204 protein-coding genes, 2 tRNA genes, 3 pseudogenes and 2 riboswitches (1 of these 211 only partly in view) are annotated in these 214,546 nt (G+C 36.8%); of the genes and pseudogenes, 35 read left to right on the plus strand and 174 right to left on the minus strand.

Going from position 1 to position 214,546, the window contains the following annotated elements; genetic code table 11:
* The 4 genes from RTW14_RS04880 to RTW14_RS04895 form a co-directional block, all read right to left on the minus strand.
* A protein-coding gene (locus tag RTW14_RS04880; RefSeq protein ID WP_312648573.1) for a heavy metal translocating P-type ATPase crosses the window boundary here: on the minus strand, positions 1–574 show its beginning. It extends 2,003 nt beyond the left edge of the window; 574 of the gene's 2,577 nt are visible here — the first part of the coding sequence; its start codon is at positions 572–574; its stop codon lies off the left edge, out of view.
* A 17-nt stretch (positions 575–591) separates the two neighbouring features.
* Entirely contained in the window at positions 592–855 is a 264-nt protein-coding gene (locus tag RTW14_RS04885) for a metal-sensing transcriptional repressor (protein ID WP_312648574.1), read from the minus strand.
* A gap of 248 nt (positions 856–1,103) precedes the next feature.
* On the minus strand, positions 1,104–1,937 hold the full coding sequence (locus RTW14_RS04890) for a pentapeptide repeat-containing protein (RefSeq protein ID WP_312648575.1): 834 nt from the start codon (positions 1,935–1,937) through the stop codon (positions 1,104–1,106).
* A gap of 1 nt (position 1,938) precedes the next feature.
* Entirely contained in the window at positions 1,939–2,289 is a 351-nt protein-coding gene (locus tag RTW14_RS04895; RefSeq protein WP_312648576.1) for a winged helix-turn-helix transcriptional regulator, read from the minus strand.
* 134 nt (positions 2,290–2,423) lie between these two features.
* Between RTW14_RS04895 and RTW14_RS04900 the strand changes: the two genes are divergently transcribed.
* Complete coding sequence (locus RTW14_RS04900; protein ID WP_312648577.1) at positions 2,424–2,816, plus strand: pyridoxamine 5'-phosphate oxidase family protein; 393 nt, start codon at positions 2,424–2,426, stop codon at positions 2,814–2,816.
* A 142-nt stretch (positions 2,817–2,958) separates the two neighbouring features.
* Here RTW14_RS04900 and RTW14_RS04905 read toward each other — a convergent pair whose 3' ends face one another.
* The 5 genes from RTW14_RS04905 to RTW14_RS04925 form a co-directional block, all read right to left on the minus strand.
* On the minus strand, positions 2,959–4,554 hold the full coding sequence (locus tag RTW14_RS04905; RefSeq protein ID WP_312648772.1) for a GNAT family N-acetyltransferase: 1,596 nt from the start codon (positions 4,552–4,554) through the stop codon (positions 2,959–2,961).
* A gap of 91 nt (positions 4,555–4,645) precedes the next feature.
* Positions 4,646–4,837, minus strand: coding sequence for a DUF1858 domain-containing protein (locus tag RTW14_RS04910; protein ID WP_312648578.1), 192 nt, complete (start codon positions 4,835–4,837; stop codon positions 4,646–4,648).
* A gap of 243 nt (positions 4,838–5,080) precedes the next feature.
* Positions 5,081–5,962 (minus strand): stalk domain-containing protein, encoded by an 882-nt coding sequence (locus RTW14_RS04915; protein WP_312648579.1) that lies wholly within the window; start codon positions 5,960–5,962, stop codon positions 5,081–5,083.
* Positions 5,963–6,064: 102 nt separating this feature from the next.
* The gene (locus tag RTW14_RS04920) at positions 6,065–6,298 is read right to left on the minus strand and encodes an AbrB/MazE/SpoVT family DNA-binding domain-containing protein (protein WP_312648580.1); all 234 of its coding nucleotides are present in this window, start codon (positions 6,296–6,298) and stop codon (positions 6,065–6,067) included.
* A gap of 585 nt (positions 6,299–6,883) precedes the next feature.
* The gene (locus tag RTW14_RS04925) at positions 6,884–7,306 is read right to left on the minus strand and encodes a DUF3788 domain-containing protein (protein ID WP_312648581.1); all 423 of its coding nucleotides are present in this window, start codon (positions 7,304–7,306) and stop codon (positions 6,884–6,886) included.
* 225 nt (positions 7,307–7,531) lie between these two features.
* On the opposite strand from RTW14_RS04925, the gene RTW14_RS04930 reads away from it, so the two are divergent.
* From RTW14_RS04930 to RTW14_RS04940, 3 genes are read left to right on the plus strand one after another with little or no spacing between them, the layout of a single operon-like run.
* Positions 7,532–7,870: a GIY-YIG nuclease family protein gene (locus tag RTW14_RS04930; RefSeq protein WP_312648582.1), complete on the plus strand. Its 339-nt coding sequence runs from the start codon at positions 7,532–7,534 to the stop codon at positions 7,868–7,870.
* Between the two features lie 16 nt (positions 7,871–7,886).
* A complete protein-coding gene (locus tag RTW14_RS04935; RefSeq protein ID WP_312648583.1) occupies positions 7,887–8,186 on the plus strand; it encodes a DUF2087 domain-containing protein in 300 nt (99 codons plus the stop codon).
* The gene (locus tag RTW14_RS04940; protein WP_312648584.1) at positions 8,176–8,832 is read left to right on the plus strand and encodes a chloramphenicol acetyltransferase; all 657 of its coding nucleotides are present in this window, start codon (positions 8,176–8,178) and stop codon (positions 8,830–8,832) included. Before RTW14_RS04935 ends, RTW14_RS04940 begins: the two co-directional genes overlap by 11 nt.
* A 19-nt stretch (positions 8,833–8,851) precedes the next feature.
* Here RTW14_RS04940 and RTW14_RS04945 read toward each other — a convergent pair whose 3' ends face one another.
* From RTW14_RS04945 to RTW14_RS04995, 11 genes are all read right to left on the minus strand, one after another.
* On the minus strand, positions 8,852–9,754 hold the full coding sequence (locus RTW14_RS04945; protein ID WP_312648585.1) for a hypothetical protein: 903 nt from the start codon (positions 9,752–9,754) through the stop codon (positions 8,852–8,854).
* Between the two features lie 110 nt (positions 9,755–9,864).
* Positions 9,865–10,869: a C45 family peptidase gene (locus RTW14_RS04950; RefSeq protein ID WP_312648586.1), complete on the minus strand. Its 1,005-nt coding sequence runs from the start codon at positions 10,867–10,869 to the stop codon at positions 9,865–9,867.
* 155 nt (positions 10,870–11,024) lie between these two features.
* Positions 11,025–11,189, minus strand: a complete 165-nt coding sequence (locus tag RTW14_RS04955; RefSeq protein ID WP_312648587.1) for a zinc-ribbon domain-containing protein — start codon at positions 11,187–11,189, stop codon at positions 11,025–11,027.
* Between the two features lie 471 nt (positions 11,190–11,660).
* Positions 11,661–11,813, minus strand: coding sequence for a CPC_1213 family protein (locus RTW14_RS04960; RefSeq protein ID WP_312648588.1), 153 nt, complete (start codon positions 11,811–11,813; stop codon positions 11,661–11,663).
* 84 nt (positions 11,814–11,897) lie between these two features.
* A complete protein-coding gene (locus RTW14_RS04965) occupies positions 11,898–12,101 on the minus strand; it encodes a hypothetical protein (RefSeq protein ID WP_312648589.1) in 204 nt (67 codons plus the stop codon).
* A gap of 44 nt (positions 12,102–12,145) precedes the next feature.
* On the minus strand, positions 12,146–12,343 hold the full coding sequence (locus RTW14_RS04970; RefSeq protein ID WP_312648590.1) for a hypothetical protein: 198 nt from the start codon (positions 12,341–12,343) through the stop codon (positions 12,146–12,148).
* Between the two features lie 138 nt (positions 12,344–12,481).
* Positions 12,482–12,649 carry a zinc-ribbon domain-containing protein gene (locus RTW14_RS04975; RefSeq protein WP_312648591.1) on the minus strand — a complete coding sequence of 56 codons (168 nt, stop codon included), beginning with the start codon at positions 12,647–12,649 and terminating at the stop codon, positions 12,482–12,484.
* Positions 12,650–12,784: 135 nt separating this feature from the next.
* On the minus strand, positions 12,785–16,222 hold the full coding sequence (locus tag RTW14_RS04980) for a TrmO family methyltransferase domain-containing protein (protein ID WP_312648592.1): 3,438 nt from the start codon (positions 16,220–16,222) through the stop codon (positions 12,785–12,787).
* Positions 16,223–16,378: 156 nt separating this feature from the next.
* Positions 16,379–16,972, minus strand: a complete 594-nt coding sequence (locus tag RTW14_RS04985; protein WP_312648593.1) for a hypothetical protein — start codon at positions 16,970–16,972, stop codon at positions 16,379–16,381.
* A 104-nt stretch (positions 16,973–17,076) separates the two neighbouring features.
* Positions 17,077–17,928, minus strand: a complete 852-nt coding sequence (locus RTW14_RS04990; RefSeq protein ID WP_312648594.1) for a MerR family transcriptional regulator — start codon at positions 17,926–17,928, stop codon at positions 17,077–17,079.
* Positions 17,929–18,003: 75 nt separating this feature from the next.
* A complete protein-coding gene (locus RTW14_RS04995; RefSeq protein ID WP_312648773.1) occupies positions 18,004–18,216 on the minus strand; it encodes a sporulation initiation factor Spo0A C-terminal domain-containing protein in 213 nt (70 codons plus the stop codon).
* 145 nt (positions 18,217–18,361) lie between these two features.
* On the opposite strand from RTW14_RS04995, the gene RTW14_RS05000 reads away from it, so the two are divergent.
* Both RTW14_RS05000 and RTW14_RS05005 read left to right on the plus strand, forming a co-directional pair.
* Positions 18,362–18,670: a helix-turn-helix transcriptional regulator gene (locus RTW14_RS05000; protein ID WP_312648595.1), complete on the plus strand. Its 309-nt coding sequence runs from the start codon at positions 18,362–18,364 to the stop codon at positions 18,668–18,670.
* A gap of 99 nt (positions 18,671–18,769) precedes the next feature.
* Positions 18,770–18,934, plus strand: a complete 165-nt coding sequence (locus RTW14_RS05005) for a hypothetical protein (RefSeq protein ID WP_312648596.1) — start codon at positions 18,770–18,772, stop codon at positions 18,932–18,934.
* A gap of 90 nt (positions 18,935–19,024) precedes the next feature.
* Here RTW14_RS05005 and RTW14_RS05010 read toward each other — a convergent pair whose 3' ends face one another.
* The 7 genes from RTW14_RS05010 to RTW14_RS05040 form a co-directional block, all read right to left on the minus strand.
* Positions 19,025–20,704 (minus strand): DNA/RNA helicase domain-containing protein, encoded by a 1,680-nt coding sequence (locus RTW14_RS05010; protein ID WP_312648597.1) that lies wholly within the window; start codon positions 20,702–20,704, stop codon positions 19,025–19,027.
* Between the two features lie 26 nt (positions 20,705–20,730).
* Positions 20,731–21,045 carry a nucleotide pyrophosphohydrolase gene (locus RTW14_RS05015; protein WP_312648598.1) on the minus strand — a complete coding sequence of 105 codons (315 nt, stop codon included), beginning with the start codon at positions 21,043–21,045 and terminating at the stop codon, positions 20,731–20,733.
* A gap of 328 nt (positions 21,046–21,373) precedes the next feature.
* Complete coding sequence (locus tag RTW14_RS05020) at positions 21,374–22,057, minus strand: hypothetical protein (RefSeq protein WP_312648599.1); 684 nt, start codon at positions 22,055–22,057, stop codon at positions 21,374–21,376.
* Between the two features lie 223 nt (positions 22,058–22,280).
* Positions 22,281–22,694 (minus strand): hypothetical protein, encoded by a 414-nt coding sequence (locus RTW14_RS05025; RefSeq protein ID WP_312648600.1) that lies wholly within the window; start codon positions 22,692–22,694, stop codon positions 22,281–22,283.
* Between the two features lie 69 nt (positions 22,695–22,763).
* Complete coding sequence (gene nhaC, locus RTW14_RS05030) at positions 22,764–24,284, minus strand: Na+/H+ antiporter NhaC (RefSeq protein WP_312648601.1); 1,521 nt, start codon at positions 24,282–24,284, stop codon at positions 22,764–22,766.
* A gap of 124 nt (positions 24,285–24,408) precedes the next feature.
* Positions 24,409–25,206 (minus strand): response regulator, encoded by a 798-nt coding sequence (locus RTW14_RS05035; RefSeq protein WP_312648602.1) that lies wholly within the window; start codon positions 25,204–25,206, stop codon positions 24,409–24,411.
* Positions 25,181–26,488, minus strand: coding sequence for a sensor histidine kinase (locus RTW14_RS05040; protein WP_312648603.1), 1,308 nt, complete (start codon positions 26,486–26,488; stop codon positions 25,181–25,183). The genes RTW14_RS05035 and RTW14_RS05040 overlap by 26 nt, the downstream gene beginning before the upstream one ends.
* A gap of 282 nt (positions 26,489–26,770) precedes the next feature.
* On the opposite strand from RTW14_RS05040, the gene RTW14_RS05045 reads away from it, so the two are divergent.
* Positions 26,771–28,504: an S-layer homology domain-containing protein gene (locus RTW14_RS05045; RefSeq protein ID WP_312648604.1), complete on the plus strand. Its 1,734-nt coding sequence runs from the start codon at positions 26,771–26,773 to the stop codon at positions 28,502–28,504.
* 310 nt (positions 28,505–28,814) lie between these two features.
* On the plus strand, positions 28,815–29,579 hold the full coding sequence (locus RTW14_RS05050) for a hypothetical protein (protein WP_312648605.1): 765 nt from the start codon (positions 28,815–28,817) through the stop codon (positions 29,577–29,579).
* A gap of 238 nt (positions 29,580–29,817) precedes the next feature.
* Here RTW14_RS05050 and RTW14_RS18795 read toward each other — a convergent pair whose 3' ends face one another.
* The 14 genes from RTW14_RS18795 to RTW14_RS05115 all read right to left on the minus strand — a co-directional run bounded on the left by RTW14_RS18795 (position 29,818) and on the right by RTW14_RS05115 (position 39,030).
* The gene (locus RTW14_RS18795; RefSeq protein WP_442871559.1) at positions 29,818–30,171 is read right to left on the minus strand and encodes a tyrosine-type recombinase/integrase; all 354 of its coding nucleotides are present in this window, start codon (positions 30,169–30,171) and stop codon (positions 29,818–29,820) included.
* A gap of 137 nt (positions 30,172–30,308) precedes the next feature.
* On the minus strand, positions 30,309–30,503 hold the full coding sequence (locus RTW14_RS05055) for a hypothetical protein (protein ID WP_312648606.1): 195 nt from the start codon (positions 30,501–30,503) through the stop codon (positions 30,309–30,311).
* A gap of 535 nt (positions 30,504–31,038) precedes the next feature.
* Entirely contained in the window at positions 31,039–32,319 is a 1,281-nt protein-coding gene (locus RTW14_RS05060) for a hypothetical protein (RefSeq protein ID WP_312648607.1), read from the minus strand.
* Positions 32,320–32,679: 360 nt separating this feature from the next.
* On the minus strand, positions 32,680–32,979 hold the full coding sequence (locus RTW14_RS05065) for a hypothetical protein (protein WP_312648608.1): 300 nt from the start codon (positions 32,977–32,979) through the stop codon (positions 32,680–32,682).
* A gap of 21 nt (positions 32,980–33,000) precedes the next feature.
* Complete coding sequence (locus RTW14_RS05070; protein ID WP_312648609.1) at positions 33,001–33,663, minus strand: hypothetical protein; 663 nt, start codon at positions 33,661–33,663, stop codon at positions 33,001–33,003.
* 54 nt (positions 33,664–33,717) lie between these two features.
* Positions 33,718–34,905, minus strand: a complete 1,188-nt coding sequence (locus RTW14_RS05075) for a tyrosine-type recombinase/integrase (protein WP_312648610.1) — start codon at positions 34,903–34,905, stop codon at positions 33,718–33,720.
* On the minus strand, positions 34,883–35,083 hold the full coding sequence (locus RTW14_RS05080) for a DUF3173 domain-containing protein (RefSeq protein ID WP_442871560.1): 201 nt from the start codon (positions 35,081–35,083) through the stop codon (positions 34,883–34,885). Before RTW14_RS05080 ends, RTW14_RS05075 begins: the two co-directional genes overlap by 23 nt.
* The gene (locus RTW14_RS05085) at positions 35,028–35,939 is read right to left on the minus strand and encodes a rolling circle replication-associated protein (RefSeq protein WP_312648612.1); all 912 of its coding nucleotides are present in this window, start codon (positions 35,937–35,939) and stop codon (positions 35,028–35,030) included. The genes RTW14_RS05080 and RTW14_RS05085 overlap by 56 nt, the downstream gene beginning before the upstream one ends.
* A gap of 70 nt (positions 35,940–36,009) precedes the next feature.
* A complete protein-coding gene (locus tag RTW14_RS05090) occupies positions 36,010–36,303 on the minus strand; it encodes a hypothetical protein (RefSeq protein ID WP_312648613.1) in 294 nt (97 codons plus the stop codon).
* A 282-nt stretch (positions 36,304–36,585) separates the two neighbouring features.
* A complete protein-coding gene (locus tag RTW14_RS05095; RefSeq protein ID WP_312648614.1) occupies positions 36,586–37,128 on the minus strand; it encodes a hypothetical protein in 543 nt (180 codons plus the stop codon).
* Positions 37,129–37,171: 43 nt separating this feature from the next.
* Positions 37,172–37,963 (minus strand): hypothetical protein, encoded by a 792-nt coding sequence (locus RTW14_RS05100; protein ID WP_312648615.1) that lies wholly within the window; start codon positions 37,961–37,963, stop codon positions 37,172–37,174.
* Positions 37,964–37,965: 2 nt separating this feature from the next.
* A complete protein-coding gene (locus tag RTW14_RS05105) occupies positions 37,966–38,325 on the minus strand; it encodes a hypothetical protein (RefSeq protein ID WP_312648616.1) in 360 nt (119 codons plus the stop codon).
* A gap of 39 nt (positions 38,326–38,364) precedes the next feature.
* Positions 38,365–38,640: a hypothetical protein gene (locus RTW14_RS05110; protein WP_312648617.1), complete on the minus strand. Its 276-nt coding sequence runs from the start codon at positions 38,638–38,640 to the stop codon at positions 38,365–38,367.
* Between the two features lie 195 nt (positions 38,641–38,835).
* Positions 38,836–39,030 carry a hypothetical protein gene (locus tag RTW14_RS05115; protein ID WP_312648618.1) on the minus strand — a complete coding sequence of 65 codons (195 nt, stop codon included), beginning with the start codon at positions 39,028–39,030 and terminating at the stop codon, positions 38,836–38,838.
* Between the two features lie 229 nt (positions 39,031–39,259).
* Between RTW14_RS05115 and RTW14_RS05120 the strand changes: the two genes are divergently transcribed.
* The gene (locus RTW14_RS05120) at positions 39,260–40,687 is read left to right on the plus strand and encodes a hypothetical protein (RefSeq protein ID WP_312648619.1); all 1,428 of its coding nucleotides are present in this window, start codon (positions 39,260–39,262) and stop codon (positions 40,685–40,687) included.
* A gap of 90 nt (positions 40,688–40,777) precedes the next feature.
* On the opposite strand, the gene guaA is transcribed toward RTW14_RS05120, so the two are convergent.
* The 4 genes from guaA to RTW14_RS05140 all read right to left on the minus strand — a co-directional run bounded on the left by guaA (position 40,778) and on the right by RTW14_RS05140 (position 45,526).
* Positions 40,778–42,319 carry a glutamine-hydrolyzing GMP synthase gene (guaA, locus tag RTW14_RS05125; RefSeq protein ID WP_312648620.1) on the minus strand — a complete coding sequence of 514 codons (1,542 nt, stop codon included), beginning with the start codon at positions 42,317–42,319 and terminating at the stop codon, positions 40,778–40,780.
* Positions 42,320–42,425: 106 nt separating this feature from the next.
* The gene (locus RTW14_RS05130; protein ID WP_312648621.1) at positions 42,426–43,067 is read right to left on the minus strand and encodes a CPBP family intramembrane glutamic endopeptidase; all 642 of its coding nucleotides are present in this window, start codon (positions 43,065–43,067) and stop codon (positions 42,426–42,428) included.
* Positions 43,068–43,230: 163 nt separating this feature from the next.
* Positions 43,231–44,739 carry an IMP dehydrogenase gene (locus RTW14_RS05135; protein ID WP_312648622.1) on the minus strand — a complete coding sequence of 503 codons (1,509 nt, stop codon included), beginning with the start codon at positions 44,737–44,739 and terminating at the stop codon, positions 43,231–43,233.
* Position 44,740: 1 nt separating this feature from the next.
* Positions 44,741–45,526: a M15 family metallopeptidase gene (locus tag RTW14_RS05140; protein WP_312648623.1), complete on the minus strand. Its 786-nt coding sequence runs from the start codon at positions 45,524–45,526 to the stop codon at positions 44,741–44,743.
* Between the two features lie 192 nt (positions 45,527–45,718).
* Positions 45,719–45,841: riboswitch (glycine riboswitch) on the plus strand.
* Between the two features lie 235 nt (positions 45,842–46,076).
* On the opposite strand from RTW14_RS05140, the gene RTW14_RS05145 reads away from it, so the two are divergent.
* Complete coding sequence (locus RTW14_RS05145; protein WP_331654400.1) at positions 46,077–47,432, plus strand: alanine/glycine:cation symporter family protein; 1,356 nt, start codon at positions 46,077–46,079, stop codon at positions 47,430–47,432.
* 118 nt (positions 47,433–47,550) lie between these two features.
* On the opposite strand, the gene RTW14_RS05150 is transcribed toward RTW14_RS05145, so the two are convergent.
* The 5 genes from RTW14_RS05150 to RTW14_RS05170 all read right to left on the minus strand — a co-directional run bounded on the left by RTW14_RS05150 (position 47,551) and on the right by RTW14_RS05170 (position 53,518).
* On the minus strand, positions 47,551–49,338 hold the full coding sequence (locus tag RTW14_RS05150; RefSeq protein WP_312648625.1) for a C25 family cysteine peptidase: 1,788 nt from the start codon (positions 49,336–49,338) through the stop codon (positions 47,551–47,553).
* Between the two features lie 522 nt (positions 49,339–49,860).
* A complete protein-coding gene (locus RTW14_RS05155; protein ID WP_312648626.1) occupies positions 49,861–51,162 on the minus strand; it encodes an MFS transporter in 1,302 nt (433 codons plus the stop codon).
* 171 nt (positions 51,163–51,333) lie between these two features.
* Positions 51,334–52,269, minus strand: coding sequence for a cyclase family protein (locus tag RTW14_RS05160; protein WP_312648627.1), 936 nt, complete (start codon positions 52,267–52,269; stop codon positions 51,334–51,336).
* A 72-nt stretch (positions 52,270–52,341) separates the two neighbouring features.
* Entirely contained in the window at positions 52,342–53,130 is a 789-nt protein-coding gene (locus tag RTW14_RS05165) for an SDR family NAD(P)-dependent oxidoreductase (protein WP_312648628.1), read from the minus strand.
* A 34-nt stretch (positions 53,131–53,164) separates the two neighbouring features.
* Positions 53,165–53,518 carry a cupin domain-containing protein gene (locus RTW14_RS05170; protein WP_312648629.1) on the minus strand — a complete coding sequence of 118 codons (354 nt, stop codon included), beginning with the start codon at positions 53,516–53,518 and terminating at the stop codon, positions 53,165–53,167.
* A 508-nt stretch (positions 53,519–54,026) separates the two neighbouring features.
* Between RTW14_RS05170 and RTW14_RS05175 the strand changes: the two genes are divergently transcribed.
* On the plus strand, positions 54,027–54,578 hold the full coding sequence (locus RTW14_RS05175; RefSeq protein WP_312648630.1) for a winged helix-turn-helix transcriptional regulator: 552 nt from the start codon (positions 54,027–54,029) through the stop codon (positions 54,576–54,578).
* Between the two features lie 53 nt (positions 54,579–54,631).
* Here RTW14_RS05175 and RTW14_RS18800 read toward each other — a convergent pair.
* The 8 genes and pseudogenes from RTW14_RS18800 to RTW14_RS05220 form a co-directional block, all read right to left on the minus strand.
* Positions 54,632–54,915, minus strand: a pseudogene (locus RTW14_RS18800) (solute carrier family 23 protein).
* A gap of 43 nt (positions 54,916–54,958) precedes the next feature.
* The gene (locus RTW14_RS05190) at positions 54,959–56,287 is read right to left on the minus strand and encodes an MATE family efflux transporter (protein WP_312648633.1); all 1,329 of its coding nucleotides are present in this window, start codon (positions 56,285–56,287) and stop codon (positions 54,959–54,961) included.
* A gap of 167 nt (positions 56,288–56,454) precedes the next feature.
* Positions 56,455–56,622, minus strand: coding sequence for a hypothetical protein (locus tag RTW14_RS05195; protein ID WP_312648634.1), 168 nt, complete (start codon positions 56,620–56,622; stop codon positions 56,455–56,457).
* A gap of 175 nt (positions 56,623–56,797) precedes the next feature.
* Positions 56,798–57,259, minus strand: coding sequence for a hypothetical protein (locus RTW14_RS05200; RefSeq protein ID WP_312648635.1), 462 nt, complete (start codon positions 57,257–57,259; stop codon positions 56,798–56,800).
* Positions 57,260–57,410: 151 nt separating this feature from the next.
* Positions 57,411–59,138, minus strand: coding sequence for an NADH-dependent [FeFe] hydrogenase, group A6 (locus RTW14_RS05205; RefSeq protein ID WP_312648636.1), 1,728 nt, complete (start codon positions 59,136–59,138; stop codon positions 57,411–57,413).
* The gene (locus RTW14_RS05210) at positions 59,132–60,982 is read right to left on the minus strand and encodes an NAD(P)-binding protein (RefSeq protein WP_312648637.1); all 1,851 of its coding nucleotides are present in this window, start codon (positions 60,980–60,982) and stop codon (positions 59,132–59,134) included. The genes RTW14_RS05205 and RTW14_RS05210 overlap by 7 nt, the downstream gene beginning before the upstream one ends.
* A gap of 115 nt (positions 60,983–61,097) precedes the next feature.
* Positions 61,098–62,048, minus strand: coding sequence for a 3-hydroxyacyl-CoA dehydrogenase family protein (locus RTW14_RS05215; protein WP_312648638.1), 951 nt, complete (start codon positions 62,046–62,048; stop codon positions 61,098–61,100).
* A 19-nt stretch (positions 62,049–62,067) separates the two neighbouring features.
* Complete coding sequence (locus RTW14_RS05220; RefSeq protein WP_312648639.1) at positions 62,068–62,883, minus strand: 3-keto-5-aminohexanoate cleavage protein; 816 nt, start codon at positions 62,881–62,883, stop codon at positions 62,068–62,070.
* Between the two features lie 479 nt (positions 62,884–63,362).
* Here RTW14_RS05220 and RTW14_RS05225 point away from each other — a divergent pair, with 479 nt between their 5' ends.
* Together RTW14_RS05225 and RTW14_RS05230 are read left to right on the plus strand one after the other, a co-directional pair.
* Positions 63,363–64,907, plus strand: coding sequence for a sigma-54 interaction domain-containing protein (locus RTW14_RS05225; RefSeq protein WP_312648640.1), 1,545 nt, complete (start codon positions 63,363–63,365; stop codon positions 64,905–64,907).
* Positions 64,908–65,027: 120 nt separating this feature from the next.
* The gene (locus RTW14_RS05230) at positions 65,028–66,410 is read left to right on the plus strand and encodes an alanine/glycine:cation symporter family protein (protein ID WP_312648641.1); all 1,383 of its coding nucleotides are present in this window, start codon (positions 65,028–65,030) and stop codon (positions 66,408–66,410) included.
* 103 nt (positions 66,411–66,513) lie between these two features.
* Here RTW14_RS05230 and RTW14_RS05235 read toward each other — a convergent pair whose 3' ends face one another.
* The 5 genes from RTW14_RS05235 to RTW14_RS05255 form a co-directional block, all read right to left on the minus strand.
* Entirely contained in the window at positions 66,514–67,410 is an 897-nt protein-coding gene (locus RTW14_RS05235; RefSeq protein ID WP_312648642.1) for a GGDEF domain-containing response regulator, read from the minus strand.
* Between the two features lie 180 nt (positions 67,411–67,590).
* Positions 67,591–69,216, minus strand: coding sequence for a chaperonin GroEL (gene groL, locus RTW14_RS05240; protein WP_312648643.1), 1,626 nt, complete (start codon positions 69,214–69,216; stop codon positions 67,591–67,593).
* A 21-nt stretch (positions 69,217–69,237) separates the two neighbouring features.
* On the minus strand, positions 69,238–69,516 hold the full coding sequence (locus tag RTW14_RS05245) for a co-chaperone GroES (protein WP_312648644.1): 279 nt from the start codon (positions 69,514–69,516) through the stop codon (positions 69,238–69,240).
* 184 nt (positions 69,517–69,700) lie between these two features.
* A complete protein-coding gene (locus tag RTW14_RS05250; protein ID WP_312648645.1) occupies positions 69,701–70,606 on the minus strand; it encodes a DNA glycosylase in 906 nt (301 codons plus the stop codon).
* Positions 70,607–70,643: 37 nt separating this feature from the next.
* On the minus strand, positions 70,644–71,453 hold the full coding sequence (locus RTW14_RS05255; RefSeq protein ID WP_312648646.1) for an Asp23/Gls24 family envelope stress response protein: 810 nt from the start codon (positions 71,451–71,453) through the stop codon (positions 70,644–70,646).
* Between the two features lie 72 nt (positions 71,454–71,525).
* Here RTW14_RS05255 and RTW14_RS05260 point away from each other — a divergent pair, with 72 nt between their 5' ends.
* Positions 71,526–71,693 (plus strand): 4Fe-4S binding protein, encoded by a 168-nt coding sequence (locus tag RTW14_RS05260; RefSeq protein ID WP_312648647.1) that lies wholly within the window; start codon positions 71,526–71,528, stop codon positions 71,691–71,693.
* A 68-nt stretch (positions 71,694–71,761) separates the two neighbouring features.
* Here the strand turns inward: RTW14_RS05260 and RTW14_RS05265 are convergent, their stop codons facing one another.
* The 14 genes from RTW14_RS05265 to RTW14_RS05330 form a co-directional block, all read right to left on the minus strand.
* Entirely contained in the window at positions 71,762–72,394 is a 633-nt protein-coding gene (locus tag RTW14_RS05265) for a redox-sensing transcriptional repressor Rex (protein WP_312648648.1), read from the minus strand.
* Between the two features lie 85 nt (positions 72,395–72,479).
* Positions 72,480–72,710: an acyl carrier protein gene (gene acpP, locus RTW14_RS05270; RefSeq protein ID WP_312648649.1), complete on the minus strand. Its 231-nt coding sequence runs from the start codon at positions 72,708–72,710 to the stop codon at positions 72,480–72,482.
* 176 nt (positions 72,711–72,886) lie between these two features.
* Entirely contained in the window at positions 72,887–74,857 is a 1,971-nt protein-coding gene (abc-f, locus tag RTW14_RS05275; protein WP_312648650.1) for a ribosomal protection-like ABC-F family protein, read from the minus strand.
* Between the two features lie 28 nt (positions 74,858–74,885).
* Positions 74,886–75,911 (minus strand): tRNA (adenosine(37)-N6)-threonylcarbamoyltransferase complex transferase subunit TsaD, encoded by a 1,026-nt coding sequence (tsaD, locus tag RTW14_RS05280; protein WP_312648651.1) that lies wholly within the window; start codon positions 75,909–75,911, stop codon positions 74,886–74,888.
* The gene (locus RTW14_RS05285) at positions 75,908–76,141 is read right to left on the minus strand and encodes a hypothetical protein (protein ID WP_312648652.1); all 234 of its coding nucleotides are present in this window, start codon (positions 76,139–76,141) and stop codon (positions 75,908–75,910) included. Before RTW14_RS05285 ends, tsaD begins: the two co-directional genes overlap by 4 nt.
* Before the next feature lie 53 nt (positions 76,142–76,194).
* Positions 76,195–76,644, minus strand: coding sequence for a ribosomal protein S18-alanine N-acetyltransferase (rimI, locus tag RTW14_RS05290; RefSeq protein WP_312648653.1), 450 nt, complete (start codon positions 76,642–76,644; stop codon positions 76,195–76,197).
* Between the two features lie 5 nt (positions 76,645–76,649).
* Complete coding sequence (tsaB, locus tag RTW14_RS05295) at positions 76,650–77,399, minus strand: tRNA (adenosine(37)-N6)-threonylcarbamoyltransferase complex dimerization subunit type 1 TsaB (RefSeq protein ID WP_312648654.1); 750 nt, start codon at positions 77,397–77,399, stop codon at positions 76,650–76,652.
* Positions 77,396–77,830 carry a tRNA (adenosine(37)-N6)-threonylcarbamoyltransferase complex ATPase subunit type 1 TsaE gene (tsaE, locus tag RTW14_RS05300; RefSeq protein WP_312648655.1) on the minus strand — a complete coding sequence of 145 codons (435 nt, stop codon included), beginning with the start codon at positions 77,828–77,830 and terminating at the stop codon, positions 77,396–77,398. Before tsaE ends, tsaB begins: the two co-directional genes overlap by 4 nt.
* 190 nt (positions 77,831–78,020) lie before the next feature.
* Complete coding sequence (locus tag RTW14_RS05305; RefSeq protein ID WP_312648656.1) at positions 78,021–78,560, minus strand: ECF transporter S component; 540 nt, start codon at positions 78,558–78,560, stop codon at positions 78,021–78,023.
* A gap of 91 nt (positions 78,561–78,651) precedes the next feature.
* A riboswitch (FMN riboswitch) is annotated at positions 78,652–78,781 on the minus strand.
* Positions 78,782–78,798: 17 nt separating this feature from the next.
* Positions 78,799–80,265: a dipeptidase PepV gene (pepV, locus tag RTW14_RS05310; RefSeq protein ID WP_312648657.1), complete on the minus strand. Its 1,467-nt coding sequence runs from the start codon at positions 80,263–80,265 to the stop codon at positions 78,799–78,801.
* A complete protein-coding gene (locus RTW14_RS05315) occupies positions 80,243–81,478 on the minus strand; it encodes a CapA family protein (RefSeq protein WP_312648658.1) in 1,236 nt (411 codons plus the stop codon). Before RTW14_RS05315 ends, pepV begins: the two co-directional genes overlap by 23 nt.
* A 19-nt stretch (positions 81,479–81,497) precedes the next feature.
* A complete protein-coding gene (locus tag RTW14_RS05320; RefSeq protein ID WP_312648659.1) occupies positions 81,498–81,722 on the minus strand; it encodes a NifU family protein in 225 nt (74 codons plus the stop codon).
* Between the two features lie 74 nt (positions 81,723–81,796).
* Complete coding sequence (locus tag RTW14_RS05325; protein ID WP_312648660.1) at positions 81,797–83,080, minus strand: ABC transporter substrate-binding protein; 1,284 nt, start codon at positions 83,078–83,080, stop codon at positions 81,797–81,799.
* Between the two features lie 145 nt (positions 83,081–83,225).
* A complete protein-coding gene (locus RTW14_RS05330; RefSeq protein WP_312648661.1) occupies positions 83,226–86,570 on the minus strand; it encodes an S-layer homology domain-containing protein in 3,345 nt (1,114 codons plus the stop codon).
* A 386-nt stretch (positions 86,571–86,956) separates the two neighbouring features.
* On the opposite strand from RTW14_RS05330, the gene RTW14_RS05335 reads away from it, so the two are divergent.
* On the plus strand, positions 86,957–87,502 hold the full coding sequence (locus tag RTW14_RS05335; RefSeq protein WP_312648775.1) for a rubredoxin-like domain-containing protein: 546 nt from the start codon (positions 86,957–86,959) through the stop codon (positions 87,500–87,502).
* A 496-nt stretch (positions 87,503–87,998) separates the two neighbouring features.
* Here the strand turns inward: RTW14_RS05335 and RTW14_RS05340 are convergent, their stop codons facing one another.
* Genes RTW14_RS05340 through RTW14_RS05350 form a run of 3 tightly spaced genes read right to left on the minus strand, consistent with a single transcriptional unit; the run spans position 87,999 to position 89,981 of the window.
* Positions 87,999–88,715: an SAM-dependent methyltransferase gene (locus RTW14_RS05340; RefSeq protein WP_312648662.1), complete on the minus strand. Its 717-nt coding sequence runs from the start codon at positions 88,713–88,715 to the stop codon at positions 87,999–88,001.
* Positions 88,716–88,743: 28 nt separating this feature from the next.
* On the minus strand, positions 88,744–89,370 hold the full coding sequence (locus RTW14_RS05345; RefSeq protein WP_312648663.1) for a GNAT family N-acetyltransferase: 627 nt from the start codon (positions 89,368–89,370) through the stop codon (positions 88,744–88,746).
* A complete protein-coding gene (locus tag RTW14_RS05350) occupies positions 89,367–89,981 on the minus strand; it encodes a TetR/AcrR family transcriptional regulator (protein ID WP_312648664.1) in 615 nt (204 codons plus the stop codon). Before RTW14_RS05350 ends, RTW14_RS05345 begins: the two co-directional genes overlap by 4 nt.
* A gap of 246 nt (positions 89,982–90,227) precedes the next feature.
* Between RTW14_RS05350 and RTW14_RS05355 the strand changes: the two genes are divergently transcribed.
* Both RTW14_RS05355 and RTW14_RS05360 read left to right on the plus strand, forming a co-directional pair.
* Entirely contained in the window at positions 90,228–91,475 is a 1,248-nt protein-coding gene (locus RTW14_RS05355; RefSeq protein WP_312648665.1) for an S-layer homology domain-containing protein, read from the plus strand.
* A gap of 152 nt (positions 91,476–91,627) precedes the next feature.
* Entirely contained in the window at positions 91,628–92,029 is a 402-nt protein-coding gene (locus RTW14_RS05360; protein WP_312648666.1) for a bacteriohemerythrin, read from the plus strand.
* A 95-nt stretch (positions 92,030–92,124) separates the two neighbouring features.
* Here the strand turns inward: RTW14_RS05360 and RTW14_RS05365 are convergent, their stop codons facing one another.
* The 4 genes from RTW14_RS05365 to RTW14_RS05380 all read right to left on the minus strand — a co-directional run bounded on the left by RTW14_RS05365 (position 92,125) and on the right by RTW14_RS05380 (position 94,560).
* Positions 92,125–92,694: an acetylglutamate kinase gene (locus RTW14_RS05365; protein ID WP_312648667.1), complete on the minus strand. Its 570-nt coding sequence runs from the start codon at positions 92,692–92,694 to the stop codon at positions 92,125–92,127.
* Positions 92,695–92,761: 67 nt separating this feature from the next.
* Positions 92,762–93,637, minus strand: coding sequence for a DUF4097 family beta strand repeat-containing protein (locus RTW14_RS05370; protein ID WP_312648668.1), 876 nt, complete (start codon positions 93,635–93,637; stop codon positions 92,762–92,764).
* On the minus strand, positions 93,630–94,247 hold the full coding sequence (locus RTW14_RS05375) for a DUF1700 domain-containing protein (protein ID WP_312648669.1): 618 nt from the start codon (positions 94,245–94,247) through the stop codon (positions 93,630–93,632). Before RTW14_RS05375 ends, RTW14_RS05370 begins: the two co-directional genes overlap by 8 nt.
* Positions 94,240–94,560 (minus strand): PadR family transcriptional regulator, encoded by a 321-nt coding sequence (locus RTW14_RS05380; protein ID WP_312648670.1) that lies wholly within the window; start codon positions 94,558–94,560, stop codon positions 94,240–94,242. Before RTW14_RS05380 ends, RTW14_RS05375 begins: the two co-directional genes overlap by 8 nt.
* A gap of 200 nt (positions 94,561–94,760) precedes the next feature.
* Here RTW14_RS05380 and RTW14_RS05385 point away from each other — a divergent pair, with 200 nt between their 5' ends.
* Positions 94,761–95,366: a DUF6143 family protein gene (locus RTW14_RS05385; RefSeq protein ID WP_312648671.1), complete on the plus strand. Its 606-nt coding sequence runs from the start codon at positions 94,761–94,763 to the stop codon at positions 95,364–95,366.
* Positions 95,367–95,424: 58 nt separating this feature from the next.
* On the opposite strand, the gene RTW14_RS05390 is transcribed toward RTW14_RS05385, so the two are convergent.
* From RTW14_RS05390 to RTW14_RS05440, 11 genes are all read right to left on the minus strand, one after another.
* Positions 95,425–96,456, minus strand: a complete 1,032-nt coding sequence (locus tag RTW14_RS05390; RefSeq protein ID WP_312648672.1) for a hypothetical protein — start codon at positions 96,454–96,456, stop codon at positions 95,425–95,427.
* 62 nt (positions 96,457–96,518) lie between these two features.
* Entirely contained in the window at positions 96,519–97,271 is a 753-nt protein-coding gene (locus RTW14_RS05395; protein WP_312648673.1) for a hypothetical protein, read from the minus strand.
* Positions 97,272–97,378: 107 nt separating this feature from the next.
* Positions 97,379–97,561 carry a helix-turn-helix domain-containing protein gene (locus RTW14_RS05400; protein ID WP_312648674.1) on the minus strand — a complete coding sequence of 61 codons (183 nt, stop codon included), beginning with the start codon at positions 97,559–97,561 and terminating at the stop codon, positions 97,379–97,381.
* Positions 97,562–97,638: 77 nt separating this feature from the next.
* The gene (locus RTW14_RS05405) at positions 97,639–100,203 is read right to left on the minus strand and encodes a PAS domain S-box protein (protein ID WP_312648675.1); all 2,565 of its coding nucleotides are present in this window, start codon (positions 100,201–100,203) and stop codon (positions 97,639–97,641) included.
* Between the two features lie 166 nt (positions 100,204–100,369).
* Complete coding sequence (locus RTW14_RS05410) at positions 100,370–100,864, minus strand: hypothetical protein (protein WP_312648676.1); 495 nt, start codon at positions 100,862–100,864, stop codon at positions 100,370–100,372.
* 57 nt (positions 100,865–100,921) lie between these two features.
* Entirely contained in the window at positions 100,922–102,274 is a 1,353-nt protein-coding gene (locus tag RTW14_RS05415; protein WP_312648677.1) for a sensor histidine kinase, read from the minus strand.
* Between the two features lies 1 nt (position 102,275).
* Positions 102,276–103,004, minus strand: a complete 729-nt coding sequence (locus RTW14_RS05420; protein WP_312648678.1) for a LytR/AlgR family response regulator transcription factor — start codon at positions 103,002–103,004, stop codon at positions 102,276–102,278.
* A 280-nt stretch (positions 103,005–103,284) separates the two neighbouring features.
* The gene (locus RTW14_RS05425; RefSeq protein ID WP_312648679.1) at positions 103,285–105,258 is read right to left on the minus strand and encodes an ABC transporter permease; all 1,974 of its coding nucleotides are present in this window, start codon (positions 105,256–105,258) and stop codon (positions 103,285–103,287) included.
* A complete protein-coding gene (locus RTW14_RS05430; RefSeq protein WP_312648680.1) occupies positions 105,251–106,018 on the minus strand; it encodes an ABC transporter ATP-binding protein in 768 nt (255 codons plus the stop codon). The genes RTW14_RS05425 and RTW14_RS05430 overlap by 8 nt, the downstream gene beginning before the upstream one ends.
* Positions 106,019–106,223: 205 nt before the next feature.
* On the minus strand, positions 106,224–107,240 hold the full coding sequence (locus RTW14_RS05435) for an ATP-binding protein (RefSeq protein ID WP_312648681.1): 1,017 nt from the start codon (positions 107,238–107,240) through the stop codon (positions 106,224–106,226).
* Complete coding sequence (locus RTW14_RS05440) at positions 107,237–107,908, minus strand: response regulator transcription factor (RefSeq protein WP_312648682.1); 672 nt, start codon at positions 107,906–107,908, stop codon at positions 107,237–107,239. Before RTW14_RS05440 ends, RTW14_RS05435 begins: the two co-directional genes overlap by 4 nt.
* A 249-nt stretch (positions 107,909–108,157) precedes the next feature.
* Here RTW14_RS05440 and RTW14_RS05445 point away from each other — a divergent pair, with 249 nt between their 5' ends.
* Positions 108,158–109,255 carry an alanine/ornithine racemase family PLP-dependent enzyme gene (locus RTW14_RS05445; RefSeq protein ID WP_312648683.1) on the plus strand — a complete coding sequence of 366 codons (1,098 nt, stop codon included), beginning with the start codon at positions 108,158–108,160 and terminating at the stop codon, positions 109,253–109,255.
* A 101-nt stretch (positions 109,256–109,356) separates the two neighbouring features.
* On the opposite strand, the gene RTW14_RS05450 is transcribed toward RTW14_RS05445, so the two are convergent.
* The 6 genes from RTW14_RS05450 to RTW14_RS05475 all read right to left on the minus strand — a co-directional run bounded on the left by RTW14_RS05450 (position 109,357) and on the right by RTW14_RS05475 (position 117,365).
* Entirely contained in the window at positions 109,357–111,606 is a 2,250-nt protein-coding gene (locus RTW14_RS05450; protein ID WP_312648684.1) for an MAC/perforin domain-containing protein, read from the minus strand.
* A 378-nt stretch (positions 111,607–111,984) separates the two neighbouring features.
* On the minus strand, positions 111,985–112,608 hold the full coding sequence (locus RTW14_RS05455) for a TetR/AcrR family transcriptional regulator (RefSeq protein WP_312648685.1): 624 nt from the start codon (positions 112,606–112,608) through the stop codon (positions 111,985–111,987).
* A 33-nt stretch (positions 112,609–112,641) separates the two neighbouring features.
* The gene (locus RTW14_RS05460) at positions 112,642–114,405 is read right to left on the minus strand and encodes an AMP-dependent synthetase/ligase (protein ID WP_312648686.1); all 1,764 of its coding nucleotides are present in this window, start codon (positions 114,403–114,405) and stop codon (positions 112,642–112,644) included.
* A gap of 8 nt (positions 114,406–114,413) precedes the next feature.
* On the minus strand, positions 114,414–116,144 hold the full coding sequence (locus RTW14_RS05465; protein ID WP_312648687.1) for an AMP-dependent synthetase/ligase: 1,731 nt from the start codon (positions 116,142–116,144) through the stop codon (positions 114,414–114,416).
* Positions 116,145–116,153: 9 nt separating this feature from the next.
* Positions 116,154–116,561, minus strand: a complete 408-nt coding sequence (locus RTW14_RS05470; protein WP_312648688.1) for a C-GCAxxG-C-C family protein — start codon at positions 116,559–116,561, stop codon at positions 116,154–116,156.
* A gap of 45 nt (positions 116,562–116,606) precedes the next feature.
* Positions 116,607–117,365, minus strand: a complete 759-nt coding sequence (locus RTW14_RS05475) for a sulfite exporter TauE/SafE family protein (protein WP_312648689.1) — start codon at positions 117,363–117,365, stop codon at positions 116,607–116,609.
* 200 nt (positions 117,366–117,565) lie between these two features.
* Here RTW14_RS05475 and RTW14_RS05480 point away from each other — a divergent pair, with 200 nt between their 5' ends.
* From RTW14_RS05480 to RTW14_RS05505, 6 genes are all read left to right on the plus strand, one after another.
* Positions 117,566–117,745 carry a helix-turn-helix domain-containing protein gene (locus RTW14_RS05480; protein ID WP_312648690.1) on the plus strand — a complete coding sequence of 60 codons (180 nt, stop codon included), beginning with the start codon at positions 117,566–117,568 and terminating at the stop codon, positions 117,743–117,745.
* Positions 117,738–118,424 (plus strand): response regulator transcription factor, encoded by a 687-nt coding sequence (locus RTW14_RS05485; RefSeq protein WP_312648691.1) that lies wholly within the window; start codon positions 117,738–117,740, stop codon positions 118,422–118,424. Before RTW14_RS05480 ends, RTW14_RS05485 begins: the two co-directional genes overlap by 8 nt.
* A gap of 9 nt (positions 118,425–118,433) precedes the next feature.
* Positions 118,434–119,471 carry a sensor histidine kinase gene (locus RTW14_RS05490; RefSeq protein WP_312648692.1) on the plus strand — a complete coding sequence of 346 codons (1,038 nt, stop codon included), beginning with the start codon at positions 118,434–118,436 and terminating at the stop codon, positions 119,469–119,471.
* Positions 119,472–119,536: 65 nt separating this feature from the next.
* The gene (locus RTW14_RS05495; RefSeq protein WP_312648693.1) at positions 119,537–120,082 is read left to right on the plus strand and encodes a DUF308 domain-containing protein; all 546 of its coding nucleotides are present in this window, start codon (positions 119,537–119,539) and stop codon (positions 120,080–120,082) included.
* Between the two features lie 121 nt (positions 120,083–120,203).
* Positions 120,204–120,887, plus strand: a complete 684-nt coding sequence (locus RTW14_RS05500; RefSeq protein WP_312648694.1) for an ABC transporter ATP-binding protein — start codon at positions 120,204–120,206, stop codon at positions 120,885–120,887.
* Positions 120,884–123,211 carry an ABC transporter permease gene (locus RTW14_RS05505; protein ID WP_312648695.1) on the plus strand — a complete coding sequence of 776 codons (2,328 nt, stop codon included), beginning with the start codon at positions 120,884–120,886 and terminating at the stop codon, positions 123,209–123,211. Before RTW14_RS05500 ends, RTW14_RS05505 begins: the two co-directional genes overlap by 4 nt.
* A gap of 176 nt (positions 123,212–123,387) precedes the next feature.
* On the opposite strand, the gene RTW14_RS05510 is transcribed toward RTW14_RS05505, so the two are convergent.
* From RTW14_RS05510 to RTW14_RS05555, 10 genes are all read right to left on the minus strand, one after another.
* On the minus strand, positions 123,388–128,061 hold the full coding sequence (locus RTW14_RS05510) for a M28 family peptidase (protein ID WP_312648696.1): 4,674 nt from the start codon (positions 128,059–128,061) through the stop codon (positions 123,388–123,390).
* A 168-nt stretch (positions 128,062–128,229) separates the two neighbouring features.
* A complete protein-coding gene (locus tag RTW14_RS05515; RefSeq protein ID WP_312648697.1) occupies positions 128,230–128,565 on the minus strand; it encodes a hypothetical protein in 336 nt (111 codons plus the stop codon).
* Between the two features lie 443 nt (positions 128,566–129,008).
* The gene (locus RTW14_RS05520; protein WP_312648698.1) at positions 129,009–133,154 is read right to left on the minus strand and encodes an S-layer homology domain-containing protein; all 4,146 of its coding nucleotides are present in this window, start codon (positions 133,152–133,154) and stop codon (positions 129,009–129,011) included.
* 232 nt (positions 133,155–133,386) lie between these two features.
* A complete protein-coding gene (locus RTW14_RS05525) occupies positions 133,387–134,286 on the minus strand; it encodes a DMT family transporter (protein WP_312648699.1) in 900 nt (299 codons plus the stop codon).
* A 241-nt stretch (positions 134,287–134,527) separates the two neighbouring features.
* Positions 134,528–135,739, minus strand: coding sequence for an ABC transporter permease (locus tag RTW14_RS05530; RefSeq protein WP_331654402.1), 1,212 nt, complete (start codon positions 135,737–135,739; stop codon positions 134,528–134,530).
* Positions 135,740–135,772: 33 nt separating this feature from the next.
* Positions 135,773–136,660, minus strand: coding sequence for an ABC transporter ATP-binding protein (locus tag RTW14_RS05535; RefSeq protein ID WP_312648701.1), 888 nt, complete (start codon positions 136,658–136,660; stop codon positions 135,773–135,775).
* A 136-nt stretch (positions 136,661–136,796) separates the two neighbouring features.
* Positions 136,797–137,855: a sensor histidine kinase gene (locus RTW14_RS05540; protein ID WP_312648702.1), complete on the minus strand. Its 1,059-nt coding sequence runs from the start codon at positions 137,853–137,855 to the stop codon at positions 136,797–136,799.
* Positions 137,856–137,900: 45 nt separating this feature from the next.
* Positions 137,901–138,596 carry a VanR-ABDEGLN family response regulator transcription factor gene (vanR, locus tag RTW14_RS05545; protein WP_312648776.1) on the minus strand — a complete coding sequence of 232 codons (696 nt, stop codon included), beginning with the start codon at positions 138,594–138,596 and terminating at the stop codon, positions 137,901–137,903.
* Between the two features lie 307 nt (positions 138,597–138,903).
* Entirely contained in the window at positions 138,904–139,131 is a 228-nt protein-coding gene (locus RTW14_RS05550) for a hypothetical protein (protein ID WP_312648703.1), read from the minus strand.
* 361 nt (positions 139,132–139,492) lie between these two features.
* A complete protein-coding gene (locus tag RTW14_RS05555; RefSeq protein ID WP_312648704.1) occupies positions 139,493–141,760 on the minus strand; it encodes a vitamin B12-dependent ribonucleotide reductase in 2,268 nt (755 codons plus the stop codon).
* 250 nt (positions 141,761–142,010) lie between these two features.
* Here RTW14_RS05555 and RTW14_RS05560 point away from each other — a divergent pair, with 250 nt between their 5' ends.
* Positions 142,011–142,322 carry a DUF898 family protein gene (locus RTW14_RS05560; protein ID WP_312648705.1) on the plus strand — a complete coding sequence of 104 codons (312 nt, stop codon included), beginning with the start codon at positions 142,011–142,013 and terminating at the stop codon, positions 142,320–142,322.
* A gap of 315 nt (positions 142,323–142,637) precedes the next feature.
* On the opposite strand, the gene RTW14_RS05565 is transcribed toward RTW14_RS05560, so the two are convergent.
* The 32 genes and pseudogenes from RTW14_RS05565 to RTW14_RS05720 form a co-directional block, all read right to left on the minus strand.
* Positions 142,638–143,855 (minus strand): ABC transporter permease, encoded by a 1,218-nt coding sequence (locus RTW14_RS05565; protein WP_312648706.1) that lies wholly within the window; start codon positions 143,853–143,855, stop codon positions 142,638–142,640.
* Positions 143,852–144,721, minus strand: coding sequence for an ABC transporter ATP-binding protein (locus RTW14_RS05570; RefSeq protein WP_312648707.1), 870 nt, complete (start codon positions 144,719–144,721; stop codon positions 143,852–143,854). The genes RTW14_RS05565 and RTW14_RS05570 overlap by 4 nt, the downstream gene beginning before the upstream one ends.
* A complete protein-coding gene (locus tag RTW14_RS05575; protein WP_312648708.1) occupies positions 144,697–145,446 on the minus strand; it encodes a hypothetical protein in 750 nt (249 codons plus the stop codon). The genes RTW14_RS05570 and RTW14_RS05575 overlap by 25 nt, the downstream gene beginning before the upstream one ends.
* On the minus strand, positions 145,443–145,901 hold the full coding sequence (locus RTW14_RS05580) for an RNA polymerase sigma factor (RefSeq protein WP_312648709.1): 459 nt from the start codon (positions 145,899–145,901) through the stop codon (positions 145,443–145,445). Before RTW14_RS05580 ends, RTW14_RS05575 begins: the two co-directional genes overlap by 4 nt.
* A 280-nt stretch (positions 145,902–146,181) precedes the next feature.
* Positions 146,182–146,255 (minus strand) — tRNA-Gly (locus RTW14_RS05585).
* A gap of 169 nt (positions 146,256–146,424) precedes the next feature.
* On the minus strand, positions 146,425–147,249 hold the full coding sequence (gene eutJ, locus RTW14_RS05590; RefSeq protein ID WP_312648710.1) for an ethanolamine utilization protein EutJ: 825 nt from the start codon (positions 147,247–147,249) through the stop codon (positions 146,425–146,427).
* A 206-nt stretch (positions 147,250–147,455) separates the two neighbouring features.
* Positions 147,456–147,905 (minus strand): cupin domain-containing protein, encoded by a 450-nt coding sequence (locus RTW14_RS05595; protein WP_312648711.1) that lies wholly within the window; start codon positions 147,903–147,905, stop codon positions 147,456–147,458.
* 15 nt (positions 147,906–147,920) lie between these two features.
* Complete coding sequence (locus RTW14_RS05600) at positions 147,921–149,159, minus strand: ethanolamine utilization protein EutH (RefSeq protein WP_312648712.1); 1,239 nt, start codon at positions 149,157–149,159, stop codon at positions 147,921–147,923.
* 48 nt (positions 149,160–149,207) lie between these two features.
* Positions 149,208–149,747: a BMC domain-containing protein gene (locus tag RTW14_RS05605; protein WP_312648713.1), complete on the minus strand. Its 540-nt coding sequence runs from the start codon at positions 149,745–149,747 to the stop codon at positions 149,208–149,210.
* A 5-nt stretch (positions 149,748–149,752) separates the two neighbouring features.
* Entirely contained in the window at positions 149,753–151,105 is a 1,353-nt protein-coding gene (locus tag RTW14_RS05610) for a 4Fe-4S dicluster domain-containing protein (RefSeq protein ID WP_312648714.1), read from the minus strand.
* 27 nt (positions 151,106–151,132) lie between these two features.
* Complete coding sequence (locus RTW14_RS05615; RefSeq protein ID WP_312648715.1) at positions 151,133–151,414, minus strand: EutN/CcmL family microcompartment protein; 282 nt, start codon at positions 151,412–151,414, stop codon at positions 151,133–151,135.
* Between the two features lie 57 nt (positions 151,415–151,471).
* Positions 151,472–152,224, minus strand: coding sequence for a hypothetical protein (locus RTW14_RS05620; RefSeq protein WP_312648716.1), 753 nt, complete (start codon positions 152,222–152,224; stop codon positions 151,472–151,474).
* A 32-nt stretch (positions 152,225–152,256) separates the two neighbouring features.
* Positions 152,257–152,877, minus strand: coding sequence for a phosphate propanoyltransferase (gene pduL / locus RTW14_RS05625; RefSeq protein WP_312648717.1), 621 nt, complete (start codon positions 152,875–152,877; stop codon positions 152,257–152,259).
* A 14-nt stretch (positions 152,878–152,891) separates the two neighbouring features.
* The gene (locus RTW14_RS05630) at positions 152,892–153,680 is read right to left on the minus strand and encodes a hypothetical protein (RefSeq protein ID WP_331654403.1); all 789 of its coding nucleotides are present in this window, start codon (positions 153,678–153,680) and stop codon (positions 152,892–152,894) included.
* Positions 153,681–153,715: 35 nt separating this feature from the next.
* Entirely contained in the window at positions 153,716–154,000 is a 285-nt protein-coding gene (locus RTW14_RS05635; RefSeq protein WP_312648719.1) for a BMC domain-containing protein, read from the minus strand.
* Between the two features lie 13 nt (positions 154,001–154,013).
* A complete protein-coding gene (gene eutM, locus RTW14_RS05640; protein WP_312648720.1) occupies positions 154,014–154,295 on the minus strand; it encodes an ethanolamine utilization microcompartment protein EutM in 282 nt (93 codons plus the stop codon).
* Positions 154,296–154,315: 20 nt separating this feature from the next.
* Positions 154,316–155,788, minus strand: coding sequence for an acetaldehyde dehydrogenase (acetylating) (locus tag RTW14_RS05645; protein ID WP_312648721.1), 1,473 nt, complete (start codon positions 155,786–155,788; stop codon positions 154,316–154,318).
* Positions 155,789–156,145: 357 nt separating this feature from the next.
* Positions 156,146–156,391 (minus strand): annotated as a pseudogene (locus RTW14_RS18740) (BMC domain-containing protein); the annotation flags it as partial.
* Between the two features lie 19 nt (positions 156,392–156,410).
* Complete coding sequence (gene eutL / locus RTW14_RS05655; RefSeq protein WP_312648723.1) at positions 156,411–157,061, minus strand: ethanolamine utilization microcompartment protein EutL; 651 nt, start codon at positions 157,059–157,061, stop codon at positions 156,411–156,413.
* Between the two features lie 18 nt (positions 157,062–157,079).
* Entirely contained in the window at positions 157,080–157,964 is an 885-nt protein-coding gene (gene eutC / locus RTW14_RS05660) for an ethanolamine ammonia-lyase subunit EutC (protein WP_312648724.1), read from the minus strand.
* Between the two features lie 15 nt (positions 157,965–157,979).
* Entirely contained in the window at positions 157,980–159,350 is a 1,371-nt protein-coding gene (locus RTW14_RS05665) for an ethanolamine ammonia-lyase subunit EutB (RefSeq protein WP_312648725.1), read from the minus strand.
* A 59-nt stretch (positions 159,351–159,409) separates the two neighbouring features.
* Complete coding sequence (gene eutA / locus RTW14_RS05670) at positions 159,410–160,840, minus strand: ethanolamine ammonia-lyase reactivating factor EutA (RefSeq protein ID WP_312648726.1); 1,431 nt, start codon at positions 160,838–160,840, stop codon at positions 159,410–159,412.
* Between the two features lie 95 nt (positions 160,841–160,935).
* Positions 160,936–162,372 carry a sensor histidine kinase gene (locus tag RTW14_RS05675; RefSeq protein WP_312648727.1) on the minus strand — a complete coding sequence of 479 codons (1,437 nt, stop codon included), beginning with the start codon at positions 162,370–162,372 and terminating at the stop codon, positions 160,936–160,938.
* A gap of 16 nt (positions 162,373–162,388) precedes the next feature.
* On the minus strand, positions 162,389–162,970 hold the full coding sequence (locus tag RTW14_RS05680; protein WP_312648728.1) for an ANTAR domain-containing response regulator: 582 nt from the start codon (positions 162,968–162,970) through the stop codon (positions 162,389–162,391).
* A gap of 57 nt (positions 162,971–163,027) precedes the next feature.
* Positions 163,028–163,393: a BMC domain-containing protein gene (locus tag RTW14_RS05685; protein ID WP_312648777.1), complete on the minus strand. Its 366-nt coding sequence runs from the start codon at positions 163,391–163,393 to the stop codon at positions 163,028–163,030.
* Positions 163,394–163,640: 247 nt separating this feature from the next.
* On the minus strand, positions 163,641–164,090 hold the full coding sequence (locus RTW14_RS05690; protein ID WP_312648729.1) for a EutP/PduV family microcompartment system protein: 450 nt from the start codon (positions 164,088–164,090) through the stop codon (positions 163,641–163,643).
* A gap of 49 nt (positions 164,091–164,139) precedes the next feature.
* Positions 164,140–164,409 carry a GNAT family N-acetyltransferase gene (locus tag RTW14_RS05695; RefSeq protein WP_312648730.1) on the minus strand — a complete coding sequence of 90 codons (270 nt, stop codon included), beginning with the start codon at positions 164,407–164,409 and terminating at the stop codon, positions 164,140–164,142.
* A 280-nt stretch (positions 164,410–164,689) separates the two neighbouring features.
* Positions 164,690–169,972, minus strand: a complete 5,283-nt coding sequence (locus tag RTW14_RS05700) for an S-layer homology domain-containing protein (protein WP_312648731.1) — start codon at positions 169,970–169,972, stop codon at positions 164,690–164,692.
* Between the two features lie 188 nt (positions 169,973–170,160).
* Positions 170,161–170,727, minus strand: a complete 567-nt coding sequence (locus RTW14_RS05705; protein ID WP_312648778.1) for a class I SAM-dependent methyltransferase — start codon at positions 170,725–170,727, stop codon at positions 170,161–170,163.
* A gap of 111 nt (positions 170,728–170,838) precedes the next feature.
* Complete coding sequence (locus RTW14_RS05710; RefSeq protein WP_312648732.1) at positions 170,839–172,683, minus strand: sensor histidine kinase; 1,845 nt, start codon at positions 172,681–172,683, stop codon at positions 170,839–170,841.
* A 10-nt stretch (positions 172,684–172,693) separates the two neighbouring features.
* Positions 172,694–173,368 (minus strand): response regulator transcription factor, encoded by a 675-nt coding sequence (locus tag RTW14_RS05715; protein WP_312648733.1) that lies wholly within the window; start codon positions 173,366–173,368, stop codon positions 172,694–172,696.
* Positions 173,369–173,591: 223 nt separating this feature from the next.
* Positions 173,592–174,392 (minus strand): EFR1 family ferrodoxin, encoded by an 801-nt coding sequence (locus RTW14_RS05720; protein WP_312648734.1) that lies wholly within the window; start codon positions 174,390–174,392, stop codon positions 173,592–173,594.
* A gap of 147 nt (positions 174,393–174,539) precedes the next feature.
* Here RTW14_RS05720 and RTW14_RS05725 point away from each other — a divergent pair, with 147 nt between their 5' ends.
* Together RTW14_RS05725 and RTW14_RS18805 are read left to right on the plus strand one after the other, a co-directional pair.
* On the plus strand, positions 174,540–175,088 hold the full coding sequence (locus RTW14_RS05725; RefSeq protein ID WP_312648735.1) for a TetR/AcrR family transcriptional regulator: 549 nt from the start codon (positions 174,540–174,542) through the stop codon (positions 175,086–175,088).
* Between the two features lie 72 nt (positions 175,089–175,160).
* Positions 175,161–175,247 (plus strand): hypothetical protein, encoded by an 87-nt coding sequence (locus RTW14_RS18805; RefSeq protein ID WP_442871562.1) that lies wholly within the window; start codon positions 175,161–175,163, stop codon positions 175,245–175,247.
* A gap of 145 nt (positions 175,248–175,392) precedes the next feature.
* Here RTW14_RS18805 and RTW14_RS05730 read toward each other — a convergent pair whose 3' ends face one another.
* The 13 genes from RTW14_RS05730 to RTW14_RS05790 all read right to left on the minus strand — a co-directional run bounded on the left by RTW14_RS05730 (position 175,393) and on the right by RTW14_RS05790 (position 188,225).
* A complete protein-coding gene (locus tag RTW14_RS05730) occupies positions 175,393–175,776 on the minus strand; it encodes a hypothetical protein (protein WP_312648736.1) in 384 nt (127 codons plus the stop codon).
* Positions 175,777–175,998: 222 nt separating this feature from the next.
* The gene (locus RTW14_RS05735; protein ID WP_312648737.1) at positions 175,999–176,574 is read right to left on the minus strand and encodes a helix-turn-helix domain-containing protein; all 576 of its coding nucleotides are present in this window, start codon (positions 176,572–176,574) and stop codon (positions 175,999–176,001) included.
* A 272-nt stretch (positions 176,575–176,846) separates the two neighbouring features.
* Positions 176,847–177,605, minus strand: a complete 759-nt coding sequence (locus RTW14_RS05740; RefSeq protein ID WP_312648738.1) for a CPBP family intramembrane glutamic endopeptidase — start codon at positions 177,603–177,605, stop codon at positions 176,847–176,849.
* The gene (locus RTW14_RS05745) at positions 177,602–178,747 is read right to left on the minus strand and encodes a helix-turn-helix domain-containing protein (RefSeq protein WP_312648739.1); all 1,146 of its coding nucleotides are present in this window, start codon (positions 178,745–178,747) and stop codon (positions 177,602–177,604) included. Before RTW14_RS05745 ends, RTW14_RS05740 begins: the two co-directional genes overlap by 4 nt.
* 574 nt (positions 178,748–179,321) lie before the next feature.
* Positions 179,322–179,750 (minus strand): hypothetical protein, encoded by a 429-nt coding sequence (locus tag RTW14_RS05750; protein ID WP_312648740.1) that lies wholly within the window; start codon positions 179,748–179,750, stop codon positions 179,322–179,324.
* The gene (locus tag RTW14_RS05755; RefSeq protein ID WP_312648741.1) at positions 179,719–179,979 is read right to left on the minus strand and encodes a hypothetical protein; all 261 of its coding nucleotides are present in this window, start codon (positions 179,977–179,979) and stop codon (positions 179,719–179,721) included. The genes RTW14_RS05750 and RTW14_RS05755 overlap by 32 nt, the downstream gene beginning before the upstream one ends.
* A gap of 54 nt (positions 179,980–180,033) precedes the next feature.
* On the minus strand, positions 180,034–183,111 hold the full coding sequence (locus RTW14_RS05760) for an efflux RND transporter permease subunit (protein ID WP_312648742.1): 3,078 nt from the start codon (positions 183,109–183,111) through the stop codon (positions 180,034–180,036).
* Positions 183,108–183,770 (minus strand): efflux RND transporter periplasmic adaptor subunit, encoded by a 663-nt coding sequence (locus tag RTW14_RS05765; protein ID WP_312648743.1) that lies wholly within the window; start codon positions 183,768–183,770, stop codon positions 183,108–183,110. The genes RTW14_RS05760 and RTW14_RS05765 overlap by 4 nt, the downstream gene beginning before the upstream one ends.
* Positions 183,749–184,201, minus strand: a complete 453-nt coding sequence (locus RTW14_RS05770; protein ID WP_312648744.1) for a biotin/lipoyl-binding protein — start codon at positions 184,199–184,201, stop codon at positions 183,749–183,751. The genes RTW14_RS05765 and RTW14_RS05770 overlap by 22 nt, the downstream gene beginning before the upstream one ends.
* A gap of 32 nt (positions 184,202–184,233) precedes the next feature.
* Positions 184,234–184,821 (minus strand): TetR/AcrR family transcriptional regulator, encoded by a 588-nt coding sequence (locus RTW14_RS05775; RefSeq protein ID WP_312648745.1) that lies wholly within the window; start codon positions 184,819–184,821, stop codon positions 184,234–184,236.
* A 173-nt stretch (positions 184,822–184,994) separates the two neighbouring features.
* Entirely contained in the window at positions 184,995–186,026 is a 1,032-nt protein-coding gene (locus RTW14_RS05780) for a potassium channel family protein (protein ID WP_312648746.1), read from the minus strand.
* A 490-nt stretch (positions 186,027–186,516) separates the two neighbouring features.
* Positions 186,517–186,993 carry a hypothetical protein gene (locus RTW14_RS05785; protein ID WP_312648747.1) on the minus strand — a complete coding sequence of 159 codons (477 nt, stop codon included), beginning with the start codon at positions 186,991–186,993 and terminating at the stop codon, positions 186,517–186,519.
* A 488-nt stretch (positions 186,994–187,481) separates the two neighbouring features.
* Positions 187,482–188,225 (minus strand): TraX family protein, encoded by a 744-nt coding sequence (locus RTW14_RS05790; protein WP_312648748.1) that lies wholly within the window; start codon positions 188,223–188,225, stop codon positions 187,482–187,484.
* Between the two features lie 470 nt (positions 188,226–188,695).
* Here RTW14_RS05790 and RTW14_RS05795 point away from each other — a divergent pair, with 470 nt between their 5' ends.
* The gene (locus RTW14_RS05795; protein ID WP_312648749.1) at positions 188,696–189,094 is read left to right on the plus strand and encodes a BlaI/MecI/CopY family transcriptional regulator; all 399 of its coding nucleotides are present in this window, start codon (positions 188,696–188,698) and stop codon (positions 189,092–189,094) included.
* On the plus strand, positions 189,087–190,601 hold the full coding sequence (locus tag RTW14_RS05800) for a M56 family metallopeptidase (protein ID WP_312648750.1): 1,515 nt from the start codon (positions 189,087–189,089) through the stop codon (positions 190,599–190,601). Before RTW14_RS05795 ends, RTW14_RS05800 begins: the two co-directional genes overlap by 8 nt.
* Before the next feature lie 126 nt (positions 190,602–190,727).
* Here RTW14_RS05800 and RTW14_RS05805 read toward each other — a convergent pair whose 3' ends face one another.
* A complete protein-coding gene (locus RTW14_RS05805; protein WP_312648751.1) occupies positions 190,728–190,874 on the minus strand; it encodes a hypothetical protein in 147 nt (48 codons plus the stop codon).
* Positions 190,875–191,223: 349 nt separating this feature from the next.
* Positions 191,224–191,298, minus strand: a tRNA-Thr gene (locus RTW14_RS05810).
* A gap of 207 nt (positions 191,299–191,505) precedes the next feature.
* Here RTW14_RS05810 and RTW14_RS05815 point away from each other — a divergent pair.
* Complete coding sequence (locus RTW14_RS05815) at positions 191,506–191,850, plus strand: PadR family transcriptional regulator (RefSeq protein ID WP_312648752.1); 345 nt, start codon at positions 191,506–191,508, stop codon at positions 191,848–191,850.
* Positions 191,837–192,511, plus strand: coding sequence for a permease prefix domain 1-containing protein (locus RTW14_RS05820; RefSeq protein WP_312648753.1), 675 nt, complete (start codon positions 191,837–191,839; stop codon positions 192,509–192,511). The genes RTW14_RS05815 and RTW14_RS05820 overlap by 14 nt, the downstream gene beginning before the upstream one ends.
* A gap of 66 nt (positions 192,512–192,577) precedes the next feature.
* Here RTW14_RS05820 and nudC read toward each other — a convergent pair whose 3' ends face one another.
* Positions 192,578–193,513, minus strand: coding sequence for an NAD(+) diphosphatase (nudC, locus tag RTW14_RS05825; RefSeq protein WP_312648754.1), 936 nt, complete (start codon positions 193,511–193,513; stop codon positions 192,578–192,580).
* A gap of 27 nt (positions 193,514–193,540) precedes the next feature.
* Positions 193,541–194,203, minus strand: a complete 663-nt coding sequence (locus RTW14_RS05830; protein WP_312648755.1) for a cyclic nucleotide-binding domain-containing protein — start codon at positions 194,201–194,203, stop codon at positions 193,541–193,543.
* Between the two features lie 131 nt (positions 194,204–194,334).
* Here RTW14_RS05830 and RTW14_RS05835 point away from each other — a divergent pair, with 131 nt between their 5' ends.
* Positions 194,335–194,763 carry a DMT family transporter gene (locus RTW14_RS05835; protein ID WP_312648756.1) on the plus strand — a complete coding sequence of 143 codons (429 nt, stop codon included), beginning with the start codon at positions 194,335–194,337 and terminating at the stop codon, positions 194,761–194,763.
* Positions 194,764–194,782: 19 nt separating this feature from the next.
* Entirely contained in the window at positions 194,783–195,259 is a 477-nt protein-coding gene (locus RTW14_RS05840) for a DMT family transporter (RefSeq protein WP_312648757.1), read from the plus strand.
* A 5-nt stretch (positions 195,260–195,264) separates the two neighbouring features.
* Here the strand turns inward: RTW14_RS05840 and RTW14_RS05845 are convergent, their stop codons facing one another.
* From RTW14_RS05845 to RTW14_RS05900, 11 genes are all read right to left on the minus strand, one after another.
* Positions 195,265–198,621: a PD-(D/E)XK nuclease family protein gene (locus RTW14_RS05845; protein WP_312648758.1), complete on the minus strand. Its 3,357-nt coding sequence runs from the start codon at positions 198,619–198,621 to the stop codon at positions 195,265–195,267.
* Positions 198,622–198,869: 248 nt separating this feature from the next.
* Positions 198,870–202,595 carry an immunoglobulin-like domain-containing protein gene (locus RTW14_RS05850; RefSeq protein ID WP_312648759.1) on the minus strand — a complete coding sequence of 1,242 codons (3,726 nt, stop codon included), beginning with the start codon at positions 202,593–202,595 and terminating at the stop codon, positions 198,870–198,872.
* Between the two features lie 18 nt (positions 202,596–202,613).
* Positions 202,614–202,964 carry a phage tail protein gene (locus tag RTW14_RS05855; RefSeq protein ID WP_312648760.1) on the minus strand — a complete coding sequence of 117 codons (351 nt, stop codon included), beginning with the start codon at positions 202,962–202,964 and terminating at the stop codon, positions 202,614–202,616.
* A gap of 15 nt (positions 202,965–202,979) precedes the next feature.
* Positions 202,980–203,561 carry a phage tail protein gene (locus RTW14_RS05860; RefSeq protein ID WP_312648761.1) on the minus strand — a complete coding sequence of 194 codons (582 nt, stop codon included), beginning with the start codon at positions 203,559–203,561 and terminating at the stop codon, positions 202,980–202,982.
* A gap of 331 nt (positions 203,562–203,892) precedes the next feature.
* Positions 203,893–205,413 carry a nitronate monooxygenase gene (locus tag RTW14_RS05865; RefSeq protein ID WP_331654405.1) on the minus strand — a complete coding sequence of 507 codons (1,521 nt, stop codon included), beginning with the start codon at positions 205,411–205,413 and terminating at the stop codon, positions 203,893–203,895.
* A 17-nt stretch (positions 205,414–205,430) separates the two neighbouring features.
* The gene (fabZ, locus tag RTW14_RS05875; protein ID WP_331654406.1) at positions 205,431–205,856 is read right to left on the minus strand and encodes a 3-hydroxyacyl-ACP dehydratase FabZ; all 426 of its coding nucleotides are present in this window, start codon (positions 205,854–205,856) and stop codon (positions 205,431–205,433) included.
* Positions 205,857–205,960: 104 nt separating this feature from the next.
* On the minus strand, positions 205,961–207,202 hold the full coding sequence (fabF, locus tag RTW14_RS05880) for a beta-ketoacyl-ACP synthase II (RefSeq protein ID WP_312648781.1): 1,242 nt from the start codon (positions 207,200–207,202) through the stop codon (positions 205,961–205,963).
* 12 nt (positions 207,203–207,214) lie between these two features.
* Positions 207,215–207,955 carry a 3-oxoacyl-[acyl-carrier-protein] reductase gene (fabG, locus tag RTW14_RS05885; protein WP_312648762.1) on the minus strand — a complete coding sequence of 247 codons (741 nt, stop codon included), beginning with the start codon at positions 207,953–207,955 and terminating at the stop codon, positions 207,215–207,217.
* Between the two features lie 72 nt (positions 207,956–208,027).
* Positions 208,028–209,023, minus strand: a complete 996-nt coding sequence (locus RTW14_RS05890) for an ACP S-malonyltransferase (protein ID WP_312648763.1) — start codon at positions 209,021–209,023, stop codon at positions 208,028–208,030.
* Positions 209,024–209,038: 15 nt separating this feature from the next.
* Positions 209,039–209,986 (minus strand): enoyl-[acyl-carrier-protein] reductase FabK, encoded by a 948-nt coding sequence (gene fabK / locus RTW14_RS05895; protein ID WP_331654408.1) that lies wholly within the window; start codon positions 209,984–209,986, stop codon positions 209,039–209,041.
* A 20-nt stretch (positions 209,987–210,006) separates the two neighbouring features.
* Positions 210,007–211,011, minus strand: a complete 1,005-nt coding sequence (locus RTW14_RS05900; RefSeq protein ID WP_312648764.1) for a 3-oxoacyl-ACP synthase III family protein — start codon at positions 211,009–211,011, stop codon at positions 210,007–210,009.
* A gap of 287 nt (positions 211,012–211,298) precedes the next feature.
* Between RTW14_RS05900 and RTW14_RS05905 the strand changes: the two genes are divergently transcribed.
* The gene (locus RTW14_RS05905; RefSeq protein ID WP_312648765.1) at positions 211,299–212,516 is read left to right on the plus strand and encodes a glycosyltransferase; all 1,218 of its coding nucleotides are present in this window, start codon (positions 211,299–211,301) and stop codon (positions 212,514–212,516) included.
* A 76-nt stretch (positions 212,517–212,592) separates the two neighbouring features.
* Here RTW14_RS05905 and RTW14_RS05910 read toward each other — a convergent pair whose 3' ends face one another.
* From RTW14_RS05910 to RTW14_RS05920, 3 genes and pseudogenes are all read right to left on the minus strand, one after another.
* Positions 212,593–213,243 carry an HAD-IA family hydrolase gene (locus RTW14_RS05910; RefSeq protein ID WP_312648766.1) on the minus strand — a complete coding sequence of 217 codons (651 nt, stop codon included), beginning with the start codon at positions 213,241–213,243 and terminating at the stop codon, positions 212,593–212,595.
* 134 nt (positions 213,244–213,377) lie between these two features.
* Positions 213,378–214,310: a 3-hydroxyacyl-CoA dehydrogenase family protein gene (locus RTW14_RS05915; protein ID WP_312648767.1), complete on the minus strand. Its 933-nt coding sequence runs from the start codon at positions 214,308–214,310 to the stop codon at positions 213,378–213,380.
* Positions 214,311–214,335: 25 nt separating this feature from the next.
* Positions 214,336–214,546: pseudogene (locus RTW14_RS05920) on the minus strand (succinyl-CoA--3-ketoacid-CoA transferase); the annotation flags it as partial.

Genomic DNA, 214,546 nt, shown 5'->3' on the forward strand with positions numbered 1-214,546 from the left:
TAGCAAATATGCCATATATCAGAGCTGCAGAAGAACCAATGGCAATCAGACTGTCCATATTCGGAGCACCATGAGCCAGCGTGCTAAAACCTTTAATAAAATAATTGCGATTTACGTATATGATTGGCAAACAGAGCAAAAATTGTGTGAATGCAAAGGATACTGCGTTCTCGTGCCCACTTAAAGCCTCTGGTAATTCTAGTCCCAGCATATGTCCCATAGAAATATACATCAGCGGAATTAAAAATCCAAAGGAAATAAGAAGACGTTTCTTCATATCAAGCGTTTGTTCTTCTGCTGGATTTTTATTAAAACTGCCATGCTGTCCTTGACTTTGTCCTTTAACTGTTCCTTGGTTTGTTGCTTCTGCCAATTCTGCACCATATCCAGCATGTTCAACTGAGGCAATAATCTTTTCCTCCGATAATGTATTTTCTTCATAATCTACCGACATGCTGTTTGTTAATAAATTTACACTTACACCTAAAACTCCATCCAGTTTAGCCACACTTTTTTCAACTCGTGACGAACAAGCTGAGCATGTCATTCCTGTGATGTTAAACTTTTGTTTCAATGTCAAACACCTCCTGTCTATTTTACGATTTTGCTCAACATTACTATTAGTTCATCAATTTTTTCTTCTCTTTCTTCTGCTGTGGCAGCATTATTTACACAGTTCTTTAAATGTGCAGATAAAACTTCCCTGTTTGTAGTATTTAAAATAGCTGCAGTTGCCATAAGCTGTTGTGATATATCTATACAGTATCTGTCATCTTCTACCATTTTTATAATGCCATCTATTTGCCCTCTAGCAGTCTTAAGTAGTTTTAAAACTTTTTTTTCATTTGCTTTCATAAAAGTCTCCCTAATTTATAATTAATACTCTAACCGATTTTAATCATTTCATCCACACCCCCCAGGGGTGTAGTAACAATTTACTGCAAAAAAATATAAAAGTCAAGCTTTTTTATTTTATTTACTAGAAAATCAATGAATATTTCTTATATATAAAAGGCTGTCTCAATATGAGACAGCCTTCTACTACAAATTGTCTACACTCTATATAAGAGTGAGGGAATCTTTCTTCCATCTATTGAAATACCTTATCTCCATCTTTCAGGCATAGTCAGATATTCTGGCAGCTTTGTATTGTCATTACCCATTGCCGTATTAATCTGCATTTGGGTTAGAAAAAGACTTTTACTTAAGTCAGTATTTCTAAAATTAGTATCTCTCATGTCAGCTCCTAAAAAGTTGGTTTTGTTTAAACTGCAGCCCTCAAAATCTGCTGCGATGAGCAAAGTCATGCTAAAATCTTTACCGTCTAAATTCTGTTTCTTAAAACTTTTCCCCATGCAATCGATACTATGATTATTATCTGCAATTTCACTATGTACCGCTTTACACGTTTCCTTAAGAATATGATTAACTCGATCTCTGTATTGTTCCAAATCTAATTTAATGATTTCTTCTGGTCCCATCTGTGTCATCTTACCATTTTCTTCAATTAAATTATGTATATCAATCTTTATAGTATTATCTATAAGAATCGTTTTCGCCTGAATTAAATACCATAGCATTTGATGAAGCTGATATACAATTAAAAACACCTGAAACATCTGATCTGCAGCCTCAGGATTCTTTTTCCAATCAAGTCCTCTGTAAATTTCCTGTGTCACCTTCTGACCAGCGCCAAAACAATCATACGCCATACAGCCCTTTAATTTATAGTCCACAAGATCATTATGAATGCTGCATTTAAAATCATCTTTTAGATTTCCACAAGGCTTTCCTGCCGCCTTATCTTCTGGAAAGCCATCCATTTTTGTATAGTATAAAGCAGTACAGCATATTCCACAGCATTCTTCACAATTTATTGATAATGTTATTAATAATTCATTATATAGGTCGTTTTTCTCTGAATCTGAATTCTTCATTCTAGTTCTCCTCATCTGTTCTTTTTTTAATATACTCTATATATTCATTACCCCAAACCTCTAGGCTTTCTAAAACCATCTTAAATTTGTGTCCTACTTCACTCACTGAGTACTCCACTTTTGGCGGGATCTGAGGATATTCCTTCCGAATAACCAAGCCATCTGCTTCTAATGCTTTCAATTGTTTTGAAAGAGTTGCCTGTGTCAGATTCGGTAACCTCCGTTGCAATTCATTAAATCTTACAGGACCTTCACTTAGATGATACATAATAAGCAAAGACCATTTTCCCGTTAAAACCTTCTGTGATGTTACAAAAGGACATATGCCAAACAATTCTTTTTTATCTTCCATAACCTTATCCTCTCATAAGTATAGTATCCCTTTTGATACCTAGTATATAAATTAATCGTACTTGTTAGTTTTATTATAATATATATAATTAAATCATAAATATTGTATTACGTAAATATGAAAGGAACAATAATATGGAAAAAGTATTAAAGTATTTGAAAGAAAACCCATTTTATATTGCAACATGTGACGGTGACCAGCCTCGCGTACGTCCCTTTGGGGCAGTAGCAAAATTCGAAGATAAACTTTATATTGTCACTAGCAATCAGAAAAATTGCTATAAACAAATGATTACAAATCCTAAGATTGAAATAAGTACTATGAGTAAGGATGGTACATGGATTCGTATAGAAGGTAAGGCTATTCATGATGACCGCAGAGAGGCACGTGTTCAGATGCTGAATGAAAATGAAGTCATACGCGATATGTACTCAGTAGATGATAACCTTATGGAAGTTTTATATCTTCAGGACGCAACTGCAACTATTTATTCTTTTACTAGTGCTCCTGAAGTAATTAAATTCTAATTAAGATTAACCCAAAATATAGACCCAATATAAAAAGCAGGTAGCTAAAAACATCAGGTAATAAATCTAATCAATAGCTATCTGCTTTTATTTATTTCTATCATGTCCAACTTTGAAGTTCTAAAATGTTGCCTTCAATATTCTAATTACCTCCACTAGCATTTCTATAAATTCTTGCTAAATCACTTAACTGTTCTTTTTTTATATCTCCCATCAGGCATATCTGAATCCAATTCTTTTGTAATAAATAGTTGCTCTCATAACTGACTAAGTACCCTTTTCTTCTCAGATAATCTCCGATTTTTTGTGAGTCATAGTTCTGTTCAATGGGTATGGTTAAAACTGCAGGATTAATGTCTTCCTGTGCATTAAACATGGGAACACCTAAAATCACTAAACTTTGCTTCAAGAAAAAAAACAACTTTTTTATACGATTAGACTTTTCATCTATATTTAAATTTTTCAGAGCAGTATGTAATGCATAAACTAAATTTGAAGATATAGTATATGGAATGCCTTTACTATGACTATATTGATACAAATTTAAATACCTGGGCAATTTAATGTCACCCTCTGCAATAGTATGATTGTAAAACACCATAGACAGTCCGCAAAAGGATGCTAACCCCTTTCCACTTACACAAGATGCTAAATATATCTTACTTAAATCTACCGGGATATTGCCAACGGCACTGATAGCATCTAAACATATTTTTATATCATTTTCATTGGCAATAGGAAGAAGCTTTTTAAAATCATTAATCATTCCTGTAGAAGTTTCAGAGTAAACCATATAAATCCAACCTATTCCTTCTTTTTTTAGAATACTTTTTATATGTTCCCAGTTAAAGGCTTCCCCCCAAGGAACTCCATAAGAAATAAAATCTAAAGCATTACAATTCCCATGATCCATTAATCGATTGCCAAATTCCCCATTACTTAATACTAACCCTTTTCTATTTAGTTTTGCTATTTCTAAGCATATCACATCATTTGCCAGTGTCCCTGAGCCAGTGAAAATCTCAACATTTTTTGCATTCACTAAGGAACAAAGCATTCTTTTGGTATCTTCAAAGACACTTTTAAAAGTTTCACTCCTATGGGACAATGGTATACTGGAAAAAGCTTCTTTCACCTCTGCGCTTATTTCTACAGGCCCTGGTAACAAACTAACCTGAGTTTTTCCTTCTAGAAGGGCCTGTAATTTAAAACTGTCCCTTGTAATGTACATTGGCTGAAATCTTGCAGTATCATTTCCAACCTCGTCTCCAAAAGGCATAAAGCCAATATGCTTGTATAATTTTTGCTGATTCAGAATTCCTGAAATTACTAATACGTCGTATTCCTTTAAAGTAATATATTGAAATGCATTTTTTATAAGTCCATACATCACCCTGGTTTTTCTAAATTCTTTTCTTACAGAAAGTAATCTAACCTCACAGATTCCTCTATGAATAGGAATATATCCATCTAAGTTTTCCATTTTCTCATCCAATGAAAAGGGTCTCTTATCTCTTAAAGCCAGCATCCCAATAATTTCTTTGTTTTTTAAGGCTATAATATATGTATTTTCCTTATCAAATCTATCTACTAATGTTTTACTCTGATTTCTATGGTGCTGTGGAATCTCTTCCACAAATGTTTCATAATTAAGCTTATATATTAATTCAAATTCCCAACTCTCCCTAGCTTGTCTAATCTCTATTCCCTCTTTTAGTAAAATATGAATCCCCCCTATTTACTTCAATTATCAACTTATTATGCAAGCTGAATATTCTATATTATACCATATAAAATAAAAGAAGGCATTATCTGCCTTCTGATTGGATTTATAATATCTCGTTCAATTTCTCTATCATTTTTTCAACGTCGACTTCGTGAACCGCTGCTGCTTCTTCCAATGTTTCAGACTGTGCAGAAGGACACCCAACACAACCCATGCCAAATTGCATTAAAATTTCAGCTGCTTCCTGATGATTCCTTACCACTTCTCCAATGGTCATTTCTTTTGTAATTGCCATAACTGTAACCTCCATTATTTTGTTTACGTTTTATAATAAGACACTGATTAGTAATTTTTTAGTAAACCATTTTTATCTGTCTACTAATTCTATATTCTCTGTATTTTTAACCAAATCATGCGCTCAAAAATATAACCATTACTTTATACCATAATAAAACGCCGTTCTGTTTGCATGCAGTACGGCGCTTCATCCTTTTTTATTTCATTTAAAAAATTTTTATAAATTCTAATATATTACTTTTTAAGGTCTTGAAAAAATCACAATATCATAACCATCATTTGAACTGTCTGTCTCATATAGCTGTATAATATCACCTATTTTAAAATCTCCACTATATACTCTATATTCATCATTATCATCTACTCGATATGATAATGCTTTGCTGGATAAATTATAAGTTTTTCCAGCAATTGTAACCTCGTTTCTCTTGTCCGCGTTATCAACTTTTCCCTGTTCTATACTTGAATCCACTTTTTCAGCAGACACGATAATGCCTTTTGAATCTAGGCTAACTTTAAACAATGCTGAATTGCTAAATCCCTCTTTACTATATTTAGGTTCATTCCAATCTTTAATTATATTTTGCTCACTAGTTAATGTATCAATTGTCCTTCCATCCTTATAACCAACTATGTGTTGTACCTTATTACCATCGTCGTTAGCAGCCTTATTGCATTGATTTATTACTGAATATCCTGTAGAAGCCGTCTTTGCCTTTTCCTTTGTGCTGCTATCATTAGTATTAGTATTGCTGGTTTCCTTACTTACTGCAGCACTCGTAGTCTTGTTTTCTACAGGTTTGTCTTGTGCCTTTGCAGCATTTGAATTTGACGCAACTTGTACTGTTTTACTTGCATTATCATAAGTAATACCGATTCCCAATAGTTCACTTATTTTTCTAATCGGAATATAAGTTGTCCCCTTATAACTGATACTAAACGGAACTGTACTCCCATCTGTTAATTGATAGTTTTCCCCTTGCTTAACAGCACTGTTACCATCTACAGTTATATTAACTGCATTAAACTGTGCCTGTATGTTATCAGCTAGCGCTGTGGTTGGAACAACCAACAAACAAGCAAAAATAAACCCTAAAATAAATCCCTTGAACTGTTTCCCCATTTTAAAATTTCCTTTCTTTCTCAAATAAAAATATTAAATATTGTTATATATTTCTAATTGTATTCCTATTTGGGAGCATATTCAATTTATTTTAGATAAAAGTTATAATTCTTTCACACATTTTTTGCAGATTTTCTTACCTTGAAAATCTTCCAGTTCTTCCATGCTCCCGCAAATCACACAGGATGGATTGTACTTTTTAAGAATAATATATTGTGAATCTACATAAATCTCAAGGGGTGCTTTAACTTCTATATCTAAGGTACGTCTTAGTTCCATTGGTAATACAATTCTTCCTAACTCATCTATGTTTCTTACTATTCCAGTTGCTTTCATATTAATTTGCCTTCTTTCTATTTATTTTTCATAATTTTACCATCTCTATTTTAGAATATATACATGTAAATATTGGTAAAAAAATATATAGGGTTTTGTTTTTTTAACAAAATAAACAGTCCATTATAATTTTATTTTGCATTTTCTCACTAACACTGTACATATCTACTTATATCTTTGAATATATATTATTAAAGATAATTATACCCATTTTCTAAATCCATAAAATTGTAAGATCAGAAAATACTTTTATTTTTAAGTATTCCTTAAAGAATTTCTTTACAGTTTGCATGTCATTTAACTGCATTTCTTTTAGCAATAAGGTCTGCTGTCCGACTTGGGATTACCACTTGGTGGCTGGTCACTTTCCTTCTGGGAGGTGATGTTATGGTTACATATGAAGGCCTTTTCACCTATTCTCTTGTAATTATTGGAATTGTTTCAACTTGCATTACAATAATGCACAAAAAATAACACAACCACCTAAACTGTCAATTTAGATGGTTGGCTAATTAAACAACTACTTTGGACTAACCACCGTTACGAAAAGTGATAATCCCTTTTTGATGTTACTCTATAATTTTATTACACAATCTTATTTTTATTCGGCTTTCTTTTTATTCGCAGTAATTTTTCCATATCTTCAAATAAAACAATGTCTATCAATTCAAACATAATCCATTTTCCATCATGATATGTAGTAGCATCATCATATATCATTTGAACGGTTTCAGAATACCTCTCTCTTTCTGCCTCAAACTTTTCTCTTTCTGCCTTGCCAAATATAACCATAAACCCAAAGCAATTATCTTTAGCATACAATGCACATAGTGTTTTCCCTCCTCTGCGGTATTTGTATTCATATTTCCATGCTTTACCGCCATTATTCCAGATACGTTCCATCTCATAGCTGTTTTCTATCATTTTACACATTTCTTCCCAAACATGAAATTTCTGCTTTCCAACTAACTCGCTCATCTCTTCTCTTGTAGGTATTTTATCTAACATGTCCTTCCACCTTCTCCTATAGATATAATTTAGATAGTTCGCACTAAACTTTGAATATATCATAGCATATTTTGTACCTGTAATGTTTTTAACTTCTGTAACAACTCTACGGAGCGTTTATTGTATTCTTAATCCTCATCCATTATTATTTTTTATATGGAGATAAAGGTGGCATCGCTACTGTTTCGACAGCATTAAAAATCATGTCTGAAGGAGGTGTATTTTATGGATAAGCTCTCAAAGAAACAATTAAAAGAACAATACAAAAACAGGACAGTTGTTGGTGGAGTATATTGCATTAAATGCAATAGTAATGGCCGTCAGTGGATTAAATCAACAATGGACATGACAGGGCAGAAAAACAGGTTTGATTTTTCTGTATCCATAAATTCTTGTCTTGAACCCAGTATGCGTTTGGAATGGGAACAATATGGGTCAGAATCGTTTTCCTTTGCAATACTTGAAGAGATCAAAAAAGGGGAAACACAAACGGAACGTGAATTTGCAGAGGATGTTGATGCCTTACTTGAAATGTGGGCTGAAAAACAACTGCAGGAAGATTAGAAATGAGGTAACCAAAATGGAGCAAGAACTTAATATAAATAGATTTCTTGATGACACAGGAAAAATAGCATTATTACCCCAAAAACACAAAATGCGCTATTTAGTACTCGCATATTTAGCAGATAAATTTGAGCCAGATTGTAATTATACAGAACAAGAGGTTAATGAAATCTGCGACAAGTGGCATAACTTTGGGGATTACTTTATATTGCGGCGTGAGCTTATAGATAATGGCTTGCTCTGCCGCGAGCCAAATGGTTGCCGATATTGGAAAGCAAACCTACTAGAAGCAAAGGAGATTTATGATGAATACTGAATTTCATCCCATTGATTTTGATAACTGGAATAGGAAACAATACTTTTACTATTTCACCAAAATGTTACCAACAGGCTATAGCCTTAGTGTAGAAGTTGATATTACTAACACTTATAACTTAGTTAAAAAATTAAATATGAAATTTTTCCCTGTATACCTGTATTTAGCCTCCAGGCTGATATCAGAGCAACAGGAATTTCGGATTGGAAAAATTGAAGAACAATTGGGATATTATGAGGTATTACATCCCTCATATGCCTGCTTTCATGAAGATGATAAAACCATGTCCAGCATGTGGTCGGTATATGCCCCTGACTTTGAAGATTTTTATAATAATTATCTTGATGATCAGAAACAGTATGCCGAAAATCATGGTATTTTGGCAAAATCTGGGATTCCAGCAAATAGTTTTATGATTGGAATGTTACCTTGGACACAGTTTACAAGCTATTCTCCAATTCCCTTTGTCAGTTCAGACAATTATTTCCCTGTTTTAGAAGCAGGAAAGTTTTTTGAACGGGATGATAAAAAAATGATGCCCTTATCAATTAGTGTTCATCATGCAGTGGCAGATGGCTATCATGTTGGTCTATTCCTGGAAAAATTTCAGAAATATATGCATCATCCTGAAGAGTGGATTAAATAAAAATCCACTCTTCTTTTTTTTATACTTTTCTGAAACATATACTGTGTACATAATACTTTTTATTGTCCCGAAAATTCCATATCCAGGATTTGTTGTAAGTCATATATTTTTCTGCTAATTCGCATAAATGTTTGTACCCATGCCTTGCCCCTGCTACACCGCCAGTTTGTACAAAGAATTCATCTATTTTTTCATATTCATTTTGAGCCATTAACCCATTGATAAAACCCTCGTAAGACAACGTATTATTTCTTTCCGATAGTTCCATAACATCAAAATAGGAAAACAACCAACCATCTTTCTTCACTAAAGAAGCTACTACTTTGTTATAATTTTCAGCTAATATATTGGCAATATTGCCTGCTTCACTCATCATCACATCCCGATATTCATTGTCGATTGCTGCTATTTCTGTATAAGGAACAATTAATTGAGAATGAACTGCACCAGAAATTACTAATGAGTATTCCTGATTATCTAATAACTCTTTAACGTTACTAGCAGCTGAATTTAGTCGTTCCATAACAAATTGCATCACTGTAGCTGGATTTTCTTTCATTTTGATTTTAGCAATCACGTTATCAATAAAGTCCTTATTATAGAATCCGGTAAATTCTATATTTCCTTTCAGTATAATTTTCTCCTTTTCTTCAACGCTTAACTCCTGCCTCTCCAAGGCCTTTTCCATGCTGTTATAATCATAGTCAACTAACGTTAAAGATTGCACATGATCTAACAAAAACTTTAAATCGATATCCTCACAACGACCCGCCCCCAAAACCACTGCATCTTTTATTTTTACAGCAGAAAAGATTCTCTCACTCAAAATACAGTTCATTATATGCCTATGCAGCTCCCATCTTTGCCATCTTTCACGGCAGCCATCGTCGGCGTTGCACCTTTCGTAAATGTCTAATACCATTTAATTTTTTCCTTTCTCATTCCGTTATTTTGCTGCTGCAGACAACCACATAGAATTCATACGATCTTCACACTCCCATTCATGGCATTTTGTGCGGTCCGGTGTAAACCTTATAGTTTCATTCTCATATCTTCTTTAAACTTTTTTCGAGAAGGATTGCCTTCTACTCTCCAGATTTGTTTATTCTTCAAATCATATATAACAGACCAGACAGTATCTGCATTTTTCTTACGGTCATATTGACATATAAATCCATGCTCTCCTGCCAATACAGATTGAGCAAACGGAATTGAATATTCATCTTTATATTTTTTTAGGGCATTGTATACGGTATAATACCGCTCGTCTGAACGCCAATCATCTATATCTGGATTTCGATATTGCTTCATTTGGGCAGAATTGAAGTTGTTGGCTGTTGCAACAAAATTTTCTCCCACCCCTGGGGTGATAACAATAACATTTTCAGGATTACACTCTATAACTGCAATGTCTCCCTCTTTATCTGCAATAGTAATAGTTTGAGCAGATGCTATAGGTAAACACTGCAACTCGGAAATTGCTTCTTGAGTGGTTTTACATTTTTCAAGTAGATATCTTACCAGCATACCAGAATTAAACCCTGGTTTTCTTATTCTAGGATATATAAAAGTAAGACCCACCGCTAGTCCATGTTGGTTTACTCCATCTTCCATCTGAACATAAGCGGTTGTATTGGCATTGAACGAATAACTTCCATCTAAATGATAGATACAGTTCATATACGTTTTTTCAAGGCTTACTAAAAAATCACTGTTTCTGCCAAAAATAATTTCATTATCTGTACTAATGGCGAAACATGTGCATTTGTTATCAAATTCAAAGCAGTACATACAAAATAAAATAGCTTGTAACGTTTCAACAGGTATTTCGTTTCCATCCGCAATTCCCTTAATTTCCTCAAGGATTTCAGGGAAATATTTTTTATACTCTTCTACACATTGACTGGCAAATTCATACTTTTCTTCTGTTAATTTAAACGTTGGACAAAAATCAAGCTTCTTTCCAAACTTTGATAACATCTGCCCCCATTTAAAACCAACTTCGTAATGTGTTCCTTTAAATCTTCCGTGATACATAATTTTACTCTCCTTTAAAATATTGAGAGTTGGCGCCATCTCACATGACAAGCGTAATTGAATAAAAATTTTATGTCAAGGGTTATATTAATTTGTTGTATAGGCAATAAAAAAACCTATAGGAATTTAATCCTATAGGTTTAATTTTTTAAATATTATCTGTAGTTTCTGTTGTTGTTCTGCTGTTTCTTAGCTCTTCTACAGTCTGGACATCTCTGTGGTTCGTTCTCGAATCCCTTTTCTTTATAAAAAGCCTGTTCGCCTTCAGTGAAAATAAATTCTTTACCACAATCTTTACAAATTAAAGTTTTATCTGACATTTTCATTCCTCCATTTTAAATAATTAGACAAAATACTGATTTTTAATCATTTATAAGGAATGTTATAATCAGATTTAATCTTAGTTTATATTGTAAACATTTACAACTATTAAAATATAACATAGTATTCAAATGAATGCAAGCCTTTATTTGAAATTAATTCACTTTTTATCAGAAGCTTAACCTATGTTGTTTACCTAGAATAGGGAGTTAAATAAAAAGAGCACAAAATAGTGCTCTTTTTATTAGTCGAGAAATCAAACTATCAAACTTTAGATACAAATTTTAACCTTTAATTTAAAACTACAATTGTTTTTGGCTGCATAAATATTACACATAAAAAACTGTTATAAATAAAAATCGCCCTCCATATCGCACCTTCCTTTCTGATTTCCGACCTAGTTATATTATGCTCAAGTTTTGATTTTTAATTAATAAATAAATAAGGTAATATTTTCTATAAATTTGCTGCTATTGATTTTTGGAATTATTATCTGTTTGATTAAGTCCAAAAACAGCTCTAGCACTTTCTGCTTGAGGGTCATGTTTTATATGCTTTGAATGAAACTTGCCATCACTGTTCTTTTTATTTTTTGTACTTTTTTGCTTATTTCCAACTCCCATAATAAAGCCTCCTTATTTCTTAATATTGAAATGCTTTTTCTTTTACCGTAATATGAATCACCGCCTAAAGAAAAGTATTACTAATTATTGTACACTCTCTATCTCCTCCAATTTTGCTCCGCACATTGGACAATAATTGGTTTGCAATTTAATCCGCCTTAAGGTGGCTTTTTCCTTTGGTCTGTATACACACAGTATTTCCGTTGTAGGTTGATCCTCAAAACCAACATAAACTTTATCTGAGTTTTTAAATTGCTCTTCTATACAATGACAAGTAAATCTCTTCATTTCCTACCTCCCATAAGTATATAAAATGCTTATGCTAAAAAATATCAATATTGGTTAATCTGGTTGTCGACAACTTGTTTCCCAAGAGTCGCCAACGCTCTAGATGGTAAGTCTCCATAGTCAGCTTCTTGATTATTGTTTACAGTATTAACAAGTTCTTTCCCCCGCTCTACTAGTGGCTTTGTCATCAAATTTCCGATTTCCTTTGATGTCATATTGCCTAAATCTATATTATCATTCATGATCTCACCTCCTTGTTATTATCCTAACCAAATCCGGTGATGGTATTCTTTGATAAACAATATTTTATAATAGGTGGTGTTTAATAAAAAACAAAAAACCTACAGAAATTTAATCCTATAGGTTCATTTTAAAAAATGCTATTTGTAGTTTCTATTGCTGGTGTTCTGATGTTTTTTCGCTTTTCTACAGTCTGGACATCTTTGTGGTTCGTTTTCGAATCCTTTTTCTTTATAAAAAGCCTGTTCACCTTCTGTAAATATAAATTCTTTACCACACTCTTTACAAATTAAAGCTTTATCTGACATTTTATTCCTCCATTTTAAGTTATTATACAAAATACTGATTTCGAATTATATTTTAAATATTCTTAATAATCAGAATATAGCATATGGAGAAAAATTATGCAAGCTTTATTTAGAAAAAAATAAGAAGCATACTGTTCACAACGCACCTTGCCTTACAATCTCTCCTCCCTCTTTGCCTGCGCCGGGTCCCAGTTCAATACTCCAATCGCAACTACCAATAAATTGCTTGTTATGTTCAATGGCTATAACAGTATTTCCATTAGAAATTAATTCTGATACTAATTCTAACAAATGATCTATATCAGAAAAATGTAATCCTGTTGTCGGTTCATCCAGCAAATATAAAACATTATTTTTCTTCCTCGTAATTAGTTCTTTTGCCAATTTTAATCTGGATGATTCTCCCCCTGAAAGAGTCGATGTACTTTGTCCAAGTTTCAAATATCCTAGCCCCACTCTTCGTAGAGACTTCAATTTTAGAATCATATCCTCTGGCTCACACCAAAATGATAGTGAATCCTCGATTGACATGTTTAAAACTTCATCTATGCTTTTGTCATGATAACCAACTTCCAGTATTCTCTTCTGATATCTCTTCCCTTTACAATCCGGACATTGCATATAAGAATCTTCCATATACTTTAATTTGATTTTTCCTTCGCCCTTACAAGTGGTGCACTGTCCAAATTCTCCATTAAAACTAAAATATTTATCGCTCAATTTATTTTCAACAGCCTGTGCTGTAGATGAAAAGGCTATTCTTATCAAATCCATCATGCCAATATAGGTTGCAACAATAGATTTAGAGGTTTTTCCTATGGGCAGCTGATCAACCAAAATAACATCAGAAAAATCCTTTCTACATTTTGTTCCATTATAAATTTCACCTTTCAGCAAAGAAGATTTTCCACTTCCACTTACTCCACAAATACAGGTAAGTGCATTTTTAGGAAATGTAATAGAAATATTCTTTAAATTCCTGTAATTTAGATTTTGCATTTTTATAAAAGGCATTTTCTCTATATCATGCTTTCTATAGAATGGCATTTTTCTATTGATTTCAGGATTCATATATTTATTTATTTGTGTGCCTTTATGATGAATCATTGCTTCAAGTGAGCCTTCTCCTACTAAGAATCCGCCTTGTTTCCCTGCACCAGGTCCAATTTCTATTATATTATCTGCAACTCGAATCATATCCTCATTATGTTCCACTATAATAATTGTATTTCCTTCACTTTTTAGATTTTGAATCACACCCATTACCTTATTATAATCATGAGGATGCAGCCCTTTTGAAGGTTCATCAAAAACATATAAAATGCCCGTCATATGGTTAATGGATGCTCCTAATAGTTTTACTCTTTGCCCTTCTCCTCCAGACAAAGTGTTTGTTTCCTGATTCAGCTGCAAGTAGCCAATTCCTAATCGTACAGCCGATTCAGCAATTTCTTTTAAAGCTCGGATTGCATTTTCAATCTTTTTAATCTCATTCTCGCATAGTATTGTTTGTAGTTCATGACAGAAATCAATTGCTTCACAAAATTTCATCTCTGCTGCCTGTGGATACCTAATCTGGTTAATTGTTGCCATTCTTCCTTCCTTATTTAGTCGTTCTCCCTCACAACTCTTACAGGTAACCTGTGTCATATATTTATCCAGTGATTTTGTCTCAGTATTTTCCTCATATATTCTATTGATGATTTGACAGATTCCTTCTACCGGACGGGTAATCTGACCTTTTCTTCCGTTCTTCTTATTATCATAAGAAAATGTTACTACTTTTTCATCGGATCCATGAAGTACTAGATTTCTATATTCCAAGGATAATTGGTTCCACGGCTTTTCCAAATCTTCCTTCATTTCCTCCGCCAGCCCGACCATTTGACCCTTCATCCAATTTGCATTTGGATTTTCTATAAAAGTTCTTAATTTGCCATAAAAGGAAGAAGCCCCATCTAATAATGATAATTCCGGATGATCTATAATTTTATTTTCATCAATCTCAGTTGTTCGTCCTCTTCCATTGCAAACCGGACATCTACTATCCGGATCTACATAACTGAATATTTGTGGTGTCATTTCAAACATCAATTTACCACATTGATAGCACTTTTGCTTTGTCTGCAATAACAGGAAATCTTTCTGCGGAAGTTTGATGTAAAACCCTCCATTACCCCTATCTAGTGCAATATCTACCTTTTCTTCAAGGGTTCCCTCTCCTATTATCTGCTTTGTAAGGTCATATATCTCAATATTTTTTTGAGTATTTAAAAGGGAGAGAATTGTATCTCTTGTTAATGGTATGATTTCATTTCCACAGTTTGGACAATGACGAGTTGATACACTGGCATAAATCACTCTTAGATAGTCATAAGCGTTGGTATAGGTACCTACTGTAGAAAGTGAATTACCACGAATGGCTTCCTGTGAAATAATAACCGCTGGAATACATCCTACCATACTCTCCACCCTTGGTTTCTGTAACATATTGCGATTATGATTTAAGTATTCCATCCGTCTCCTACATTCAGCGTATATTGTATCATTGACAAGACTTGACTTTCCGCTTCCACTCACCCCAACAACTGCCGTTATCTTTCCATATGGTATTCTTACATTTATTCCCTTTAAATTATTTTCTCTGGCTCCTAGAACAATAATCCCATCCTCTTTTTCATATTCTTTTGCCCTATTATCGGTTATATTAAAATCCTTAATCTTGATTTTACTATTCTTTCTCAATAACTCCTCTAATCCGCTATCTTTGCATTCTATTTTCCCCAGATTCTTATTCTCATCTATATCATCTAACCATTTCGGCCAATGACGGAGCCACTCTGGTACTTCACATTGTGTAATACAGTCTTCTTCGGATGAATATGCACTAATGCCAAGACAAGGAGTTTTGTCAAAGCTCTCTATTCCACTTATGTAGATTCTTTTTTTCGCCCGATCCACCTTCTGTACTCGTGCTACAGTCATAGCGATCGGGTTAGGTCTCACCGGAGATCTTGTTGCAAATATTCCTGTCCTTGGTGCATTTTCATATGGGGGATTGCACTCCGTTGCTTGGCGATATCTATCAAAGTCAAACTTATGAAACCACCAATATATTTTTATGTACTTACTTGTAATACTTACCGCATTATTAGATTGTATATAAATATCGCCATTAATATTGCGAATCATTCCAATGGAATCCACTTCAAAATTAGCGTCCAATTGGTTTTTAGTTAATTCTATGTTATCCTCTAAAACCCTTGGCGATGGCATAACTTCTTTTACAGAATCTTCACATGGGAAATAAGGCTTTAAATCAATCAAATCTAATTCCTCCGCCACATTTACACTATCCTCTGTTAAAATGAGTCCCTTTTGAAGATAAACCTTTTGGATTCTAACGATTTTCTTATACATACACCATTTTTCATTCTGATAATAAGTATAAAAAACATGTACATGGCTAAATTGATCTAAATACTTTAATGCTTTTTGAAATTTCTTATCTACATAAATTACAGTACTTTGTTTCTCAGATTTTATCTTGCCAATTACCTTCAATTGATACATTTTTACCCACTCCTTATTCTGCTTCATTTATACCATCATAAACCATTACATCGTGTGAGAGTCAATAAAAAATGAGCTGATTATGAACAAAAAAAAAACGGTTATTGCTTATTTGCAAAAACCGCTTAAAGTATTTTATGTATTCAATTGGGAATTTTACACAGATAAATCAATAGCCCCAGTCGTATCCCCGATACTTGCTATACTGTTCCCTTGACTTTCTCTGGCAGCGTTATTCCAAGCATCATTGTATATGCACCAAAGTTCAGACTCTCGGGCATTCTCTGCCTTTGTTCCATAAAATGTCCAGCTTCCGTTTGAATAAGTAGCCACCATCTCACCGTTGCTATCGTTAAATTCAGCATAAGACACATTTTTTACTTCCTTCTTATACTTAACACTACCAAGCAGATAATCTATCAAGTTAAGGGTTTTAGGCTGCTGATTATTGTTTTTGAATACTGTTGCTAACCCCTGGCTTATCATTCTTTTTCTGTCAGGAGAAACAGCGGAGACATAACTTTTCACCAGATTTCTAAAACCCGCAGATTCCGATTGAAATTTTCCGGCGGCCTGATCTTTTTTTGCCTGCTCAATAATAGCCGTTCTATACCCCTCATCGCTCATAACTGGCTCCGTCTTCGTGTTAAAATGAAAATCCGTATAATCAGGCAATTGTACATTCCCGATTTTCCCTGTACTTAAAACAGCACTACTTTGTGTAAAAGTGTTATTATTTTCTATCCGCATTTCCGTATTTCCTCCCCACTGCATCCCCTTATAACTTAATCCTTTATTTATAGCATACTACATTTTTGGATTATATTGGAATGTTTTTTTGAATTCTATACATTTCACTTAATAGCAGGCATATCCCTATCATTATATTTCATTGCTTTTCCAACAAAAACACTAGAACCACCACCATAGATTTCATCCATTATTTTTATGATTTCTTGACGATTCATATAGCTATGGTATATTCGTCGAAATGTCTCTGATATGTCGTCTTGCTCCAGAATCATTTTAAATGTTTCCTTCCACTCATTTACAAGCTTTTGAATTTCAGGCTTACTCACATCTTCTCCTTTATAAGCTGCAATCTTTTTAACAATTCCATCAAGCTTCAATTGTAATTTACCCATTCCCTCTTTGGGTAACGGTGCCTGCTTTAACGATTCTATATACTTATCAACACTTCCATAATACTTTATTGCTGATTCCGTTATTTTCGCTTTGTTTTTTGTCATGCGCGCAATCAATGCGTCAATGCTTCCATATTGGTTAATCAAAGCCTGCTGATACCCTTCATCCAATTGCATAATCCTACTTCTGAATACTTCTTCTAATTCATTATGTTCAAATACTTTAAAATCCATCTCGTTATTCCCTTCCAGAATCTGCTCCATTTGTTCAATCAACTTGGTTAAGCGATTTCTTTTTGCGATCAGAAAGTCCTTCTGATTTTTTATTGCTGCTTTTTGATTAAACAAGGGCTGATTCATAATCTCTTTTATTTTCTTAAGCGGTAAATCCATTTCTTTATAAAACATAATCTGCTGCAAACGCCTTAGCGACTCCTCGTTGTACTTCCGATATCCGTTTGGTTCGATGCAGCAGGGTTTCAACAGATCTATCCTATCATAATAATGCAGCATTCTTATGCTGATTCCACTGTAATTGGCCAATTCGTGAATTGTCATCATATCCTCCCCTTCCTTGTATAACTAGCATATTACACTATGACACAATGTCATAGTCAATAGGGTTTATCCTTTCTTCTATTTTCTTTTAAGTTTATAACTTAAATATTGTACAAGTTCATCTGTTGTGGGGACTGCACCTTTATGCGGCATGCTTTTTTGTAGACACTTTTCTTTTTCTGATTTATCAGGCTTTTGGTACGCATAATCAATAGCAGCTTGCATATCTTTTTTGACCTCCAGAACGCTTACTCCATGTTTTTTTGCAATTTTGCGATATATTGCTCTCATACTCAAAATTAATTCACCCCTTATCTAATCTATTCGTATATCATACTTATTGTAGACGATATAATTATATATTTCAAGATTAATAACTAATTTATTCGTCCAAAAGAAGCAATACTATCTATTACAATCAGATAGAGGTGAGTATATGGATGATAAATTTATTCGTAATAGAATTAGTGAATTACGTATTCAAAAAAATATATCCGAAAGAAGCATGAGCATTGAGCTAGGTCATAGTCCTAGTTATATCCATAGTATCGTTTCCGGCAAAGCATTACCGTCAATGACTGAGTTTCTCTATATCTGCGAATACTTTAATATTACTCCAAAAGAGTTTTTTGACGTAGGAATCAACAACCCCGCATTAATCAAATCTGTCATTGAAGATTTGAACACGTTGGATGAAGTGCAGATAATTAATATTTACGAGATAATCAAAGGTCTAAAAAAGTAAAAGAGGTATATCACTATTTTTAAAGATAAGTAGGGATAATTACTATTGTAATGTACAAAATAACTCCTATAAAATACTATGCAAAGGAGATATATTTTAATGGCAAAAGATAGTCAACCAGATAATAAAGAGGCAAGAATGGAGAAATGTAATTATCAAACTCCAATAACTGAAGAAGGGCATAACCATAATCCAAATTCAAAACACAAATCTACAAAGAATGAGGGATTTAAAAGTCCACATTATAACAGGTTCGGTAATTAAATATGGAATTAAATAATATAACCGAGTCAATCCACTTGGTATAGTAAAAACACTGTCTCATGATTTATTTTTTCATGAGACAGTGTTTTATTATTTCATAATTAATTTACATATATATCTAGATAAATAATCGTTTAATTTTTCATCACACGCATATACATAGGTTCCCTTTATTCCACGGGTCATCAATGTTGTATATATGTTCATTATATAATTAAAAAGCGATTCTTTGTTTTTTAATGCACTTTTCCCTTGCGTATCATGATATTGAGTTTTGTCCACATATATTATCTGCTTCTTGTCATCATATTTGATTTCATTGCCAAGAATTACTCCAGCATAATTTAAATCATATCCTTGAATTGTATGAATACAGCCGATTTCATTAATTGCATTAGGAGAGTTAACCCAGTCTTTACTTTCTGAATTCCATTTATATTGATGGCCTTTTATACTAATATCAAAAGTATCCTGACTATTGTCCTTTTTTGTATGCCATTTCCAAGAATACCCTGCAACTGTTCTACAAAGTCCAAATTTCTTTTCTCTTTCTTTAATTTCAAAAATCATTTGTTCTACATCATCAAAGATTTTAAAATCATAGTCACTAAAATCAATAAATCTACTAGGTGGACTATAGCTGAATATTGATTTAACGTAATCAATATAATCATTACCACCTTGACATCTAAATTGAGAAGTTAATTTATAGCAAGTAATATTCTCATTTTCCATTAACTTGTCAAATTGTTCTTTATCAACATCTGAAGGCTTGACTGACTGCATGCTATCATAAAAAAACACTTGATTTTTACTGCATTTTAAAATCCAGTGTAATTCAGTTCCATTATTATCAAATCCTAATTTAGTGTTATTTTTATCAAAAGTTGGATAATTAGATAATGCCTTACGTTGTCTTAGCCTATGCGCTTCATCCACTATGAGTAAATCATATTCCATCTTTGGTACATCAATAGGACTTAAAACCATGTTAATATTTAAACCCTTTATGTTTTTAAATACTTTTTTTATTGTACATCGTAAAGATTGCATTGGCACAACTAACCCAATTTTCATAGTGTTAAGTAGCTTTAAGGATTCGTAAATATCTTCATAATTTGAATCTACTCCAAAACTATATTTTAACAAGCTTTCCCTATTCTCACTTAAAAGTTTCATAATAAAAACAGCCAACACAGTCTTACCTGACCCAGCACCACCTTGTACTATAGTAGTAAAACTTTCCCCATCTATTTGGTATTTTTTAATGCTGTCAATAATCTTATATATAATCCTGTACTGATCAAGATTTAATTCTTTATACGGAGAATATTTAAAGATATCGGAATTTTCTATTGCTTTAATTTCATTTTTTGCTAGTCCTACCTCTTTCAAATGTTGCCATATTTCATTGAATTTTGATTCGTACTCTTCTCGATTATAATAATTATGGTATTGCATGCCCATATTCGTATTCTGTAATTTAAATTTGCCATCAGAGGACATATACTTTATTAAATATGCTTCTAAGTCTAAAATTACAGATTTATTGAAATTATCATCGCTAATTAATGTAATATAACTCAAAAGCCTTCGTTCTGTATTTTTCAGGTGCTGGCTTGTCCTAATATTAGCATTAACCGTTTCACCAACGTATGCTTCATTCTTATTATTAATTATATAAACTACAGGCCACTCTTTCCCGTATTTAAGTTTGCTAACTTTATCAGGTGCTTCATCCTCAAAATCTGTACTTTGAATAAGAGCCATAACAATATACCTCGCAATATTAATATCTAAAATTCGTTGTACTTTTTGCTGCTTCCTTTGCATTTTGATACTGGATACTTCTTGCTATTTTCATCCAATTTTCTCAAAATTTCGCTTTTTAAGTCGATGTTGACCTTATCTGCAAACATGACACAATACATAACTATATCAGCAACCTCATCACTAACGGCATGAATATCGTATTCATTATTCCATTGAAAGCATTCTAATAATTCTGCTGCCTCTATTGAAATTGATTTTGCTAGGTTCTCCGGAGTATGAAACTGCTCCCAGTCTCTTTCTTTATTAAATAATATTAATTTATTTTTGATATCATCCATGGTTTACCTCATCATAAAAAGTAATTATTTACCATTAAATATACCATTTTTTAAATAAATAAACAAGCAATAGTAATAATTACTGGCGTAATTATATTATTACAAAATGGGTAATGTAAGAATTATGAGACAGCGCTTTTTTATTTGCACTGGTGGCTAGTCCGAGAATCGTTTTTAGCCATCTAAATTGCTTTCGGTAGCTTTGCTATTTTTTGAGTTTATATTCGCACACATACCAATCAGGCAGACTCTATAAACTAACATTGCTTAGTGCGTGCACCCCATATTCCCCTAATTACGATATATATTAAAAATTGCTCAATATGTACTATTTTCCACGTTGAACGATTGCTAACTGTTCATCTTCTTTAGACAAAATAATCTTGTAATCATCGAAAAAATAGTCTGATTCATTTAAATCTTCTTCTGAGAATCCTTTCCTGTAATTAAACTGGATAGTTTCTTCGATGTGAAGATCGCCTTGTTCCTTATGTATTGTATATTTTTGTGGTAGAACAATCGGTTCTTTATCAATAATTTTCTTCAAACTTTCGGGAAGATCAATAGAAATATTCAAATCTTGTACTTTTTTTCCGTAATCTTTTAAAGTTAAGTCAACTGTTATCGTATTCTCTTTTGGTCCATTACCAAAGGAATAGTGGCTCTCTATTACATCAATTGATTTAAGCCCACCACTTAACACATAGTATGGTATCTTAATTACATTCATTGCATTGAACGTGAATGGAACTACAATGCAAAACATAATAATAAATATTCCTAATTTACCACATTTAAAATATCTGCTTTTTACAATTTCTCTATAACTCCACAATAGCAGAGCCAGTGGCAAAATTCCATTTAAATATAGTCTTGACCCTGGACTTAATTTTATAGTTGGCATAATTAAGTGAAATATTGCTTTATCCTGATGCGGTAGTATCATAGCGCAAAACGCAGTAATTATAACAACCACAACTGCTCTTATGTATCTTCCAACGTCTTTCTCCATTTTGTCTTCCTACCTTCTTTGTGTTTTTGTTATGTTAAATTATACCATATATTAAAAAAATGTTATATGCGGAATATTAAAAAATAGGTAGTCCTTCTTGCTTATTCCAAATGAATAAACAACCCAAGCTACCTATCTTAACTCCATTAATTATTACAAACACACAGATCTCAATATCCTATATACAGAACGCATTCCTAAAATGCTGACTAGTGATTATTTACTATTTGTGATTCATTTCTGCGATATAAATCTTTGAATTCATTCTGCCTGCAATATCTATTGCTTCGCCGGCATCATCCACTGATAAAATAAACCTTCTAGATACCACATCCTTACCAATATGCAGTTCCACATTTGGTCTGGATTTGATTGAATCTGTATGAATTGTGTTTATTTCGTTCCAGTCCCACATATTATGAAACTGCACTCCACAGATAGTGTACAGAATATCCACTCCTTCTTGTGAAATCACATGTTTTCTGTCAGAAAAAGTGGCAAGAATCATGATAATTCCAAATGGCAGATAAAACCAGTCACGGTTTACAGCTGCGTTATAAACAGCGTAAGCTCCAAAGATGACAACTGCTGCCTTTACCCACAGCTTTCGTTCAGGCATGATTCCGTAATATTCCATAGTTTCTCCTCTCTAAAAACCAAATGTAAATATATATTTTAAATATGAATATTTGATCTGAATTTGTTTCTATATGCTCTTATATATTCCAGCAGATCTTCTTTCTGCAAGAGCCTTCATAGCCATTTCATGTGCTTCTTCAGGTGCATCAGCAGGTCCATGACCCTTTTTTAGCTTACCAAACAGATTAGTTCTTGATCCATCAGCATATAAAATATTCCCACCCCAGCTTACAGTAATAATAGCATAAATAGGGTTGATGATATTCATGAAGCAATATGGCAAGTATGACAGTGTTGGAACTCCAAGTACTGCTGAGTGGTATGCACCGCAAGATGACCAAGGGATAAGTGGTGACCATAAAGTACCACCGTCTTCAAGTGATCTTGACAGCATGTTCCTACCAAGACCCATTTCATCAAAATTTTTCTTATACATTGATGAAGGAATGATTAATCCTAAATACTGGTCACACATAGTTGTGATACAGAACATTGAAGTCAGAATAGTAACAACAACTAACTGGAATGGAGTCTTAACCTTCTTAATCAGTCCGCCAAGAAGTGATTCTACTGAACCAATCTTCTGAAGTATACCACCAAAAGCAACCGCAACTATTACAAGGTTGTTAGTCCAAAGCATACTGTTCATACCACCCCTGTTTACAAGCTTCATAAACAGTGCATTTTCTGATTCAGCAGTATATCCATAGTGTAACATTGTGATGCAGTCAGAGATTCCAGCCCCCTGGAAAATTGCAGCAAATGCACATCCAACCAAAGCAAGAAGTACAACTGAAGGAATAGCCGGCATCTTTATTACTGCTACTACTACAATCAGTAAAATAGGAATAAGAAGAATTGGACTCATATATGTATAGTGGTCAATGATTGCAGCCGATAACTCATTTGCAAGAGTAGGATCATAGTTCTGAACCTTTGAAAGTGAGAAAAATGCAAATATACATATTGAAATAACTAAACTTGGGAAAGTTGTAGTCACCATAGCTCCTACATGGTCAAAAAGTCCAGTCTGTGCAGAGCCGGCAGCCAGATTTGTTGAATCTGAAAGTGGTGAGAATTTATCGCCACAACATGCGCCTGACAGAATAGCACCTGCAATAAGTGCTGGATTTAGTCCCATTGTTGTACCTATAGCCATAAATGCAATACCAAGAGTTGCTGTTACTGTCCATGCTGATCCAAGTGCAATACCTACCGCTGCACAAAGAATTGTTACAAATGGAAGGAATATAGCTGGTGTAAACAGCTTCAGTCCATAATAAACTACCGCCGGGATAGTTCCACATGCAGTAAATGAACCAATCAGGCATCCCACAAGAAGAATGATAATTATTGCTTCAAGAGACTGATTAACAGCTTCAAGACCTGCAGCAAGCATTTCCTTGTAGTTGTAGCCACATAGTTTTCCAACAATCATGGCAACTCCACATGCAAGAGTTACCGGAATGTGAGGATCCTGTCCCCAGCCAAGCGCATAGTTTGTAATCATTAGTGTCAGAAGAAAAACAATTGGAATAAGAGCTTCCACTTTGTTAGGCAATCTGACCGTTTTGCTTTTTTCACTCATAAAAACACCTCCGAAAATATGATTATTTATAAATTACAATTTCATCATAATATTTGCTCCGTCAAGGAAGTGTCAATAAATATGAATATTCGTCAATTTTTTTACATTTTCTTAAAATTAATTTTTAATATTTTTCTCTTTCAATGAGAGCATTAACCTCTTCAGCCCAAGAATACTGAGCCATATACTCGCCATGATAAAGCTTCCTGCCCTCTACACTGTTTTCTACCCATTTAAAGTAATCACACTGAATGCATTCCAAGCTAGACAATCCAATCTGGCCTCTTGCACTATATAGTATTTGTCCACATCCAAGCTGATTCAGCACATCCAGTAAGTCCTTCTTTAGCATCCTGTAGTACGAATCATGACCTTCTTCCTCCCATAGATTTGCAATTACTTCCTTTGAAGTACATCTTGCACCCTTTCTGTGAACAAGATATGCCAGAAGTTCCTTCGTCTTGTCAAATTTAAATTTTACAGGTTTCCCATCTATAAGTATCTCAAAATTTCCAAAGCAAGTTATTTGTATTCTCTGTTCCTCTTTCCCTACTTGACTCCCCTGAGATGAATATCTAAGGTTCTCGAGTGCATGACGTATCTGCTTCACATTTGCAGGCTTCATGATATAGTCACTGGCATCCAGTCTGAATGCCTCCCCCATATGATCCAAATAACCAGTCACAAATATGAAGTTGGTCTTAGGGTACAATTTCTTAAGCTTGTTGGCAAACTCTATGCCATTTAATCCTGGCATTTGTATGTCTATAAAGCACACATGAAACTGCTGTTCTTTGGCAAGTTCCAGTGACTGAACAGAATTATTTGCCGTTACAACTTCTGCTTTTTCATCAGCTTCACATATTAATGCTGCAAGATACTCTGCTGCAATTATCTCATCGTCCAATACTAAGTATTTCACGTCGTTCACCACTCTCCAGTCTTACCTTTTTTCTCTCTCCCGGAATAATAATTTTTACAGTTGTTCCAATTCCTATGAGACTTGTAATTTCCATTTCTGCCTTAACCGTACTTTTTAGCCGTTCATTTACATTCTGTATGCCAATATGAGGCCTTCCATCATTTAATGCCTTGTCTATTTCAAATCCTATACCGTTATCTGCAATTGTTATGATGTGATCCCTCCCCTTCTTTTCTGTAGAAATCTTTATTGTTCCTCCCTCAAGCTTTTTGCATATTCCATGCTTAACTGCATTTTCCACAATTGGCTGCAGCGTTAGGATTGGCATATTAAAATCATCTGATTTTATATCGTATTCTACCTTTACTCGATCCCCAAATCTTAATTTTTCTATATCAAGATAAATATTTGTATGCTCCAGCTCCTGAGGAAAAGGATGTGTGTCATTTTCGCCCATACTATACATATTTTCCCTAAGATATTTGGAAAATTTTATAGTAGTTTCCTCTGCAAGCTTGGGATTTGCCCGGCAAAGAGCTGTGATAGTATTCAAGGTATTGTATAAGAAGTGAGGCTGTATCTGTGAAAGCATCAATGATACTCTTTGCTCCCTCAGCTTTATTTCTTTTTCCTCATTTACCTGCTGTGATATATATACATGTATGACAAGGTAATAAAACAAAAATGCTACAGCATAAGTTTCGTTCAAGATCCCTGCTCGTATCCCTATTGATTCCATAATATTTGCAGTCATAAGCCAAGCTATACAGAAGAAGACTCCAAGATGATTTACTTCTGTTTTTCTGTAAAATCTCATATTCAAGATAAGAAGGAATATAACCCAATATACCCAGTCCGTAACAATAAAGAGATGTCCCACAAGTCCAAGCTTAAGACTCCCATCGGATCCAAAATAAAATACATTATTTTTAAAAAATGCACCGCAGTAAATAAGAAAATTCACTATGGCGGGAACATAGATTAATTTATTTTTTGGTTCCACCATATTTATGACTGTAGCCATAACCAAAGGTTTTAGAGAGTAATAGGTTATACCTGTTATGGTGAGCAGCAATCCCACTACCTGAGCTTGATCCTTAAGATAATTCATATAGAACTCCGCCATAGACAGAATCAAAAGCAATGTCATATTTATAACCATTCGTTTTTTTATTAATATATCTACTGCTGATTTCATGGAAACAACAAAATATGTACCCACTACCATTGCAATAAGTACATAGTTTTCAACAAGATAATTTTGCAAATATGCCTCTTTCACGTACTTCACCTCATACTATTCAAAAACACTTTAAACTGCTTAGCCCCATTTCAAATCAAGTGAATTTTAACTACCACTAGTAATTTTGTTTGTACTTGTAATATTACTATATCATGTATACTTAATCAATATGCACATGTGAAGTCTGTGAGTAACTTTTAGACGTTAAATAAAAATTAATTGTACATGTAATCATTTTGTTAATATTCATTTATATGGTATAATTTGAATTAATTTAAAATTTTTTACTTAATGTAAATTCAATTTAAGGAGTAATATAAAATGCAAAAAAAATTACAGATTCTTATTCCTATCATCTTAATTCTAATAGCTATTATTCTTCCACAAGAAGGAACGTCCAAAGTTTATGCTTCTGATTTTAACAGTAATACCTTTAAAGATGTTAAGGCAGACAACTGGTTCTATAGTGGTGTCAAATCCGCTTATAATAATGGTCTGATGGATGGTGTTAGCATCAGTTATTTTTCTCCTAACGGTAATTTTACTCTTGCGCAAGCGATTACTGTCGCAGCTCGAATGCATGCTTCGAATATGAACGAAACCATCAACACAAAAGATGCAGTGTCATGGTATCAACCGTATTTTGATTATGCTGTGAGTAAACATTTACTAAGCAATTCTATAATAAATAGAACTGACATCACCACAGCAAAGGCGACAAGATCAGAAACGGCTTTTATTCTGTATAATGTTTTAAAGAACTGCGAGCCAAATCCTCAAGCAATCAATGATTCCACCATACCCGATTTAAATAGTATTCCTCAAGAATATCAGGGTGCTGTTAGGAGTATGTACAAATCAGGGATAATCACCGGGATGCCTGACGGAAACTTTAATGGAGATACATATGTCACAAGGGCTCAAATTTCTGCGATAATATATAGAATGATTGACAAACAAGAACGGGTCCCCTATGATCCAAAGTACAATTATGATATGGTCGGTCAAGAGGGAAATACTTTTATGTATAAGGGAAACATTGCTTATGATGACGATTACACCTATTTTTCTGTTGATGCAGGTTATGGAACAGGTAAATCCAACATTATAAGAAGAAATAACAAAACGGGTTTAAAAGAAGGGCTATACATTGGAAACGGACCAATATACAATCTTAGGTTAAAGGATGGTAAATTATATTTTGTTGAAAATAAAGAAGGCAAATATAACGATGATTTGGGCGAAACTACGACCTTAACTGAATTCTCATGTCTAGTTTGCTACGATATCACTTCAAAATCTGCTAAATGTTTGTTAAAATCTGATAACTTTATTGAAATTCACAATTTTGAGCTTTACGGTGATGAAATATATTTGGATGTGATAGGTTTTTCCGGTGAATTGAATTCCGCAATAGTTAAATTTTACAATGGTGAATTGAAAATTTTGACGACATTTAACAATTCCTTTTTAAGCGATAGAGCCATCTATATTTATGATAACCAATTATATTATATAGCACAAAGTGGACTAGTTAATGATAGTCCTGAAATGTCAATATATGCCCTTAATCTAAATTCTGGAGAATCCAAACAATTTGCACGGACTGATTTTGGGGACTATTTTATTTCCAACGGCATTCTCTATATCCAGCCATATATGGAAAATGAAGCGACGGTTATTTATAAGTACAATCTGGTTACCGGCAGTGATTACCTCAAAGAGAGAAAGACAATATTTTATTCAAACGATCCCAAATTCGATCAGATCTCTGTTTCGTTGATTGAAGGAAAGGTATATATCGGTTGTAAGGGAGCAAACTCAATTTATAAGCTCCTCGGTGACGGAACACTTTCCACTGCATGCGACGTAAAAGTAAATCCTCTAAACTTTGTCATAACAGGTTCGGGAGAATTTCTATATCTAGACTTCTGGGAACCAACCAGAGCGCAGTATTATACAAACCAATATCCTTATTTTGACGGCTTGAGAGATTACCTTTCCCTAACAGATAAAGAATATCAATCAGCTGTAAAATCAGTCATGAATGAGTAATCTTTTTTCGAGTTAATGCTTATAATACAAAAATGGCAGCTAATCAAAATGAATTGAACCCCTTTTGTTAGACAAAAACTGATATGTACCCAAAAAGTTAGACCTAACTGATGGGAGGTCGGTTTTTGTATGGCAAAATATAGTTATGATGTAAAACTAGAAGTTGTGCAAGCATACTTATAAGGGGAAGAAAACTATAGGTATATTACTACTAAACTCCATATTGTCAATTTTTATTTGTAAATTCATGTACTTTTATGTAATAATATGTTAATATTATTCAATTATTGATATTTAGGAGAGTTAGGGAATGTCAGAATTTTTACGAGATAATTTTGGACAAATTATTTCTACATTTACAGCGATATTAGGATTTATACCAGTCTTTAGTAGTTTTAGAACTACTAGAATATCATTGGAAAATTGTAGTTTTGAATTTCATTCTACAAAATTCACACAAACATTATTAGGTATTTTAGTAATAGTAACTTACTTAATAAGCTTTATTTTTTGTTTAATTTCTATAGTAAAATATAGCCAAGATTCTCTTCAAAATTTTTATAGAATTGTTTTTACAATGATTTATATAATGTCTTTATATTTTATTTTTAGACTTCAGCTAATTAGAATAAGGAATCACTTAAATAAGTGGCATAAAAAAATAAACATTATCGCAACTTTTTTATTAGCAATAGTATTTATTATCGGATTTATTAAGGCATTATTAAATGCTTTAATAGAATCTTCGCCTTTTTATCCAATTGCAATATCATTTATTATTTTTTCTTTAATCTTTTCTCTACTTTTTATAACATACGACCTTAATAGAAAAATACCAAGTCGTATTACTTTAATTTATCAAAATAAGAAACTTTTTTTAGAAGAAATATATGTAGCTAAAGAAGCTCTTATTTGTACTGATTTTAATAGAAATAAAATAATAATCAATAAAAATAATGTAAAACAGATAAAAATAAAATACAAAGAAATTACAGCCGATTTTAAAAAAAACATTAAAATAATGCTACTTATAATGATAACTGTTATTTATATATTCTTCCTGTCTATTAAATAGCTATATTTTCTCGTATATTAATTTGTCCGCCAATTAAATAAACACCCTTAAAATAGCTTAAAGGTGCTTATTTAGTCAGTGAATTTATTTTTTATTTTAGGGCTTACCTATCTTAATTACTTGTTTCTTTTTAAATGTTTCAAGTGGATTATAATCATCAATTATATCATTAAATCTGAAGGGTCATATTGATAATATTTATTAAGCATTCTAAAATCAGCATGTCCAGTTATCCTTTTTAATTGAAGTGGTGACATTCAATTACGGACTGATAGTGTAACAAATGTAAGCTATATTTATGGACATCACGTTTTAAGCAATACTTTTTAATTTCAAGTTGTAATGTCGTTCTGGGTAATCTCTCACCAAATTGATTACAAAACAATGGCTCAGCTAATTCACCACCACGAATATTAATATATTCTACCACTATCATAACTAATGATGATGGCATAGGTATAATCCTTGCTTTTCTATTCTTAGTGTGTGGCAGATTAATAAATCCCATATCTAAATCAACATTACTGACATTTGGTTCTCTGAGTTCCTTTGACCTTATTCCTGTGGCAAATAAGAAATTAATATAACCCAATTATGGTACTGTAAAAAACTTTTATTCTTAGGTCTTACCAATAGCTTTTTTAGTTCCTCCTCAGTATAAATATCTTTAAATGTTTCTTGCCCTATGACCATATTTTATAGTCGGTGATATTTTAAACATATAACTGTTTAAGTAGTTGATTTTAACCTCTTCAATAATTTCATTTTATAATCATCAACTAATTTCTGTGTAATTTCACTACACATAATTTCTTTTCCTGTAAATTTCAGAAAATATCCATTTGCATAATTATATCCGTTAATAGTTACTTCTGCTATGTCATTTAATTTACACTCCCTTATATACATCTGACATAGTTCCATATAGGTAATATCTTTCTTAATTCTTTTCCAACCTTTTGTTTAGTAATATTCCTTTTTGCACTACTTGACATTGTAAACACCTTTTTTCAACATAAAAAATAGTAGCTTAATCTGCATGTCACAGGAAGCTGCTATTTAATATTTACAATTTTTTTCCACGTCTGAAAGCGTTGTGATTACTGGTTTACAGCTATTCCATCTCGATACAATCATTCATATATCAGACTATATGTCGCTAATTTACACCTTCTCATTATATAATTTCTCTTTAAATTCTATAATATTTAGGTTTTTAAATGTTTTTACAAGCATTTTGCAAGCACTATACTATAATGATTTGCATGATTTAATGCATTATTTGCGCCCTCTTTGATCAATCTATCCATCTATCTTGAGAATAAAAATTTAATCCATTGCCAGTTTAAGGGCATATTGATCAATAAGTAGCATATGCCCAGTTGGCTGAACCGTTATAATTTTATACTTAATACAATTTCACGCATATCCACCTCTAAGAATGTTGTTTGTAGTAATCTCATTGTTTGTTAAAATACTTAATTAGCATTACAATAGATGCTGATGTCGAGGGCATCGTTGAATAGGCGTTTTCTCCAATTACAATTACGTCTGGGGCTAAATATATTTTCTGTAGTTCTGCCTTATCTACAAACACCAATTGCTCGCCATCACGTTTCATTTTGTCGGTTATTATGGATTTATTAATTACTTCAGTATAAGCGAACGCTTCTGCTACTTCATTTGAAGTTAAATCTATATTTATGTAAAATAACAATTGTGGTTTGCCACCTTCAACCATATCCCGATATATGCTAATGATATTCTCTTCTAAGCTAAACGTATATTCAGCATTTATCCCCAATTCATCTAAAAGTTCTCGCTCTATCCCCTTAATTAAGCCTTCCTTAGTGAAATTTTTATTATCATCTAAAGCATACATACATTTTAGAGAAGCAGCAATACTTGTTCCTAATGTACCTTTTCCAATTGAAACGCTATCATTCCTTTTTACAAAAACAATCTTCTTATCTCTAGTTTCAATAAATCCATTGAAGCCTAAATGATTTGATAAAACTGATTCTTCTAATTTTGGAATAAATGGACCATACGCAAACAAATCCCTATTGCAAACACCACTTTTCCATTTATAGTCCATTGCTCTATTGGTTACCAATGAATCAAAATATGTAGTTCTAGAAGTACTCAACTCAATTACATTTATACTTTCATTTAATTTCAAATTATCTAGCCTAATATTCAATTGATTATATACATTAGAATGTGTATGCGCTGACATAATATCAGCATAATTTTGTCTGACTTCTTCTGGAAGATTATATTGATTTTGCGAGTCTATTATAGAAAACTTCTCTTTATTACACATTTTATCTAAAACTATAGGGAAAGTATATTTATCTTGATTTATTATATTTGGATTTTTTTTATCTTCCTTAAATTTAACATTTGACTTTTTTCGTCCCAGAATAAAATTAGCCTCCGAAGAATTTTCATACTCTAAAAAATCATTACATCGAGGATACATCTTTATCAACTTGTCATAGTTTAGTTCTAGTTTCAAGACTTCTTCTAATTTTGCATCAATCAGTTTAGCCAACCACTCTGTTACATTTTTTGCAGCAAATGCAAGTGCTAAACCAAAAAATACAGAAAAATCTATTAACTTTCCTACATTAGTGCCTAAAATCAACACTGTAGCTACAACAATGATGCTAAGCATCCCTTGTATCGTATCCTGATTAAGATTCTTGCGCAACAACTTTAATATATTGTTCTTCATAAAGCCTACCACCTGTAAAATATTCTTTGTTAACCTATTACCTATTATATTATACTAAATCCTAAAAGCCTTCAAGTTATGTATAGTGAATAGACTACACTTAAGTTGTAATGTAGTGCTTGCAAAAATATATTCCCTTCATAGTAAATACATATAATACAAAAATGACAGCTAATCTCATAGACTAGCTGTCACTACATATACCAAATTATTTAATTTTACTATTCCATCTCCATAAACTTTATGCTTTGGTACAATTCATTTAACTCGTTTCTAAGGTTTATATCCCCCTATTTTAATTTGAATTGATTTGATTTTAATAGTGTTGGTTGCATAAAGGTTGCATTATACGCTTAACAATCAGTGTATTTTATTATCCTGTTCACTTTGAATAATCTTAATTACTTTTGTAGTAAACCGCAAAGTATTATCACCTATACCAAGAGGCTCCAACTCAAACACTGCAGTTTCTCCTATTACAATAGGTTCAAAGCTAAAAACCTCTATTTCTTCATTATCTCTTCGTAATAATACTTTTTCATCTTTAGGGCATCTTTTTAAAGTTATTTTTTTGCCAGTAATTCTTAATGCGTACCAACTTCCAGATTCGGTATGGAAAAAATATATGCCATTTTTTGTTCTAGAATCTATCCTATTCATTTTAAGTAATTCCTCCTAGCTTTAAGAAATAGTAACGGTATTATTTTCATATTCAACCGTAAATCCAAGCTGTTCAAAAATATATCTTAAAGGCAAATAATACTGATATTGTCCGTTAATTAGTAATGTATGTGGCATCCCATCTGTACTATCATCAAACATATATGGATATCCATTTGTTCTACCACCGCCATTTTCAAATTCTAGAAGATTACTAATTTTGAACTTATCCGACGTAAAGAGATAGTCTAATCCATAATCACCATCTTTCCCCTCATATTCAACAATAATAACCCTATATCTAGGAGTTTCATCAATGCTTCCAGCATAAGAAGGATTTCTTAAAATAAGGTCATATTTCTTCCCTGAAAGGTTGGTTGCAAGATTTAAGATTTTTAATAAATCTTGGTCTTGTCCATTTCCAATAAGAATATGATTGTTATATCTCATATACTTTATATCAAAAGTTTCTCCGCCATAAGAAAATTTTGCAGTACCCTCATTATTTAAATATATTTTCATGTTCAGATTCCTTGTAGCTGTCATGCCATAAGAAAATTTCCCATATCCATATTTATCAAGAACCGTTTTATAACTTGGACTTGTAGCTGCCATGCTATAATCCGTTGTAGAAATAGAAAGTAATAAGATGACAACTGCCATTAACACAATATTTTTTTTCATTATCTGCTACCGCCTTTCTGCCTTTCTTCATAGGCATTTATTTCATCAAAAAAATTAACGTTTTACATATTGATTAGAAATCAGATTGCGATTACTAACTTTATCATCAGCTTTTACCGTAATGAGATTACTCAATTTATCAGCCACCGCTCTATTGGTATTAGGATAGAGGTGTCCATACGTTCCAAGCGTTGTTTCGATATCCTCATGCCCTAATCTATCACGTATAATAAGAGCACTTTCACCTAATGAGATAAGCAATGAAGCATGACTATGCCTTAAAGCATGAGTCTTTATTCTATGCACATTTGCCAGTTTGGCATGCTGTTCAATAAAGTGCTTCGGAGCATGCTTGTTAGTCGGAAACCCATTATAAGATAAAACATATTTTGAGGGTATATTGTTGCTCTGAACAGTATGCCATTCTTTTAATAACGTAATAGTATTATCATCTAAAGCAATAGTTCTATTTCCTGCTCTTGTTTTCGGCTCTGTAACATAAAATTCTTGCGTACTTTTGTAGTACATAGACTTGCAAACTGTTAGAGTTTTTTCATCAAAATTTATGTCACTATTCCATTGTAAAGCCTGGGCTTCCCCAAAACGTAAACCTGTAAAAAACAACAGCCAAAGAGTTATGAAGGCATAGTGCTCGTAATAATCAGATATATCAAAAGTGGAAATGACTTTTTGGAACTCTTCCTGTGTCCAAAAGTCTACTGTCTGCTTATTCCTTTTAACATTACCAACTTGCTTTGCAATATTTGTTTGAACCAAACCCAGTTTAACCGCTAAATCTAAGCTCATTTGAAACAAGCCATAAATATTACGGATATAGGCATTTGAATAATTCAAAGACAACTGATTCTGCCACTTTTTCAGCATGGGAGCATTGATGTCTTTTAACTTCCTTTTGAAGAAAAAAGAAAAGTGAAGCCTCATTGATGATATTCGATTATCGAATGTTCTCTTATTTACGGACATTTTATAATCCGGTTCAAAATAGGTCTCATAGAACTCTTGGTAACTCATAGTGCTGTTCATTTTAACGGCGGTTTTTGAATAGTTACTCATATATTCGTCATACGCTTGTTTTGCTTCCTTTTGGGTGGAGTAACCACGCCCCCAATGTCTCGAACGGGCGCCTTTTTCATCATAGCCCAAGTTAGCTACAAAGTACCATTTACCGCTCTTTTTGTCTTGGTATACATTTGAAATCTTAGGCATTTGCGAACACCCCATATGTACTTAATCCGATACCTAATATTTCTTCAACTGCTTCAATTGGCGCACATCCTAAGCGTCTATTGTTGTAGTAGCCATATCCTTTGTTTACCATTAGCCTTTTAGCTTTTCGAATAATATCAGAGGATTGACTTGGACCGAATCCCAATTCTTTCAACTGAACTTTTGTTATCATAGTCATTATGTATCTCCTTCCTAATTTTCGTATATCTGACTGTACCTTCTTTAAATGAAATACTCTCGTTTTCAACATTCCCTAAAGTATCGTGGAACTGGGGGATTTTGCGAGAGTATAGTTTTGTAAACACCACATTTTCATTTGAGAAATCAAATAATTCTTTTTTTGTAATTCGTTTAATTTTCGGCAAAATCAAATTTTGTGATTTAAAAAATGCTTTTTGTTTATAATCTTTGTCATCTATATCTTTTGAAAAGTATTTACTAATATAGCGACCTCTATTATCTTTACTATCAACATCAACTTTATTTATCTTTACAAATCCATGTGTCCATATTTCTTGTAATTCTTTTACTTTTATATATGGGAAGCTAAAAAAGACTACATGATAATGTATCGCTCCACGTTTCTGCTTCTCCCAAACTGCTAAATATTTTAAACTCTGTTTTTTCACATGGTATAAGTGGAAATTCAATCTTTTAATAAATTTATTAAATTCGTAATTTGTGTAAGTAATATCTTGTATATTTTCCTTAAAAGTAAGTGTCATAAATTTTGTATTATTATCAAAATTACAATCTATAAAATTACAATCTATAATTCGGGCAATTACCCAACGCATTTCCTCGTAATGTTTTTGTTTTCGTTTTAAAGCGTCATAAAACTCTACTGCTGATTTGTTCTCTAATTCCTTTTGTTTTTCTATGCTATCAAAATCGAATTCGATTTTTTTTCGCATATCATCATCAGCATTAACTGAATAATAAATTGGTTCATCTAGGTATTCCCAAACTTCTATTGTTGTAGGTGTTTCAATCGTTTTTGTATTGTAACTCCTAAACTCTTTTTTCAAAGCAAATCGTTTGTTCTACTTATATCAAAGTATTCTCATATAGATGATAAAACAAACTATCATCACCTCCTTACGTAATTTGGTATTCTTTGATTAAGTGATTTACACTGTCAATAGCCTCCGAATCTAAGTAGTCTTTAACTTTCTCATTTCCTACTCTAAGATATTCAATCCATTGACCTAGGTCATTATATCCCAACACTAGTATTCCTCGTTGTTTGTCTTTATCTCTTTCAAAGATTATAGTCAATCCACCCTCAATACCAATATTATGGAGAGCAAATATATCTACAATTTTTGAACCAACAAGATACGAATTGCATTCCTCTGTTACTCTATAATCTTTAACTAATTTCATTTCCATAAACATCAATTACCCTTTCATATTTTCCAATTTTTAACATTTTGCTACTTGAAAACAGATATTAAATTCTCTAGATGTTGTCCTATATATCAAGTTAAATAGGTCGAGCTAAAGCTCTCCCGTCCACCATATTTTGAAAAGATTAGCACCATTCCATTCAAAGGGCTGGAGCCCTTTGTGCTAACTTTGAAAAATATGGTGGCTATTCTCTTTGGTTTATACACTTTTTTAGCTCCTCTATACAATTATGGTTTATAAGGAGCTTCAAAATCAGAATAAAATCTAATCATCATTCAAAGTTTTTTCCTTGCAACATATTTTTTCTAATTCTGCAAGAAAATTAAACTCTTTTCCCAAATAAGGAGCTTCAAAATATTTCTCTTCTCCTTGTCCATCAATTTGAATATACCCTCCGCCTTTAACAGTAACTGTCTTATATTCAACCTCAGAAGACCCGAAGCACATTTGATAGGCTTCTCTACTTGCATTTCCAAGAAGAACTCGACAACCTAGTTGGTCTCTAATTGCCCCATCTAGGATACTGGTGTCGGGACGTTGCATTATCAGTTCCATGAAACAACCGGCTTGACGGCCTTTTAAAATTATTGAATATATATATGCTGAAACTTCACTAAAAAGCTTCTTGTCGGCTGTTTTTTTGAACGCAGCATATTCATCGAAAAAAACCACAACGGGAGGAATATTGAATGATTTCCATGTTTTACCAAAAGCTGAAACATCGGAAAAATAAGTTCTATATCGTTCTTCCATCATTTCGGAAACTTCTCTAAGCATTTTCGCAATTTGATTAGGCTCTGTTGCCACTTTAACCCCTTTTACAAATCTCAACAGGCTTAAATCTGCTGATTTAGGGGTCTACTACATGTAAGAGCCCTCCCATCTGTGCGTATCCTAAAATTTTCCAATTTATGAAATAACTTTTCCCAGAGCCTGTTCCTCCAATCGTCAATCCATGACTGACACTACTTACATCGTATGAAATCTTCTGTGTTATTGGGATTACAGTACCTTTTATTAAAGGGATTCCTTGTGAGAGATTTAAACGAGTATCTGGATTTTTTTCAAACACATACTTGCAATAAAAAATTTCATCTTCCTTACTAGACAGGGGGAGCCTAAACAATGCAGATAACTTGACTTCAAGTTTGTTCATGGAATCCGAAAAATTATCTCCATCTTTAAAAGCTGTGATAATAAGAGAATCCTCTGAATCAAGATAGCCGATTCGTGCAGAATTAGTAACATATTTTTCCCTATTTCCGTTAGCATTAACACAATAGTCTTCTGTAAATAGCCTGTTTGTTTGAATCAAAAATTTCAGCTGTTTTTCAATACTTTGATTTTTATTTCGTATAGATTGGATTGTTAATTTCCAAATCATCACATTGCCAAATACATAAATAGGGAAGAAGATCAAAGAAAAATAATGAGCCCATCTAGCATTGTCCGACAATTTGTAGAGATAACCACTAATACACGATAAAAACAGAGCCGACATAAATAAAAAGCACACTGCTAGAATTATTTTCATATATGTAGCAGAAAATATTTCTATAACAGAGTTTATAGAAGGGAAGCTAGTCCCCTTTATCAGAGAAACTAGCTTCATTTTTTCTTGCTTGTGATTTTTATAAAACATAATTAAGCTCCTTTTACTGGCGAAGTAACCAAAGAAATTGATTTCGCTAAGGCTGTAATATTTATTCCTGACTTTGAGTTATAAGCACGAATTTCTAATCCCTCTAAACGAACAGGCATACCCACTGGGATTTCTTCTTTGTTTATAATATCTACAAGAGGTTTAGATTGATTCTCTAAAGGTATTTTAACGGAGAGCCTTTCGTATTTCATTTCGGGTAAAACTAAATCGTATGTATAACCTCCTAAAACATTTGAGCGTTCACCATTAACATAATTGTTGTACCCCTTAACATCTGCGAGCATGAAGGTTTTTACTTCTAGGGGTAGGGAATGTTTTAAATCAGTAATTTTTAATGCCATATTATATATCCTATATCCTTTCTTTTACTACAATAATTCTTAAAGTTCTTCTTCTAAGTTTTTTTGAGCTAGGTTAAGGAAACGCACAGCGAAATTCGATACAAAAGTAGCTGTAATGTTCCCTTCATAAATGGTAGACAAATGCTTCCCTAATTTTTCTTCATCTAAACCGGTAAAATCATATTGCCAATATGATGTTGGTCTACAACTTCCCCACCGAGCCACTCTACGTGCTCCAGTTAATGTAGTGGGCAACTGAAGATGTTGCTCGGTTATTAGGTCGTAAAACGATGGGGCGTTTCTTACAATTATCATTCTCAATCCTCCAATCATATTTAAGATTCTTTAATACCCTAGAATATTCTTTGATACGATTATATGACAGATGATTTTAAAAGTCAACACTAATATTCTTTAATAATACTAAATACTCTTAAATAATCTTAAATAATCTTAATTGCAATTAAAAAAAGACTATCCAAACTCACATTTGGATAGTCTTTACTGTTATTATTCAATATCTTCTTTTATACTAATTGTCTCATTTGGAAATTCCTTTTCATATAAAAGTGCCATTGCTTTATTTAATACATAAGCGGTAGTAACTCTTCCACCTTCGCTTTCCCATTTTTTTCGGACTTTCGCTTCCTTTTCTTCATTTGCTAATGTTAGATTATAGGATACTTTTCTACCCATTTTAGCCATAAGTATTCTCCCTTCTCATATATTCTTGTATCTGATACAATACGATTATATCATCTAATTTTCAAAAAGTAAATTATTATACTGCAACCATTATGCAACAAATACTATAAAAATTAAATTTAATAAGTTAAATCAATATATTTTTTCAATTTTTCCCATAACCATTGCTTATGCGTACAAATGGTGTAATATTATAGTATAATTTGTAAAAAAAGAAAGGTGGAAAACTATGGCAAAAATTCTATCAGCAGAGCTAGGCCTTGAAAATAAGCTTAGCGACTTAGGGGCATTTGATCCAATTTTAGATTTGGATAGTAATTATTATGTTAACATTAAGAGACTTCAAAACACTAAAACTCCAGAATTTAAAGAATCATATCGCAAAATTGACCAATATTTTTCTGATTTAGGATTACTTTTGTCAAGCTCTATTAAACAATGGGATAAGCCATTTAGTGCTGCATACAAAAAATTCAATTTCCCTGAAGTTAATGAAATAGGTCTTGGATTTGCTAAAGGAAGCCATGGAAATGCATTTGGAGAAAAATTGAGAGCAAAGGTGATTAGTGATGCAAAAGAAATAATTGATTTTGGATTCAATAAACCCGAATTGTTTCACTTAATTGGATTATTTGAAGATAATGTCGGTGCTGATAGATTAAGTGATATGATTGCACGCATTATTCTTGAAGACATAGAAGCTTATACTTTGAGAATATATGCAGAGTGTAAAATAAATCAACAAGAATTTCCTGACTATGAATTTGACAATCAAGGCTTTTTTATCAATCCATATAAAATAACTAAAACAAAGAAAACAAGAGTACTTCTGGTTCCTATGGATATTATTCATGAATTGCCAATAGCATACGAATGGGAAGATATTAATACAGTTTATATGATGAATGAAGAGATTAAAGATGAATTTAACCGTGCAGTTGGAAGCAGTTGGCGAGATTTAGAATTAAAAGAAAAAAAAGATTTTTTAAAGAAAAAAGTATTTACAAACATAGAAATTATAGAAGGGTTAGTTGAAAAATATAAAAGAATGAGCATACCTGCCTATGATTTTACAAATGATAGTGTTGGTGATTATTATATCCCAAGAATGTTAAATAATATGTTAAAAGATGAACCAAGTGAGCATATAGACAAGCCTCTGGATTCATTTTCAATTGCATTGTTTATTTGTGAAAAGTATAAAAATTTTATTGAAAATAAAAAAGGATACGAACTATTTTATGATGAAAATGGTAAAACTAGAAAAGAGCATATTATGCAAAGAGCATTTTATCTGGCAGCCGATGCTTATAGTGAAGCCTATAATTTAGATATATCGCCAGAAGCAAATGGAGGTCGAGGGCCTGTTGATTTTAAAATGAGTCGTGGTACTGATAAAACAATAGTTGAAGTAAAGCTTACTACAAATTCACAAGTTGTTCATGGTTACGAAGTCCAAATTGAGGAATATGCAAAAGCAGAAAATACCGATAATAAAATATATATGATTATTGATAATGGTGGACCTAAAACCAGATTAAAAGCTGTTCAAGATATTCATAGTGAAAAAGTAAAAACCGGAGAAAAAGTTCCAACTCTATTTATTATTTCTGCAATACCTAAAGAATCAGCAAGCAAGTATGAGCCTGATTGTTGAGTATAATTTTTATTGGTTGCAAAATGGTTGCAAATAAATAAAAAATGAGCGTAAAGTCCTTGTAATCTAAGGATTTTACGCTCTTATTCTTTATTCCATCTCTATCGTAGCTGGGGGTTTGCCAGTACAGTCATAAAACACTCTGTTCACTCCAGCAACTTCGTTTACAATTCTTGTTGTTACTATTCCAAGCACTTCCCAAGGGATTTCTGCTGACTCTGCTGTCATAAAGTCGGAAGTTGTTACAGCACGAAGCACTACTGCGTAGTCGTATGTTCTGAAGTCACCCATTACGCCTACTGAACGCATATTTGTAAGTGCGGCAAAGTACTGATTGATATCCTTATCAACTCCAGCCTTAGCGATTTCTTCTCTCCAAATAGCATCAGCCTCCTGAACAATCTTAACCTTCTCTGCCGTTACGTCTCCGATAATTCTGATTCCAAGACCAGGACCTGGGAATGGCTGACGGAAAACCAAGTAATCAGGAATGCCAAGTTCAAGACCAGCTTTTCTCACTTCATCCTTAAACAACATACGAAGAGGCTCGATGATTTCCTTAAAATCAACATAGTCAGGAAGTCCACCTACGTTGTGGTGAGACTTAATAACCGCTGACTTTCCAAGTCCACTTTCAATTACATCTGGATAAATCGTTCCCTGTACAAGGAAATCTACTTTACCAATTTTCTTAGCTTCCTCTTCAAATACTCGGATGAATTCTTCACCAATAATCTTTCTCTTTTGTTCAGGCTCTTCAACACCTGCGAGTTTATTATAAAATCTTTCCTGAGCATTTACTCGGATAAAGTTCAAGTCGTAGTGACCTTCTGGTCCAAATACAGCTTCAACCTCATCTCCCTCGTCCTTTCTTAAAAGACCATGATCTACAAACACACAAGTCAACTGCTTGCCAACAGCCCTTGAAAGAAGAACTGCAGCTACAGAGGAATCAACTCCGCCGGACAAAGCGCAAAGAACTTTACCATCTCCAACTTTTTCTTTGATGGACTTAATGGTATCTTCAACAAAAGAATCCATCTTCCAATCGCCCTTACATCCGCATACACCTTTTACAAAGGCTTCCAGCATTTTTGTGCCTTCCTGAGTGTGATTAACTTCGGGGTGGTGCTGCATAGCATAAAACTTTTTCTCTGGACATTCCATAGCAGCTATTGGGCATACAGGTGTGGAAGCCACAACCTTAAAACCTTCTGGCGCCTTTGAAATATAGTCTGTATGGCTCATCCAAACTATAGTATTTTCTGAAACATTTTTAAATAATACTGAATCACTGTCTACCTTCAGTTCCGTTCTTCCGTATTCAGAAACAGGAGCAGTCTCCACCTTGCCGCCAAGCTGATGAGCAAGAAGCTGTGCACCATAGCAAAGCCCCAAAATAGGAATACCCATCTTATATACTTCTTCTGGGCACTGTGGCGACTCTTCACCATAAACACTGTTAGGTCCTCCCGTAAAAATAATGCCCTTGGGATTAATTTCTTTTATTTTTTCAATGTCAAGAGTATAAGGATGTACTTCGCAGTAAACATTACATTCTCTTACTCTTCTTGCAATTAATTGGTTATACTGACCTCCAAAGTCAAGTACAATAATCTTTTCCTGTTGCATTTTACCTCCACTATAATCAGTACATGAAAGGGTAAACATTCACGTGCTGCATTCACTTATCAATAAATCATTTATAATTAAACCAAAATTCTCAAATTTAAACTTATCATATCATAAAAGAAATGAAATCCCAGAATGAATGAAAAATTGCTCCAGTCCATATTGATCTACTCTTTATGAACACCCATCCAAAAATTAAGCTTAGTAGAAAAATCATAACACTTCTACTTATCATAAGCATTGCTCCATATTCATGGAGAATCCATGAAGGATAGTGAATGAATACAAAAAGAGCAGAAGATATGAAATTAGCTTTTAATCCTCCTGTAAAATGAGCAATTGAATTTAGAAACCACCCACGAAATACACTCTCCTCAAAGATACCTACTGTTAAAACTGTTACTATCAAATCATACATTTTCATTTCTGTTCCAAAACCAGTACTATCAAAGAAATATACTCCCAAATTGTAAGCACCTGCTAGCGCTAAAAGCGGAATCAATATTTTAAGTTTTGGTTTTGTAGACACCATTTCCCTAGAGGATATCATTAATTTCCCATCATATTTTGTTATTAAAGTTAGTGCAAATAACGGCCACCATACGATATGAACTGCAAGCCCAATCCCCCAGCTAATGTACTCATTTAAGTCCTTTGGATTAAAGCAAAAGTTCCACATGGTCCAACCTAACAGGAAAATAATATATGACGCTGCAATTGTTTTTATATTTAAATATTTCGTTTCCATGGCACTGCCTCTATAGCTTCTTATCTTATTTTATTTTAAATACATAGGCGCAGAATTTTTTTCGTTATGCACAGGTTTGTAAGTGAGACGGAGCGGAGCGTACTAATAGTACGTGAGCACCGCTCGAGTGCACAAACCGAAGCAGAACGGAAAAAAGGCAAGCCTATCTTACTGAATTGTTATCTGTATTCTTCAATATAACATCATGCGCTCCGCCTTCAACAATACTTGTTGCTGAAACAAGCGTAATCTTTGCGTTCTTCTGAAGATCAGGGATGGATAATGCTCCGCAGTTACACATAGTAGACTTAACCTTGTTTAATGAAAGTGTAACGTTATCCTTCAAGCTTCCTGCATAAGGGACATAAGAATCAACACCTTCTTCAAATTTAAGTTTGCCATCACCGCCAAGATCATATCTCTGCCAGTTTCTAGCTCTGTTTGAGCCCTCACCCCAGTATTCCTTCACATAAGTTCCATTAACGATAAGCTTGTTTGTAGGAGATTCGTCAAATCTCGAGAAATATCTACCTAGCATGATAAAGTCTGAACCCATAGCAAGTGCCAATGTCATGTGATAATCATAAACAATACCACCATCTGAACAAATTGGAATATAAGTACCAGTTTTCTCAAAATATTCATCTCTAGCCTTTGCTACATCAATGGTAGCTGTAGCCTGTCCACGGCCGATACCCTTTTGTTCTCTTGTAATACAAATGGATCCACCGCCAATACCAATTTTAATAAAGTCAGCACCAGCTTCTGCAAGATATCGGAAGCCCTCACCATCAACAACATTACCAGCTCCGATTTTAACGGTATCCCCATATTTTTCTCTTACATATGCAATGGTGTCCCTCTGCCATTCTGAGAATCCTTCAGAAGAGTCAATGCATAAAACATCCGCACCAGCTTCCACTAGTGCTGGAATTCTTTCTTCAAAATCTCTTGTATTTACGCCTGCGCCAACAACATATCTTTTGTGAGCATCAAGGAGTTCATTTGGATTATCCTTGTGAGAATCATAGTCTTTACGGAATACAAAATGGGTTAATCTCTGATTCTTATCTATAATAGGAAGAGCATTTAGTTTGTGATCCCAAAGCATGTCGTTTGCCTCTGATAAAGTACAGCCTTCTTCAGCATAAACAAGTGCTGAAAACGGTGTCATAAATTCTGAGATCTTTGTACTAGGGTCTATACGGCTCACTCTGTAATCTCTGCTTGTAACGATACCCTGTATCTTACCTGCAGCAGTTCCATCATCTGTAATAGCAATAGTAGAATGTCCACATCTTTGCTTTAATGCAAGTACATCTGCTAAAGTCTGATCCGGTCTCAGGTTTGAATCACTTGTTACAAAACCTGCCTTATGGCTCTTTACTTTTTTAACCATTGCAGCCTGGCTTTCGATGGACTGTGACCCAAATATAAAAGAAATTCCTCCTTCTTTAGCTAAAGCAACTGCCATTTTGTCGTCTGAAACAGACTGCATGATAGCTGAAACAAGTGGAATATTCATTGTAATTGAAGGTTTTTCACCCTTCTTAAACTTTACTACCGGGGTCTTAAGGCTTACATTGTCTGGTGAACAATTCTTGCCTGAAAATCCTGGTACTAACAGATATTCGTTAAATGTTCTTGATGGTTCATTAAAATAGTGCGCCATTTTATATCTCCTTTTCTAAATACTCTTCAAGGGTAAATCCCTCATTAAAAATCTCTTTTGCCGCCGTTTTTCCCACATATCGAATATGCCACGGCTCGTACATGTATCCTGTAATGCTGTCTTTTCCTTTAGGGAACCTTATGATAAAGCCAAACTTATATGCATTATCATTGAGCCACTTTCCTTCTGGCGTATGGATGTAGTCCTCTGTCAGCTGATAACCTACAGATGGAGAACTTACATCTGCCGCAAGCCCTGTCTGATGTTCGCTTTTCCCAGGCTGAGCACTAAATGTATCTGCCTTCTGCTGTCCATTTCTTTTTACATAATTGTTGTATAAGGTCGTTTGGAATTCATAAGAACGATAAGCGGTAGTTACAATTATTTCATAACCTTCTTTTGCTGCTACCTCTGATAACCGATTAAAAGCCTCTGCTGCCTCTGCCCTCATCACTCTGCCTTCTGGAGGGCGATCCGGAGCAAAATACTTAATGGCTGTCAAATCATCAGGTTTATAACTACTATCTACAGGATTTTGTTTGTTGACAAGAATGAACAAGCCTTTGTCCAAGTCACGTTTTAGAGTTTCTCTCCTAGCTACACTTTCATCAGACTCAACCACAACTGGCGGCTTACCACCCTCATTCTCACCAACAATTATAATGTCAGGTTTACAATCTACAGAAAATCGACTGCCACTCATTAAAGGTATACCTAAATAACCGATAAAAAGCTGGGTTGTTAATAGTGCCACAATAATATAGTTTGTCCATGTTTGTTGTTTCAATTACTTTCCCCACCTTGATAACATTATAATTAGAAGTTTAATTATTTATTGTATAACAAATTTCGTGTATTTACAACAGGTAACTTCTTTTGAAATTCTTTTGGAAATCTTTTAATTATTTCGAATATTTATTTTTATATTGCATTTAAATTCTCTATATGTTAATGTGTTGCCATTGATGTTGACAACAATGTTAATAACTCTGGAGAGTCTCAAATCAGTTCCAGTTAAATAACTGATAAAAACGAGCGCCGAAGGTGTAAGTTAGGCAATAAAGTCTAGCGATCTCTCAGGCAAAAGGACAGGGCATACAAATCAGAACAATAGGTTTTCAGTATGTGGTGTCCGAACCCGTTTCACTAGAAACAGGTATCGGATTTTTTTATGGTCTATATTGGAAAATACAACGACCTAAGCCCATAGCAACTTCCTATTGTATGCAAATGTTCTACTCCCAGAGAGCTGATAACCAATCAGCTCTTATTTTATTACTTTAAATAATTCAATTTGTTTCACAAACTGGGTTAAGTCATGAATGGAGAGAATAATTATGTTAGAACTAGTAGTAAAAGCCAATGGATTTTTGTGGGGTATTCTCCTTATCATTCTTCTATGCGGTACAGGAATAATGTTTACCTTTCGGTTAAAATTTATTCAAATTAGAAAATTTACCGAAGGCTGGAAGCTTCTATTTAAGGATTTCAGTTTTAATGGGGCTAAAAGTGAAAACGGAGAAATGACACCTTTTCAAGCAATCGCTACAGCCATTGGCGGTCAAGTAGGTACTGGTAACCTGGCTGGTGCTGCTACTGCACTTATTTCCGGTGGTCCTGGTGCAATCTTTTGGATGTGGGTTAGTGCCTTTTTCGGTATGTCCACCATTTATGCAGAAGCATCTCTTGCACAGAAATACAAAACAGTAGACTCTGACGGCCACATTACCGGGGGACCTGTTTATTACATCAGACAAGCTTTTAAAGGGACTTTTGGCAAGATACTTGCTACTGCCTTTGCTATTTTTATCGTACTGGCTCTTGGATTTATGGGTAACATGGTACAGTCCAATTCTATTGGCAGTGCTTTTACGGAAGCCTTTGCATCAAGAGGAATAAACCTAAATCCTTTGGTAATAGGTCTCCTTCTTGCAGTTGTTGCGGCCTTTATCTTCATCGGTGGTACAAAGCGCCTTTCCATGGTTGTAGAGAAGATTGTTCCACTCATGGCATTTATATATATAATAGGAAGTATTATTTTATTAGCAATGAATATTTCAAATTTACCAGCTGCATTAAAGATGATTTTTGTTTGTGCATTTAAGCCGGAGGCAGTCCTTGGAGGCGCTGCCGGCATCACTATAAAGGAAGCCATTCGTTATGGTGTAGCACGAGGTTTATTTTCAAATGAAGCCGGTATGGGTTCAACACCTCATGCACACGCACGTGCTACCGCCAAAACTCCTCATGAGCAGGGTCTAAGAGCCATGATTAGTGTGTTTATCGATACATTTATTATTCTAAACCTTACTGCTTTTTCAATCTTATGTACAGGGGCTATGTCTACTGGAAAAACTGGCACAGCTTTAGCACAGGCCGCATTTGTTAACTGCTTCGGAAATTGGGGAGACTTATATGTTGCAATTTGCTTATTATTCTTTGCATTTTCAACAATTCTCAGCTGGCACTTTTTCGGTGCAATTAATGTGAAGTACCTATTTGGTGAAAAGGCAGTTAAAATTTATTCCTGCTTGGTAGTCTTATTTATCATCCTAGGTTCAACATTAAAAGTCGATTTGGTATGGGAGCTTGCAGACTTTTTTAATGCACTCATGGTCATTCCAAACATTTTAGCATTAGCCGCACTCAGTGGTTTAGTTGTAAAACTTAGCAAAAACGGATCTGCTAAATAATAAATGTTATAATACATCAGCTTAGCCAGACATAATAAAACACTAAAAAATCAGGAAATGGAATATACTATTTCCTGATTTTTTTAGTGTTATAAACCGTTCTGATTTTACTATCCTTTTAATTTGGGATTAATTGTATGGATGGATCCCCGAAAACTGTCCAGGTGTTGAATGTCTCGATATCACTAGATGTACCGTTATCCAGCATCTTGCTGGCACCGGTATAGCAAAGTCCTCCAAACGAGGTCTTAGTTTTATTGCAGACCTGATCAATGATGGCGTCCTGACCTACCATTGGAGGTATCCAAGGCTGGTTTATCGTCGACATATAGGTGCCTACTGCTCCTATAGGTTCTTCGTTGCTGTTTTGGGAACGAAGCCATGCTTCTGCAAAACATGTTCCGGACTGGAATTTGCCACTGACACAGGATACACTCACTATAAATGGAAGATGTTCTTGATTCTGAAGTGCCGCAACATCACTGTTGCCAAAGCGTGTAGTAACCCAATAAGTTTGTGCCCCATGTCCACAGTAATTTATGATACCGCGGCCCTGGTTGAGACTGTCTGTAACTTTTGAAGCAGATGCACCAGGATCATATATTCTGTCAATTTGAGTATACCCGGAGTTCAAAAGCCTGTTACGTATATTATCCATGTGCTCTGCATCCGATTCATTGCTTCCTTCAGCAGATGCAATTCCTACACCATTTTTATACCAATCTGCTGTATTACTTCCATTTTTCTCGAAATCAATAGTTCGTTGTACCTGGGTTTGCACATCCGCAATAGTTTCAGCGGAAAAACGACCTACAAATATATCAGGATAATTATCATTTCCTGCCACCTTTGTATATTCAGGGTCTGAAACACCACTGGAATATTTTGGTGAAGATATCTGTTGATAGTCACCCACCAGAAGCACATACGCTAGGCTTGGGTGCTGATTGTAATAGTTCTTTATATACTTCTTGATTTCACTAGGATTATTTCTTGGTGATACTTGTGATATTTTTACCATTGTAGTGTTGATTCCTTTTGAATTCTTCCATTGAATAAAAGGATCCATAGCACTACTAAATTTATCATATACTATTATGAGCATATCACCATCTTCTGATGCTGTCGCCCTAGACCTTACATTTTGTCCACTGTTATAGTTGATAAAGAGATTTTGGTATGCTGCTTCAAACGCCTCAGTATGAGTAGGCGCAGGCATAGACATATAAGAATCTAAGCTGTTAACATTGTACTGGCTCTCATTTTTAACTTCTACCGTAACGGAATCATAGACTCTCAATGTTTTGGTGGAAGGCTGATACTGGAAAGCATTAACTCTGACTGTAGCACCACTCAGTTCTCTCATAATAAAAGGATCACTGATTGAAACCATATCGCCAGAAGGATACCATCCTTCCCCTTTATAGACTTCTCCAAAGGTGTATGGAATATCATCCGGATTAACATCTCTTGAGATACTACCTTTAGACGGTGCTATAGGGCAGTTTTCATAATCGGTATATTCCGATGACAGCACACTTACTTTCATATCTGTGGAATCCGGTATTGTTATGCTGCGACATATACGTGGCAGCTCAGGTAAACCTAACTCCTCTTCAAAGCTTGTCCCGCTGCAAATTATTTTGTAATATTCCGATTCTTCTATATCCACTGCATTCTTGGCAAATTCTCCCACATCAAATCTTATGACTGTATGATCTGAATCCGATTCCAGAACAGTAGCATTCGCTCCATCCAGGCCTTTATCTTCATTGACCTTGATTGAATCTCCGGCTGCAGCTTCAAAGTTATTTTTATCTTCTCCAAATGCAAAGCTACACTGCGTACTTATGATAATAAGCACAAGCATAAACATAAAAGTTTTAAATTTAAATATGTTTTTCACAACACTTCCTCCTCTTAGTATATTTTTGACCGATAAATTACTGGCAGCTTACTTGCCTCAAACCAAAATCACCTCTCTTTGATATAAGCTCCAGTTTAAACAGCTTTGCAGGTTAAAGCTAAACATGCAATTCTGCTCATACAAATTTTTACAGTAATTTCTTATAAATAGAGCGCGCTTTCTATTTCTTACTGATGAGGATTATTACAATTTACTGACGGCAATTACTAATTTTATGGGGGGAAATCATTAATTTTTACTGACGAAGATTACTAATTGTTACTGATGAGATTACTATTTTTTATGATGGGAGCACTAATTTTTACTGACAAAATCATTATTTTTTATGATGGGAGCACTAATTTGTATATTTGATTATATAGTAAAACCATTTGTCCATAAAGTCAACCCAAAATACAGATGCTTTTATCGGCAAGAAAAGACACCTGCCGGTGTGTACTTTCACCAAAAGGTGTCCTAATGCTAAACGCATTATATAGAATTTTTAATGACTGATTATAATTATTTATGTGCTAGCTCTGCTGCAAAGTCCTTGTTATATTTGTGTTCGTCAACAAATTTAACAAGAAGGATATTAACTAATGCTACACATGCAAAGATTATATAAGCAATCTTTAGGTCACCGATAACGTTCGTTACAACACCGTTGATTACAAAGCACCAAGCTGTTACGAATCCCTGGATTGGGAAAATTACTGAGTTTACCTTGTCAAAACCCTGACGTCCGAAAATAGATGTAGGAAGTGATGTTGTGAAGTTTGCAGAACCGCCAATCCCCATACCAATCATAAAAATTGAGATGTAAAATGTAAGACCTACGCTAGTTGACATAAAGTTAAATGTTAAAGCAATCGCATACCAAAGGCCAAACATCATCATTGTTTTCTTTGTTCCGATACGGTCATCGATAACACCGATGATAAATGAACCTATTACACCAATTAAAGCGATAACAGTCATGATTGCAAGAGCTTTTCCCTGTTCCATTCCAAAGTCACGGATATTACGAGTAACAAGTTGTGTCATGACTCCTACTGAGCAAATCTGGAAAAATCCAGTTGTTATTGCAGCAAGCCATAACTCTTTAGTGCTTAACAGTTTACTGGTTGTCCAACCTCCATCTTTTATGTGTCCATCATCGTCAGCTGTATCATAATTTTTCTTGTAATATTCATCAGATACGTTATCTGGGTTCAATCCTCTTTCCTGTGGAGTGTTACGGACAAAGATTGCGCCAATAATTCCTAGTACAATTGCAGCAACACCAATTGGAATACATCCACTACTAATGTTACCATATACTGCTACTAAGCCAGTTAAAATGGCTACATAAAATGCAGATGCAAAGTTATGTCCCATAGTTGTATATCCCATGATAATCCCTTTTTTCTTAGGCCACCACGCAGCTACTAATGTACCTCCTGCAATATATCCTGCTGACATCATACTTGTTGCAACAACCAGCATTGAAACGGCATACATCGGGATGCTTGTAGAGTTACCACAGATAATATAGGCTACACCTGCTAAAATTGTAAAAAACGCAGCCGTCTTTCGAGCTCCAAATCTGCGGTTAATCTGCCCTACAAAAATAAATCCAATTACAGCAACCATACCCATGTATCCGTTGATCTGAATCAATGTTCCAGGTTCACATCCAAGATTTGCAGCTACTGTAGGCGCAAGTACGTTTGTCCCATCATTTACCATACCAACATAAAAGAAGAACATGAACAGACAATAAAGAATTGTTCCCCATCCCGCAGCGCCGAAATTTACTACTGAATTTTTGTTATCACTCATTTCGTTTTTCCTCTCAAATAAAAATACTACTATAATTCCGAATAAACTTAAAAAAAGAAGAACTGAGAAGCTTTACAATAAAGGCCCTCAGTCCTCCTTTATTTATGTGTTAACGTATAAGGCTTCTATTATACAACACTTTACTATACAATACCGTACTTGAAAACTTTTTTAAATGCTAGCATATGTATAAACTCTGTCAGGTACATCATTTACATTGTCTTCTTCAATTTCTGCGACGCAGCGAACCATAGAGCCGTCTCCCATATACCATCTGATTGGGAAGCAGAAGAATCTGAAACGTTTTCCAGACACTTTATCTAAGTCTCCACCAAGATTTTCAACGCCAACTATGCCATGTCCTAACATTTCTTTATGGCAAGGTTCCCATGTTCCCCAGCAACCAATTGCTTCTAAATCGCCGAATTTTGTATCGTATGCTTCCTGTCCGTGAATTCTGATGTATTCATCTTTGTCAAATTCAGCATATGCTTCTTCGCCGAACTGTTCTTTGTATTCTTCTGTGATTGGCTTTCCAGAAGCACCGATTAAATTCATGCGTGTACCGCCATTATTTCCCATAGCTGTATGTAGTGGGTGATCAAGAGCCTGCATATCCATAGCTACGCACTTAACCTTGTGTTCTACAAACCATTTTCCTGCATCAACACCAGTTCCACATGAATAATGATAGTATTCTTTTGAATCATCAAATTTACGGTGCATTCCTGTATTTAGACATACAATCATGCCTTCCAATTCCTCAGGCTTGATGTTTGCACGTTTGCAAGCATCTTCAAGATGTTCGCTAGTAATTAGTCCCCAACGCTCAACATTGATTTCAAGACAAACTGCTTCACCTGTGTATGCATCAACCGGCATTTCATGAGTATAACGAGCTCTTTTACCATCGAATTCAGTTTCCATAACGTGACGAGGTGCGTCACAGTGTGTGCCTGTATGCTGTACGCAATCAATTCTTTGTGTAAGAACACCGCCCTTGGCCAACGTGTGCATTGAATCGATAACTGGCTTTACAAAATATGGCCAACGTGGAATATCTGCACTGAACGGATGTGTTAAATCAATAAATACTTTCTTTCCCATTTTTTTATTCTCCTCTAGTTTTACTCATAAGATTTTTTATTTTTTAACAAATAGTTATATATATTGATATAATTAGTTAGCCCAGTATCCACCTTCAACAGCTACATTTGCACCTGTCATAAAGTCACTAGCCGATGATGCTAAGAAGATGCATGGGCCTACGAAATCTTCTGGTTCGCCAAGCCTTCCAATTGGAAGTCTCTTTAAAAAGTTCTTGTATACTTCGCTTGATGGATCAAACATCCACTCAGTTAAATCTGAACGGAATACTGTAGGGTTAATTGTATTTACATTAATCTTATACTTAGCTGTCCATTCACAAGCAAGAGACTGAGCCATTAGATCTATACCGCCTTTAGCTGTACAGTATCCTGTGTAGCCTGCCATACCCATCTTTGAACGAGCTGAAGAAACTAGTATCACTTTGCCGCCTTTACCCTGTGCAATCATTCTTTCTCCAACGTACTTACAGAACAACCAAGTTCCCTGTACATCTGAATTCATGATTTTCTGCCATTCAGTTAGCTCTTGTTCAACAATTGGCTGTGGGTGATTGTATCCAGCGGCTGTAACCAATACATTAATCTCTCCAAACTTAGCCACTGTGTCACTTACAACCTTAATCACTTCTTCTTCTATCGCAGGATCGCCTGTTGAAAACCCACATTCGATTCCTTCTTTAGCAAGTTCATCACATATAGCCTTACACTTTTCTTCGCCACGTCCGGTAATCATAACCTTCATACCGGCTAAACCATATCCCATGGCAACGGCTTTTCCTAAAGCACCTGTAGCTCCAGTAATTAAAGCCACCTTGCCTTTCACATCAAATAAGTTGTTTACAAACTGCTTCTCTACCATTTCTCTTTCTCCTTATATTGTCATTCTCCAGCGCCTATTTTGCGTCAGGGTAGTTAATGATAACTAACATTTCTGCTGATTCATTTGTTTCGTTCTTTAAACCTCTGCCTTCATTTGGTGGGAATGAAATAGATTCACCAGCCTTTACTACGTACTTCTTTCCTTCCTTATCTGTGATAGTCATTTCACCTTTAAGTACATAATAAACTTTTTCTAACGGATTATCTTCGTATGCCCAATCAGCTCCACCACCAGGAAGAAAAACTGATTTTCCAATCCAAAACTTTTCTGCTCCAGTTTCATCCTTTCCATGATATCTCATAGCCGTACATCCAAAATGTCCAGGTGCCTCATAAGGTTTTAATTCACTTACAGTTCTTTTAATCATTTGTGCTACCTCCGTTTTTATTGGCTGGGTACTTATTACTCAGTCGCATGCTTTTTATTTTATTAATCAAGTGGCATAGCTTCTGTCTATGGCCTGATTAGATTTTATGATTGGAGTATAGCACTACAAAAATTGTTCTACAATTCTAACTTTTCTGTAAGAGAGTTACTTTGCTGTTACATGGTTACTTATCAGTAACTAATTTTTTGTTATAATTTTGTCAATATATATTTGCATTTTTTTGACGTCAATCTATTTATTTCTCTATTTTTTGACAATTTTGCTCTATATTTTTTGTTTTTTATATTTTGATATTATATATTCTAAACCCTTCCCTAATTATTAAAGTTCTATTGATATTTTATTAACAAATTTTATGACAAAAAAATATCAAAAAAAACATCAAAAATACAATCCCAAATTGACTCTATGAGTAAAATTTGCTATAATACTAATCGTGATAGTGTAACAGTTTAGGGATTAATATTTGGGAAAAAGGAGGTTCTCTATGATAGGAACTAACCCATATCAGTATGCCTTATCTTGTTTAGGCGGCAAATGGAAAATGACTATTTTACATCACATTCATCATCATGGTGTTATTCGTTTTTCAAAAACTAAAAAAACATTACCTGTAAGCGAAAAAGTACTAAGTCAGCAACTAAAAGAACTTATGGAAGATGGCCTAATTGAAAGAATCCAATACAATACTATTCCATTAAAAGTAGAATATATTTTGACTCCTGCAGGTGAAAGGATAATTCCTGCCCTTGATATGATTTATATGTGGAGTATTGAACGTATGCGTCAGTTAAATATAGAAATCGATCCAGATGCTTTTTTAGTGCACACACAAAAAAAATATCATAAGTGTGTATCAGAAATAATTGATAATTATGAACAATTTTGTGATTTTGTTGATTATGTGGTAGAGAAAAATTTATCAATAGAAGATACGACCGCAGACTTTATGAATAACAAAGAAGAAATCGTCGAAAGGCTTTTGAGTTCTAATTCACAAAGCAGCGGTGAAAATAAAAGTAAACAAAAAAAAGATTAAACAATAAAAAAAGCCCTGAGCTCTCTATTTAGAAGCTTCAAGGCTTTTTTATTCTATTTAATCAGTTTTTCACGTAAAACCAACTGCTCCAGTATAATGCTCATAAGCATTCCTACGATAAGATTCTCTCTTTGTGTGAACTCCACTCTTTGGAATTCCCGTAATCCCTGCCCAAAAATTAATGCAAATACAATCATCATGGCTGCATAACCTACTGAGGGAGGTATAGAGGCAAAAAAGACCCTACTGGCGCTATTAGTCCAAGAACAATCATAAAGGCACTACCAAGATAAAATGGTCTTCTGGAGGCCATTCCAGTCATGGCAATTACACCCATTGATGAGGCGAAAGGTACAAACCCCACTGTTGGTGCTCCTTCCCTACACTATTTTTCTACGCCATATATTTGATTTGGTATAAATCCATCCAATGGGAATAGAGCTGCTTGGTGCTATCATACAACCAAGATACACCCCCATTATACCAAAGTATTGGTTTAAAATGATGACAAGTACTACTCTGAATAGAATACAATTGACAAAGGAACTTCCCATCACAATCCAGGTATGTCCTGCTCCAGTCATCAATGAATGGTAAATAAGAAATGATGCATAAAAAGCCTGTCCTATTATTTCAATTCGAAGGTTTAGTACTGCTGCATCTGCAACGGATACATCACTTGTAAATGCAGAAGTTATCAACGGTGCTGCCAGTTCTACAATGACAATTATGATAAGTGCCAATCCTACTGTTATTTTCATAGCTTCATACATAACTTCTTTTGCCCTGTCGTACATTTGTGCTCCCAAGGTCTGAGCAATCATTGTGGATGCACCACTTGACATGGCCGATATAAATAACTGGCAAAAATCTTTAATTTTTATAGAGATTCCATTTCCTGCAGATACATCCACTCCATACTGATTTATAAAATATGTAACTACAAGCCATGATAAACTTGCGATAGTCCATTGCAGCATGCAGGGTACACCCAGCTGACATATTTTCTTACATTTATCCGCTCTAATCCGAAGAGTAGCCAGATGAAAACCAAAGTACTCCTTTGCCTTTATTAAGTACAATAGTGCCATAATATAAGATACTATTTGTGCTGCTACAGTGGCTAAAGCCATTCCTTCCACTCCTTTATGCAGCACTAGCACAAAGAAAAGATCCAATATGATATTTAGTACTGTTGCCACTGTAATACACCTAAGCGGCACTTTTGAGTTACCTACGCCTCTTAAAATTGCGCTAAGCCCGTTATACCCTAAAATAAACGCGTACCCTGCTGAGCAGATTTCTAAATAAATCACAGCATCTTTTAGCGAAGGTGCTCCCAACAAAGTTAGTAGGCTTTCTGAGCTAAAATAAAGCCATACAGAAATTACTGCACCTAGTACCATACTCAATAAAAACAATGTACCTGTTGCCTGCTTTCTGCCCTCTTCATCTCTACTGCCAAAGTACTGTCCTATTAGAATATTCCCCCCTAAAGTAAACCCTATGGCTATTTGTGTAAGTAGTCCCATAATCTGACTTGAATTATTTATGGCAGAAACCGCTTCTTTTCCAACAAACTGTCCCGCTATAATTATATCAATAATGCTATAAAGGCCCTGCATCACACTGGTAGTTACCAATGGCAGTGCATACCGTATCAGCTGTTTTCGCACACTGCCCTGTGTTAAATCTAAATCATGTGCCACGTACCCATTCCTCCTGCTTTTATCTGTAATTGTCATTCAAAATTATACAAGCATTATATGCCCAGAGGCTCGGGTTTACAATTAGTTACAATTTAGTAAGTACATTACCATAATGTAACATACAAGAAATGCGGCCAACAATGTGGCCGCATCATTATAATCAATTTTTAATTTTCTTGCCTAATTTTTTTCTTTTCTAAATAGTGAAAAAATGCTACAAATGCAGCTATTATAATAAAAATCATTTTTTCTTTTATACTACCTGTAACAAAAAAATATATGCACAATCCATATACTAGAATAAAAAATAAACTTAATATTACTTTATTAACCATAATATCTCCTTTTTTTAACTTACTTTTAATATCTTATGCTTAAGATAAACTGTTGTCAATAAACAATACATAAAAACTATGTTCCTCCTTAATGGTTTACAGTTATTTTTTTACTGCAAACCATTAAGAGGGAACATATTAAAAGTACTTTTATGGTTTTGGCCTTTATATTTTATTATGCTTTTGATACTTTCATATTATCTAAGAAATAAGCACCATCATTAGATCCACTTCTTATATACTTAAATGTATATGTTACTTTAATATTTTCGCCAGATAAATTGGCAATATCCTTTATTACGGAGCTTTCTACAGTTAAATTTTTTTCTATTAATTTATAAAGAGAAAATCCTAAAAGTGTTTCAAAAGCACCTTCCAATGCTTTTGCTCTAGCTAGTGTTACCGCCTCTTTCACGCATGCGCCGATTACTTTTTTATAGATTGCTCCTCCAAAATATGCAGCAACAAGTGATGCAACTACACTATATGTGTCAAGCTGACCATCATGCTTACTTTGCCACAATTCCACTAAATTAACTAGTTTGCCTCTTTCAATTGTATCTGTGCCAGTTATTTTTGTAGGTGTAGCTAAGGATGGCGGACAATAGATACAAGTTGATGTTAATGTTATAGACATTTTAAACTCTCCTTTTCTAATTTTATTTAAAACACTTTAACCGGTTAAGTTGTTTTACACATATAAAAACGAGTTTTAAAACAAAAAGTAAACTAATTATTGATAATTTTTTTATGTAAAAAACAGGATGCTGATCAGCATCCTGTATATTTTAAGCTTTCAAATCCCAGTCTTTTAAATTTGTATGGAGCAATTCATGTGCCCTTTTTGAGTTTGGCTTTTCCAGAAACTCTTCATAGGTCTTTAGTACTGCGCTGTTTTCATGAGAAAATCTTAAGTTTGAAGTACTGTCCAGTCCGTAAAGAATCTTGCCTCTGTCTTCTGCCAGTTCAAAGCCATCATGAATAGGCTGTCCGCCGCCTCCTGCGCATCCTCCTGGACAGGCCATGATTTCTACAAAATCATATTGGACCTCTCCACTTCTTATAGCTTCTATAAGCTTTCTCGTATTACCCAGTCCGCTGGCTACTGCCACACTTACAGCAACCCCTTCAATCTCAAATATAGCTTCCTTCCAGCCATCCATACCCCGCACTTTTCTGAAGCTCTCTGTATTTGGATTCTTCTTTGTCAGCAAATAATATGCACTTCGAAGTGCAGCTTCCATAACTCCGCCAGTTGCGCCAAATATGACACCTGCTCCTGATCCTTCTCCAAAGATTTCATCAAAAGATTCTTCTTTTAAATCATTTGGCTGAATGTGGTCTGCTCTAATCATTCGGTCAAGTTCTCTTGTAGTAAGTACCAAATCAACATCACTGCCATGACCTGCATCATTGACTGCTTCTACTCCACTTTCATATTTTTTTGAAACGCAAGGCATAATAGATACAGAAAAAATCTTTTCTGCAGGTATTCCCAGTTTCTGCGCTATAAATGTCTTTGACATGGCTCCGAACATCTGCTGGGGAGACTTGGCCGTTGAAAGGTTGTCAACCATATCCGGATACTGTGACTTTACAAACCGTACCCAGCCAGGGCAGCAGGAAGTAAACATAGGCCACTTATATTTATCCTTCTTCTTAAACCTTTCAAGGAATTCTGTCCCTTCTTCCATTATGGTGAGATCTGCCGTATACGTTGTATCAAATATGTAGTTAAAGCCTATTCTTCTTAAGGCGCTTACCAATCTTCCTAAGGTGCTCTCCTCTTTATATAGTCCGATTCCTTCGCCCCATGCCGTTCTGACTGCTGGTGCTATCTGTACCATTGTTATTTTCTCAGGATCAGCTAATGCGGCAAACATTTTATCGGTATCATCCCGTTCCCTTAATGCTCCCACAGGGCAGTGGGTTATACATTGTCCACATAGCGAACACCCTGTTTCCTGAATTTTTTTATTTTCAGAAACGCCAACAGTAGTTCTATAACCTGAGCCCGTTAAATTCCATACCTGTAAATCCTGTATTTTGTCACATACCTGTATACATCTCATGCATTTAATACATTTTGATGCATCTCTTATTAAAGGCAGACTGTTATCCCATCTTGCTTTTTCTGGCACGGATGTATATGGAATACTAAGGATACCAAGGTCATTGGCAATTTTTTGCAGGCTGCAGTTTCCACTTCTCACACACACTGCACAAGTGCAGTTATGATCGGATAGAATCAGTTCTACATTTGTCTTTCTTGTTGCTCTTACTTTAGGACTGTTTGTATGAATCACCATACCCTGTTCTACCTTTGTATTGCAGGCAGTAACAAGCCTGTCTATTCCTTCCACTTCTATTATACACACCCTGCACGCACCTATGTCATTCAGGTCCTTCAGGTAACAGAGATGGGGAATATGAATTCCTACTTCCAAAGCAGCTTCTAAGATTGTTGATCCCTCAGGAATAGATATAATATGTCCGTCTATTGTTAACTTTACCATTGTGATTCTCTGCCTCCTTTAAATGAACCTATACCAAAGTGGTCGCATCTTAAGCATCTCATTGCCTCCTGCTTTGCCTCTTCTTCAGTCATCCCCTGCTCTATTTCTTCAAAGTCACAGCCTCTTTCCCCTGCATAACGCATCTTCAGTTCTACTCTTCCGCAAGGTTTCTTATCCAGGCTCTTTGCTTCTGGTATTTCCACATCACATTCAATTGCATGATGGTATCCCAGATAAGTGTCTATGTTTGCAGCGGCTACCTTTCCTGCCGCTATGGCATTGATTACTGTTGACGGACCAGTTACACAGTCCCCCCCTGCAAATACTCCCGGTATGTTCTCTATTCCACTAGAGGTTTCTGTTTTTATGCTTCCCTTGTTTACAGGTATTCCATACTTTTCAAAGCTCTTTGCATCAATTCCCTGACCGATGGCAGAAATGATAATCTGGCAAGGGATACCTTCTTCTTCTGCCTGAGCATCAACGGGTTTTGGTCGTCCTGAACGATCTGCTCCTCCTGCTATCTGTGGTTTTACCCATAGGGCTTCTACATCTCCTGCTTTCCCTGCCTGAATTCTGGCTGGAGCTTTAAGCTGTAAAAGCTGACATCCTTCAGCTATTGCTCCTTCTATTTCATCAGGAAGAGCTGTCATATCGTCTCTTCTTCTTCTATATACGATATTTACCTCCGCAGCACCTAGTCTCTTTGCTGTTCTTGCTACATCCATAGCAACGTTTCCTCCGCCGATTACCACTACTGCCTTATCCTTAAAGTCCGGCATGGTATTGTCGCCTATGCTTCTGAGCATTTCCACAGCAGAAATCACGCCCCTGGAGTACTCTCCTTCAATTCCGATTTCTTTATGGGTGTGAGCACCTATGGAGATGTATACAGCATGGTGTTTTTCTCTTAGCTCAGTTATATTCTTTACATCATTTATGTCATAGCCTGTTACCACTTCTACGCCTTCTGATAGTATGGCATCTATATCAAACTGCAGTCTTTCCCTTGGCAGTCTGTAACTTGGAATTCCATATCTCAGCATTCCGCCAAGCTGATTCCTCTTTTCGTATACGGTTACTTTATGTCCCATGATAGCCAGATAAAATGCCGCTGACAGTCCACTTGGACCTCCTCCTATGATTCCTATGCTCTTTCCTGTATCCTCCATTTTTTCTGGTACAGGAACTTCTCCACAGTGGTCTACTGCATATCGTTTTAACCCTCTGATATTTACAGGAGCATCTATCAGATTCCTTTTGCATCTTGCTTCACATGGATGTTCACAGATTAAGGCGCAAACTGTAGGAAATGGATTGTCTTTTCTGATTAGCTTTACTGCATCCGCATATCTACCTTCGTATACAAGCGCACTGTATCCTGGTACATCTACTCCTGCAGGGCATAATGCTACACAAGGTACTGGCTGTTTTAGTTTCTGGATGCTTTCTGTACATCGATGGTTCGTGATATGCTCTATGTAGTCTTCTTTAAAGCCCTTAAGACCTCTCAACACCATGTTTGCTGCTTCTGTTCCTATGGCACAGTCTGCTGAAACCCTTATGGCTTCCGCTGTCCTTTCCATCAGAGGTATAATATCCAGTGATGGATCCTGTCCAAGGTCAAGAACCTGGTCCATCAAGTTTAAAAGCTGTCCAAGCCCTACACGGCATGGTACACACTTACCACAGGACTGGGCATGGCACAGTCTCAGAAACGAAGCTGCCATATCTACAGGACACTGTCCTGGAGGACTTGCTATAATCCTTCTTTCCAAGTCCTTATACAGTCCTTCAACTGCCATCTGGGCTCTGTCTCTGGTTTTGATATCTAATCTGCTCATTTTCTTTCCACCTTTTCATTTGAAAATTTAAATTAATTAATAAAATAACCCAGTATAGTAAAAGCACTATACTGGGTTATTTATTAGGGTATTTATCACAAAGTAAAGACAAGTACTATTTCTCTATATAATTCTGGGAAGTTTTAAGTTGTATAATAAGTTTCTTATTAAATTCGTTTTTAATTTCATTAATCTTATCCGCTGGATAATTGAAAAATCCTTCTCCAGATTTCATACCAAGTCTGCCTTCCTTTACCTTTTCTCTAAGGATTGGATTAGCTTCTTTCCTATTATCCATAACTGACAAAAGATTATCACCTACTGTACACCATATATCAAGGCCCCCCATATCAGCAACCTCCAGCTGACCTGTTGTTGCATATCTGAAAGCGGGTCCAAATTTAAGTGCTTTATCTATATCCTTTGGAGAGGCTACACCCTCTTCTATTAATGAGAATACCTCTCTAGCTACACCCTGCTGGATACGGTTGGCCACAAGTCCGGGTACATCTTTCAATACTTTTACTGTCTGTTTTCCGGCTTTTTGGTAGAGTTCTTCAACTTCTTTAAAAATATCTTCATCCATATTGCCAAAGAATGATAACTCTGCTATCGGCATAAGATGTGCAGGATTATACCAATGACAAACCATTGTTCTCTTTTTTCTTTCTTCAGAAATGTTTGACACCATTTCCATAAGAGCTAAACTGGAAGTATTACTTGCAAGTATTGCTGATGGCTTACAAAGTTCATCAAGCTGCGCAAATAGCTCCTGTTTCAGCTCTATTTTTTCTGGAGTTGCTTCAATAACGTAGTCCACATCACAAACAGCTTCTTTCAAGTCTGAAAACATGGTTATTCTGTCAAGGCTTTCCTGTATATTTTTCTCTGGTATAAAATCGTTTTCAACTAAAAACTTCAGTTCTTCTTCTATAACACCTTTTACAGAGTTTCTCATGGGCTCATAAGTTTCATAAAGGTTTACAGGATATCCATTCATTGCAAAAGTTTCAGCTATGGCATGCCCCATAGTCCCTGCACCTAATACAGCAATTGTTTTAATCATATCTGCCGCCTCCTAAATCTTACACGCCAAGAATTTCTCTTGCATCCGCAGGAGTTGCAACTTCGTTACCAGCAAGTTTAATAAATTCTGCTGCTCTTATTACCAATTGTGCATTAGATTCAGCTAGAACACCTGGAGTATAGAACACATTATCTTCCATCCCCACGCGAACATGACCACCCATAGCAATAGCTGCCATCAAAATAGGCACATGCCCTTTACCAACACCAAGTGCAGACCATGTTGAACCCTCTGGAATTAAATTCTTTAAATAACAAAGGTTTTCAACAGTAGCTGTTGATCCACCTGCTGCACCAAGAACAAACTGATAGTGAAGTGGAGCCTTTAGGATACCCTTCTTTAAATAGTAGGTTGAATTGTAAATCATACCTGCATCGAATATTTCAATTTCAGGCTTTACCCCATATTCCTGCATAGTCAATCCTAATTCTTCTAAGAACTTAGGGTGATTAATAAATAAACTATTGTGCTGCCAATTCATAGAACCGCAGTCATAAGATGCAAGCTCAGGCCTGATGCTCTTTAAATGAGCCTGTCTTGTTTCATCTGTAGCATTTAAATCTCCACTTGTTGTGCAGTTTATAATTATATCACACTTTTCTTTGATTAACTTAACAGTTTCCTCAAATTTTTTTGTATCCATAGTTCCTTTTTCTTCGTCATCTCTCATATGAAGATGGCAAACAGCTGCACCTGCTTTAAAACATTTATAAACATCTTCTGCTATTTCCTTAGGAGTAATAGGAATGTTTGGGTTATCCTTTCTGCTTGGCCAAGCACCAGTTGTAGCCACTGTAATAATAGTCTTTGCCATAATATGTCCCTCTCTTTTTTTATATTTATATAATTTTTAATTGTTAGTACTTCTTGCATTTCATATGAGTGCGTTAATTTAGCAGACTCTTATAAATTAGAAATTTTATGTTGCCATTAATTTATTTTCTAGAAGTTTAATTTTCTTGGATTTTGTGATGTGTAATGTAAGAATTTTTATTAACTAAAAACGCACTCACCTAAAATGCAGATCAAATAATTGTTACTTGCCATTATATATAGCAATTAAAATGCCAACTAATCGTTTGAATAAAATATTTTTTTAGTCAAAGTCCTCTAAAGCTGTATTTTTCAATCTTTTTTAATATCAAATAGTACTCACCCCTGCAATTTTTAACTACACAAAGTCTTAAATCTGTGTTACAATCGTTATAAATTGAGGAAAATTATCACCATTCGTTTTCCACGTAAAGAATTTTTTCACCACGTGGCTAAATATCATTTCTTAGGAGGCCTTTTATGAGCCAGGAAATTAACATTTTAAATCTATGCGAAAGTTGTATTACCACATTACGTAACACTATAAATTCCAACGTTTCCAAAGAGTTAAACCTATCCCTTAACCAAAAGCTTTTTTTATTAGAAACCGCCGTAGAAGACTTTAGGGAAAACCATACTGATTTTGAGGAAATTTGTAACCACTTAATTGATGCCATATATGTTGCTGATAAAAACGGTAAGACTATTTATGTTAACCAAGCCTATTTAGACTTTAGCGGACTAAAAAAAGAGGACTTTGTCGGCAAAAGCGTTTATGAAATAAATAGCGAGAAAAAACTGTATACAAACGGAGTAATTCCTACCGTTATAAATACAAAAAAGCAGACTGAGGCAGTAGGTACTGTTATATCAACTAATAAGAAAATATTTATTACAGGTATCCCTATTCTTGATGATCACGGGGAACTTAAATACGCTGTAGCACATGACAAGGATATTGACCATTTGGAGAAGTTGAAGGACGCTCTGGCTATACTGAAATCACAGCAGGTAACCAAGAATGCAGAATTAGAATATTTACGAAGGCGTCAGCTTGATCATATGAATCTGATTGCCAACAGTAAAAACATGAAAGATGCACTCCAAACAGCTCAGACTGTGGCTGCAACAGATGTAACGGTTCTTATCACTGGTGAAAGCGGTACTGGTAAAGAAATTATCGCTGATTTCATCTACAAATCCAGTAACCGTACTTCAAAACCATTTATAAAAATTAATTGTTCTGCAATCCCAGGAAACCTGCTTGAGTCTGAGTTATTTGGATACGAGGAAGGCTCGTTTACGGGAGCATTAAAGGGTGGAAAAGCCGGGTTATTTGAAATTGCCAATGGTGGTACTATACTTCTGGATGAAATTGGAGATATGCCGTTAGACTTGCAGACAAAACTACTAAGAGTTCTACAAGAAAAAGAGGTGTGCCGTATTGGTAGCAGTAAAGTAATTTCTTTGGATGTACGTATTATTGCTTCGACAAATAAGGAACTTCTCAAAGCCATAAAAGAAGGCAGTTTTAGGGAGGACTTATATTACAGGTTAAATGTTGTTCCCATTGATTTAGCTCCATTAAGAGAACGAAAGGAAGACATTCATGCTTTATTAGAGAAATTTCTTGGTAAATACAATAAAAAGTATGTTAAACTGGTATCTCTTACTCCTGGTGCTGCCTCTGTTTTGGGAGATTACAGTTGGCCAGGTAATATTCGTGAACTAAAAAATGTCATGGAGCGGATGATTGTTATTAACTCAACGGGAGAAATAGATGCAGCAACAGTTAAACAGGTTTTAGGAATTCTACCTGTAGCAGCCTTCCGGGCCGGACCAGAACCTATAAGCTCTACTTATCTAGAAAAAACAGAGCGTAATTTAAAAAAATCAGTTGAAGCTTTTGAGAAAGACATTATACGTGATGCCATCGCACAGCATGGTTCAAAACGAAAAGCTGCCACAGCCCTTGGAGTGGATCATTCCACCTTAATAAAAAAGTGCCAACGGTATGGAATTTAGTTTTCAGTTTCATAGATAAAGGCTCCAAAATTACGGATATAACAGTTCTTTTTATGTAAACAGTCAGCATACAATACATAAGTGAGTTATATACGTATTTTAGAAAATGGAGTAGTTTAAATGTTTAATCTAATTGACTTTGTGGGCTCCATATCCAACTGGATGTGGGGTCCTCCCATGTTAATGCTGGTTGTGGGCGGGGGAATTTTTCTAACCATCAGACTTGGCTTCTTTCAGATTCTTTATTATCCGTACATTCTAAAACAAACCTTTGGTACTATATTTAAGAAGCACACCGGACAGGGGACCGTATCCCCTTTTCAGGCTGCAACTACTGCATTGGCCTCAACTATTGGTGCCTCCAATATTGTAGGGGTGCCGATAGCTATAGCCTTTGGTGGGCCTGGTGCCGTTTTTTGGATGTGGATTGTGTCACTAATAGGCTGCGCCACAAAGTTTTCTGAAATAGTTCTAGGAATAAAATATAGAGAACTAAATGAAGATGGACAATATGTAGGCGGACCTATGTATTATCTCTCTGCAGGGATTTCAAGTAAAGCAATTGGGGAAACTCTTGCTATCATATATGCTTTTTTTACTATGATAATTTTGGCCGCCTCAGTTGCAGCCCAATCCGTATCCGCTACTCAAACCGTGGCTGTGATGGGAGTAAGCAAGATTACGACTGGGATTATTTTAACCATTCTTGTATCCGTTATCGTCTATGGTGGAATAACTCGTATTGCCAGCGTTTCTTCCAAGCTTGTTCCTTTTATGGCTAGTATATATGTTTTGGGAGCATTAATAGTTGTACTTTGTAATATTACCACTGTTCCATCTGTTTTTGCTTTAATTTTTACATCTGCCTTTACGCCATCCGCTGCTGTTAGCGGCGTGGCAGGTTCAGGTTTGACTGCTGCCATGAGATGGGGTATCGCCCGTGGTACATATTCTTGTGAAGCTGGCATGGGAACAGCACCAGTGGCCCATTCCGCTGCCACCACGGACCATCCTGTACGACAGGGCTTCTGGGGTATTTTCGAGATTACTGTATCCAGCCTGATTATTTGTACCATGTCCGCTTTAGTGGTTCTGACTACAGGTATATGGAGCCAGGTGGATCCTTCCGTAGCAGCCTCGATGCCTACCCTTGCTTTTCAATCCGTAATGGGTGATACCCTTGGAGGGCTGCTTGTCTCTCTCTCCATGTTGCTGTTTGTAATCTCAACGATTATTGTTCAAGTATTTTATGGCGAGAAACAATGTGAATTCTTCTTCGGTACTAAAATCGCAAAGATTTTGAAAATCTTTTATATTCTGGCTATTTTTGCAGGAGCATTAGGGGGATTAGAAACTGTCTTTGGTTTTTTGGATGTTATTCTCGGTGTAACCATACTGCCAAATATGATTGGACTTATTCTTATGAGCGGTCAGGTGGTTGCATTAAAAAAAGAATTCTTCTCTAGCTCAAAATACTACTTAAAAGATATAAGGCATCATTAAACAAATTAGGCCATCTCCGAACAAATTAGTGACATTTAAACTAATTTGTTTGGAGATGGCCCTGGTTTTATTACTGACCCTTATAGCTGATTTTTCACAGCTATCAAATCCATACCACTTGATTTCTGCCTCTGTCCTTAGCTTCATATAGCATTTTATCTGCTATGGCTGCAAAAGTATCAACCGAATCTTTTTCAGAAGGTATAATCGTTCTACCTCCTATACTTATGGTCACATTGATTTCTTCATCAGAATTACCGCCAACTTTGCAAACACTCTGACGTCCAACCGCATTACATACATTTTCCATAATCTCTAAAGCTCGGGCTTTACTTTCTCCCACCATGATCAGATAGAATTCTTCTCCTCCCATACGGGCAATATAGTTGTTATCATCTGGCATGGCATTTTTCATTAAATCAGCAACAGCACTTAGTACTCTGTCACCTTCTTGATGTCCATAAGTGTCATTTACTCTTTTAAAGAAATCAATATCTGCGATTCCTAAAGAGAAAGGGATCCCTTCCTTAATGGAATTTTTCCATTGTTTATTGACATAATCAATGCAATGTTTTCTTGTATAAAGCCCCGTTAAGACATCTATATACATTTGTGTTTCCAGCATTTTTCTATATCGAAACATGTTAATATGTGTGCGGACTCTTGCACACACTACGTTACCACAAAAAGGCTTTCTTATATAATCAACAGCCCCGCAGAAAAATGCTTTTTCTTCGGTGGCAGTATCATCAACACCAGTTAAAAAGACTACTGGAATCTGCTGGGTTTCTTTTGTGACCTGTAGTTTTTCTAATACCTGAAAACCATTCATTCCTGGCATCTCTATATCTAAAAGTATAAGTGAAGGCTGTTTTACTTTTGCCATTTCAAACCCCTCTTCACCTTCATTTGCATATACTATGTTATAGTCTTTTTGTAATATACCCTCTAGAAGTTTAATATTAAAAAAGCTGTCATCTATTATTAAAATGGTTTCCACCTTTTTACCCCGCTTTCGCCATTGCTTTTACATTCTTTTACTCTATCATAATCAAAACCATATTTCAATGAAATATTGAACTACTCTGACTTACTCAACATCCACAAATATAAAAAAAGGATGTCTCAAAATAATTAAGACATCCCACTATTTTACTATTTTATTTAATATTTATACGGACTACATCATTCCTGGCATTCCGCCACCCATAGGAGGCATAGCTGGTTCATCCTTCTTAATTTCTACGATGCCTGCTTCAGTTGTCAAAAGCATAGCTGAAGCAGAAGAAGCATTCTGAAGGGCTGATCTAGTAACCTTAGCAGGGTCTACAATACCCGCACTAATCATATCAACATATTCTTCTGTTGCAGCATTGAAACCAACACCAACTTTACTGTTCTTCACTTCAGAAACAACTACTGATCCTTCAAATCCAGCATTTTCAGCAATTTGTCTAACTGGTTCTTCTAATGCTCTCATGATGATTGCAGCGCCAGTCTTTTCATCTCCTGTAAGCGATTCAACATATTTCTTAACTGCTGGGATAGCATTTGCAAGAGCAACACCACCACCTGCTACGATACCTTCTTCAACAGCAGCCTTAGTTGCGTTTAGAGCATCTTCAATTCTCAGTTTTCTTTCCTTAAGTTCAGTTTCTGTTGCAGCTCCTACCTGAATAACTGCTACGCCGCCTGCAAGTTTTGCAAGTCTCTCCTGAAGCTTTTCTTTATCAAAATCTGAAGTTGATTCTTCATACTGATTCTTAATTTGCTTAATTCTACCCTGAATTTCAGCTGGTGCGCCAGCGCCATCTACAATTACTGTATTTTCTTTAGTTACCTTAACTGATGCGGCAGTACCTAACATATCTAATGTAGCTTCCTTAAGGTCGTATCCAACTTCCTCTGAGATAACTGTACCACCAGTTAAGATAGCGATATCTTCCATCATAGCTTTTCTTCTTTCGCCAAAGCCAGGAGCCTTGATTGCTACGCAGTCAAAAGTACCTCTCAGCTTATTGACTACCAATGTTGCAAGAGCTTCTCCATCAACATCTTCAGCAATGATTAATAGCTTTCTTCCCTGCTGAACAATCTGTTCTAGAATAGGAAGTATTTCCTGAATGTTTGAAATCTTTTTATCTGTTAATAAGATATATGGATTCTGCATGTTAGCTTCCATCTTTTCTGTATCGTTTACCATGTAAGCAGATAAGTAACCTCTGTCGAACTGCATACCTTCAACAACTTCAAGAGTTGTACCCATGGATTTTGATTCTTCAACAGTGATAACACCATCTTTTCCAACCTTTTCCATAGCTTCTGCAATAAGTTCACCAATATTTGCATCTGCAGCTGAAACTGAAGCTACCTGAGCAATACTTTCCTTGCTTTCAACAGTTTTTGAAATGTTCTTGATTTCAGCAACAGCTACGTCTACAGCTCCCTGAATACCTCTTTTTAGTACCATTGGGTTTGCACCTGCAGCTACATTTTTAAATCCTTCTTTGATAATAATCTGAGCAAGAAGTGTAGCAGTAGTAGTACCGTCACCTGCAACGTCATTTGTTTTTGTTGCAACTTCCTTTACAAGCTGTGCCCCCATGTTTTCTACTGCATCTTCAAGTTCAATTTCTCTAGCAATAGTAACACCGTCATTTGTAATAACCGGTGAGCCAAACTTCTTTTCAATAAGAACATTTCTTCCCTTAGGTCCTAATGTAATTTTCACTGTATCTGCAAGTTTATCAACACCTGCCTGTAATTTTCTTCTAGCGTCTTCCCCATAATGTAATTCTTTAGCCATTTCAATTACCCTCTTTCTTTATTATTCTACAATTGCCAAAATGTCTTTCTGGTTCATAATTGTGTATTCAGCACCATCATACTTGATTTCGCTGCCTGCGTACTTTGCGAATACAACCTTATCTCCAGCCTTTAACTCCATTTTTTCTTCTTCTGTTCCAGGACCTACAGCAACAACTTCTGCCATCTGTGGCTGTTCTTTAGCCTGGCCTGGAAGAACGATACCACTCTTGGTCTTTTCTTCAGCCTCAACCATCTTAATAACTACTCTAGCGCCAAGTGGCTTAATTCCAAAATTCATTTTCTATACCTCCTGTTTGATATATATAATTTTATTATTTATCTTTTTGTTAGCACTCATTAACCATGAGTGCTAACTATATTTTAAACTAATCTACCCTAATGTCAATAGTTTTTTTCAATTTTTATGGATAAAAATAGCACAGCCATACGATTGTATGTTGTGCTTGAAATCTCCTCATTTGTTATTTTTCTAACTGTCTTATATGATAAAATAAATATTGCTGCGCGATACCCCCATACTCCCCAAAATTCTCACTAGCATAATTAGTCATACTTTTCATATCACTTTCATCCATATGATAAAGTCTGTGCATTACACGGCGAACCCAGACATCAATGGGGAAGCTATTATATTTTTCCATACCAAAAAGTAAAATACAATTTGCTACTTTAGGTCCCACTCCACACAAGCTCGTTAAATATTCATACCCTGTAACGATATCTGCTCTTCGTAAATCTGCCAGTGTGGTTAATCTTACATCAACACATTCTTTGTTCCCTGAATCAAAATTATCCGTCACAATTTTTTTTGCAGTTTCAATTATATATTTTGCTCTGTACCCTAACTTGATTGGAGCTAGATCGTTTTCTGTCAGTTGAGCCAGAACGGATGCTTCAGGAAAAGCAAAATAATCTCTTTCCTGAAAACTACCCGCTGGTAATCCAAACATTTGGCATAAACCTTCAATGCATTTTTTTATCCTTGGTATGTTGTTATTTTGAGAAATGATAAATGAAATCAAAGTCTCCCATGGTTCCTGTTTTAATATTCTAATGCCTTGTCCTGATTGTATTGCCTCTGCAAGAACCAAATCTTTTTTAGCTAGAGCAGATTTTATATGTCCATAATCCTTATCTAAATCTAAATAGGTTTTCCAGTGCTCATTAAACTCTGCTTCATTAATGTTGTCTATACTCAGCCTACCCTCAAATCCACCTTCTATATATGGTTTAAAGTTTATATTTACTGGCTTTCCAAAAGCGATTCCGGTATAACTGCCATTCTGCTGCTTATTCCATCTAAAACACTGTCCACAATCAAATATATGATCCAAATTGAAATCTTTAATGTTTTCTCTAATTACCATCACTTTCTCCAAGTTTTTATTTGTCGTATTATAATCATCACACTAAGCCCCTGACCTCAACATCCACAGAATGAACGTTAAAAGCAGTCATGTTGGCTACATGTTCCGTAATCTGCCCTTGCAGCTCTCTGGCACATTCCATTACATTATTTCCATATTTCATATTAACCATAACGGTCAATCCAATACCGGTCTTGGTATTTTGCGTCAGCACTCGTATAATAGAATGTACGCCTTTGTTCTGCTTACCTAAATAATAAACAATATCATTTACCACCTTATCCGAAATAAAGAATTCACCTAAATAACTATAGGTCGGCCTCACTACAGACCTTTCCTGCATATTGTCTTTATTCCCAAATCCAAACCCTCTAATCATCCGTATAGGGTGTAAGAAATATCCTGAGAAGTCAGTTTTTAACTGTCCAGCCGGCGCAGGTATAACATGTTTACCCAATTCCACCCTTTGTTTCCGTGCCGCAGTTCTTTGAGCCTCAGTCGTAATATCTTCAATAAATATTCGTTCTTCAATTTCTGGCAGTTCTAATCTTTCAACAATTCGATCCACCATACCTGTAGAAGTTCCCAATATTAAAATCTTGTCTGGGTTAATTTCTTTTACTTTTTTAGCTACAGAATACCGATGTTCTTCATCCGTAAACAATGCTGTTTTTATTGCCCCAATTTTAGTTGCCTGTCTTTTAGCAGACTGCCCCTGTAAAATCCGGCTTTCATATATAAATAACCCATCATCTATAATTGCAGGGATGTCTCTTTTTCCACACAATGACATAGCCTGATAGCTTTTTCCTGTTCCGCTTTTTCCAACGAGAGAATAAACTTTCATCTTTACTTCTCCATTTCCCTTTGTTATAATTTAATTGGCTTTTGAGCACTTTAAAAAAGGAGGATTATCACAATGGCTTACAAAATTACTGATGCTTGTATAAACTGCGGAGCTTGTGAACCAGAATGCCCTGTAGAAGCAATTTCTGAAGGCAACGGCGCTAGAGTTATCGATGCTGATAAGTGTATTGATTGTGGTTCATGTGCAAATGCATGTCCTGTTGATGCTATCGTAGAATAATCTATTTAATTCTACTATAACAAATAACCGTTTCAAAAGAAACGGTTATTTTCATTTTTATATTATTTCTATTCATTTCTATTTATGTGGTACGCAAGTGAATGCAGACCATCACTTAAATGTACGTTCTCTACTGCAACAGTATCTGGTACCTCAAGGTCTACTGGTGCAAAGTTCCAGATTCCTTTTACTCCTGCAAAGGACATTTTGTCTGCAACTTCCTGTGCTGCATCCTTAGTCGTACAGATAATACCTATATCTATTGTGTTTTCCTCAATATACTGGACTAATTCTTCATAATCACGTACATTAATGTCATTTATCTTTATTCCGACAAGCTTTGGGTTAACTTCAAATAATGAAGATACTACAAAACCAGCTTTATAATAATAGGTATGGTTTGCAATTGCCTGTCCTAAGTTTCCCGCTCCTACAATAACCATCTTATATTCTTTATCAAGCCCCAAAATACTGCTAATTTCATTGTATAATGCTTCAACATTGTAGCCGTAACCCTGCTGACCGAAGCCGCCAAAATTGTTAAGGTCCTGCCTAATTTGAGAAGCGGTATAACCTATTAAGTCACTTAATTCCCTTGAAGAAATCTTATCCACACCCTTTTTACGGAGTTCGTTAAGATATCTTCTATATCTAGGTAAACGTTTAATTACCGCATTTGATATTTTTGAACCTTTTTTCATTCTTCACTTTTTCCTTCTTAATGTCTAGTCCCTTTCAAATAACTGAAAAACGAAAACCCGCTATCTGCGGGCTTTCATCTGATGACTAGTTTAATTTTTCTTCAACGTACTTTACGATGTCACCAACACACTGGAACTTTTCAGCATCTTCATCTGGAACTTCGATATCAAATTCATCTTCAATCGCCATGATAATTTCTACTGCATCCAGTGAATCAGCTTCTAAATCTTTCATAAGATGAGTTTCAAGATTAACCTGTGATTCATCTACGCTTAACTGTTCAATAATAATTTCCTTTATTTTGTCAAATGTCATATAACTAACCTCCATACTTTAGAAACTATATATTTTCTATACATTTCATTTAATTTCATTTTTTCTCTATGTCCTATTGACTAAAACTCATTATAATTTACTGTTTTAAGATATGCAAGAGCATTTTAAAAATTTTTTGTATAAATTTTAACACAAATTAACACAAAATTTTCAGTCTATTCTTCTTGCATTACCAGCCAGCTGTCATAAGTTTCTATAAGTCTAGCCTTATAGGCTTCGCTTTTATCGTGATATTCTGCTAACAGAAGATGATTACTAAAAATTTCTTCTTTACACATTTCTGCATCTAACTCAGCAATTTCTTTTTCCAAACTTGCTATTTCATCCTCCAACCGTTTTTGCTCTCGTTCCTTCCTTCTAGCTTTTGCTTCAAGGTCTTTATTTATTCTTCTTTGTTCATTAGAACTCAATTCTTTAAAATCGGTTTTCTCTGGTTGTTTTTCCTCATTTATGTTTTGAATACTGCTTAGCTCATTTAAATATTTTTTCCCTGATGCAATTTCCTGCTTCTTTTCCATATAATAATCATAGGAACCCAGATATGCCGCCATTCCATCCGTGTCCAGCTCCATAATTCTAGTTGGAATCTTATTCAGAAAATACCGGTCATGGGATACAACTATTAAAGTACCTGGGAACTCTAGAAGAGCATCTTCAAATACTTCTTTTGATGTAATATCCAAATGATTAGTAGGTTCATCAAGAAGCAGAACGTTAGACCCCGAAAGCATAAGTTTTAACAAAGATAGTCTTGCTTTTTCTCCACCGCTTAAACTTCCTACGTTAAGAAATACACTTTCATTTTTAAATAGAAATCTTCCTAATAAACTTCTCATTTCTGTATCAGTATATAACCGATAGGAATCTTTCATTTCATCAAAAACTGTGTTAGAAGGGGTCAAATTCTGCTGTTCCTGATCATAATATCCAAATTGGACATTGTGCCCGATCTTTAATCTGCCGCCATCTGGGTCAAGTTCATTCATTAACACTTTTAGTAATGTGGTTTTACCGACTCCATTTGCTCCTACGATGCAGATTCTTTCTCCTCTTTTGATATCAAAGTCTACATTTCTAAACAGTTCTTTTCTCTTTGCCCCATATCCAAAACCCTTTTCTAAGCCCTCTGCAAAAATGACATCATTTCCACTTTTAAACTGTTCCTTAAAATGAATTTTCATTTTGCCTACAAGGGCCTCTGGTTTCTCTATAAGGTCTATCTGTGCTAAACGTTTTTCCCTTGACTGAGCTCTTTTGGCCAACTTCTCTGTGCCATGCTGCTTAAACCGTCTTATAATCTCTTCTTGCCTTGATATTTCCTTCTGTTGTCCTTCATACTTCCTAAGTTCTTCTTCACGTCTCAGACGTTTTTTCTCTGCGTATTCAGAGTATCCACCCTGATATGTATACAACTTATGGTTTTCTACTTCAAAAATGCGGTTTACAGTTTGATCCAAGAAATATCTATCATGGGAAATTAAAATAATGGTTCCACTATATGACTTTAAATATTGTTCCAGCCATTTTAAAGTTCCTATATCAAGATGATTTGTTGGTTCGTCTAAAAACAAAATCTCCGGTTTCTTTAAGAGTAAACAGGCCAATGCCAATCGGGTCTTTTCACCACCACTCAACATAGAAATTTTTTTATCATAAAAATTTTCTGAAAAAGCCATGCTATTTAATATGCCGTTTATCTCACTTTTATAACCATATCCGTTACTTCTATTATAAGCTTCCATTAATTCATCATATCTGTGCAAAAGCTTATCTACATTTTCCCCTTTTGAAGACCTTTCAGAAATTTCATGAGACAATTTTGCCATTTCATTTTCCATATCAGCTACATGACTAAAAATACCTGAAACCTCTTCAATTAAAGTTTTATCCGAATCAAAATTTTGACTCTGTTTTAGATATCCAATACTAGTATTCCCGGAAATAAAAACATTTCCTTCTTCATATGACATTTCCCCACAAAGTATATTCAGCAATGTGGTCTTTCCTGCACCATTGTTGCCAACTATACCAATCCTGTCACCCTGATTTACGTGAAAGGAAACATCTTTTAGGATTATGTCAACTCCGTATGCCTTTGTTATATTCGTTGCCGAAAGTATTATCATTTTATTACTCCGTAATTTTTATTTTTATTTACTCTACTACAAGAGGCAGGTTTGGATATGCATCCAGTGTTAAATCACTTGTAAAACCTGCTTTATATTTGTAATATGCTGCGCATCCAATCATGGCTGCATTATCTGTACACAAAATTGGTGCAGGACAGTAAAGCTTCAGGTTATTTTTCTGGCATTGCTCTGTAAGCATTTCTCTAAGCTTACTATTGGCAGCCACCCCGCCCGCTAACACAATTTTATCTTTTTTCATTTGCTTTGCAGCATTAACTGCTTTTGTAACGATTACATCCATAACTGCCTGTTGAAAACTGGCTGCTACATCGGCAGTATTCACTTCTCTGCCCGCCTGTTTTTCCGAATTAATGTAATTTAATACGCCCGTTTTTATACCGCTAAAACTAAAGTCATAGCTGCCTTTTTCAAGAAAAACTCTTTTAAATGGAATAGCTTCTGGATTTCCTTCCTTAGCAATTTTATCAATTAATGGTCCTCCAGGGTAACCTAACCCAAGAACCCTTGCCACTTTATCAAAAGCTTCCCCTGCTGCGTCATCCCTGGTCCCGCCAAGCACCTCAAAAGAATTATAATCTTTGACCTCAACAATATTGGTATGTCCTCCAGAAACCACTAAAGCCATAAAAGGCGGCTCCAGATCAGGAGATTGTATGTAGTTGGCACTAATGTGCCCTTGTATATGATGTACTCCTATTAAAGGGATATTTTTGGCGAAAGCATATGCTTTCGCAGATGCTAATCCAATAAGTAATGCCCCCACTAGACCTGGTCCATAAGTTACACCAATTAAATCAACATCATCTAAAGTAACTCCTGCTTCACTTAATGCCTGGTTCGTTACGTTATTTATATTTTCCAGATGATGCCTGGATGCAATTTCAGGCACAACACCACCAAATACTTGATGTACCTTTATCTGCGAAGAAATAACATTGGATAACACTTCTCTGCCCTCTAAAAGTAATGCTACTGAAGTTTCATCACAGCTTGACTCAATTGCCATTGTTAAAAATTTTCCGTTTTTCATTCCATTCTCCCAATTTGCGTATCGGCTTTTACGATACATCTGTTATCCGAAGATAAATGTCTGCAATTTTCACATGACGTGTAATCCGACATATTAAATGTACTAAAATCGTGCCTTCTTTCGAACCGGCTGCAATTTGACACTGGATTACTCATGTCATCATTAAAATCTTCATAACCGTTATAATAATAATTATCTCTATCCTTGTCATTACCATAATAGTTTCTCATCTAACAATACCTCCAAAATACTTTTTATCTTAGTATCTCAAAGGGAATATGTTTTATTCATGAATACGCCACATAATTATAGCGTTTTCACCGTTATCTAAGTAATAACCTTTACGAATTCCTGCAGGTTTAAATTTAAATTCCTTATATAAAGCTTGCGCCGCCAGATTTGATTCCCTCACTTCTAATGTAAAGCTATTTAACCCGTTTTGTTCTGCCACCTCTATTAATGTAGCCACTATAGCCCTGCCGATTCCTCTTCTTCGATTCTCAGGGGATACAGCAACATTTGTAATATGGCCTTCATCAACAATAGCCCATAAACCTGCATACCCGGCAAGCTGTCCACCTATTTCTGCAACTATATAAAAGGCTTTGTCATTTTCCATGATTTCACCTTTAAAAGCTGCTTCACTCCATGGTTCTGCAAAACAGATTACATCCAGATCAGCCATAGGCTTTATATCACGTTCCTCAGCAGCTCTTATTACCAGTTGATTCATTCTACTCACCGTTTATCCCGTGCTGCTCTGGCCTCATCTAATTTTCTTTCAGCTTCAGCTTTCCTCATATAATTCGGTTTAAGTTCATTATATCCACAGATTTTCCCTTCATTAAACAGTTCAAGTGCAAGTTTTGCAACAGAAGACGATTTTTGATATCTACTTTCAGCATCTGCAAATTTAACTTGTATATTGCTATTTAACGATGAGTTCTGCCATTCCTCGATTTGAGCCTTATATGGTTCGACACCATCTCCCAAAAATGTAACTTCATCCTGTCCTTCTTCTAGAACTACTTTAAGTAATTTGAGAAGTTCAGCAAGCATATAAGCTTTGCCCTCTACAAGCTGTAAAATCGAATGATCTGTACCCCATTTATAAGCGCCTCCATATACTTGACTTCTTCTGGCATCAAATATTGGGCAGAAAACGCCTTTGTAATTTTCAATATTATAAAGGAAAGTTTTTAATGTAGGAACACTAATACAATCAATTTCAAGAGCCTGTGCTAATGCACGGGCAGAAGAAACACCAATTCTTATACCTGTAAAGGAACCTGGTCCCTCTGAAGCTGCGATTGCTGTCAAATCGTTTATCTGCAATTTACTTTTTTCGAGTACCTTCTCCACCATTGGCATTAAAAACTGCAAATGATTCAGCGTCTCCGTAGAATACTCCTCAAAAATCTGACCCTTTTCATTAATAACCGCCACAGAAGCTGATACTCCTGTAGTTTCAATGGCTAATATATTCATAGACCCGCCTCCAGTCCTTTTATCTCATAAATTCTTTCACCTTCATTTTGTCCATAGGCAATATTAATAACGATGGCATCCTCTGGTATAATTTCAGTAATTAAATCGGCCCACTCTACGATACATACTCCTCTACCAAAGAAATATTCCTCATATCCAATTTCGTACATTTCCTCCACATCATTAATTCTATACACGTCAAAGTGATAGAGAGGTATTCTCCCATCGTGGTACTCCTGAACAATAGTAAAAGTAGGGCTTGTAATTACTTCCTTTATTCCAAGTCCCTCTGCAATATATTTGGTAAGCGCCGTTTTGCCTGTGCCTAAGTCTCCGATAAGTGCGACAACACTTCCCGAAGCCAGCTTGTCCGCAAGTAGTAGCCCAAACTTTTTTGTTTGTTTTTCATCTTTTATAATCAATTTATCCATACCTTTTATTTTACCACACAATTTATGTTAATTAAACATTAAAATAGCCATTAAAATCGGCTTAACCTATGACAATTAGCATAGTTTCTGATAAAACAAAGAGGCTCCTAAAAACAAACCGATAAGCACGTATGCCGATAATCTATTCTAAGATAGCCTCATTTCATGTTCTTATTTAATTTTCTACTAGCTATTTATGTAAAAATCTTGATATTCTTTTATACAAAAAGAAAGTTATAACTGAGTTTACTCCAGCCTTTATCAGATTAAATCCTACAATAAACGGCATTAGCTTCATAACTGCGCTTAAAGGCCAACCTGTAAATGCAGGTGTAACTACCATATTGGCAAGAGCCATCACTACCGTCATAGTTATAACTCCTGCAGTCAATGCAATTATTGCTTCTTTTTTATTTTTTCTTCCCTTATACAAATTACCTGCTATTAACACAAATGCTCCTGTTGCTAATATGTGCATAATGATTCCGTACAAGCCACTTGCTGCACTTACTGTCGTCCCTTGAATTATTGAAGTTACAACTACTAACAGAAGTCCTGCCATTGGTCCAAAGGCAAAAGTACCAATAAGAATAGGAATATCTGCAGGATCATATTCTAAGAATGGTACTGAGGGAAAAATTGGAAAGCGTACAATATACACTAAGACCACTGAGATTGCTACAAGCATTCCCATTTTCGCTAACTTTACTGTTTTATTTTGTGATGTCATTTCTAGTTCCTCTCAATCTTATCCATAAAAAAAGCCCTGAGATTACTCTCAGGGCATCACATACTTGAAATAAACGCATTTAAATAAAATACGCCTGTTTCTTTCATCCGGACTATACCGTCGGTATGGGAATCTAACCCATTCTGCCTTTCAGCTCGCGGACTCGTAGTTAAGAACTCATTACCGCCGGTGAGGACTTACACCTCCCCCTGAAACAATTCTACTGCACATTATATACTTAATGTGTCAGCCTGTAAATAGCATCTGCAAAAATTTTCGCGTTTAACAGAAGTTGGTCGATTTCAATATATTCATTTTTTTGATGCGCTAAATCTGGTTCACCAGGAAACACACTTCCAAAAGCTACAATATTTTTTGCAGCTCTGGCATAAGTACCTCCCCCAATAACGATAGGTTCACTCTCTCTATCCCCTGTATGTTCTCCATAAATATCCATTAATGTTTTAATCATTGGGTCATCCTTAGGCATATAAATAGGGTCTTGAGCTTTTATCTTTATTACCCCCATATTATATTTGTTAATTATTGGCATCATAGCTTCATAAACAATATCTTCACTATAAGTAACAGGAAATCTTATATTAATAGTAAGCATCACAGCTTCGCCTTCAAGCTCCACTTTGCCCACATTAAATATAAGTTTGCCAGAGGGCTCATCAGAAAGTCCACATCCAATAGCTGTTCCATCTAGTTCAAATCCAATATATTTATTGTAAAACTCAATAAATTCATTAACATCATCATTTATTATGTCAATTTCACTTAAAAAATCCATGAGCACAGTGATGGCATTCACTCCAAATTCAGGAGTTGCCCCATGTGCCGAAACACCCTGTGCCACTATTTCTAAGCTTTTGCCTATGCCTTTACAATTCAACTTTGCGCCAAAAGCAATCTGGCCTTCCTCTGCACATTTTACATTTCTGTAATTTGCAGCCAGCTCTTTCACCTTATCATAGGCCTCCATTTTGTCGGCCCTTATCACTGCTCTAGCATAATCGGCTACCATATTTGCAGCATTACCGCCTTTTAAGCTCCTCAGCTCTATTCCTTTACCTGTAGTTTTTCCAATCTTTTTAGCTAACTGAAAAACCATAATCCCTTTTTCCCCATGAATTGCCGGATATTCTGCATCTGGAGTAAATCCGAAATCAGGGGCCTTGACTTTAGATAAGTAGTGCTTCATCCCCTTCCAATTAGTCTCCTCATCCAGCCCTAAAATCAGCCTTACCTTCTTTTCTGGTATATAGCCGCTATCTTTCAATGCTTTCATAGCAAAAAACGCCGCCACTACAGGCCCTTTATTGTCAATTGAGCCTCTGCCATAAATTTTTCCATCTGCAACGACTCCACTATATGGTTCATGTTCCCAGTCCGTTCCTTCTGGTACAACATCCAGATGACCTATGATACCCATTACTTCTTCGCTGGTTCCTGTAATTTTTCCCTCATCATCAAGTAAATACCCACCAAATTCAATGTGTCCACCATAATTGTCCACATTTTCTGTATCAAACCCCTCTGATTCAGCTTTTTTAAGCATGTAGTGAAAAGCATCCGCAACTCCTTTTCCAAAAGGAGCATCAACCGCAGGCTTATCTTCTATACTTTTTATAGATACCAGTTCCTGAACAGTCTTTATCATGTCATCTTTATAGTCCTCAATCAGCTTTAAGTATTCCATTCGCGTCCTCCAATGCTGTTTCTGCTCTGGATAAGTTTCCAGAAGAACTAAGGGTTTCATTTGTTTGTAAGTTCTCATCTAAAGGAATAATCTCATAAATTGGCCTGCCCCCTGAATTATATTTTTCAACCCAGGTAGGTATTGCACTCATGGTAATGTCCGTAATCTTCCCTTCTGACTTCATATATTTCAAATTAACCTTCGCAATCATTCCTTCTTCGGTATATCTGTTGTTTAAGGTTTCTGTCCTTTGATTTGAAATAAAATTACCCATACTATAAAAGACTGGAACAGTTTTTCCTGTTGCCTGGTTTTTTAAATACTCCATTCCCTGTAACACATGAGGATGGGATGCAAAAATAATATCAACATCCATATTATTAACACTCTGCTGTGCAATATACTTCTGCCATTTATTTGGAGAAGTCTGATATTCCTCTCCCCAATGATAATATAGTACAACAATTTCGGCGCCTGCCGTTCTTGCTTCTTCACAAGTCTTTTGCACTTCTGCTAAATCAGTATCAATGGTATCATAATTGAAGGAATTAATAAGTTCTGCATTCTCTGATGATATGACATTTCCATTTAATGCAGTACTGTCCCCACCTGTAGAAGTTTCGTATGTATATGGCACTACAGCAATCTTTACACCCTTAACTTCAGTCATGGAATATCTTTTTTCTTGGTTATTCAGCCTGCTTCCTGCGGTGTCAAAGCCTTTTGCTCTCAACACCTCAAGAGTCCTCTTCATACCTGCACCACCTCTGTCCATCATGTGATTGTTTGAGGTTATGGCCACATCAAATCCTGTATCCTTTAGTGCGTCTGCTAATTCATCAGGAGCGCAAAAAGCTGGATACCCTGAATAAGGTTTCCCTGCAAAAGTAGTTTCTACATTGCACAACGCAAGATCTGCCTGACTTATGTAATCCTTAACATACTTGTAATTGTTTGTATAATCGTACGTTCCCGTACTTGCATCGTATTGGCATGCTATCTGAGGATTGTGAACCATAACGTCCCCTACCGCAAAAATACTTAAATCAACTGTCGCCTCGGGTTTCTGGTTATCTAGCCCAGGGCTGACAGACTGATTCACTTCATTGCTGCATCCACTAAAAAGCAGTGGTAATGCCACCAGGCACCCCACTGCAATTAAAGTCATTATCAGAAGCGCTGCAAAACGATTTTTTCTTTTGGCGTTTTCCATAGCTATTCCTTACTGTACGTTACTGTACGTTTTCAACCCCTGCAATTTCAGGGTATGATTCTTTTAAAAGTTTTTCAACTACAGCCTTTAATGTCATAGTTGCGCCGGGGCATCCTGCACAGTGACCCTGTAATCTAACTTTAACAATATTTTCTGGAGTTAGTTCAACAAACTCAATATCTCCTCCATCTCTTTGCAAGAAAGGTCTAATATTTTCTAAAGCTTCTTTGATTTTTTCTTCCATGGTAATTCTCCTTTTTATCTACTTTTTATTATTCTATCACAAAATTCATTTTTTCAATAGTAAATATTTTTATACTATTGTACTTGTACGTTTTCCTGCTGCAAAGGTGCTCCAGACAAGTTGACAATTGCAGGTTCCATTGTATAAGCCGAAACAGCCTGCCCTCCTACAATTTTCATTACCACTACGGATTTTATTGGGTCTCCATTGGTATCAAACGTAATTGTTCCAGATGAACCAGGAAATTCTCTGACATTAGCTATGGTTTTTCTAAGTGCCTCGCCATCAAGAGCTGTCCCAGTTTTATTTAATGAATCAAGGGCAATCATATAGGCATCAAACCCTAGAGCAGCAGCACTTTCCGGAATGGCATCCTGCCCATATTTTGACTTATAAGCATTAACGAAATTGTCCGACATAACCGTAGTATCTGTATTTGGATCAAATACAGTTGAGAAAGAAACATTCTCTGCTGCAGCCTTGCCTGCTTTCTGTACTAATTCGGTTGAATCCCATTGATTCGTTCCTAAAAACAACGCATTCACCCCAAGTTTTTTTGCTTCTTTAAGAACTTTTACAGCCTCCTCCAGTTTAGCAGGAAGAAATACGACTTGGGCTCCTGCCGCCTGGATTTTTTTTAAATCCTCAGTAAAATCAGTCTTCTTTTCTGGCTGGTAGTCGCAAGATACCACTACTGCATTGGGGTTTCCTGTCATTTGTATAAACTTATCTGAAAAAGTCTCTGCAACAGCTATGGCATAATCATCATTTTCTGGTCTCATAATTGCCGCTGTAGTTGCACCTAATGACTCCACCGCATATTTAGCAAGTGCGACTCCCTGAAAAGAGTCTAATAAGCAGACTCTGAAATAAAAAGGATTATAACTTGTTACTAATGGATTTGTATTTGTAATAGCTATAGCAGGCAGTTTGGCTTTTTCAAATGTTTTAACTGCCATAAGCGAGTTTGCGCTTCCGTAACTTCCAAGAACTACAGATACCCTTTTATCCACTAACTCATGGGCTACACTTTCTGCCACGTACATATCTGATTTATTGTCGCCATATACAAGTTCTACTTCTTTTCCCAAAGCTTTAGGAAACATATCATGGGCTAATTCAATTCCCTTTACTTCCATTTCACCCATTTCTTTATCTTTACCAGTTAATGGCTCAAAAACACCAATTCTAACGGTAGCCTCAGGTTCTTCGTCCTTATCTATAAAAGTACCTTTAAAATTATCAAAAGTAGCGCACGCAGCCAAATTTAAAACCAGTACCATTACTGTTGCAAGAAATGCAAGTCTCTTTATGCCTTTGCATGTATATTGTTTATGTTTATTCGAAATTTTAGTCATATCTTCTCTCCCTTGTTTAACCCTTGCCCCATTACTTTCAGTAATATAACATTCCTATAATACCAAATTATACACAGTTTTTCAAGATAAAGAAAGAGAGCTATCCCTAAAGACTGCTCTCTTAAAATGTACCACTTATTTTATGTTAAACATAAGTTTTATCAACACGATCTAATGCTTTTACTAGAAGATTATTTATTTTTTGCACATACTCTGCTTCTAAAGTCTGGTATTCTGTACTTTCTGTACCTAATAAACTACTCCCACATGATTCAATAGCTTCTTTATACCAATCCCCCCAAGCTGTTAGGATTTCTTTTTCTAAAGATTTAGCTTGTTGTACATCTTTTCCCTTTTCTATGGACCATGTATAGTGCCCAGCTGTGTTTAAAGCTTCTTTATTAAATCTGTCTTCTGCTGCCTTATAGAGTATACCCATTGTCTCTTTCGCTTCAGCCTCTTTAGCATTAGCCGCCATATAACCAGTTGCCAGCGAAGTAATACCTACATTTTCAAGTTCAGCCGCAGATACTTTACTTAAAGTATCCACTGAAGTATGATAAACATAATCTGTGAAGTGCCAAGTAAGAAGTGCTGGTACACCTGCTTCTAAAAATACAGTATGGTCACTTCCCCCTTCATATGGGCAAACGTCTACCTTAAATTTTGAATCATGTCCTTTAATAACACCTGTAGCAGAAGCCATGTATAAGTCATTTAGATAAAAGCCTGACTTGAAAGCCTCTGGCAAGTCTCCTGCCCCCCACAAAGTATGTGAATCAGGAAGTCTGACATATGCTTCATCATCACTATATGCAGGTTCTCCTGGCAATACATCTAAAGAATAATTGTACACTGCTGATGGATCTGGAGTTTTTTCAATTCTCATAACTCCACCAGTAAGCTCTGAATTTTCACCTACCATGTCTAAGTCAATAGCACAAACAACCTTTGATTTTTCTGTTGGATGGGCATTTAGCCAAAGCTCAGCGCAAGTCATTTCATCTCCCCATATAAAAGTCATCGTTCTTTCTGGTCTAGGCAAAGTACCCTTATCAATCATTGCTTTTAATTTTAATACCAGTTCCAAGTTCAAACCAACGCCAGTAGAATTGTCATTTGCACCAGGTTCTTGTACATGTGCCATAAACAAAATTCTTTCATCAGCTTTACTTGTACCTTTTATTTCTGCAATAGCTGTAAGCTGTCCCTTTGCTCCATTTGAAGCATCGTCCATATCGTACATTCTTCCAATACTTACCGATTTGACTTTTACAGGATTTCCTGTAGTCTCAGCTTCCTTTAAAAGCCCTAGCATTGCTTCTTTTTGATTTAAAGATAAATTCCATTCAACTATTGGCGAACCCGCTTCAGTTTGCGGCCTAGTCTGATTTGTACCTACACCACTTCTATATCTTGCTGAATCTTTGTACCACTGTTCTCCATTAATAGTCGGTGTATTATATTTGTCTAAAGAAGCCGTACTCATTACCGCTACAGCCTTTACTTTTTTTGCATAGGCAAAATTCGTTTTGTTTGATGAATCACAAAGAAGAACTTTACCCTCTAAATTCGCTTCATCTCCACTATATTTACTAGGAACACCTGCTTTTATAGTTCCAACATAAACTACTTCACCTTCAACGCCTTTAGCTTCTTGAGGTGTTGTTCCTGTTTCATCTGTAAAACAAGTCTGCCATGTAAGATGTGCTCTCTTATTTAATTCTGCTTCAAGTTTATTCTCAACATTAACCCTCTTAGAACCGTTCTTCTCTAAAATCCAGTTATACATATTGTCTATGTTTTCTATACCATATAATTCTTTATAATGATTAATATAGGTTGGACTTGTTGGATCAAAAGCATAAGATTCCACATTAAAAGCGTCTATTAGCTCTTTGTTTCCAGTTGAAGTGACTTCAAGCCTTGCGTAGTCAGGTGCCCAAACAGTTTCACTTGAATTATCCTGTTGAATCCATACAGAATCACCAGATAATTCAGAACTCTTATCTGTATCTGAATATGTAAATCCAGCGTTTTTAAGTTTATTGATTAGAAAATCTTCAATTACCTGATTCTGCCACGGACCGCCTGTAGTTCTCCATCCTAAGTATACATAAGAAACATAATCAAAAGCTTCTTCACCTTCAATATTATTTCCTAATGTTGAAATAATGTTTGTCAAAATTGGATTTTCTACTATATTGGATGTATTTGAAGAGTGATGCTTGTTCTTAGATCCTGTTTCATTAGGTTTAGGTTGTGCTGGTGTTGTCTGAAGGTTGTCTACAATTTTATTAACCTTCCCCTTATTTTCCAGCACAGCTTTATTATTTTCTTTTGCATAGGTCTCTATATTTCCATAGTTAGTCAAATTGGCTTTTCCTTTCGCTGCTACATATATGATATTAGATTTTTCATCAATTTTAACATTGGCACTTGAATCAATTATAAGTTTAGAAACTGAAGCATTTTGGAATATTGTAGAAACTTCCATTGTAATGTTTGCATTTCCAACTTTTCCTTCTATTTTAACATTCTCTTTTCCATCCACAACAAATAAATTATTAATTATTGCATCTTCAATCGCTGCAATTCTTATGTTCCCATTTATCTTCGCAATAATCATATCTACGATTTTGCTTTTCCCTTTGATCAGCACAGAATTACTGCCGCCGCCTCTCACTATTGTCTTTCCGGTGACAATGACATTTTCTAACGTGACATCACCACTTCCAACACCATCGCCAATAATTAAATCTCCATTTATAGTAACATCTTTTAATGTAACATTTGCAACATTAACCATAACATTGCCAGCTGCCGCAACTTGTGTTATTGTTCCTGCTTGATTTATGTATTGTTTAACTAAATTGTCCATAATTTTAGTAAATTCGGCTCTAGTGATATTTTCTTTTGGCTTTAAATACCCACCATTACCTGTTAAATAATTTTTGTCAATAAGCGCACATAAGCTGCCCTCAGCCCATGCTGCAATTTCCCCTTTATCTACAAAATTATTTAAAGAAGAATGCTTTTCATCACTACACTCCATCTTATAAGCTCTAGCCAAAACTGTAAAGGCTTCCTGCCTTGTAATCTTGTCATTTGGACGCATATTTAGGGAAGTTTTCATTGTTCCCATTTGAACAGCCTTCGCCATTTCTTCTGCATACCAAGCTCCATCTTTCACATCTACAACCCCTGATAAAGAAGCTTTGTCTGCCGCTCCAAATGCCCTGTTTACCATAGTTACCATTTCTGCGCGGGATAAGTTTCCCATAGGTTTAATTGCCAACCCATTGTCTGCCTCATACCCTTTTATAAGACCATTAGACACTGCGCTCTTTAACCCCTCCGTAGACCAATTGTTCGGCATATCAACAAAACTTAAATTTGTTGACTCAGATGCAAAAGCTATAGCAGGTATATAACATAATACCATAGCCATAGTCAGAACAATAGATACTAACTTTTTTGTTCTTTTCATCTCTTCCTCCTCATTATAAAACAATTTTCGTCATTTTATGCCAAAGTATGAGCATAACTCTAGCATTTTCAACACATACACAGTCATAGCCACATTGCTATACAACACCTAAATATTAGCATAACTCTTATATCGCGTCTATGTATTTAATTGATTTTATAACTTTTTTGTTGTTAAATAATTATTTGTTTTTAGTTCTGTAATCCTCACAATATTTACTCTATAAATAAATTTTTTTACAAATTGATGTTTAATCTATTATTTTCAAGGTATAAATGAAGTATAATTAATTAAGCAACGTATCACTCTTATTTAACAGTTAATAAATACTTGTTTACAGGGTGAACGCAAATATTTAAAAAATTTTAAGAAAAACGGAGGATGGAATTATGAAATGGACTTGTTCAGTTTGTGGTTATACTTATGAAGGTGCTGAGGCTCCAGAAAAATGTCCACAGTGTGGAGTTGGTGCAGATAAATTTGTTGCTTCTCAAGAAGGTGCAAGAGAATGGGCTGACCAACACGTAGTAGGAGTTGCTAAGGGTGTTGACCCTGAAATAATCGAAGGTTTAAGAGCGAACTTTACAGGAGAATGTACAGAAGTTGGCATGTACTTAGCAATGGCTAGAGTCGCTCACAGAGAGGGTTACCCTGAAATCGGACTATATTGGGAAAAGGCTGCTTTCGAGGAAGCAGAACATGCAGCTAAATTTGCAGAATTACTAGGAGAAGTAGTTACTGATTCCACTAAAAAGAATCTTGAAATGAGAATTGAAGCTGAAAACGGTGCTTGCGCTGGCAAGAAAGCTCTTGCAACATTAGCAAAACAGCAGAATCTTGACGCTATCCATGATACCGTTCATGAAATGGCTAAGGACGAAGCTAGACACGGTTGTGCATTTGAAGGACTTTACAACAGATACTTCAAATAGGGTGTCGGTATTGCCTATTTAAAACATACTCAAGATTATAAAGAATCACATCTACATGGTGTGGTTCTTTTTTGTGTAGTCTATTTTACATTCATTGATTTCGATACTAAAAAAGAACTGAGAGTTAACCTCCAAGCTCTTAAATTCTTTATCGATTTTATTATATTAGAAAAATTAGTTTTCCTATAATAAAGGCAAGAGGCAACCGGCCTATAAGCCGATTGTCCCCATAAGCATTTGCCCTATTTCACTTCTTTAAAGATTGCCATCTGTCTTTATTGAAGAAGATACTGGAGCAGAAGCGTGTTTTTCAGCACTTTTCTTCTTCTTCATTTTTTCCTTGTTTTTCGGACTTTTATCTCCCATAGTAGCTACCTCCAATCATGTTTATTTATTCTTAGTATACTCTCTTTCTATACTTTCTGCAAACATTCAAGGAACAAAATTAAATGATTATATGTAATCATAGTTTCAAATGAAATCCTCATCTTATTCTCTATTTTTTTCTCAAAATGATGGCAATGAAATTCAAATATTTGCCGCCACCAGCCTCTATTGCCTTTCGATCCTGCACCGCATATTCGTTCTCACAGGCAAGCCAATCCGCCCACACTTCTTCGTTACTCTCCATTTCATATACGGAGATTACTTCGGCATTCTGACAATGACTGACCATGTTCGTCCAGTATTCTACATCGTGCATATAATCCAGTTGCTCCGGGGTCCAAGAAAGTAGCAGCGAAGTCGGAAGTGCCTCGTGGCAATCCTTTTTCATTCCGGGAATAGCAATATAGATGTACCCACCCGGCTTTACAAACGGCAACAGGCATTTGTCCAGATATTCTGAATTACGGCCAAAATAATTGTACGAATCCGTGCTGATTACAGCGTCAAAGAACTCTCTGCTAAAGGGCAGATTAGTGGCGTCTGCCTTTATTGGGGTAATTTGGTCCTTTGAAAGCCCCACACTGTCAAAAAATTCTCTGTTTTCTACCGGATTGCTCCATAAATCAGCTGCGTAGACAGAAAATCCATATTCCTTGACCAGAAAAACGGAAGTCAAGCCCTTCCCACTGCCCAAATCCATAACGATAGCACCCCTGGATATTTTATGATCTTGCAGCAATTCCTCTTCCAATTTGATAGGATTCGGCCCCATGATTTTCTCGTGCCATGCGGGCGTATCATATTTTTTGCTCCTGATATATTCCATACTTAATTCCTCCATTGATATTTTCCACTTACTGCAATTGTCCTTCTCTGACTTCTTTCACTTTAGGCGGAAATGTTTTGTCAAACGCCTCAAGTTCTTCCTCATCCACAAAATAGCATCTCGGATCGGAATAAGTTCCTTTTAAAGCTTCCATCCCCTGGTTGTTTAAAACTTTAACCATAAAAAAGGACGCTTCCTCAAACCTTTCCAGCCCATCATAATAAATCCCATACTTTGAGGCGCTTTCAAAGCCAAATCTGTTGTAATACTCGGGGTTACCTGTGATCACAACTGCGGGATATCCCATCTGTTTTGCTTTCTCCAGTGTAAAGCTAATCATTTCTGCACCGTATCCTTTGCCCTGGTATTCAGGGAGCACGCCAACCGGTCCGAACAACAAAATATCAGTTTTTCCACCGCTGTCTAATGTTAAAGTACCTTTTGCATAAACAATATTGGCGATGATTTTGCAGTCCTCCTCCAGAACATAATCTAACTCCGGCACGAAGCAGGCATCCTTTCTAAGGTTATGGATAACCAGATGCTCAGAACACCCCGGACGATATACGTTCCAAAATGCCTCTCTGGTTAAGTTATCAACTTCAAAATAATCCTTTTTCTGTTCTAATCTTATGGTCATTTTATTCTTCCTCATTGTTTTTCCTCCATAGCTTGCATGAAGTAATCAATGTGATTTCTCACCTGTGAAATTGCTTCTTCTTTATTTTCGTTTCCATCATAAAGATTCATCAGCATATAGATAGGTGCATAGAATTCCAGGGCAAGCTGCTTTGGGTTATCCCACTTCCGATCCCTCTGCTGAGAAATCTCACGAAACAAATCTTCCACGTATCCTACAACCCCAGACGCAAGATATTGCTGATAAAGTGCATTCATTTCTGGATTGTGATACTGTTCAATAGTCAGCATTTTCCGAAAACTTGAAGCGAACTCATCTTCTGTCCAATAGCGAAACTGTGCTTCGGTGAAATGTATAATTTGTTCCATTTGGGTATTTCCATAGGCCTCTGCCATTTCTAAAAAACTTCCTTCAGGCAGTTCATACATTTGGGCACGTTCCAAATCATTATCACGCATCCTGTTAACAATGCTGTCAAAGATGTCTTGCTTGCTGGAATAATGTTTATATAGAGCTCCTTGAGTAATTCCTAATTGCTTGGCAATATCCCGGACAGACACCGCTTCATAACCACGGCGTGAGAACAGGCGCAGTGACTCCAATAGGATTGCTTCTTTCGTATTCATAGTTGTACCTCCTTAAAGAACGATGCACAAAATGCATAGATATTCCCTCACAAACCAGTGAGCGATTGTTTACCATCATTATAGTAAACGGTCGTTCACTTGTCAACAGAATTACAAAACTTTTTTAATTTCATATATTTAAAAATATATATTTTATTACCATGATTCTTTTGATATAATTAGAAAAATTTATACAAATATTCTTTCAATCGTCGTACCAATAGTCGTATCAATAAAGGAGAAAACATGAGTAGATTATTAATAGCAATTCTGCCCGTAATACTTGTATTTACTTTACTCTTATCAACTGTGGTTGCCTTCGCTGTTCCTCGGGATATCCAATTTCATTGGGCTGGAACAGCAATCAACACATTAATAGAAAATAAAGTTATGTCTGGTTATGACGATGGGCGCTTTAAACCCAGTAAATCCATAACTAGAGAAGAAGCCTGTGTCCTGCTTACCCGTTTTGCCTTAGAGCAAGGGCTCATTCAAGCTTCAGATTTATATATAGATGAGAACATAATACTTGCAGATGTGCATAATACTTGGTCATTAGAATCCATTCAGTACATGTATAGAAATAATATTATGGGAACTTGCCCTGATGGTACTTTTCAGCCAAATAATGCCTTGACTAGAGAATCTATGGGTGATTTATTTTATAAATTTTATAAGCATTTCGGACTACTAACTGATTATGCACAAACCTCAAACTGTCCATTTACAGACATTGAAAATAGTTATGCTCGAACAGCTATATGTTACCTTTATAGCCAAGGGATTATTCATGGTTATGAAGACAATACTTATCGACCAGAAAAATCTGTATCTAGAGCGGAGATTGCCACAATCATATTTCAAATATCACACTTAGACGCCATTGCCCCTGCCATAACATTACCGGACTATAAAGTGATTAATGTACCTTATATCAGTCAGATTTATCCTGTTAGTGCCATTGTTGGATGTGAAGGCACGTCCCTATTAATGGGGCTTAAAGCAAAAGGATATGCACAAGGTGTTGGGCTTTTGGAATTTTTAAATAACCTTCCCAGAGATTCTTCAAATCCCGCCAAGGGTTTTGTCGGTTCACCATTTGCCGCTGATTTAACCAAGAAAACAAGAACTACAATATATCCCCCTGTTTTAGCAGCTTATGGGGAGAAGTATGGTAATGTTGATGATTTTTCTGGTAGTACCATTGATGAATTACAAGCAGAACTATTGGATGGGAATCCTGTGGTTGTATATGCTACTATGCATTGGGAAAAACCATTTTACAGGTATTACTACATTGAAGGTACAAGACAGAGACTTTTATCAAATAATCACGTTATTCTAGCCTGTGGATATGATAAAAAAACCAATATGTATTATATTTCAGACCCATATAATATAGCGGATACCAGTAAAGAATATAAATACTGGCAAGACGGAAATACTTTTGAGCGTATTTATAACGAGCGAAAACAGGCACTGGTAATCCAGTAAAATCATTTTTTATAAATTGTTTAAATATACTGTTTGTATGAAGTCTGCAAGGGTATATAAATAACATAAGAGAAATGTAATATTATACCTTGATATCCCGATTTTACATAGGTATAATTAATAGAAAATATAGGAAGAGGAGAATAGTAATTATGAAATACGATTGGACAAGTGATTTAGAAACAGGAAACGGTACCATAGATGAACAGCATAAGCAGCTAATCGCTGCAATCAACAACTTGCTGGATGCATGTTCACAAGGTAAAGGAAGAGATTCCCTAAAAGAAACTACTACTTTTTTATATGATTATACCTCAAAGCACTTTGCAGATGAGGAAAAGCTTCAGCTAGCAAGCCAATATCCTGACTATCCAAACCATAAACAGTATCACGAGGGATTTAAAAAGGTTGTACGTGATATAGCAGATCAACTGGATAAAGAAGGCCCAAGTCTTGTTCTGGTAGGCAAAGTAAACAGTAGTATCGGCGGCTGGCTTATCAATCACATCAAAAAAGAAGATGTTAAAGTAGCAGCTCATATTCGCGCAAAATAAAATGTACTTTATAGACTACATATCCATATTATAAAATTTTAGCCGCCTGGTATTCCAGACGGCTTTTTTTCATTGCGGACACAGGGTTATTATGATTAGACATTGAACTGTTTAATCATGCCACATGCCATCTCATCGGCCATTTTCAAGGCCTCTTCCTGTATGGCATCAAAATCCTCTATACTTTCAGCATATTGACCTGTAAGTATTTGCACCGCTTCGGCTTCAGTCATTTTCAAGTGGTCATACAACATGGACCGCCATGCCTCTTGATTCCAGTTTGGATTAATCTCTCCTAAGAAGTTTGCAATTTCATCTGCATTTTCGTACCATTTTTGGCGCTGTTCATCAACTGTTTTTGTATCTCCTGCCTTAGCTGCATTTACTAATTGTGCCGCGATTGCAAGATGTTCTGTAAAAAGCTTCTCAAATTCCATAGCCTGCTGATTACTATAGAACAAACTCAATGCATACGCAAAGTCCGTTGGATTTTCCAGCAGTCTTTTGGTTACAAAATCTAAATCTGCAAGATTAGCTGCTGTACTGATAAGAAAAAAGCGAGTCCACATTACATGTTCAACCCAAAGGCGCCTAAGTAAGTTGTATAATTTGATTTGTTTTGGTGATAAGTTACCATTCATACAATCAGAATTTTGTTCTTCCATCCATACTTCCTCCTAAATAATTCTATTCTATTGTATGCTGCGTAACTATTTTTGTTCAAAACATCACCTATTGAAATTTAAGTCTAATATCCCCTGCTGAAGTTTGTGCTTCAATATTATTTTCCGAATTATTATTAACCTGGCACTTCCTCCCCTGCTCATCTCCGTTCACGGTTATATCTCCCAGGTTGGCATCTAGTTTTAAAGAATATTTATCTTTTTCAAGTGTTGTTTCAACTTTTATATCTCCCATGTCTGTATCAAAGCTATTTACACCTTTAAGGCTTCCTTCTACATTTATATCTCCTGCACCAAGATCTAATTTTAGTATTCCAGTTTGGATATTCTCAGTTTTTATATCACCTACGCTTGAATCTATATCTGCATTGTTTGCAATCACATCAGTAAGTTTAATATCTCCTACATCAAGGTCTAATTTTAATGTTTCTGTTTCAACGCCGAAAATATCAATTTCCCCTATATTGTTATTCATTTCAATCAACTTGACCTTCATACCCTTTGGATAATAAATTTTATACTCAAGTCCTTTATTATCTTTGAAGGAAGACCATTTTTTTGCTTGAATATTTACATCCTCCCTGCCGAATTTGTCAGCAATAGTTAAAGTTCCGTCTGCAATGTTAATATCAGGCTTTCCAATACCTTTATCATAAGTATATACAACCTTAAACTGATTACCTTCAATCATTTTTATATCACCTAAACCAAGCTTTGTTTTTATCACATTGACAGGCTGATTTATTTCTACGGAATCTGTTAGTTTCTCCCCACTCAGCGTGGCCGGATGCCCTAGATTCAAAAAAATATGGTTAAGCTCTATATTTCCAGTGGCACCTAGCATTAAACCTATTCCGGCAAGGCAAGCCCCCACTACAATGAAGCACATACACACAATAATGTACATTTTTAATTTTTTATTCATCGTCCTTCGCCTCCATTCCCTTAGCTTTCATCATTCTTTTCTTATCCATCCTTCTAGCAGACCAACTAATCAATGCTTTCGTTCCTAAAACAACCCCTAATGCCAGTAAGGCTGTAGCTCCAATTAGTGCCATTCCTACGCCTACTGCAAATAAGCCATTAACAAAATTAGCAAAAATTAAATATATTCCAGCCACGAATGCAATAATCCCGCTGATAAAGAATGCCGCTACACAGAATAGTGCTGCAATTACAATGATGGCTAATGTTAATAAGATACATATGGCAAGCAGGCCACCAGTAATAGCTATTGGTAAAGCTACTGGTGCAGTAAATATTCCTAAAATTACCCACCATATTATTGCAATACCTTTTTTCCCATCAGCCTTGTCTCCTGCCTTTTTAATGCTTAACTGCTTTACAGCAAAGTCTGCCTTAATCTGTGTTGCAATTCTTGAAGGATTTCCAAGCTCTTTTAAGGCTGTTTCCTCATTTTCTAACCCTGCATCATCTAAATACTCATTATAATAATCTATGGCATCCTTGATTTCATTCTTTGGAAGCTTTGACAGTTCTGACTCAAGCTTCTTTATAAATTCCTGCCTATTCATCCTTATCCTCCCCACACAATAATTCATCAACTTGATTTTTGTAAATAATCCAATCTCTCTTATACAGTTCATACTTGGCTTTACCTTCACTTGTTATGGCATAATATCTTCTATTACGTCCTTGAAAAGGTTGGTCATACGTACGTAAGTAGTTTTCTTTTTGTAACCTTCGTAAAACCGGATAGAGTGTAGACTCTGAAATATCCATAACCTGCTTCATGGTTTGTGTTAATACATACCCATAGGTATCGCTCTTTGAAAGAACGGATAATACACAAGCATCAAGCAAGGCCGATCCAATTTGAAACCCCATTTTCTCCCTCTTTTCTATTGGTTATATTATTTTTATAACAATACTATACGACGTATAATATTGTTCGTCAATAAATATATTCTTACAAAGTTCTTAAGATTATAATCCTTACCGAAATATTCACCGTCAATATCAATTCAGCATACTATAACTTTATAATATTGCTATTATAAAAAGCACGCCATAGAAAGGGTGACATTATGTATGATATGACAAATCGCAATTTGCAGTGTAATTGCCAACATAACCTAAATAAAAGTGTAAATATTCCTATAGAACTATACGAATCTATGAAAGGCGATTATTTTATTGGTTATGCAGATAATCTAAGCTTTGGAAATGGTACCAGCGCATGGGCAAGATTATATAACCCAAGTTATTCGGGTGTGAATCTTCACGTTAATGTGTGGACAGTAACGGATATATCAGAATCACCCTTTCGCGCTCAATTCTGGTTTAATGCAACACCACCTTCAGAACTGGGGTACCAGTCAGCTGTAGTAACCCCTTCAAATACAGCGATACAGCCTCTGCCAAAACCTCAGGTAAAATTGCAGCTAGAATCAAATGTATACGGTGATCCTATTGGAGGGATTAAAGCCTTTGTACGCAGAGGGGAGCCTGAAATCACCTTGGTTGAAACGGAAAATGGTAAATTGATTTTCCCTCCTGGCGGTTCCTTTTTAGTGTTTTTATCGATTACAGAAGGTACTCAGAAGGCTGCCTCAGGAAGAATTGCTTTTGGCTGGTGGGAAGAAAAAATTGTAGATAATAATTGCGTTCCTTGCGGATATCCCGCACGGTGATTTAGAACCCTTTTTTACAGAAATAGCCGGACTTCATCTCTGAAGTCCGGCTGTTGTTTTACCTTAAATTTGGATTTAAGGAAGAAAGTTTTAGCCCTTGATCCTGCTTCGACAGGATATTAATTTCCTCCCAGCGACCATTATTCCATAGATTCTCATGCATAAGAATATCATACCCATTTGTAAGCCGTACGAAATCAAATTTATATTGTTTGTCTGGGCCTGAGGCATATACGCTTACAATGTCTCCATCCTGCTCTATGCGGTCTATGTTATCAATCAAATGATACCAGTCCTGGTAAACAATTGGGACAAGATATTCTGCAGAATACGACCATCCGTGGTCCGGAGCGCAGAGAAAATCCTCTGGCAGATAGTTGATTTCTTTTATTTTCCAGCCATAATTCGGATCATACTCTGTTGTAATCAACCCATAATAGTAGGCAAAATAGCTTCCACCACGGTTATATGATTTTTCATCTTTTTCAGAAGGTCCAGTTATAGTTTCTATTTCAAACATATAATATCCAATGTTGTCTGGTGTGCCAGATGGTACATACGCTGGATATAACTTTAATAAGTTGATCTGCCCAATTCCTGAAAATGAATCAACAAATTGGGATAAAGGCATATCCTTTTGAGTACTATTACTATAAAGTTCGTATGCATAAGGATATGGCTGTAAAGAATTACCTATAGTCCCACAGCCACCCAAATAGTCCTTCATGTTCGCTGCGCTTTTCAATATGCCGAAATATGCCTTTACTAGATTCTCGGAAGTTTCAAAAGCCGTTGTGATGAGTGGTGGCTTGTCATTATCTTTTTGGAAATACCTAAATGAGAATTCATTATTTAATGTAATCTGCTTTGACGGTCTACGAAACCGTTCATTGTCGTCCTGATCTTCACTCTGCTTTACCGCTTCTTTTTTAGATGAAGAATCGACAACAACTAAAGAATGTATCGTTCCACCCATCACTGGCGTAAGTTTACCCCATTTATCTTTTGCTATGGGAACAATTCTAATTGTTACACCAACAATTAGTACAATTAAAATGATGCCTATGAATTTTTTAAATTGAATTGGCATATATACTCACTCCTATCCAGTTTCATATATATGCTGATTTTCGTTTTGTTATATCCTTTCAGTTAGCAGAGTTTAGATTTCATTTCTGCTATGATGCTCTTAAATCTTGAATTCTCTAAAAAAGCGTTAAAAATAGGGTTTTGAATTATTGCCTGCAACATGCTTATTTTGATTACTTTATCATCACGTGGGGCTTGATTTCCTAAATCAAAATCTGCAAACCACTGTTCAATACTGTCAAAGAAATCATCTCCATGTAACGTAAATGAAAATACTTCCGATGTGCACACATTTGCATATTTCGCTATCATATCCAGTGCCCTGTCTTGGTTGTTTTGCATAGCATATCCTTGTGCAGCCGCTAAATATACTTGTAACATAACTGCTGCATGGAGCCTATCTAAGTCGAATATTTCAGATAGACAGATTGTTCGTTGTAGAATTTTTTCAAAGCGGTCCGGAGCATCCTGAAAAATCAAAAGATAGCTAGGAAGAATTCCCATTAGCTCAATTAAATGTTGATATAATCCAACTTGCAATACTTCCTTTGCCTTCTGCATATCTCCTGTCATCTGGTAAGCACTTGCCAATATTGTTTCATTGGAAGAGGTCGGTTTCATTATACCATCCAGTAAATGTATTACTTGATTTGGATTGTTTAACATCAAACAGCAGATAGCTTCGAGAGAATTAGCTTGATCTAACATCTTCACATCCCCTGCTTCTTCTTTGATTCTTCCACATAAACCAATTACTTCTTTAAGAATGTTCTCTTGCTCATCTCTTTCCTTGGCCAGCATATAATGATTGGTCAAAAGTCCTGCCATTTGCAGCAAAAGGGGAAAACAAGAATAATATTTTTTGATGATTTTATGACACTCGTTTATAACATCGTCAAAAGGCTGAGCACTGAACTGAGCAGTTAAATGATATTAAAATATGCGGCAAGCTGGGGTAAAAATGTAATATCTGGGTAGCTTTGTTCTGTTTCCCATTTGGAAACAGAAGCCTTTGATACACCAACGTATGCAGCAAGTTCTTCCTGGGTAATTGCTTTTTCCTTACGCTTCTCAATTAATTTTCTTGCAATGTTTATCTCTTTCATAATTATCACCTCAAGTTTAATTATACGATTGTTATAAGAGATAACAATGGATTTATAGTTGATTTCAGTTAATAAAATCAACTATCAGTTGACACAATAAACGCCTCCACAACAGTTGGATCAAACTGCACACCTGCATTCTTCTTCAATTCACCAATGGCTTTTTCTTTATTCATAGCTTTCCGATAAGGCCGATCATTTATCATGGCATCATAGGCATCTGCAACTGCCAATATCCTACTAAGTAGCGGGATATTTTCTTCTTTTATACCCCGTGGATATCCTTTGCCATTCCAAAATTCATGGTGTGTTAGAATAGCCTCTGCTATTACCATAAAGTCTGGTGTAGATTGAGCAATACGATAACCAATCTCAGGATGTCTCTTTATTTCTTCCCATTCCTCCGTAGTAAGTGGTTCTATCTTTTCCAAAAGTCCAGATTTAATTCCTACTAGGCCAATATTATGCATTTCAGCTAAAAGGATAAGTTCACCAATGGCTTTATCTGATAGCTCTAACCTATCTCCTACTGCTTTGCAGTAGGCCTTCATTCTTTTATTGCGGTCCTTGGATTCTAGATTCTTTTCATAAAGCGATTGAAGTACAATTTCTATCATAGACTTTTTAAAGAGCTTTCCATTTAAAAGTTTTTCATGATACATATGTTCTTCAGCTTCCTGTATCACACTCTCTAGATTTTCTTTGCCACTTTTTACAGAAAGCCCTAGTCCAATACTTAATTGCAGCGTTCCATGGCTATTTTCAATGCAGCTTTCTTTTATCTTTTCAATAATGCGTTCTGCTGTTTCCCGATTTGTTTTTGGTAGTATCATTAAGAATTCATCACCGCCCCATCTGGCTACTATATCTGTTTCCCGACAGTTTGCTTTCAAAATCTCTGCTATTTTTTTCAAAAGCTTATCCCCTTGTTCGTGTCCAAAAACATCATTCGCCAGTTTTAGTCCATTTACATCACCCATAATCACTGCTAATGGCAACTGAGACGCCTCATCCATTCGTTTGAGTTCTTCTTCCATAAATCTCCGGTTGTAAAGACCTGTAAGCGCATCATTGTAACTCAAATACAGAATTTGTTCTTGTTGTTCCTTGTCTTTACTCACATCACGAAAAACCATAACTACCCCCAGAACGTGCCCATTTTTATCTTTTATAGGTGCAGCACTGTCCGCTATAGGTACAGAATCCCCTGATTTATTTATTAATATAGTATGATTATCAAGTTCAACTATTTTTCCTGTTTTCAATACCTTTTCAACAGGATCATCTACCTTTTCTTCCGTTTTCTCACTTATAAGTTTAAATATACTGTTAAATCTTTTCTCTAGTACATCTGTTTCATTCCATCCTGTAATTTCTTTTGCTGACTCATTGATAGAGGTTATCTTCTCATCAGTGTCAGTCGTCACAACTCCATCTCCAATAGAGTTCAAGGTGATGCGTAACCTTTCTTTTTCATGACTTAAATCTTCTCGAAACATTTCTCTGTCGGTCACATCAAATATAATGGAATAGAGTACTGTCTTTTGCCCATAAGGAATAGGGCAGGAATAAACATCTACCATTTTTATTACACTGCTCTTTAATTTATGCGGAAATACAAAGTACTTCTGATTTTTTTTAAATGCTTTAACGCGCATCTTAGTAACTTCATCTTCTGGTAACTGATTAATATCATGGATATTCATAGAAAGTAATTCTTCTCTAGTATACTCATAAAAATCACAGGCAGCAGGATTTGCATCCAGTATTTTCCCAGTATGCGGGTCTATTATTAACATAACAGCCATATGGCTGCTAAACATTGACTGCAGCCTCTGCAATGTTTCCTCATGTTCTTGCTGCAGATTCTTTAGTTCTGTAATATCTTTACTGGAAGTAACAAGATATTTTACAATACCCTTTTGAATAACCGGTGTTATACTGGTAAGCCAAACCTTGTCGCCAATGGCGAAATGAAATACATGCTCATATGTTACTGGTTTCCCAAGTTCCCTGCATTTTTGATAATTTTCCAGCACATATTTTCCCTCTTGTCCAAATACATCGCTTGGTGTTTTTCCTTTTATATCTTGTGCCTTAAATCCAGATCTGCTCTGATGAATAGCGTTGTTACGTATATATTGGAAGTCTTCACCTCTACATTCAACCAAAGACATTGCATCCTGTGTGCTATTAAAAATAATTTCTAAATCCTTGTAAAGATTTTCAATCTTTTCCTTTTGTTTTGTCAATAGCTCATGATCTCTTATCTGAGAAGTTATATCTTGAAAAACGGTAGCAAAATACTGTTTCTCAGGAGAAAAAACAGTTACCTTATACCAGCGGTCTAGTATATCAGAGTACTGGGTAATTTCTTTAGTTTCTCCGGTAATCGCGACTTTTCCGTAAAACTCAATCCAATTAAACTCATCTTTTTTAATTCCAGGAAGTACCTCTGTTACTTTTTTTCCTATTATATTGCCTATATATAAGCCTGTCATTTTTTCAAAAGAGGCATTTACATCAAGAAAAATATAGTCTTCCGATTTTCCCTCCTCATTTAGTATCAATTTATGGTAAGCGTATGCCATTGGCAGTGATTCAAGAATGTTTCGTATAAAACTTTCATTTATTTCTCTCAACTTACTCATCTCCTTTCTACCCGCGACAATGTATGCTTATATAAGACTGCTATTGCTTTTATAAATAATAATTTAAAACATTATACCATTCATTTCCATTAATTACATTTACAAATATTTAAAAAGCCAGAGAAAATAATCTCTGACTTTTTAAATATGACTTTTATTAAATTAAATCATCCTCCGATTGCTCTTCTTCAGTGGAACCTTTTTGGGCTGACTGCTGATCCAAAGATATGACAAGATCCCCATTTTCATCAGAGGAAATACAATAAATTCCCGCGGAAGGCTGCTCTGGCTGATCCTCACTTCGTATAAATTCGTCAAATCTGCCTATAGAATTAACCGTATTATTTGATTTTTTATTCATATTATTTTCCATATCTGATGCTGCTTCTGATGCAGAATTACTTCCTTTAGATGCTTTTAATTGCTCAATTTGCTTATCCAGTTCCTCAATTTCTTTCTTTGTTGCTTCATATTCTTTGCTCTTTCCTAATGCAAAAGGACTATCTTCTTTTTCCAGTTGTTGCTGAAGGGCTACTTTTTTCTTTTCTAATGCATCAATTTTCTGCTCTGCATCTTTTGTACTTCCCTCCGTCTTTGTACTTCCTTCAACCGATTTTTGAGGGAAAGAGAATGCTACACCATTTATATCCATTATAAAACCTCCTTGAAATTTAAGATATCCACATTATATGAAGATAACTTGTCCATTTCAATGCCTTTGTAACGAGTGGTCATTTGAATGTAGTGGAATGATAAAAAGTACATTCAGCTTAAAAAAATCAGAATTGCTTTCTATACTCATTGTGCCATTATACTTTTCAGCTACTGCTTTAATATTATTTAGTCCAATTCCAGAACCTTTTTGAAAATTCTCATTTTCATCTTGACTGTTTTTGACTTCTACCATAAAAAAAGTCCCTTTCTGAGCAGCTGACAGTAGGATGTGTTTTTCCTTTCCCTGTATGGAATTGCATGCTTTTATAGCATTGTCGATGGCATTTGAAAAGACTATACATAAATCCATTTCATCAATTTGACAGTGTGCAGGGATTTTGACCGTACACTCTACTTGAATCCCCAATTGTAAAGCTATGCCCAATTTGTTGCTGAGTAACATATCAACAACAGTATTTCCTGTCTGACAAGGGAAGTTCAGCATATCCGTTGTAAATTCCAATTTACTTAAGTATTCTGATGCCTTTTGAGCCGCACCATTTTGTATAAGTCCCTTGAGTACTGTCCAATGATTCTTTAAATCATGGCGAAATGCCCTCGTTTGCTCATAACGGGTTTGTACCTCCTGCATATAATCCTTTTGCATCTGCATCTGCTGCTCTAATAAAACATTTTGCATTTGCAGATTAAACCCCTCGGATAATTTACCGTACGCAAAAAGTACTGCTATCAAACAAAAATATGCAACAATTTGTATAAACAACATTTCCAAATCACTAACTTTAGGTAAAATCCTTTCCCCAGTTGAATTTAGCACAATTGTACTCCCATAGGTCATAAAAATATGCTGTACCACCAATAATACAAATAATATTGGAATCAAAAGAATCATTACATACTGGTTCATAGCTGTCTTTTTAACACAAAATGACTTTACAAAATACCTATAAGATAAAAAAGTTGCAACAATTGAAAGTATACTGCTTATTAGTAAAATATATGTTACAAAGCTTGCATGAATAAAAACAAAGGAACAAAGGATACTTGCTAATGATTGGAATATTCCATTTACCACTTGCATAATGGTAATGGTCAGTATGGTTGTAATTGCAGATGATACAGGGGAACACTTTAAAACAAAGCACCCAAATCCCCATAGTACAGCCAGCTCTAAAACCGTTGCAAGAGTAAACGGCATTCGCATCTGTATTTCTACAGCATAAATAAAGTACATCATGACTACATACATAAAATAATGGTACCATTTTATAGTCTGATTAACGAACCTGCTAAAAAAGGTCATCTCTAATAATGCCAGACTTCCATTTAGAATGCAGAAATAGAAAATAAACTCAAACCAGGTATTTGATATATTAAAATTTTCCATATTATTTCCGCCCTTCTTTCATGTAGCCTAAAACTGCCTTTACAAAAGACTGTTGGCGAGACCTTGAAACAGGAATTTTCTCTCCGTTTTCTAATTGTGCCATTCCATTTTCATAGCCACAAACATATTGCAGATTCACCAAATAGCTGCGGTGACATCTGATAAAGTGCGTTTTTAATTGCCGTTCCAGCTCTTCTATTTTAAAATAATAGTCAATCATACCTTGTTTAGTACAAATGTAAATCTTTCGATTGATTACCTCACAGTAAAAAATATCTGCAAACCGAATGGATTTATACCCTGTTGATTTCTGTATCATAAGACTGGCTTGCCCTCTATCCTCTATGTAATGTAAAATACGAGCCATTGTACGATTAAATCGTTCGTCCTCTACTGGTTTTAGTAAATAATCCGATGCTGCCACTTCAAAAGCATCGTACACACATTCTTTCAATACTGTTACAAAAATAATATAGCTTTCTGTATCTGATTCCCTTATTTTTTTCGCTGCTTCCATCCCAGTCATTCCCTGCATTTGTATATCAAGAAAAACAACATCAAATTCCTCATTGTGCTTTAATAACTCTTCAGCATTTGAAAAAGAAATAACCTGATAGGAATTGGTTGTATTTTTCATATAAGTCGTAATTTTATTGGTTAACTCACAAAGCATTATGTCTTCATCATCACAAACTGCAATTTTAATCAAAGTCTTTACCTCACTATACATAATATTCCACTTTAAGGATACATACTGCAGCGTATCAATGCAAGGTAAATGATGTGAATTGCAGTTATATTGACGCCAATAAAAAACAACCCCTAGGCTGATGTGCTTCCACACCAGCCTAGAGGCAGTTAAGTTTTTATTTTGGAATTGCATATTTTCTCTATACTGTCATTTCTTGATTGTGCACCTATTTTTTGAATATCACTTTCATGATTTAAATAATAAATCACAAGCTCATCCAAAATGCGTTTAACAAACATTTTGTACAAGCTTAAAAAATTTATCTTACAATTTTATAATATGCTTTGGCAGTTAACCAATATACGATTCCATATATAATACCAAATATTAAAATGGTAACAAATGTGCACATAAGGAATAAATTTATATCTGTCAATTTGAACAATGCCAGCATTTTAGTAATCATATTAAAGGCCCCGGCTACATGAATTACCGCAACAATTAAAGGTAAGAAAAACACCGTCAGCATTTGACTTCTAATGGATTTCTTTACTTCTTTTGGACTTAATCCAACTTTCTGCATGATTTGGAATCTGACTCTATCCTCATAGCCTTCTGAAATTTGTTTATAGTAAATAATCAAAGCAGTAGCCATGATAAACAATACCCCTAAAAAGCTTCCTATAAATAGAAGTCCACCAAATACTACCATAGAGTCTTGCTTCATACCCTCTTTTGTTAATATATAGGCATTCATGTCTTGACTTTTTATATTTTCTCTTAATTTTTCCGTGAAGATTTTTCCCTCTTCTGCACTTTGCTGATAATCAAAACCACCATAGCAGGATAATTTTCCCTCTGCATTATAGCGATTATTAATGCTTTGCCTTAATTCCTGGAAAGTATCCTCATTTGGAAGAATAATATAAATTGCTCCACTATATATCCCCGAATTACCTATATTAACAAAAGAAAAATTATCTAGGTGAGATTTTACATTAAACTTTGAATCCAACACGGAAATCTGTTCTTCCTCATAATTGGAGTCTGAATATACTAAAACCTCATCCTCCTTCAATTTGCAATCCTTGTTTTCTGCATTATTGAAATCTTCAAGAGTTATAAAGAACAATTCAAAATCTGCATTATTATTGCTGTTACTGCTTGGTCCTGAGAAATCACTTCCATTTCTAGCAGAAGCGTACGTATAATAGTCAAACACAGCCACATTTTTTGCCTGCTTTATACCATCTGTCTGGCTCTTTTCAATGACTTGGAAGATCTCATTCTTTGTATTTTCATCGGCATTATTTGCCGTTATCTCAACTTCTCTCGGATAAGAATTTTCTACTACACGATTCTGACCTGAATATAAACATACTGTTGTAGATAAGGTAACCAGAACCATCGTGGATAAAATACAAATGTTTGCAAGTCCAACCGCATTTTTTTTCATTCTGTAAATCATTCCTGATGTTCCAATGAAGTGCTTTGTTTTATAATAGTAATTTTTATTTTTTCTCAAGGTTTTTAGTACTGCAATGCTTCCAGCAGTAAACAAGGCATAAGTTCCTATGATAACCAGAATTACAGCTAAGAAAAACATCAATATAGCTGCCAATGGAGACTTAATCGTTAATGCAATTCCATATCCTAAAGCAGTTGTAATAATTCCAATAGTAGCTAAGAACCATTTGGTTTTAGGTTCTTTTTCTCCAACATTAGAACTTTGCAAAAGATCTACCGGCTTAGCCAATTGAATCTGACGCATATTTGAAAGTAACATGGCAAAAAAGATAACACCAAACAAAATGATTGTTACAACCATTGACTTAATTTTAACGGCAAAAGCTATTGGTACTGTACATGCCATCATTTTCAGTAAAATCAAAAACATAAACTTGCTTATGACAAGCCCGCTTATTAACCCGAATACAATGGTGATTAAATAGAGAATAACCGTCTCGAAAAAAAGAATAATGCCAATATGCATTTTTCCCATGCCAAGTACATTATAAATACCCAGCTCTTTTTTCCGCTGTTTCATAAGAAAATTATTTGTATAAAACAAGAATATACAAGCAAACATCCCTATAATAAAACATCCTAAACCTAGAATAACCCTTAGAATGTCGCCTCCTTTAACCAAGGACATTCCATCACTTTCTACAATGGAATGCAAAATATAGAACATAACCACAGTGCCTATGGACGCCAAACAAAAAGGCAAGTACATCCTGCCATTTTTTTTCATGTTTGACCATGCCATATTTAAGTAAAATAACCTATTCATTTGTGCTACCTCCTGCTGCAATTACAACAAGTGTGTTGGATATCTTTTCATACAATTCTTCATTGCTCATGGCTGCTTTATAGATTTGATGGAATACTTTTCCATCTTTAATAAAGATTACTCGGTTAGCATGGCTGGCAGCCTTTGTACTATGTGTTACCATTAAAATAGTCTGACCGCTTGCATTTATTCCTGAAAACAGTTCTAGCAAATGGTCTGATGCTTTTGAATCCAAGGCCCCTGTAGGTTCATCGGCCAATATAATCTGTGGGTTTGTAATTAAGGCTCTTGCAACTGCGGCCCGTTGTTTCTGACCTCCAGAAACTTCATAGGGGTACTTTTTCAAAAGCTCCGTAATACCTAGTTTTCCGGCAATGGGTATAAGGCGCTGCTGCATTTCCTTGTAAGGTGTTCTTGCTAAAACCAACGGTAAAAATATATTATCCTCCAGCGAAAAGGTATCTAATAAATTAAAATCCTGAAATACAAAGCCTAAATTTGACCTTCTAAATTCTGCTATATTTCCTTCCTTAATAGCCGCGAGGTTTTTCCCGCTTAAAAGCACTTCTCCACTGGTTGGTTTATCAAGTGCAGCTAAAATGTTCAGTAATGTTGTTTTACCAGAACCGGATTCTCCCATAATTGCTACATACTCGCCTTCTTCAACTGAGAAATTTACATCTGATAATGCTTGAACCTGATTTCCCCCAAACCGTGTAGAATATATTTTCTTTAAATTTTTCACTTCTAATAGTGCCATTTTTCTTCCTCCATTTCCTATTAACCCTTTTGTACTTTTATCATAATAAAAAAGCGAAACTACTGCCATAGATTTCGCTTACATTTTGCATTTTAACCTTTCATTTTTGTAAGATTAGCCTTTTTATATAATAGAAAATCTTAATATATTTTCCTATTATATAAAAAAGGAAGTGCAGAGGGGCGGAGCGGCGAAGCCACTTTTTTTATTCTACACGTATTTTTTCTGCGTATAAGTTTAACAAAACTTTAGTTCCCACCCCTTCTTCAGACTCCATTTTAATCTTATGGGATAGGTTATCCATTACCTTTTTACAGAGATACAGACCTAATCCGCTTGCTTTTTTATCCATTCGCCCGTTATATCCTGTAAACCCCTGTTCAAAAACTCTTGGCAAATCCTCCTGGCTTATTCCTATGCCAGTATCTTCTATAACTAAAATATTAGCAGCATCTTTTTTCATATAAATCTTAATAGTCCCTTCTTTTGTATATTTCAAAGCATTGGATAATAACTGCTCGATAACAAAGCTTAACCATTTTTCATCTGTAACAACCTTTACCTCTATAGGCTCCAATTGTAAGGTTATTTTATTATAAATAAACATCATTGCATACTTTTTAACAACCTGCTTTACTATTCTTTCAAGGCTATATTCTGCAAGCTTTAAGTCTGAGTTCATACTCCCCATACGCAAGTACTGCATGACCATTTCAACGTATTGCTCAATTTTAAAAAGCTCTTGTTTCATCTGGGCTGTAGCAGTACCTTCCTCTGACTGAAGGATTAAACTCATAGCCGTTATAGGAGTTTTTATCTGGTGTGCCCAAAGAGTATAATAATCTACCATACCTTTGCTTTCTGTTAAAAAATCCGACTCCATTTTTTTCATATGAGCATATAAATCCTTTAGTGTACTTTGATAATCTCCTTCAATTAAAGTACCACATTCAGGCAGATTGTCGATGTTAAAGGAAATCTGATTTTTTAAAGAAACCATTTCAAAGTGTTTTTTGCAGGCTTTATAAAACTCAAAAACCAAGCATAGAATTCCCAAGAATCCACAAACCTCTGAAGCATAAAGTACAACATCTATTGGAACAGACTGCAGTTTAAAAAGTATTCCAAAAATGAGGCAAAAGACTAGATATACTGCTGCTATTTTTATATTCTCCTTTATAAAAGCTTTTGCGACTATATTAATTTCAAGCTTTATATTCATTCAATAATGTACCCAATCCCTTTCTTGGTTTTAATATAGTCCTCTAATCCTATCTCTTCTAACTTTTTTCTTAACCTGGTAATGTTTACAGTTAAAGTATTATCGTCAACAAAATTCTCATCTTCCCAAAGTCTTGTCATTATATTTTCTCTGGAAACCACTTTTCCTACACCTTCAAAAAGGATTTGAAGAAGACGAAAATCATTTTTGGTCAGTTCAATTTTTTGTTCTTCAAAGGTCAAGGTAGCATTCCCCAAATTTAGTACCACTCCATTATGTTCTATTATGTTGGTATGGCCCTGAAAAGAATAGGTTCGTCTTATAATAGCTTGAATCTTGGCTGTTAGCACATTTAAGTCAAAGGGCTTGATAATAAAATCATCTCCCCCCATATTCATAGCCATAACAATATTTAAATTGTCTCCTGCTGAAGAAATAAACACAATAGGGACAGATGAGATTTTCCTTATTTCCCTGCACCAATGATACCCATTAAAATAGGGTAATGTAACATCCATTAAAACAATCTGGGGATCATATGCGATAAATTCCGATATTACATCCTTAAAATTCTCCCCACATTTCACCTCATATCCCCAATTACTTAAATGAGTTTTTAGCAACGTTGAAATAGTGAAATCGTCCTCTATAATTAATACCCTATACATATATCCTCCTGATACTATTTTCCTTATCTTTACTACTTTATATCTAAGAAAAACCGGTGTCAAGCATTCGACCTTTCTGTTAAGAAAAATCTAATAAATTCAATCAACTGATACAAAAAATTTCATACAAAATTGCTTTCAATGGTAAATGTAATATGTTATTATTATTTTAATATAGCCTGCTCCATTTTTGAAGTATGGTGCCGGTATTGCTGCTGATTATTTATTTAAGAATGAGAGGAATTTCAAATGAGCACAAACATAACAAGATATCCTCAGTTAGAGGTGGATTTGAAAAAATTCAGACATAATATTGATTCCGTTGTTAAGCTATGTGAAGAAAAAGGCATAGATGTAGCAGGCGTTATAAAGGGTTTCCATGCAATACCTGAAATGGTAAAGGAATTTGATAATTCTGACTGCAAATACATAGCCACTTCACGTATGGAACAAATAATAGATTCTAAGAATTCAGGCTGTAACAAACCATTCTTCTTAATCCGAATTCCAATGCTTAGTGAAGTCGAAGAATTAGTGCAATATGTCGATTACAGTTTAAACAGTGAAATGGCAGTACTCGACAAAATAAATGCCGAATGTGAAAAGCAAGGCAAAAGACATGGCGTAGTTCTTATGTCAGACTTAGGAGATTTAAGAGAAGGCTTCTGGGATGTTGATGAAATGGTTAAAGCCGCAAGTTATGTAGAAAATCAGCTTGAAAACATTGATCTAATGGGTATCGGCACAAATCTTGGCTGCTACGGTTCTGTAAAAGCTACACCTGAAAAGATGCATGAACTCATTGACATTGCAGAAAAAATCGAAGCAGCTATAGGAAGACAATTAGAAATAATTTCTGGTGGAGGCACAACTTCTGCTATTATGGTTTTTGACGACACTATGCCAAAACGAATTAATCATCTTAGAATAGGTGAAGGTATCATTCTCGCTTATGACTATGTTTCACTTTTTGGCGTAAATGCAGAGTTTTTGAATCAGGATGTATTTACATTGAAAGCAGAAGTTATTGAAGTTAAAGATAAGCCAAGTCATCCTGTCGGTGAACTAAGCTTTGATGCTTTTGGCCATGTTCAGACTTATGTTGACAGAGGGATCAGAAGAAGAGCCTTAGTTGCTTTAGGAAAAGTTGACTTTGGTGATGCTGATATGTTACTTCCTAGAAATAAGGATATTGAGATACTTGGAGCAAGCAGTGACCACCTTATTCTTGATATAGAAAACTGCAAAGATGCCATTCATGTAGGAGATATTGTTGAATTTGATTTATGCTATGCCACAATGGTATACGCAACAAGTTCAAAGAATATACATATTGTAACGAAATAAAATTAAGTAATGCCTCATTATATTCATGATTAAAATGTAAATTAAAAAGTGCGTATCCACATCTTTGGAACGCACTTTTTCCATATATCAAAGGGAGACGATTATCTGTGAACAATTAGAATTGCATCGCCGGAACCACTTACGCCTCTATTCAAATCAATACTTGGATCTGGCAATGCCCATCCCTCAGGAATTGGAGGCTGATTGCCATAGTAGCCACTGATTGCTGTAAGAGGTTTATCTCCACCTGTTTTATAATACAAAAAGAGGTCTTTCCCACCAGCTTTATAGTTCAAATCTCCATCAATTCTTGTAAAATCCTTTCTTTTATCGCCTTCCTGTTTAATCATGACAGCAAGAGATGTTATGGCCTTTGATTTATCATTGCTTAACAAGTATCCAATATATACATAAGGCTTCCCTGTGTCATAATTAGCATCAAGGTAGTAGTCACTATTGTTATTAGTATCTACAGTCGCAGTTTTTGTATTGATGCATACAATATTGTAACCCTCCGGTATTTTAGACTTAGCTTCATTTTTGTTTTTTCCGTTGACTACAATAATATTGGTAATATACTTCATCGAATCTTCTTTATTAAAATCGTAACCATTAATCATACTGTCTCTTTTAAGTGATATGTTTTCAAATGCCATCTCTAAAGCGGCAGCTTTGCTTTTATCACTTATTAAATCCCATATTGGAATCATTGAATTATTAAAATCATTGACATAACATATATCAGGGTCATCCTTTAATGACTTGACCCATTCCGCATATTGGCTGCTAATTTGTTCAGCTGAATTACCCGTAATACCAATCCCACCAACTCCACGGAATGTAAGAGTTGAATTACTTACAAAATTCTCAACCATTTTTTCATCTGCTACTTTGGCACTGCCGCTGGTATTTCCATAAGATGCCTTTGCAGCCATTGCAATTTGCTGATCAGTAAGAGAGGATGTATTTTGCAGATTATAATTTAATTCCAGTCTTCCTCCTAAGGTATAACGGGCAATTAAATGTGTACCATACTTATCAAAGATCTCATTGCATTTTTCTTCATCAGATGCATTCAGGGAAGTTGGAGTAAAGGTACCCTCAGATTTCTTTTCATAGGTTCTACCTTCAAAATCCAGATTATCTATGGCTGTTTTAAACCCCTTTGAAAGATAAGGCTGTAATTCATCTACGTCATTATAAACCAAATACTTTTCTGCTACAGGATGAAGTTCAATATGCTTGATTAGTTCTTGGTTTGATGACATTTTATTTGTCATGGAAAAGTCTGTCTCAAGTGATCCGCTAAACAAAGCTCCTTTATGTTTAACCTTTGCACTAGCATTTAATTTGTTGCATAAATCAGAAGCTTTACTTGAGATGGTATCAAGTATACTGGTACTGCTACTCTTTGAAGTAGCAACCATAGATTTTAGAACAGTTGAATCAAGTATTGGAGCATGCAGGTTGATCTCAGCTGAACAGATTTGTCCACTATTAATCACATGATATCCATATATGAGATAGTTGGTGAGTTGGTCCTCAGAAGCTTTTACATCTTCAGTGTCATTTTTCTCATTGTCTGAATGCTTTGCTGCCTTGTCTACTATCTCACTGGCATCCTCTACCGTTATGGTATCATTTGGGTCAATGTAACCATATTCATCTGGAGTTATAATGTTATGATTGGTAAGATATGACAATGCTTCAGCCGCCCAGCTATTAATCTTGGTTTCACTTTTAATGTTTAGTTTTCCAACTTCTTTTATGATTTCTGGGTTTACCAGCTTTAAGGTCTTATATAGCATAACGGCTTTTTCCTCAAGCTTCAGCTTGTCGTTTGGCTTGAAATATCCATTGCCCTTTCCAACAATCAACCCTAATTTATATGCTTTAAGAATGTATTTGTCAGAGGTATCTTTAAACGGGGTCTTTTCTGGTAATTTAATTTCCGGATTCTTACCTGTACGTTCATTAACCAGGTATTCATATAATTCTATAATTATTTCACAATAATCCTTTCTGGATACGGGCTCTGAAAGCTTGATTAAATCTTCATCCGGAAGAAAATCAAACTCTATCTCATCCAATAAATTCTGATAAGTATCTGAGTCATACTCATCTTCACTTACTTCATCATAATTTGTATCAATATCATAAGCAGAATCGTCCAAGGTGGGTTCATCTACATCATCTGTATTTTTATCCTTACTTATAGCTGCATCATCTGCAGTACTAGTGTTTTCATCCTCATTAAAAGTTGAATCAGCAAAAATCATTTGTGTCGGTGTGATAAATACTGAAGTAAAGATAAATACAAATATTATCATAATTGTTAGCATTCTTTTCATGTAATATTTCCTCCTTTTGTTAATAGAAATTTATAGTTTTGAATATAGAAAGAAACTTATGAAGAATTTAACTTTGTCATACTACATGCTTTCATAACAAACATCCCCTTCTTCTTAATATTATTGGTCTAATAGAAAAGTATATAGTCTATAACTATATTACTTATAATTGCAAATAATCAAATAGTGACTGTAGTCATTATATATCTATATTAATAAAATAACAAGAATGATTTGGTTAAAACAGCCTATAAAATTCAGATGTGATATGATTAAGTCCAATATGCAGTCATGAAAAACAGCCACCACAATGTCAATAATAGACAATGTGGTGGCTGTTGTATTTATTCTATCTTTAATTTTGTTTTCATTGATTATTTACACTTTTTTGAGACCTGACAGAAGAAGAGTAAAATGTTCCATCATCTGCTCTTTCAGATTGAAATCAGGGTATCTGATGCACCATTCATAACAAAGTCCGCGCATAGCCATGACAAGATGGACTGCAACTGTTTTAGCTGAAAAGTCTGACCTAAATTCTCCTTGCCTTATGCCTTGATCAATCAAATCTTGGAATGTGCCATAGATATCTCTGTTTGCTCCTAGAAGCATGCTCGTATCAACTGTTCTGTCAATTTGAATTCGATACACATTTTTCATTTCGATGTAACCAATACTGCTCCCAATAAAATCAGCAATTTTTTCAACCAATGAAAAAAGGACGACAGAAGAAGATGTATCCTCTGGGAATGACTTTAGAAAAGCTCTGTAGTCCAAATCCAATTTGCTCACATATTCCGTAATCAGTGCAACGATCAAGGAATCTTTGGAATCAAAATGCACATAAAATGTGCCCTTTGATATTCCTGCCTTTTCTACAATGGAATCCACGCTGACATTGTCAAACCCATATTCTTTGAACAATTGATCAGCACATTGATATATCTTATTTTTTGTTTTTGTAGCTCTCACTTTATTGCCGTTGATTTTCTTTACTTCCATTCAATGAATTCCCCTATAACAGTTTCTAATTATTTATTGCTTATTGGCTTCCACAAACCTTTTAATTTTCTTCGAAGTATTCTTCTCAAACTCTGCTTTACGCAATACAATACGCTTTATTTTTTTAAAGTATGGAGATGTCTGATTTATTTTATCAACTTCATTCCAAAGAAGTTCTTCTACCATATCATCCGTATATCCTTCACCTAAAAATTCAGTCACTTCTTCTTCATCTATACGAATGGATGCTACAATGACCGTATCCAGTCCATCCTCAGATTCCCTATCATAAACAAAGGACTCCAGTATATAAGGAATACTGCTTAAATAGTATTCTAATTCTTCTGGATATACATTTTTGCCGTTTTTAGTAATAATTACATTTTTCTTTCTACCAGTAATAAATGCATAACCTTCTGAATCAATATAACCTAAATCCCCTGTATAGAACCATCCATCTTTGAGCACTTCCGCTGTAGCTTCCGGCATATTATAATATCCAAGCATTACGTTACCGCCCTTAAGACAGATTTCGCCTATCCCCTCTTCATTTATTTCTACTACCTTCATATCAAAATTAGGTAAAGCTCTTCCAATCGATGCAGATTTTGCTGCTTTGTCTGGATTAAGCGCACCAATCGGTGAACACTCCGTGAGTCCATAGCCCTGTAACGCCATAATTCCAAAATCACGTAACCCGTCAAGTGTTTCTGGATTAATTGCAGCTCCGCCACAAATCATTAAACGCATTCTTCCACCAAATATAGCTCTAATATCCTTTAAGAAAACATTTCCTAGATCTAAGCCTATTTTTTTAGTTGCTCTATTGACTTTAATAACTTTCCTTAATAAACTTTCTTTACCCTGCTTTCTTACATTCTGCCAAATTTTTCTGTACAGATTTTCGAATAGTATAGGAACTCCTAAAAATACGGTAGGGCTTATCTCTTCTAAATTCTTTGTAATATACTTAAGTCCCTCACAATATGCGATTGCAGCTCCTTTATAAAGCGGAAGCAAAAACCCGCAAGTACATTCATATGTATGATGCACAGGCAGTATGGAAAAGAATATGTCATCTGATCGGATTTCCAAAACTGTAGGTGCAGACATTAAATCTTCAACTATATTTTTATGACAAAGCATTACACCTTTAGAAACTCCTGTAGTCCCAGAAGTAAATAACAAAATATTCAACGTTTCTCTGTCAATCTCTGCATCAATAAAATTTCTATTTCCTTCATTAATAGACTGTTGTCCTTCTATTAAAAGTTCTTTAAGCGATACAACTTCATTTGAACTATTTTCACTTTCCATATTAACAAGCAGCTTAATAACTGTTTCGCCACTTGCCTGCATTTCTTTAAATTTCTTTTCATATTTAGCATCAAATAGTACACAACTTACCTCTGCATTAACAACTAACTGCATTAATTCATTAGCATTAAGCTCCTTATCTAAAGGAACTATAATCCCTGTACCACACACAGCTGCAAGGTATGATATGGACCATTCATAACTATTTTCACCTATGACGGCAATTCTCTTGCCTTTTAAGCCTCTCCCAATAAATGCAGTGCCCAGCGCATTTACATCCACAAGTGTCTTTTCATAGGTAATGTTTTCGTATTCAGCGCCCCTGCCTTTTTTAACCCAGAATGCAGTATTATCTGGGTACAATTCCGCACTAGATTCCAGCATTTGTTTTATATCATCAATAGGTCTGCTTAGCTTATATCTGATATGGGGGTCCATGTTCTCATTTATTTTTTTAACAAATTCTTCAGCTTGTAGCATTTTAGCTCCTATTCTTCTATGTTGGATTGATTAAATCGCTTAATCTTTCTTGTAGTAGTTTTTTCAAATTCTGTTTCCCTTATCCCAAAGCGCTTAACTCTCTTATATAAAGGCATTTGCTCATTTATCTTGTCAATTTCTTCTTTTATAAACGCCCTTAAATCAGATGTCGAAAGTTCACCTGCCGAATCCTTTATCGCTTCTCGATCAAGGTAGACTTCTGCTTTAACAATAGTATCTCCAGATTTTTCATCAGTAATACCGTGAACTAAAGCTTCCTCAATAAACCTGTTCTGAGTCAGGTAGAATTCCACTTCTTCCGGGAAGATATTCTTACCATTTTTAGTCACGATAACACTTTTCTTTCTTCCACAGACATATAAAAATCCGTCTTTATCAAAATATCCATAGTCACCTGTATGAAGCCATCCATCTTTTAGAACCTCTGCCGTTTCTTCAGGATTATTGTAATATCCAAGCATCACAGAATCACCCTTGCAAATAATTTCTCCAACTCCGCTTTTATCCGCATCAATAATCTTGATTTCAGTTCCTGGCATAGGAAGACCAGCTGCTGCCGGTTTACTGTAACGATCTTTGTTTACTGCTATAATCGGAGAATTCTCAGTCATTCCATAGCCCTGTATCATAGGGATACCTAAAGCCTGAATACTTTCTATAACAGTAGGGTCAATTGCAGCACCTCCAGCTATAAACAAATTCATATGGTTCCCCATAGCATTATGTACATCCTTAAAAATTTTCTTTACGATTTCAGGATGATTATAAAGCTTAAGTGCATTGGAAATAGCCATCATTTTTTTCATCTTCCCCAATTTTCCAGAGGATTCAGCCTGTTTTAAAATTTTCTTATACATGGATTCAAAAACAAGCGGTACTCCAAGCATTACACCTGCCGGAGCTTCTGCCATATTCTTTGTAATATACTTCAGACCTTCACATATGGCTACCGTCATTCCCTGATATATTCCCGTAAATATATGACAGGTCAATTCATATGAATGGTGCATTGGCAGTACGGAAAGACCTATATCCTCATAAGGAATGGATACATACTTAGACATATTATATACATTTGCTGTAATGTTTTTGTGAGAGAGCATGACGCCTTTTGCAAGTCCTGTAGTGCCCGATGTAAATAGAAGGGAGCACATGGCTTCTCTATCAATTTCAGCATCAATGAATTTATGATTTCCCTGATCTATTAATTTTTTTCCCTCTTCTAGCAGCTTATCCATGTCATATGTATAAGGCAATTCAGCCTCATCCATGCAAATTCTATATTGAACCGGCTGTTCCAGCTGTGCCATAGTATCAACAATTGTCTTTTCCATTTTTTTTGAATAGACAATAGCGCTTACTTCAGCTCTAGTAAGTAAATTAGCCATTTCCTTAGCAGGAAGTTCTCTGTCCAAAGGTACGATTACTCCAGTGCCATTCGTTACAGACAAATACGTAACAATCCATTTATAACTATTTTCTCCAACTACTGCTATCTTTTTACCCTTCAGTCCCATCTCAATGAATTGGGTTCCTAAGGCATCAATATCTTCTTTAAATTTTCTATATTTTATAGGGGTATATTCCCCACCCGGTACTTGCTTGACAAGATATGCATCCTTCTCAGAAAATAATTCTGCGCTTGTATCAACCATGTCTTTTAAATCACTAATTTCCCTAAACTCGTACAAGGTATCTTTATATTTTTTATCGTTCATTGGGTCCCCCTACTTTGCAAGCAGCATCTTCTCTAATATGCTTGCAGCATCTTCTATGCATCCATCACAGCTTCTCAGAACTGATCCGCCTGTTATGCCCTTTATGTCACTACAATTAATGGACTGATTCTTTTCAAGAAATGCATTTGTCATTTCTTTCATTGTGCCATAGCAGCTTTTCTTAGTTGCGGGTGCATCTAAATTCCCATCACTTAGCTTCATACCTGCAACCATAGCCATAGCGGTTACCGCACCACAAGTTCCCATAGTTCCCATACCAAATCCATATGCTTCTGCCATTTTAAAAGCAGTCTTTTCATCTATTCCAAATAAGTCACAGTACGCACAAACTACAGACTGTGCACAATTATAACCTTTTTTATGGTTAGCTAATGCTTGCTTAACTCTTTCTGACATTTTCTTCCTCCAAAAATAATCTATCTTTTAATTGTACCACATTTTTTATTCTGTTACTATTTTTATAAATAATAAAAATAATACCAGAAGCATTATGGGTTTAACTACTTTAGTTCCGCCTTTTAATACAAGTCCACTGCCTATGTAATTCCCCGCTATTCCGAAGACTCCTGCTGTTATAGAAAGAAGAAACAGTACTTTTCCATTTATCATAAAGGTAACTAATGCCGCCAGATTGGAAGCTAGATTTACCAGCTTTGTATTTCCAGAAGCATTGCGTATATCCATTTTAGCAAGTCCTGTTAATATTAGGATCAGAAAAGTTCCTGTACCTGGACCATAAAAGCCATCATATCCTCCGATTATAAATGAGGCTGCCAATGCAATTATTACTTGCTGCTTTCTATTAACTGTAGTATCTTCTTCACTCTCAGTAAAACTGTCTTTTCTTAGTACACAAAATGCTACTATAGGAAGGACAAAGATTAAAAGTCCTTTAAGATAGGCTTCATCTACAAAAAGGGCTATATTAGCGCCAATTGCAGAACCTGCAAGCGCTAAAACAATAGATGCCGGGGCTATTTTTAAGTCTGCTGCACCATTTTTAACATATCTAAAGGTTGAAATAATAGTTCCCATGAAAGAAGAAAGTTTATTACACCCTAAAGCATAATGTGGAGGAACTCCTGCAGCCATGTATGCTGGCAGAGAGATGATGCCTCCGCCACCTGCTATAGAATCAATCAGTGCCGCTAAAAATACCAGCGGACAGACTATTAAAAATGTTGTTGTATTGATATCCATTAGTATGTCCAATTCTCCTAAATCTGTTTGTTTTTTTATTAATTTTAGTATCTTACTAAAAACTCTCTGTCATGTCAACATTTTATTAAGGAAGAGAAAGTGGAAAGACTGAGCGCCTAATCAAGTTAACATTTATCAACTTGATTTAATTCGGTTAAACGAATACAATAGATACATATACCCTGAAAGGATACGATGACATGGACTATATGACTGTGCGAGAAGCTGCTAAAAAATGGAGTATTACAGAGCGCTGGGTTCAGAAGCTCTGTGAAGAAAATAGAGTCAAGGGTGCTGTTCGGTTCAGCAGAGTATGGATGATTCCAAAAGACGCAAAGAAACCCGTTGATGGACGGAGAAAGGAGAAAACCAATGAATAGAATATTACTTCTTGAAGATGATTTAAGCTTGATTGATGGGCTTTCCTGTTTATTAAAAAGGCAGGGCTTTGAATTAGACACTGCCAGAACGGTAAAAGAAGCCAATACCATTTGGATGGATGGCAAATACGGTTTGCTTATTCTGGACGTATCCTTGCCAGACGGTTCCGGTTTTGATGTGTGTGAAAAAGTACGTCAGGTATCTAAAGTGCCGATAATCTTTTTAACTGCATCAGATGAAGAAATAAGTATCGTTACAGGACTTGATATTGGGGGTGACGATTATATCACCAAGCCCTTTAAATTAGGCGTTCTCATATCGAGAATTAACGCTTTACTTCGGAGAGCCAAGAACTTTGGAACGACGGATACAGAAATCGTATCGAACGGATTAAAAGTATTATTGCTGCAAGGACAAGTCTATAAAGACAGCCAGCTTTTGGATTTAACAACAGCGGAATACCGATTGCTTTGTCTGCTTATGCAAAATCCCAACATCATATTAACCAAAGAAAAAATTCTGGATAAGCTATGGGACGGTGAGGGCAGCTATGTGGACGATAATACATTGGCAGTATATATTCGCAGGTTAAGAATGAAGATTGAAAACAATCCGGGTGACCCACAAATGCTGCTGACCGTCAGAGGCATGGGGTACAAATGGAATGTATTGAATTGAGGTGGGCAGATGAAGATTTTTACCAATAAGGATATTAGAAATCTCTTTGTTGCAATATCGTGCGTATTGGGCGGTTTTGTCCTTTTATTACAGTTATTTATATGGTCGTTTTACGGCACGGTGAACCTTGCTATGCTAAGCCTGTCTTTGCTTGCTGTATTGTGCATTTTAGGATTTTGCTTTCTATATTTTCGTAAGCAAAATCAGATTATGGAAGAAGCTATATTTCAAATAAATTTATACCTTTCAGGAAATATGGATATCCGAATTGATTGCGACAAGGAAGGCAGCCTATATAAGCTTTTTCATGCAGTAAACACACTGGCTACGGCGCTCAATGCTCATGCAGTAAAAGAACAGAAATTAAAAGAGTTTTTGAAAGGTACTATTTCCGATATTTCTCATCAGCTAAAAACACCTCTTGCAGCCCTCACAATCTACAACGGACTTTTACAGGACGAAACAGAAGATATTGCCGCTGTAAAAGAATTTGCAGTAAAGTCAGAGAAAGAGATTGAACGGATTGAAATGCTCGTTCAAAACCTCTTGAAAATTACAAAGTTAGACGCAGGGGCTATCATTATAAAAAAGGCACCTGAAAACATAGCAAATATGATAAATGATATCTATCAGCATTTTGAATTTCGTGCCAATGAAGAACAGAAAATTATTACCTTGTCAGGGCCAGATGACACCCAGCTTTTTTGCGACAGAGATTGGATCATAGAAGCTATTAGTAATACTGTAAAAAATGCACTTGACCATACGGACACAGGTGGCCAAATCACAGTTGAGTGGAAAAAGCTCCCGGCTGTTACACAGATAACCATAAAGGACAATGGCCGCGGCATACACCCGGAAGATATACACCATATTTTTAAACGGTTTTACCGAAGCCGCTTTTCAAAAGATACGCAAGGTATCGGTCTTGGGCTGCCGCTTGCAAAAACAATCATAGAAGCACATGACGGTACTATCACAGTGGACAGTGCATTAGGTAAAGGAAGCATCTTTGTTTTAAATTTTTTAAACCTTACTAAAATGTAAGCGGAAATTCATGTGAGAGTAAGGCGTGAATGATATCCTGCCTTTATAGAAAGGTGGGATTTATTTTGAAATCATTATTAGTTGAAAAATTTGCAAAGTACGCAGTGTTCCGTGCCGCGCTCCTTGCAATAATGGGAATAGTAACATTTTTGCTCCCGGAATTTTTACTAAGTGGCATGGTTTATGTAATTGCAGGGTATATGATTCTTAACGGAGCTTTAGGCATTACTGATTATTTTCTCCGTAAGAATGAAAATGAAAAAAACGCAAGCTTTGTAAATATTGCTGTTGCCTGTTTGCTGATTGTTTTTGGGGTTCTTTCAGTCGTTTATTACCGTTATGTTGTCGGTATACTACCTGTTTTTCTTGGCGGATTAATGATGCTTGAAAGTATGTTCTACTTTGTAATCGCTTTGTTTACGTCCGCAAAGATAAAACCGCTTTTGATTTCTCTTGCGGTTTTCATCATTATAGGTGGTATTACTTCTAATATTTTTACATTTGGTTTTGGTGGTATACGGACGCTTTCCCATATATTTGGCACGCTTTTACTCCTTTCATGCGCATATGAATTGTTCGTCTATATAGTACATCGAAAGACTGTTCGATAATTACTATCCTTACAAAGATGTAAGCGAAAATTCATGTGAGAGTAAGGAGCAGATGTTAGCGTATCATTAGGCGTTTATAAAAAATCATGAAAAATAACTGCCTAGAAAGGTGTGATAAGATATGGATTTATTAGAAGTAAAAACAATTAGCAAGACCTATGGAAAAGGTGAAACGGCAGTCGATGCATTAAAAAACGTGAGCTTTTCGGTTCCAAAAGGAGAATTTATCGCAGTTGTCGGGGAATCCGGTTCAGGAAAAAGTACACTGCTTAATATGATCGGGGCGCTTGATACGCCTACATCTGGCAAGGTGCTCATTGACGGTAACGATATATTCAGTATGAAAGATGAAAAGCTCACCATTTTTCGCCGCAGGAACATTGGGTTTATTTTTCAGGCGTTTAATCTGATACCGGAACTTAATGTGGAGCAGAACATTACATTTCCAGTTTTGCTCGACTACAAGAAGCCCGATCAGGATTATGTGGAAGAAATACTTACTGTGCTGTCCTTAAAAGACAGGAGAAATCACCTGCCCCGTCAGTTATCAGGCGGTCAGCAGCAGCGCGTAGCGATAGGCCGTGCTTTGATTACACGCCCCATGCTGATTCTTGCGGACGAACCGACTGGAAATCTGGACAGTCAAAACAGCAGCGAAGTCATTTCACTTCTGAAAACAGCCTCCAAACGCTATCAACAGACCATTATCATGATTACACATAACCGAAGCCTCGCTTCCACTGCTGACCGCGTATTACAGGTGTCGGACGGCATCCTCACAGATTTAGGGGGATATGCCGAATGAATAGTTATCTTGGTTTAATTAAGGAATATGGAAAAGTACATAAGAAAAAGACACGAATAACAATCATCTGTATTGCAATAGCTGTTTGCCTTGTTACAGCTATTTTCGGCTTGGCCCAAGCAATGATACAGGCTCAAACCATTGGTCAAATCAAGGCAAATGGTTATTGGCATGTTGCTTTCAAAAATATAGATGATGAAACCGCATCGCTAATTCAAAATCGCCCTGAAATAGAGGTTGCCGGTTGGCTTTCAAGTACACAAGAAGGAACTCTTGGAACAAAAGCTATTGCTATAATGGGCGGCGATGAAGCAACATCCGGCAATATGGGTCTTACCGTTAATAATGGTCGTTTCCCTCAGTCGACAAATGAAGCCTTGCTGGACAAACAATTTGTAAATGAGCTTGGTATTTCATTATATGACAACGTAAAAGTAGTGTTATCGGACGGTAGCACACATGATTTTGTTATTACCGGAACTTACAACAATACCCCGTCACAACTAAAGGATGATACTCATGGTCTGTTTTTGTCCTATGATGGCATACGGGAAATAAGCAACGGCACAAGCGGATACACTTACTATGTTCAGTTTAAGAGCGGCTCTAATATGAGAAATGCTATTGATACAATAAAAGCGGACTTCAATTTGTCAGACGAACAGATTTCAGAAAATCCGGCACTTCTGGGATTGACTGGACAAAGCCGCGATAGTTTTATGATAAGTACCTATATCATAGCGGTCATCTTGTTTATACTTGTACTTGCGGCCGGAACATTGATGATTGCAAGCAGCATTAACATGTCTGTCCGGGAGCGAGTTCAATTTTTCGGACTAATGCGCTGTCTTGGAGCGTCAACTTCACAGGTCAAAAAATATGTACTGCTTGAAAGTATCCGGCTTTGCCTGTTTGGAATACCTATCGGCCTTTTTGTGGGGACGGTCATAACAATGGCTTCATCGGCATTTTTAAGATACGTCAACTCAGCATATTTCAGTGACATGCCAATATTTGACCTAAGCCTGATAAGTCTTGTAAGTGGAACACTGGTTGGATTTTTAACTGTGACGTTGGCCGCACTTTCTCCTGCTAAAAAAGCGGCAAAGGTATCCCCACAATGCGCCGTATCCGGCAATGCGGCACAAAGCACTATGTTTACAACGAAAGCAGCATTGAACATAAAACTAATTAAGCCGGAAACATCACTTGGGATTTCCCATGCGCTCTCTGATAAAAAGAATATTCTATTAATGACAGGTTCATTCGCCATCAGCATAATACTCTTTCTTTCCTTTAGCGTATTGGTTGATTTTATGGGGCAAGGAATACGAGCGTTAAAGCCATACACGCCGGATATTTCGATTGCAAGCAGTGACAATTCTAATTCATTGGATAAAGAGGTCTTGGAGCAGGCGCAAAATATAAGCGGTGTAAAACGCGCCTTTGGCCGTATGTTTGAAGGTGATTTATCTATAACAAACGTCTATGGTGACGCTAAAATCAACTTAATTTCTTATGAAGGAAATCAGTTTAAGTGGGCAAAACAGGAGGTGGTTTCCGGCAACATTGATTCCGTGATAAATGAAAAGAATACTGTTTTAGTCGTTTATTCGGATAACTCTAACTTGCAAGTTGGCGATACTTTTACAGTAAAAACGGCACATGGCGAAAATACCGTCTATGTTGGCGGGGTACTTTCAAACAGTCCATTTGTCAGCGAAGCAGATACACAGACCGTTATTTGTTCCGAGCAGACATTTCAAGATTTAACCGAAGAGCAAGGATATTCAGTAATAGATACACAGCTTTCAAGAAATGCAAGTGAGGATACAGTTACACAACTACGCAGGCTTACTTCATCGGAACAGATTTTTTCAGACCGGCGAGAGGTCAATACAGGAGCCAAAGCAGCATACTACTCTTTTGCATTGTTTATTTATGGCTTTCTTGTAATAATCGCGTCTATTACTGTATTCAATATAATTAACAGCATGAACAACAGCGTTTCTAACAGGAAAAACAGATATGGTGTAATGAGAGCAATCGGAATGACCGGAAAGCAGCTTCATCATATGGTGATTGTTGAAGCGTCAACCTATGCGATATGCGGTTGTCTGACCGGACTTATTATAAGTCTGCCTATTCACAGGCTGATATTTCAAATGATGATAACGTCAAAATGGGGGCTTAATTGGCAAGTACCCTTTGGGATGCTTGCAATTATAATCGGCATTACTATATTATCAACGGTTTTGTCCGTCATACGTCCAGTAAAAACACTTAATAAAATGAGCATTACAGATATTGTCAATGCACAATAAAATACAAAATTATAGAATAGGGCCGTGTATCAAAACTATGACGGTCTAATACTTTCTGATAATATACATTTAGTACCGCCCCAACGGAAATAAGTGACATCAAAGAATAAAGAGGCACCCATGAAGAGTATGTGAAATTTCTTCATGAGTGCCAGAATACTGCTTCTTCTATTTAATTAAATAAGGCTCTCAAGTCTCTGGAACATTGCTGCAACCTCTGCTCTGGTTGCAGAGCCTTTAGGATCAAGCAGATTGCCGCTCTTTCCTGTCATCAGTCCAGTCCCTACTGCCCAGGAAACTGCTTCTTGTGCATATGATGCAACCTGTGCATGGTCTGAGAAATTATTCAGATTACCTTTTACGGTCATATCTGCTTTTTTGTACTTTGCATATCGATATAAAATACAGGCTAGCTGCTCTCGGGTTATATCTCCATTTGGCATAAACTTATTGCCTTCATAGCCAGTTACCACACCATTAGTATTTGCCCATGTTACTGGAGCACCATACCATAAGCTGGCATCAACATCTGTAAATGTTGAGTTTCCTACTGTTGGCTGCCCTTCTAATCGGTATAACATCGTTACTATCATAGCTCTGTTTGTTCTTACGTTTGGTCCGAAGGTACTATTGTCCAGTCCTTTCATAATGCCCTTCTGCATTACATAGTTTACTGCCCCATTAAACCAATTTGAAGAACTAACGTCTTTAAAATTAACTTTCACTGCAGCATCTGTGGTGGCTGTTGTTCCATCTGTCAGCTTAAACGTAGCTTTAATGGTATGGGTTGCAGAAACATTGCTGAATTTATATGAAGTTACTGCTCCTACACTCTTTCCATCTATCTTTACATCTTCAATGGCATATCCCTTATCTGGCTTAATGTTGAAGTTCTGACTGGAACCTTTTGCTACACTTGCCGTAGAAGGTGATATTGTTCCACCTTTTTCTGCTGAAACAGTTATAGTATATTTATCGGATACTGTGCTGCTTCCACCACTGTGTTTACTGCTTCCGCCACTGCTTTGGATTCCTGTCACCTCAGTTAATGTACCTGACATGCCATCATAAATTGCATTTGCTATCAATCTAAATTGGTGAGAAGGATGTGCTTTATTTGTAATATGACTTGCAAATACTGTTATTTTAGCATCGCCTACCTGATCCTGTATAATATACGGTTTTCCCTTCACTTCATTATGATTTGGCCACCATCCAGCAACATAGAAATCGTCTTTATCACTAATTGTTGCTAATACCTTAGCTGTAGCAGGTACCTTTTCAATCCATGATTCAGTATTGTTATATAGTATGTCGTTTTTACTATATCTTCCTGTAATCACGCTATCAGTATCAAGATTAGCTCTAAGAACTCCCTCGTAAGAATTATTAAAACCACCTAGCTCAAAATCTGGTAATAGACCACTTGTTTGAACTGCATACATTCCATATCCACCCACAGCTATGTAAGAAGTCCCCTCCTCAATAGCCTTTTTTATATCCTCTGGCATTCCATAACTACTATCATCTGCAATAACATCTGCATTATCATAGGAGTCTATCAAATCGAACCCTAATCCCTTTAAAACATAACTAAGTTCACTGCCAACACCTGCAACCTTAGGCTGTTTCATTGTTTTCACTGTAGCTTTTCCATTAAGTGTTATAATCTCTAAGAAATATTTATCTTTAATGTTTTCTAAATCTTTCTTTGCTACAATAAAGTCCCCTTTATTAAACCCGTCTCCTGCTGAATAAGTCATAGAAACTGTTTTACTATTTTTAAGAAGTGCATTAACCGCTTTGATCGCATCATTATTGGTATTCTTAATAACAAGCAGATCTGCCCCTGATGGAATTTCTGTAGCAGGTATTGCAACCTTTTCTACAGCGTTAGTTTTCCCTGCGAAGGCTCCAGCTTCTCTGATTTCATACTTATCAAATCCCCTTAACATTGGGAAACACATGGTTACTTCTGCATACATTTGGGCGAAATCAGAAAAATCTGACCCATCATATAGTACACAATTTGCTAAGCCACGTTTTGCCTGGTGCATAGGAACGATAAAACTTCCGCTTGGATAAGTTACATTTCCTACCTTTACATCTGAATTGGTTTTCTCAACTTTAATACCATTTTTTATTAAAAAATCCGCCATTTCATATGCAGCCAGAGAATTTTTCTGCAATTGACTATTTACAGGTAGAACATAATACTCTGGGAAGAAATTTTCATTTGAGCCTCTTGGTCTTCCAATGGATTCCCCCTTTGCATTAACTAACCATTTATCCACTTCTTTGGCGTCAATACCTTCTACGCCTCTTTTATATATTTCTAGTTGGTTCTTAAATAATGTTTCCTTATTTTCTAAAGCATACTTCAAAGATCCTAAACCTGCATACATAAAGGCGTTGTTAGAATCCTGATTCAATTCAGGGATTTCAACGGTATGCCCCAAAGCCCCATGCATTAAAGCTAAAACCGCTGCATACATTGGTGCACCATCATCCCAACCTTGTTTATAATCATACATTGGAATAATATAATTAGTATATTTTGTATTTGCTATACCAGCTTTTCCTAAAGCATGAGCATGTTCAATTTCTCCCTTCATCAATAAGTCATATTCGAAATTTGGTTCATGTGGCGGTGTACATGGCTCAATTAGGAATTCTGGAACAAATCCATGGAAATCATTAAAAATCATTGGAGACCATTTTGCCAGTCCTTGAAAAACATTTGCCATCTCTATTTGTGTCTGATAGGTAACATCTCTGTTTGGATCAAATCCTGAGGCCGTTGCTCTAGTATTATAAAATCTGCCATCTGGATTGTTATTCAAGCTGAATAAAATAATGTAATTATCCAACAATTCTTCAACGTCCAAAGTAACCGTTTCTAACTTACTTTTGCTCTGATTTTCTGTTGCTCGTTGGAAAGTGATTTTATCCTGGGTTGCCAGTTTTTCTAATAGATCAATCTGCGCATCCACACCATTTGCCTCATCTGAGTGAATGTTATTAAACCATATGGCCGGTTTGTATTCCCCTACGGATTTATTCTCAATCTTCTTAATAAATTCAGCAGGATGTTCCAACATCATTGGTAAAGTCTCGTTTAAATATTTATCTATGTCTGCTTTATTCTTTGCAAACATTACAAACGGAATATCCCGCCCCTCTGCAGACTTACCCAATGGTGCATATTTAATATAGCGGTCTTCATTTGCATTGCTAATAATCTTTTCAACAGAAGGAAGAATTTCTGTCTGCTTATGATAAGAATCATATACATTCAGTTTTACCCTAGTTAAAGCTTGTGTATTCTTTTTTGTATCCTTTACAATAAGGTCATATTCTCCAATTAATTTCGGATATTGTACTCTAATTACTCTTGGATCCAGATTTGCTGTTCCAAAAGGCAATCCACACTTAATGGTAGCCTTTACAGTGGTTCCTTCTACAGTTGGTTCCTGTGCAAACTTTATAAATGGCTTCTCTGTAAAAGCTCCAGTTGTTGTGTTAAATGACTTCCATTCTTCAAAGGTCTTACCTCCTAATGTCCAGTCTAAATCAGATAATTGAGGTTCATAACCTAAGTCAAACTCAACATTAACACTTCTTTCTTCGGTCATAGATAACAAATGAGTACTTGCAGAAATTACTGCAGGTGGATTGATTTGTTTTAGCAAATTATATAATAGTGTTGTATATGAGTATAATCTATCCTCAATCCTACCAGGGATTTTCTCATTCATGAAATCAATGTTATCTCTTTCAGTATGCATGATTTCACCAAACTGCTCAGTTTCGCTATCTCCTGTAGAATAGCTGCCATCTTCATATTTTAAGTCCCAATTTGTGCTTTCAAAATATAGCCATGGCAGTCCTATTTCTTTGAAAGGAACATGGTCACTCCAGTCACCAGTAGTCCCTTTAGGATATTCTTCATTTAATCCCTGCTGGGTTATTATATTTAAATTTAATGATTCCGCAAGATCTAACGCCTGCTGGCAAAGCCAACCTTGTGCTCCCAGATTACCATAAGCATACATTTTATCCCCAAATAGAACAGTATCTAAATTAATCATTGCTACTGTTTTGGAAATATCTTCTTTGCTCATTTTTGAAGCATAGTATTTAGAACCTTTTAGCCCTTGTTCTTCAGCTCCAAATGCAATAAAGATAATGGTATACTCTGTTGGTACATCCTTCAATTGTTCTGCTGCTCCCAACATTACAGAAACTCCAGAAGCATTATCACTTGCCCCAGTAGATGCTGCTACTGAATCATAATGTGCCCCCACAATAATCTGTTTGTTGGATGTCCCTGGTTTTACAGCGATAATATTATTTGAACGTTTTTCAACGCCCTTTGAAGTATAATCAAATGGCTGTACAGTAGTTTTATAACCTAAACTTTCAAATACTCCTTTTATGTAATACTTAGCAGCTTTTTCTGCTTCTGTGGAAACAACCCTTGCTCCAATTTCCTTTGAAAGCTTCTCCAAATGATGATACATCACAGAATTTTTTGTGTTATCAAATATCGCTGTACTAGTGATAGCACTTTGGGTAGTAATAGCTGGTTCTGTGGTTATAGCTGGTTCTGTGGTTATGGCCGGCTCTGTGGCTATAGCTGATTCTGTGGTTATGGCCGGCTCTGTAATTATACCGTCTCCCGTGGTAACAGCGCTTGCACTGTCGATGGCTCCTTCGCTGGTCGCAGTTACTTCACTTGTAATTGCTGGCGGGGTATCAGCTACTGTGTCTACAGCATACGCTGCAGGAACAGATGTGGTTAATACCATAGCAGTTACAAGGAATAATGCTAATTTTTTTCTTAACATTAATGGTTCCTCCTGTTATTTTTCTATTCTATTCAGTTTTAGAAAACTGAGTAAAACCCCTGTTGTGATAAGTATGTTGCAAGCCTCATCTCTCTTATTTCCCTTGGTGAACCGTTATTTATTCTACTACTGCAATTTTAAAGAACTATTAAATCCCCTATTATGACTTTATAACTTTCTTTTAAAAATACTCTTTCCGTCTATTTTCCAACCTCCAAAATCTGATTTTAGTACAATTACCATTTCTCTTTTTCCCTTTTGAAATTCTACCAAACACTCAGCAAAAGCAAGCCTTTTTTCCTTTTCAATCCTAATCGTGTGAATATCCAAAAGTGTTCCTATATCCACATCATAATCTGAGTGAATTAAGAAATAATTTAATGGAACACTTTTTTGAAAAGAAGTATCTAAATAGCTAAACAGTTTTATTGGATCTGATTGGTAAAAGGCTTCATAGAAACCTGCCACCACTTTTTTAATTTGATTTTCTTCATTGCTTTCCATTTGAATCCCATTGTCCATTTAAACATATTCCTTTGCTTATTTTTTTAATACCTAAAACCTAGGCATTTTTACCTAATTTTACTATTCACATAATTCTTATAATTTAAAAAATTTCCTTTGTCAAGTTACACAAATTATCAACTTGTCCTAATAATTTACTTTTATTCATAATTATCCATTTTGGACTTTCTTTTTTCTTTATTAGTGTTTAACCTGTGCAGATAATCCGAGGTGTTATTATTTTTATTCATTACACCCAATACAAATACATTATCGTATTTTTCTCTTTGAATTCCTTATTTTTCAACACTTTAAAGGCATTTTCCCAAGCGTTTTGTATAGTTCAATAAAAAATACCACATATTGTCATCAAAAACAAACACCCATGAAGAATATACGAAATTCCTCATGGGTGTCTGTAAACTAACTAACTGCTTATTCTATTAAATTAAACTATCAAGCCTCTGGAACATTGCTGCGACCTCTGCTCTAGTAGCAGAGCCCTTAGGATCAAGCAGATTTCCGCTCTTTCCTGTCATTATTCCTGTTCCTACTGCCCAAGTAACAGCTTCTTGTGCATAAGAAGCAACCTGTGCATGATCAGAGAAATTATTCAGATTACCTTTTACCGTCATATCTGCTTTTTTATACTTTGCATAACGGTATAAAATACTTGCTAACTGTTCTCTCGTTATATCTCCATTTGGCATAAACTTATTGCCTTCATAACCAGTTACCACGCCATTGCTATTTGCCCATGTTACCGGACCACCATACCATAAGCTGGCGTCAACATCTGTAAATGTTGAGTTTCCTACTGTTGGCTGCCCTTCTAATCTGTATAACATCGTTACTATCATAGCTCTGTTTGTTCTTACATTTGGCCCGAAGGTACTATTGTCCAACCCTTTCATAATGCCCTTCTGCATTACATAGTTTACTGCCCCATTAAACCAGTTTGAAGAACTAACGTCTTTAAAATTAACTTTCACTGCATCATCTGTGGTGGTCGGTGTTCCATCTGTCAGTTTAAACGTAGCTTTAATGGTATGGGTTGCAGTAACATTGCTGAATTTATATGAAGTTACTGCTCCTACACTCTTTCCATCTACCTTTACATCTTCAATGGCATATCCCTTATCTGGCTTAATGTTGAAGTTCTGACTGGAACCTTTTGCTACACTTGCCGTAGAAGGTGATATTGTTCCACCTTTTTCTGCTGAAACAGTTATGGTATATTTATCGGATACCGTGCTGCTATGTTTGCTGCTTCCTCCGCCATTACTTGGAGTATCTGATGAAAAATCTCCAATCTCATTTATGCCAGCTGCCTCAGCAAAAATAGCTGTAGATAAGTATCTGTAATCATCCTGCTGATGTCCTTTATTGGTTATACTATTAGCAAACACTGTAACATCAATCTTATTGTCATCATAAAGAATCGCTTCTACTTTTCCTTTTAATGAATTTCTAACATCTGTATAGCATCCAGAGATATGAAAATCATCATCACTGGATACAGTCAACAGGGCTATGGCACCTTTTGGTACTTGTGTAATGTATGATCCACTTTTTGAATAGGCGATAAAGTCCTTATCTTCTTTATAATTCTTTGTAATGATGCTGTCCCCATATTTCACCTTAAATAAGGATTCATAAGAAGAATCATCTGTCTTGTAGTCAAAGCCTGAATTTAAAAGATTTTTTTTAATATCTGGAAGAGGATTTGCTCCCATTGCAATATAAGGAATACCGCTCTTAATTTTGTCTATAACCTTCGTTGGATTCGAATCCCGTTTTAAAGCATTACTGCCGATAATTATATCTGCTTGATTTACATCTTTAGTCGTACTGAATCTCATCTGTTCCACTACTGCATAATAATCATGGTTAAACTTTTCATTAGAAGCATTTGCCCAATCATCTTCAATTTCACCTACAATGTATACTTTAGGCTTAGTAATCGCACTTGCTGTCGGAATTACATCTACACCATACGCCTGCAAAATGTAATCATCTTTTATTGAGTTAAAATCATTTTCTGAAACTAAGAAATCACCTTGATTTTCTCCCTGTGAAACTAATTTAACTTCTTTAGAATCCCCTAGTAATTTGTTCACTGCTACAATTGCTGCAACTCCATTGTTATCAATAATAATCCCTTTGGTGGATGTTCCATTTACTACTGATTTACCCGTTTCACTTTCAGTTGTCTCTTCAAGTAATCCATCAAATGATTTCTCTTTATAAATCGCTGTAGCATTAAATCCTCTGAGTTCAGGAAAAGCCACTACTGATTCTGAGTATAATCCTGACCAGTTTGAAACGTCTTTGCCATTGTACATAATCATATTGGCCAAAGAACGTTTTGCCTGATGCATGTCAATAACCAGGGAACCTGCTTTATACGTTATATTATCTATAGTTGTATCTGATTTTAATTTCTTTACCACTACACCATTCCAGTCAAAATATTTTTTGGTATCATACGCAGAAGCAATATTTCTCTGACTCTCTGTGTCTGTTGGAATAATCCAGTATTCTGGGTAGAATTTACCGTTTGACTTATCCCTATAATTGTTTACAACATCATTATTCTGGTCAACAAACCACGAATCTGTTGCTTCTGATTCTTCATTATTCACACCACGTTTAAAATACTCCATTTGATTTAAATACATGGCTTCTTTATTTTCTTTTACAAACTCTGATATCCCATAAAAACCATTTTCAAACAAAGCTACAGAATCACTATTAAGTTCAGGACATTCAATGGTGTATCCTGCAATGCACCCCTGAAACATAGCATAACTTGGAGTATAATTAGTAGCCATATCATCCCAAGGATAGAACCATGTCTTTCCATCATAATACTCTCTTACAGGCATTTGATAGGTAGTATATTTTTCAACTCCGGCAATTGCCGAATTTCCAAAAGCCTGGCCCCCCTGTAAAAAGTATGGGTACATTAAATCATATTCAAGATTTGGTTCATGTGGAGGAGTGCAAGGTTCAATTAGAAATTCCCTTACAAATCCATGCAAATCCAAAAATGAAATGGGTTGCCATTTAGCAGTAAGCGCACTCATATTTCTGGCTTCCTGTTGAACCTGAAATACGTTATCCCTGTTTGGATCAAAGCCAAAAGTATTCTGTCGGGTATTTGATTTTCTTCCATCGGGGTTTAATGTTAAATTACAAACAAATATAACATTATCCAGGATTTCATCTACCTTAAATTCTTTTTTACTTACATCATAAGTATTATTAAATAGTTCGATATCTTCCTTCAGACCTGTATTTACAAATACTTCTCCGGTATCCTGATCTGCATCCGGTTTCGACATAAATTTACAATGTCCTACTGCAGTTGCAATTTTACTGATCTCAGGTGCAAACTTACTTTGTATGTCTGCAATTTTGTCCTCATTTCCCTCTTTAAATCCATCAATGCTAGAATATAAAATGGTCCCGCCTGCTCCAGCTTCTGCCAGTTTCTTTAAAAATACAACTTGTGCGTCTAATCCAGGATTTTCATCAGCATGTGTATTATTAATTATAATAGGTACCCTATAATCATCTAAGTCTCCATTTTTCAACCTGTCTATAATTGATGCTGGATCTGAATGGGATTCTTTTACTAAATTTAAGTAATTGTTCACTGATTCTTCACTATCTGAAATAACCATGCAGTATGTAGATTCACCTTTTGTGGAATCTCCTACAGGTTCCTGATAAGCATATAATCCGTTTTTATTCGCTGTATTAATAATGTCATTCACTGTTTTATCCATGTCATCATACATAACATACTCATCATAAATATTCCATACAACCTTTGTTGCTGCTTCTTCTTTTTGTTTTTCTCCCAATTCATTGCTTATTTTTAAAACATAATCTCCAATTAAGCCAGGAAATACGCCTCTGTTGGACCGATATGCAGTTCCATCCAAATCATCGAAATAAAGTCCTGTTTTAATTGTTGCAGTAACAATTGACTTGTCTGCTTCATCAAGTGCTGGTGCTTCCACAAACTCAAACAGTGGTTTTTTCTCACGATAAGTGGTCCATTGATCTAACGGCTTTGTAGAATCCTGATCTTTTCCAAAAGACCAGGTTAGTTTGTTTACATTTTCAACTGGATTTTCAAAATCCACAGTTACTTTAATTTCTTTTTGAGTAGTCATAGACCAAAGTTTAGCATCTGTATCTTGTCCATTTAAAGTTTTTGCCTTTAATGTAATCTTTTCTGTACTTTCTTTAACTTGAAGTGCAGGGGCTGTGATGGCTGATTCACTAGTAATTTCTTCTTTACTAGTGATAGCGCCCTCGCTTGTGATACCTCCTTCACTTGCGGCCGCACCTTCATTAGTAATACCGCCTTCGGTGGTTGCTGTCTCTCCTGTAGAAATTGCCTCTTCACTGGTTACAACTCCTCCTGCAGAGATTGCTCCTTCACTGGCAGCAGATGCTTCACTTGTAATTGCTGGTGGGGTATCAACTACTGTATCTGCAGCAAATGCTGTTGGAACAGTAGTGGTTAAAACCATAGCAGCTACAAGAAATACTGCTAATTTTTTTTTTAACATTAATGGTTCCCTCCTGTTATTTTTTTATTTTATTCAGTATTAATAAACTGAGTAAAACCCCTATGATTGTCCATATTAAATTTATTCCTTTCTTTTTCAATTAATACCTAAATTATTACCGCCGTTGCCGTAATTTTTCCTATTATTTATCAAAAAATAAAAATCCATGTAATAAGTCTAAATCAAACCTATCACATGGATTTAAAGCTATGTATGGATTTAACAGAACCCTTTAGTCTACTGCTTCTTTCAGCCTGCTAACCCTCTCATTCCATATACACCACAAAGTAATGGCAACAACTACAATCACTGCACCAATCAGCGCGAAAAAGCCAGGGGCTTCTCCATTAAATAAAAATACCCATACAGGATTTAAAAGCGGCTCTATAGCGCCTATTAGATTACAGGCTAGTGCCGATCCATCTTTCATGGCCAGACCAAATAGTACATAGGGAATGCCTAACTGGAAAATACCTAAAGCTAAAATACTGAGTACTGCCGGAGTAGTTATTTCTGCATGTGTAAAAAACAAAGCCGGCAGCCCGATGATGGCTGTAAATATCTGCCCCAAAAGAATGCCTGTCATTCTGGTTTCTTCATCAACCTCTCCCACGACTAAATATGCACAAGCCACCATAAGACCTGCTAAAATCCCAAAACAATTCCCCAAAATTCCACCAGGTGTCAATTGGTCAAAAAAGAATAACGAAATACCTGCAAGAGTTGCTGTAACCGTAACCAAATCCCCTCTTCGGCATTTTTTATGTAAAAATACTGCAGATAATATCAAAATAAATACTGGTGATGTAAACTGCAGAACAATGGCGTTTGCTGCCGTTGTTAATTTATTAGCGATAACAAAGCTTAAAAAAATCCCACTCATAAAAAAACCGCTTAAAAAAGCTGATTTTACAAATTGTAATTTGATTTTTTTATGACGGATATAAGCATATACAATCACTGCGGCAATCCCACTACGCACACCTGCAATAGCAAGTGCATTCCAAGGGACCATTTTTATAAAAATGCCCCCAATACTCCATAGTGAAGCACATACCACCATATAAAGAATTGATTTTCTTCTTGCTGCTTTTGTTGGTGCCGCTTGTATTTCTGATAATATTGTCTCCATACTTTTCCTCCATTAATAATTCGAACTCTATTATATCTCAAATCCCCCCGTTTCCGCCATCTTTTTTTGACTATGTTTTTTTATAAATAAGTGTAAATCCTAAACAAATACAAAAGGGAAAATTTAGAAATTACACTTTATCTCAGATTAATTCAAAACAAAATAGTACTTTAAATTAAAATCAAAGTACTATTTTACAGTCTATTTTATCATGTCTAGCTGCCAAAAATCATAATCTCTGTCAAGCAACTTCATGCTTACAATAAGTACATACAGTAAGTAAAAGGAATACTGGAATTTCAATTACCGCGGCAGCTATTGTGACATAAGGTGTCCAAAAACTCATTTGCCCAATATGCAGGTAATTAAAGTCAGTAAGTTGATACAGCAAACTATTCTGCATACCGATTCCTGCTGATGGTAATATGAAACTAAGCCAATTAGTGCCGGCTGAATACGTAAATATCGGAACTAGGCACATTACAATGGCGATTAGGATAACAGAAATGGGTTCCTTAAATTTAGCAGATATAAACAATGTAAAGCTGATGGTTGCCAACAAGGAAACAAGTCCTCCGGTTGCCAAAATGATTTGCAGTTGTCCTAAATTAAGCGAAGGCAGACTGATAACAGAAAACAACATCTGCATGGACGTTTTCATACACTCCGACCCGAACGCAAGGTTTGAAATCAATAGATGTATTGAAATGCATATGGTAAATGCTACCGCAAAGATGCTCAGAGCGGCCGATATTTTCACAATTGCCAATCGGGAGCGTCCATGCTTTGTACAGCGCAAAATACTGTCCGATCCGGTTTGGTATTCATTGGAAAACGTAGGTGTGACAGCAGCGGTACATAAAATGACAAAGACGAAAATAAAAAGCACAATGTAATCGAAAGCGTCCCTTGAATATCCAGGATAAAGATGAAAGGGTTTTTTTACCTCTGCGTATTTTTGCAGAGCCTGTTTTTGTGCAGTTGGATATTTCTTTTGCTCCATCAGCATAATATCTTTTAGGTGTTGTTCTGTCTGCTCATAAAAGCCGTCTAATTGATCCGAAGATATGTTCATTAAACTCGTTCCCTGACCGGTTTTAGGGTCCGAAAATGCTTCCGGCAGCCTTCCTAGAAGTGGCTCGACAGGAAACACCTTTTCAATATAAAGGTCTAACGGAAACTCTCCTTTGTAAATGCTGTCCTCTCCATATTGCGAAACGGTGCTTTGATAAATTTCCAAGGCCTTCTTGAGCCTTTCAGGTGTAACTTCTCCATTATGAATAGAACGAAGTGAATTTTTAAATTCAATAGCCTCCAGACCATTTAACTCAATTAATTTCCCGTTTTTGGCCGGCTGATTAATTGATTCATAGATTACGGGAAGCCAAGCCATTACTACAGACATTGCCAGCGCAATGAGCAGTAAAATTACAGAGCGGCGTGATTTGAGCACGCGTTTTACTTCAAGCCAATAGATAAGCATAGATTATTTTCCCTCCTTGTCGTTATCATCTTGCGGGAATAGCCACAAATATAAATCTTCCAAACGAGGCGAATCCATAACAGAGTTATTTGTTTTTGCCTCGTCAGCCAAATAACGAATAGATACCTGATTATTGCTTTCACTACGCTGGTTAATAATGCGTAATTGCATTTCATACATGGGCAGTTTGTCGGCGGGCACCAAGCAAGTCCAAACTTTTCCATGAACTTGCTTTACCAATTCATCTGTTGTCCCCACATTAAGAATTTTCCCAGCCTTCATAATGGCGTTTTGTGTAGCGATATACTCAATGTCAGATACAATATGAGTTGAAATGAGAACAATACGGTCATGGGAAAATTCCGAAATGAAATTACGGAAACGCACCCTCTCGCCAGGATCAAGGCCTGCGGTGGGTTCATCCATAATCAAAATTTTAGGGTCGTTGATCATCGCTTGTGCAATCCCGACCCGACGCTTCATTCCCCCAGATAACTTTATAATTTTTTTGTTTTTTACGTCGGAAAGGGTAAGTGTACCCAGCAGACTGTCAATCTTTTTTTTCGTTTCTCTTACCGGAATGTCCTTCAGTGCAGCGACATATTCCAAATAATCCTTCACTGTAAAATCTTGAAAAAATCCAAAGTCCTGCGGTAAGAAACCGAAAATGTTTCTGTACTCTCCTCCCATTGCGTGAATATCTTTACCGTCATAAATGATTTTTCCGCTGGTTGGTTTCATAATATCTGCAATCATCCGCATAAGCGTGGTTTTCCCCGCTCCGTTGGCACCCAGCAGACCCCATATTCCCGGTGTAAGGTTCAAACAGACATTGTCCACAGCTGTTTTATCCTTGAACTGTTTACTAAGTTGTGTGGTTGTCAGTTCCATGTTACTTCTCCTTTTCTTTTATTCCAAAGAACAAACGTCCTTGTTCAGTATTGATTGTACTGAACAAGGACGTTTGAAAGTTTAAGATAAACAGAATAAATTCTTAAGGAAATCCTAATATTCGGCTTATATTTTCCTAAGACAAAGTTGGTATCCACACAGTAAACGTAACCTTATCATTTTCACTCTGAACAGAGATTTCTCCTCCATGTAAATGAACAATTTCTTCTGCAATAGACAAACCAAGTCCTGTGCCTCCTGTATCTGATTTACGAGCTTCATCTAAACGATTGAATTTCTCAAAAATGGAGGATAGCTGGTCAGGTGGGATTGTCTGACCATAGTTCTCAAATGTAATAGTGACTTTCTCATTGTCTGTCATTGCGGAAATAATTATTTCCGTATTAGGGTAACTGTATTGAACAGCGTTTTTTAGAATGTTGTTAAATACTCTAGCCAACTTTTCAGAATCCACATAAATCGACAAATTTTCATCTGCTTGAAGTATTGCAGAATTTCCTTTGTCTGATAAGACAGGATAAAATTCATCGATTATCTGCATGAGCATGTAGTATAAATCCACATTTTTTTTAGTAAGCTTAATTTGCTTTGTATTGTATCGTGTAATTTCAAAAAATTCGTTGACAAGCTTTTCAAGCCGCTTTGCGTTTTTCAGCGCAACGCCCACATATTTTGTTTTCTGCCGAATAGGCATGTCTGGCGCTTGTTCAAGTAAACTTAAATAGCCAATTACAGAGGTCAGCGGCGTCCGAATATCATGTGCCACATACATGACCATATCGTTCTTTTTGCTTTCTGCCTCTCTGACCGCCTGTTGGCTTAACAAGACAGCCATTTTGATTTGATTCATCTGCTTTTCAATATTTTTGAGCGGTTCCGACAATTCTATGGTACTATCATTTGGCTGATACACAGTATTGGTGGCATCTATGACTTCCTGTAAATATTCCCATGGCTTTTTCCAATAATGATAGAATATACAGCAAAAGCCTATAACAAGATATAGGAAAAAGATAACCTCAATTCTCAGATGAAGCCATAAAAAAAACACATTTGAAAATTGACTAAAGCCATAGTCAATTACTATGGATAAAGCATAACCAATCAAAGTATAAACCATCAAAGTAATATAGAGCTTCATACGTAACTTCTTTTCTATGGTATCATTCTTCATCCTTACCCCCTCCGATTTTATTTTTTATTTTCTTGTGGTCAATCGTTAAATTTTATACCCCACTCCCCATATGGTCTTGATATACTTTGGTTCATCTAAGGTATCGCCTATTTTTTCACGTAAATGCCGGACATGAACCGTTATTGTGTTATTGCTTTTGCTATAATATTCATCTTTCCATATATCATGGAACAATTCTTCTGCACTAACTACTGTGCCTTCACATTCCAATAAAATTCGAAGGATAGAAAACTCTGTAGGTGTTAAACTAATTGCCTTCTCCTCCAGTAGACATTCATGTGTTTTCGTATTAAGTTCCAGACCGGAATAAGAAAGAATCTGACCTGGGTTTGTTTCTTCTTTAATAAAATTGTACTTTTTATACCTGCGTAGCTGTGCCTTTACTCTGGCAACCAATTCAAGGGGCTGAAACGGCTTCGTAATATAATCATCAGCTCCTAACGTTAAGCCTGTAATTTTGTCAGATTCATCGTCTTTAGCCGTCAGCATAATAACCGGAAACATATATTGTTCACGGATTTTCTGACAAAGAGAAAAGCCGTTTACCTCCGGCATCATAATATCCAGAATAGCAAGGTCAAGTTCTTTTGTATCGATATAGGCTAAAGCATCTTTTGAAGAGTAGCATTTGTAAACAACATAATTTTCATTTTGTAAATACACTTCAATTAAGTCTGCAATATCGTGTTCATCATCTACGACAAGAATTTTATCATTCATCATATAACGCTCCTTTCCAGCATTGCTACGTATTTTATCATTATATCAAAACAATCTGCCTTAATAGTGATTTTTAGTATGAGAATTTATTAAGATTTTCCTAAGATTATTTCATAACCTATGCCTTTACTTACGATATCCCCTATTATATAAAAAAAAGAAGCTAGGCAACAGCAACTTTTAAGCACTAATGCAATAGCTTCGTAGTTTCAATTTTCCTCTTTTTATATGGATCTTTATACAATTCCATTTCAATACATTTCCAATCTTCATTCATAACATGGTAATGTCACAACCTGTCATTTTCTCATTTGGTATACTCACTGCCAAAAGCTTTCTTGATTTTTTCAACATCTCTAGTATCCACCCATTCTTCAATAAATCCACAATTACAGCATACATACCTGTCCACATCTACCATGCTTCGATTAGTCATACCACACTGAATATAGTTTCCTTCTCCGTATGCTTCAGCGTTTCCGCCTACCTTTATTATATCTGTTCCTCCACATTTAGGACACTTTCCATTCTTCATTAAAATCCCCCCTTATCCATTATAAGTATATCACACTTCATTTGCGTTTTTTTAATTCATTATTAATCTAAACAAAAAACCGCAGGCTTCAAAAGTTTCTGCGGTACGTCTTCAGTAGTATCGGTCTCTCCCGATTGTCAATGCTCCCACATTTAAGGGCTGTCTATTTCAGGCTGTCACTGATTTTATCTCTTAACCATACGCGGTATTTAAAATCAGATAAACTTACACCGCGTGGCTCAAAGGAGAAAACACTTATTTTCCTATCAGTATAATTTTATAATATTACCATGTACCATAAGGGACATTTTTTAATATTTTTTATGCACTTTTAATGCTGTTTAGTATGCAAAAATGCTATTCAACCACACTTGGAATAACCACAATTACGACATGTAACACAACCACCTTCATGCTCCAGCTTATTGCCACACTCTGGGCAATATCTGGCATACAAAGTTTCCGCAAGAGAGATCGGCGGTGTTGTCATGGCTTGAACCTCAAGCCCGTCTAAAGTTAAAGTATCCGCATGTGAAGCTTTAACTCCCCTCTCAATGGCCTTGGCAATAGCATCAGGGCATGAGGTGACACTCATTCCTTTCTGGCGTATAGTCGATGGACAACGGATGCCCTTAAGTTGTTCTGCCAAAGCCTCACTGCTAATGCCACTACGCAATGCGATGGATACCAGACGTGCAGTGGCCTCAGATTGGGACGGACAGCCGCCGGTACGCCCCGTATTAGTGAATACCTCACATATACCGTTCTCATCATAATTGACTGTTATATACAAATTACCACATCCAATCTTCACTTTTTCGGTAAATCCCCTTGTAATATTTGGTCGTGGACGTGGAGTAATAACATCATTCTTAATTGTGCTGTCCTCGTGGCTGCACTCCTCCTTAGATTCCTTCTCATTAACCTTACCTATATTCAGCACCTGCCCGTCCCGAGAGCCATCCCGGTAAATGGTGATACCTTTACACCCCAGAGAATACGCCAGCTGATAAACTTCAGCTACTTCCTCTTCCGTTGCGGAATTAGAAAAGTTCACCGTTTTGGAGACTGCATTGTCTGTATATTTCTGAAATTGTGCCTGCATTTTTACATGCCACAACGGATCCACATCATGAGCACATACAAAAATCTTCTTCAGCGTTTCTGGGATGCCATCCACATCGGCCAGAGTACCATGCTCCACAATTTTCTCCATTACCTGGTCAGAATATAGGTTTTCCTCCATTAGTCGTTCCTTTAAAGTACTGTTAATCTCGATTAAGTGAGTTTCATCCATGACGTTACGAATATAAGCATAGGCGAACACTGGCTCTACTCCTGATGAAACCCCTGCAATAATGGATAGAGTGCCATTGGGCGCAATGGTAGTGATGGTGGCATTGCGCAAAGGTTCACCATTTTTAAAGATACTTTCCTCAAAGAGCGGAAATGCACCTCTGATTTCCGCCAGCTTTATGCTTGCTTCATGGCCAATGGTGTTGACCATTTCCATAATTTTTCCTCCCAGTGCAACGCCCTCCTCACTGTTATATGGTATACCCATATATAGAAGCATGTCTGCAAAACCCATTACACCCAGGCCAATTTTCCGAGTAAGTTTGGTAACTCGTTCAATCTCGCTTAGCGGATACACGTTGACATCAATGACATTATCTAGGAAATGTACTGCGTCACGTATTGTTATGGCTAGCTTATCACTATCTAAAGTATATCGCCCATTCTCTACTTTCAGGTGTTTTACAAGATTTATTGAGCCTAAGTTGCAGGACTCATATGGTAATAAGGGTTGCTCTCCACATGGGTTGGTGGACTCAATCTCTCCCTGCCCAGGTACTACGTTGTCACTGTTAAGGCGGTCAAGAAAGATGATGCCGGGCTCACCAGTCTGCCAAGCGGAGCTAACAATGGTATTAAACACATCTTTAGCATTAAGCTGACCAGTAATCTCTTTGGTCGCAGGGTCCACTAAATCGTACTCTCTTCCGTTTTCTGCCGCTTTCATAAATGCCTCGGTGAGACCCACTGAGATGTTAAAGTTTGTAAGCTCATTTTTATCATTCTTGCAAGTGATAAAAGACATAATATCCGGGTGATCCACTCGTAGAATCCCCATATTGGCACCTCGCCGGGTTCCCCCTTGCTTCACAGCTTCTGTAGCTGCGTTAAATACTTTCATAAAGGAAATAGGGCCACTGGCTACACCCCCAGTGGAGTTCACCGCTGCACCATTCCTCCGTAACCTTGAAAAGGAAAAACCCGTTCCTCCACCGCTTTTATGAATGAGAGCTGCATTCTTAACCGCATCAAAAATAGCTTCCATGGAATCAGCTACTGGCAGCACAAAGCAAGCTGACAACTGCCCTAATGGGCGTCCTGCGTTCATCAGCGTGGGGGAATTAGGTAAAAATTCCAGCTCTACCATCATGTCATAAAATCGATCTGCCATAGCAGATACATCAGCAGCTGGATTATAATTAAGGTCAGCAGCAGCAATAGCAGTAGCAACTCGGCGGAAAAGTCCCTCCACTGTCTCCGTAAGCTGACCTTGTGTGTCCCGGGACAGATACCGACGCTCTAAAACTGCGCGGGCATTTTCAGTAATTTTCATTTTTTATTTCTCCTTTTGTTTAACTTTAAACGTTATATACCATATATTGTATCATCACGATTCGAATTGTCAATATATTGGGTTGAGATTATTGTGATGTTTAAAGATAATATTGAACATTTTAAGCGTAAGTCCTATAGATTTTTTTATAATTATGAAATATTTTTGTAAAATCAACACATTTTGACAAATATTTCATTTTTTCTGATATTATAAATATAGACTTAATTTATTCAAAGGAGAAATAGAAATGGAAAATGTTGAAAAATCTTATTTTGATGGAGGGCTCTTACAATTAATAGGCTGGACTATACTAGGAGGGTTAATCACTACATGTACTCTTGGTATTTGTTACCCTTGGGCACTCTGTATGATATACGGTTGGAAAACTAATCACACAGTAATTGAAGGTAAAAGGCTAAGCTTTAAAGGAACAGCTGTTGGATTATTTGGAAATTGGATTAAATGGTTACTTTTATGTATTGTTACAATCGGTATTTATAGTTTTTGGCTTGGAATTGCGCTGGAAAAATGGAAAGCAAACCATACTCACTTTGCTTAAATGCATATACATAATTTAAACATATTGTTTTATTTCTACCCTTAAAGCACAAGCCTTTAAGGGTATTTTTTTTATTGAAATCACAAAACGACAATCTACATTCTGATGTTACCATTGCTATTAAAACTATAATGACTAGGAATTGTTGTACTTTTAGTGCTCGATTTACTGTAAATCCAAGCCATAAAGTCAGGAAGAACAGCGGGAGTTTGCTGAATGTAAACAGCGGTAAATCCAAGAGGTTGGAAAAGAATCTCAATGATATATGAGCAAGGAGGTGGTTCAAATTGAACCACCTCCTTAACTCGTGTCCATTTAACCAATTTGATGATTTTTAAAGGAACGATAGGCTAATGGGGTCAGCAGAACACTGACTGCAATCGCAAACAAGGGCAGAAACACATAAGGATGAATAACCAAGCTCCCGAATTCATATTGAATCATATCCACCACTGATGCAAGAGAGGTCATTTGCGTGGGGAAAAGGTGATACAGGTTATAGAGCAGTATATTCTTTTCCGAAACGCTGCCCAGCATGGGGGCAATCAGTAATACGCTCACCAAAACAATTACGCCAAAGGAAGATTTCAGCTTTGCGGAGAGCAACATGGTAATCGCCGCCGTCATCAGGTAGGCAGACAAGCTGACAACCGTCAGCAGCAGCACTGTTTGTCCCATGGTCAGCGAATACGGACACAGGATTAAATAAAGCTGCAAAGGCGCATTCCCGCCCTCCGCACCAAATACAGCCAGAGACAGACAAAAGGCGAGCGCAAGCAGAACCAGACCAAAGATTGCCGCCAGAGAAAAGCCAGTAAAAAGCTTTGCGGAAATGAGTCTGTTCTTCCCCCTCTTGGAGGACAAGATGAGCTGATCCGCACCAGAGCTGTATTCTCCGGAAAACAGCGGCGCCATGCAAACCGCTATGACAAACGCCGAGAATAGCCCCAGCGTATTGACCATTACAAAAAAGCGGGTGTAGCCATCCGTATAAGAAAATGTAAAGGGTTTTTTAACTTGCTCATCCAAAGCCAGTATCCGCTCCTTGGCTTTGTCTCCCATCTGCGTTTGCTGGACAGACTGTTCCAGCTTTTCCAGCCGGGTGCTGTAATAGCCATCCGCCTGCGCTTCGGTAAACACTTGAAAATCCTCCATATTAAAGCGTTTGGAGGCCGTATTGAAAACACTGCGGATCGTTCCGTAAATCGGGCTGTAGGGGCGCGCAATAGTTTGGTATTCCTGCGTAGACTGATAAACATCTGCCTCCGGAATCTGCGCGTAGGCATTGACCGTCTTCATAATCAGCTCTGTGTCCAGCGAGCGTCCCGACAGCGCACGAGCATATGCTCTATCCTTGACCATTGCGTCATAATTGGATTCATAGGGTTCGCCATCCACATAATAGCTTCCAATAAGCGTACCAACAACACTGAACGCTATAAGGAAGGCAGCAAGAAGCAGGGCAACTTGTACGCTTCTCTTACACAAAATCTTTTTATATTCAAATCCGACTAGATCCCAGAATCCATTCATTGTTCATTCACCTCACTAAAATAATACAAATATAAATCTTCTAATGTCGCTTGTACGCTTAACGCCGAAGTACATGGTTTTTCATCCGAAACCAAACGCAGGAATATCTTTTCGGTACTTTCCTGACGCAAATTAATAACCGGATATCTTTCACACAGAATATCTGCCTCGGATTGGGGCAGAGTACACTCCCAAACCTTACAGTCAATCGTTTGTATGATTTCATCTCGCGTTCCCTGATGAATGAGTTGTCCGTCTTTCATCACAAGGATCGTATTTGCAATATGTTCTATATCGGAAACGATGTGTGTGGAAAGTAATACGATGCGGTCAGTTCCAAGACGCGAAATTAAATTACGAAAACGTACGCGCTCCTTGGGGTCAAGGCCGGCGGTCGGCTCATCTAAAATTAATATTTGAGGATCATTCAGCATGGATTGTGCAATACCCAGCCGTTGCTTCATACCCCCGGAAAAAGTCTTGATTCTCCTCTTGGCTTCTTTTTCAAGGGATACCTGTTCCAAAAGCTCCCATGCCTTTTCCCTTGCTTTTGTTTTTGGCAATCCTTTTAAGGCGGCAATATAAAGCAAAAAATCCAGAGCAGAAAATTCAGGATAATACCCAAAATCCTGCGGTAGGTATCCCAATGCATCACGATAATCCTCATTGCTGACGTCAATATTGTTAAAGCGGATGGTTCCGGAAGTCGGTGCCAACACACCGCACATTATGCGCATCAAAGTGGTTTTTCCCGCTCCATTCGCCCCAAGAAGTCCGTAAACCCCGCTTTGAAAATTAATTGAAATACGGTCGCAGGCAATTTTGTTTCCGTAATGTTTTATCACTCGATCAAGTTTAAGTTCCATTGTTTTTCCTCCATTTGTTTGACTAATTTACGCATCTGAATTCCAATAAGCACTGAACAGGATACAAAAAGTATTAACCAGATATTCAGGTAGGTACTCGAATAAAGGACTTTTGCCGTACTTTCACAAAGAATACTGATTGCACTAACGATTCCTGCTGTGACTGCACAAGCATAGATCCCCTCCGAACTACGTGTTCGATTCAGCAGTCGTAGGCAAATTGAACAGACAACAAGATATGGTACGATTGAATAAAAAACGATTTGCAACAGGCTGTATGCTGATACTTGATTTATAAAAATAAGGATCAATATCAGAACAACAAAATTTACCACCCCCAGAATACTTATCCGTGCCATAACAATCTGCAACAGGCTGAACCGACAGCTTCCCTCCAACTCTGACATACAGTAAGCAGCGGAACGGTAGATTTCTGTAACGCTTATCATTGCCAGAAATGGAAGGGCAGCGGAAATGCTCCAAATTTTTATTCCATCAGGATTCCAGCATTGGAACGCTGGTAATCGGAAAGCAATAATCCAGCCCAGAAAAACAATCAAAGCGGAAGCTACCCATATCCGCTTGCGGATATAGTGGAGCTGGTCAAATATAAATTCCTGATAATTGATTTTAGGATAGCGCAGTTGTTTCAGAAAACGTTCCATATCTGACGGGCATGGTGCTTCAAAAGCTGCCTTCAATGCTTTCTTGAGTTTTTTATTCATAGAAAGTCCTCCTCCCTTAATAATTTTTTTAAAAATGTTACTGCAGAATTTGTCTTTCGGTAAACAGAAAAACGTGAAATCCCCATAATAGAAGCAATCTCTCCAACGGAAAGTTCGTTGACATACCGTAAAAGCAGCAATTCCTGTTCCTGTTCAGGCAGTGTTTTAAGTGATTGCCGTAGAACGATACTAAGTTCCAGTTGTTCAAAGTGGTCTGTATCTGGTACATCATCGTTCAGTGTTTCCAGCTGGACTTTACGGAAAGAATCTATGCAAAGATTCCTTGCTATTGTATAAAGATACGCCAGCATTTTTCCGCGTTCAATATAGAAATTTTGAGTAAAATATCTTAAGAAGGTTTCTTGAGTGAGGTCTTCCGCCAAAACAGAATTCTTTACCTTATAATAGCAATAGCGATAGATTTTATCGTATTGTTCTTGCATATGTATTGACATTAAAAACCTCCTCTCAAATGTTTAACGTTTTATTAGCCTTAAATGTGCGGATCAAATGGTAAATTTATTTTAATATATTTATTTTCACAATTCTCTCATTAAAAAACAGCATTTCAAAATCAAATTCCCTTTGATATCTAAATAAAAAAACAGAGGCTAATGCTATGAATATTCACTAAGAAAATTCATAACGCCAGCCTCTATTTAAACTACAAATCATTGAATAAAGCAATAATCCAACCTAAGCCCAAATAGGTACAAAGTTTGGATTATTATTGTTTGGAGCAGGCAGCGGGAATCGAACCCGCAACCTCAGCTTGGGAAGCTGATATTTTGCCACTAAACTATGCCTGCATATATTCACATTTTTCTTATCTACATAATCTAAAAGATATTTGTAAACAATTCCAAATAAATTATACTCCTTATTACCCCTTCTGTAAATACTAGAATTTTTTTCTACAACTATTTGCTTCATTATTTACATAAAAAAAGAGTCCGCAGACTCTTCCATTCTACTTATCTAATTTGCTTCACAATTCATTGCGATGCCAGCAGGAGTTACTAAAAACGGATTATCAGGTTTAATAGTAGTCAATCCTGTTTCCTTTTCAAATATTTTTTCAATTCCAGTCAAGCAACACGTTCCTCCACAAAGGTAAATCGTATCCACTTCTTTTGGATTGACATATTTTTTAACGATAGTGGCCATCTTTTCAATAACTGCTTTTACTACTGGAAAAATTTCTTTGTGTTTGCTATAATCTTGCTTTATAACTTCTGCTTCTGCAAAAGATATATGATAATTTCCTGCCAGAACTAAAGATACATGAGTTCCCCCGGTGGGTTCATCTTCAATCTGTACCACCTTCTTGTTCTTTAAGATAGCTAGTCCAGTTGTGCCACCTCCAATATCCACAACAACCCCGTTCTCTATTTGATAAATAGAATTTGCAGCTGTAGGTTCATCAAGAATATTAGTCACTTCAAAACCCGCACCCTCTGCTACATAGCTGTGCGTCTTAATACTAGAGTCTGTTCCTGCAGGCATGGCAATAGCACAATTAATTAGCTCTCTGCCGCCTAAACGCTGTTCTAATTTTGCCTTTAATTCCTTTACAATATTCAACGCTCCTGTATAGTCGTAAACAATACCATCTCTAAGTACAGATGCAGCTTTTTTTTCGCAGGCAACTGGATTATTCTCCTCATCAAGCACCACTATTACGATATACGCAGTACCCAGATCAAGACCAACCTTAAGCTTGCTTCCAACAGGCTGAAAAGTCATACTTTGTGATTTTTCTACTCTTTCCATATATTCATTTACTCTTTTTAAATCCATCATATCTTCATTGCCTTTCATCCTAGTATTGTACCATTATTATCCTTTAATATGCTCATTATAAATTGCTTTATTTTTCTTTGCAATACAAAATAATTTTTTGCCACGAAACTACATTCCATAATTTCCTTTTTCCAAGAGATTTAATGGGCCAGATATACCTATCTGCCCCATTAAACTCAAAGTCTGATATGAAAGAAGTATTTTTACTATGCTAATTCCTGCCAATTTGCTGGATATACAAAATATGCATATCTAGTGTTATTAGGTGTACTAAAATGGATGTGGCTGCCTTTAGGAATGAGTATGATATCCCCCTTGTTGCCACGAATCACATTTCCGCCATCAATCTTAATGTCTAAAGTTCCATCAATGACATAATCAAACTCATCATATGTAAGTGTCCATTCAAAATCTGCACCATCAACAAGTTCCATGATGCCAGCCCCCATTCTTGGTGCTTCTTCTAAAGATACGATGTCCTTTAGCTTTACATCCTCCCTGCCTTCAAAAGCTTCTGTCTTTACAGTGTCACCACGTACAACTAAGATGCCGCTGTTTTTATCCGTTTCTTTTTTAAATTCCCCATTGGCTTTAGCTGTTGCCTGTACTAGCAATTCTTTTACTATTGCCTTTACCAATTCTTCACTAATATTCATAATTATTCTCCTATCCTATGCTATCATTTGTTCTTCTTCTTCTGTGGATTCAATTTTGCTAAGAAGCTTTGGTGCTAAGATATTTGCTAATACCAAAGCAGTAATACCCGCAGTAAGTTTACCAACAACTACTGGGAAAATCATTTCCGGATTATTACCTGCCGTAAATCCTAAGTGATCTCCAAATACAAATGCACCTGATACAGCAAAGGCTACGTTCATTAACTTAGCTTTTGGATTCATGTCACCCATTATATTAAACATAGCAATGTTATTTGCAAGAGTAGCAACCATACCTGCAGATCCTGTATCATTCATACCTAGATGACCACCAACCTTCTCTAAAGTAGTACCAAATGTCTTTGTTATCCACTTAACCATTGGGAAAGCACCAACTAATACACAAGAAATCTGACCACAGACCAGCAGACCGGATTCTAGTCCATTTACTCCGCCATTCTTATCTGGGTCTACCATAATATCAAACAACGGAAGCATGATTCCTGTTTCATATTCAAAGATTGCAATTGCTGTAAATATAGTAATAATAACAGTTACTGCAGTTCCAAAATGATTAAATCCATTAATCATACTTGCTGGCTTAAACCAAAGACCAAGTACAATTAAACCAGCCACAACAATAACTGGAATTAAGTTAATTAAAATAGTAATAAGGCTGATTTTATATGGTGTAATATTCATCACAAGACCACCAGCAATACAACCGATTGGAATCGTAATCAAACCTGCCAAAATGCCGGCTGCCAGATAAGGACGGTCCTTCTTTTTAATAATGGACAGCGCTACTGGGATGGTAAATACTATAGTAGGTCCCATCATAGATCCCAAAATTAATCCTGAAAAATTCCCTAGGGTATCATTGGCTGCAAGCTGCATTGCCAGCGGGTAACCTCCCATATCGCACGCTAGCAAAGTCGTTGCAAACATAGAAGGGTCTGCCCCAACCAATGTATAGATTGGTGAAATGATTGGCTTTAATAAAATAGATAATACCGGAGCTGCTGCAACAACACCAGCCATTGCTAATGCCAAAGGTCCCATGGCATTGAACCCTTCATCAAACTGTTCACCGTATCCAAGCTTATTTCCTCGAATTTTATCAATTGCGCCTACTAACATGAAGATTGTCATAATTGTTACAATAACCGAGTTTACTGTTAAATTTCCGATGTATGCATGCAGACTTTCCGTCAACACCGACACATCAAAAGCATTTATTAATTCATCAAACATATCTTTCCTCCTGTATCATTTATTACCCATATTGCTGTAACCCTCCTGCTACAGCAAGCTCTCTAATAGTTTTGGAGATGGTCTTGGGATTACGGTGCTGCCTACCAATAGTTCCGATACATTTTCAGCCGCCGCTACAGCTGCCCGGACTGCACCTACATCACCCGTGAATGTAACCATGCCTTTTCCACCTATGGCACACCCCATACGTATCTCAATTAATGTGATATTAGCCGCCTTGACCGCTGCATCTGCTGCAGTAATTGCTGACGCTATTGAATAAAACTCTAATACACCAACAGCACCTAATGTCCCAACAGGATTTGTCATATATATAGCAGGGATTACCTGATCATTAATATTAGGGATAAACAATGTATCAACCGCATGAGCGCCACTTCTTTTCAGACCATCCTTCATAGATGCTTCTACTGCACCTGTCTCTCCCCCAATAACAACCAGATACTTTCCAGGACATACTGTGGAAGCCCGAAGTACATTCACCTGCGCTGCCTTAATCATAAAATCACAAACTTCAATTCCCCTGGCGATACTATTTAATTCAATCATACCTACTGCATTTGCCATAGCGCCTACTCCTTCTCTTTGTTAATGACAATTCGTTCACCATCAACTGATGTGATTCTGCCTTTTATACTTGCATGTACATTTGCAGAAAGTGCCCCCTCTTTTGCCTTTACCATTAAGTCTCCTTTTTGCACCTTATCACCAACAGTTACACACACGTCTCCTGACACTCCAATGTGTTGTTTCATTAAAATTGAAACACACTCAGGTTCTATGGATACACAATCATCGGCATGTGCATTAAAATAATTCATCAAATCCAATCTGGCCACTAATCTCTCTGTAGGAATCCGCCTATATAACAGTTCTTCTAATGCTACTGGTGCTTTATTCGATGCGGGTTTCAGTCCACGGCCTGCTAACTGTCCTTTTACATAACTATTTACTTTACGTGGAGAAAGCCCCATAGGACAAGCAAACATCTCACATACTCCGCAGTCACAACAGTTGGCAGCGTCACCAAATGCCACCTCATACTCGCTGTCATCCACAATTAATTTTTCTCTATACATATTTCTCATAACCATATTGGGTCGAATTTTGTGCCCTATTAAATATCTTGGACACATATCAGTGCACATTTTGCATTGAACACAAGCGCTTTTCGTCTGGGCTATAATAGACGGAAGTGGAAGTTCTGCGCACTTTACTAAATAGTGATTTTTAGGCAGTACAAGAATATTTCCTGTAGTCTTTGTCACCGTTAAACCTTGAATATTGTTTCCTCTATATACCTTTCCCATCATGGGTCCTCCCACGATAATATCATATTCTGCCAATGTGGGGCCTGCTTGGTTAATACACTCCTGTAAAGTTGTTCCAAGGGGAACATGAAGCATAATTGGCTGTGCCACCTCTCCCACTACTGAAAGGTACTTATCTGTAACTGGATTTCCCTTTAATGCCTGGTATACATTTAACATAGTACCCACGTTGCTGACTACCGCACCTACGTCCAGCGGCAATCCCCTTTCTGGTACACTGCGCCCTGTAACCAATTGCACTAAGGTCTGCTCATCACCTGCCGGATAAAACGAGTTCATCATCACCAATTTAAACGAGGAGCTGGTTTCATTTATAGCCTTTTGTAATGCTTGTATTTCCTTTTGATACTTACTCTTTAAAGCTATTACTTTGTGCTCTGCTCCTAAATGCTCAGCTACAATTTGCGCTGCCTCTAAAATTTCATTTGGAAATGTTCTCATTAAATATTTATCCGTTTCAATTAAAGGCTCGCACTCTGCTGCATTTATTATAAATACTTGGGCTTTTGCAGAAATCTTTACATGGGTAGGAAACCCTGCACCGCCTGCACCAACTATTCCAGCATCTTTTACTGTCTCTATCAGGTTCATCATCTCACCTCGTTACACGTCCTCTACCTTTTAAAGTACATTTTCATTGATTTCCTTATCATCTACAATTCCTACAATTGTAGCATCAACCGGTATTGCTGCATCCCCGACTGCGCTTCGTGCTGAGCTTCCTGAGACGTACAAAACAATTTCACCAACTCCCGCTCCAATAATGTCTGCAGCAACAATTGGACTAAAGGAATTTTTTTCATCTAAAACATCAATTGGCTTAAGAATCATCAGTTTTATTCCTGACAAACTTTCTTCTTTTCTAGTTGCCCAAATGTTTCCAATAACCTTTGCTACCTTCATATAAGTGATCCTCTCTTTCACACAGCACTGCGCTCTCGGTTTTTTTATTTTTTATATTCATCTAATTGCAAATGAAATGCCTCTTTGCTCTGCATACTCGCGAGCCAAATCGGTAATAATTGTTTTTTCCGTTACATAAATTAGCTCTGTATTTTGCTCACAAATGTTATGTATATCACGTTCTGTAATAACCCTCTTCGTCAATGATATGGCTTCTTTTTTACTAGCTTCAACAGCAATATCTGACTGCTTTTCTTCTATGGGGCAACTGTTTTTCTTCTCCAATGGACCTTCGTGATTCAGGATAACTTGCTCCAATTGCTCTAAGCTGCAAAAGCAAATCCCTGCATTTTTCAACAGTTCTATTTTCTGTATCATCATCCCGTAATAAAGTTTAGGCGCTGTTTCCCTATATTGGAACACCTCTACTTCCTCACTCGGAACAAATATTCTCTTGCCTAATAAAACTGCTTTGATCGCCAGTTCTGTAAACGGTGTATCTGCAATACCCTCTGCAATTTTCCCCAATGATTTAATGCTTAGATACCGCATCACAACCACATCAAATTGCTGCATATCACACTGATATTCATTTGTTAAGGCACACGTAATATCAAACTTGTGGGAAAGCCTCTGATTTTCCCATAGGTCATGGCAAGCTGTACCATGATCCTCAGAAAGAATTAGTAACTTAGGTTTTTGACTTATTTCCTCATATGGTGGCAGCTGTATTTCTGGATGATTTTCCATGACAGAAATTTTTTCTGCAACTTTTACTGCAATTTGACTTACTAATTCATTGAAATCCATCTTCTCCCCTCCTCTCTAACTTGCTTTGCAATTCATTTCACCCTGCTATCTATAATTCGTCCTAAGGTAAATCCCTCGCATGCTGCCGCATTTGCCTCATCAGTATCAATGTGGGCTTTGTAGCTGGATGCTTCATCTACACGAACAATAACATCTTGCAAGATAACAGGCCTCTCTGTAATGATTTCTAAGCGTACTCTCTGCTTATCAACTAACTTCAATCTGTCAGCCATCTCTGGTGGTACATGAATGTGTGCTTTGGCAATGATAGCTCCCTCTGAAAGAGCTACCACACCATTTGGGCCTTTTAATACAAAAGCCCCCGACTCATTTAACTGTCCAGACAACCTGATTGGAGCAGTCATTCCAAGCATCATGCAATCACTCCGAGACAGCTCTATCTGTGTTTTAACTCTGGTAGGTCCTAGAATAGAAATTTTCTTTTCGCCCTTAGGTCCTACCAGCGTTATCTTCTCTTCTGCCAAGTATTGACCTGGTTGTGATAATGCTCTTTTACCCGTTAGTTTATAACCGACCCCAAACAGCTGCTCTAAATCAGTTTGGCTAAGGTGCACATGTCTGGCAGAAGTTTCTACTTGTACCAATCCGTTTGCCTGAATGGCATCTTTCATTGCCTGAACCAGATTTTCCATTGCTCAATCTCCTTCTATTGATATTCTCCTGCCAGCCATTTGCACATCAAGACATGCAGAGCACTGGATAGTCGATTTAATTCTTCTATTATGTCAATTCTACTGCATTTTCCGTTTTGACAAAAAGCCGTCGCTGCAGATACTTCTACCTCACGGATAGCAGCACGGAGCTGATTCAGCATAGCGTACTGTGTACCCATAGTATAGTTAGGCATAACCATCTGCTTAATTCCAAAGAACTTCATCGGATCGTGAGAACGATCACGCAACTCGCTATGAGTAAGCCCTATTATTAAACCATTTTCCAATACTTCATCCAAAACTTCGCATTTCATAATATTTTGTAGTGTTAATAATACACTATTTAAATCTGCAATTAATTTATTGGATGTACCTGCATCTGACATCAATGCCTGATCCAGAATAATCATCGTTTGAATGGAATCTAACTTCCCTCGAAACAATATCCTTGGATGATTTTTGGCTACCAGAAAGTTTCCATGAAGTTGACACATATGCTCTGGTTTTTTCATATAAAACGCACCTGTTTCAAAATCCACATAAGTGGGTTTCCAAGCTTGTGCTGTCTCTGAATCGCAAGTTACTGTTACCTCAGACGATTCACTGTTCTTCACCACTGATGGCTCTGGCTGCACAGGGGGTTCTTTTAAGATTTTTATTTTACGTTGCTGTAAATATTCACGAGCTGCAGGTGATAAAATTGTTTCCTTCGGTATACAAAAGTACTCCGGTTGATTGTTTCTAAGCTCATCCCGCAATATAGCTTCTGTTATGACTTTCAACGCGTTCACCTCCCACCTCTTGTTTTACATAATAATTATTTCTGTAAAACAGGAAGTATAAATTCCACCTCTTCATGTGGTCTTGGGATTACATGTACGGAGATTAATTCTCCAACACGTTCTGCTGCTGCTGCTCCTGCATCTGTTGCAGCTTTCACAGCACCTACATCACCTTTTACCATTACTGTGACCAAACCACCGCCTACGTGCTCTTTGCCAATTAAAGTTACATTTGCCGCCTTTACCATTGCATCTGCCGCTTCTATAGAACCTACAAGTCCTTTCGTTTCAATCATTCCTAATGCTTGAACTGCTGTCATTTTCCATTCCTCCTTATTTCAATACTGGAAGTATATTTTCTACTTCTTCATGTGGTCTTGGGATTACATGTACGGATAACAATTCTCCGACACGTTCTGCTGCTGCTGCTCCTGCATCTGTTGCTGCTTTTACTGCCCCTACATCGCCTCTTACCATCACTGTAACTAATCCACCACCTACATGTTCTTTACCAATTAAAGTTACATTTGCTGCCTTTACCATTGCATCTGCTGCTTCTATAGAGCCCACAAGCCCTTTTGTCTCAATCATGCCTAATGCCTGCATTGCTAACATCTCAAATCCTCCTCACAACTTCATATTGCTTCAAGCTGGTTGATGATGCGGCGTACCACTTCATCTATCTGCTTTGCATCTAAATTAACTGCTTCTGGTTTTAATTCAATTTCTCCAGCTTCTCTTCGAATTTCTTCCAAGCTTTTCTTTCCTACAGCTACGTATCGAAGATTGTAAAGCTGTTCTGGTCCCACATTTTCACTGGTAGCACTTCCACCTACGGCACCACAGCCGAGTGTTAATGCTGGCATTAATCCTGTAGAAGCTCCAATGCCGCCCAAAGCCCCTGGACTATTTACAACAAATCTGGATACTGGAACCCTATGTGCAAAATAGTCAACGATCTCTTGATTTTCCGTGTGAATAATAAACGTGTGCCCTGCACCTTCATAGTACAAAACCTCACAACAACGTTCACAAACCTTCCTGTAATCAGGGGCGGTATAAAAGCCTAGAATAGGTGCTAATTTTTCATTAGAATAAGGATGCCCCCTGCCAACTCCAGTTTCTTCCGCTACCAGAACTCTTATATCCTTTGGCACAGATAAACCTGCTAATTCTGCAATTACCTGTACGCTTTTCCCTACGATCATAGGATTCATGGTTCCATTGGAGCGTAAGATGAAGTTGCCGAGCTGTTCTCTCTCCTGTTCATTTAAAAAGTAAGCTCCCTGTTTTTTCATTTCATTCTGAACGGCTTCTTTCATGTCATCATCACAAATTACCGACTGTTCCGATGCACATATAGTGCCGTTATCAAAAGTTTTCGAGTCCATGATACATTTTACTGCCTTATGTATATCAGCGCTTCGCTCAATATATGCCGGACCATTACCTGGTCCCACACCTATTGCCGGTGTTCCTGATGAGTATGCAGCTCTTACCATGGCTGAACCACCTGTTGCTAAAATTAATGAAGTATCTGGATGGCTCATAAGCACATCTGTGGACTGAATCGTAGGAAGCGAAATGCACGATACCAAATCTTCATGTCCACCAGCCTCTACTATAGCCTGCCTGATTACCTTCACCGTTTCTAAAATGCACTTTAACGCATTAGGATGGGGTGAAAATACAATTGCATTTCCTGCTTTAATAGCAATCTCTGCTTTGTAAAATACAGTGGATGTAGGATTAGTGGAAGGAATCAGTCCGGCTATTACGCCTACTGGTACGGCTACTGCATAAGTTCCCGCAGCTTCATCTCTCTTAATTACTCCTACAGTCTTCATGTCCTTGATTCTTTCATAGACACCCTTGCTTCCAAAAATATTTTTTATTACCTTGTCTGAAGCTATGCCAAAGCCAGTTTCATCATGTGCCAGCTGCCCAAGTCTTTTTGCATTTCTCACACCAGCATCTGCAATAGATTTTACAATCTGATCCACTTGAGCCTGTGTTTTTTCTGCTAATTCTTTTTGTGCTGTCTTTGCATGCTCTACCAGCTCACGCACTTCCTGTACAGACAGTAAATCCTTATCATATAACAGCATTTACTTATCTCCTCCTTCATTAAATTTACAAATAGCCTCAATAAGCAGTCCCTTCTTTGCAAACTTAATTTCATTTTTTGTTATACTCTCCAAATGCAGAGAACGTGCAATCTGCCGTAACTCCTCTACAGTTCTCTGTTCCAGTTCTTCTTTACTGAATACAGATTTGAACGCTTCTTGTTTTATTTTTCTTATATCCTGTATGTCTTTTGGTTCTTCAAGTTCTTCAAGTCCGTCAAGTTCTTCAAGTCCGTCAGGTTCTTTTGGTTCTTCAACTTCCTTAAGTACATCATTTTTTTCGGTATTATCTGCTTCGTATGATTTCTGTTTTTCAAGTTTTACATTTGTCATATGAAACACATCTTTTGCTGGCCTTGGAATGACATGTACTGAAACTACATTTCCCACACGTCCTGCAGCAGCAGCAGAGGCATCCATTGCCGCCTTTACGGCTCCTACATCTCCAACTACCATCACCGTTACCAATCCGCCTTGAACCTTTGTTACGCTATGAAGAGCTACATTAGCCGCTTTAAGAGCACTATCCAATGCTTCAACTGCACTTAAATAGCCATAAACCTCTATCATTCCTAACGCTTCCATATTTTACACCCTTCCACTTTTATGCAATTGGATTATCTGCAACAAATTCTACAGCAGTAGCAAATGCTTCACATGCCGCCTTACAAGCAGACTGGCTTCCTGTTAATAATGCTCCGCCAAAGTTTGTTTCTGAAGGTGGAGCATACAGCACACACATAGCTACATCTGCAGCCTTCATAGCTGCATCAATACCATACATGGCTTCCAACGGTGGAGCAATCAGATATGCTATTGCTTCTCCTTCTTGGATACCTGCTCCTTCTGACAAATATGAGCCTGTTCTTGAAATGCAGTGTGCATAATACACAATACTATCATCCTCATTAGCCGAAACAAAGTGGGCTGAGTTCTCGATAAAATCTACACATGCCTTTAATCCACTCTTAATTTCTGCTGGATTTGGTCCTGCTAAGATGCCAATAATTTCACCTGCAAGCTTTGTATTTGCGTTTGCCGCACCACCATAGAAACTTTTTGCGTATACTACTTTTACATCTGCAGCCTTTGTGGCTTCGTCCAAAGCCGTATAAGTTACATCATCGCAGTCTACAGTAATTAACCCTAAAGATCTCTGATCTGGTGTTAAGTTTAACTGAGCTGCTAATTCACTGTTTACATTTGGAATAACTTTTGTTGCTAATACAGTCGACTTAATGGGATCTCTCTTCATTTTTTACATCCTCCCTAATTACAATTTCAAATTTGTTCCGCTTGCTTTTTTCTCAAGCATAATTTTGATAATATCTGCAATGTGTGCTCCAGCTTCAACTGGCATTGTCCCCGCTCTATGAATATTAGAAAGTACGGTTCTTCTAGCTTCCGGCATTCCCACAGTTGCTTTGTAAGCAATATAGGCACTCATGGACTCTGCTGTAATAAGTCCTGGTCTTTCTCCAATTAAGGTGCAGGTCACTTCAGCCCCAGTCAGTTCTGAAATCTGATCCATTACCCCGACCCTTCCATATTTTACAAAGAAAGGAGTTCCTGTATTAATTCCATGGCTTTGTAATCCTTGAATAATTGCAGGAAGTAAATCCCGAACATTAGCGGCAACGGATGCAGAGGAAAGGCCATCTGCTACATAAATCTGTACTGTGGGATTCTTCTTACACTTTTCTTTAATTATTTCAGCAGATTCTGATGAAAGCTTTCTTCCTAAGTCTGGTCTTGTCAAATATGTATCTTTGCAATCACACTGTGTAGTGACAGTAAATAGATCCATGCTCTCAACAAACTCAGCATCCACATCACTGAAAACAGCATCCTGTGCTGCTGAATGAGCTGCTCTAAATTGAAGCATTGGGTCCGTTTTATATCTGGCTCCAGCTTTGCCAATACCCAATCTACATGGAGCATATTGTTTTAACTCATAGTACGCTTCACCGTTTTGCGGTTCCTTTACTAAATACTGCGTCTTAATGTCTACCTCCGTTACATCAGGAATGAATCCATCCTCCAATGTAATGTTTTCCTGAGCTGCCAAAACCTCTGAAGCCGGCTGGATATCTGAATCTGACAGCTTCATTTCCTTTATTACCTGCTCTATAATCTGTTTTAAATCTACTTGTTCCATTTTCTGACCTCCTTTCTATTTTCTCATGAATACAGAAGCATCTCCGGCAAGCGGCGTTAATTTTCCATTTTCCGAAAAGCCCATTTTTTCAAGCCACATATCAAATTCTTTAATTGGCCTTAGTCCAAACACTTCTCTCAGCGCTGCAGCCTCATGATATCCTGTACACTGGTACATAAGCATACAATCATCCCCCTGAGGTACTCCCATGATATAGTTACAGCCAGCTGCTGTTAATAAGGTAGCTAAATTTTCAATATCATTTTGGTCCGTCTTCATATGATTTGTATAACAAGCATCGCATCCCATTGGAATGCCAGTCAATTTACCCATAAAATGATCTTCTAATCCGGCACGGGTTACCTGCTTTGAATCGTATAAATACTCTGGGCCGATAAACCCAACAACCGTATTGACTAAGAAAGGATTATACTTCTTTGCAAATCCATAACAACGAGCCTCCATGGTTACCTGATCCCATCCATGATGTGCTTCAGAAGATAACTCAGACCCCTGTCCTGTTTCAAAATACATAACATTTGGTCCTGTTGAGGTTCCCTTCTTCAGCATCATGTCATGTCCCTCTTGCAGCATAGCTGCAGTAAGACCAAAGGCTTCATTGCCTTTTTGAGAACCAGCTATGGACTGAAACATCAAATCAATTGGTGCATTAAACTTATCTGCTGCCTCCGTCTGTGTTGTTACATGTGCTAAAACACAAATCTGTGTAGGTATTTCCCACTTATTCTTAAACTCATCAAAACTTTTTAAAACTCTGGCGACACTTTCTACGGAATCATCCACTGGGTTTAAACCAATAACCGCATCCCCGCATCCTAAGCTCAAACCCTCCATAACGGAGGCCATAATTCCCTTTGGATCATCTGTAGTATGATTTGGCTGTAAACGAGATGAAAATGTTCCGGGAAGTCCGATTGTTGTATTACAGTGTGCAGATACACGCATCTTTTTTGCACAATAAATTAGGTCTAAGTTGCTCATCAATTTGCACACAGCTGCAACAATCTCACTGGTAATTCCTCGGGAAGCCCTGCGGATCATAGATGAACTTGTTTTTTCATCCAATAACCATTCTCGAAATTCAGCAACAGTCATATTCTTATAGTCGTTGTAAATGGACTCATTTACTGCATCCTGAATAATTCGCGTTACCTCATCCTCCTCATACGGAACCGCTGGCGTGTTTCTTATTTCTGCCAATGTTATGTGTGATAATACTACTTTTGCCGCAACTCTTTCTTCCGCAGATTCTGCTGCGATTCCGGCAAGTCTGTCCCCTGATTTTTCTTCGTTTGCTTTGGCCATTACTTCCCTGAGTGATTTAAACTCATAGTTATGTCCAAATAGCTTTGTTCTTAGTATCATGCCTTTTTCACCTATTCTTTCCTTTCCTTTTATATTGATAACTCCTATTCAGAAGTAATCTACGAATTAAAAATGAGTGTTTTTACTACCACTGGGAGAACATACCCTCCCCCTACCGGCTCGCCTATATCGATATAGTCGCCTCCTTTACTCCGCACTCCATCTATGCAAATTACATCTTTTTTACTTCCAAGTCGTACATGGAGTGCAGTTCCCAATGCCTTTCCTATATCGGATTCCACTACGATAATAAGCGGAAAATTTTCTTTCATAAGTGAATCTGTTCCCTCAATGATAGCTGCTGCAAGTGCCTGTAACTTTTCAAATTCACCATAGGGTGCTCCAGACAGTGCAACTGCTACGGGTTCTTTCTTTCCATCATTTTGGTAAATGGGTAACTGTGCCTTTATTGCTGCACTTACAGACTCTGGGGTTTCTTCATCAATCTTTGATAACTTGAGTACTGGAATATTTTTTATGGGCAGTTGCTCCTTTTGATAAAAAATGGTGCTGCCACTAATTTCTGTAGTATGCGTTCCAGCTCCTACCACCGTAGCCCGAATCGTTTCCTCTGAGCGATAACAATCCACGCAGTCTAAAATTCCACTTTTGGCGATGGCTCCTCCTAAAAGAATTCCAACATCACCATACCTAAATACATCCTCCTGAGTGGTTTCGTATACATAGTTGGCTACTCCTCCTGAAAAAGTCAGAGCATCTATACGAATTGCCTCTTCTAAGCCCTTTCCCTGATTGGTATATAAATTTTGATGATATTTAGACTCATTCTCTAAATGTAATGTAGCCTTTAATTCATGTGCCATTAAATCACAAACTCGTTCTAGTTTCTCAATCTTAACTTCATCGCCTACATTAATCTGTATCCCATTGGAGTTTGCCAGTTCTTGAATTTTGCTATAAATATAACTGATTCTTCCGTTTTCAATTTTAATCAGGCGTCCCCCAATATCTAAGCATGTAACACCACAAAGGCTTCCTTTGCGGAATACTGCTATGTTAGTGGTTCCTCCTCCTATATCCAGATTTGCTACTACGTTTCGGTTCTCCTCACTAAACAAATCTGCTCCTGCTCCACGACCAGACAGAACAGATTCCAAATCAGGTCCTGCAGTAGCTACTACAAAATCACCTGCCAAATCACTCAGACTATTTAGTACTGTGTTGGCATTCTGCTTTCTAGCTGTTTCACCGGTTATGATTACTGCCCCCGTACTGACTTCTTCTGGCTTTATATTCGCTTTTTCATACTCTGCTCGTATGATTGCGCGAACCTGCTCTCCATCAATTTCTGTGTTTGAAATCAGTGGTGTAAAATAAATATCACTGCAATAAAACACTTCTTTTTTTACAATTTCAACTTTTGGGACCATATAACCCGCTGCCCGGTTCTCAATAGTCAATTTACTGAAAATCAACTGTGTTGTAGAAGTTCCAATATCAATTCCAACACTGGTTACAACTTCTTTCACTTGCTCACTCCCTTTCCCTGCTAACAAAAAAAGCAGCTTAGACACAAAAATTTCTTTCTGTACCTAAGCTGCTACGCTTTGGCATACGGATAACGCTACGTCACATTATCTATTGTTGTTATTCTATTTTTAAAACTAAAAGCAATATTGGTTCCTCTATCACTGGAGCTTACATTAATGGTCCCTTTTAATTTATCTTTAACTATGGAAAACACAATGCTCAATCCTAAACTATCTTCCCTAACACTATTGATATCGAAACCTTTTCCATTATCCTTTACGGAAATATGGGATTGCCGTTCCTTATTCTCAATCTCTATTATAATGTTTCCATCTTGTCGGCCATCATCAAAAGCATATTGAAGGGAATTATGCAACAGTTCACTAACTACAAGGGCTACAGAAGTGGAGACTTCTGAATCCACCTGAAAGCCTTCTCCTATAATTTCAACAGTCACATCCATTGCTGGTTTTAAGAAGTAACGAAGTGTATTGTCTTTAATATTTTCTAACACATCTCGAATATTAACCTGATCCACACCGACTTTTGCTAGCAGCTCGTGTGTACTGGCAATAGCTAGTATACGGTTCATACTCTCATCTAAAACCTTTTTTGCCTCTAAATTTTTAGTTCTTCGCCCTTGTAGGCGAAGCAGGCTAGCAATAGTCTGCAGACTATTTTTTACTCTATGGTGCATTTCCTTTACTGCTACAGACTTCAATATTAACTCTTTTTCCTTTTCTCGTATATGAGTAATATCTTGTATCATCACTGCAAAATCCACATTGTTATTCTTTAAAGAAATTTGTTTCACTGTCAAGGTTAAATCTGCAGTATTCACTTCGATTCCAGAATAATTTGCATCTTGGTCAAACCACTCCAAATTGGATCCGTGTAAGGCCACACACCGATACTGCTGCCCTAAGATATCTACGGTATAGCCAAGTTTCTGATATAATTTCCAGGCTATCTTGTTTCTATAGCTCACATACCCATCCATATCAATCAAGATAACAGCTTCATCAATGCAATCTGCCAGCCATGAAGTTCCCTCATCGAGTCTTGTAAGTACATTTGCAAGCTTTGCATAACTTTGATCTGAAAAGCGAATGCGATCACGCATTTCACTGTTTTCCTCTGCATTTTTTTCTTCAATAAGCACACCAATTATTTTGTCTCCATGTCGAATGGGCTCTACTGATTGAATGACATTTGCATACTCCTGCGTTACCGCTTTCATTTGCTTTGTAGGCAGGCCTAGCTTAAAAGTTCTGGCAACAGCCGGCTCATTTTGTGGCTCTGCTAAAAGTCCTACTACCGTTTTTTTATATGAAGACGGTACATTTTGTGGCTTTGCTTCAGCTACTACAACGGCTGTAGTTTCATCCGTAGTCAAACAGTCAATAAAAAAGTCTGCATCCTCCAAATTTGCCATAGTTTGAAGGCCAACCCCTATTTTCTTTATGGTTTCAATTTCTTCCTCTGTTAAATTAGTGTACTTTTTGCATAATAATTCTATAGTATCCGGCATTTTATCCCCAATCCTTCTAAGCCAATATAATTTCCGCTATTCGTTTCATGGAAACCTTTTTTTCCTTACTTAAGGTCTTTATGTACTCGTAAGCTTCATTTTCAGACAACATCATAGATACCATCAGCTGCCCCTTTGCTTTTTCAATTACTGTACGATTCTCCAGACGTTCAGCAATAATCTCACACTGTCGTTTAACCCGCTGAATCTCTCTACTTCTAGCCACAGCAATTTCAATATTTGGTACCAATGCCTTTTCGTCAATAGGTTTCACAATATAACCGGAAACACCAATCTTTGTAGCACAATTAATAAACTCTTCATCACTATAAGCAGTCAATAGAATAACCGTGCCTACAGTTTTCTCCTCTGTTATTACCTTAGCTGCGGATAAGCCATCCAGTAAGGGCATTTTAATGTCTAAAATAGCTACATCAGGCTGTTTCCTTTTGCAGATTTCAATCGCATCAAATCCTTCTGACGCTTCACCAACAACGCTGTATCCAGCGGCTACCAGCATTTCTTTTAAATCCATTCTGGTAATGGGTTCATCTTCAGCGATGACAACCCGAATTCCTTTTCTTTCCTTTTCCTTCATGGTTAACTCCTAGCATTTCGCCATTGTACGTTCAATAGCTTTTTCGCCTTCCCACACTTAAGATCTACTGATCTCGGTCTTTGCAAATCCCATCTTATCACAAAGCATGTTCATTACATCTCGTATTCCTGCTTCAACCGCAGCAACATCTCCTAATATGACCAGCGACCCATTAAAACGATCTACAAAACCAATTGAAATATCAGCCGCTTTTGATGCAACATCCGCTGCGATCATAGCACCCTCACTGGGAGTAATGGTAAGTATGCCAATAGCACCTTTATCCTGCAACATCCCTAGCTTCGAATATAAATCCTTAATTGGGTTTGCAATCACATGTGCCAATGTCACCTGTTTACCCGGAACAAATTCCTGTATAATTCGTTGTTTACTTTCCTCCAATGCCTCACTTCCTTTCAGCATTGATTTCCTAAGATGTATTATGTCACTTACATCAACCAACAAAAAAAGCACCCAAACAAAATATGTCTAGGCGCTGCTTCGCAATCCTTACAATTCGGAGTCCTACACTACGCCGTACAGTACTCCATTAAATTTACCCTTATAATAACCAAATTCAATGGACTTGTCAATATAGAACTGAAAATTATTTGATTTTTCTTTTAATTAATTTTCAGTTGATTTTAAGGATTTTATGTCTGGTCTTGATTTATAAGGCCTGAAGCCACTTGTCTAATTCTGTCATACCTTGTCCTGTTATGCTGCTCACCCTGAAACAGATTTGTGCACCTGCATCTGCTAAATATTGCTCTGCACGTTTCAACTGTTCTTCACTTGCTAAATCTATTTTTGTTACAATTCCCACAACAGGTTTTCCACAGAACATCTTGCCAAACCCTGGGGCAAACATGCTTCCATCTTCAATTGCAGATTGAATCACTGCAATAGCATCTACCTCGGATGCGGTTACGGATAAGGCTCCATAAAATCCCCTCCGTTCTAAATACTCTCCAGGGGTATCAATAAACTGTCCAGCTACCACCTGAACAGTCTGAGTTTTATGATAAAAAAGCTGTTGATTTGTCAAGTACTGTGTCAAGGTAGTTTTGCCCGCTTGGGACTTTCCTACCAGCATTATACGCTGCTTGGTGCTCTCCATTTACTTTATCCTCCATGCCCATTATAAATGGTATTATTTTTCTTCAATTTTATAGGGTATTTGAATTAGAGTAATTTTTTTCCGCCCACTTTATTGCATAAGAACATGTAAACTTCGGAGTTTTCTGTTCACTTTTTATTTGTTCAACTGCCATTTCCATCAGTTTCCCCGCTACGCCTTGCCCTCTTAGGGAATCGTCTACAAAGGTATGTGTAATATTGGCAGTGCCATCTGCCTCAGTGGGGAATAGTATCTCCGCAAGCACCTTTCCATTTTCATCCATATAATAAATTCTACTATTTTCATGTTTAAAAATCATTTGATTACCTGATATGATATTTTACTTAAAAACATCATACTTTCCTTTCTACATTAAATAATTTACTGGATTGTGTTGATACTATATTATTGCCCAAGTTCCTGTGATCTGAAACTTTTTTCATTATCTTCAGCCACTACTGTGAATATTTTGTCATTTTTTACTAATTATAACACAACTCATACGTTCTTTGCACTAATACTATTTAATAAAAAATGTAGCTTGGCCACTTAAAAAAACACTAAGATCTGATTTTAAGATCTTAGTGTTTCAACTAGGATTACATTGAAATTTTTTCGTTAAACTTCATCATCATTTGTGCAATCTCTGCTCTAGTTGCGGTTCCCTGAGGATCAAGTATACCATTTCCTTTGCCACTTATAATTTGATTCTCCACTGCCCACTTTACTGCTTCTTCAGCCCAAGCAGATGGTTTATCCTTATAACCAGAAAGTCCCTTGGTTTTTGTTACGTTATATCCTTTGTGTTTTGCATATGCGTAAAGGAACTGCGCGAATTGTTCTCTTGTCACTTTGGCATCAGGAGCGAAAATATTTTCTCTAACACCCTTTGCCACTTCATTTTCTGCTGACCAAATAACAGCACTTGCATACCAGCTATTATTTTTCACATCTGTAAATTTAGAATTGCCTTCAATTGTAGGTTTTTTCTCTACATTCCAGAAAATTGTACAAACCATAGCTCTTGTTGTGTTAGAATCAGGGTCAAATCTAGTATCGCTTACTCCGTTCATTATGCCATTTTTTATAGTGTATTGTACTGCATTTTCGTACCATGCATTTCCTGAAACATCTATAAAATGGGATCCTATAGTGCCTTCTTGAACAACACTGTTGTCATATCCCACAATGTACTTGGAAAAATGATTCGTTTTAAATGTAACCTTTTTTGTATCTTTATTATATGTTGTAGACATTTTGGTTAATTTACCTGTTTCATCCATATAATACACCATAATGCCATTAGGATTTTCTCCTTGGCGAAGTGTATACGGTATCTCAACACTTACTGTACCGCTTCCAAAATTAGAAATTGTTTTCTGTCCGGATGTTAATGTAATATCATAAACAGGCCGGTCTCCGACAATAGTTTGTATTTCCTTAGAAAGTGAAGACTTTTCAATTGTATTTATCTTAGTAGCTATTTCACTCTTAGCTTCACTTAAAATTGTTTTAAGCGCTTTTTCATCAAATACAATATTTGCCACAGAAGACTCAATCTGCAAATTCTTGCTTTCTTTTATGTCACTAACTTTTATATCCGCTTTTGCACTGCCTTGTGATGCAGTGACTTTCACTTTATAGCTTGCTGCATTGTCATTATTATTGGCAGTAGAACTTCCTCCAGATGACTTAGATGAATTTCTTCCAGATGAAGATGAGTTTCCGTTATTATTATTTTGCGCTGTACCAAATACAGCTTTTCCATCTTTTATTGTCCATGTATTAAACTTCAGATTTTCCGGAACATAAATAAACCATTCCCCGATTAAGTCTATATACATTTTGTCTTTTTGGATTAATCCTATATTTTGATTTAATGAATCCACAAAGTTTTGATCAATTGAAGCCACTAATTTACTATTCTGAATCTGTCCTTTTCCATATCTGTCACCACTCACAAGCGTGCCTACTACGTTCGTGCCTGTTGCAAGCTTATTTCCAGTTTTTTGTTCAGCTGCACTATTGCCATAACAGTTATCAATATAACCAACGCCTGTATTTCGTCCTGCAATTCCTCCAATATCAGGGGTTTGTTTTTCTGCATTCAAAGTTACATCGGTGTAATTATTAAATGCATAAGAAGAATACATGCCTCCTATTCCACCTAACTGCGTTTTATTCACAGCACCATCTGTATAAATTTTACCATATGCGTAATTATTGACGATTACTGAAAAGGATGGTAATCCTACAAGTCCACCAGCATAAACCCAATTACCTGGGCTCTTCGCCTGTATTTGACAATCACTATAACTATTGCTGATAAAACTGTGGGCCATCAGACCTGCTATGCCTCCAACATAATTTTGCTCTACAGAATTGGAGAAAATACGACCAGTTACACGACAATTATCAATAACTCCCCCTCTCGTACCACTTGTAGACGTTAATCCAACATAACCCGCAATTAATCCTGCATAGCTTCTTTCCTTTTCAACGCCAGGGATTGAAGCAGGTTCAATATTAATGTATCCATCTTTTACCTCCAGGTTTCGGATTGTTGCCGTATCAATATACGCGAACAAACCCGCACATGCATATTTTGCAGCTTTATTTTCATTGCCGATTTTCATATTGGAAATTTTATAGCCTTTTCCGTCAAAATCACCTGAAAAAGCATATAACCCGCTTCCACCTGCAGGAATCCACTGAATTCCAGATAAGTCAATATCTGTTGTTAAAATTATATATTTACCTTTAAAATGTTCTACTTCATTCACAGCTGCAGCAAATTTAACCAACTGCTCTGCTGATGAAATTTTATATGGATTTTCTTTTGAGCCATCACCGCCTGCAAAGATTTCATGGTTTGCTGCCGCATAATTTGTATAGTCGCCTTTCAATGCTTTTACGGTTGCTCTTCTTAATGCATTTTTAAAGTTAGTAACTTCAGTGCTGTCTTTGGTATCAATCTCTGGTGCCTGATTGCTCTTTAAAATGCTCTCAATTACTAAATTAATTTCAGCGTTCTTTAAACTGCTGTCAATAGAAGTAATTTTCTTATTTTTGACTTCAATTATTACATTAATATATTCTTTTCCACTTTCCGCACGTCCATAAAAAGTTCCATCATTATAATTCCCGGTTAAAACTGGTTTTTCTACAGGAGGCTCTACAAAATTTCTCTCCGCATATTCATCTGCAAAGGTTACTATACCATTCTTAATCGTCCACTTTTTCAGCTTAATATTTGCAGGCAAAGTATCATTATTTAACGGGAATGCTTCAAAATTTTTATTTAACTGATCCGCTAGCTCCTGACTTTTTATTTTCTCTGAATTCTTTGCTTCAACATGATAAGTTAAAGCTCCTGTGTATACTTCTCCGTCTTCATTGATGCCTTGTTTCACTTGCCATCCAATATCCGAAACAGGAGATACCTTTTGATTCTGTATAGTTTGAACGGCTTCTGAATTGTAATAAACGTCATATATTTCTGCGATGCCGGTTGCCCAGCCAATAGCTGCTCCTACATAATAGGAATAATCTTCCGAAACGGTACCCCCGCTTGTATAACAGTTTACTACAGGAGAACCTGCCACACCTACCAGCCCACCAACAGCTGCCATGGATTCCACAACTTCTAATTTTCTTTCCGTATGGCCTGTTATGTTTCCCAAACTATAACAATTCGTGATAACAGTCCTATTTGTCATACCAGTAATTCCCCCCGGCATAGCCAGCGCAGTAGGAAGAACTGAAGAATAAACAGATGCATTAGCATATGAATTTACAATATAACCCTTTATAGCCCAGCCGGCTATTCCTCCTGCATAGTTATTTCCTTTTTCCGTGGTCTGCCCTTTCAACTTTCCTGTAACAAAACAACTGTCAATCATGCCCTGATCATTTAATCCGCAGATCCCACCAACAACTATACTTTTCTTTCCTGATACATTAATATTCACATTAGTTACTCCAAGGTTTTTAACGGTACCATCTTTTCCTATAACCCCAAAGCATCCAAAATATACATCCTTTTCTGTATTGTAAGCATTATCATTTTCACCGTTTATGCTAATGCCCTCGATTACATGACTGCCTCCATCAAGATTTCCGCAAAAAGAGTATTCTCCTTCCCCAATAGGTATCCATTTATTATCAGATACATTGATATCATTGACAAGCCTGATAAATTTCCCTGCATATGTGTTTTCGTTGGAAAGAGAAACAGCGAATTTTCTTAGCTGTTCTTCTGTTCCAAGGGTGTAAGGATCTTCTTCTGTCCCGGTTCCCGATGCAAAAATGTTTTGTGGATTGATTTTTTCTTTCCAGATATCTTGGGAGATTGTAGCATTTGAATTCAATTTTTTCCAGTCATAGAAAATCCTACCCACCAGGTTTTCCTCAAATCCAAAATCCTTTGCAGGAGCTTTTTCTTTTATTATTTTTTTTGCTGTTTCTGTATTATTTGATGACAGATTGTTATGCAGAATCTCTACAGTTTCCTCAGTTGTTTTTTCTTTTATATCTACAAGACCTTCAAAGAAAGTTCCTCCTGAAGGAAAAACAATAACCGGTTCTGCATCATTTTTTCCACTATTATAGCAGCTGTTTAAAACGCAGCCATTAGCAGTAGACCAAGCCACCAGACTTCCTTTATTCGTTTTTTCTGTTGTGGTATTGTTTGTTGTGCGAACTGTGTTGTCAGCATAACAATTATAAGTAACCCCAGAAGCCATTGCTGTTATACCACCTCCTACAGCTGTTGCTGTTGCCTTACCGCCACTTATTACTTCTGACTCAACACTTCCCTCTGTATAATTGTTCATTACCAAAGTTTTATTTGCTGTTAAGGCTGCAATTGCGCCTGAATAAACTGTATTTCCACTTTCTCCTTTAACATCACAATCTGCAGAGCTGTTTGTAATGGCTGAGTTTTGATCTAGCTTACCCGTCAGTCCTGCAGCGTAAACAAATTTCTGGCTATCAGATTTTACGAAAACTTCGCTATTAACAACCGTGCATCTGTCTATTAGATTATTTTTCCCAGAAACTGCTATTAAGCATGCTCCGTAAGGTGTCGAATCTGGTTCCCCAACGATATAAATTTTCGCATTGCTAATGGTAAGATTTTTAATCGATGCTCCATCGCTTAGTTTTCCAAAAAAACCTGCTTCCTTTGCAATAGTAAATTTATTAGACTGACCTACAGAAATATTTTCAACTCTTTTCCCATTACCATCAAAGCTTCCCCCAAAAGAATGCTCTTCTGACCCAATAGGCGTCCATTCTATACCTGATTCATCCATGTTTTTTGAAAGTTTTATATACTTATTTGCATAATCCTCTCCATTATTTACGGATTTAGCAAAGTTTTGCAATTGTATTTCATTGGCAATCATATAGGGTGATTCAACTGTCCCTGCCCCCTCGGCAAAAATAGCTTCATTTGCTAATGCTTTTAAAAGAGCATCTTTCATTGCCGCCTTTATTCCTTTAGAACTTAAAGTTGCACCGGTGACCGTATCTACACCATCAATATCATTTGCTGATGGATTTCCCATATTCTTGATATTATCTATAAGAGCTTTCGCTTTTTCCCAAAAAGTCGAGGTTTCTTGTTGTTCTGCTTCAATATTGCTAATCTTGCCATTATCTATGGTAACATTAACTAAAATATCACCATTTCGACCTTGCCCAAGTCCGCTAAAGGTTCCATCCGTATAACTGGCACCTTCTATTGTCACCGTGTCTTTAGTTATTGCTTGTTCCTCCACTTGGCCATCCGCAAAAACATAAAAACCATTCGGTATGGTTATCGCTACAATTAATGCAACTACCATGATATTTTGCAATAGTTTCTTCAACTCTTTCATAACACACTCCTTTTATAATTGTAAAGTTATCAATAACTAACCTTAAGTTTTAATTTTAGGTTAGCCTCAGCTAACCTAATGCCTTAAATACGGGTTAGCCAAAGCTAACCCAATAAAGAAAATTTACCATAATTATGAAAACTTGTCAACACCTAAAATACGGGCGCAGTACAATAACCAGTTTCTTATTATTTTACAGCAAGTGTTGCCCAAAATGTCGGGACTCCATGTTCTTGAAGCGGACCGCTATTGTTATAATCCTCATATAAATCTTTTATGGAAAAACCGGATTGTATCTGTCCTCGCATTTGTTCATCCAATGTGTGGGAAAACTGAATGCCATCATCTGTTTTATCTAATACTTCTATTAATTCCTGATTTTTTAATGGATTGAATGGAAGGGAATAAGTCAGCTTGGATTCAATATCATCAAATAAAAAGTTAACCCCGTTATCAAGACCTGCCATAAGGATACCGCCTTTTTTCAAAACACGGTAACATTCTTGCCATACAGGTATTACATCTTCGATATAACAGTTAGAAACAGGATGGAAGATAAAATCAAAAGAGTTATTATTAAAGGGCAACTGTTTTGTCATATCTGCCCTTAATGTATTGATTGTATATCCCTCGCGTCTTGCAACGACCATTTCGCTATCAATTTGCTTTTGCGAGTAATCCAAAACAGTGCATTCTGCTCCAAGTGCCGAAAATACAGGCATTTGTTGGCCGCCACCTGCAGCAAGCCCTAATATTTTACAATTATGAAAATCAGGAAACCATTCCTTGGGAACTGGTCTTGTAGGTGTTAACTTTTACCCACCGTAACGTGCGCCCTCTAGGCGCACGTTCTAAGAACATTATGCTCACTTACCAAACCAAACGGACACTCCATTCTCAGTATTTGATATTTGATATTTTAAGCCATGCAAATCCAATACCTGTTTCACGATTGCCAATCCCAGTCCGGAACCCTGTATGTTGTCATTTACAGCTTCTTCACTATTTTCCTCCTTGCCATCATTTTGAAACCGTTCCGTATCATCCCTTCCCCGAGACTCATCAACCTTATAGTAAGCCTCCCAAATATGCCCCAGCTTCTCATCTGGAATGCATTCTCCAGTGTTGATTATCTCGATACTGTTTTCATTGATGTATAAATTGATTTCGCCTGTTCCCTCACAATGACGCACACTATTTGAAAGGATATTGTGAAACACCTTTGTCATCTGTGCTTTATCGCAATCTAAGGAAAAAACACCTCGTTCTTCTACCTGGACTGTAATAGCCTTTTTCTCTAAAATCCCCTCATATTTTTTCACTTCTGATTTTGCCAGACTGTTTAGCTCAATTTTCTCTAAATGCAGTATTTGTGCACCAGCCTCCAGCTTTGAAAGTGTAAGCATTTCCACGATCATGTCATCCATCCTTTGTGCCTCTTCATAAATCACATCTAAATACTCTGTCTTTTTATCGTTAATATTCTCCTTAAGCCCTTCCGTATACGCACTTATTAGGGCGATTGGAGTCTTTAAGTCATGGGCAATCCCATCTGTCATTTGTCGCCGGCTCTTTTCAAGCCTTTCCTGCTTCATGTAAATATTCCAAAGCTTATTCGAAAGCAGTAATCCTATGGCTATAATCAAAAGGAATGCCATAATATATATTGGAAGCAGGTCTTTGATTACCACGGGCCATGGATAAAACACAGTTTGCATGGCTACATAATACGCCTCGGATCTGCCTCTTCCTTCTTGCTCGTCCTCTGATGAAAGAAGGCCAGTAAAATACAAAATATCGGTTGCCTTGATCTGCCACCCCCCCTCAGCATTACTGTATTCTCCACCTGAAATCAAATCTGAAGAAGACAGATAATTTGTGAGAAAATTTGGAGATGTCACCTCATTGCATAGGGCTCTCTTTTCTAGGGTTTCTGCTGTAATGCCACGGTTATTGACCCAGCCTTCACTATTTACTATTACAGGCCCATTGGCATAGCCACTAGAAAAAAAATGTTCCTGAAAGCCCTCTATGTTATCCGGTTGAAAATTATAATCCCTTACCGTTTCCCAGGGAGCAGTCCAGTCCCATATAGGCGTAAGATTTTTCCTGGCAGTAAACCTTTCACTCTTTTTCAGTATTGTAATATTTTTCGGTTTTATTTCATTTCCCCTTACATAAACCACCCCCTGTATCTCATATACTTCTCGAATGTCTCCAACTTTTGCATCCTCATCGTTCAGCTCCCCATCCTGAAACTGAAATATTTCCTCAATCTGAGAGGGCTCAAGGTAATCATCCAAGCAAAAGCCTACCTCGTCCGTCTGCCAAATTCCAGGCTCTGTTGTAATATGACCTACATTAAAACCCAAATCATTACCACTTTTGGCTATTAGTTCATGATTTTTGCTAAAAAGAGCTGTCTTTCCATATAAAACCGGCTCTCCCTCTGAAATATAGCTTAACGTGCTTGTAATTCTTCTCATATTGACCGCATTGGGATTCGTTTCGTACTCCGGCAAAATCGGCTGTAGTTCTACAACTATTCTTTCAAGTTTGCTGGATTGAGCCGCTAAAGTCTTTGCTATTACCATCTGCCCATAAAAATATGTAAACATGAGCATTGTAATGATATAAAAGGAAATTAAACTAATCATCGTTCTTGTATAAATACTTCTTTTATTGGATTTTATTTCTTTTTGTCCTTTCATTCTCTTTGCCTCACTCCTCTACCTCAAACCGATACCCCATTTTTATCACCGTCTTAATATAACCCGCACACTCCCCCATCGCTTTCCTCAGTTTTTTCACATGGGTATCTACAACCCGGTCCTCTCCTGTAAAATCGTAACCCCAAAGCTGATATAGCAGTTGGTTTCTTGTAACAATACAGTTTTTATTTCTTATAAAATACAGCAACAGTTGATACTCTAAATTTGCTAACTGAATGTCTTTTCCACAAACCTCCACTCGTCTGCTTTTTGGATAAATGACTATTTTTCCTGCTTGCAGCTTTTCACTGAGTCCGTCCCCATCGGCCCTTTTTATCAGCGCTATACACTTTGCGTAAAGCACGGCAAGAGAAAACGGCTTTGTCACATAATCATCCGCTCCTAGTTCATAACCATAAAGCTTATCATCCTCATCGCTCTTTGCTGTAAGAAACACAATAGGCACTTCCGACTCTCTTCTTATTTCTCTGCAAACAGAGAAGCCATCAAGTTTAGGCATCATAATGTCCAGTAAAATCAGATCAAATTTTTGATCGCTGAGAAGCTCCAATGCCTTTTCCCCATTACTTGCACATACCAAACTGCTGCCTTTCGCAATAAAATAGTCGCGTACAATACCCTGCATTTTCTTCTGATCTTCCACCATTAATATTCTGTAAGCCATCCTAAGAACCTCCTTCGTATTTATCTTATTATAGCAATATGTCTTCTCTATGTCCTATCAAACTATTTTTATATTTTTAGGTCATAAAAAAAAGAGAACAGGCAAACCCTATTCTCTGTTTTTTTGTATCATTTGCCCAATTTAGATGCAAGTTTGGTTATGCTCATAATCAGATGGATAAATGCAACCCCGTTATGAAGTTGCCATGCACATTTCAATGCTTTCAAATTATGTGTGAGGGATATTGCTTCCTGTCTAAAGCCAAATCTGATACTGTGACATGCGGATTGTGATATTTTTTTCTTTCCCGCGTATATTTGGGGAAATTGATTGCCTGTTTTGGACAGAAAGAGACACAGGCCATGCACTGGCTGCATTGATGGAGAAAAGTTGGTTTGCCATTTTCAAAACTGATATTATGGCAGGGGCAGACCTTGGCGCACAAGCCGCAGGAAATGCAATCATCCCAGACAGAAAAGTATTTGTCATTTGACGGGCAATGATCAATAAACTTCTGCATCTTCCGGGGTGCAAGCCATCGTGTCATCGCGTTGGCGTGAGGATAATTTCGCCGCTTCTTTTCAACAATCTCCTGTGCAATAGAAGCAAGCTGTACTTCTGTTTTGGGAACGCGCTTTTCAGGATCAGGAAACGGTGGATACATAGCCACATAATTGGCAACACTGTACACTTTCTCTCCATAGGAAAGTGTGCAATGCTTTTCTTGCAGTAGTTCCGCCAGCTTATCCTGACAGCCTCCGTTGATCATCCCTGGTGTGGAGACCGCGAAAATGTACGCCTTCGGGTTAAGCTCTACCCGCTCTACAAAATGGATTGCATACTCTGGCATCGTCCAGTGATACACCGGGAAAACAAAACCGATCCTTTCAGCGTCCTCTGACGGAACATCCTTTGGGTCACATCGCATGGAGATGATTTCTGTCTCACCTAGGCGCTCGGCAATGACTTGTGCGGCGCGAAGGCTGTTTCCTGTCCCTGTAAAATAGTAGATCATATTTTTCATAATGTTACCTCACAATTTCAAAACAATTCCAGATGTCACACTTGTAACAGTTTGATATTTTTATTATAATGAGCCTATAATAATAATTCAAGATTTCAGAGGCAAGTGCCACATCTGGTCATTTTTGCGACATTTGAAGGAGTCAACATGAAAGATACACAAAATCCAATTGCTTTACGTTCCAGGGAATGGTTGACAAATGCTCTTTTGGAGCTGATGAAAAACAAACCGTTTCGGGAAATCAGTATTTCAGAGATTGCTGAAAAAGCAGATTTGTCCCGTAGAACTTTTTATCGTTCTTTTTCTTCGAAAGTGATTTGCTTTCATCTGGAGACAATTTGGCGTACAGGAGCACTACAGCTTTCCGCTGACAAAGATCACAGCTATTTTCATACGATTCGTTGGTATCTGGAGCTTTGGTATGAGCATAAGGAACTGGCCCTTTTGCTTTACCGCAACGATTTGATGTCGCTGTTATTGCAAGAGTACAACCATCTTTTTCATGAAGTATACCTAATGCGGAAAAGCAATTATCCTTTGGCTAGGCAATCAGAAGCAATGAAATATGCTCTTTCCTACAGTGTAGGTGGACTTTTGAATATCCTTTGGCAATGGGCAAGCGAAGGGATGCAGAAATCACCTGAAGAAGTTGCTAATCTACTGATGGTTGCCATTCAGCTGCCTGATCGGGAGTAACTCCTAAATTACAAATTCAAGTGTGTCAAATAAAATTTTTATGTGGAGACGGAAAGGAAACTGTCATGATATATAAAATATAATAACCAACAAAGAATCAAAGAATCTTTTGGATGGATGAGTCCTATTGAATATCGGCTCACTCTCCAAGCAGCATAAAGAATAGCGTAGCAGATAAAAACTACTACGCTAAAAGTCTAACTAATAGGGGTCACCTCATTTCGACGTGTCTTTTATAAATACAAATTTACGCTGTTTCGTCGAAATAAGCCACCTCTTGAAAAGTGCTTATATTGTGTTTGCATTATTCAATTGCATTAAATATTTTCGAGATAACTTCACTATTCTCATCATCTTCTACAATTAATGCCAAATTTCCATTTACTTCTACAGGGAATGATCCAAATCCCTCCATGTAAAGACTTTTATTTTCCGCAGCATCTTTTATTGTGTCACTGTCTTTGTCAAACCTATATAGCTCAGCCTTATCGCTTTCGAACTTATATTTATATCCTTCTATTGCTCCAAGCATTTCAGCCGCCATCGTAACCTTCTCATATTCCAGTCCCTCATCTTCTAAGCCCTTTTCAAACTGCTCAAACGCAGTTAGCTTTTGTTCACTTGATGTCGTTATCTCTGCATCAGCATCTTGCTTGCCGCATCCCTTCACTCCAATAATTAATATCAAAGCCACTAATACAGTTGTTGGTAGCACCAAAAGTGTCAGTACTTGGCTACAAATAAGCTACAATCTCTTTATTTTACCAAACTACCTCCTCCACGCTCGTGCCCTTTCAGGTTCGATTCCCTCTTTCATTCCAAAAATATAAAGCCACCCTCTCGGATGTCTTTTTATTTTTGTGTCATTTGCTCAATTTAGATGCATGTTCTGATTATGCTAATAATCTGACTATGAAAATATACAGAACATGATTATTGCAACTACAATCGTTAATAAACCCGTACCTATTGCTAACAGAAGTTGCTGATATGGTCGTTTCCCATACTCACGGCTTTTTTCAATTTGGTTTAAATTTTTATTGTTATCAAATGCAAGAATTTCTTTGTAAGTCTGAATATCAAACCTCTTTTTCTGTTTTTCAACCCGAAATGCATAATACATTGTAACAACGGCAATGAGAACCCAAATTCCCAGACCCACATATCCGCCGATTATTGCAAGAGGAACTAATAATAAAATCTCGCTTAACAGAAGCACGGTGAAAATGGTGCCGTCACGCTTAAAACCTGCAATATCTTCTGTCTTAATTTTTTCTTTCATTTCTTCAAGATCTCCTTTTATTAGTGTGTCAAGAGAGACATCGAAAAGAGAACTTAATAGTACTAAGCTTTTCAAATCAGGATAATTTTTATCATTTTCCCAATTCGAAATCGTTTGACGGGATACAAATATCTTTTCAGCTAATTTATCTTGTGAAAGCTCCCTTTCGGCTCTATATTTCTTTATTTGTTTTCCAATTTCCATAAGATGCCCTCCTGTATCTTTAGTCTATAATATCAAACAAATTTTCGCCATCAAAGGTATTTGATAATGCCACTAATTTGCATGTCAAAAGCGTTTTACACTCCTTAAATACCCGTATGTCGGTATTCTTATAATTATAAATAATTTGAACTGAGTATACCATAAAAAGTAAAATAATAAAAGGACTCAAACCGTGATGGTTCGAGTCCTCTTATTATCATTATAAATTGTGTCATTTGTTTAGTTTAGATGCAGGCTGCTACGAGAAAATCTTATTTCTGTTCCAGTAGCCCATTTTCTTGCTGGTGCCCGCCTTTTTTACACAACGACATCTTATTTCCAACCGTTATTAACAATATCACAGCTAAAACGATAAACGGAAGGCCGCCGAAAATGCCGAGCCAAGGATAGCCCCAATATGTGGTTCCGTAATTGTGACCCATCACGATAATGGGCAAGTGCCAGATGCCCCATATTGCCCCTGTAATGATTAACGCGGCCCTGTCAGATAAAAACATGCGCAGTTTGGGGAGCAGATACCCTCTCCAGCCAAGCTCTTCACCCATGGTCGGAATGATATTTACAATCGGTCCTAATACAACAAAAATTAGAACCTGAACAATCAGCAGATTGGATGCGGCAATCCCCTGGTTGCTGCTTGAAGCTAACATCTCTTTTAAAGCTATAAGCTCTGGGTCAAACGAGCCGGGGAAAATCAGGAAATAAAGTGCACCGCTCAAAAGCAGCAAGACTGTCGGGCCAAAGTACACAAGCAGATAGTCTTTCGCATGCCCCTTGAAGTGAGGGCGCAGATACATATTCCCAAATCCTTCTTTTGTGATAAGCCGTATTAATACGCTACTCAGAGCTGGGGCAAACATCGCTGACGCAATGATTGCCACTGATACACCGGTTCCGTACGGCAGCCCGCAGATTGGTACCAATAAAAACACAATCCAGGCGATGACGATTGTAAGCGTGACAAACATAATAAGCCGTTTCTTTGCTGCCAATTTTTCCTGTTCCATCATAACAATCCCTTCTTATCGATATTATTTGAAGTTATTTTGAAATTATTTTGAAGTTTTTCAGTGATATTCTGAAAGCTCTGTTCATCTGAGAGAACGGAGAAAATCGGATTATTCACGATTACATCAGACATGCTTTTCCTGATCGTTTTTTCATCCCGGGGAAGATCCGTTCCCAGATCGAGCTTATCCAGCCAGCCTTCTAGATGGTCAAAAAAAGCGTCGCCATGCAAGTGCAGGGGATAAATATCACTTGTTACGATCTCAGTGTACTTTTGCAACATCTCAAGCGCCTTATCATGATTTTTCTGCGCAATATATCCCTGCGCGGCGGAAATATACAAATTGACCAAAACGCCGGGATGCAGATGCCTCATGTCAAACGATTCCGCTACGACAAGTGAGCGCCGCAGCACCTCGTCAAACTTGGAGGGAACATCCGCGCATAGCATAAGGTAAGCTGGGAAGAAATTGAACAGGACGACTATATTCTGAAAAATTCCAACCTGCAAAACAGATTTTGCCTCATCGGCGCGCCCCGTCATTTGATAGGCGGAAGCCAAAAGTGATTCGGGGGGAAGTGCAGGCGCGACTGTTCCGTTCAGTAGTTCCAGCACGGCATTGGGATCATTGGAAATAAGGTTGCATAAAGCCTCCATATACAAAGCCATTCTGGTAATCGATACATCGTCGCATTCCACTCTGACCCGGATAAAGAGAGCCTTGGCTTCCTCGATCATAGGCGCAGATTTTTTTGGGTCCTTCAGCAATTCTATATGATTGATAATTAGTGTCCCCATTTGCAGCAGCAATGGAAAGCAGGAATAGTATTTTTTTATTATCTTTCGGCAGTTTCCCATGACCTCGTCAAACGGTTTTGACGTAAAATCCGCCGACAGGTTTCGGTACAGTTTACGAATGTCCTCTTTTGTCATCTGCGGCTTATAATCCATCAATTGGTCAATGCTGATGTTAAAGTACGCAGCCAGTTGCGGAAGAAAGGTAATATCGGGATAGCTTTGCTCTGTTTCCCATTTGGAAACGGATGCCTTAGATACTCCAATGTAATTTGCAAGCTCATCTTGGGTAATGCCCATTTCCTTGCGCTTATTTACAAGAACTTTCGCCATATTTATTTCTTTCATATTAATCACCTCTGATTACATATTAGTGAATAGCTCGAAGAAAATCAATGGATTTGTGGTAGATAAAAGTTGAATAAATCAACCTATGCGATACTTCTGACTGATATTATCTCGCATTAGCTGGGGTAAATAGTACAGCAGATAAACTCAACTTACATTATATAAAAAAGCAACATGAAGGTTTGACATAGCGGGAGGAGGAGCAAGGATGGCCCTGGCATAATACTGCAAAGAATTATAGAATCAATTAAGTTCCATTTACCATTTCGAACACCCACTCTTCTCTGAATAAACGTAAATTGGATTAATTACTAATTTTATTGCCAAAATATGGCCTATTGCAAACTTCCTAATAAAGTAAATCTATAATTGCTATATGGTTGAGTATAATTTAAAAATCTAATTTTGAAATAATAAAAGCCTTGAAACCTGCATTACAGCTAAGTTTCAAGGCGATGGAGCTGGTGAAGGGAATCGAACCCCCAACCGTGGATTGTTGGTAAGGGTATCAGAAATTTTTATAATAATTTATAAACCGTAATTTAACTTCTCCGTGAGCTACAAATAAGAACAATCAATTTGCTTCTCTATCATTCATCACATTAACAATGCTACTTTCATACCTTGCTACCGTTCCACTAATAAGTTCTACCCCTAAATGCCCACTGAAGCTTTCGTCTGGTACATTCCATATATATTCCGCCGAAGTATTTTCTGCGCCAAAACCTTTCTCACCAGTGCTATCATTGTCATATGCCGACATTACACCAATCAACTCTCTTTGACTAAAAGTCTCTGTTCCTGTCGGGGTAAGATAAAAGAAGATGTAATCGACCTCTCCTTCGAACTGTACATGAATCCTAGTAGTGGCCTGTAGATTAATCCAACCATTATCATCTACAATTTCAACATTATTATCGTCCTTCAACACAACATCAATAACATTTGGGACTTTTTCCACTGTTCCTTCTTTATTTGTGCATCCAGACATAGTAATAATCATTACCATCTAACCATGGAGTATAATCATAATAATAATGCAGCATATGTAAATAATCGTACCCATTATCTGCGAATTTTTCTGTTCCCCATTGTGACACAGTGCCACCGTCCCATCCTCCAACTTCATAATAACCTTCTGTGCCGCTTAGATATCTCGGAAAGAAAAGAAAACTTGCGCTTTGAATACCTGTTGAACCTAAAAACGTAGCTAAAATGGCTGGTGTTAACAAATTTCTTCGTATTTACTACGCTAGAGTAATGGAAGCTTACAACTAATTTTTCATTTAGAATTCATCGTTCAGAACGATTCCTTCTTCATCATTCTTCACTTTAAAAAACACTGCATATAAAGTTGGTAGCACCAAAAGTGTCAGTACTGTGGCTACAAATAAGCCGCCAGCAATGGCCACCGCCATCGGTCCCCAAAATACGCTGCTCGCCAAAGGAATCATGCCAAGAATAGCTGCCGTTGCAGTTAGAAGAATAGGTCTGAATCTCATAACTGTAGCATTTATAATGGCATTTATTTTTGTTTCCCCCGATGCAATTTGCTGTTCAATCTGGTCAATAAGAATAACAGAATTACGCATAATAATTCCTGCCAAAGCTAAAATTCCTAAGTATACTACAAAGCCTGTCGGACGATCCGTTAAGAACAGTGCCAAGCTGGCCCCAATAATCCCAAGCGGAGCCGTTGATAAGGCTAATGCCATATTTCGAAGATCCTGTAATTGAATCATCAAAAGAACCATGATAATGAGCAGCATAATCGGTATAGTCGGTACCAACAATTTTATGGATTTATTGGTCATTTCCAACGATCCACCAATATCTACGCTGTAACCTGCCGGTAAGCCTTTCCGATATGTTTCAAGGTCATCAAAGGTCTGCTGAGTAGCATTGTTTCCGGTAATATCTGTTGCAACATTAGCCTGAATGGTAATCGTCGGTTTAATATTTCGCTTCCATATCAGTCCTTCTTCTGCGCCATAGGAAATTTCTGCAATTTGGTCCAAAGGAATGTAAGTTCCATAGCTGGTAATAACATTCAAGTTTTTAACTGAATCAAGATTTTTTGAATCCTTTAAATCTTGTCGTAATACAATGCTAATGGTTTTGTCCCCTTCACGAAATTCGGTGACTGGATATCCAGATAATTCTGTAAAAAGTGTCATAGAAAGACTTTGGCTATCCACCCCCAAAGCTCTAGCTTTGTCCTGGTCAATTTTCAAATTGATAACCTTACTTTTTTCATTCCAGTTCATATTCACATCGCAAAGATTTGGATCTTTTTCCATCTTACTAGCTATCTTTTGTGCAATTTGACGAACTTGATCCACATCAGTTCCACTAACCCTCAGATTTACCGGATAAAGATCTCCAGGCCCTGTTTGCAAAATTCTCCTGTTCATACGAATATCCGGAAATTCACTAGCCCCAAAGCTTTTGATTTCTTCACTTAATTCAGTTCTTGCCTGTTTATCTTTAGTCACAATAATAAACTGAGCATTACTTGTATTTGGTAATAACGGACTGATGGTCAAAACAAAACGAGGTGAACTCTGTCCAACATAGTAACTATAATCTACAATGTTTTCATTTCCATCTAATTCTTTAGCAAATTTTTTTGCCATGTTATCCGTTGCTTCAAAGTTACTTCCTTCAGGGAGTGCTAAATCCACAATAAGTTCAGGTCTTGCAGACCCTGGAAAAAATTCTTGCTTTAATGTTGAAAATAGCAGGCAGGATGCAGTGAAGCATATTATCGTTGTAATAACAACAATTTTTCGGTGGTTTAAGCACCAACCCAGCAATTGTTTAAACTTATTATAAATTTTTTTATCATATTGGTTGTGCTCACTTCCATGATGTTCCGGTTTTACTTTAATGAGCCATTCACCTAACATAGGGGTAATGGTTCCAGCCACTAACCAAGATAAAATTAGTGCCATGGACACCACGATAAAAATACACCCTACAAATTCTGCCGCAAGACCCTTTGAGAAAAATACTGGGGTAAAAGCTGCACAAGTAATTAGCGCCCCTGTAAGTCTGGGATAAGCGGTTGCAGTATAAGCAAAGGATGCCGCCGCATCTCGCTCCCATCCCTGCTCTAGCTTGACAATCATCGTCTCCGTTGTAATAATCGCATCATCCACTAAGAGCCCTAGTGCAATAATTAATGCGCCTAAAGAAATTTGCTGTAATGCAATTCCACTAAGCTTCATACAGGCAAAAACGCCACAGATTACTAAAGGAATACTAAATGCAACAATAATGCCGGGACGCCGCCCAAGACTGACAAAGCAAACCACAAGTACAATGATAACGGCTAACGCCAATGTTTCTTTAAATTCGTTAATTGAGTCTTTAACAACTTCCGGCTGATTTGCAACTTGATGAAGTTCTAATCCTGCTGGTGCTTCTTTCTCAAATTTTTCTTTAGCAATTTCTAAGTTATGGCCTAAGGTCAATACATTCCCGCCTTTATCCATGGAAACTGCAATTCCGATGGCCTCCTGCCCATTAAAATACATCTTTGTCTCTGGATCTTCGTACCCTCTTTTAACAGTGGCAATGTCCCCTAGACGAAACGTATTACCATTTGCTCGAATTGGCAAATTTTTGATCTGTTCCACATTATCAAATATACCAGTAACACGCAGGTACAAATCATCCGAAGAAACTGATATTTTTCCTGTAGGTGTCATACTGTTTTGAGCTTGAAGAGTATTTGCAATAATATTGGGATCCAGTTTTAGCTGTGAAAGCTTACTGCTTTCCACTTCAACATAGATTTTTTCATCCTGGACTCCAATGAGCTCTACTTTTTTAACATCTGGCACATTCTGAAGTAATTCTTGTCGAAATTCCTCTGCTTTGACTCTCATTTGTTCATAGGAATAGCCGTCTCCGGTTATAGCATAAACATTTCCAAAAACATCGTCAAACCGGTCATTAAAATACGGTCCTATTACGCCTTTTGGTAAAGTATCTTTTATATCATTCACCATGTTGCGTACTTCAAACCAAGTAGCTCGGATTTTTGCATCCTCAACTGTATCTTCTAGATATACATAAATAACAGATTGTCCAGGTTTAGAACAACTCTCCAAATAGTCTAAGCCTGGAGTGTCCTGCAACTTCTTTTCTATTTTATCCGTCACCTGTTCTCCAACTTGTTTTGCGGTGGCACCAGGCCAGCCAACCGAAACAATCATTTGCCTTATGGTAAAATCAGGATACTCCATCCTTCCGAGACTCTGATAGGAGAATATTCCTGCTATTGCTATGACACCAACAATAAAATACATAAACTGCTTATGCTTTAATGCCCATTCCGTAAGATTAAACTTTTTCATTGAATGTCACCTGTAGTTTTTACCTTTAACCCTTTACTAAGCTTATGTACGCCTGCAGTAACAATGACATCCCCAGATGTAAGTCCTTTTGTTACCTGAATATTATCTCCATCAAAGTCTCCTACCTCAACATCTTTTAAATGTAGTACATTGTTTTTAACCATCCAAACCTGAGGAACAGAACCGGTCTGATAAATGGCGGAAGTTGGGATCTCCACATAACCTATTTGTTCTGCAGGGCTAGAAACCGAAATAGTTGCAGTCATTCCCAATTCTAATTCCTTAGAAACAGAATCCAAACTAATATGCGCCTTGTAGGTTCGGGTTACCGGATCCGCCATTGGCACGATTTCCCGAACAGTTCCTCCTAACGTAATATCAGGAAGAGCCCAGAATGTAGCCTGAATTTTTTCTGCTTCCCGAAGCTGTTTGACTCGGTTTTCGGGAATGCTGATCTCTATCTCTCTTTCGTCATTTTGTACAATAGTCAACATGGGCTGTCCAGGAGCAACAACTTGCCCTTCTTCTGCATAGATTGCTGTTATCACTCCTGAGCTCTCCGCATAAAGTCCTGTGTAATCGAGTTGGTTCATTGCTCCTTCATATTGGGCACTGGCCTGATTTAGCGCCGATTTTGCTAAATCATAGGACGTTTGCACGCTATCCAGCTGTGCCTTGCCAATTGCCTCCCTTCATAAAGTTTTTGGTAACGTTTCAAAGTATCTGTTGCAAAATCAAACTGAGATTGTGCTGCGGCCATTTGAGATTGCGCAGCTTTCACACTTTGTTCTACATCCTGAGGATCCACTTTCATCAGCAACTCCCCTTTCTTCACTTCACTTCCAGCCTCCACGTTTCTGCTTATGATTTTCCCTCCTGTCTGAAAGGACATTTGGCTTTGATACCGTCCAACCACTTCCCCGGAATAGGTGAATTCCTGTGTATCTCCTGCTAGTTTGACTGTTTGGGTGCATACAACAGGTATTTCTTTTGCAACTGTATCTGAGTGATGATGCTGTACCCATTGAATTCCCATCAACAAAGCAATCACAATAATAACAGTTGTAATAAGCTTTTTTTTCATCTGCATACTCTGCTCCTTTAAAATTATGTTTTGTAAAACTATCTCAATGCATTCAAGCATAATTTCTTGATTTTTTGAATGTGTTCTTCTTGAAAATGCTTTTGGAAATCCTTCTCTTTGATTTTCATCATAATATATCTGAAAGGAATGGTCATAAGCGTTAATTGAATTTCCTCTTCACTAACGTCCGACTTGATTTCTCCCGTTTCTTTACTTATTTTATGAATTGCCTCAAAAACTTCCTTTTTCAATCCTAAGTCACTTGGGCTTAATACTTTTTCAAAATCGGTTTCAATGAATAAAGTTGCCGCCATTTGTGCCTTAACAGCATCTTCTTTAGCAAGATCAAACAAAAATGAAATTAACCCATAAAAAAACTCATCAATGGTCTGACTGTTTTTTAAATACTTAATGATATTGCCTTTGACATCTGCAAGATTTTTATTGATTAAATCTTCCAACAATATTTCTTTGCTACTGTAATAGCGATATAGATATCCCACTGATACTCCTGCTTTTTTCGCAATTTCAGCGATAGATACCCCACGATATCCATACTCCACAATAATTTCCATTGCCGCTCTTCTAACACTTTCAATTTTTTGAGGATCTGTTACTCTAGACATTTTTCTTCTCCTTTTTTGAATGAACGTTTATTCATTTATATCTTTAAAAAGATAATACTACAAATTCCCAAAAGATGTCAAGTTTAATTATTAAAATTAGTAATTCTTTTCACTGACACCGAGTTATAATTAAAATGGGGTTATGGTCTTGGTCAGGACGACAGGATTCTTTCTTAATTTATACAATACGGTAATCTTTCACCATTATCTTTGGCATATTCTTTTAGTGCACTAACTTGAGGATCCGTTCCTAATACCAAAAAAACATCTCCTTTTTCTAGCCTAACATCTGCCCCTGGATTAAAAGTCAAGAAGTTATCCTGATTCTTTCTTACAGCTAAGATAATTAGACCGAAACACTCTGGTATTTTTAATTCACCAATGGTTTTGTTCACAATATCTGATTTCTCATTAACGATGATATCTTCAAGAGCAAATTCAATATCTCCTACATGAGTAATTACATCGAGAAAAGAAATGACTGATGGTTTGAGCATTAACGCTGCCATTCTCTTTCCACCGATCTCATTAGAGGAAATTGTATGATTTGCTCCAGCTTTTTTAAGTTTATCAGGGGAGCTCTTATCAATTGACCTGGAAATTATATAAATTTCGCTGTTTAATTGGCGAGCAGTCAAAACCGTAAATAAATTATCTACATCTTTAGAAAGCGCACTAATCAAACCTTTGGCTTGTCTAACCTTAGCTTTTTCTAAGACTTCTTCTTCTGTAGCATCTCCCTCAATAACTAGTAAACCTCTTTCTACATAATGATTGACTAGCGTTTCGTCTTTTTCAATAATTACAAAAGGTACTTTTTTATTCAAAAATTCGTCTACCACTACACGGCCAGACTCACCCCCGCCACACAAAATATAATGATTTTCAAGTTTACTAATTTTTGTTTGCATTTTTTTATTCCTCCATAAATTTCTCAAACCGCCTTCAATAAAAATTACAACACCTCTTGTAAATGCATACCCTACAGTTCCCACACCCCAAAAAATAATAAATATCGTAAACATTTCGGCTTTTGGTGTCATAACACCAACTTCTCTATATCCTACGGTGGACACAGTAATAGCCGTCATATATAAAGCATCTATTATTCTCACATTAAGTAAGTAATAATATCCTATAGTTCCCACAACCATTACGCTTAAAAACATGCTTACTGCTAAAATGATTTGTTTATTATACCGCATAAAAAGCTCCATTCACCTATAAATTCATTTTTATAACCCCTTGGGGGGCACAATAATACATATTATACCATGTTTCAAATTTACCTTCATTATGTTTATTTTACGTTTCTTTCCATTTTCAGTTTAATTTTCTCTTTCATTGTAAAAATAAAAAGGCACCCTCTCAGAGCTGACCCCCATAAGTTAGACCTAAAAATTTAACTTATGGGAGGTCAGTTTTTTTATGGGGCTGGTGAAGGGAATTACACACCTGCTTCCGCAGGTGCCGTTCTGCAGCTCCTTTTTCAGCCGCCTTGAACCACTCGCTATTCGGCAGTTTACCAAACTGCCTCTCTCGCCCTCGTCCCCTTTCGGGTTCGATTCCCTACATTACAATAAAAAATAGAGAACAGGGTCAAACCCTATTCTCTATTTTGGGGAGCTGGTGAAGGGAATCGAACCCCCAACCGCGGGTTGTTGGTAAGGGAACGCTTCTGTTATTTAACAACAATCAATTTGCTTTTCTATCATTCATCACATTAATAATACTACTTTCATACCTCGCTACCGTTCCACTAATAAGTTCTACTCCCAACTGTCCTCTAAAGCTTTCGTCTTGTACAGTCCATATATATTCCGCCGTAGTATTTTCCGCGCCAAAACCTTTTTCACCAGTGCTATCATTGTCATATGCCGACATTACACCGATCAACTCTCTTTGACTAAAAGTCTCTGTTCCTGTTGGAGTAAGATAAAAGAAGATGTAATCGACCTCTCCTTCGAACTGTACATGAATTCGAGTGGTGGGCTGTAGATTAATCCAACCGTTATCATCTACAATTTCAACATCATTATCGTCCTTCAACACAACATCAATAACATTTGGGACTTTTTCCACTGTTCCTTCTTTACTTGTGCATCCAGACATAGTAATAATCATTACCATAGTCAATAAACAAAATAGTTCTATTTTCTCTCGACTTTTCATATAATAAATCCTCCATAAATTACGCTTCTTAAAGATTCCCTCAACTAAGTAATTTATCTAGTCTATCACAAACTTATACTTAGGAGCAAATCAACTAAAAGGAGTCAACTTGCTCCTACCCTTATTTATATTTAATTAGCGCCTAATTCCCAGGCAAAATTAGTAAGTAAATGTATACATTATATTTACATCCATACGTGAAGTATAATCATTAATAATAATGCAGAAAGAAAGTACGATTGTTTTAATGTCATCGTACTTAAACTTGCTTTTATTCAATTCCTTGAAAGTTCAAATCCCTCTTTTTTAATAGCCGTGTGAATTTACTGAAATCCCTCGGACCAATAAAATTAAAGTTGACAAGTTTTCTAATTAGAAATTCGTCAGCTTTTCATGCGAGCTACGCTGTATTAAGATGTCATTTATTTTTTAACTAGGATTGGAACTATTATGTGTCAATGAGTATACTCATTTTGTGGTACTGGCAACTAAAACAACAACGAAACGTCCCCATAAATTACAAGTCTCAAAATACCTATAATAATAAGGTGTGCGGGATAATATGCGTAAAAAAACCATTTCATCCAATTCGCCTTACCTTTTTCACCATTATATAATTTCAAAACTGGATAAACAAGTAAAACGCCAATTAGCACCATTGCATAAACTTTGCTTACAAAGAAAAATGCAACAACACCATACAAGGAAACCAACGGCAACATCTTTTTCATTTGTCCTTTAAGATCACCACGTTTTTTATACATTCCTATAATTGCTAAAACAGCAATGCATGACCAATCTGCAGGAAATGCACTCCATATTAGAATAAAAGTAATGATTCGCTTTAGCCAAATTCTTGTTTGTAACGTCTTATTATCATCTAGCCATAAAACTAATACAGCAATAAACAATGGATACATAACGCTTGTTTGGTTGAATATCCCTGTATTAAAGGGAATTAGTGGAATTCCAAAGGAAAAACAATATGCAAAATGGGAAATTACTGCAAAAATTCCCAATCTCATTATGTACTTTTTGCTGTCCTTTGTGTAGTGATATCCTTCACAAACAAAAAACCACATAATAGGAGCAGTTAATCTTCCAATCAGATGCATCACAATCGACATTGGAGTTGCTGTAAAACCTGGTAAAATCAAATCTGCCACATGGTCAATAGTCATAGCAATAATTGCAATTAGCTTCAAATGATTACTATTAAATTTTTTCTGCATTTATTTTACTCCTCTATTCTCCTTAATATAAATACTCTTCATCCACTCTATTCTACCATACAAAACAAAAAAGTCATGTATGAGTTCAAATCCTCATACATGACTTTACGTTGGTCGGGAGCATAGGATTCGAACCTGCGGTCTATTACTCCCGAAGCAATGGCGCTGCCAAGCTGCACCACGTCCCAGAGTTTAGTTTGGAGCTTCTTGGCAATGGTCGTTTTTTCCGATGCAGTGCAAGATTACCTTAGGCTTTCTGATTGTTATACTGAAACTAAGCAGAAACTGTTTGTGGGGATCAACCGTTTTTTAAATGCCTAGGAATATCGAGTAGATGACCAATAAACCCATGCCTGCAAATCTCTGCATCATTTCTCTTGACATCACTACGCCATCGTAGTAAGATAGGTTCACTACATAAGTGTAGTAAAATTGTCGTAGACGCACGGCAATAAACGGAGGTGTACACCATGACCAATTTTCAAAAACTATCGGAAACGGAGATGGAAGTGATGCAAATTATCTGGGCTTCCGGCCATCCCATGACTTCCAGCGAACTACTTGACATTTTTGCGCGGGACAAAGGTAAGGAATGGAAGGGGCAGACAATGGCAACCTTTCTGGCAAGGCTGGTTGAGAAAGGCGTCCTGATTTCCACAAAGCAACAAGGCCGCACGAATATCTATGAACCTTGCATATCGCCGGAGGAATACCGAAGCCAGGAAGCAAAGAGCCTGCTGAAAACGCTGTATGAGGGTTCGGTCAAAAACTTCCTGGCAACATTATATGACGGCAAAGAACTGACAAAGGATGAAATAGCTGAATTGAGGTGCTGGTTCGCGGAAAAAGCAGGTGCGAAAAATGAATAATCTGTTTTCAAATTTCCTTGCCATGTCCATTGCGGGAAGTCTGGTTGTCGGGTTGATGCTGTTGCTTCGGCCTGTAACTGCAAAAATCTTTTCTGCCAAGTGGCAATACGGAATTGGGAAAATGGCAATTGCTTTTTTTCTCTTGCCTGTTTCCCTTATTGTTCAAAAGGTTTCTTTTGTTTTGCCACAGACAATAACGCCAAGGCATCCTTCTAAAACGCCGCCTATGGCTATCCCTGAAGCCTTACGGCCAAACGGTTTTATGGATACAGTAGATACCTTGATGGAGGAGCATCTTCCTGCTGCTATGGAAAAACACCTGTCTTTAGAAGTAATGGGTGCCGTTTTGCTCATTTGGTTTGTGGGCGCCATGGTATTTGCTGGATGGCATTTCTATTGCTGCCGCAGATTTGGCAAGCAGCTTCTGGAAAACAGTATTCCCATACCGGAGGATACGACCGCCGCCCTGCTTTCCTCACGAAAAGCGGCTTTGGGCGTCCACGGTTTTGTAAAACTCATGCTGAATCACAAAATCACAACTCCTATGCTTGTGGGACTGCGCCGCCCCATGATACTGCTGCCGGCATCCAGCATATCGGAAATGGACTTAAAGCTGATCCTGACCCATGAACTCATGCACCTGAAACGGAAGGATTTATGGGTGAAAGTGCTTGCGCTGATTGCGGGAACGCTGCATTGGTTTAACCCCTTCGTCCATCTTCTCTGCAAAGATGTAAGCATATGGGGCGAGTTGTCCTGCGACGAGGCGTTGGCATCCAAAATGTCACATGAGGAAAGAAAACATTATGGGGAGGCAATTTTGAACACGCTGGACAACCATTCTGGCATGAACACGGCTTTTTATTCTCCCTTATGCCAAAGCAAAAAGCACATTGAAAGGAGATTGATAAGAATGTTGAATGTTAAGAAAACGAAAAAGTATATTGCGGTTTTAGCTGTTGCAGCAATCCTGGCAATCGGCGGTACAGGATTGGCATTGGCTTCCAGTTCGACAGGGAACGACATTGGCAATGCTATCAATGTCAATGCTGATAAACAGAACGATAGCAATATCGACGCGAAATATCTGTGGCCTGTAACGGGGTATAATCGCATTACCGCTGCATATGGTAACCACATGCATCCCATAAAGAAGCAAATGATGTTTTGTAACGGGATTGAGACTCCGGCACCTGAAGGCACACCTGTACTTGCCGCCGATAAGGGAACAGTCGCCGAGATAGGAGATAATGAAACGGATGGTAATTATGTCATTTTGAATCACGGCGGCGGTATTCAGACTTTTTACTCGAAATTGTTTGGATCTGCAGAAGGACTTGCAGAGAGAGATACCGTACAGCAAGGCGATGTTATCGGCTATGTTGGCTCGACCGGCGAAGCAACAGGCCCTTTTCTACACTTTAGCCTGATTATTGACGGTGAATACGTTGACCCGGCGAGCGTTTTTGCATCGGAGGATTTGAAGTATTCACGCAACAATGATTGAGGCGACAAGGATTTGGAGGATTGATTTTTCCGCAGTGTCACGGATGGTGTATTTACCTAATAACCATTCTAATTCTGACGACTATGTGTGGGTTCCGTGAAAATGGGAGCCCACATTTTTTATGGACTACCTAATCAACTCATACGAATCAGTACGAGCAAAACTGGATACAGCAGTATCTATCTTTCTAACAATATGATTTTGCGGAACCAGAGAATTCAACGTTACCATTTGGAATTGGTCACGACCAAGTAAATCTTTCTTACCCATCATAAGGCAGGCACCTCCATGTATTGATATATATTTTTTTACCATAAATGCAAGAAAATATATGTCTCTGCGTAAAAAAAGACTGTAGGCAAAGGAGAATTTCCTTGTCTACAGTCTGAAACAGCTATTAATATAAAAATATTAATAGCTGTTTGCTTTGGAGCTGGTGAAGGGAATTACACACCTGCTTCCGCAGGTGCCGTTCTGCAGCTCCTTTTTCAGTCGCTTTGAACCACTCGCTATTCGGCAGTTTACCAAACTGCCTCCTTCACGCTCGTGCCCTTTCGGGTTCGATTCCCTCTTTCATTCTAAAAAAACTAAAATGACACCCTTATGGATGTCATTTTAGTTTTGGAGCTGGTGAAGGGAATCGAACCCCCAACCTGCGGTTTACGATACCGCTGCTCTACCATTGAGCCACACCAGCAGATATAAAAAATAGCTTTTACTATTTTCTTTTTTTCTTGAGCAATTTCCTATATATTACCATATTTTTTCTTGCAGTGCAATACACCCATTACATTCAAACTAAAAATTTCCTAAATTTTAAAAAAGTACTTTACCTGTCGTAGTAATTGTGTTATTCTTTAATTACTACGACAGACAAAGTAAAATCAAAAGGGAGGTGTGGCATTTGATTAGCAGTGATGTAATTCGTGGATACAATGATACAATCATTCTTCACCTTCTGCTAAGAAGTGATTCCTACGGCTATGAGATTTCTAAGGAAATTGAGCGACAAAGTGAGGGAAATTATACCATAAAAGAAACCACTTTGTACTCTGCCTTTTCTCGCTTGGAGAAAAATGGTTATCTAGTCTCATATCAAGGGGACGAGACATTTGGCAGAAAACGAATGTATTATAAAATCACAAATGCAGGACGTGAATATTACCACGAGAAGTGTCTTGAATGGAGTTTAACTAAAAAAGTAATTAATGTATTTACAAGGGAGGATATAGATTATGAATCAAATTAGGAATTATATAGAAGTCATGTTTTCAAGCTTGCCAAACACGCATGAAGTTGTTGAAATGAAGCTGAATATGCTTGAAAATATGGAGGAAAAATTTCAGGAATTACTAAAAGATGGAAAAAACGAAAACGAAGCAGTCGGAATTATTCTCGCAGATTTTGGCAGTATGGAAGAGCTGAAAGAAGAACTGGGAATTTCAAATATACAACTACAAGGTGTAGAATGCAACTCTTGTACTCCCGAAAACTCTTCCTTAAAAGAAGAATACTTCTCCTTTAAAAGAAGGTATGGCATTGCCCTTGCCATTGCATGTACCTTTTTTATTATTGCACCTTTTATATATGTCTTTCTGAAAGACCTTTATAAAGACAGTTCCTCTATTTCGCTTTTAATTTTCTTCTGTCTAATTGCCTGTGGTGTCGGGATATGTATTTACTACAGAACACAAGACAGCCATTACAAGGAATTACTTTATATAAACAAAAATGAAGAAACAAGAACTTCAATGCTTGTTAAATCCACTATTTTTTCCATCGCTACTGTCATTTACCTTGGCGTAGGTTTTCTGGGGAACTTATGGCATCCAACCTGGATTATATTTATTGTTGCAGCCATGATTAGCAGATTAAGCACAGCAATTATAGATGGCAGAATGTATAAATAAAGAATAAAAAGCTGACTCCTATACGATAGGCATCAGCTTTTTGCTTTGTTATAACACTATATTGAACTATTTACCATTAAACACATCATTTCCTGCTGCAAAGTAACGGATCATTTCTGAAGTAAGAGCTATTTCTTCACTGTTCACAGGGATTTTTTCACGTGAGAACCAAGTGCCTTCCGCCAGTTCGCCATCTTCAAGAGTTACGGTATTGTCACCATCTAACCTAGCGAAAAATCCTACTAATAACGAATCTGAGAAGGACCATGGCTGGCTCTTATAATAAGTTATGTCCTTCACTTTAAGACCTACCTCTTCCATAACTTCACGTTTTACAGTCCCCTCTAAAGATTCTCCAACTTCTCCAAATCCTGCAATCAGTGCATATCTTTTGTAGGGTCTGTCTGCATATCTAGTCAGCAGAAGTTTACCGCCATCCACAATTCCTACTATTATGGCAGGTGAAATCCTTGGATACTCGGTGATGTTACAGGTCTCGCAAACTAAAGACCGTTCTGTTTTGCTTTGCTGGAATGGCTTCCCGCACCTCCCGCAGTACTTGTGATTTAATAGCCATCTATTGATCTGTGCCGCCGTTATGCCCACGAAACCCAGCCATTTTTGTCCTAAGGTTCGAAAAACAGTTTCCGAGTGCCAGACTAATACTTTGCCATCCGAAGTCTCTTTCCCTTGCCAATCCATTAACTCAGCTTTACAAGTTAGAGCATCCTTTGAAACATTCTGCTTCATGGTCTGTTGGTTTACTAAAAAATATTTATTGTCATCTATAGAAAATAAATACGTTGCACTTTCCTGTATCTCGCTAACCATTCCCATATTCTTAAGTTCCTCAAAGGTAAGGAATTCTGCGTCCTTATCCTGACCTTCAGGCTGTTTCATCATTGCCATTTCATCATTGAATAAAAGCGCATAGTCCTTGTTTTCTGCTTCAACGTTTCTATAGGCTATATCAAATTTACGCGGTTCAATATCTTGTATCATATTTATGCCTTTTTACCCTTTCTAGCATTACACTGTATAAAAATCCTGTGCACGAATCTGCAATTCTATTCCATCCTTAATGAAGTACCCTCTCGCCGCCTTTTCTAAAATACCATCTTTCCTAAGACTGTCAAAAGTGCGGAGCAGATGCCTATAGCTTGTGCCAAGTAATTCTGCTACTTCTGTAAGATTTTCATTAAACAGTCCATCTTCGTTGGTCATAAGCACGTAAGAGCATAATCTTGTTTCCAAAGGAAGCAAGATGTTTATTGCTCCATTTCTGGCACAACGGTCAAGCTTCTGAGCTAAATGCGTACCCACAAAATTCATAAAAGTAACATTACGTCTAAGTCGTTCACCGCAGTGTTTCATGGGAATGCCCATACAGGTTACTTCTGTTAATGCCTGTACATTGGTCGTACAAATCCCGTCAGTCATCAGTTCTATGTCTCCCAGTATACCCGACTTAGCATAAAAAGCCAGTAATAAAGACTTTCCATTACTTACGTTAATAAACGCTTTTGCCTTACCATTTACCATAAATAATAGATACTCCATAGGAAAACCTTCCCTACAAAGGTATTGACCATTTTCAAACTTTAGCACTCTTACATCACCAGCTTCAAAATCAGATAGTCCATACTTCTGCAGTTCATTTTTCATGGTAACTGTTAAACTTCCATTTGACATACAAATCGCTCCTTTCGGCCCTTTCCCGTTTATATAGGGCATAATATATTTTTCTTTAATTATGACATATGTCATATCTGGCGTCAAGTTCTTCTGATATTCTTATCTCCAAATGGAAAGGAGATTTTTAAATGTATTATTTTTTATCTGTCCTTGCAGGTTCAATCATTGCTGTAATGATTGCTGTTAATGGGGTTTTGAGTTCACATTATAGCATATACCTTGCCACTGTAATTATTCATATAGTTGGTTTAGTTATTATCACGCTTATACTCATCCGTCACAAAGAAAATCCTGCTCCATGGAAAAATAAGCACCTGCCTCTTTTCCTCTATTCCGGTGGTCTGATTGGTGTTGCCACGACAATTTTTAATAATGTAGCTTTCGGTAAGATTAGTATGTCTGCCATTTTGGCAATTGTTCTACTAGGGCAGAGCATCACTTCCATTGTCATCGATCATTTTGGCTGGCTGGATATGCCTCACCATCCCTTTAACAGGAAAAAACTTATTGGGCTCTCTTTCATTGTTTTAGGAATTGTTTTAATCATGGTTATATAGAAATCGGAGGATAAAGTAAATGCTTATTGCTATCATCGTATCTTTTCTAGCGGGAGTCACCGTAGTGGTATCCCGAACGACGAATGCCCGTTTAGCAGCAGAAACCAGCCTGCTAAAAAGCACATTTTATAATTATATATTGGGACTAATCTGTTCTGTCATGGTACTTTTGTGTATGCACTTTTTCGTTGCCTCGCAGTTGCCAGAAGCGCCACTTTCATTACAGTGGAATCAGCTTTGGATCTATCTTGGAGGCGCAATGGGTGTATGCACTGTTAGTATTTCCAATGCGGTAGTAACAAAAATTTCTTCGTTTTATGTAACCTTGCTTATGTTTGTCGGTCAGGTGTTTACAGGAATTGTTTTAGATATCATTATAAGCCATACTTTTTCTCTAGGCAATCTTCTAGGCGGACTTTGCGTAGCGATTGGTCTTATCTTAAATCTTTGGTTTGATAAAGAAAATGCCTCGGATAACGCGGTCTCCGAGACATAGTTCATTTATTTTACAGTCTTATAAGTACAACCCTCAAAGGCCAGATCAAATTTGCAGACACTTTTATACATGCAGTATTTGCAAGCAGTCTCATTTCCTGACTTTCGTGGTGCAACTTCTACATTTCCCTGGGCCAGCTGCTCACAGAGTTCTGATATTTTGTTATCTACAGCATTCTGAAGTTCTGCAAACTCCTCACTGGTCAGCAGCTTATCCTTTCCTGTTCCAACAATCAAGCCTTCCTTATTTCTACGAATAGGCACTATATCTGAAGTTCCTGCAAAGTCTCCTGCAATACTTTCTATAACATCGGTCTCATTGACTAAAATGCCATCTAACTTAAATGACTTTCTAAATTCAGCCTTTATTTTATCCTCAATCTGCTCATTTGCCCAGTCACTGGCATTAAAAACAGGTTCATCTAATTTGAAGTAAAAAATTCCTGCAGGTCTGGTTTCCACTACATTACTGCTCATTTTACCATCATTCCCTAATGCGGCCTTTAAATACAGCATTAACTGAAGTCTCCAACCGCCTTTTGCTTCGTCTATATCAAATTTTTCACTTCCGGACTTATAATCTATAATTTTTACATAATCTCCTGGAAGCAGGTCCACTCTGTCTATTTTTCCTTCGACTAACACCTTTCCCTGAGAAGTCTCCACTTCAATCGGTGGAAAATGCTTCCTTGAAACCTTTCCAAACTCAGCTTCAAAAAATACATCTTGTATCTTCCCCTGTTGAACATGCTCCACCAGTATTAATGCTGCATCCGTACATACTCGCTTTAGCCTGCCTGCCTTATAGCTTTCTTCATTTCCCCCAGAGAAGATACCTTCTCTGTATTGGGTACCCTCAGTATCCATAAATTCGCTGACAAATTCAGCGCATTCCTGAGTTGTAATGTTCATCCATCGAGAGTTTTGATCCGTAATAGGAACCCCCTTCTCTGTAAGATGCTCCGATAACTTCATAAGGCATAAGTGATAGATATCTCCAATTTCACGCCCTGCTATTTCAAAAATTCTTTTTTCTTCAGGCTTAAGACCATAGTTTATGAAGTGGGCGAAGGGACATCTTCCAAACTTCTCAAGCCTTGAAGGACTTATTGATAAATCTGTATTTTCTTCTCTTTTATAAAGCATTTCTGCCACTTTTATTGAAAGATCTTTTTCCTTTATTTTAAAGAAAAGCCCTTCCTTAACTTGGTTTAAAGGTTTATATTCATCCATTCTATACCAGTTTAAAGCTGCCTTAAAGCATTCATTTAAAGGTTCACCATCCAAATTCTTACGCAGTGCCTCTGTTAAATGCTTTATTCCATTATTTTTCGCTTCAAGCAGATTAATAGGATTTTCTTGACTAATTACGTCTTTCCTTACTCCAGCCTTAGGAAAAAGGCTGGCAATCTTATTAAACACCGCAGATGGCTTTAATTCTTTTCCATCATTGTCTGAAACGGAATAGCTCATAAACAAATACTGCTCTGGCTTAGACATGGTTCTGTACATAGCTATTTTTTCTTCCATTGCCCGAAGTTCGTCCAGTTTGCATATTTCTACCTGATTATTTAGGAGCACCGTCTTTTCATCATCATTCAGAATTCCGTCGCCACTTACTGTTGAAGGCAGAATCCCATCATTTGCGCCAATTACTATAAGAGCCTTTACCTGTCCAGTTCTGGTACGCTGCATCGTTCCTACTATGATTTCATCTATAGTGGCTGGGAGCATGCCAATTTCTACGGATTCAAAACCTGCTCTTATAATGGTTTCCAGTTCTGCAACTTCTAGCTTTTCCTCTCCCATAATGGTTACTAATTGGTCATAAATCTCAACGACTATTTTCCATATTTGTGCCATCTCAAAGGCCATTTCATAATAGCCCTTTTGATTTTGTTCCTCCATTATCTCCTCAATACGTTGTGGAAGCTGTAAGTTGTCCTTTAGGAAATAATAGAGGACGGCTATTTTTTGTCCTACGTTCTCTGCTTTTTTAAACGGCTCTGCAAACGCAGAAATTATCTGCATAACAAAGTCACGGGCCTGATTTATCTCATTGAGCTCTTCTGGTTCATACTCTTTTATACCTCGGGTAAATTCCTTTTTCCACATGTTGCCCCGTATTTTATATTTGTAAGCATAGTTTTCAAGTTGTTCTACCGCGTCCTGGGGAAGTCCCACAAGTCCTGTCTTTATAAAGCCCATAACCGTTTCAATATCCATTCTTCCCAGTGCAATCTGCAACAGATAAATATTTAGGCTAATTACAGGGTTATGAAGTATACTTCTTTTTTTATCCATAAAAGGATTCAGTCCATACTCCTTAAAAACACGGTTTATTATGGAACCTCGTGTTTCCAGGTCATTGCATATTACAACAATATCTTTATATCTGAGTCCTTCTTCCCTTAGCAGTCTTGTAATGTATGCCGCGGCTGTTTCCGCTTCTGCATATGGGTTTGCAGCTTTTACTAAAGTAACTGCCGGAGCCTCTTGCTGCCATTTTCTCACTGGTATAGAGAACAATTCCGATTCTATGGCAGACAATTCGACAGCTATGCCCTTTTTTATACATTTTTCATCGTTTATTTGCTTTGTACAGTATGGTTTTGACAAACCCTCTGAAAGCTTTTGTAGTTTCTCTATCACACTTCCCGTTAAAGCAAATATTTCACTATCCCGGCTATCCTCACCATAAGTCATGACCACATTAACATTTATGGCATTATCTATCAGTTCCCTAATTAAATCCAGATTTTTAGGTGTAAAATAATCAAATCCATAAACCCAGATTTCATTTTCCTTTATCATACGAGAATGTTTCATTTTATTAATGCAGTGCTCAAGATAATCCTCAGTATCTATGTACCTTTCAGCTATGACAGCCTCATATTTTTCATAAACTGCCTGCATATCTTTTAATTTTTTGTATAATATAGAGTCCTTATCCAGCTTATTTAAGATTTCTGGTATGGCTTCGGGGGGCGTATTATACTGTTTCATTTCTGATATCAGATTATTAACCAATTCTATAAATGAAGTTTTTGCCTCCATCCCCCTGAAAACTTCCAGCTGGTCTTTTTCCTCTGCAATGATTTTGGATAGAAGCATATGCCTGCCGTACTTATCAAGACGAGATACTTTTTCTCCCCCTACCTCCTTAAGTACACGCAAACCAAGCCTGGATGGACTGATTACTTCTATATCCATCAAGCCTTGAACACCTAAATATTTGAACGCATTCCGCTCCGCCTGCAGAGTAAACTGATCTGGTACCAGCAGTAAGGTTCTGCCAGATACTCGGTCAAATATAAATTTGTCTTTATCTATGTTTTCTCTTCCATAATATATGTTTAGCATAATATTCTATCGTTTCCTTATTTTCAATATATGTAATAGCTATTTAAAATTCATTTATACATTAAGTATATCAAACACCTTTTACTTTAGCTATAATAAAAATCAGTATAAATGTTCTAAAAAATATACTACCTTAGGAAAAAAGAAGCAGATACCACAATTATGTATTTCTACAAAACGGTATCTGCTTCTCTTTTTCCTATTATAAAAAATAGTTTATAATTTAAATGTCAATTATGGCTCGTAACCTATTTAGCCAATAGATTGTAAAGCACCTGTGCCATTTGTGCCCTGCTTGCTTTTTCTGTAGGTGCAAGTTTCTTTTCACTTCCAGTAATGATTCCTGTCTTTGCAAACAGTGCCATTGCCTCTTCAGCCCATGGGGCTATCTGGCTTGCATCTGTATAGGCATTAAGGGCTTTTCCCTTTGTCCCTGTTGGCAGCTCTCCTATTACTTTTAGTGTCTTGTACGTTAGGCTTATCATTTCCTGTTGGGTGATTTCTTTGTCCGGTGCGTACTTGTTATTGCCCACACCTGTTGCCAAACCTAAACCCTTTGCTGCTGACAGGTAACTTGTGTAATAGGTGTTTCCTGCATCTGTAAAGTTGTCTTTTGGTGTCACGTCAGGCTTTATTCCGTAGGCTTTCATTACCATTACGATGAATTGTCCTCTGGTTATGGTTGATTTAGGGCTAAAGTTTCCATCTCTAGTTCCTGTTGTTATTCCTCTTGCTGCTATGAAGCTTACTGCTTTGCTGTAGCCTGCATCTTCAGGTACATCTGTAAAGCTTACTTTGTTATAGCCTACTGCGTATGTTGAAAAATGGTTTGTTATAAATTTAATTGTTTTGGTTGCCGGGTCATATGCACAGTTGCTTACTATTTCTGGTTTCCCTGCTGCATTGATATAGTATATTACTAAGGAGTCTGTTTCTTCTCCTGCTTTGGGTTCGTATGGTACTGTTACTGTTGCATTTCCTCCAAACTGGCATATTGTGTTTTCTCCGCTTGTCACACTGAAATTAAATACCGGTCTGTCTCCTACAACTTGCTGTGATTCTGAGTTCAATGTACCCGAGCTTACAATAGAAGCAGATATCATCACCTGGCCTGATGCAGCTTGTGAAATTGTATTTATTGCTTTTTTATCAAAAGTAATGGAGGCAATCGATGTTGATACAGTCAGCCCTGTAGTTCTGTTATCCGCCACTGCATTCACTGCCTTAGCGGGTATACTTGTTTCCACTGTTTTTGCGCCAGCTGGCGTTTCCACTTTTATTTCAACAGTAGCCATAGTGCCACTTCCTTGTTTTGCAGCTTCCATTCCCTTGCTTATAGCTTCAATTACTTGTGCCTGTGTAACTGTAGATGCTGCTTTACCACTGTTGTCAACGGTAGCTGTTGTGGTTGTAGTTGCAGTTACACTATTTGCAGATGTAGCTATCACAGTTTTGGCCGGCTGTGAAGGTATATTATTTGTAGTACTCCCTCCTCCACCACCTCCACTATGAGAAGTGTTCTGGCTGTAATTAGCCGTTATGGTCAGGCTTGAGGTAACCTTATCAAAGATCTGATCCCAACCAGTAAATGTGTACCCTTTCCGCGTTGGATTCCCTGGAGCTGTTGCTCCGCTTCCTTCGTTGACTGATTGGGTCTTCAATATACTTCCATCCCAATCTTTGAAAGTAACTGTATAATTTGCCGGTTCAAGCTTCAATACAGTTAGTAAAAAGTTTTTTGTATCGCTTGTTCCATTGTAATTCACAGTAGCCGTTATAACCACCTCTGTATCTCCGCTTAAGAATTCCGGTCTTATTACTACTCCTGTGTTGCTTATTACTGATATGTTGGCTGAATTCCAGGTTATACTTGCTCCATTTTTCGTTCCTGTAGTAATCAAGGTAATGTCCTTCGTTACTGAGCTTGCATTATCTCCCGATGCAAAACCTATATTCAAAACCGCTTTATCCTGAGCAACCTTATCTGCATCTGTCACTGCAGGAATATCTTCTATATACTGTGCTGTTACGGTAAAGTCCTTTGTTACATTATTAAATGTTTTATTCCAGCCCGTGAAGATATAGCCTGCCCTTACGGGATCTGCCGGCGCAGCTGCGCTGTCTCCTTCATTTACTGTTTGAGTATCGATTAAGCTTCCATCCCAATCTTCGAAAATAACTGTAAAAGTGTTTGCAATTAAAGCGTTTACCATAAGATTGTCTGTAAGAACTGTCTTCCCACTGGCTGTATGAGTAACAGTAATTGCTGTGCCACTGTCCGAAAGTGTCAATGTCGTTCCGTTGGTCTTATTTACAGTTATGCCTTTTGCTGTAAAATCTGCAAACACCACATTCTCTATTGTTCCATTGTCTTTGTGCAACGTCACTTCAAGATTCCCCAAATTAAGGCTATCACCCTCGTTGTAAGTTATGGTTGGCTGTGTCTTAATACTTATACTGGTTACATTTGCTATCTCACTTACATCAGTTATATGTATAGTAAAGTTCTTTTCATATATGCCTCCTAGGGAATCCGTTGTTCTTACTCTGATGCTAAAACTATTTTTTGTTTCATAGTCAAATTCCTGACCCGTAATCAAATCATTACCTTGTATAGTAAATGCTCCATTATCCGTATCCCCTTGGCCAGCTATTAAAGAATAGATAAATGTATCTCCCACGTCAGAATCATCGGTTGAGAAGGCTCCTATGATTGTACCTGTTGGATTGTTTTCATCTATTGTATCTGATGATAAGTTTATATCTGTAGGCTCCTGATTTGCAGTAATCGACAAATAGTTTGCAGCGGACAAATCACTCCCACTAGCTAGTTCAGCGCCTTTAATGGTAAGGGTAAGATTGCTTATATCTGAATCAAAATCAGTTCCATCAAAAGCCAAGCTAATCGTGCATTGTGTATCATTGTTGCAGCTTACGCTGCCAACCGTTAGCCCAATTGGTGCGTTGACCAGCGTAAAATTAGCAGCATCCAGCATATTGTCCTTAAAATTGTCACCTGTGAGGTTTACAATTATGGCTTTACTATTTAGTGAGCCTTCAGATAATGCGTCTGGAGCCGAAATATCAGCCCGCGAATCTAAGGTGGTGAAATCCTGTATTTCTCCGTATGTAATCCCCTTTATATTCTTTGCATAGGCCCTATAGTAATATTTTGTATTCTTAACAAGCCCTGTTGTGATTATTTGGGAAAAATCTCCAATAGTTCCGCTCACAGCAGCCGAATAGACGCCGCCCCCATTTATAACTGGATTATCATTTAATGAATAAACAAAACCTCGTTCAGTTATATCTGCGCCACCATCCGAAACTAGCGTTCCTCTTAGCGCTGCACTATTGCTGGAAATTTCAGATACTCCCATTGTACTGACAGATGGCAGTGCTACAAGATCACCAAAAGCCTGAAATTCCAGAATAGAATCCCAGCTATTATTATTATTATCCTTGCAGCCTTCTGTTACTTGTACTCTTAAATAACTTGCCGTAAATCTCGAAACGGTCCTGTCAGTCATAGAAGAAGTGTTTCCACTTACAACATCCACATCCGTGAAGTTTACGCCATCATTACTTTTCTGAAGTTTATACCCTCTCATTGCATATATAGGGTTGTTGTCCCATACATAGCTTTGATTATATACAACCCATCTATCAATCGAATATAAGCCTCCTAAATTCACCTGAAGATAAGAACCATCTACACCTTTTCTGGTCTGCCACCTATTTAAGGCATCTATATTTCCGTCCACAGCCCTTGAAGGTCCATATGGGACCATGTAGCTGATATCAATGTGCTTATTATCCTGACCTGTATACTCAAAGTTCTTGCAGGTAGCTGCTTTTCCCTGAACTACATTTGTGCTGCCAGCATAGGCTTGTTCCGACAGGATAAGTAGCGATAGGATGATTATGAGCATCAGTAGAAGTGTTTTACACTTTAATTTTTTAATTATATTCACCTATTTGCCCCCCCTTATTTAATTACGTGATGGGAATATTCCCTGAAGAGCTATGCAGTAATGCATCCCGTAACCCGCCTGCCCAACTTGTGGCTCAGCTGCTTCCAAATTTGGTAAAGCAAAGGTTGTTACTCCGTTACCTCCATATTTTATTCCTATTAGAGCATATAATGCCTGATTTTGATTGATATTTAATATTTGTCCACGGCACAATGCCCAGCCTTTAGGCGCATAATTAAAGGACATCAGATGGACTTCACCAAGAAATTGTTCTCCTGCTTCTGCATACGACGGGCCAACATTAAGAACCATCATGCTACTTAGAACAATTGCCATTATAATAATTTTAGATATTAATCTTTTTTTCATCATACCTTCTCCCTTCTAATTCTGGCTTGGGAATACACCCATTGGATTGATACAATATCTTGTATATTGATTGGGCTCCATACTGCGCATATCAGGCAGTGCAAAGGTTGTCATCCCATCACCGCCATAGGTAGTTCCAATTAAGGCAAATAGTGTGTCATATTGAGCAATGTTTAATAGCCTCCCATCGCAATGAATATATCCGCTGGGATCAAAATTGTAGGGAAAAAGCTTGATTTCTCCAATATAATCCCCGTTGTCTCCATCATCACGCGTAGGAAATATTCCTTGCATTTCAATATAGTAGCTCATATTCTTTATAGGCTCCATCCCTCTCATATCAGGTAATGCAAAGGTTGTTGTCCCATTACCACCAAAATATGTTCCTATAAGTGAAAACAGCGCAGTGTTGGTCTGAATAGCCATAGTCTGCCCTGTACATTCTGTCCATCCTAATGGTGCAAAGCCATAGGGAAATAGCTGTATCTCTCCTACGAAACTTTGTGAGTCTGCATATGCTGGCGTCACACTTGCTGAAAACGCTGTACACACAAGGAGTGCCATCAGCATCACCGTTGCTATTTTTTTTCTTATCATTAAAGTTCCTCCTTTATTATTTCTGGACCAACTGAAATACTTCAGTGGCGGAAATTCCAATTAACACTATACGTATAGATACGTCTTGACTTTTTTCATTTCTTTCGCCTCTCCAAAATAAAAAGTCATACAATAGTATTGTGCCGTAAATTTTTCTTTTTTCCTACTACCCTTTGGGTAGTTTTTTTCAATTTAGAAGTTTTTCTTTTTCAATCCACCCCTAAAATCATATTCACTACAATAGTAAACCATTCATTTGACATGAATTATATTAAAAAAGCCCCAGTGTGAAATCTATAACCTCACACTCGGACTCTCAAATCTTTTCATATTATTCACCAGTCAATTCTGCAAATACGTCACTGACCTTTACTATTTTATCTACTAAATAAGCATTACTGCCACAGAACACAAGTCCATTTTCAGCATCACCACTTGCAGCTGCTATTAAGGCCTCTGTGATACAGTACGGCGCAACTCTTGGATTACATGCTGTCATGCATCCATTACAACGTTTAATTGGTTGTTTTTCTTGTTTCTCTGCAACATTTGTGACAAACTTATTTTTTATGGCTCTGCCCGGCATACCTACAGGGCTTTTTATAATTGCAATATCGTCTTTAGTACAATTAACATACGCCTGTTTAAAGCTTTCAGGAGCATCACATTCTTCTGTAGCGACAAATTTCGTTCCGACCTGAACTCCATCTGCACCATAGGATAACGCCTTCTCAACGTCATCTCTTGTAAAAATGCCGCCGCCGACAATTAGTTTACATTCTGGAATACTTGCTATCTCCGCTTTAATTTCCATAATGGTCTTATAATAGTTCTCATCCGCTATTTCCAGCTGTTCCTCTTTAAAACCTAAATGCCCCCCAGCTTTAGGGCCTTCAAACACAAAGCCATCCGGCATCCTGTTATGCTTTCTAGCCCAGCTTTTTATAATCAAAGCTGCTGCTCTTGCAGAGGAAACAATCGGTATAAGTTTAACGTCTTTTCCTTTTACGACACCAGGAAGTGAAGTAGGAAGACCTGCTCCAGAAACGATAACCTTAGCTCCTGCCTCAACAGCAGCCACTATTATTTCATCATAGTTTCTGCCGACGCACATCATATTTATGCCAATTGGTCCTGCCCCTGGTACATCTTTAACTGCATTTACAGCAAGCTCAACTTCTCTTTTTATTCCTCTCACATTTGCAGATAGAGGATCTGTATAAAAGTCCTCTTCCATATATCCCGGTTGTGCCGCAGATATAATGCCAACGCCGCCGCATTTTGCTACTGCTGCAGCCAGTTTCCACATAGAAACTCCTATACCCATGCCACCTTGAAATATAGGTATAGGTATTTCTAGTCCATTCATATTCATTGGTTTAAGTTCCATAGGTCCCTCACTTCTAACAGGCTTTATAAGCTGCATTCTAAAAAAATCCCTTAGCCCTTCTAATGATTTTAGAAGCACATCGATTTCAGAATCAGCCATATTTGCCGTTATATCCTTAATCATGTTTGTATGAAAAGTCTGATGCTCTTCAACCACACTAATTCCTGCATCTGTAAGGCCAATTTTTACTATTCTTCTATCCTCAGGAATTCTACATCTGTCTACATATCCCTTTTTTACCAGTCTATTTATGGCTACTGTCAACGTGCTGACACTAATTTTCAAGGAACCTGCTACTTGGGTCATGGTTTTTAATTTTCCAATGCCAATCGCTTCAAGTGTGTGAATTTCTGTTATAGAAAGGTCAACATTAGTTGATTCTTTTAATGCTTGTTCTTCAACCTTTAAAACACTATTCATAAGGCTGACTAGTATCTCGTTTAGTTTAGTATTTTTCTCCACCTTCTGCTCCTTGTCTATCAGCCTATAGCAAAAGTGATTTCACATTTACAGGCCACCTTATCTTCTAAATAAGCCGTCGCTACTCCTTTTCCAGAGTTGCTGCGAAGGCGGTCTAGCTCTACATGCAGACGCAGTGTATCTCCAGGAAAAACCTTTTGGCGGAATCTGGCCTCTTTGATGGCACCAAAATACGCAATCTTACCTCGATGTTCCGGCATAGACAAAATTGCAACTGCGCCTGCCTGTGCCAAAGCTTCTACGATTAGTACACCGGGCATTACTTTTTCCTGGGGGAAATGGCCTGCAAAATAGTATTCTTCTTCTCTTACATACTTTATCGCTGTAATGCTCTTGCCTTCTTCCATTTCTTCAATTTCATCAATTAAAAGGAACGGATCTCTATGGGGAATTATTTCCATAATTTGTTCTCTGTTCATTAACATGTAGTTGTTCCTTTCCGAAGCACATAAACAATTTTCTGGATTTGCTTGTGGCTTATGTTTTATTATTTATCTTTTACACACATTTTAATATATTATCACAAAATTTATTTTACAAACTTCTTTAATAGTATTGTTCCATTGTGCCCGCCAAATCCAAGTGAATTTGACATAACATAGTTAAGTTCCTTAGCTCTTCCTTCATTTGGGACATAGTCAAGGTCTAACTCTTCATCAGGAACTTTATAATTAATAGTCGGTGGAACAAAATCATCACCAAGAGCCTTAACACAAATAACTGCTTCAATTGCTCCGGCTGCACCAAGTAAATGCCCTGTCATACTCTTCGTTGAGCTTACAGGCACCTTTGTATCATTACCAAAAACTAATTTTATTGCTTTTGTTTCAAATTCATCATTGTATGGAGTCCCTGTTCCATGTGCGTTAATGTAATCAACGTCTGCAGCCTGAATGCCAGCTTCTTCAATAGCCATCTGCATTGCAGCAGCAGCGCCTTCGCCTGACGGAGATGGTGATGTTACATGATAAGCATCACAAGTAGTACCATAACCTACCACTTCACCATAAATCTTTGCTCCTCTTGCTAGTGCATGCTCCATTTCCTCAAGAACAAGGAAGCCAGAGCCCTCACCCATTACAAATCCATCTCTTTCCTTATCAAAAGGAGTTGAACATCTGTCTTTATCTTTTTTGGTTGACAAAGCAGTCATATTTGCAAATCCTGAGAAACAAACTGGCGAAAATGCTGCTTCAGCACCACCAGCTAGCATAACATCTGCATAACCGTGTTTAATGTATCTGAAAGCTTCCCCTAAACTGTGTGTTCCCGCTGAACAAGCAGTTACAATACCAAGGCTTGTTGCCTTCGCCTGAAAAGCAATAGAAATATTTCCTGCTAAAATATTTGGTATCACCATAGGAACGAGTAACGCGGATACTCTTGAAGTACCTTTTTCATCACCCTTAAGTGCTGCCTTTTTAGCTTCAGCTTCTAAAGTCATAACACCGCCAATACCAGTACCTGCAACAACTCCAAAACGATGTGGATTCACGTTTTCTCCACTTACAATTCCGCTATCTTCAATGGCTTCCTTAGCAGCAGTCAGTCCAAACTGTGATGATCTGTCTAATCTTTTAGCGGCTCTTTTATCTTCGTACTCGAAGTCTTTTACTTCTCCACCCATGATTGCTTTCTGATAAGTGGTATCTAAAAGTGTAATCTTATCGATTCCATTTTTACCATTTTTAATACCTTCCCAAAAATCGGAAGTATTATTTCCAACGGGCGTTATTGCCCCAAGTCCTGTTATAACAACTCTTTTCATAATTTCCTCCAAATTTTAAATACTCATTCCACCATCAACACATATAGTCTGTGCTGTAACATACTGTGACATATCACTAGCTAAGAACAGGGCCACATTTGCAATGTCCTCAGGCTGTCCCATTCTTCCAAGACTTATAGTTGCATTCATCTTAGCTCTCTGGTCATCAGTAAGTGCATCCGTCATATCTGTTTCAATTGACCCTGGCGCAATTGCATTCACTCTGACATTTCTTCTGCCAAGTTCCTTAGCAGCTGACATGGTCATACCAATAATGCCTGCCTTTGACGCTGAATAGTTAACCTGACCTGGATTACCCTTTACTCCTACAATAGAGGAAAGATTTATGATACTTCCTGCCCTCTGTTTAATCATTACACTACTAGCTTCTTTCAAGAAATAGTAAGAGCCTTTTAAATTTGTATCTACAACTGAATCAAAATCTTCATCTTTCATTTGAATAAGTAGTTTATCTTTTGTAATTCCTGCGTTATTCACTAAAATGTCAATTCTTCCAAAATCTAATTTTGCCTTTGCCACAGCTTCTACAGCAAAAGCAGAGTCTGCTACGTCTCCTTTTAGGATTTCTACTTTTGTACCATACTGAGCAAGTTCATCCTGAGTCTTTTCTGCTGCCGCATCATTGCTTCTATAGCATAAAAGTACATTTGCACCATTCTTGCAAAATACTTCTGCAATTGCTTTACCGATACCTCTAACGCCACCTGTAATAATTGCACTTTTACCTTTTAACATTTCTTACCTCCGCATACAGATTCATACAACATTTTTGCTATAATGCAAAATCTAATTGCTAATCTGCAGTTATTATTTATTTTCAATTAAAGTTTTTACTGTATTTTGTAAACTTTCCATGTCCTGAACATGTAATGTAAGCATATCTTCTTTAATCTTTTTTACAATCCCGCAAAGAGTTGTTCCTGGCCCGATTTCGATAACACATTCCACTCCATCTGCTGCCATGTTTTCAATAATCTCTTGCCAATAAACAGGACTCATAGCCTGCTTACCCATCAATTCTGCAATAAATTTACTTACGCCAGCCTCATCTAACCCTTCTGCACCTTTCATCATGTCTTCTGCTGTTATATCTGAGTAGACCTTTTTGTTTGGTGCTTTTAAATCACAATCCATAAGAAAATCTTGCAGTTTTGCAGCTGCCGGTGCCATCATCTTGCTGTGAAATGCAGTTCCAACACTAAGTGGAATAGCTTTTATCTTTCTAGCCTTAGCTTCTGCTTTAAATCGTTCCAAAGATTCCTTATCCCCAGCTACAACTGTCTGTACTGGCGAATTGAAATTTACGCCTTGCAAAACTCCATCTTCTTTAACATCATCTACACAATCTAAAATTGCCTTTCTATCTCCAAAAGCGGCAACCATACTGCCTCTCTGCACGCCATCTTCTCCAAGTCCGGCTTCATTCATCCATGTACCTCGGTGGGTAACTATCTCCATACCTTTTCTTATGTCTGTAATAGAACCAGCTGCGGTCAATGCTGCATATTCGCCTAAACTGAAGCCTGCAAGGCCTACAATTTCAAGAGAATTAAGTAAATCAGAATCCTGCTTTTCTATTTCTTCTAATAAGGCTTCGTAAGCTGCCATTGTTACTGTATAAATACATGGCTGTGTAATGTGAGTTTGTCTAAGCATCTCCTTAGTTCCCTCAAAACACCATTCTTTAACTTGTTCTCCAGCTAAATTCATTATTTCTTTAGCCCTACTGGAATTGTCATATAATTCTTTTCCCATTCCAGTATACTGAGCCCCCTGCCCAGCAAAAATCAATCCAATTTTCATACTTTTGATAACCTCCTAAAATAAAGATACTCTATCAACGTAAATTTTTTTTGCCTCTTCAAACATTTCAGCAATGATTTCTGCGGCCGGCTGTTCCTTCATTACAATACCCGCAATCTGCCCTGACATAACAGAACCACGTTCAACATCTCCATCAAATACTGCTGCACTCAAAGCACCAATACCAACCTTATCAATTGCAGCTTGAGCTTCTTCCCCTGTACTACTTGCTTTTTCTATTGCCAGAATTTCTCTAGCTAACTTATTCTTTATAACTCTGATCGGATGTCCTGTCGATCTTCCTGTTGCACAGGTATCGGTATCTTTCGCCTTAATAATCGCAGCTTTATAGTTCGGTGAAACAATGCATTCCTTTGCCACTACAAATCTCGTACCCACCTGAATACCTTTTGCACCCAGCATATATACAGCAGCCACGCCTCTGCCATCTGCAATACCACCTGCTGCAATAACCGGGATGGACACTGCATCAACGACTTGTGGTGTTAGTGCCATAGTCGCAATTTCTCCAATATGACCTCCCGCTTCCGTACCTTCTGCAATAACTGCGTCTGCACCGGCTCTTTCAACTCTCACTGCAAGAGCTACAGAAGCAACTACTGGAATCACTTTTACTCCAGCTTCCTTAAGAGTCTTTATATACTTGCCTGGATTGCCTGCACCTGTTGTAACTACAGGAACCTTTTCTTCACAAACCACTTCAATCAGTTCATCTATATTTGGCATAAGAAGCATAAGATTTACCCCAAAAGGTTTATCTGTAAGTTTCCTTACCTTTTTTATCTCATTTCTAAGCCAGTCCGCATCATATCCTCCACTTGCAATTATACCAAGTCCACCGCCATTACTAACTGCTGCTGCTAATGAGCTTTCTGCTATTCTAGCCATAGCTCCTTGTATGATTGGATATTCTGTTCCTAAAATCTGACATACGTCGTTCATACATATTCCTCCTGAATTATTTACATTTCAAAGATAACTGCCCCTGCGCTTAAGCCTCCGCCAAAGCCCATAAGCATTATCTTATCGCCTTTTTTAATTTTTCCTGTATCTATTATATCATATAATGCCATAGGTACGCTTGCTGCGGACACATTTCCTGTCTCATTCAGACTAATTTGAAATTTTTCTATTGGCTGCTTAAATTTTTTAGCCGCAGATAAAATAATTCTTAGATTTGCCTGATGTGGAACATAGTAAGCGATATCATCTGCTGTTAGTCCTGCCAGTTCTAAAGATTTTTCCATAACTTCACCAATAGCATTTACTGCAAACTTAAATACCTGGCTGCCATGCATGGATAAACTCTGTTTTTCAGGATTATCTAAGCTATCATCTGTAAATGGTGTTTTTGAAAACTCCATTCCACAAGTCAAAGAATTTGTCGTATCATCATAATTTTTTACAAAAGAAGAAAGGATTCCTTTTTCCTGTGGATTATTTTCCAGTAATGCCGCACCCGCTCCATCTCCAAAAAGAATGCATGTGCTTCTATCTGTCCAATCAACAATTCTGCTCAATCGTTCCACACCTATAATTAAAGCTTTATTTATGGTGTTTGTACTAACGCCATTAACTTTATCTACCATACCATTCTTAATAAGGGCTTCTGCAATCCATATTCCATAAATAAAACCACTGCAGGCCGTACTAATATCAAAAGCAACAGCATTCGCAAGACCTAGTTCTCTCTTCACCAATGCGCCCATAGAGGGAACCAACTTGTCTGGTGTTACTGTTGCAACGATTACCAACCCTATATCATCATAGTTCTCTCCATCCAAAGCTAATTTAGCTGCGGAAACTGCTAAATCTAGTCCTGATTCACTGGTAGCAATTCTTCTTTCTGTAATTCCCGTTCTTGCAACGATCCAGTCATTGTCTGTCTCTACAAATCTATTTAAATCATCATTCTTCACTACTAACTTAGGTACTGCTTTTCCAGTATTTTTTATACTTATTCCCAATGTAGCCTCCTTTTTATCGTTCAATAATTATTTTGATTATCAAATTATTTTATTATATTATATTTTGATTGCTTATAAAAGTCAAGTAAACTTAATTTCTATTCAAAATCAAACAACAACGCAATACTCAAGTCAAATATCACTCACTTATTATTAGTTTCCAATAAAAGAATATATATTTTTTATTATTTTTAGTAATCTTACGAAAACTTAATAAATATTTAATAGACTTTCGCACCAATGTATGAAACAATATATAGTGGGAATTTAGGAGGGATTAAAAAAAAATGAAAATATTAATAACGACTGATTGGTACAAACCGGTTATAAACGGGGTTGTTACCTCCGTAATAAATTTAAAATCTGAATTAGAGAAGGCAGGACATGAGGTACGGGTGTTGACACTCTCTCCTGATGGACATCAGCACTTTGAAGATGATACCTACTATCTCAAGTCATTTAAAGTAAAAATATATCCTCAAGCTAGGGCTACTTACAATTTTCATAGCAAATACTTACCCGAAATTTTACAATGGCAGCCTGATATTATACATTCGCAATGTGAATGGGTCTCATTCTATTTTGCAAAATACATTGCTCTTAAGCTAAACATTCCTATCGTCCACACTTATCATACAATTTATGAAGATTATACACATTACATTTTAAGAAGTAAACGCATAAGTAAGAGTTTAGTACTTTTTGGCTCGAATCGTGCAATAAATGCTACTGACTATGTTATAACGCCTACAAATAAAGCTCGTGATTTATTACTTTCCTATGGTATTGAAAATCCAATTATAACCATACCTACAGGAATAAATCTTGATAAATATAGAAACCGTATTTCTGACAATCGTCGCAGTGAACTGCTTTCACAATATGGGATAACTGCTAATAAAACCGTTATCGTAAGTATCGGCAGACTTGCTATTGAGAAGAATATAGATGAACTTCTTGATAATATGCAGATTTTAGCGAAATCCCATCCTGACATCGTTCTGCTGATTGTGGGTGGCGGTCCTTATGAAGATGCACTAAGGGAACTTGTTATCAACATGAAGCTTCAGAAGAATGTAATTTTTACAGGTATGATTTCTCCAGATTTAGTTCCTGAATATTTTCAGTTAGGTAAATTATTTATCTGTGCTTCACAAAGTGAAGCTCAAGGGCTCACTTATATTGAAGCATTAGCCAGCGGTATTCCTCTTTTATGTAAATATGACCAGTGTCTGGAAAATGTTTTAATAGAAGGCCATAATGGATTTTCATTTGACACGTCAGCAGAGTTTATAGATAAGCTTCTATCAGTTCTCCGTGATAAGGATAGCTATTCAGTTCTTTGTGAAAATGCTGCAGCTTCCGCAGAATCTTACTCTAAGGAGGCTTTTGGAAAGCAGGTGGCAAAAGTCTATGAAGCAGCAGTAGATACCTTCCCTGGTCATCTTCCGCTTCCAGTGAGACTTATACCTGTGCTAAGGAGACGTGCTCAGGAATCCATATAGTCTGTACCTAACATATAATGTTTAAAACGAAAGGGTATGTCACTACTGACATACCCTTTATATTTAGGAACTTAGACTATGCATTTAAAATCTCCAGAACTTTTTCAGCATTTTTGATTACATAATCTGGCTTAAACATTCCTTCTTTCTCTTTATCATATATAGCAACTGCCCAATCTACAAGGACAGAGGTAACTCCTGCATTGTTAGCACAGCCAATATCAAATTTGCTATCACCAATCATCATTGCTTCCTCTGGTTTTGAACCCAGTTTTTCTAATGCAATTAACGCTGGTTCAGGATCAGGCTTATGCTTTGTACAATCTTCCATGGTTACAATTGCATCAAATACATTATGCAGTTTATATTTTTCAAGCCCCTCCATTGTGGTTGGTCTTAATCTTGAAGTAACAACTGCTGTTTTATATCCCTGTAAGTTTAGTTCCCTAATTAACTCAATCATTCCCGGAAACGGTGAGATAGCATCAGCAAATCTGCCGACTTGATAGCCTCTATAAATTTCAATTGCTTCTTCTAACGGAAATTCTGGGAAAAATTCTCCCATGCTCTTAGCTAATGTCTCTCCAAAGGTTCTGTGGATAGCCTCTCTGTCCCCTTCCTTTCCTGTTATAGCCTTAAATGTATGCTGCCATGAACCTAAGATAAGTTCATTTGTATTCATTACTGTTCCATCAAAGTCAAATAATATAGTATTTATCTTGTTCATTGTTCTCTCCCTAACTTCATTTCTTGGCTATTCTATCATAATTATTATACTTATACAAGACCCGCAGCCCGCATAGGATGTCTAAAAAGGCAGATACATTTTTGCATCTGCCTTTTTAGCGATTTATTAATCTACTATTTTAACAATTTACTAACTTTGATATAAAGTTCATCACGCCTTCTTATTGCTTCTTCGTCTTTGCCATCACTATAATCATAAAATCCCGCCTTAGCCTTTACACCATAATGTCCTTCCTCATACAATTCCTTTAAGATTCTCTGAGGTTCTTTGGCATCTGAAAGGTCTTTATTTAAATACTCGGCTATGTGATAGAAGGTATCAAGTCCACCCATATCACAAACTTCAAAAGGTCCAAGGCAGGCATATCTGAATCCCAGTGCATACTTCATACATTTATCAATATCTTCAAAACTGCCTACATTATTTTCAACTAGGTACAAGGATTCCCTTAAAATCGCCAGTTGAATTCTGTTTGCTATAAAGCCAGGGACATCTTTATTTACTCTAATAGGCTCTTTGCCAATTGTTATTGACAAATCATACAGATAATCAACTGTCTCATCTGCACTTTCATCTCCTTTTATAATTTCAATTAAAGGAATTAAATGCGCAGGGTTGAACCAGTGCATACCAGCAAAACGTTCCGGCTTATGAATTACCTTTGCAATCTCTGTTATGGATAATCCAGAGGTGTTGGATGCCAGTACTGCATCTTCTGGTACTAATGTAGAAACTTCTTTCCAAAATAAATGCTTGATTTCCATTTTTTCTATAATGGATTCAACCACCAAATCGCATTCAGTAAAACATCCTTTTTCACAGGTATGGCTTAATCTTCCCTGAAGTTCTTCTGACTCCTTAAAAGTTAATTCTCCTGTTTTGACTTGCTCCTCCTGATTGATTCTAATTAAGTTCTTGCTTTTTTCTATAGCAGCTTCTATCACATCATAGATTATAACATCATATCCCAGCTGTGCAAAAATCTGAGCCATAGACGTTCCCATTAAGCCAGCCCCTGCTATTACAACATTTTTACATTGTCTCATAAATTGGATACCTCCTATAACTTAACTATTCTTCTTCCATAGGCTTTAAATCTGGGCTTATGATTAATTGGCAGCCTGTTGCAGCCTTAATGTCGTCCAAAGTATAATCAGGGTGTAATTCTGTAAGTAAGATACCCTTATCAGTAATTTCCATTACGCCCATTTCAGTAATAATCATATTTACTACTTTTAATGCTGTATAAGGAAGTGTGCATTCCTTTAGAATTTTATGTGCA

Origin of the sequence: Aminipila sp. (assembly GCF_032051575.1) — a bacterium.
Classification (GTDB): domain Bacteria; phylum Bacillota; class Clostridia; order Peptostreptococcales; family Anaerovoracaceae; genus Aminipila.

What these genes read in the sequence shown, in the direction of transcription:
- RTW14_RS04885 (WP_312648574.1), bottom strand. Translation starts at nt 855, where the DNA reads ATGAAAGCAAATGAAAAAAAAGTTTTAAAACTACTTAAGACTGCTAGA.
- RTW14_RS04890 (WP_312648575.1), bottom strand. Translation starts at nt 1,937, where the DNA reads ATGAAGAATTCAGATTCAGAGAAAAACGACCTATATAATGAATTATTA.
- RTW14_RS04895 (WP_312648576.1), bottom strand. Translation starts at nt 2,289, where the DNA reads ATGGAAGATAAAAAAGAATTGTTTGGCATATGTCCTTTTGTAACATCA.
- RTW14_RS04900 (WP_312648577.1), top strand. Translation starts at nt 2,424, where the DNA reads ATGGAAAAAGTATTAAAGTATTTGAAAGAAAACCCATTTTATATTGCA.
- RTW14_RS04910 (WP_312648578.1), bottom strand. Translation starts at nt 4,837, where the DNA reads ATGGCAATTACAAAAGAAATGACCATTGGAGAAGTGGTAAGGAATCAT.
- RTW14_RS04915 (WP_312648579.1), bottom strand. Translation starts at nt 5,962, where the DNA reads ATGGGGAAACAGTTCAAGGGATTTATTTTAGGGTTTATTTTTGCTTGT.
- RTW14_RS04920 (WP_312648580.1), bottom strand. Translation starts at nt 6,298, where the DNA reads ATGAAAGCAACTGGAATAGTAAGAAACATAGATGAGTTAGGAAGAATT.
- RTW14_RS04925 (WP_312648581.1), bottom strand. Translation starts at nt 7,306, where the DNA reads ATGTTAGATAAAATACCTACAAGAGAAGAGATGAGCGAGTTAGTTGGA.
- RTW14_RS04930 (WP_312648582.1), top strand. Translation starts at nt 7,532, where the DNA reads ATGGATAAGCTCTCAAAGAAACAATTAAAAGAACAATACAAAAACAGG.
- RTW14_RS04935 (WP_312648583.1), top strand. Translation starts at nt 7,887, where the DNA reads ATGGAGCAAGAACTTAATATAAATAGATTTCTTGATGACACAGGAAAA.
- RTW14_RS04940 (WP_312648584.1), top strand. Translation starts at nt 8,176, where the DNA reads ATGAATACTGAATTTCATCCCATTGATTTTGATAACTGGAATAGGAAA.
- RTW14_RS04945 (WP_312648585.1), bottom strand. Translation starts at nt 9,754, where the DNA reads ATGGTATTAGACATTTACGAAAGGTGCAACGCCGACGATGGCTGCCGT.
- RTW14_RS04950 (WP_312648586.1), bottom strand. Translation starts at nt 10,869, where the DNA reads ATGTATCACGGAAGATTTAAAGGAACACATTACGAAGTTGGTTTTAAA.
- RTW14_RS04955 (WP_312648587.1), bottom strand. Translation starts at nt 11,189, where the DNA reads ATGTCAGATAAAACTTTAATTTGTAAAGATTGTGGTAAAGAATTTATT.
- RTW14_RS04960 (WP_312648588.1), bottom strand. Translation starts at nt 11,813, where the DNA reads ATGGGAGTTGGAAATAAGCAAAAAAGTACAAAAAATAAAAAGAACAGT.
- RTW14_RS04965 (WP_312648589.1), bottom strand. Translation starts at nt 12,101, where the DNA reads ATGAAGAGATTTACTTGTCATTGTATAGAAGAGCAATTTAAAAACTCA.
- RTW14_RS04970 (WP_312648590.1), bottom strand. Translation starts at nt 12,343, where the DNA reads ATGAATGATAATATAGATTTAGGCAATATGACATCAAAGGAAATCGGA.
- RTW14_RS04975 (WP_312648591.1), bottom strand. Translation starts at nt 12,649, where the DNA reads ATGTCAGATAAAGCTTTAATTTGTAAAGAGTGTGGTAAAGAATTTATA.
- RTW14_RS04980 (WP_312648592.1), bottom strand. Translation starts at nt 16,222, where the DNA reads ATGTATCAATTGAAGGTAATTGGCAAGATAAAATCTGAGAAACAAAGT.
- RTW14_RS04985 (WP_312648593.1), bottom strand. Translation starts at nt 16,972, where the DNA reads ATGCGGATAGAAAATAATAACACTTTTACACAAAGTAGTGCTGTTTTA.
- RTW14_RS04990 (WP_312648594.1), bottom strand. Translation starts at nt 17,928, where the DNA reads ATGATGACAATTCACGAATTGGCCAATTACAGTGGAATCAGCATAAGA.
- RTW14_RS04995 (WP_312648773.1), bottom strand. Translation starts at nt 18,216, where the DNA reads ATGAGAGCAATATATCGCAAAATTGCAAAAAAACATGGAGTAAGCGTT.
- RTW14_RS05000 (WP_312648595.1), top strand. Translation starts at nt 18,362, where the DNA reads ATGGATGATAAATTTATTCGTAATAGAATTAGTGAATTACGTATTCAA.
- RTW14_RS05005 (WP_312648596.1), top strand. Translation starts at nt 18,770, where the DNA reads ATGGCAAAAGATAGTCAACCAGATAATAAAGAGGCAAGAATGGAGAAA.
- RTW14_RS05010 (WP_312648597.1), bottom strand. Translation starts at nt 20,704, where the DNA reads ATGGCTCTTATTCAAAGTACAGATTTTGAGGATGAAGCACCTGATAAA.
- RTW14_RS05015 (WP_312648598.1), bottom strand. Translation starts at nt 21,045, where the DNA reads ATGGATGATATCAAAAATAAATTAATATTATTTAATAAAGAAAGAGAC.
- RTW14_RS05020 (WP_312648599.1), bottom strand. Translation starts at nt 22,057, where the DNA reads ATGGAGAAAGACGTTGGAAGATACATAAGAGCAGTTGTGGTTGTTATA.
- RTW14_RS05025 (WP_312648600.1), bottom strand. Translation starts at nt 22,694, where the DNA reads ATGGAATATTACGGAATCATGCCTGAACGAAAGCTGTGGGTAAAGGCA.
- nhaC (WP_312648601.1), bottom strand. Translation starts at nt 24,284, where the DNA reads ATGAGTGAAAAAAGCAAAACGGTCAGATTGCCTAACAAAGTGGAAGCT.
- RTW14_RS05045 (WP_312648604.1), top strand. Translation starts at nt 26,771, where the DNA reads ATGCAAAAAAAATTACAGATTCTTATTCCTATCATCTTAATTCTAATA.
- RTW14_RS05050 (WP_312648605.1), top strand. Translation starts at nt 28,815, where the DNA reads ATGTCAGAATTTTTACGAGATAATTTTGGACAAATTATTTCTACATTT.
- RTW14_RS05055 (WP_312648606.1), bottom strand. Translation starts at nt 30,503, where the DNA reads ATGGAACTATGTCAGATGTATATAAGGGAGTGTAAATTAAATGACATA.
- RTW14_RS05060 (WP_312648607.1), bottom strand. Translation starts at nt 32,319, where the DNA reads ATGAAGAACAATATATTAAAGTTGTTGCGCAAGAATCTTAATCAGGAT.
- RTW14_RS05065 (WP_312648608.1), bottom strand. Translation starts at nt 32,979, where the DNA reads ATGAATAGGATAGATTCTAGAACAAAAAATGGCATATATTTTTTCCAT.
- RTW14_RS05070 (WP_312648609.1), bottom strand. Translation starts at nt 33,663, where the DNA reads ATGAAAAAAAATATTGTGTTAATGGCAGTTGTCATCTTATTACTTTCT.
- RTW14_RS05075 (WP_312648610.1), bottom strand. Translation starts at nt 34,905, where the DNA reads ATGGGGTGTTCGCAAATGCCTAAGATTTCAAATGTATACCAAGACAAA.
- RTW14_RS05080 (WP_442871560.1), bottom strand. Translation starts at nt 35,083, where the DNA reads ATGATAACAAAAGTTCAGTTGAAAGAATTGGGATTCGGTCCAAGTCAA.
- RTW14_RS05090 (WP_312648613.1), bottom strand. Translation starts at nt 36,303, where the DNA reads ATGGAAATGAAATTAGTTAAAGATTATAGAGTAACAGAGGAATGCAAT.
- RTW14_RS05100 (WP_312648615.1), bottom strand. Translation starts at nt 37,963, where the DNA reads ATGTTTTATAAAAATCACAAGCAAGAAAAAATGAAGCTAGTTTCTCTG.
- RTW14_RS05105 (WP_312648616.1), bottom strand. Translation starts at nt 38,325, where the DNA reads ATGGCATTAAAAATTACTGATTTAAAACATTCCCTACCCCTAGAAGTA.
- RTW14_RS05110 (WP_312648617.1), bottom strand. Translation starts at nt 38,640, where the DNA reads ATGATAATTGTAAGAAACGCCCCATCGTTTTACGACCTAATAACCGAG.
- RTW14_RS05115 (WP_312648618.1), bottom strand. Translation starts at nt 39,030, where the DNA reads ATGGCTAAAATGGGTAGAAAAGTATCCTATAATCTAACATTAGCAAAT.
- RTW14_RS05120 (WP_312648619.1), top strand. Translation starts at nt 39,260, where the DNA reads ATGGCAAAAATTCTATCAGCAGAGCTAGGCCTTGAAAATAAGCTTAGC.
- guaA (WP_312648620.1), bottom strand. Translation starts at nt 42,319, where the DNA reads ATGCAACAGGAAAAGATTATTGTACTTGACTTTGGAGGTCAGTATAAC.
- RTW14_RS05130 (WP_312648621.1), bottom strand. Translation starts at nt 43,067, where the DNA reads ATGGAAACGAAATATTTAAATATAAAAACAATTGCAGCGTCATATATT.
- RTW14_RS05135 (WP_312648622.1), bottom strand. Translation starts at nt 44,739, where the DNA reads ATGGCGCACTATTTTAATGAACCATCAAGAACATTTAACGAATATCTG.
- RTW14_RS05145 (WP_331654400.1), top strand. Translation starts at nt 46,077, where the DNA reads ATGTTAGAACTAGTAGTAAAAGCCAATGGATTTTTGTGGGGTATTCTC.
- RTW14_RS05155 (WP_312648626.1), bottom strand. Translation starts at nt 51,162, where the DNA reads ATGAGTGATAACAAAAATTCAGTAGTAAATTTCGGCGCTGCGGGATGG.
- RTW14_RS05160 (WP_312648627.1), bottom strand. Translation starts at nt 52,269, where the DNA reads ATGGGAAAGAAAGTATTTATTGATTTAACACATCCGTTCAGTGCAGAT.
- RTW14_RS05165 (WP_312648628.1), bottom strand. Translation starts at nt 53,130, where the DNA reads ATGGTAGAGAAGCAGTTTGTAAACAACTTATTTGATGTGAAAGGCAAG.
- RTW14_RS05170 (WP_312648629.1), bottom strand. Translation starts at nt 53,518, where the DNA reads ATGATTAAAAGAACTGTAAGTGAATTAAAACCTTATGAGGCACCTGGA.
- RTW14_RS05175 (WP_312648630.1), top strand. Translation starts at nt 54,027, where the DNA reads ATGATAGGAACTAACCCATATCAGTATGCCTTATCTTGTTTAGGCGGC.
- RTW14_RS05195 (WP_312648634.1), bottom strand. Translation starts at nt 56,622, where the DNA reads ATGGTTAATAAAGTAATATTAAGTTTATTTTTTATTCTAGTATATGGA.
- RTW14_RS05200 (WP_312648635.1), bottom strand. Translation starts at nt 57,259, where the DNA reads ATGTCTATAACATTAACATCAACTTGTATCTATTGTCCGCCATCCTTA.
- RTW14_RS05205 (WP_312648636.1), bottom strand. Translation starts at nt 59,138, where the DNA reads ATGGTAAAGTTAACAATAGACGGACATATTATATCTATTCCTGAGGGA.
- RTW14_RS05210 (WP_312648637.1), bottom strand. Translation starts at nt 60,982, where the DNA reads ATGAGCAGATTAGATATCAAAACCAGAGACAGAGCCCAGATGGCAGTT.
- RTW14_RS05215 (WP_312648638.1), bottom strand. Translation starts at nt 62,048, where the DNA reads ATGATTAAAACAATTGCTGTATTAGGTGCAGGGACTATGGGGCATGCC.
- RTW14_RS05220 (WP_312648639.1), bottom strand. Translation starts at nt 62,883, where the DNA reads ATGGCAAAGACTATTATTACAGTGGCTACAACTGGTGCTTGGCCAAGC.
- RTW14_RS05225 (WP_312648640.1), top strand. Translation starts at nt 63,363, where the DNA reads ATGAGCCAGGAAATTAACATTTTAAATCTATGCGAAAGTTGTATTACC.
- RTW14_RS05230 (WP_312648641.1), top strand. Translation starts at nt 65,028, where the DNA reads ATGTTTAATCTAATTGACTTTGTGGGCTCCATATCCAACTGGATGTGG.
- groL (WP_312648643.1), bottom strand. Translation starts at nt 69,216, where the DNA reads ATGGCTAAAGAATTACATTATGGGGAAGACGCTAGAAGAAAATTACAG.
- RTW14_RS05245 (WP_312648644.1), bottom strand. Translation starts at nt 69,516, where the DNA reads ATGAATTTTGGAATTAAGCCACTTGGCGCTAGAGTAGTTATTAAGATG.
- RTW14_RS05250 (WP_312648645.1), bottom strand. Translation starts at nt 70,606, where the DNA reads ATGGTAATTAGAGAAAACATTAAAGATTTCAATTTGGATCATATATTT.
- RTW14_RS05255 (WP_312648646.1), bottom strand. Translation starts at nt 71,453, where the DNA reads ATGAAAGTTTATTCTCTCGTTGGAAAAAGCGGAACAGGAAAAAGCTAT.
- RTW14_RS05260 (WP_312648647.1), top strand. Translation starts at nt 71,526, where the DNA reads ATGGCTTACAAAATTACTGATGCTTGTATAAACTGCGGAGCTTGTGAA.
- RTW14_RS05265 (WP_312648648.1), bottom strand. Translation starts at nt 72,394, where the DNA reads ATGAAAAAAGGTTCAAAAATATCAAATGCGGTAATTAAACGTTTACCT.
- acpP (WP_312648649.1), bottom strand. Translation starts at nt 72,710, where the DNA reads ATGACATTTGACAAAATAAAGGAAATTATTATTGAACAGTTAAGCGTA.
- abc-f (WP_312648650.1), bottom strand. Translation starts at nt 74,857, where the DNA reads ATGATAATACTTTCGGCAACGAATATAACAAAGGCATACGGAGTTGAC.
- tsaD (WP_312648651.1), bottom strand. Translation starts at nt 75,911, where the DNA reads ATGAAAAACGGAAAATTTTTAACAATGGCAATTGAGTCAAGCTGTGAT.
- RTW14_RS05285 (WP_312648652.1), bottom strand. Translation starts at nt 76,141, where the DNA reads ATGAGAAACTATTATGGTAATGACAAGGATAGAGATAATTATTATTAT.
- rimI (WP_312648653.1), bottom strand. Translation starts at nt 76,644, where the DNA reads ATGAATCAACTGGTAATAAGAGCTGCTGAGGAACGTGATATAAAGCCT.
- tsaB (WP_312648654.1), bottom strand. Translation starts at nt 77,399, where the DNA reads ATGAATATATTAGCCATTGAAACTACAGGAGTATCAGCTTCTGTGGCG.
- tsaE (WP_312648655.1), bottom strand. Translation starts at nt 77,830, where the DNA reads ATGGATAAATTGATTATAAAAGATGAAAAACAAACAAAAAAGTTTGGG.
- RTW14_RS05305 (WP_312648656.1), bottom strand. Translation starts at nt 78,560, where the DNA reads ATGACATCACAAAATAAAACAGTAAAGTTAGCGAAAATGGGAATGCTT.
- pepV (WP_312648657.1), bottom strand. Translation starts at nt 80,265, where the DNA reads ATGGAATACTTAAAGCTGATTGAGGACTATAAAGATGACATGATAAAG.
- RTW14_RS05315 (WP_312648658.1), bottom strand. Translation starts at nt 81,478, where the DNA reads ATGGAAAACGCCAAAAGAAAAAATCGTTTTGCAGCGCTTCTGATAATG.
- RTW14_RS05320 (WP_312648659.1), bottom strand. Translation starts at nt 81,722, where the DNA reads ATGGAAGAAAAAATCAAAGAAGCTTTAGAAAATATTAGACCTTTCTTG.
- RTW14_RS05325 (WP_312648660.1), bottom strand. Translation starts at nt 83,080, where the DNA reads ATGACTAAAATTTCGAATAAACATAAACAATATACATGCAAAGGCATA.
- RTW14_RS05330 (WP_312648661.1), bottom strand. Translation starts at nt 86,570, where the DNA reads ATGAAAAGAACAAAAAAGTTAGTATCTATTGTTCTGACTATGGCTATG.
- RTW14_RS05340 (WP_312648662.1), bottom strand. Translation starts at nt 88,715, where the DNA reads ATGGAATATATCAGGAGCAAAAAATATGATACGCCCGCATGGCACGAG.
- RTW14_RS05345 (WP_312648663.1), bottom strand. Translation starts at nt 89,370, where the DNA reads ATGAGGAAGAATAAAATGACCATAAGATTAGAACAGAAAAAGGATTAT.
- RTW14_RS05350 (WP_312648664.1), bottom strand. Translation starts at nt 89,981, where the DNA reads ATGAATACGAAAGAAGCAATCCTATTGGAGTCACTGCGCCTGTTCTCA.
- RTW14_RS05355 (WP_312648665.1), top strand. Translation starts at nt 90,228, where the DNA reads ATGAGTAGATTATTAATAGCAATTCTGCCCGTAATACTTGTATTTACT.
- RTW14_RS05360 (WP_312648666.1), top strand. Translation starts at nt 91,628, where the DNA reads ATGAAATACGATTGGACAAGTGATTTAGAAACAGGAAACGGTACCATA.
- RTW14_RS05365 (WP_312648667.1), bottom strand. Translation starts at nt 92,694, where the DNA reads ATGGAAGAACAAAATTCTGATTGTATGAATGGTAACTTATCACCAAAA.
- RTW14_RS05370 (WP_312648668.1), bottom strand. Translation starts at nt 93,637, where the DNA reads ATGAATAAAAAATTAAAAATGTACATTATTGTGTGTATGTGCTTCATT.
- RTW14_RS05375 (WP_312648669.1), bottom strand. Translation starts at nt 94,247, where the DNA reads ATGAATAGGCAGGAATTTATAAAGAAGCTTGAGTCAGAACTGTCAAAG.
- RTW14_RS05380 (WP_312648670.1), bottom strand. Translation starts at nt 94,560, where the DNA reads ATGGGGTTTCAAATTGGATCGGCCTTGCTTGATGCTTGTGTATTATCC.
- RTW14_RS05385 (WP_312648671.1), top strand. Translation starts at nt 94,761, where the DNA reads ATGTATGATATGACAAATCGCAATTTGCAGTGTAATTGCCAACATAAC.
- RTW14_RS05390 (WP_312648672.1), bottom strand. Translation starts at nt 96,456, where the DNA reads ATGCCAATTCAATTTAAAAAATTCATAGGCATCATTTTAATTGTACTA.
- RTW14_RS05400 (WP_312648674.1), bottom strand. Translation starts at nt 97,561, where the DNA reads ATGAAAGAGATAAACATTGCAAGAAAATTAATTGAGAAGCGTAAGGAA.
- RTW14_RS05410 (WP_312648676.1), bottom strand. Translation starts at nt 100,864, where the DNA reads ATGGATATAAATGGTGTAGCATTCTCTTTCCCTCAAAAATCGGTTGAA.
- RTW14_RS05415 (WP_312648677.1), bottom strand. Translation starts at nt 102,274, where the DNA reads ATGGAAAATTTTAATATATCAAATACCTGGTTTGAGTTTATTTTCTAT.
- RTW14_RS05420 (WP_312648678.1), bottom strand. Translation starts at nt 103,004, where the DNA reads ATGTATAGTGAGGTAAAGACTTTGATTAAAATTGCAGTTTGTGATGAT.
- RTW14_RS05425 (WP_312648679.1), bottom strand. Translation starts at nt 105,258, where the DNA reads ATGAATAGGTTATTTTACTTAAATATGGCATGGTCAAACATGAAAAAA.
- RTW14_RS05430 (WP_312648680.1), bottom strand. Translation starts at nt 106,018, where the DNA reads ATGGCACTATTAGAAGTGAAAAATTTAAAGAAAATATATTCTACACGG.
- RTW14_RS05435 (WP_312648681.1), bottom strand. Translation starts at nt 107,240, where the DNA reads ATGAATATAAAGCTTGAAATTAATATAGTCGCAAAAGCTTTTATAAAG.
- RTW14_RS05440 (WP_312648682.1), bottom strand. Translation starts at nt 107,908, where the DNA reads ATGTATAGGGTATTAATTATAGAGGACGATTTCACTATTTCAACGTTG.
- RTW14_RS05445 (WP_312648683.1), top strand. Translation starts at nt 108,158, where the DNA reads ATGAGCACAAACATAACAAGATATCCTCAGTTAGAGGTGGATTTGAAA.
- RTW14_RS05450 (WP_312648684.1), bottom strand. Translation starts at nt 111,606, where the DNA reads ATGAAAAGAATGCTAACAATTATGATAATATTTGTATTTATCTTTACT.
- RTW14_RS05455 (WP_312648685.1), bottom strand. Translation starts at nt 112,608, where the DNA reads ATGGAAGTAAAGAAAATCAACGGCAATAAAGTGAGAGCTACAAAAACA.
- RTW14_RS05460 (WP_312648686.1), bottom strand. Translation starts at nt 114,405, where the DNA reads ATGCTACAAGCTGAAGAATTTGTTAAAAAAATAAATGAGAACATGGAC.
- RTW14_RS05465 (WP_312648687.1), bottom strand. Translation starts at nt 116,144, where the DNA reads ATGAACGATAAAAAATATAAAGATACCTTGTACGAGTTTAGGGAAATT.
- RTW14_RS05470 (WP_312648688.1), bottom strand. Translation starts at nt 116,561, where the DNA reads ATGTCAGAAAGAGTTAAGCAAGCATTAGCTAACCATAAAAAAGGTTAT.
- RTW14_RS05475 (WP_312648689.1), bottom strand. Translation starts at nt 117,365, where the DNA reads ATGGATATCAATACAACAACATTTTTAATAGTCTGTCCGCTGGTATTT.
- RTW14_RS05480 (WP_312648690.1), top strand. Translation starts at nt 117,566, where the DNA reads ATGGACTATATGACTGTGCGAGAAGCTGCTAAAAAATGGAGTATTACA.
- RTW14_RS05485 (WP_312648691.1), top strand. Translation starts at nt 117,738, where the DNA reads ATGAATAGAATATTACTTCTTGAAGATGATTTAAGCTTGATTGATGGG.
- RTW14_RS05490 (WP_312648692.1), top strand. Translation starts at nt 118,434, where the DNA reads ATGAAGATTTTTACCAATAAGGATATTAGAAATCTCTTTGTTGCAATA.
- RTW14_RS05500 (WP_312648694.1), top strand. Translation starts at nt 120,204, where the DNA reads ATGGATTTATTAGAAGTAAAAACAATTAGCAAGACCTATGGAAAAGGT.
- RTW14_RS05505 (WP_312648695.1), top strand. Translation starts at nt 120,884, where the DNA reads ATGAATAGTTATCTTGGTTTAATTAAGGAATATGGAAAAGTACATAAG.
- RTW14_RS05510 (WP_312648696.1), bottom strand. Translation starts at nt 128,061, where the DNA reads ATGTTAAGAAAAAAATTAGCATTATTCCTTGTAACTGCTATGGTATTA.
- RTW14_RS05515 (WP_312648697.1), bottom strand. Translation starts at nt 128,565, where the DNA reads ATGGAAAGCAATGAAGAAAATCAAATTAAAAAAGTGGTGGCAGGTTTC.
- RTW14_RS05520 (WP_312648698.1), bottom strand. Translation starts at nt 133,154, where the DNA reads ATGTTAAAAAAAAAATTAGCAGTATTTCTTGTAGCTGCTATGGTTTTA.
- RTW14_RS05525 (WP_312648699.1), bottom strand. Translation starts at nt 134,286, where the DNA reads ATGGAGACAATATTATCAGAAATACAAGCGGCACCAACAAAAGCAGCA.
- RTW14_RS05535 (WP_312648701.1), bottom strand. Translation starts at nt 136,660, where the DNA reads ATGGAACTGACAACCACACAACTTAGTAAACAGTTCAAGGATAAAACA.
- RTW14_RS05540 (WP_312648702.1), bottom strand. Translation starts at nt 137,855, where the DNA reads ATGAAGAATGATACCATAGAAAAGAAGTTACGTATGAAGCTCTATATT.
- vanR (WP_312648776.1), bottom strand. Translation starts at nt 138,596, where the DNA reads ATGAATGATAAAATTCTTGTCGTAGATGATGAACACGATATTGCAGAC.
- RTW14_RS05550 (WP_312648703.1), bottom strand. Translation starts at nt 139,131, where the DNA reads ATGAAGAATGGAAAGTGTCCTAAATGTGGAGGAACAGATATAATAAAG.
- RTW14_RS05555 (WP_312648704.1), bottom strand. Translation starts at nt 141,760, where the DNA reads ATGAAAATTACTGAAAATGCCCGCGCAGTTTTAGAGCGTCGGTATCTG.
- RTW14_RS05560 (WP_312648705.1), top strand. Translation starts at nt 142,011, where the DNA reads ATGGAAAATGTTGAAAAATCTTATTTTGATGGAGGGCTCTTACAATTA.
- RTW14_RS05565 (WP_312648706.1), bottom strand. Translation starts at nt 143,855, where the DNA reads ATGAATGGATTCTGGGATCTAGTCGGATTTGAATATAAAAAGATTTTG.
- RTW14_RS05570 (WP_312648707.1), bottom strand. Translation starts at nt 144,721, where the DNA reads ATGGAACTTAAACTTGATCGAGTGATAAAACATTACGGAAACAAAATT.
- RTW14_RS05575 (WP_312648708.1), bottom strand. Translation starts at nt 145,446, where the DNA reads ATGAATAAAAAACTCAAGAAAGCATTGAAGGCAGCTTTTGAAGCACCA.
- RTW14_RS05580 (WP_312648709.1), bottom strand. Translation starts at nt 145,901, where the DNA reads ATGTCAATACATATGCAAGAACAATACGATAAAATCTATCGCTATTGC.
- eutJ (WP_312648710.1), bottom strand. Translation starts at nt 147,249, where the DNA reads ATGATGGATTTAAAAAGAGTAAATGAATATATGGAAAGAGTAGAAAAA.
- RTW14_RS05595 (WP_312648711.1), bottom strand. Translation starts at nt 147,905, where the DNA reads ATGAATATTAGTGAAGAATTGGTAAAGGCAATAGTAAAAGAATTGCTA.
- RTW14_RS05600 (WP_312648712.1), bottom strand. Translation starts at nt 149,159, where the DNA reads ATGTTTGATGAATTAATAAATGCTTTTGATGTGTCGGTGTTGACGGAA.
- RTW14_RS05605 (WP_312648713.1), bottom strand. Translation starts at nt 149,747, where the DNA reads ATGGCAAATGCAGTAGGTATGATTGAATTAAATAGTATCGCCAGGGGA.
- RTW14_RS05610 (WP_312648714.1), bottom strand. Translation starts at nt 151,105, where the DNA reads ATGATGAACCTGATAGAGACAGTAAAAGATGCTGGAATAGTTGGTGCA.
- RTW14_RS05615 (WP_312648715.1), bottom strand. Translation starts at nt 151,414, where the DNA reads ATGAAGGTAGCAAAGGTTATTGGAAACATTTGGGCAACTAGAAAAGAA.
- RTW14_RS05620 (WP_312648716.1), bottom strand. Translation starts at nt 152,224, where the DNA reads ATGGATTTCAATGAATTAGTAAGTCAAATTGCAGTAAAAGTTGCAGAA.
- pduL (WP_312648717.1), bottom strand. Translation starts at nt 152,877, where the DNA reads ATGGAAAATCTGGTTCAGGCAATGAAAGATGCCATTCAGGCAAACGGA.
- RTW14_RS05635 (WP_312648719.1), bottom strand. Translation starts at nt 154,000, where the DNA reads ATGACAGCAGTTCAAGCATTAGGAATGATTGAAACGAAAGGACTTGTA.
- eutM (WP_312648720.1), bottom strand. Translation starts at nt 154,295, where the DNA reads ATGTTAGCAATGCAGGCATTAGGCATGATTGAGACAAAAGGGCTTGTG.
- RTW14_RS05645 (WP_312648721.1), bottom strand. Translation starts at nt 155,788, where the DNA reads ATGCTGTTATATGATAAGGATTTACTGTCTGTACAGGAAGTGCGTGAG.
- eutL (WP_312648723.1), bottom strand. Translation starts at nt 157,061, where the DNA reads ATGAAGAGAGATCCCATTAAGTCGACTGTATTAGCAACAAAAGTTATT.
- eutC (WP_312648724.1), bottom strand. Translation starts at nt 157,964, where the DNA reads ATGGAACAAGTAGATTTAAAACAGATTATAGAGCAGGTAATAAAGGAA.
- RTW14_RS05665 (WP_312648725.1), bottom strand. Translation starts at nt 159,350, where the DNA reads ATGATACTAAGAACAAAGCTATTTGGACATAACTATGAGTTTAAATCA.
- RTW14_RS05675 (WP_312648727.1), bottom strand. Translation starts at nt 162,372, where the DNA reads ATGCCGGATACTATAGAATTATTATGCAAAAAGTACACTAATTTAACA.
- RTW14_RS05680 (WP_312648728.1), bottom strand. Translation starts at nt 162,970, where the DNA reads ATGAAGGAAAAGGAAAGAAAAGGAATTCGGGTTGTCATCGCTGAAGAT.
- RTW14_RS05685 (WP_312648777.1), bottom strand. Translation starts at nt 163,393, where the DNA reads ATGCTGAAAGGAAGTGAGGCATTGGAGGAAAGTAAACAACGAATTATA.
- RTW14_RS05690 (WP_312648729.1), bottom strand. Translation starts at nt 164,090, where the DNA reads ATGGAGAGCACCAAGCAGCGTATAATGCTGGTAGGAAAGTCCCAAGCG.
- RTW14_RS05695 (WP_312648730.1), bottom strand. Translation starts at nt 164,409, where the DNA reads ATGATTTTTAAACATGAAAATAGTAGAATTTATTATATGGATGAAAAT.
- RTW14_RS05700 (WP_312648731.1), bottom strand. Translation starts at nt 169,972, where the DNA reads ATGAAAGAGTTGAAGAAACTATTGCAAAATATCATGGTAGTTGCATTA.
- RTW14_RS05710 (WP_312648732.1), bottom strand. Translation starts at nt 172,683, where the DNA reads ATGAAAGGACAAAAAGAAATAAAATCCAATAAAAGAAGTATTTATACA.
- RTW14_RS05715 (WP_312648733.1), bottom strand. Translation starts at nt 173,368, where the DNA reads ATGGCTTACAGAATATTAATGGTGGAAGATCAGAAGAAAATGCAGGGT.
- RTW14_RS05720 (WP_312648734.1), bottom strand. Translation starts at nt 174,392, where the DNA reads ATGAAAAATATGATCTACTATTTTACAGGGACAGGAAACAGCCTTCGC.
- RTW14_RS05725 (WP_312648735.1), top strand. Translation starts at nt 174,540, where the DNA reads ATGAAAGATACACAAAATCCAATTGCTTTACGTTCCAGGGAATGGTTG.
- RTW14_RS05735 (WP_312648737.1), bottom strand. Translation starts at nt 176,574, where the DNA reads ATGGAAATTGGAAAACAAATAAAGAAATATAGAGCCGAAAGGGAGCTT.
- RTW14_RS05740 (WP_312648738.1), bottom strand. Translation starts at nt 177,605, where the DNA reads ATGATGGAACAGGAAAAATTGGCAGCAAAGAAACGGCTTATTATGTTT.
- RTW14_RS05745 (WP_312648739.1), bottom strand. Translation starts at nt 178,747, where the DNA reads ATGAAAGAAATAAATATGGCGAAAGTTCTTGTAAATAAGCGCAAGGAA.
- RTW14_RS05750 (WP_312648740.1), bottom strand. Translation starts at nt 179,750, where the DNA reads ATGATTATTACTATGTCTGGATGCACAAATAAAGAAGGAACAGTGGAA.
- RTW14_RS05760 (WP_312648742.1), bottom strand. Translation starts at nt 183,111, where the DNA reads ATGAAAAAGTTTAATCTTACGGAATGGGCATTAAAGCATAAGCAGTTT.
- RTW14_RS05770 (WP_312648744.1), bottom strand. Translation starts at nt 184,201, where the DNA reads ATGCAGATGAAAAAAAAGCTTATTACAACTGTTATTATTGTGATTGCT.
- RTW14_RS05775 (WP_312648745.1), bottom strand. Translation starts at nt 184,821, where the DNA reads ATGTCTAGAGTAACAGATCCTCAAAAAATTGAAAGTGTTAGAAGAGCG.
- RTW14_RS05780 (WP_312648746.1), bottom strand. Translation starts at nt 186,026, where the DNA reads ATGCGGTATAATAAACAAATCATTTTAGCAGTAAGCATGTTTTTAAGC.
- RTW14_RS05785 (WP_312648747.1), bottom strand. Translation starts at nt 186,993, where the DNA reads ATGAAAAGTCGAGAGAAAATAGAACTATTTTGTTTATTGACTATGGTA.
- RTW14_RS05790 (WP_312648748.1), bottom strand. Translation starts at nt 188,225, where the DNA reads ATGCAGAAAAAATTTAATAGTAATCATTTGAAGCTAATTGCAATTATT.
- RTW14_RS05795 (WP_312648749.1), top strand. Translation starts at nt 188,696, where the DNA reads ATGACCAATTTTCAAAAACTATCGGAAACGGAGATGGAAGTGATGCAA.
- RTW14_RS05800 (WP_312648750.1), top strand. Translation starts at nt 189,087, where the DNA reads ATGAATAATCTGTTTTCAAATTTCCTTGCCATGTCCATTGCGGGAAGT.
- RTW14_RS05805 (WP_312648751.1), bottom strand. Translation starts at nt 190,874, where the DNA reads ATGATGGGTAAGAAAGATTTACTTGGTCGTGACCAATTCCAAATGGTA.
- RTW14_RS05820 (WP_312648753.1), top strand. Translation starts at nt 191,837, where the DNA reads ATGAATCAAATTAGGAATTATATAGAAGTCATGTTTTCAAGCTTGCCA.
- nudC (WP_312648754.1), bottom strand. Translation starts at nt 193,513, where the DNA reads ATGATACAAGATATTGAACCGCGTAAATTTGATATAGCCTATAGAAAC.
- RTW14_RS05830 (WP_312648755.1), bottom strand. Translation starts at nt 194,203, where the DNA reads ATGTCAAATGGAAGTTTAACAGTTACCATGAAAAATGAACTGCAGAAG.
- RTW14_RS05835 (WP_312648756.1), top strand. Translation starts at nt 194,335, where the DNA reads ATGTATTATTTTTTATCTGTCCTTGCAGGTTCAATCATTGCTGTAATG.
- RTW14_RS05840 (WP_312648757.1), top strand. Translation starts at nt 194,783, where the DNA reads ATGCTTATTGCTATCATCGTATCTTTTCTAGCGGGAGTCACCGTAGTG.
- RTW14_RS05845 (WP_312648758.1), bottom strand. Translation starts at nt 198,621, where the DNA reads ATGCTAAACATATATTATGGAAGAGAAAACATAGATAAAGACAAATTT.
- RTW14_RS05855 (WP_312648760.1), bottom strand. Translation starts at nt 202,964, where the DNA reads ATGAAAAAAAGATTAATATCTAAAATTATTATAATGGCAATTGTTCTA.
- RTW14_RS05860 (WP_312648761.1), bottom strand. Translation starts at nt 203,561, where the DNA reads ATGATAAGAAAAAAAATAGCAACGGTGATGCTGATGGCACTCCTTGTG.
- fabZ (WP_331654406.1), bottom strand. Translation starts at nt 205,856, where the DNA reads ATGTTAATGAACAGAGAACAAATTATGGAAATAATTCCCCATAGAGAT.
- fabG (WP_312648762.1), bottom strand. Translation starts at nt 207,955, where the DNA reads ATGTTAAAAGGTAAAAGTGCAATTATTACAGGTGGCGTTAGAGGTATC.
- RTW14_RS05890 (WP_312648763.1), bottom strand. Translation starts at nt 209,023, where the DNA reads ATGAAAATTGGATTGATTTTTGCTGGGCAGGGGGCTCAGTATACTGGA.
- fabK (WP_331654408.1), bottom strand. Translation starts at nt 209,986, where the DNA reads ATGAACGACGTATGTCAGATTTTAGGAACAGAATATCCAATCATACAA.
- RTW14_RS05905 (WP_312648765.1), top strand. Translation starts at nt 211,299, where the DNA reads ATGAAAATATTAATAACGACTGATTGGTACAAACCGGTTATAAACGGG.
- RTW14_RS05910 (WP_312648766.1), bottom strand. Translation starts at nt 213,243, where the DNA reads ATGAACAAGATAAATACTATATTATTTGACTTTGATGGAACAGTAATG.
- RTW14_RS05915 (WP_312648767.1), bottom strand. Translation starts at nt 214,310, where the DNA reads ATGAGACAATGTAAAAATGTTGTAATAGCAGGGGCTGGCTTAATGGGA.